Raw genomic sequence first — 184,369 nt, 5'->3', positions numbered from 1 at the left:
CCTCAACCGCGCTATCTCGGCTTTGACGAGGCCAATGACAGCACCGGAACGGCGCGGCCTTTCAATGAGGGGGTTTTCTACAATGGCCCCACCAGCACGCAGAACTTCGCTCTCGCCGATGACGCGTATCGCAGGCTGATTATGGCCAAAGCGGCGGCCAATATCTCCAGCGGCTCTATTGCCGACATCAACCGTATCCTCATGCTGATCTTTGGCGACCGAGGGATGATCTACCTCTCCGAAGGCACACCAGCTAACGACTATCTGGGTTTCTCAGAAGCCAAAAGAGGCGCTGACACGCCCCATACCTTCAATAACGGCATCTTCTTTGACGCGACATCGCTCGCAGAAGCGAACGGCACGATGACGATCTGCCATAGCTGGCCGCTCTCTCCGCTCGACGCCACGATCATCCAACAAAGCGGCGCTCTGCCTCGTCCGTCTGGCGTCACGATCCTTTACCAGCAGGTTCACCTGACATGAAACAAACCGACAGCTCTCCACTCTTCCCGACCCCTTTCGGAGCGCAGGCCGATAGCGGCACGCTCACACAAATTCCTCCCAGCAAAACAGCCATTGGCCGCGCCTCACTGGCTCTCGGCTTCCCCAAAGAAACCTTCACACCCATTGCAGCAGGCGGCGTGCCGCCTTACGGCGAAGACATGAACGGCATTCTAAATATGCTGTCTCAAGCCGTTCGCGCGTCTGAGGCAGGCTTGGTCAGACCATTTAGTGCTTCTTATGCTCAGCAGATTGGTGGTTATCCTAGAGGGTCATTAGTCTCTCATCCGAACGACCCAACGCACCTTTTTGTGTCAATCGCAGATAACAATGGCGATGATCCAACAAAGGGAAGTTCTGGTTCTTGGAGCTCTTTAACAAACAGCATAGACACCATTGGGGCTGCTCTAACAGCTGAAACCCAACGCGCTCAAGCGGCGGAAGCGGCTTTGCTCCCCCTCTCTGGCGGAACGATGTCGGGAGCTTTATTTTCGGGTGGCACATTTAGCCCATCTGAGAATGTCTATGCGACCCAACCTATCGGCGCAGCACTGAGCGGTGAGCAGTTCTATCTCCAGCTTGTGAACGACAACAACGCTGGCACAACGTCAGGGCGCATCGTACTTCGTGATGGCGGTGGGAATTATCATGTCATTCTATCGTCCGACAATCGCGGCAACATCACCACCGAGAGAGGAACGCGCTTCCTTGAAGGAAACGATGATGGCAATGGCCATGTGGTCATTGGCAATATCGGATCAGCTTCTGGGAAAACCCTCGCAACCAAGGACGATATCGTCGCTGAAACCCAGCGTGCGGAGAATGCTGAAGCGGGGCTGCTCCCCCTCTCTGGCGGAACGATGACAGGCGATCTGGCTGTAAGTAGCGTGGCATCGTGGGCGAATACACTCTTTGGCGGGAAATGTGTCAGTGTTGTCGCAGGAAAGAAGTCTAACAGCTACCTCCAAACACAGATCGTTGATGGAAAGACGATAGCCATTGTCGGTGTGCAAGATGAAGCCGGGACGTGGCATAATTGGGGGTTCAATGCTTCTGATGGAACAGTCACTACACCCAGCGGGAAAACCCTCGCCACAACGGACGCTGTCGCCGCTGAAACACAACGTGCGGAGAATGTCGAGGCGACATTGTTGCCTCTCTCTGGGGGAACATTAACCGGGGATGCCATCCTCTTAGGCAATATGTGGCAGAACAACCTCTATAGTCGAACAATCCGACTACGTGCCGATGAATCGGGCCTTGAAGGAACGATGCAGCTCCTCGGTACGACCAGCAATCCGGTTCTCTCCCTTGGCGTAACAGACCACAACAAGAACCGTCAAAGCTGGTGGCTCAATGGGGCCAACGGAGCAATTGGGACACCCTCTGGCAATACCCTACCTGAAGTGCGCGGGGTTCCGGGGCGCGTTGTCACACAATATTTCCGTATCACGAACCTTGCCAATGTGAACTACATTCCGTTTCCTGTGGCGTTTGCAGCATCCGACCCGGTGAATGAAATATTCATCACCTACGGATACGGCTATAACAGTAACGGCGGAATGGGTGAGAGTTCTGTTCTTTACATCTACAAACAAAAAACAACCAATAACGGCTTCTGGATTGATCGGAGCGAAAGTGGCTTTCAAGACGCCGCTTTTGACGTGGCGGTCACTGGGCCTATGGGAGCATCGTCATGACAGACAACATAGAAAACAGCCAGCATGAACAGGATCAGACGCAGGCTCAAAATGCTGTGTTTGGGTATTATGGCTACGTTAATCCCACAACGAAGATTGTGGGGCCGCTTATGTCGTTCTTTGGCAAGCCTAACGATATGACGCATTTTGTCGCGCTTACCAAAGAGCAATATGATTATTGGTATGGCCGCCATTGCCGTGTTGGTTCAGATGGAGCGTTGGAAGAATACACACCACCAGCACCCCCTCTGAAACCGCAAGCTCAAGAGGCCATGCAGAAGGTGCAGCAGCAAGCGAGCATGGTGTCGGCTATGGGTGAAACATTTGGCCCTAAAATGCGTGCGTATGTGCAATCCCTCCGCGCCATCCTCGACGGCTCTAACACCACAAGCACCGCACTACCTGACATGCCGGATGATGTGACGACGTAACATCATACCGCCGCCTTTTCCCCTAACACGCCACCTTCTGAGGTGGTTTTTTTATGCTCAAATACAGGAGGCTCCCATGCCTGACACAGACTGCGCCCGCCGCGGCGAAGTCAACGAACTCCGCGACCGTGTGGTCACACTGGAAACCAAGCAGCAATACGCTCAAGAAAGCATTCAATCGCTTTCGGACAAAGTGAGTGCTGTGGCGTCTCAGATGAATGACGGCTTCGCCAAAATCTCCCAACAAATGAGCGAGATGAACAACCGCAAAACCATGCTGCTCACCGTTGCCGGTGGGGCTGGTGGCGGTGTTGCCGTGGGGTTGTTCGAGCTCTGTAAACGCAGCTTTGGATGGTGATCATGCCCTCTCTCCCACGCGGTATCCGCAACAACAATCCCGGCAATCTTAACTATGTTGGCCAAGCCGGCGCTCATAAGGAGGCCGGCCCCAATGGGCGCTTTGCGGTGTTCGCAACACCAGAAGACGGTTTGCGGGCTTTGCGTGACCAGCTTGTACGCTATGTTGAGCGTGATCGGGTCAACACGATGGCTGGTATCATCGCCAAATGGGCCCCGCCTACGGACGGCAATGATACCAGCGCTTACGCCGCCACAGTGGCCGCCCGCGTTGGTCTCGGCGCAAAACAGCGCTTTAACGCCCTCACACCCGACCAACTCACCGCGCTCATGCACGCCATTATCCGCGTTGAAAACGGCCAAGACCCTTACGGGCCCCTTGTCGAGCAGGTGGCTCGTGAAGCAACAGCTTCACCACCGTCTATAACCTAACATCATCCCCACTGAACGCCGCCCGCTGAGGCGGTTTTTTTATGTCTGGAGACTTTATGGACATCACCGCGTTCCTTGACCTCTTACCCAGCAATCTCGGCCTGATCGTCGCGTGTGTGATCATCGTCTGCAAGCTCGTCACCGTCACCGTGCGGCCACCGGCGAGCGGCTCACGCTGGGGGCTGCTCTATCGTGCCATCAGCACCGTTGCGCTCAATATCGGATGGGCCACCAACCGCTTCCAAGCAGGCCGGCCTACTGACACACGCCCCCAGCCATGACCATGCCAGAGCTTCGTTGCCGCGATGGGCCGGCCTGTCTGATGCATCCAACACTCCTACTATCTCCTCAAAAAGAAAACTGAGAAACACCATGACCGAAGAAACAACCACACCAACAGCCCCCCCCATCACCGCCCTTGTCGAAGCTGGCGAAAACATCTTCTCCGCCGTCACAGGGAAGAAAGGCGAAACGCAAGAGAAGATCGCAGACGGTGCCGCCCGTTTGCTCGATGGCGTTCTGCCTACTGTGGAAAGCAAGGTCTCCTTTGATCTGGCCTCTGTGCTGGCAGGCGCTACGGGCATTTTGTCCGGGATTGCTCTGGTGCTAGCAGGCTTGAAAAAGAAGAAGACCGATGCTTCTGGCGCAAGCGAAGAGGCCCCGGTGGCCACACCTGCTATTAACGGAATGGGCTAACCCACATGAGAGGGCTTCGGCTCTCCCGCAAAACACTCAAAAGAAGCAAAGGACATCACCCATGACCAACAAAGAAGGTTGGATTGACGCCCCTCCTAAAGAAGGCTGGTTCGGAGAGGAACGATGAACCCCTATTTCGCAGGGAGCTTCATCCTAACCGTGCTTAGTTTCCTGACGGCCCTGATCATCTATAGCACCCGAGCAGGCCGCAACAGCGCCCGTGTTCACTCCGAACGCCAAGACGCCAGCGACGCCACACAGTCAGCAAAAGCCGCGCAACGGATGCTAGAGGCCCGCACGAACGGCATACGTTCTGGCGATGAGCTTACAGAAGAGCTGGATAAGGGGACGTTTTGATGAAGCACGTCTTTTGTGCGATGGCTTTGTGCACGTTAGTAAGCTGCGCCCCGACCCGATACAAACCGCTTTGCCCCCCGCTGGTGCATTACACAGCACAGGAAGAGAAGCAGGCAGCGGATGAAATACACACCCATCCCGACCTGCACGAGCTTCCGATTATGATGCGGGATTATGGGAATGAAAGGAAGGAGATGCGGACTAGCGCACATTAAAGCGAACCGTCTCAGGATACTGTGGTTAGTATACACAGAACCATCTTCACACCCCCTCACTACAAGCCGCCCAGCACCTACGGAAATGAAAAAACTGGGTGGGCAAGTTTTGGGAAAATGACCGTGTCAAATCTGTGTCAATTTCTATGAAGACTCGTGAACTTTTATGAATAGATATGAACAAAGTAACGTTGTCGCTACCGATTCAATATCAGCGGCAAACCGCTAAAAACTGGGAATCCCGTGGTGGGTACGACAGGGATTGAACCTGTGACCCCTGCCGTGTGAAGGCAGTGCTCTACCGCTGAGCTACGCACCCCGATCGGGATGAGCGCTTTCTATCAACAACCCCTTATGTTGGCAAGAGGGTTTTTAGCGCTCATTTAAATTTTCCTAAAATCCAAACATATGATCGAGAGAAAAACCTCCGACACTATTTTCCAGCCCATGATAGCCAAATAAGCGGCACGTCAAATCACGGATGAGAACGTAGCCTCCTTCACCCGCCTTTTCCAGTATATTCTCTGAGAAAATCTGATGAGGCCTTACCATGAAAGAGCCTGAAGGATGAATGCTGATCGCTTTTTGAGCTATCTGCTTTCCATTCGCCGCATGGAGATACAATATTGTGGTAGACGCTTTTCCACCTTCTGCTGAGCTTGGATAAATGAGGCAGCAAAAACTCCGCAGGTTTTCCCCCTCAAATTTTTGCCCAAGTTTAAGGAAAAGACGCGTCGTTAGCCCTGGTGGAGGGCCAGAATAGGATTGCGGCTCTGACCGCCACGTCATCAGCGTATTGAAAATATGACCACCAAAACTCGTTTCAGCAGCATGACCGCTTTGACGGTCACGATAACGCACTAAAGAATGCAACCATCCATCAGCTTCCCCACCATCACGGAAATCATACACAAGGTCTGCATGACCCGGACATGTCATGAGCTCGTGGGCAGCAACAACCGTACGATGATTGCGCGGTAAATTGCCAAAGAAATGGGAACCTACCTTACGGCCTTTTTCATCAAACATATCCATACGGACAGGCAACGTCTGCAATGCCTCTGACATTGGATTAGGCTGCACGAATGTTTCATAATGTGCTGGGTTCAGCACAGGGAATGGCAAAATAATACCACGGCCCAGCGATGGTGACATCTGACGAATGGCGGGGTCGGGGGCAATGTCTGACCGCTCAACATTGAGGTGAGCAATACGTGTTCGACCGCGCTGCACAATCTCATAACGTGGACGCACCACATGCTGCCCAGCACGCATCTCAAATTGTGCCGGCCACGCAACATCCGGGAAAAGTGCACCAACATTAACCGCAACTGTTTCGTAAGGCCCTACCTCTTGTGAGACCGCACGATGGTCATCCTCTCCCATCACATTAAAGGTTACTTCTCCTGAAGGGATCGGTGTTCCGTGGCTATTTTGAAGCCATACGCGGAGCGTTTCATCCTGCTCTGGAGCAGGTAATGTTGCAAAGCGCATTGAAGGCCATGCATTGGCATCATGCGTTACAGACAAGCTGGGATCATCGCCACGTGCAAAGGTATCAAGCGCATATTTAACGACGTCGTGCCCTTTTGCCCCAATCACATGAACGAAAAGCTGACCGGTAAAAGCAGGCAGACCGAAACGCTGACGCACCTCGGCGCTATCAACGACAACGCCTGCATTGTCTTCCTCAACGTGTTTTTGCCATTCCGCCAGACTATGCCCCTTTTGGTCATACAAGCGAAACCAATAGGTCACCCTATGTGCCCCGTATTGTGACCAATAATTTGCGGTCACGAGACGGGTTGAGAAATGATCATCATCACGAAAAAAAGAAAAGTTGGTCGCAAAATTTAACTTATCGAGATAAGGCCGCGGATAAGGCAGAAATGCTTCTGGCAGACGAGCCGCCTCTAGCGTGTAGAGAGGCCGTCCCTTTAGAAGATCCCCTAAACGTGTGACCATTTTAGCATGCTCAAAAGACAGCGCTAATACGCCATCAACAGCCATACTCGGCAAATCTATGAGGGCTTGGAATGTCCCACTCAAACCATCATCACGCCCGACTTGTTCTGTATCGTGAGTAACAACCAGGGTAGGCTTTAAACCAGGATACAGCCCAACAACGGTTGGTAGAAAACCATCGGGATCGTACACCGCGATCTTTTTGTCGGCTAGATCATGCTCTAAAGCCCTCATACGATCCACAACCAGCGGGTGCGACAGTGCTTTATACAACACATTACCGCCTTGCGGCCCGAACGTACGGATATTCAGCATAGACCTGCCTTCTCTTTCTCAGAGCTTCATGTAACGTCGTATTTCTTCCGCTGCTAGCGAAGTATCGTCAAGTCTTTCTGCCGTCTCTAAAGGGAGATCAGCCGAGAAAGAATGTACACGTCCTTGTTTTTCCAGCATTTTAATAAAATAAGAAATCCGCTTTGAACGTCCCGATAATGGCAAAATACCCACAGGAAGCGACGTTGCCACAGCCTCTGATATCATAGAGACACTATCCATCGTCACCGCTAGCATATCAGAGCACGCCAATAGGCCCATATAGGGATTATTCTGCCCCGTGCCCTCTAAAAAGCGCCCTCCAAGCGGTTCCAGCTCTGTTTTTAACACTCTTAGTGCTTCTGGTGATGTTCGGCGTGATGGAGTAATAACACAACTTACGTTTCTTTGACGGATAAAATGACCCAACTGCTGAGCGATATGAGCGGCCTCCGATACACCAAAACGAAACCGTCCATTTGATCCCCCTAACAACACGCCCAGCACAGGCTTCTCGTCTGTCCGAATGATCGCCTTCCACTGCAGCTGCGCCTGTTTCAACACATCTTCTGTGACCCCATGCAAGGCCGTGCGTGTGAGGAAAACATTCTTCCCTTCTAATTGGTCATGATGGTGAGCGATCACCACCGCATAGGGCTTCAGGGTCGTGCGCGGGTTTTGAACTTGAATGACAGGCAAACCATGCTGTTTGCCCAAAGCAGCGCCAATAATCCCCCCTCGTCCCCCTAAGCTGATAATGACATCCGTCTTGGGTGAAAGCACAAGTGGTTCCACTCGTTTGAGAGGCGATGGCCATAAACGCGCAGGAAGACATTGCCATACGTCACCTTTGCGCATAAAAATCGGCTGCTTCTCCCAACTAAAGCCAACACGCTCGGCAAGGCCTCGACCCTGAGACCACATTCCGGCAAAATCTTCGGCGATAAGTGTTGCATGCATGAGCTGACTCCGTCAGGGGTATCAGCTTTCAATCTCTCGGATTTACCTCTTTCTGACAAGAACAGTCCCTATGACGTCCTCAGCACCCCCTACTTCCACGACATCCTTACCCAATACGTTCGATGCTCTTGGTCTGCTCCCTGCTCTCTGCCAAGCCGCCCAGCGTAGCGGTCTTGCACGTCCAACAGAGATTCAGAAAATGGGCATTCCTGCGCTATTAGAAGGACGCGATGTGCTTCTCCCTAGCCAAACTGGCACAGGGAAAACAGCCGCTTTCGTTTTACCTGCTTTGCAAAAACTTGCCGCCCTTAAAGAACGTGAAGGGCACGAAACGCCCTCAATCCCACGCGTTTTAATTCTGGAACCAACCCGCGATCTCGCCATGCAAACCGCAGGTGTCTGTCGGCAACTAGGACGACAACTTCCGATTCGAACACGCGTCGTTTGTGGTGGTGTCTCGCGCGATCAACAAGAGCGTGCCCTTGCCGATGGGGCTGATATTATCGTCGCCACCCACGGGCGTCTTCTGGAAACTGTGGAACGGGGCGACCTGATCCTCAGTGACATTATATATCTCGTCTTAGATGAAGCTGATCGTCTCTTAGATGAAGAGTTTTCAGCGAGCATGACCGCTCTCGTGCCCTATCTAGCAGACCGTCCCCAGACGGTTTTCTGCTCGGCAACCTTACCAGAGCCCGTCATGGCTCTTGCCAAGAAAGTCACGCGCAATCCAGTGCGTGTTGAGATTGCAGAAGATAATCTGACACCACGCCGCCTGACACAACGGGCTATTTTTGTTGAAGAAGACGAAAAAGAAACACTCTTAAAGCAGATCGCCGCCCATCATTTGCCAGAAGGGCGCTGCATCCTATTTGTCAAAACAAAACAACGTGCAGACGCCATCGCGCGCTTTATGCGCCGCTGCGGAGCAAACGCACACTCGCTTCATGGTGGGCAGACACCGGGAGAGCGTAAAAAAGCCCTTGCCCGTTTTCAAAACAATACCGGCAACGTACTTGTCACGACCGATATTGCAGCGCGTGGGCTAGACATTGACGATATCCAGATGGTCGTCAATGTGGACCTTCCGCCAAAACCAGATACCTACGTACACCGTATTGGCCGAACCGCCCGTGCCGGACGCAAAGGACGCGCACTCTCTTTCATTCCGCTCAACGAACGCACCATCCTGCGCGATATTGAACGACATATTAGCCATCGCATTCGTATTGTTACAGTGGAAACATTAGACCAATAAGTAATGATGAATTTCTCAAAACGGGCGATGTATAAGAATCGCCCGTTTTGAGAAAATTTTTGACATAGAAATACATAAAATACTCCATTCTAATTGTAAGAACTCCCGCTCGGATTATATACATAAAAGAAATCTAAAACCTCTTTTCCTTGCTTCTTATCAAGAAACACCTGATCTAAAATATCGATAGAAAGTTCGGGTATATTTTCTAATGAAAATCTTATCTCCGGCAAACTATCCATCGCTACACCGTCTCCAATTTTATGACTTTCTTGAGAAATTGTTGACGACCTATCAAGATGAGGCCGCAACATATTCATCGCTATATTTTCTGCATATATCCATGGAGATAGAGTTTCACGACTTCTGCCGATATTTTTTAAAACACTATTTCCTGTCTCTATGAAAATAGCACACTCAATATGATCCATTGCTTTGTGTATAGATGATATAAGAGATATATTTAATATAGATGTTGTTGAATTTCTTAATTCATAGGAATAACATCCATTGTTTTTTAGGCAATACTTTCTGTCTATGTCCCTTTGAAGATCTTTAATGTATCCCTATTCCCACGAATCTACGAAACATCTCAACCCAAGACAATACTTGAACAATCCTACAATAAAATATATCTCGTCATCATCTTTATGAGAGTGAGATAAAAATATATCGTATTGTTCCTTGTCTTGATTAGGAATAGGGAACCATTTCTCATTAAAATGCAAGACAGTCTCTGATCGTGGTGCAAATACAACCACTTCTGATAGTAATAAAATAGCCTACCTGAACCTCATACAGGGCGTCATCACACGTTTATCAAACCACAATACAACCGTAGGAAACTGGACTGTCGTTTCATTAATAGGCCTCGCCACGATAGAAATGAATCTTCCTTTCAACCCTTTCATTGAAAGAAGCATAAATCTTATCCCAATGGGGCTTTTCGTGTGGATGAGCCTTTTCTATCACTGGCAATCCACCAACTACATTGCTCTTTATGAAAAAGTTATTTCCGAAAACTGTTCGGATTTTCTATTTCAGTTACGTCCGAAGAAAATTAAAAGAAAATATGGAATGCGAAATTATAAAAGTTTCCTTAAATCTACGTTCACATCGTATTTCAACATGTTTTTCTGTCTCTTTATTATAGTTTTTACCTTCTTCTGCCCTTTCATTATCTCATTACAACGTCACCTATTATCCAATCATACGCCATAAATAACTATATATTTCTCTTTATAGGAAAACGCACACGCTTATGGACGAGGCATTATTGTCGTCCATAAGCGTGATACGCAATCGCTTAATTAAGCAGAAGCACGGTCATAGATGGGGAAGCGATGGCACAGCGCCAGCACGTCGTTCCGAACGCGCTCAATGGTGGCTGTGTCGTCTTCACCAGCGGTCAGAACTTCGTCAATCATGCGTGCAATCTCGCGGAACTCTGCTTCACCAAAGCCACGCGCCGTTGCTGCAGGGCTGCCCAAACGCACACCTGACGTCACAAAGGGTTTCTCTGGGTCAAACGGCACCGCATTCTTGTTGGCTGTGATGCCTGCACGTTCCATCAGCGCTTCAGCAAACTTCCCCGTCACCTTCTTAGGACGCAGATCCACCAACACGATGTGGCTGTCTGTGCCTTCTGTGATGATGTCAAAGCCACGTTTGGAAAGCTCATCTGCCAAAGCACGCGCATTGTTCAATACACGTTGCTGATAGGTCTTGAACTCATCTTTCAGCGCATCACCAAAAGCAACAGCCTTCCCTGCGATAACATGCATCAGAGGGCCGCCCTGTAGCCCGGGGAATACCGCTGAATTGATCTTCTTGAACAGCTCTGGATCATTGGTCAGAATGATCCCACCACGTGGCCCTTGGAGCGTTTTGTGCGTCGTGGATGTTGTAATGTCCGCATATGGCACTGGATTCGGATACAGCCCAGCGGCAACTAGCCCAGCATAATGAGCCATATCTACCATCAAAGACGCACCGACCTCATCGGCAATACGACGGAAACGAGCGAAGTCGATCTTACGTGGGTAGGCAGATCCCCCAGCGACGATGATGCGTGGCTTATGTTCGCGAGCGAGCTTTTCCATCTCCTCATAATCCAGCACGCCGTCTTCACCCCGGACGCCATACTGCACAGCATTGAACCATTTACCGGAATAGTTCGGTGCCGCGCCATGCGTTAGATGGCCACCCGCCGCCAAGCTCATCCCCAAAATGGTATCACCTGGCTTACCAAGCGCCATAAAGGCTGCCTGATTCGCATTGGCCCCAGAATGCGGCTGCACATTAGCATACTCTGCACCGAACAGCTTTTTCACACGTTCAATCGCGAGGTTTTCAACCTTATCAACCTCAACGCACCCACCATAATAACGGCGGCCTGGACGTCCTTCCGCATATTTATTGGTCAAAACGGAGCCTTGCGCTTCCATGACCGCAAAAGAGGTCATATTTTCTGAGGCGATTAGCTCAATCCCATCCTGCTGGCGTTTCAGCTCACCATTAAGCAGGGTCGCGACTTCTGAGTCCCGCTCTTTCAGGGAATCATGAAAGAAGGATTTAAGCGCTTCTTTGCTGGCATTTTCAGACATGATGGTCCATCTCTCCAGAAATTATTTTCTTCATCTATAGGCGCACGAGCAAAGCCCGTCTATCGTTACGCCCCAATGATGTCATAATGTTTTGAAAACGGGAGCAAAGGCCACCCATGAGCATGCCTATTTGGCGCACAAAATCAATTGACCATCTCACTGGTCAACAGTCTGGCTTAAAGCGCGTTTTTGGACCATGGCGCCTCATCGCCATGGGCGTTGGAGTCACCGTTGGGGCAGGGCTTTTCTCCCTCACCGGTGTTGTCGCAGGACAAAATGCAGGCCCTGCGGTCACACTTTCTTTTCTGATTGCCGCTATCGCTGCAAGCTTCGCTGGCCTTTGCTATGCTGAACTTGCCGGGATGATCCCCGCCGGCGGTTCTGCCTATGCCTACGCTTATACCGGCCTAGGCGAAGGTGCTGCGTGGATCATCGGCTGGGATCTCATCTTAGAATATACCGTTGGCGCAGCAGCCGTGGCCTCGAGCTGGTCGGGCTATCTTGCGTCACTTCTCAAAGGCTGGGGACTTGCTATTGACCCTCGCCTTCTCGCCATCCCCGGCACACCCGTGACGATGCCCGATGGCAGCACAGCGCATGCGTGGTTCAATGCGCCCAGCATTTTCATTATTTGTGCCATCACAGCGCTCCTGATGCGCGGCACGAGTGAATCCGTGCGCTTTAACACGCTTGTAGTGATTTTTAAGGTGCTCGTCATCACCGGCATGATTGTCGCCTGTATTCCCTTTATTCATCTCGCAAATTACCACCCCTTCATTCCCCCCAATACAGGAGAGTATGGCCATTTTGGCTTCAGTGGCGTGATGCGCGCTGCTGGCATGGCATTCTTTGCGTATATCGGGATCGATATCGTCTCGACCGCAGCACAAGATACAAAAGACCCACAACGCAATATGCCCATTGGCATTCTTGGCAGCTTGGCGGCTTGCGCATTCATCTACATCGTCTTTTCAACGATGTTGATCGGCATTGTCGATTATCCCCGCCTCGCCAATGACGGGAGCCCTGTCGCAACCGCCATTGACCAAGTACACATGCCTTGGCTCGCCGTGCTGGTAAAAATTGGCGTGACATTGGGGTATATTTCCGGTCTTTTCGGGCTGCTCATCGGGCAAAGTCGTATCATGCATAATATGTCCTATGATGGCTTGATCCCTTCTGCGTTTAGTCGCCTCAATAAACGCACCCAAACGCCTTGGACGGCGCATATCCTGACCGCCATTGCCAGCAGTGTGCTCGCTGCCACGATGCCGATCGGTGCGCTAGGAGCTATGACCGCTATCGGCACGTTGCTTGCCTTTATCATCGTCTGTGCAGGTGTCACCGCCCTGCGTCTGCGCTCTCCTCATACCCCACGTCGTTTCCGTGTCCCCGGTGGGCCATTCCTTATTCCAGCCCTCGGCATTATCTCTTGTGGGATCGTCATGGGATCCATTGATGCTGCCACATGGGAGCGTCTTGTCGTCTGGTTGATCCTCGGCGTGTTTATTTATGTAATTTATGGTATGCGTCACAGCCATCTTCATAAGACCCCTCCTCATGACCCTTCGTAACAGAAGGGCTCCATGCGGTTTCACTCGATGCGGATACGTTATTCATGACCTCGCCATTCTGGCGCACTAAATCTGTTAGCTCTGAGGTCGGACAATCGTCCGGCCTTAAGCGTGTCTTCGGCCCCTGGCGCCTGATTGCCATGGGGGTCGGCGTGACGATTGGTGCTGGCCTGTTTTCTCTCACAGGTGTTGCTGCAGGCCAATATGCTGGCCCTGCCGTCACGCTCTCCTTCCTTATTGCAGCCATCGCCGCGAGTTTTGCTGGCCTATGTTACGCAGAGCTTGCAGGGATGCTTCCCTCAGGAGGGTCAGCTTATTCCTATGCTTATACCGGCCTTGGCGAAGGCATTGCTTGGGTCATCGGATGGGATCTCATCTTAGAATATACCGTCGGTGTTGCTGCAGTGGCATCAAGCTGGTCTGGCTATGGTGCCTCCTTGCTGAAAAGCTGGGGGATCATGCTTGACCCCCGGCTTCTCGCACCACCAATGACACCCGTTACGCTGTCAGATGGCCGCCATGCTCACGCTTGGTTTAACGCGCCTAGCGTACTCATTCTTGCCTTTGTCACTCTGATGCTGATGCGCGGCATGACAGAATCATCACGCCTTAATACAGTCGTCGTTGTCATTAAGACCTTTGTTATTATTGCTATGATTGTGGCCTGTGTGCCGTTTGTCTCATCATCGCATTTCCACCCCTTTATTCCCGCGAATACTGGCACTTTTGGAAGCTTTGGTTTTAGTGGTGTGATGCGCGCTGCTGGTATGGCCTTTATGGCGTATATCGGTTTCGATATCGTCTCGACGGCTGCGCAAGATACCACAAACCCACAACGCACTATGCCCATCTGCATCCTCAGCAGCCAAGCTATCTGCGCTGTTATTTATGTGGTCTTTTCTGCTGTTCTAATCGGTGTGGTGGACTATCGCACGATGGCTAATGACCCCAGTCCGGTCGCAACAGCAATGGATGCTGTGCATATTCCGTGGCTTGGAGCGCTCGTTAAAGCCGGTATTACCTTTGGCTACATCGCTGTCGTTTACGGCCTCCTCATGGGGCAAAGTCGCATCGTTATGGCTATGTCCAACGATGGGCTTTTACCATCTTGCTTTGGTCGTCTTTCCAAACGCAGTAAAACACCAAACATGACCCATATTCTGACCTTCTTAGTCGGTGCTCTCATGGCTGGCTGTCTGCCGATCGGTATTCTCGCAAATATGGCGTCTATCGGCACACTCACGGCATTCGTCATTGTATGTGCTGGCGTGACAGCCCTGCGACATAAAGCTCCAGAAGCATCACGTTATTTCCGTGTTCCTGGTGGGCCCTACGTTATCCCAGCGCTTGGGGTGCTCTCATGTGGTGGAGTAATGCTCTCCATGGGAGGGCTCACTTGGCTACGTCTTTTCATCTGGCTCGCTATCGGTGCTGTCATTTACGTCACCTACAGCGTGCATCATAGTCACCTCAGAGCGCACGATCACTCCTGATTACCCGCATCCTCGTCAATCCTTCCATGGTGGAGACCGTCTCATGACAACGCCCTTCTGGCGCACAAAGCCAATCGCAGCCGAAGAAAAAGACCAAACTGGTTTGCGGCGTGTTCTGGGCCCTTGGCAACTCATTGCCCTTGGGGTTGGTGTCACAATCGGGGCAGGCCTCTTCTCCGTAACCGGTGTTGCAGCTGGGCAATATGCCGGCCCGGCTGTGACACTATCTTTTCTCATTGCAGCCCTTGCCTGCACCTTCGCGGGGCTCTGCTATGCTGAACTCGCGGGTATGATTCCCGCAGCTGGTTCCGCCTATACCTACGCTTATACCGCAATGGGCGAAGGCATCGCTTGGATCATCGGATGGGATCTCATCTTAGAATATACCGTTAACGCATCAACGGTGGCCTCAAGCTGGTCGGGCTATTTTGCTTCTCTTTTACAAGGCTGTGGGATAAGCCTTGATCCACGCATTCTCTACGCAACAGGGACACCTGTTACCCTTCCCGATGGGCACATAACCACTGCCTGGCTCAATGCCCCGAGTATTTTTATCACGTTCGCCGTCACTTTTCTTCTGATGCGTGGAACGAGTGAGTCCAGCAAGGTTAATGCCATTGTCGTGGTGCTCAAGCTTCTGATTATCGCCGGGGTTACCATCGTGTGCCTACCCCATATTCAAATGAGCCATTTTCATCCTTTTATTCCTCCCAATGATGGCACTTTTGGTCATTTCGGCCCAAGCGGGGTTATGCGCGCTGCAGGGATGATTTTCTTTGCCTATATCGGCTTTGATATTGTCTCAACCGCCGCTCAAGATAGCCAAAACCCACAACGTAACATTCCGATTGGAATCCTTGGTAGTTTGGCTCTTTGTGCTGTGATCTACGCTATTTTCTCATGCGTTATCGTTGGCGTCGTGGATTATCGTCAGATGGCCCATGATGCCAATCCAGTTGCTACCGTTATGGACAGCATTCATCTCCCTTGGTTTTCAAGCCTCATTAAACTCGGCATCACCTTGGGGTATATGTCGGTCATTTATGGGCTGCTTATGGGGCAAAGCCGCGTCTCTCTTGCAATGGCTCAGGATGGTCTTATTCCCGCCTGTTTCAAACGCCTTAACCCACGCTCTAAGACGCCTTGGATTTCCCATATTATTACCGCCATCATTGGGAGTGCACTGTCTGCCTGCTTACCGATTGATATTCTCGGGAAAATGACCTCTATCGGCACTCTCCTTGCCTTCATTCTTGTCTGTGCTGGGGTCATGGTGCTGCGCATTCGGGCTCCTCATGCCCCGCGGCGTTTCCGTGCCCCCGGGGGTATGGTGACTGTTCCTTTGCTCGGTATTCTTTCCTGTGGTGCCGTCATTCTTTCAATGGACGGAACGACATGGATCCGACTGATTTGCTGGCTCATCATCGGTATGGTGATCTACGTGTTTTATGGTGCACGTCGGAGCATCCTCAACCCGCAAAACCGCTCTTAAAACTCTCTGCTCTGCTAGCTTTGTCCCTCCTTCTTTCTTCGGAGGGACAAAAAATAGTTCACAAAACATTATCCATGCGTAAAAGTAATGTCTGACATGATGTTTTCGCATTTATAGTCGAACTGTACACTCCCTCCAGCTAGCGGAGCCTTTTATGACGACATCTTTTTGGCGCATTAAGCCCATTACAGCAGACCCCAAACCCACAACGGGCCTCAAGCCGGTCATGGGGCCTTGGCAACTTATGGCTCTTGGTATCGGTGTCACGGTTGGGGCGGGGCTTTTTTCCCTCACAGGGGTTGCTGCTGGCCAGCATGCGGGCCCGGCTGTCGTTCTCTCCTTTATCATTGCCGCTATTGCCTGTGGTTTTGCTGGGCTTTGTTATGCTGAACTTGCAGGTATGCTTCCCGTTGCAGGCTCCGCCTATTCCTACGCCTATAGCTCGATGGGAGAGCTCGTAGCATGGATCATTGGATGGGATCTCATCTTAGAATATACAGTTGCCGCAGCTGCCGTGGCTTCCAGTTGGTCGGGGTATTTTTCATCTCTTCTTCGCGGCTGGGGGCTTTATATTGACCCACGTTTGCTAGCCCCTCCGATGACCCCCGTCACCTTGAGCGATGGGCAGATCGTGCATGCGTGGTTCAATGCGCCAAGTATATTTATCCTCTTTATTGTGACAGCTCTTCTTATGCGCGGCACGAGTGAGTCTAGTGCTGTTAATGCCATCATTGTTGCTATTAAGCTTCTCATCGTTGCCATCGTCACGATCGTTTGCCTCCCGCATATTCATGCGACGAACTTTCAGCCTTTTGTGCCGCATAATACTGGGCATTTCGGACATTTCGGCTTCAGCGGCATTATGCAAGCCGCTAGCATGATTTTCTTTGCTTATATTGGCTTTGATACTGTCTCCACAGCTGCGCAAGATTCACGCAACCCTCAACGTGATCTCCCCATTAGCCTGATCGGTAGCTTACTCATCTGTGCTGTCATTTACGTAGTCTTCTCATCCGTGCTCGTCGGTGTTGTCAATTATAAAGACCTCGCTCATGACCCTAATCCGGTCGCTACTGTCATGGACAGCATCCATATGCCGGCTCTCTCAGCCTTCGTTAAGCTGGGGATCGCTCTTGGTTATATGTCCGTTATTTACGGCATGATGCTTGGTCAAAGCCGTGTATCACTTGCTCTCGCCCATGACGGGCTTCTCCCGCCTTGTTTTGCCAAGCTGAATGCACGCTGCAAAACACCTTGGATCTCTCATATCATCACAGCCATCGCCTGTGCCGTCCTAGCTGGTTGCCTTCCAATCGGCATCCTAGGGGCGATGACCTCTATCGGCACACTTTTGGCTTTTGTGATCGTCAGTGTGGGCGTTATGATTTTACGGTACAAAGCACCCAATGCCCCTCGCCGCTTTCGCGTCCCCGGTGGCAATATCTTGATCCCTTCACTTGGTGCTCTCGCTTGTCTTATCGTTATGCTCTCAATGGATGGGCTGACATGGGGCCGTCTCGTGATCTGGCTCATCATTGGTGGGATTATCTATGGCCTTTATGGACGTCATCACAGTTTGTTGAAGAATAACACTCCACATTAACCCCCCTCTGGTCAGAAAGACCGATGAGAGTCATGATGGGGAAATGATACATACGTCTTTCCCCACGACCCGCCTACGCCGCAACCGGCATGATGACTTTACGCGCCGTATGGTGGCCGAAAACCGCCTTCATGTTGATGACCTCATTTGGCCCATTTTTGTTTGTGAAGGGCACAACCAACGCCAAGCTGTGGATGCTATGCCGGGAGTTGAGCGTGCGAGTGTTGATCGCCTCATCCAGCATGTGCAGCCTGCTGTCGATCTTGGCATTCCAGCTGTTGCCATCTTCCCTGTCACACCGATGGCCTTGCGCGATGAAAAAGGCACAGAAGCTCTCAACCCTGACAACCTTATGTGCCAAGCGGCACGCACACTGAAAAGTGCTTTTCCTCAGCTGGGCCTTATCGGGGATGTTGCACTGGATCCCTACACCAATCATGGTCATGATGGTCTTGTCCAAGACGGAAAAATCCTCAATGACGACACGGTGCAAATTCTCTGTCAGCAAGCCCTCAATCAAGCACGCGCTGGGATTGATATCATCGCACCATCGGACATGATGGATGGTCGTGTTCATGCTATTCGCACAATGCTGGATCAGCACGATTTTACCGAAACACGCATTATGGCCTATGCCGCAAAATACGCCTCAGCCTTTTATGGGCCATTCCGTGATGCTCTCGGGTCTGACGCCCTACTCAGTGGAGATAAAGGCACATACCAGATGAGTGCCAGTAACTCCGATGAAGCATTGCGTGAAGTCGCTCATGACATCGCGGAAGGTGCGGATATGGTCATGGTTAAGCCGGGGATGCCTTATCTCGACATTATCCGTCGCGTTCGCGATGAATTCTCTATGCCGACCTTCGCTTATCAGGTCTCTGGTGAATATGCGATGATGATGGCCGCTATTCAAAATGGCTGGCTAGACCGTGAGAAGACCATTATGGAAAGCCTTATGGCCTTTAAGCGCGCTGGGTGTAACGGCATTTTGACTTATTTTGCTCTCGAAGCAGCACAGCTACTCAAAAAATAGGAGCAAGAAATGACGTGTCCATCCCCGTCTCGTCGGAGGCGGGGCAGCCACGCTTATCGCGATGGCCTTCATGCTGAAAAAATGGCTCTTTCTTTCTTGACTGAACAGGGCTTTAATCCACTCGCACAGCGATTAAAAACACCGTATGGCGAGATTGACCTGATTGTTAGCAATGACGACTGGCTTATCGCTGTAGAAGTCAAATATCGTCAGCGCTCGGCAGACTGTGCGTATGCACTCACCGCGCGCCAATCCCAACGCCTTTTAGCCGCTTTCTCTTATGTGCTGGAGTGCCATCCTTACTGGCAAAAGCCTAATACACGCTTTGATGTGATCCTTACTGATCACGCTCAGCATATCCGGCATATAGAAGCTGCTCTGCGCTTAATGTAGAAGAACGCTCTCCCCCACCCTTCTTAAACCACAGCCAAGAAATCTATTAGCCTCGGCGATGGTGGGTATTGCGCTTATGGCGTGAAATAACATGCCCATGGTAAGCGACCGTACGAATAGCGCTTCCTTTACGATGAAGACGTGCAAGACGCATCGTCGTTGCTTTTTTGCGCTTTTGCGCTGCGTGATAATAATGCGAAGGTGGAGCAATCAAAGCGCTAAAGGTCAGCTTGCTGGCTTCATAATCTGTCAGCACACGGTCAGCATGAGCTGAAGAACCAATAACACAGGCGATCCCCATCATACCGAGGAACACCCTCCCTTTCCAGTAACGCGACATTCACACCCCTCCAGCCACTACGGGACGGCTTTATTCAGATAGCCCCTTCTATAAAACAGGATTTTCCTCCCATGACCAGAGGAAACAGCCTAAAAAACAAAAAGAGGGGATTCCTCCTTCATAGGAGCATCCCCTCTTCGCTGCCGACAAAAGCAATAAATGTCGTTAGTCGGTATTTTTCACAATATTTTTTTCAGCCAAAAGGCTTTCAAGCTCACCGCTCTGATACATATCGGTGATAATATCACAACCACCAACAAATTCACCCTTCACATACAATTGGGGAACCGTTGGCCATTGTGAAAAGTCTTTAATCCCTTGGCGCAGCTCGGGGCTTTCTAACACATTGGCCGTTTCAAACGGTGCGTCCAAATGGGTTAAAATCTGCACAACACGCGCAGAAAAGCCGCATTGTGGGAAAAGCTTATCACCCTTCATAAACAGCATCACAGGATGCGTGTCGATCAAGCTTTGAATGGTCTGGAAGATTGCGTCACTCATTTGACAGATCCTTCTGTGCTCTCATGAAAGAGAGGCACGTATAAAAAGGGGGCAGATATCTCGCCTACAAATGGGCTCACCCACTGCAATGTCAAGAGAACCAGCCCCCTGGTCATCATAAGATGTTACTCAGGCGTACGCGTTTTAACAGCGAGCGCATGCAGCTCTGTGCCAACACGTCCACCAAAAGCCGCGTAAACCATCTGATGCTGTTTTACACGCGGCACACCGCGAAAAGCCTCACTAACAACCTCACAGGCATAGTGATCACCATCCCCCGCTAGATCCTGCACAGTAATCTGCGCATCCGGAAACGCGTCGCGAATGGTGCGCTCAATTTCAGTTGCGGGCATGGGCATGGTCAGCCTTCCCCCATAAAACGTGAAAAGAAAGCGTTGTTAAGCGCTTTTAAATGACTCACGTCAAGACGGGTACCATAAGCAAAGCGAAGGTCAGAACCTCCAACATCCCCCAAACGACGGATCGGCACACCTGCTTTTTCAGCCTCTGCCATCAGTTTGTCGGCTTGAGACGTCGCAATCACATACCGTGCTTGATCTTCTCCGAACCAGTAAGCATGCATCGACAGCTCACGTGGATGTGCCTGCAAGTAACACCCAACGCCACTCGCCATAGCCATTTCAGCGATAGCCACAAGCAACCCACCGTCTGACACATCATGGCACGCTTTAATTGCACCTTGACGAATCTGCTGGCGGACAAAATCCCCATTCCGACGCTCGGCAACGAGGTTAATCCGTGGTGGCGCCCCTTCTTCGCGACCGCAAATTTCACGCAGCCACAAAGACTGACCAAGCTCACCCCATGTCTCACCGACAAGAAGAAGCTCGCCATCCTCAGGCATCGCTAAACCGACGGCCTGTGCGATATCATCCAGCACACCCACGGCACCGATCACTGGTGATGGCAGAATAGCCGATGTCAGTCCTGTATCAGAACGTGTCTCGTTATAAAGCGAGACATTGCCGCTGACGATGGGGAAATCAAGCGCACGGCCCCCTTCGCCCATGCCTTTAATCGCTTGGACAAACTGCCCCATGATATAAGGGTTTTCAGGGCTACCGAAATTCAGGTTATCAGTCATGGCCAGAGGCTGCGCTCCGGTTGCCGTCACATTGCGCCACGCTTCAACAACCGCCTGCAAGCCACCTACATACGGGTCAGCCTGACCATAACGTGGGGTGCAATCCGTGGTCATTGCAAGACCGCGAGACGTGCCTTCAACGCGAATAATCGCCGCATCAGCCGCCCCAGGCCGCTTCACCGTTTGCCCTAGAACCGTACTATCATACTGATTCCAGATCCATGACCGCGATGCGAGGTCTGGCGATGCGATCAGTGTTTCAAGCGCTTTTTCAATCCCAACTGGATCTGCCGGCGGTGTCAGATATGCAGGGGGTTCTTTATTGAGGGCTGGTCGATCATAAATCGGCGCTTCGTCGGCTAACGGGCCAAGCGGAATATCAGCCTCAACGTTCCCCTTATGGCGCACGGTAATCCGCCCAGTATCGCTCAGATGACCGATAACAGCGAAGTCTAGTTCCCATTTCTCGAAAATCTTGCGGGCCTGCTCTGTCCGATCAGGGCGCAAGACCATCAACATCCGCTCCTGACTTTCTGACAGCATCATCTCATAAGCCAGCATGTTCGCTTCACGCTGAGGAACATCATCGAGGTCAAGATCAATCCCGACCTCACCCTTACTAGCCATTTCCACAGCCGAAGAGGTTAGCCCAGCCGCCCCCATATCTTGTATGGAGATCACCGCATCCGTCGCCATCAGCTCCAAGCATGCTTCCACCAGCAGCTTTTCAGTGAACGGATCGCCCACTTGAACGGTTGGCCGTTTGGAGCTTGATTCATCATCAAACTCAGCCGAGGACATCGTCGCACCATGAATTCCATCTCGCCCGGTCTTCGACCCGACATAGACGACAGGATTGCCAACTCCTGCTGCTGCTGAAAGGAAGATACGATCTTTCTGAGCGATCCCCACCGTCATCGCATTAACAAGCGGATTGCCGTTATAGGCGCGATGGAAGTTGGTTTCTCCTCCAACGGTCGGCACGCCCATGCAGTTCCCGTAACCGCCAATCCCCCGCACAACACCATCAACAACGCGTCGCGTATCGGCATGTTCAGCATCCCCAAAACGCAGAGCGTTCAGGTTCGCAACGGGACGGGCCCCCATCGTGAAGACATCACGCATGATGCCGCCCACGCCTGTGGCTGCCCCTTGGTAAGGCTCAATAAAGGATGGGTGGTTGTGGCTTTCCATCTTAAAGACAGCGGCCAACCCATCACCAATATCAATCACACCGGCATTTTCACCGGGCCCATGGATAACCCAAGGCGCCTTAGTTGGGAGGGTTTTAAGATGCTTCCGTGATGATTTGTAAGAGCAATGCTCCGACCACATCACCGAGAAAATCCCAAGCTCTGTTAGACTTGGTGTCCGCCCCATAATGGCCAGCACCTTGTCATATTCCTCTGCCGTCAGCCCGAAGGAGCGCGCCAGTTCACCATCAACGGTCAGACTCATACGCCAAAAGCCTCCACAATCGCTTTAAAGAGGGGCAAACCATCCGTTCCCCCAATGGCCGGGTCCGTCAGATTTTCAGGATGGGGCATCATACCGCAAATACGGCGATTCTCACTTAGTACACCCGCAATCGCCCGTGCACTGCCATTGAGGTTGATTTGCGGATCATCAACCTGCACATGGCCGTCTTCACGGCAATAACGGAATGCAACACGCCCCTCGCCTTCTAAGCGATCCAGCATCTCTGGACTAGCCGTATAATTGCCATCACCATGAGCCATCGGCGTGCGGAACACATCTCCAGCTGACCAACCTTTGGTATAGATGCTATCGCGCCCCTCTACCTTAAGATGACAGTCTTGAGACAGAAAGCGCATCCCCGCATTACGCAACAGCGCGCCGGGAAGAAGTTGAGCCTCCGTCAAAATCTGGAAGCCGTTACATACGCCAAGAATATACCCACCTTTTTCAGCAAAGCGCCGAACCGCGGTCATAATGGGAGAATGAGCCGCCATCGCGCCGCTGCGCAGATAGTCCCCGAAGCTGAAACCGCCGGGAATAATGACAAGATCCAACCCATCAACGCTTTCCTCCTGATGCCACAGCATCTTAGGAGTTTGGCCAGAAGCCAGCGTCAGGGCATGGGCCATGTCGCGTTCCCGGTTTGTCCCTGGGAAGACAACGACACCTGCTTTCATTTTTTCCCTCCTGACGTCGCCGCTGGTGCCGTCATCGTGGAACCACACGGATAATTTTCATGAAGGGCACGATAAACGCCTTTCCCCGCAGGCTGGGACAGAGCATCTGTATGCGCTCCCAACCACGCCACAACCACATTACGCACCTGCGGGGTCTTCTGCTCTTTAGGCACGCAGAATGCTGTTGGTGCACCATCATGGTTAAGCGCAGCATAGTCATGAGACCACACTTCACTATCCATCACACCGGAAAGATACGCATCACACAGGGCAACGCCCTTCTTCTGTGAGCACATCGTCCCAAGCGTTTTTCCCGTCACGGTAGAGACACGCTGTGCATGTGCTGCCTGCCCTAAAGAAAAGAACGCAACACCGGACGCTAGCAAGAGGCCCGCACGGCTCATGTTACTCATGCAACCACCTCTACATTGAAGTCCTCAATCACCTCATTTGCCAGCAGAGCCTTGGCCATAGCCTCCCCTTCTTTGCGGGCTTCATCGGCATTTTCGGCTGTTACGTCGAGATCCACAACGCGATTAATGCGCACATCACCAACATTCTTAAAGCCAAGAGACGCCAATGCATGACCAACAGCTTTACCCTGCGGATCCAGCACGCCTTCCTTTAAGGACACAAAAACCCGAACCTTCATTGCATGCTCTCCACTGTCACGTTCTCTCCGTTGCCCGTTTCTGGCAAAATGCCCAAACGGCGCGCCACATCTTGATAGGCTTCTTCTACGCGTCCCATGTCACGGCGGAAACGGTCTTTATCCATCTTCTCATTCGTCCGAGCATCCCAAAGACGGCAATTATCGGGAGAAATTTCGTCTGCCAACACAAGCCGCATCTCATCGCCTTCCCACTGACGACCGAACTCAAGCTTAAAGTCCACCAAGGTAATCCCCACAGCAGCGAACAACCCACACAGAAAGTCGTTCACGCGCAAGGCAAGAGCCTGCATATCCTCTAATTCCTGAGGATGAGCCCACTGGAACGTCTCAATATGATTTTCAGAAACGAGCGGGTCATTAAGCTCATCGTTTTTGTAGTAATATTCCACCAACGTGCGTGGAAGACGTTCCCCCTCTGGGAGGCCAAAACGTTTGGACAAAGAGCCTGCCACGACGTTGCGCACCACAACTTCCAAGGGAACAATCTCGACTTCCTTGACCAGCTGTTCGCGCATATTGAGGCGACGGATAAAGTGCGTTGGAATACCAACATCTTTCAAGCGCAGCATAAGATGCTCGCTGATCCGATTATTCAGCACCCCTTTGCCAATAATTGTGCCACTCTTCGCACCATTACCAGCTGTAGCGTCATCCTTAAAATACTGGACAACAGTTCCCGGCTCGGGGCCTTCGAAGATGATCTTCGCTTTTCCTTCATAAATCTGACGACGGCGGGCCATGATGGGTTCCATCCTTACTTGAGATGCAGTCAGAAATGACCTGCCCATTCTAGAAGAAAATGAGCAGGCGCAACAACGCGATAATTTAAGAGAGGCGAACAACCCCAAACTTATTCAGCAAAAACGCGATCGAAAATTTGATCAACAGCGCGAAGGTGCCGTGCCGGGTCAAGCGCATCATCCAGCACTTTCTTATCAATCCGCCCAGCGATGTCAGGATCAGCTTCCAGATTCTCACGGAAGGTCTTCCCTTCCGCCGTCCCAAGCTTCGTCCATGTGGCCATCGCGGTACGCTGCACGATTTTATACGCATCTTCACGCGAAATACCGGCACGTGCGAGCACCAGCAGCACCTCGCCTGAATGCACAACGCCCCCAAGGCTCTCAACATTGGCGAGCATCTGGTCTGGATAAACCACCAGTTTTTCCATCATGGATGCCAAACGACCCAGCGCAAAATCCAGCGTGACCGTCCCATCTGGGCAGATATTACGCTCAACGGAAGAATGACTGATGTCACGCTCATGCCAAAGCGCCACATTTTCTAATGCTGGCGTCACATATGAGCGAATCAAACGAGCAAGCCCGGTCAAATTCTCTGACAGAACGGGATTCCGCTTATGCGGCATCGCGGAACTGCCTTTCTGCCCCGCATGGAAGAACTCTTCTGCCTCACGCACTTCTGAACGCTGGAGATGACGCACCTCCACAGCCAAACGCTCAATGCTGCTGGCAATCACACCGAGTGTGCAGAAAAACGCTGCGTGGCGATCCCGTGGAATCACCTGAGACGAAATCGTTTCCGCCTTCACCCCCAAACGCTCAGCAACATATTGCTCAATTTCGGGATCAATATGAGCGTATGTGCCTACCGCACCAGAAATAGCACAAACGGCAATCTCTTCACGCGCTGCAACAAGGCGGCGGCGATTACGCGCAAATTCAGCGTAATGTCCTGCCAACTTCAAACCAAAGCTCGTAGGCTCTGCGTGAATGGCATGACTACGACCAATCGTAACCGTCTGCTTATGCTCATAAGCCCGCTTTTTCAGCGCTGCCAACACCGTGTCCATATCCTCAAGGAGAATATCAGCAGCCTGCGTTAACTGAACAGCAAGACAGCTATCAAGCACATCCGATGACGTCATGCCCAAGTGAACAAAGCGGCTTTCAGGCCCGACTTTTTCAGCAAGCCATGTCAGAAACGCGATGACATCATGACGTGTCTCAGCTTCGATCTCGTCAATGCGCGCAAGGTCAGCATCGGAAAATGCAGCAAGGGCAGCATCACCCTTTGTGCGGATGACTTCCGCAGCTTCTTTGGGGATATCTCCCCGACGGGCCATCGCTTCACAGGCAAGAGCTTCAATCTCAAACCAAATACGATAGCGATTAACAGGCGACCAAATGGCCGTCATCCGGGGGCGAGAATAGCGGGGAACCATGAGTAACTCCGGCAGAAAAAGCGATCAACGCCTGCTTAACCAACTTACACTCTTTTGCCCAGAGCTTATCAAAAAACACATGCTCTGTTCGCTTTTTTTGCCACAGTTTTACGCTTTTTAACGCATACATTTTTACGGTAGGATTTTAGCGACATATCTATGATACACGCCCCCGTAAGCGCTCTTTCGTTTTTCCTGAATCTCATCTTTGATGGGCACTGACAGCGCACGGTTCTACTGAGAGCAATCGTGATGAAAGGAACAGGTTGTGGCTCTTCCGATGTTTTTTCAAGAGAGCCTCCGGCTCACTGGGACTATTCTCATCGACCTCGCACTTGCCGGCAACAATGTTATTGTCATCGCTCTTGCCGCCCGAAACTTGCCCTCCAAACAGCAACGAGCCCTAGCAATCGCGTTCGGCATTGGCTTTGCCGCTATCATGCGCATAAGCCTTACGCTGATTGCGAGCCACCTCCTCGCCACGATCGGCCTGACCCTTCTCGGGGGGATTTTGCTCTTGTGGGTTTGCTGGAAGCTTCTACGACGCCTCCAAAACCCCGATTACCTAGAAGGAGTAAAAGGCTCAACCTACCTGGGAGAAGCTATTTTAAACATTGTCATTGCTGACTTTGCTGTCAGCTTCGACAACATCATCGCTATTGCAGGCGTATCCGTTGAACACCCATGGATTCTCTCCCTTGGAGTGGCGCTGTCTGTTCTGATTATGATCATCGCCTCTATCAGTGCGATCCGTCTTCTCAGACGTTTCCCCTGGCTGAGCTGGATGGGATTAGCTGTTCTTTTCTGCGTTAGCCTCAGACTCATCGTTCATGGTTGCCATGCCCTTTGGCCTTATATTTCCCACTAAAAGCGCTACCGAATACGTGCAGAGTTTGGAACGTTCTTTGTGGATCACTATTGACGAAGCCATTACTCCCAACAGTGACCACATAGCGCGTGTTAAACAAGTTTATGACATTCACTTGCAGTTCTAAACCACACATCCATAAAGCATTACCCCAGGTACCACCATCACCGTATCCAAGCTGCACTTTTGCAAGGTTGCGCGGGACATTCACCACCTTATTCCCTCGGATGGCAGCGCTCATCTGCCCATTTGCATAAACCTTATTATCATAAATTGAAACTTATAGATCAGGTTAAGCTTTTTGGTAATCGTCCACATATCACCCAAATGCACTTGGTATGTTTTGGTATTAAAACTACTTTCCCACTATATTTTGAAATAATTACCATTCTTCTAATGTAACGAAGGTGCTACTCCCAGCTTTAACATTTGACAACGGATAAAACGACGTGCTTATTCAAAAAAGTTATTTTCAAGCTAACAACCACCTTACAATATGGTGAAGTGCCCGTCTAATAGAGAACTCATTTGTGTTTCCATAAACTTGGCTTCCCAGTAGGATCCCCATCCAGCGTGAAACTAAGATGACTTTGGTCAAAACCGCGGATAACAATCTGCTGAAACCACTAAAAACTTACGGAAGGCTCCTCGTCTCCCGGTCTAACCTTCTATGCTTTGACAAACATCTCATGCTATCTCTCAGTAGTGACTGTTGGGGAAGGCTAAGAGTGAGGTCTCATCATCTATGTCCATTTTGATCTCTGGCCCTATAACGGCTTTTGCTAGACGTCGTTTACCCCTCCTCTTCTTAGGGACATCTCTGTCTCTCGTTCCCACGACCCACGCAGCAGATACCGTTAATACTCAAACTATCGCCGCACGACTGCGCGAATGGCAACTTCTGACAGGCTCTGATGGCTCCAACCTGCCAGCCAAACGCTATGCCGCTTTTCTCCGAAACCCTCAGAGCTGGCCTCTTCAAAACCGCCTATCATGGCGCTATCAAAATGCTCTTCTCAATGATGACGCAGTTGCAGACCGTCCAGCTCTCTGCCCTTCTCTTCCCATCACTCAATGGCAAACACTGACCGTTTGCGCTCCTTTTTTAAAAGACACGACAGCACGCGCTCGCGCTTTATGGGTGTCCTCTGTCAATGGTAACGATGAACATGCTTTCCTCCACCAGTATGGCACATTATTGACCCCGTCCGATCAATGGAACCGCTACGTTCACCTTGAAACAAGCGGCCAAAAGACCAGCGCCCAACGGCAAATTGACCGTCTAACACCGTCCGAACAACAGCAAGCACGCGCACGGTTTGCCCTACGCTTTAATCAAGACAACGCAGACGATTTATACGCCCAAGCGACACAATCTTATGAACCAGCTTTATTGCTCTTACGGCTGAAATATCTCCGCCATCAGAACCGCTATGATGAAGCTATACAACTCTGGCAGAGCGTCGGTTTACTGATTGAGCAACAGCAAGCACCCGCAAAACACACAGCCTGGATCAATGAGCGGTTGGCCTTGGCCCGGTGCCTCCTGCGTCAATCAGGCGGCAATAGTCCCACTCAAGCTTTGCTCCTTATCTCAGCAGAAACACGCTCTGTTCCGACAGTCGCCGAGCAAGAAGAACATCTTTTAGGAGCTTATATCCATCTTGTTCTGCTTAATGAGCCTGCGAGCGCCTCTACGCTCTTGCAACCACTTCTTAGCGCTCCAACACTCACAGCACGCGCAGCCGGTGCTTATTGGAGCGCACGGTGCGAAGAAGCTCTGAATCACGAACAAGCTGCCCAAAAGCTTTATGAAAAAGCAAGCGCGTTCCCGACGACCTTTTACGGCCAGATTGCCCTCGCACGATTAACGCACTCCCCTTTTCTGAACCAATCCACACGCTCTGATGCCTTTCTCACCGCTCTTCAACAGCATCTAGACGCCCTTCCAGCTGTCTCGACAGGGGAAATTGTACGTCCCGATCTCGCTGAAGCCGCTCGCCTCCTGCATGACCAAGGCGATGATACACAGGCCACGCTGTTTTTAAGCTTTCTTCAAGGACAAACGCGAAAAGACGCCGATCAAAAAGCTGTTGCTAACCTCGCTCACGCTCTCCAACTGCCTCAGCCTGCTATTTTAGCAGCGCGTGCCTTAGCCCGTCATGGGGTAGCCCTGTACCCGGCAGGGTATCCATCACCCGCCCAACTCACATCACTCCCCTCTACACAACTCCCTTCTGGGCTAACAGCAGCACTTATCCGACAAGAAAGTAGTGGGAACCCTACCGTCATGAGCCCCCGCCAAGCTGTCGGCCTCATGCAACTCCTCCCCGGTACTGCACGACTGACAGCCCGCCGTCATAACATCAGCACGTCAATTGTAACCGCACAAAGCCTTACGAGCCCATCACTTAATATGACATTGGGACAATTTTATCTTCGGGAGTTGCTCCAACGTTTCGATAATATCCTTCCTTATGCCCTTGCCGCTTATAATGCTGGGCCTGGTCGCGTTCATCAGTGGAACAATGACCCTATCATCCCCCTGCCCGAACACGAGCATACTGAGACAGATGACGACCAGTTGCTACACTGGGTCATGTTAGTGCCTTATCAAGAAACACGTTTTTATATTGAGCATATTGAAACAGATATGGCGCTCTACGCCTTATCCTCTCGTCCTTAACTGAGTAAAGGACGCATCAAAAAAGGGTGGCTCCGAAGAACCACCCTTTCTCTTCCTCTTCACGAAAATCGTAAAGATTAGTTCGCCTGTGGCGCCGCTGGCATGCTAGGAGCCTGTGGCGCTGCAGGAGCTGATGGCGCGCTAGGAGCCTGTGGTGCTGAAGGTGTCTGAGCTTTCTGCAAAGAAGAAGCGTTCAGATCTTCAGAAGACTTGTTGTCACCCGCTGTGTTCTGAGCAGCCTTACCAGCGCCCTTCTTACCATGATGCATTGCACATTTCTTGTGATGATGGTGACCATGGTGAGCGGCAAGAGCTGGAGCGGCAGCAGCGGTCAGACCCATCAGCGCAATAGCGGACAGAGATAGCTTTTTCATAAATCCTCCTTAATCATCTTCTTCTAACAAGACCATTTCACCTTAAAGCGAGAACCTTATTAAAACAATAACCTAAAGCATTACATCCTAGACATGTTCAAGAAATCTCACTTTAAGCTCTGCATTTATTTACCCTCAGATTTGTTAAAATTTGGAGGATTACTGGTCTTTTCTATGTCTCGCTCGTCAGCACGGTGTGACCTGTTACGTCTAGCGCAACCGAACAGCTCCCTTATTTTTAGCCAAAGTAGGAAAATCTAAGAGTAAAATAGCACTTTCCCATCGCTATAAAATCAATCGTCTCCAGAGCTTGATATAGTCTATTGAGGTGAACAATCCGAGAATATGTACCTGCGCTAACGTGCTGGAGTAACCCAAAAACACAATTAAGCCTCCTCGGCGCGAAGGGCCAAGTTCTTAACCTTCGCACCTTCCTCTTTGAGGGATAGCGACCATTGACTGATGCCCCCCCTCATAGCGTTTCCCGTCAAGAGAACCGATGCTTCAGGAAAAGTGTTTCTTCTCTGAAATATGGTCAAAGCACATTCCATATTCCCTGCTTCGACCTGCCTATAAACAAGCGCCCAACCACGCACCCTGCGACCCTTTAGCTCATTTTTGATGCATAGCTGCTAGGTAAAAATACAGAAACAACTCAGTATTGAGTCAATATTTTTTTATTCACATAGAAATACCATTTTTGTATTTCACAAAATACCAGCTTAGAATCACTTATTTTAGCGTTAACGCTAACCACTACCAACATATACAGTATTCTATGAGCAGTGTTTGCATCCTAATTGTTTTCAAAAGGTGATGGCCCATAGATAGCACGAGCGCGTGTGGTAAATGCTTTAACCATACGTTTCACAGCTTCGCCAAAAACCATTCCAATCGCATTACGAAGCAAGAGCGAGCGAAACTCAAAAGCAACGTGAAGCCCAACGCGGCACCCCCCTTCATCGGGCTCAAACGTCCATTGATTACTCAGATATTTAAACGGCCCTCTCTCAGCACGCACAACGATACGATGAGCCCGCTCTAAAGTGACGCGGCTTGTATATGTCTCACGAAAAGGGCCAAAACCTACGGTTAAATCAGCTAGCATTCCCTGCTCTGTGCGTGAACGGACAGACGCACGAATGCACCATGGCAGAAATTCTGGATAGCGTTCAATATCAGCAACAAGATCAAAAAGCTGTTCTGGCGTATAGGGAATAACACGCTTTTCGTTGTGTGACGGCATTAATCCTGCCCTTTCAAGCGACGTAGCCGTGTCTCTCTCAATTCAGCAAAATCGCGGTCAGCATGATAGGATGATCGCGTGAGTGGTGACGCACTAATCTGCAAAAAACCCTTTACCCGTGCCCATGCTGCATAATCTGAAAATTCATCGGGCGTCACAAAATGACGTACGGGTGCATGTTTCACAGAAGGCTGTAAATACTGCCCTAAGGTAATAAAATCGACATCCGCAATGCGGAAATCATCCATTACCTGCCCCACTTCCGCCTTTTCTTCCCCCAGCCCAAGCATCAACCCGGACTTAGTAAATAAAGACGGATCAAGCCGCTTTGCTTCATCCAGCAAACGAATGGACTGATAATAACGCGCACCCGGTCGTATGCCGGGATAAAGCCGTGGAACGGTTTCAATGTTATGATTAAACACATCCGGCCGCGCCTCAACGACAACCTCAAGGGCTCCGTCTTTGCGGAGAAAATCAGGGGTTAGAATTTCAATCGTCGTTCCTGGTGAGGTCTCTCGAATTGCCGCGATCACGCGTGCAAAATGCTGCGCACCACCATCAGGTAGATCATCACGATCAACGGATGTCAGCACAACATGCTTTAAGCCCAACGTCGCAACTGCTTCAGCAACACGCTGCGGCTCATCGTTATCAAGCGGATGAGGGCGGCCTGTCGTCACATTGCAGAACGCACAAGCCCGCGTGCAAATCTCCCCCATAATCATCATGGTGGCATGACGCTTAGACCAACATTCCCCAATGTTAGGGCAAGCCGCTTCTTCACACACTGTCGCTAATTTGTGCTCACGCATCAGCGCCCGCGTTTCGTGATAAGCAGGGTTCCCACCCGGCGCTTTCACACGAATCCAGTCCGGCTTACGCTGGATGGGGTTATCGGGACGATGTGCCTTTTCTGGATGGCGCATCGCCGCTTCTCGCTCACGCTGATGGTTGATCACAATACGTTGGGACATAAGACTTAGATGTGCAAAGCACCCTCATAGGCGGCAAGAACCGCTTCATGCATCGTTTCCGATATTGTCGGATGGGGGAAAACGGTCTCACTTAACTCAGCTTCGGTCAACTCTCCCGTGCGAGCAATCACATAGCCCTGGATCATTTCCGTCACCTCAGGGCCGATCATATGCGCACCGAGCAACTCGCCCGTTTCTGCATCGAACACCGTTTTGGTCATCCCATCAGGCTCACCCATCGCAACCGCTTTCCCGTTTGCAAGGAATGGGAAGCGTCCTACCTTAACACGATAGCCTGCTGCACGAGCCTTCTCTTCACTCAGCCCAACAGACGCTACTTGTGGATGGGAGTACGTGCAGCCTGGAATATTGAGCGCATGCAAAGGCTCTGGAGAACGACCACTGATCTTTTCAACGCAAATAACCCCCTCATGGCTTGCTTTATGAGCCAGCCATGGTGCTCCTGCGACATCACCAATCGCATAAAGACCCGGCTCATCTGTCCGACAAAATTCATCGGTGATGATATGTGTGCGGTCAACCTTGGCCCGTGTTTTCTCAAGCCCCAGCTCTTCCACATTACCAACAATGCCCACGGCACAAATGACGCGATCCACAGTTAGATCAACCGTTCCATCAGGCGTTTCAAGCGTTGTCGATACGCTGTTTTCACCCTTCTGTAGCGGCCCAACTTTCGTATTGGTATGGATCGTCATCCCACGCTTTTCAAAAGCTTTACGAGCTTGTGCGCTAATCTCCGGGTCTTCTGCCACCATGATGCGATCGGCCACTTCGGCAATCGTAACCTCGCATCCGAGATCACGATAGAAAGACGCGAACTCAACACCAATAGCGCCCGAGCCAATGACCAGCAGCTTTTTAGGCAGAACATCAGGCGTCATCGCCTCACGCGCACCCCAGATGAGCTTACCGTCCGTCTCTAGCCCTGGGAGCTGACGCGCCCGCGCACCCGTCGCCAAAATAACATGCGGGGCCTGAATCTCTGCCGTTTGCTGACCATCCTTCATGACAGCAACTTTATGAGCATCCCCCTGACGACCAGCGAGCTGAGCACGGCCATCAAAAGTGCTGACTTTCGCTTTCTTGAGCAAGTGCGCCACACCACGGCCCATACGGGTCGCGACACCACGTGAACGCTTTACGACACTTGCTAAGTCAAACGACGGGTTTTCTGCCGAAAGCCCATAGTCCTTCAGATGATGCAGCGTATGATACAGGTCTGCTGAGCGCAGCAGTGCCTTTGTCGGGATACACCCCCAATTAAGGCACACGCCCCCCATGTGCGTGCTCTCTACTAGAGCCACATTCATACCAAGCTGGCTGGCGCGCAGAGCAGCCACATAGCCCCCCGGCCCACCACCAATCACAATCAGATCAAACAGGTTAGACATGGCTTAGATCACCAGGGAATAAGGGTTTTGAACAAGATCGCGCAGCGTGTTGAGCCACTGTGCACCTAATGCACCATCAACAGCACGATGATCGACGGATAAGGTGACGGTCATAACCGTTGCAATCGCCAGCTCACCATCACGCACGACAGGACGTTTTTGACCAGAAGCGATCGCCAAAATGGCTGCCTGAGGTGGGTTAAGAATAGCCGCGAAATCCTTCACGCCAAACATACCCATATTGGAGATAGAGAATGTACCGCCCTGGAACTCTTCTGGAACGAGCTTCCCTGCCCGTGCACGCCCTGCTAAATCGCGCGCCTCCACACTAATTTGTCGCAGCGACTTCTTATCCGCTTGGCGGATAATCGGCGTCACTAAGCCGTCTGGCACAGAAACGGCCATCGCAATATCTGCATCATCAAAATGCAGCATTTCCGTTTCAGTAAACTGCACATTAAGCCCCGGCTGCTTCTTAAGCGCTAAAGCAACCGCACGGATCATCATATCGTTTACGGATAGCTTCAGGCCTTCAGCCTCTAGGCTCGCATTCAGCTTGCTTCGCAGCGCTAACAGCGCGTCCAGCTCAATATCAACCGAGACATAGAAATGCGGAACCTGCGTTTTTGATTCCGTCAGGCGGCGCGCAATAACTTTCCGCATGGTCGAATGAGGGACTGACTGAACCTCCCCACTCTTCACCGATGCTTCTTCCGTTTTAGTCGGCGCAGAAGCTGGGGCTTTGACCGCACCATTATCGACATCACGACGGAGAATACGCCCATTAGGCCCCGTTCCCTTCAAGGTCGCAATATCAAGGCCACGCTCTTTTGCCAGACGGCGTGCAAGCGGAGAAATGAAGATCCGTTTGCCCTTCTCCACCACCGGTGCGGCGTTACGGCTCGTCTCTTGAGCCGGTGCTGCCGAGCTCTCAGGAGCCGAAGCTGTTGAAGCAGCAGGCGCCTCTACTGTTGGTTCCCCCGCACTCGTAGGCTTCTCAGGCACAGCCTCACCCTCATCAACCAAAATGGCGATTGGTGTATTTACCGCAATATCAGGCGTACCCTCAGCAACGAGCAGACGGCCAACGATCCCTTCATCGACCGCTTCCACTTCCATTGTTGCTTTGTCGGTTTCAATCTCAGCAATCAGGTCGCCCGCAGCCACCGTCTCACCTTCTTTCTTCAACCAACGCGCCAGCGTCCCCGTCTTCATGGTGGGGGACAGAGCGGGCATCAAAATATCAGTCGCCATGAAAGATCAGTCCCCTAATTGCTTGCGCACAGCATCGACCACCCATTCTGGTTTGGGCAATGCCAGCTTTTCAAGATTAGCCGCATAAGGCAGTGGAATATCAAGCCCGCATACGCGAGACGGCGGTGCATCAAGCCAATCAAAGGCTTGTTCAACGGCAACCGTGCAAATTTCAGCACCGATTCCTGCAATTGGCCAGCCTTCCTCAACAGAAACAATGCGATTCGTTTTCTTAACACTATTCACGATGGTTTCTGTATCCAACGGACGCAGCGAGCGCAGATTGATGACTTCTGCCTCAATCCCCTGTTTCGCAAGCTCATCGGCTGCCTCTAGCGCCACACCCACCATGATGGAGAACGCTACGAGCGTGACGTCGCTTCCCTCACGCTCAATACGGGCTTTCCCAATCGGAAGCACGAAATCATCAGCAACGGGGCAAGGGAATTTCTGCCCGTAGAGAATCTCATTTTCCAACACAACGACTGGGTTGGGGTCACGAATAGCCGCCCGCAGAAGCCCCTTCGCGTCCGCGGAAGACCATGGCGCCACAACCTTCAAGCCCGGAATATGCGCGTACCAGCTTGCAAAACATTGTGAATGTTGCGCCCCAACGCGCGCTGCCGCCCCATTAGGGCCGCGAAACACGATCGGGCAAGCCATCTGACCGCCTGACATATAACGCGTCTTCGCAGCTGAGTTGATAATGTGATCCACGGCCTGAAGAGAGAAGTTCATGGTCATGAACTCGACAATCGGCTTTAATCCCGTCAGGGCCGCCCCAGTCGCCATCCCTGTAAAGCCATGCTCAGTAATGGGCATATCAATCACGCGCTTGCTGCCGAATTCATCCAGCAAACCTTGGCTGACCTTATAAGCCCCCTGATACTGCGCAACCTCTTCCCCCAACAGGAAGACGTCACCGTCACGGCGCATCTCGGCACCCATCGCATCACGCAACGCTTCACGTACAGTGATCTCTTCTGTCTCACCCCATTCTGGCTCTGTAACCGGAGAAGGAGCTGCAACAGGCGCTGTGGGCGCCGAAGAGGAGGACGTTTCTGATGCGGGCGCGGCTTTATCCTCACCGCCCTCACTAAGGTTCACACTGTCAGCAGCTGACGCATTTTCACCTTCTTCAAGCAAGACGCCGATTGGCGTATTCACCGCGACGTGTTCAGCACCATCGTGCACAAGGATACGACCAAGAACACCGTCCTCAATCGCCTCTAATTCCATCGTTGCTTTATCGGTTTCGATCTCCGCAAGAACGTCCCCAGAGCTTACTTGATCACCTTCTTTTTTGATCCAGCGAGCGAGGGTTCCTTCTGTCATCGTGGGGGACAGAGCCGGCATTAAAATTGGAGAAGCCATGATGATTATTCCCCCACCAACACATCAGTCCATAGCTCAGATTCATCTGGCTCTGGGCTCGTTACGGCAAAGTCAGCAGCATCTTTTACAACTGCCTTCACATCGGCATCTACAGCCTTAAAGAAGGCATCATCAATCCCGTGCTTGGTCATTTCCGCTTTCAGAGTTTCAATGGGATCACGCGTGCGGCGCATCTCTTCCACTTCGGAACGCTGGCGATATTTAGCCGGATCCGACATGGAATGCCCACGATAACGGTAGGTTTCCATCTCCAACAAGAACGGCCCCTTACCAGAGCGACAATGTTCAAGTGCTTCCTGCGCAGCCTGATACACAGCAGCAACATCCATGCCATCTACTTTGCGAGACGGAATACCCCAAGGCGCCGCATTTTTGGAAAGGTCTTTGGATGCCGAAGCACGCTCAATCGCTGTCCCCATTCCGTAGCGATTATTCTCAATCACATACAGACATGGAAGTTTGTGCAACGCAGCTAGGTTAAAACTTTCAAAAGTCTGACCTTGGCTACTCGCCCCCTCACCCATATAGACAATCGAAACGCGGTCTTCATTACGGTATGCACTCGCAAAGGCGAGCCCTGTCCCCAAAGAAACCTGAGCCCCCACAATACCGTGGCCACCATAGAACTCCTTCTCACGGGAGAACATATGCATGGATCCACCCTTACCGTGGGAATAGCCGCCTGATCGTCCGGTGAGCTCTGCCATGACGCCACGGGCTGTCATGCCTGCAACGAGCATTTGGCCATGGTCACGATATGACGTGATGGAAGGGTCGCCCTCTTTCATCGCTAAGCCGATACCGACAACGACAGCCTCTTGACCGATATAGAGATGGCAGAAACCGCCAATTTTCCCCATACCGTAAAGCTGTCCAGCCCTTTCTTCAAAACGACGGACAAGAAGCATCTCCCTGTAGGCACGCTCCATCTCTTCCTGTGATAGCGCCGGTCCGTTCTGCGGGATAGGCGCATCCGCCGTGACACCCATGGCAGTCTCCTAGGGTTAGTAAACTCTAATAATGATGTAGTCTTACCCTCTGAGATCATGGAATACTAGAGCACCGATATCCCATGATCACGATCAAGCGGGCAAACCACTGCTTCTGGAATAGTATATTGGCTTAAAAACCAAGCAAACGTCGCGCTGCAGCTCCTGGATCAGCATCTTTCAGCAGCGTTTCTCCAACCAAAACGGCGCTGCATCCAGCCTCACCTACCTTCTCAAGGTCTTCTTGGACACGAATGCCGCTTTCTGACACAACCAAACGATCCGGCGGAACATTAGGAGCGAGATCCAGCGTTGTCTGAATGTCCGTTTTCAGTGTTTTGAGATCACGGTTATTAATGCCAATGAGGAAGCTATCATAGGCCAGCGCACGTGTAAGTTCGTCTTCATTATGGACTTCCAACAAGACATCCATATCCAGACCACGTGCCAATGCAATCAGTTCAGCGGCCTGATTTTCCTCCAAAGCCGCCATGATCAGCAGAATGCAGTCAGCCCCGATGAGACGGCTCTCATGCACCTGCCATGGATGAAGGATGAAGTCCTTCCGCAAGATCGGCAAGCTGCATGCCTCACGCACGGCTTTTAAATCATCCGCACTGCCGTGGAAGCAGGACCCTTCAGTTAGAACAGAGATGCAGCTCGCACCAGCAGCTTGATAGGATCTTGCAATTGCAGCAGGATCATAATCAGGGCGTAAAACACCAGCGGAAGGCGAGGCCTTCTTGACCTCGGCAATCAACCCCACCCGCCGATCGGCAGTGATATGTTGAAGAGCTTGCCCAAACCCACGCGTCGGCGTCGTAACTTCGCGCGCTTTAGCAGCAATCTCTTTGAGCGATATCACCTGTAAGCGCTGCTCAACATCAAGAAGCGTCCGCGCACAAATGCGCTTAAGCACATCAGGGGTCTTATCACCCTCACCTTCAGCATTCTTTGAAGGCGCGTTTCCTTCATTGGAGCCGGCCTCGCCGTGATCGGCTGCAACCGTTTCGGCTTTCTCGGCTTCCGGTTTCTGCTCGGGAGCCGCATCAGAAACCGCAGACTGTCCGTCAGACTCTGATGGAGCAAAGGCAGTCATCGGCCGCTGTGGCAAGAAAATCATGATCGTCCTGAAACTCTAACTTGAAAACATGTAAGCGGGATACCGCCGTCACTGTGCCCTTACACCTCTTTGCGCGTGCGTCAAAGCCTCCAAAGCAAAACCATCGTCTAATGACCGCTCAGCTTGAGCAATAAGATGCTGTAATGATTGTGAAGAAACCTGCTCTCCGCCCCATAAAGAGCCACGCCCAGCGACATGAAGAGCCACAGCTGCATTAAGTAACACTGTATCGCGATAACAGCTTTTTTCGCCTTTAAATAACGCTTCCATACGCTGTGCATTCTCTTGAGGCGTGCCTCCACGGACTTCACGCACAGGTTGCACAGAAAAACCCGCCATTTCTGGTGTAATCGTTACCTCACGTCTCTGGCCTTGTTCCCACACAGAAATATGACTTGGCCCGGCAAGTGTCAGCTCATCAATCGGGCCTTCGTCAGTCTCACCTTGGACAGCCCAAATCGATTCTCCGCCAAGCTGCCCCAGTACATCCGCCACAGGCGTACACCAGCGTTTGTCAAAAACACCCACAAGCTGCCGCTTTACCCCCGCTGGGTTGCAAAGAGGGCCTAGCAAATTAAATAAAGTCCGAAAGCCTAGATCCTTACGCACAGAAGCTGCTTTTTTCATCGCTGTATGATGATACGGCGCAGCTAGAAAAGCTAAATGATCGCGTTGCAAGCGCTGCTCCTGTCGCGCCACATCTCCATCTGCAGGAATGCCCAGCGCCTCCAGTACGTCCGTCGCCCCTGCTCTTGATGACAGGGCACGCCCACCATGCTTGGCAACGTCCACCCCCAACCCAGCCAGCACGAAAGCTGTCGCTGTCGAGACATTTAGCGTGCCAAGGCCATCACCTCCTGTCCCACACACATCAATCGCATTCGGTGGCACATGCCGAAGAGGCGTCATATGACGCCGTACCGTACGAACAGCTCCGAGAAGCTCTTCAGGCGTTTCTCCCCGCATATGCAGAGCCGTCAAAAAAGACGCGAGTTGAGCTTCGGACACAGCACCGCCCATAATCGCGTCAAAAGCTTCCTCTGCCTTTTCAGCCGATAACGAAGCCCCCGAGAGCACCGTTTTCAACATAGTCGGGAAAGAAGCGGCGCTGTCTTTATCACTCGTAAGGTCAGCTAGAACCAGCTCTATACGTGAGAAACAAGGTAGCGAACGAAAGTCCTCACCTCTTTTCTCACGCATATAAAGAGCGGTCAGAAAGGCTACGCATTGTGAATCAGATAAAGAGGGTTCACATACACCTCCTTCATCTAATGAGCGCGCCTCTTCTATTGAGAAGGGCTCAGCTGAAACCGCCTTTCTTAACAAAGCTTTCACAGAAGGCATCTGCCCCTTCTCACCCATCAGGCTTTTTCCTTCACGACACCAGCAAGACGTAAGAAGTTCGCAAGGAGTGCACGTCCAGAATCAGAAGCAATGCTTTCTGGATGAAACTGCACGCCATGAATAGGGTACTCACGATGCCGCAGCCCCATAACGACTCCATCTTCTGTGCGTGCATTAACAATGAGAGGTTCCGCAATGCTCTCCGGTTTTACCGTAAGGCTGTGATAGCGCACCATATTCACAGGCTCTGGCAGCCCTTCAAACACACCGCTTCCATCATGATGCATCGCACTAATTTTGCCGTGCATTGGCTCAGGAGCACGCACAACATCGGCTCCAAACACCTGTCCGATAGCCTGATGGCCCAGACATACGCCCAAGACGGGAATCTTCCCCGCAGCCAAGCGGATCACATCACAACAAATACCAGCTTCATCAGGAGAGCATGGCCCTGGAGACAGCACGATTGCTTCCGGGTTTAAGGCAATCGCCTCTTCCGCAGAGAGTGCATCGTTACGTTTAACGAGGCACTCAATACCCAGCGCTCCAAAATGATGAACGAGGTTGAAGGTAAAGCTGTCGTAATTATCAATCAGGAGAATCATCAGACCTCTACCCCTTTTTCTCATCAGTTACTGACTGAGAGTGGGCATTGTTCGTCGGCTTTCCAACCCGTATAGCCGTTTTCACCGCATGTTCAGCCGCAGAGAAAAGAGCTCGTGCCTTTGCGCGCGTCTCCTGATATTCCGCCTCTGGATCAGAATCAGCCACAACGCCACATCCTGCCTGCACATACATCTGGCCATCTTTGAGCAACGCCATCCGCAGACCAATGCACGTATCCATCTCGCCATCAGCACCAAAATACCCCACACAGCCTGCATAAGGCCCTCGACGCGTTGGCTCGAGCTCGTCGATAATTTCCATGGTACGGATTTTAGGAGCCCCTGTTAGTGTCCCTGCCGGGAAGGCGGCCGAAAGAGCGTCTAGCGCCCCAAGTTCCGGCTTAATCTGCCCCGTTACCGTGGAGGAAATATGCATCACATGGCTATAGCGCTCAATCACAAATTGGTCAGGCACCGCAACAGAGCCAGGCTGTGAGACACGCCCCACATCATTCCGTCCTAGATCAATCAGCATTAAATGCTCAGCAAGCTCTTTTGTGTCAGAAAGCAATTCTTTTTCTAATGCTTGATCCTGCGCACGATCCTTGCCGCGCGGCCTCGTGCCGGCCAGAGGACGTACTGTTACCTGCCCCCGCCGCAAACGCACCAAAATTTCCGGTGACGACCCGACGAGCGTAAAAGCCCCCAGCTCCATCAGAAATAAGAAAGGCGCTGGGTTAATGCGACGCAAGCTGCGATACAAAGCCAGAGGGGAGAGCGGGAAAGCCGTTTGGAAACGCTGGCTTGGCACAACCTGGAACGCATCCCCAGCGGCAATATAGTCTTTCGCCCGCAACACATTCGACCGAAACTGGTCGGGTGTTACATTGGACTGCGGTTCATCAAGCTCTGTGCCCTCGGGCAAAGCCTCTGCCTCATAAGAAAGAGGCTGCCGTAAGGCCTCACGCGCTTTCTCCAACAGCCCAGCAGCCGCTTCACGACCATCCTTATGACGCACGGGAGCTGCCAAAATGAGTTCGTCGCGCACCGTATCAAAAACAGCAAAAAGACGTGGGCGAATCATCACGCCCTCTGGAAGGTCTAGGTCATTTTCTGGTGCATGAGGCAAGACCTCCATCTGACGCACCATATCGTAGCCCAACACCCCAAAGACCCCACCAATCATAGGGGGAAGCTCTTCAGGAAGCTCCATACGACTTTCCGTAATCAGCTTATTGAGCGAGGGAAGCGGCCCTTCTTCCTGCACAACGCCATCGCGCTTTGCTTGGCCATCCTGACAGACCCAGACCGTATCAGGCATCAACGCGATGATAGAATAACGACCGCGCGCCTCGCCCCCCTCAACGCTTTCAAAAAATAGACGATAAGGATCATCAGGCAATTCTGCCAATCGCAGAAACGCGGATAACGGCGTCAGCAGGTCTGCTGCCTCAACACTATAAAGAATATTGCTCATTACTGACCTTGCCCTGCACCGCCAACAAGGCGGCCAAAAATTTGCTCACTGACTTGATGGAAAAGCTCTGTATTCAAAGCGCGATGGGACGTTTCGCGCTGGTAGCTACTGCCTAGGCTTTCGATAAGATCACCTTGCAACCCTTGGAGGAGCTGTTGTTCAACACGCTGACGCACAGCCTCCTGCTCACCCGTGGCAGGAGCCGCACTTCCCGTCACCTGTACCAACCAAAAACTACTCCCCTCTTGGAGCATCGCCGTCTGGCCAACATTTTGGTTTAGAGCCGCCCGGTTAATGAGCTCAGGCATGTCGCTCCGCTTTTGTAGGCGCGAAAAACGCTCATCTTTACGCAGATTTGCTTCTTCAGGCTGACCAGACAAGGCGTGCTGTAGCCCGTCTTTCTTCGCGCTCTGATATAAAGCAGTCGCACGCGCTTCCTGCGCGCGCTTTTGCTGCTCTTCTTGCCATGCGGTCGTTACATCCGCACGCACCGTATCAAACGCTTTTTGCTGTCCGGGCTGAACATTTTCCACCACAACAGCAAAGCCACCCCCGTTAGGAAGAGACACAACATGCGGATAGTCCCCCTTCGCCTGTGAGAAAACCTGCTGCACAATCGCCTTGCGCGTTGCTTCGTCCCCCGGGAGAGGAGCTGGAGAGCCTTCAGCCGTCATCCCCTGCGCATCAAGCGTGCCTTCGACAGGAACGGCGCCAATATCTGCTGGGATTTTATCAAGCTCTGTTGAGCCAGCAACAGCTTCCTGAAACGCCTGCATATGCTGAGACGGCACAACAGAAGGCTCAGCCTTCTGAACCTCTGCACGAATCTCCGGCGCTGCCTGCTCATAACTGACCTGATGAGGTGCCGTAATGCTCGTGACATGCACAACACTCCACCCCATAGCCGTTTTAACCGGCGCCATAACTTGACCCGAATGCGCTGAAAAAGCCGCTTTCGCCAACGCTTCATCAGGCAAATCCTCTGGACGAGCATTAGGAAGCGTCGCCGGAATAGCCTGTGGGAAAGCCTTTTGAATACTCTCCCATGTTGCTCCCTCCTGCCAGCTATGCGCTGCCTTTTGCGCCGTAGCCTCATTATCGAAGCCCAGCACCTCTACGCTGCGCGTTTCTGGCTGATTATAATCGCGCGTACGCTGCTTATAAATCGCGCGCACAACATCATCCGTGACCTCTACCTTACTCGGCAAAAGCACGACAATACGTGCATGACGGTATTCTGGTTCCTTAAACAACCATGGATGATTGTCATAAAAGCGTTTCAACTGTGCGTCACTTGGTTGGGAGGGAACTTTCCCTGCAGAAAAGGGAAGCTGTATCAGATCAACTTTGCGAGCCTCAGTATAAAAACGAACCATTTGATCGAGTTCCGCTTTAGGCACGGTGACATGTTGGGCCAGCCCAAACATCGTTGCTTGAGCTGTTTTTGACTGCCGAACCTGCTCAATCAAATCCTGATGCTGCAATCCATTACTCTGAAGCAGCTGGTTCATTTTGTCCGCACTAAAATGCCCCTGAGCATCACGAAATTCCGGCATGGAAAAAACCGTTTGGCGGATCAGTTCATCACTCGGGGTCACCCCGTTCCGTTCCCCGGCAAGCTGTGCTCCTTTGAGCGTAAGAAGGTCACGCAAGGATTCAAAACTGACTTCCTGCTGGGCTGCTGGCGAACGCAATGCACTAAGAGGCACACCACTTTGTTGCAAATACCCCAAACGCTGCTGAATACTACGAGCAAAGTCACGTGGTGTAATTTTATAGTGGCCAATTTGCGTTATATCGCCAGGTGACATTCCTCCTAGGCCACCAGAAAGCCCCATAAAACTGCCACTAAGGCCAATAAACGCAACAAAGATAGCGAGGGCAATGACCCGACCTATCCAAGTGTCAACAACAAAATGACGCAGAGCAGTAATCATAGAATCGAATATCACTTAATCCGGAGGCAGGATGGTATTAACGGGCAAACCCCGCTAGAGTGTTTGGCAGCATAATGATGCTGAGACAAATTGACCAGCACCACCCTCCCTTTCTAGGTGGAGGGGGAGATGTCGATGGGGGGAAAGCACTATGAGCACAGCACCCAAATTTGTGATTGGGAACTGGAAAATGCAGGCCCAACACGAGCGCGGCCTGACACTCGCTGGGGACGTCACAAAAGCCTTGGAGGACACCCCTCCTCCCTCCCATATACGGACTGTTATCTGCCCGCCTTATACGCAGCTTTCAGGCGTTAATCACATTCTTCGCAAGCATGATTTGCCAACAGAGCGTATCTCTCTTGGCGCGCAAGATTGTTATCCGGCTCCTTCCGGGCCCTTTACTGGCGATATATCTGCGAAAATGCTGACAGAGCTTGGGGCCCGTTACGTTATTTTAGGTCACTCAGAGCGCCGCCAAAATCATGGCGAAACAGATGCCGTTATCCGTCAAAAAGTTAAGGCTGCCACGGCTGCAGGGCTCATCCCAATCGTTTGTATCGGTGAGCATCTCGCAGAACGTAATGAAGGCCGCGCGGCAAGTGTTTTAGCCGGCCAAATTGAAGGTTCTCTCACGCGCGGGTTCAGAGGAATCGTCGCATATGAGCCTGTATGGGCCATTGGAAGCGGCATTACGCCGTCCCATGAAGAGCTTCAAAGAAAGCTTTCTTTGATCCGCGCTTTGTTGCCCATGCGCTTAATGACAGATGACATTCGCGTGCCGGTTCTGTATGGCGGGTCGGTTACTTCTGTCCAAACCCCTTCTCTTCTTTCTATTGACGGGGTAGATGGGGTTCTCGTTGGAAGTGCCAGTTTGGAAGCTCAGAGCTTCCTCGATATTATCCGGGCCGCAACGGAGGTTCCCTCCTCTTCGCCCTCATAAACTTATTGGACCCTTTTGTTCATGACCACTTTTTTGCTTGTCGTCACTGTCTTAGTTGCTCTTGCCTTGATCGGCATTATCCTGATCCAGCGCAGTGAAGGGGGTGGATTAGGGATAGGGAGCGGCCAAGGGGTCGGCGCTTTTATGACAGGACGGGGCACAGCTACTCTGCTCACCCGCGGGACTGGCGTTTTAGCCGCTCTGTTTATGATTCTGTGCCTTACGCTGGATGTCCTTAACCGTGGTGCATCAACGGGCGCTACGGGACATGATATCCTCTCCCAACCTCCTGCTGCTACGCAGGATACAGCGGCTTCTCATAAGGCAAATACCCCTTCGACACCGGCTCAACATAAGCCATAAAGCCTCGCCTTGCCCTCGCTGCACCATGCCTTCCTCTACTTTATGTGAAAACATTGTAGAATTGATGCAGTTGCTGCTTCCCTCTGAGGGGGTCTTCAGTGTATGAAGACCTCCCATGACGCGCTTTGTATTTGTCACCGGTGGGGTTGTTTCCTCTCTCGGTAAAGGTATCGCCTCGGCGGCTTTGGCCGCCCTCCTCCAAGCCCGTGGGCACAAGGTCCGGATACGGAAGCTTGACCCCTACCTGAACGTTGATCCTGGCACGATGAGTCCGTATCAGCACGGTGAAGTATTCATCACCGATGATGGCGCTGAGACGGACCTTGATCTTGGCCATTATGAACGTTTTACAGGGGTTCACGCTCGCCGTTCTGACAACACCACGACGGGACGACTCTATTCAGATGTTATCGCCCGCGAACGGCGCGGTGACTATCTTGGGGCCACCGTGCAGGTTATCCCCCATATTACTGATGCGATCAAAGAGGCCGTAGTCTCTGAGACAGACGGCTATGATTTTGTCCTAGTCGAGATTGGTGGAACCGTTGGCGATATTGAAAGCCTTCCTTTCTTGGAAGCGATTCGTCAGCTGCGTAATGACCTCGGTTACGACCAGACTATTTCTGTCCATCTTACTCTTCTTCCTTTCATCCCCTCCGCTGGGGAGCTCAAAACAAAACCAACCCAGCATTCTGTTAAAGAACTCCAAAATGTTGGGCTCCAACCGCAGATTCTTCTGTGCCGTTCAGATCGCCCTATTCCGCAAACTGAACGCCGCAAGATTGCTAGCTTCTGCAATGTACGCTCTGAAGCCGTTATTGCAGCAATGGATGTTGATACAATTTACGCGTGCCCTATCGCGTATCATCAGCAGGGAATGGATCGCGAAGTACTTCGTTATTTCGGCCTTCCTCATGACGATTCGCCGGATCTCTCACGTTGGGAGAATATTGTTCGTGGCATTCGTGAACCAAAGGGTGAAGTACGAGTCGCTGTCGTAGGAAAATATACGGCCCTTCTCGATAGCTACAAATCTCTTGCCGAAGCACTATTACACGGTGGAATCGCCAATAATGTCCGTGTTCGTATGGACTGGATCGACTCGGAAGAGCTGGAAAAACCAGGACAAATTGATGAACTCCTCCGCGGCGCGAGTGCCATCTTAGTCCCCGGCGGCTTTGGAGAGCGTGGTGCGGAAGGTAAAATCAGTGCTGTCCGTTATGCACGTGAAAATCATATCCCCTTCCTTGGCATTTGCTTTGGTATGCAAATGGCTGTCATTGAATGTGCACGTTCACTCGCAGGACTGCCTAAGGCTTCTTCCACAGAGTTCGGCCCAACAGATGAGCCTCTCGTTGGCCTCATGACAGAATGGGCCCAAGGGACGGAGCTCCTTCGCCGACGTGAAGGGGGCGACCTTGGCGGAACCATGCGCCTTGGTGCCTTCCCTGCAACACTCACACCTGGATCTCGTGTTGCGGAGGTTTACGGACGCACCGATATTCGTGAGCGTCATCGTCATCGTTGGGAAGTGAACGTTCATTACCGGGAGGTACTTGAGAAAACATCGTTGCGCTTCTCAGGTATGTCTCCTGACGGGGTTCTGCCGGAAGTTGTGGAATACCCAGATCATCCGTGGTTCATTGGGGTTCAATATCATCCAGAGCTTCTCTCGAAGCCTTTTGATCCTCATCCGCTTTTTGTTGGTTTTGTTAAAGCCGCCAAAGAGCAACAAAAACATGCACAACAGGATGCCGACGCGTGAGCTTCCAGCTGCGAAACCTGACGATTGGGCAAGACCAACCTTTCACCTTGATTGCTGGCCCATGCCAAATCGAGTCACGTGATCATGCTTGCTTTATGGCTGAGGCGCTTACGCGCCTCTGTCATGAGCTTGATATTGGCTTGATCTATAAAAGCAGCTTCGACAAAGCGAATCGCAGCTCTCTCCATAGTGCGCGCGGCGTGGGAATTGATTCAGGTCTCTCAATTTTGGCTGATATTCGGCGGGAATTTAATATTCCTGTGCTAACGGATGTTCATTCACCTGAGCAATGCGCTATTGCCGCTGAAGCCGTTGATGTTTTGCAGATCCCGGCTTTCCTCTGTCGTCAAACGGACTTGCTGCTCGCGGCAGGCCGCACGGGCCGCGCGATCAATGTCAAAAAAGGACAGTTCCTCGCTCCGGGTGATATGCGTAATATCGTTGATAAAATCACCTCTACGGGAAACGAACGCATCCTTCTATGTGATCGCGGAACAAGCTTCGGCTACAATACCCTCATCAACGATATGCGAGCCCTGCCCACCATGGCCCAAACCGGCCATGCTGTGGTCTTTGATGCAACACATTCTGTGCAGCAACCCGGTGGTCTGGGAAATGCAACCGGCGGTCAACGGGAGTTCGTCGAACCCCTCGCCCGTGCAGCGCTTGCTGTAGGTGTTGCCGCTCTGTTTATCGAAACCCACGAAGACCCCGACAATGCACCAAGCGATGGCCCCACCATGGTGCCCTTAGGCGAGATGAAAACGTTACTTCAGCGCCTTAAAGCGATTGATAGTCTAGTGAAATCTTATGGGCCTTAAAAAAGATAGAAACAAAAGAGCATGTCAAAACACTTAAACATATCTAAGCGACTTTTCAAAGATTTCACGTATTCCTGTTATGCTTGATCTCTTGATAATGAACTTCTCATAAATCAGCTCAATCAAGAAACCCTCTCTGAAGATATAAATAGATTAAGCCCGCAGTATATGTGCTGAGCGTACTCTATATAAGTTACACACACTCATAGAACAGACCAGTCACCTAAAAAATAAATTTCCGTTCTTTTATCCATACTGTTTCATGTCTGACGAGAATCTTTTTACTACAGAAGTAGGCATATTCTTATCCAAAGAATACCGTGAGTATTTTTGTTTACAAAAACGCGAAAATGGCAACTACCATCACATTAGAGAGCCAGCAAACAGAACGATTGATGAGTTTAAGAATCTTTTCGCGATACTTGTTCCAGAAAAACTTTCATACCAACCCTTCATATATCACACCAAGGACGTCGAAGATGATATCGCTTCAAAGACGGCTATCATTTTTCGGCTGCAAAAATTTATAATCGCCTTGTGATTCAAGATTTAGAAAAGTCGTATCTCTTTTAAAGCTCTACCCACTCAGAGATACGACTGTGCACTGATCGTTAGAAATGCCCCTGTGGCGACATAAGAGCTGCTAGAAAGCCCAGAACCATCAAAGTGGTAAGAACACCCTTAATCAGCAAGAAACCCTGAGGCAGTTCACCACGACGTGCTGCGACTCGTTCGAGAGAAAACCCACCGATAAACCCGATGATGATCATCGCGTAACCACTTTGTATGGTGCATAGCAGACCTACGCACAGCGCAACCCACCCCCAAAGGAAAAAAGCGAGTCCCAGAAAGACACGTCGTCTTTCAGAAGCGCCACTCCCCTGAGGGAGAATAATCTCTGGTTTCTCAACCGTTAACCCCCAATGAATAGCCCCCTGAAACGCAAGAAGACAACCGCCATAAAGCAGCATCACCACACTGAGATGAGGCAATGGGACAAGGACACCAGCTAGGAATAGCCACCCTCCCATTAAAAAGCAAAAAATACCGCCCAGCAAAAGAAACATGGCAGCTACAACAGGAAAAGGCTTCATATCAATTGACCTCGGGCTCCGATTTTGAGACTGAAATATAGTGTTAGCGGGGTAACCCGGGCCTAATCATAGGCCGGGCGGACCTCGCCGCATAGAGTCAGGAGAATTCCCTTGAGCGCTATTGTTGATATTACCGCCCGTGAAATCGTAGACAGCCGTGGCAATCCGACGGTTGAAGTGGATGTCGAGCTGGCTTCCGGTGTAACGGGTCGCGCTGCTGTTCCGTCTGGTGCTTCCACCGGCGTTCATGAAGCCGTCGAATTGCGTGACGGCGACAAGAAACGCTTCCTCGGTAAAGGGGTTCTAAAAGCTGTTAACGCCGTCAACACGGAAATTGTTGAAAAACTGCGCGGCATGGAATCTGAAGAACAGATCGCCATTGACCAAGCAATGATTGATCTTGACGGCACCCCTAACAAGGGCCGTTTGGGTGCGAATGCCATCTTGGGTGTGTCCCTCGCCGTAGCGCGCGCTACTGCTGAAGAGCTGGATCTGCCACTGTACCGTTATGTTGGCGGCACGTTCGCCCATGTCATGCCTGTCCCAATGATGAACATCATCAATGGTGGTGAGCATGCTGATAACGGAATCGACTTCCAAGAATTCATGATTCAGCCCGTCGGTGCATCCACCGTTGCTGAAGCTATCCGCATGGGTTCTGAAATCTTCCACCACTTGAAGAAAGACCTTGCTGCTAACGGTCTGAGCACGGGTGTTGGTGATGAAGGTGGGTTTGCCCCTAACCTGAAGACGACCGAAGAAGGCCTAGAATACATTTCTAAGGCTGTTAAGGATGCAGGCTATCGCTTGGGTGAAGACATCACTTTCGCGCTCGACTGTGCCTCTTCAGAGTTCTACAAGAACGGCCGTTATGAAATGACGGGTGAAGGCAAGAGCTTCTCCTCCAGCGAGATGGTTTCTTACCTTGATGACCTGAGCCAGCGCTTCCCAATCGTGTCCATCGAAGATGGTCTGAGCGAAGATGACTGGGAAGGTTGGGCTGAGCTGACGAAGCGTCTGGGCCATCGTCTGCAACTGGTCGGTGACGATCTGTTCGTGACGAACCCAACACGTCTGGAACGCGGCATTAAAAACCATGTTGCAAACTCCCTGCTCGTGAAGGTGAACCAGATCGGTACACTAACCGAAACACTGCGTGCTGTCGAAATGGCACAACGTGCTGGTTACACCACAGTGATGAGCCATCGTTCAGGTGAAACAGAAGACACCACGATTGCTGACCTCGCTGTTGCTGTGAACACAGGGCAGATTAAGACTGGGTCTATGTCCCGCTCTGACCGGATGGCAAAATACAACCAGCTGATCCGCATTGAGCAGAATCTGGGTGCAAGCGCTCAGTACGCTGGTCGTAGCATTCTGAAAGCCTAAGTGACGTAGATAGTTTCTATCTGTTCTCTTAGCGAAAGCCTTCGTCCCTTTTCCTAGGGGCGGAGGCTTTTTCTTTGTCAAAAATTCCGATAGGGTATTTCTCTGCCATTTCTATATGTCCAGAGGGGCTCTACGGGAGGACGGAAGAATGAGTGCTACCAGCCTAATGCAACGCGGGCTTCGAGCTACGCTACCTCCTTGCATTTTCCTTGCGCTCACCGCTTATTTCATCTGGAATGCTCTTCATGGAGCGCATGGCATAGAAGCCTACCAACAGCGCAGTATATTGTTGTCTCAAGCTCAGCAGGCTTTGCACGACGCTCATCAGGAACAAGATATCTGGCATCGCCGTGTCACAGCTTTGGGTGAACAAGCGCTCGACCCTGACATGCTTGATGAACGTAGTCGCACGATGCTCAACAACACGCGTGAAGGCGATATTGTGGTCCCTTACGGCGACCATGAACATCTTTATTAATATCCTATCGCTCCCAAAGCGCAGCACTTTAGTGAGAGCACATAAAAAAAGCGGCCCTAAGGCCGCTTTTCTTGTAACCACATCAACAAAGTGGGTTACTTGATCTTTGCTTCACGGAAGAGAACGTGCTTGCGGGCTACTGGATCGTACTTACGCACTTCCATCTTCCCTGTCGCAGAGCGTGCGTTCTTCTTCGTGACATAGAAATACCCCGTATCTGCGGAAGAAACGAGACGAATTTTGATAACGTTTGTCTTGGCCATAATACCCCTCGGACTGCTGCCGTGTTAAGGGACACCGCTTTTTTGTCCAAGCAGCATACCCCACCTTTGGGTGGGAACAATGATGTGTTGTGCCCTTCAGGTCAAGTCTTTCTCTTCCTTGAAGAGGTTTCAATCACTAAAAAAAATGCGTTCCCTCAATATTATGCGCCAAAAAGCCTGTGATGATGCTTCTTATGAGCAGGATTTTTGTGATGCTCATGCTTCTTCTTTGACGAAGTATCGCCATGTTTATGGTGCTTCTTATGATGCGGTTTATCATCATGCTTTTTAGATGGTGTAGAAGCACGCTGAGCAGGCTGCTGCATCGCCACTGTAGGATCCCCCCGAACAACACGCACAGTGCCATCAGGCCCCACTAGCGTGGTCGTTCCATCGCCATTTGGAATAGCGACACTCTTACGGTTAGGCCCCTCTAAATAGTTTTTGGCGCGATCAGGAACATGAGAAGGCAAACTCCCAGGCTCTGAAGCGCTGCTCCGACGTTGTACCCCTTTTTCGGTCGCGACATTTTCACCAAGAGCCAATGTTTCACCATTAGCCAGCTGTTGCTGGTCAAGATCGCTATTAAGCCCTTTGATTGAACGCTGAAAAGAGCGACTAAAGCGACTGTTAGGATTATTCATATCCTTAACGGTTGGTACAGCATCAGGCTGCCCCGGCCATACATCCCCTTGCTGAGTCACAAGAGGCTGTTCTGCTACATACTCACCACGAACACGACGAAAGTTTTCACTCTCACTCTTAGGAGCGTTTGGATCACCAAAAGGCCAGAAAGTATCTTCTGAATGTTTCTTGAGGCCCGCACATCCGCTCGCCGCAAGACACAGCATCAGAACGGCGACCTTTTTCATTCAACCTCTCTCTTGCCTTAAATTAAAGCCATAAAGCGTATGTTACCATAACACAGCCCATACAAACGGCTCGACACGCTCCAAGAATGACTTTTGCGCAACTCTTCCATCAAGGATAGAGGCTCTTTGCACATCACTCATTCGCTGCGACATATTTATAACAGAAAAAACAAAGGACTGTCCTCTCTGCAGCCCCTCATACTCCCATACGAGAGAAGCCAGCACGAAGATAACCCCACCCACTAACGAGAGTAGGCACGACAGAGACCCACAACAGGACACTCCCTATCATTGTCAGAGGCAACCACGAAAGATGAAGCACCTCTCCACCTCTATCACCCAACACGAGGAAACCAATGGCAAACATTTGAATAGCGGTCTTCCACTTCGCCAAGCGCGTTGAAGGCACTGTTTCACGGCGTGATGCCATAAACTCTCTTAAGCCGCTGATAGCAATTTCACGCAGCATAATGATAATCGCCGCATAAAGTGCGCAAAGCTGTAACTGTTGAGTCCCCGCAAGCACCAACAACATTGCTCCGACCAGAAGCTTATCAGCGATAGGGTCCATCATACGCCCTAGATCTGACGTTTGCTTGCGTGAACGGGCCAAGGCACCATCAAAGTAGTCTGTAATACAAGCAGCGATATAGACACCAAAAGCCACTATGCAGGCGGTTTGGTTCTGAGTAGCTACGAGTCCTACCAAAACAGGGATGGCGGCAATCCGCAGAAGCGTCAAAAGATTGGGAAGATCTGTCAGCATCTGCTTACATCCAAGAGGAAAAAATAATGGTCATCATCTCGTCAAAGGAGCTCTCTTACAACCGGCAATGTTTTAATCATGCAGCTCCTTCAGGGCACTCTGCTGTCTTACCCATTCTGGATGAAAATATCCATAAATGACCTGCGCCATTTCGTGATTAATTCCAGGCACATGCCCTAATTCCTCTATCGAAGCCAACTTAATATTCCTTAACGAGCCAAAACGCGTCATGAGCGCTTTTTTCCGCACAGACCCAATGCCCGGCACGTCATCGAGCCCTGACTTCACCAATTTTTTAGATCGCCCTGCCCGATGTGTTGTAATCGCGAAGCGGTGGGATTCGTCACGCAACCGTTGAAGATAATAGAGCACAGGATCCTGCGGGGGCAGCTGGAATGGTTCTTTTCCTTGCACTAAAAACCATTCTCGCCCTGCGTTACGATCCTCCCCTTTGGCAATACCAACAATCGGTACATCCGTGACGCCCAGCTCCTCAAGAATTGCACGAACAGCGCTGACCTGCCCCTTCCCTCCGTCAATCAACAGCAAATCAGGCCATTGGTCACGCTCTCCTTCCAAGCCCTCTTTTTGCCGTGCGGGGGAGAAGCGCCGCGTCATAACCTCTCGCATCATCCCAAAATCATCCCCCGGTGTGACGGGCCCCCGAATAGCGTATTTACGGTATGCTCGTTTCACGAACCCCTCTGGCCCACCAACAATCATAACACCATAAGGGCACTGCCCCATGATGTGAGAGTTATCGTACACCTCAATCCGTGATGGTGGTTTAGGAAGGTCAAACAGCTCAGCAACACCTTCTAGAAGCTTCTTCTGCCCCGCGCTTTCCGCAAGCTTACGCTCAAGAGCTTCCTTCGCGTTCAGAAGCGCATGATCCAATACCGCCTTCTTATCCCCGCGTTGTGGCTGCAAAATCTGAACTTTCCGCCCTTTTTGAAGCGATAATGCCTCTTCAAGCAGTTTCTTCTCTGACAAAGAAACATGAGTAATTATCTGCGCTGGCGGTGGCTTATCGTCATAAAACTGGATCAGAAACGCACTCAACACCGATTCGGCTGTTTCATCCTGATCGTGCTGCGGATAAAAGGCGCGATTCCCATTATTACGCCCGCCGCGGATGAAGAAAACCTGTATTCCCGTGCGTCCTGCCTCTTGCCACAACGCAATCACATCTGCTTCGTCAATAGTGGTAGGATTGATTACATTCGAGGAACGAAGATTTGCGAAACCGCGAATACGATCCCGAATCAGTGCTGCACGCTCAAAGGCCATCGCCTCTGCTGCCTCTTCCATTTCTTGGGTGAGCTGCTGCTGTAGCTCACGGCCTCCTCCTGCTAGAAAAGCTCGGGCTTGGGCAACAAGATTCGCATAGTCACCACGTGAAATACGATCCACACATGGAGCTGAACAGCGCTTTATTTGGTATTGCAAGCAAGGGCGTGTACGCGACGCAAAGTCAGAATCACTACATGTCCTGAGTAAAAAAGCACGTTGAAGCACCTGCATCGTTTGCTCAACGGCCTTGGACGACGCAAACGGCCCCCAATAAACAGCATTTTTTTGCGGCCTCCCACGCTGACGCGTTAGTCGTGGGAAATTATGATTGCCGGTTAGAAGCAGCCATGGGTAGCTTTTATCGTCACGAAGCAGAATATTAAACCGCGGTTGCATCCGCCGAATATAATTAGCCTCCAGCAGCAGAGCTTCAGCCTCTGTCTGCGTCACAACGATTTCCATATCCGCTGTCAATGACACCATGAGGCGCAAACGTTCGGGTAAACGAGCAACGTGCGTATAAGACACAACGCGCTTTTTAAGGTTCAGAGCTTTTCCGACGTACAGAACCTCTCCTTTAGCCCCTAGCATGCGATAGACACCGGGACGGTCAGGAATCAGTTTAAGAGTCTTCTTGATGACCGCTACACCTTTAACGGTATCCGCTCCCTCTCCATCACTATGACTTTCCATCGTTTCATTCCCTCGACACGGCACTCTGTGCACTCATCCACTATTCCTGTGGATAACCCTGTGAATACAACGAGAGCAAACGCCCGCACAGCAGGAGTTCTCTTCTCTGCCTTCAAATTGCCTATTTTTTAATCAATCATCATAACGTGCTGAAAAATAAAGTTTCCTTTTGCTTTTGAGTTTCCTCAAGAAATCACAGATGAGTTTTAAGAGGAAGACTTATGTCAATCCCTCATGGTGAAAAAATAGTGGACAATTTTGATCATTATTGCATAAATTTCCTTATGTTTCCCCTTGACACCCTATTGCAATGCAGCATTTTCAGCCTGTTTTAAAAGGCGCATCATATTCTCACCACATAAGGCACGCCGTTCACTCTCATCGAAACCAGCCTGTTTAAGGCGCTCAATAACAGAAGCTGTTTGAGAGGCATCTTCCCAGCCCTCTATGCCGCCTCCACCATCAAAGTCTGACGAAAACCCAACATGCTCCACCCCTATGCGCTGCACCGCATAGGTAATATGGTCAATTAGCGTCTCCAGCGTTCCACCTCCGCCTCGTTTTAGGAACGCTCCCATCGCCGTGACTTGAAGTAACCCACCCGTATCACGCAAACGATCCAGCTGCTCATCGTCCAAATTGCGCGGATGATCGCATAAAGCGCGCACACACGAATGGCTCGCTAACACAGGAGCGCTCGACAGCTCCGTTGCCTGCATCATGCTCTGCTTGGATGTATGGGATACATCAACCACCATCGCGTGACGGTTCATCTCCGCGATCACCTCACGCCCCAGCGTAGAAAGGCCTCCATATTTTTTCTCGGCCTCTCCCCGCGCCACAGCCGCATCAGCAAGCTGATTATGGCCATTATGGGTGAGCGTCATATAGCGCACCCCATATTGCTGGGCGAGCCAAGCAATACGTGATGGATCTTCTCCAATCGCGTAACCATTCTCGACCACAGGGACAATCGCCACCGTCCCCCTCTCAACGGCTTCACGGATGTCACGTTCCGTTACGCACAGACGTGCCTGATTCTTTTCTGGAGCACACGCAACACTTGTGTGAATGGTCTCTAGCATTGCCTGAACACGCTTCCACGCCGCCTCATACCCTTCCGGCGTCAGTAAAAATTGCGGAATATAGGCGGCCAAACAAGCGGCTGTTAGCTCCCCCTGCTGCGCTTTTGGCACTGTAAAGCGACGCGATGTCTCTCGCTTCCACAAATCCTCTTGCGTCTCCCCCACCCATGCAGGCAACCCTGCTGCTGTCCGCTCAGGCCACGAAATATCAATATGCGTATCAAATGTGATAAGAGGCTTCTGTGTCATGATCTTCCCTGAATGCTTGATATCCTTTACATCGCGATGTCAGAGCATAGTCACAAGACCCCTCCACCCAAAAGCCCACTGAAGGATCGATATTGCATGCGCCTCATCACTTGGAACATGAATTCTCTCCGCTTGCGTTTACCTCTCCTTCAGCGTCTTGCAGAAAAATATTCTCCCGATGTGATGTGCGTGCAAGAGACAAAAGTTCCTGATCCGCTTTTCCCTAAGGAAGCCCTCGCAGAACTTGGCTTTACCCATCAATTCTATAAAGGCATGAAAAGCTATAATGGCGTGGCTATTCTTTCACGCCTTCCGCTCCGCCTCCGCGAAGATACACCGCGCTGGTGCGAACGCGATGATTGCCGCCATATTGCCGCTTTTGTAGAGACTGAGAGCGGGCCTGTTCAGATACATAATTTCTACGTGCCTGCAGGCGGCGACATCCCTGATCCAGACAAGAATGATAAATTTGCCCACAAGCTGTCATTTGTTGATGAAGCGACCCAATGGTTTCGCAAAAACCCTCCAACACGCAGCATTTTAGTTGGTGATCTCAACATTGCTCCATATGAACATGATGTGTGGAGCCATAAACAACTCTTAAAGATCGTCAGCCACACACCAGCCGAAACCTCCCGCTTGCAGGACTGGTGCCACGCCGGCTTTCAAGACGCTATGCGCCACCTCATTCCTGAACCCGAAAAACTCTATACATGGTGGTCTTACCGCAACCGTGACTGGAAAAAATCCAATCGTGGCCGCCGCCTTGACCATATTTGGCTCACAGCAGACATCCTTCCTTCCCTCCAAAACATCACAGTCCTAAAAGAAGCGCGCGACTGGGAGCGTCCATCTGATCACGTGCCTGTCATGATCGATATTTCATTTTAAGGTTCCATTGGAGAAGTAGAATGCGTTATTTAGTGACCGGCGGGGCTGGCTTTGTGGGGAGCCATCTTGTTCTTGCATTACATGACCGCGGACATGAAGTGGTCGTTCTGGACAATCTCAGCACAGGCCATCATCAGGCTATACCTGGTGGTGTGACACTCCGTCAGGTTGACCTTATGGATCTCTCTGCAACACAGGAGTGTGTTGCAGATGGCCCTTGGGATGGCGTATTCCACTTTGCTGCTCTCTCCCTCGTGGGGGATAGTATGCGCAATCCCTTGCATTATATTCGTTACAACACGCAAACCGCACTAAACCTCATCCAAGCATGTATTGAACATAATGTTCGTAAAATTGTTTTTTCGTCCACTGCTGCTTTGTTTGGGGGCCCCGAACGCACTACACCAATCCCTGATGATGCTTTAATCCAACCCGGTTCTCCCTACGGAGAAAGCAAACTCATGATTGAGCGTACGCTGTATTGGGCAGATCAAATCCACCAACTTCGCAGTGGCTGCCTACGCTATTTCAACGCTGCCGGCTCCGATCCTCAGGGACGTGCAGGAGAAGATCATCGCCCAGAGACACACCTCATCCCTCTCACTATTGACGCGGCTCTTGGGCGGCGACCAGCATTGCAACTTTTTGGAACAGACTATCCAACAGCGGACGGGTCATGTATCCGCGACTACATCCATGTAACAGACCTTGCTGATGCCCATATCCGCCTACTTGACCAGATTGATGATCGCAGTGTCCGTTACAATGTTGGCACAGGACATGGCTATTCCAACCTAGACGTTATCCGCAGCGTAGAGCGCGTTACAGGCCACACCGTACCTTGGGAAGCCGCACCAAGACGCGCTGGAGACCCCGCGATGCTCGTTGCTGATGCTTCGATACTACGACGCGACACAGGATGGACACCGCAATTTACAGACTTAGACGCAATTATTGAGACAGTCTTTAAATGGCGCTCTGCCCATCCTCATGGTTACAGCGACTAAACATAACGTGGCAATGCTGACATTATGTCTGTATCGCCTCTTAGCAATGCTCCGAAGCCGGAGCATACGCATTGAGGCGATACCCGCCCCCTTCTGTCACAACAAGAGCATTACGTTGTGCGTTCGGCTCAATCTTTTGTCGAAGACGATAAATATGTGTCTCCAGCGTATGGGTCGTCACGCCAGCATTGTACCCCCAGACCTCATTAAGAAGCACTTCACGGCTCACAGACTTGTGCCCTACACGGTAAAGATACTTCAAAATAGACGTTTCTTTTTCTGTCAAATGAATCCGCCGTCCTCGGCTTGGGTCTACTAATTGCTTATGAGCAGGTCTGAAAATATAAGGCCCGACATCGAGCATGACATCTTCACTATTCTCAAACGTACGTAATTGGGCCCGAAGGCGTGCCATAAGTTCACGAACACGAAGCGGCTTGGTGACATAGTCATTCGCCCCCGCATCCAACCCCGCGACAATAACCGCTTCCTCTCGAGAGGTCGTCATCATCAAAATCGGTATTTTGATCTTTTGCTGCCGCAATTCCATACAAAATTCAACACTGTCACCATCTGGAAGCGCTTCATCAAGAAGGAGCGCATCAACGCGCATATCGTCAGCCGTTACCTTCTGCCGTGCTTCACTTAATGCAGTAGCCTCAATGACGTCTAACGACGGTTCACGATGAATATGCTCAGCCAGCTCACGCCGCACTTCTGCATCATTATCCACAACTAAAACGAAGTGGTGCCCCGTCATACGCTTGTACCCTCATATATCACAGTATGCATTACCATATTAACGTGCTCTTATCCTGAAAATGCCTCAGCTGGGATCTCCACTGTCGGTTCTTTCTCTTCACTTTGTGGAGCAGCGGGCTTCATTCCCACAATGAGATCACCAACCATGGGCGCAACCCGCGTCGCGTCTTCAACAGAACGAATGAAAATACCCTGCCCTTTCCTGACAATAAGAAGATCGAGCCGGTTATTATCTTTGCCAAAAACGGCGTCATCCTCACTCTCAACGCGTCGGCTCACAAAACGCCACCCCCGGCTAAAGAGCGTATCAAAAAACGAATAATTCCAAGACGGTTCACCCAACACTTTACCGCGCGCATCACGTGACAACCCACGGTAAAGGTCAAGCCGCGCGACACCAGGGCTTACCTGGAAAACACGTTGCCGCCCCATATCAGGCGCAAGATGGCCACAGACCATCCCATTATAAATGCCGTCACCTGTTGTAGCGATAAAGTAATCCGCTGGCCGCTCCTCTAACAGCTCCTTCCCATGCTCCGAAAGAAGTTCAGCCTTCATCACCGGCACACCCTCGCGGGCTCCAGCCATTAAGTCCCGTGCCCGTTGATCGATCAACACGACTGGAACCTTGGCGCGATGTAAGCAAACCGCTAAATCGGTAGACCAAGAGCTTGCCCCTAAAATCGCCATCGCTGATTCATCAGAGAGTGTGAGCTTAAGCTTCTTTGCTAGCGGCCCTAAAGAGAAGCCATGACAGAGCATCGTTACTGCAATAACGGCGAAAACAGCAGGCATCACCATATCTGCTGACGTATAGCCCGCAGCACTCAACCGAATTCCCGCGGCACCAGCAACAGCAGCCGCCACAATCCCACGCGGCGCAATCCATCCGACAAATAAACGCTCTTGCCAGGACATTGTCGTGCCGAGCGTGGACAGAAAGATACCTAGCGGGCGCACGACAAACATGACAACCAAAGTGAGTAAGACGATCGGGATCGTCAAACGGGCTAAAACAGCACGATGAAGGTCTGCCGTTAGCAAAATAAACAGCACAGACACCATGAGAACGACGAGTGATTCTTTTGTCCGTCGTAGATCGTTCAATCCGGGAATATGAAGGTTCGTCAGTGCCATCCCAAAGACGGTGACAGCTATAAGACCGGCCCCCTCCATCTCCAAATTACACAACTCAAAAACGACTAGAGCCAATGTGAGAAGAACCGGCGCTTTCAGCAATTCCGGCATAAGGTCACGCGTAAAGAGGTAGCGGATCAAATAGGCTGGTAAAATTCCCGCAGCCGTTGATGCAGCGCCTGCAATGAGCAGATTAGGAAGCGTTTTTGTAAAGAATAATGTCGTGTGAAGATTAACATGCAGGATCATCACCTGCATCACTACAGCCGCTAAGATAGCACCCAGCGGATCGTTAACAATCGCTTCCCACCGCAAAAAAGCGGCAACACGCGGCCTTAATTTTGCACTGCGCAAAAGGGGCAATACCACTGTTGGGCCTGTCACAACGATAATCGCCCCGAACAGAAACGATGTCCCCCACTCAAAATGGGCAACATAATGCGCGGCAAGAGCCCCAAGCACCCAATTGATCGGCAAAGCCAGCATCGTCAGCCGCGCTACACCCTCGCCAGCTTCACGCAACTGGCGAATATCAAGCGCCATCCCACCTTCAAAAACGATTAAAGCCACCAACATGGAAACAAGTGGGCGAAATATCCAACCCAATGTTTCAGAAGGATGAAGCCAACCCAGAACCGGGCCTAAAAGAAGGCCTAGTGCAAACAGCAAAACGATGGCCGGAAGTTTAAGACGCCATGCAATCCATTGAGCCAACATCCCCGCACCAAAAGTCGATGCGACCCCAAAAAGAATGTCATATTGCTGCATAGAAGCGCCTCACTCTCCTTATGACCAAAACCACATCCCTCTTTCCGTACACCTCGCTGGTGACGATACTGCTTTTATAGTATCGACAGAGCAGCAATGTGCCTAGCTAACGTTAAGCGTGAACTTTAAAACTTAAAAGCGGCAGAAAAGCGAACAAATTTGGTCTGGCTAATCATTTTACATACACTCTCCCAAAAAGAAAGGAACACTGACATATTCGGTGTTCCTTTTCTTAGAGGCAGTATTGTCAGGCTTTTCTCTGTAGCACAGCAATAAAGAACCCATCCGTCCCGTCACTATGTGGGGTCAACGAAACACAGGATTCATGACGTAGCTTTTGGGGAAGCAACTCAGAGCGCTCTTCAGGAGCAATCAAAACATAATCAGAATGACGCTCTAAAAACTTCTCAACCTGCTGACGATTTTCCGCACTCAGTAACGAACATGTCGCATAGACAAAGCGTCCACCTGGACGAACAAGCCGCGCAGCAATATCCATAATATGCGCCTGCTTGGGAAGAAGCTCGTCAATATCCTGTTGGCTAAGCCGAAGGCGAGCATCAGGATTACGACGCCATGTTCCCGTCCCTGAGCAGGGCGCATCAACGAGCACTGTATCAAAGCGTCCTTCACGACGTTTGGCCCATTTATCCCCAGCGACCAAAAGATGGCGCGTCACATTATGCACACCCGCACGCCGCAAGCGCTTAACAGCACCCTCTAAGCGAGAGCGCGAGACATCGCAGGCCGTCACTTGCCCACGATTTTCCATCGTCATTGCCAGAGCAAGCGTTTTACCCGCTGCTCCCGCACAATAATCCAACAGACGCTGCCCTGGGCGCGCATCAACTGCCGCCGCGATAAGCTGACTACCTTCATCTTGGATTTCCACCAGACCATTGCGGAACGCCTCGGATGCCGTAATAGGCTGGCGACCTTCCAGCCTAAGCCCCCATGGAGACAACGCTGTTTCGGCCGGTTCAAATCCTTCACGACGGAGAGCTCTGATCGCCTCAACACGGGTCGCTTTTAAGAGATTGACCCGCAGATCCAAGGTTGGCTGCCCCAATAAAGCCGCCATCTCCTCTTCAAGTCGATCCCCAAAATCAGCCTCAAGATGAGGCATAATCCAATCAGGGATTTCTAGCCGGATCGCAAGAGGTTGCTTCTCTGTGCTGAGAGACTGCCCTTCCAGAAGCTCCAACATTGCGCCTTCTCGTTGGCTCAATGGTGACGGACTATAGCGTTCTCCACTAAAAAGCGCGTGAATCTGGTCAAGCGTTTGACCCGCAAAGAACAGCATCGACGCACATAAAAGGCGCGGTGAAATATCACTATGACGTTCTTTAAGGTCAGTCCGCAAATGCCAATGAAGACGTCGCCAAGAACGCAGCACATCCCATGTAATGTTTGAAATGGCGCGCCGATCACCGCCGCCTATGTAGCGACGTTCACGAAAGAAACTATTAGCAACCGCATCAGCGGGACGATGGGGCGCGTTTTGGATCGCACAGAGCAGATCAATCGCGCCAGAAAGACGAGCAGCGGGGGTCATATCCCCCCGCCTAGCCCGTTTCCCGTTGCGAGAAAAGAGAAAAACTTAATTAAAGACGATAGTTTGGCGCTTCCCGCGTAATCGTCACATCATGCACATGGCTTTCACGCAGACCCGCATTGGTAATGCGGCGGAATTGCGTTCTCGTCTGTAGGTCAGCAATCGTTGCAGAGCCCGTATAGCCCATACCAGCACGCAGACCACCGACAAGCTGATGCACCACAGCAGCCATTCCACCTTTATACGGCACTTGTCCTTCGATGCCTTCTGGCACCAGCTTCAGGGCATCACGCACTTCAGCTTGGAAGTAACGATCAGCTGACCCTTGAGCCATCGCCCCCATGGAACCCATGCCGCGATACGCTTTATACGAACGGCCTTGATAGAGGAACGTCTCACCGGGGCTTTCTTCCGACCCTGCAAGCAAAGAGCCAACCATGACCGCATCAGCGCCTGCGCCAATGGCCTTCACGATATCACCAGAGGTACGAATCCCCCCATCTGCAATCGCAGGGACATCCAGCTCATGACACGCGGCTGCTGTCTCCAGCACGGCAGAGAACTGCGGCACACCCACACCGGCCACAACGCGCGTTGTGCAGATAGACCCCGGCCCAATCCCGATTTTAATGCAATCAGCCCCTGCCTTAATCAACGCCTTAGCAGCCTCTGGAGTAGCCACATTACCAGCGATCAACTGAACATGAGGGTACAGCTCGCGCAGTCGAGACACCGTTGTTAAAACACCACGAGAATGTCCGTGAGCCGTATCAACGACCAAAACATCCACTCCAGCCCCAGCCAACGCTTCAGCGCGGCGGAAACCGTCCTCTCCCACACCAATGGCAGCAGCACAAAGCAACCGCCCTTGAGAATCCTTCACGGCTAGCGGGTATGTCGTAGCCTTTTCCATATCCTTGACGGTTACCAGCCCGACGCAACGCCCATCATCATCCACAACGAGCAGCTTCTCAATGCGATGACGATGGAGAAGCTCGCGTGCTTCAGCAGGGGATGCGCCATGCCGCACCGTGATGAGCTTCTCATGCGTCATCAAATCACGCACGCGCTGCTTTGGGTCATCAGCAAAACGCATATCGCGATTGGTGAGGATCCCCACCAAATGGCCTGTTTTCTCAACAACAGGAAGGCCAGAAATACCATGATGAGCCATGATAGCATGCACATCAGCCAGTGTTTGGTCTGGCCCAACAGTCACAGGATTGACGACCATTCCCGATTCAAAGCGCTTAACGCGCCGCACCTGCTCGGCCTGTTCTTCCACGGTCAGATTTTTATGAATGACACCAAGGCCACCCTGCTGAGCCATAGCAATCGCCATACGCTCCTCAGTGACGGTATCCATCGCTGAAGAAAGCAAAGGAATATTAAGTCCAAGCTTACGTGTTAGGCGTGTCGTGGTCTTCACTTGTGCGGGAAGAACAGAGGATTCAGCCGGCTGTACCAGAACATCATCAAATGCCAAAGCATCCCGGACGCGCCCATAGAGCGTATTATTGTTGTGAAATTCTGTCATGAGCGAGGCCCCCGTTCCTGCAATCCCGTGGTGAAGAGTGGACGAACCAGAGGCCAAGGGCCCTCTGGCCGTTGACAGGGCCTCATAACGCATAAAGCCCCTTCGAGGGAAGAGAATTTTTATGATTATTTGCAGAAAGGTTTTTTTGGCTGGGAGACCTGGATTCGAACCAGGGCTGACCGGGTCAGAGCCGGTAGTTCTACCGCTAAACTATCTCCCAAGAAGGAAAGCTCTATAAACGGAGAGCTATCTTCTCTAAACACGCTGAGTAGATTGGCTGGGAGACCTGGATTCGAACCAGGGCTGACCGGGTCAGAGCCGGTAGTTCTACCGCTAAACTATCTCCCAAGCGGCGCGTTCGTTGGGGTTTCTAACGATCTCTACAAAAAAGTGCAAGATGTTTTTTATATTTTATCCTGAGTTTTGATCTTTCTCATTGCGCTTTATCACACAACCCTGCACTCTTTCGGCACCCGATGGGCGAAAGGTCGCTTATGTATACATTAACACCCTCATCAGCTTTAACGCTTCAATCCGATAAGAGCTGCACACCAATCTATGCCGCCATTGACCTTGGCACGACAAGTTGTCGATTGCTTGTTGCGCGCTATTCATCACGTGGCATCCACATTATCGAACGCTGTAGCCGCCCCGTTTTGCTCGGCGAAGACTTGAAACATACAGGGCGTCTTGCTGAAAGCGCTATTACACGCACGCTTAATGCCTTAAAGCATTACGCGCATCGTCTCAGCCGCCATTCACTCTCTGGTTTGCAAGTCGTCACGACGGAAGCCTGTCGCTACGCGACGAACGCTCAGGACTTCATACAACGCACCAAACGTGAAACTGGGTTAGATATACGCATCATTACAAGCCGAGAAGAAGCTGAACTGGCTGTTGAAAGCTGCTCCTCTCTTCTTGGGCTCTCACCACAACTGACACACCCAACATCACCAACAGCACTCGCGAGTGCCGCACGTTTCCTGCCTAGCCGTACGCTTCTGTTTGATATTGGTGGAGGCTCAACGGAGTTATCTTGGATCCGTCTTGACCATCAAGCTGACCGCCATCACCTTACTGGGACAACCAGCTTAAAGCTGGGCATTATGTCTTTGTTTGAACATTTTAGTCATTTACCCAAACAACGCGCCTATGACGCAATGTTTGACTATGCCTATCAAAAACTTAAAACCTTTGAGAAGGTTCATTGCATTCGGAAAGATATTGAGCGCCAAAATGTCCGTATGGTCGGCACATCGGGTATTGTAACCACCCTCGCCAGTATCGCCCTTGAGCTCGACCGCTATCGCCGCTCCTCCATAGACGGACTATGCCTTGGTCGTCAGACGCTGATGCATGCTCTCCATCAGTTAAAAAAAATGAGTCATAGCGATATGGGACGCCATCCGTGCATTGGCCGACATCGTGCAACATTAATTCTATCAGGCTGTGCCATTTTTGATGCTATACAGTCTTTATGGCCTGTTGAGCGTGTCATGATCGCTGATCGTGGCTTGCGTGATGGCATGATCGTGCGTATGGCCCGTGAACATCGTCGTTCTATTGGGCGCGCACGCCCTGCGCAGCGCTCCCATCGCGCCTCTTCACATCAGCCCGTAGGAGCTTTAGCTGTTCCGCTATGAGTTCATCTCGTAAGCCCCCCTCTTCATCCACGCCTCCACGTGTTCCCGGCAAGCCTCTCCGTCAGTCGCGCACCCCTGGAACGCGCGACCCACGTGATGACGCAGCCACGTCCAAAACGCGACGTAGCCAGCATGTAAAGCTGAAAAAGTCACGCGGCCGCACCCCTGCACAACAACGCTGGCTTAACCGGCAATTAAACGATCCTTACGTTGCTGCTGCTCGCCATCAAGGCTGGCGGTCTCGCGCGGCTTTTAAGCTCATTGAGATTGATGACCGTTTCCAAGTAATACGCCCAGGCTCTCGCGTGGTAGACCTTGGCGCAGCCCCTGGCGGATGGAGCCAGATTGCTGTCAAGCGTCAAGCCAGCGCTGTCGTCGGTGTCGATTTACTACCGGTCGATCCCGTCGAAGGAGCGGAGATCATAGAAGGCGACTTCATGGATGACGCCATGCCTGAGCGCCTAAAAACGATGCTGGGCGGCCCGGCTGATCTTGTGATGTCTGACATGGCACCAAACACAACGGGCCATGCTGCAACCGATCATATTCGCATTATGGGCCTAGCAGAAAATGCGCTGGATTTTGCGCTCCAAATCCTCGCGAAAGATGGCGCTTTTATTGCAAAGGTTTTCCAAGGCGGGTCTGAAAAGCATATGCTCGACCTTATGAAGCGATGCTTTGACACCGTTCGCCACGTGAAGCCCCCCGCCTCCCGTAAAGAATCGAGCGAGCTTTACGTTGTTGCCCAAGGGTTCCGCGGTCTTCCTACTGATGAGAACCCCTAATCATCAAGGGCCTCTGTATCGTCGATCATCGCCTGCACGCTCTGCATTAAAACGCGGCGCTCGTGTTTGGCGGTGACATCGGCTAGCGTTACGTCATCAAGCACATCCATAAAAGCATGCCGTGCTTTAATCAGCGTTTGTTTCAGGCGGCACCCACCTACCAAAATACAACCAGACTGCGATTCGTTTGCTTGCATACACCCAACGAGTGCTAAGTCATCTTCCGTGCAACGCACCACATCGCCCAGCCGTATGTCTTGGGCCGCACGCCCTAGACGTAACCCTCCTTTGCGTCCCCGCATTGTATGGATAAACCCTGCCTTCCCAAGGCGATGTACCACCTTAACTAGGTGATTTTCAGACGCTCCATAAATACGTGCAACCTCACTGATGGACACAAGCCGATCTTTTTGCGTCTCAAGGTAAATCAGCGTTCTGAAGGCATAATCGGTATAAAGCGTCAGCCGCACGTGTCTCGCTCCTAGTGTCGGGGGAGCCGTTGACTCCTAACAAGTGACTCTACTCGCTACCCTGCTCGTTGAGTGCGGTCAATCACGTGTGTTTGACAGAATCTTCTCTCCACCTATAAAAGATATATAGAAAATACATCTTTTTGGATTCTCATCATGCCAACCCCTCTTTCCGAGCAAACACGGTCAATCGTCACCGCCTGCATTCCTGCATTAGAAGCGCATGGCCTCGACATTACGCGGGAAATGTACAAGCGCCTCCTTGCCGACAAAGCCATTGCTGACCTGTTTAATATGTCTCACCAAAAAGATGGTGAGCAGCCTAAAGCGTTGGCTTTTGCGGTTCTCGCTTATGCGCGGCATATCCAAAACCCCGCCCCGCTCCAAACAATGATTGAACGCATTGCTGAAAAGCATGTTGGGCTGAACATCCTTCCTGAACATTATCCTTTTGTTGGGGAAGCGCTCCTTGGAGCCATCGCTCATGTTTTGGGGGATGCCGCCACGCCCGAGATTATGGAAGCATGGAAAGAAGCCTATTGGTTCCTTGCTGATGTGCTCATTGAACGTGAACAAACCCTTTATCAAGAAGATGCTGAGCAAGAAGGCGGTTGGGTCGGTTGGCGTGCCTTCCAAGTGGCTGAACGTCACGAAGAAAGTCCTGACGTGACCTCTTTTATCCTCCGTCCAACAGACAATCAGCCTGTGATGACCCATAAGCCGGGGCAATATCTCAGCTTCCGCTTTAATGTGCCAGGCGCGGGTGCAGAACGCCGCAATTACAGCATTTCCTCAGCTCCATCGAATGCGTATTACCGCATCACAGTAAAGCGCCAGAATCACGGTGTGGTCTCTAACTGGCTGCATGATACGGTTCGTGTTGGTGATGTCTTGGATGTTTCAGCCCCGGCCGGAGAATTCACCCTGCACCATGACACTGACCGCCCTGTCACTTTAGTGAGCCTTGGCATTGGTCTCACGCCAATGATCTCCATCGTAGAATCCCTCACCGCACAGACTTCCTCTCGTAAGGTTCACTACGTGCATGGCACACATAGCCCACAGAGTGACGTTTTTGGTGATGTCATTCGTTCACTCGCCCGCAAAGGCAGCTTGAAAGCCGATGTTTTTTACAGCCATGAGGCGCCAACTCGGGAAGAAAGCCCTGTGGAAATCCACAAGGGGCACCTCTCTTCTGACTGGCTCATTCGTCATCTCATCCCTGAGAGCGATATTTATCTATGCGGCCCCTCTACCTTCATGACCGAGACCATCAAAGCCCTGCGCGCCGCTGGCATTCCGCAAGAGCGTATTCATTACGACATCTTCGGTTCTGCCTCTGACCCGTTCCTCGCTACAGCAGCCTGACACAGGCTCCTTCAATAAAAGATGTGGGGATATTCCCTCCCCCACATCTTTATGACACTTCTTTTTCGGTCGCTTTAGGTGCCGCTTTTTTCTCACCTTTTTTGAGAAGCTTGCACAAAGACGTCAGCACCTTACGGGCCATACTGATCCGCACCGCATTGGTCATTTCCCGCACAATCGCCAATTTTTGGTCTGGGCGAATCTTCACCCCAGCGCGCTGATTCTTTGTTGCCCAGCGGATAAGCCCTTCAGCATTGGCAAATTTATTGCCACGGAATTGCAGCACCATCCCTTTTGGCCCTGCTTCTACGCGTTCCACGCCTGCTTCACGCGAAAGCTTTTTGATCATGACCACATCAAGGAGGTTTTGCACCTCTTGCGGGAGAGAGCCAAAGCGATCCACCAACTCAACACGCATGGCTTCAACATCTGTCTCATCTTTAAGGGATGCAATCCGACGGTAGAGCCCTAGACGTACAGACAAATCCTTAACGTATTCTTCTGGCAGTAAGACCGGCAATCCAAGAATAATGGATGGTGTCCAGCTTTCATCCTCAAGCTCACCCTTACCACGCATCTGTCTTAGATCTGTGACAGCCTCTTGCAACATCTGCTGATAAAGCTCGATCCCTACTTCACGAATATGGCCGGACTGCTCATCTCCTAAAAGGTTCCCAGCGCCGCGCATATCCAGATCGTGAGAGGCTAAGGTGAACCCTGCTCCAAGGGAATCTAGCGTCTGCATAATTTCCAAACGTTTGACCGACGTTGCTGAAAGTGTGCGCGTTTGCGGCCAAGTGAGATACGCATAACCACGCTGTTTGGCACGTCCTACACGCCCACGAAGCTGATAAAGCTGCCCGAGCCCAAACATATCGGCTCGATGGATAATGATCGTATTCACCGCGGGCATATCCAGCCCACTTTCTACAATATTAGTGGACAGAAGGATGTCATATTTCCCCTCAGAGAACTCTGCCATAACATTTTCAAGCTCAGCGGGTGTCAACCGGCCATGCGCCTCCGTCACGCGCACGTCAGGGACAATTTCCTTCAAACGATCGGCCATATGGCGAATATCGGTCAGGCGTGGCACCACACAGAAGATCTGACCGCCACGGAAGCGCTCTCGCTGAATAGCTTCACGGATCATCACACGGTCAAAAGGCGTAATAAACGTACGCACAGCCAAACGATCCGTCGGCGGGGTGGCAATCAGGCTCATTTCCCGCACACCCGTCAGAGAGAGCTGCAACGTCCGGGGCAATGGCGTAGCCGATAACGTCAGAACATGCACGTCCTCTCGTAACGCTTTAAGCTTCTCTTTATGAGACACACCGAAATGCTGCTCTTCATCAATAATCAGCATTCCCAGTCGATTAAAAGAGACCGTCTTAGCCAGCAAGGCATGCGTGCCGATCACAATATCAATAGAGCCTTCTGCAATCCCTTCCCGCACTTTTGCAGCTTCTTTAGCCGTCACCATGCGAGATAACTGGGCAATCTTGACCGGCAGCCCCTCAAAACGCTTGGTAAAGCCAATATAATGCTGGCGGGCAAGTAACGTCGTTGGCACAATAAGCGCTACCTGCATTCCCGACATGGCCGCAACAAAAGCCGCTCGCATGGCTACTTCAGTTTTCCCAAAACCAACATCACCACAGACGAGGCGATCCATTGGGCGGCCGCTGTTCATATCTTCCAGCACATCGGCAATCGCGCGTGCTTGGTCGTCCGTCTCCACATATGGAAAGCGCGCGCAAAATTCGTCCCACACGCCCTCTTCTGGCACCATTAACGGTGCTTGCTTCATAGCGCGTGCCGCTGCCGTGCGGATCAACTCGCCAGCCATTTCACGCAAGCGCGTCTTCATCTTGGCTTTACGCGCTTGCCAAGACGTACCGCCTAAACGGTCTAATTGCACCCCGTCTTGCTCAGAGCCAAAACGACTCAGCAGGTCGATATTTTCAACCGGCAGAAGCAAGCGCTGCTCACCATCATACAAAACCGAGAGATAATCATGGGCCACTCGCCCTTCTCGAACGGTTTCCAGTCCGACATAACGCCCAATGCCGTATTCTTCATGGACAACCAAATCACCTTCAGAAATCTCACCAATCTGGGTGATAAAATCGCCCGTCTTTCGCTTTTTACGCGGGGGCCGTGAGAGACGTTCTCCCAGTAAGTCTTGCTCAGACACAAACGCGTAACGATCGCTGACAAAGCCACGCTCAAGCCCCAGAACAACGAGCCCAGCCTGAGTTTTGGGCATTCCCGCAGCACTCTTCCAGTCCTGATAAACGCCCGCTTCTACACCATGTTCTTTCAACAGATGCGCGATACGTTCTTGTGAGCCACGGCTCCAGGCTGTCACATAAGTGCGGCGTCCTTCCTTCGCCCAATCAGCCACCTGACGACCAAAATTCTCAAACACACCTTCACGCGCTGCTCCACCTAGGCTTGAGAAAACAGGGCCAGGGCGATAGCCCGCATCAATCCCATCACTCCCCTCTGGCTGCGCAAAAGGCGACAGCATGACCGATGGATGGCCTTTCAGCATCGCCCCCCACCCATGTTGGGTGAGGTAAAGCCGATGAGGCGGCAGCGGACGGTACGGCATTTCACCGTCCTGTGTGGCTGAACAGCGTGCTTGGTAATGGTCAGCAATCATCTCTAAACGTGTGCTGAGAATTTCAGGCGTATCGCGTTCAAAGCTCAGCGCCACGTTGGGCACATAATCCAGCAACGTTTCCATATGCTGGCCGTCACCATCATGGAAAAGCGGCACGTAATGCTCTGCCCCCGCGGCATGAATCCCTTCCGAAATCTGCCGATACAGCACGTCTTGCTGCGCACTTACACCAAACACCTCTCGCCAGCCCGTCTGAAAACGGCTGACACTGGCTTTATCCAACGCATATTCAGAAACAGGGGAGAGGCTAAAGGTTGTCAACTCACGCGTCGACCGCTGGGAGGCCACATCAAAGGCACGAATATGGTCGACCTCATCGCCAAACAGATCCAACCGCACAGGTTCACCTGCATCAGCGGGGAAAACATCGAAAATCCCCCCGCGCGTCGCAAACTCACCGCGCTCCATCACCGTATCAACGCGCGTATAGCCATTCCCCACGAGCAGTTCTGCCAGCATGGCTGCATCCAGCGTCTCACCCGCTTTGACGGTAACGGACTGCCCCGCAAATACCGCACGTGGAGGAACACGCTGCACCAACGCATGCACAGTGCTCAAGACAATCCGCCCAGCTTTAGGAGCAGCTTCCAGCAACTGGCTTAACGTCGCGGAGCGTTCCGCAACAATCGCCGGATTGGGGGAAATACGGTCATACGGCAGACAGTCCCACGCAGGGAAACGTAACACCTCAACTTCTGGCACGAGCCATGCCAGCATATCGGCCAATGCCGCCATGGACGCATCATCACGCGCAACATGAAGCAGCGGCCCGTTATGCTCACTCAAACGACGGCGTAGCAATAACGCCACGGATCCATCGGGTACGCCCCATACAGTCGGACCAAAAGACGCAATCAGGGACGTATCGACAGACATCAAGGGCCTCTTCTTTGCAGGAGTTCCGTTTTAAGGTGTGCACGTGTTATCCTATAGCTCCCCTTCCCCTCTCTGTCAGCCCAGAGGCTTCTTACAGCGATCCATGCCTATCTTGCCGCCTCCTGCTCTTTTGGAACCGCTCCTGGCTCCTCTCACCACTCTCCCATCTATCGGGCCGCGTCATAGCACCTTATTAAGCAAGATTAGCGAGGGAAAACGGGTTATTGACCTGCTCTTCACCCTGCCTGAAAAACTCATTGACCGCCGCGAGCTCCTGACCGTCTCTCAAGGGCATAAGCTCGCCCATGGTGACATTCTCACCAGTCGCGTAAGGGTTGTTAGCGTGCGGCGCCCTCAGCGTCCCTCACAGCCCACCACCCTCATTACAGAGGACGACACTGGGCCGCTTGAGATCGTCTTTTTTCAGAAGAACAATCTTTTCCTCCCCCCTCCCGGCACGGAGCTTCTCGTTTCTGGGAAAGTCAGCTTTTACCGTGAGCGCATTTCGCTTTCACGCCCAGACCATATCCATCTCTGGGAAAGACGCGAGAGCTTCCCTTGGCTAGAACCCGTTTGGCCCCTCACCGCTGGGCTTTTCCCCTCCACCGTGCGACGCGCCATGAACGTTGCCCTCGCCCGCATTCCAGACCTTCCCGAATGGCAAAACCCCCAGCTCATGACCAAACAGTCTTGGCCCAGCTTCCGCGAGGCTCTAACATGGGTGCAACAACCAACCTCTCTTCCACATGATACCGACCCCGCCCCGCTCCTTGAGCGAGCCCGCGCTCGCCTTGCGGCCGACGAGGTTCTGGCTGACCAGCTCTGCTTAGGGCTCGCCCGTCGTCAGGCTCAACACCGCCCAGGGCGCGCCCTTAAAGGCGATGGCACACTACGCGCCCAGCTCCGTGAACGCTTCGGCTTTCCTCCAACCGACGCGCAAAAACGCGCCATGGCAGAAATCGCCGCTGATATGGAAAAAGACGCCCCTATGGTGCGCCTTTTGCAAGGTGATGTGGGTTCAGGAAAAACGTTTGTCGCCATGATGGCCATGCTTCATGCCGTTGAAGCCGGAACACAAGCCGCCCTCATGGCCCCGACAGAGATTCTCGCTCAACAACATAGAGACACCCTTTCCCGCCTCATGGGCGTTCCCTGTGTGTTCCTCAGCGGAAGCGTTAAAGGCAAGGCCCGGCGTGCCGTGCTCACCCACATTGCAGAGGGCTCTGCAAAAATCATCATCGGCACTCATGCTCTTTTTCAAGATGGCGTTAGTTTTGCCAATCTTGGCCTTGCTGTCATTGATGAGCAGCACCGTTTTGGTGTGGAACAACGCATGAAGCTTAGCGCAAAAGGCACAGCCACAGACCTACTGGTTATGACCGCTACACCTATTCCACGCACGGTTCAGCTGATGGAATGGGGAGAAATGGGCGTGAGCCGCCTTGATAGCAAACCGGCGGGTCGTCAGCCCATCCATACCACCGTTCATGACATGGCAAAAATGGACGATATTCTAGCAGGCATCCAACGCGCTCTGGATCGTGGACAGCAGATCTTTTGGGTCTGTCCTCTCATTGAAAATAGCGAGACCCAAAGTGCCGCTGCTGCCGAAGAACGCTGGGCGAGTCTTACCCAACATTTCGGGCCTATTGTTGGTATCGCCCACGGACGACAAGACCATGCTGTACGTCACGACGCACTAGATCGCTTCAAAGATGGGCAAACCCGCTTGCTCGTCGCCACAACCGTTATTGAAGTCGGGGTGGATATTCCCAACGCCACAATCATGGTGATCGAACAAGCCGAACGCTTTGGGCTTGCCCAACTTCACCAGCTTCGTGGTCGTGTGGGACGTGGAAGCGCCCGCTCCTTCTGCCTGCTCCTCCATAGTGCAGACACTACACCGAATGGTCAGAGGAGGCTAAGTCTCCTGCGCGATACAGAGGATGGTTTTCTTATTGCCGATGAAGATTTTCGTATTCGCGGTGGCGGTGATTTAGCAGGTCATCGCCAGTCAGGCTTACCAGGCTTTCGGTTATCAAGTGATATACGGCTCTCGCTTTATGCCAATATGATGGCAAAAGACAGTCAAAGCGAATTAGAGCGCAATCCAGATCTCAGCGGGGATCGCGGGGAAGCCTTACAAACACTTCTTTATCTTTTTGACCGTGCCCAACCAGAGAGGCTTCTTGTTTCTGGATAAAGAATTTATCAATCTTTTACTTACATATTATTCTATAATAATAAATTCACAATATACCGTCGTGTAAATTCTCGAATATAATCAATTCGAGAATATGTATTTTTTTTATTTTCTTCTAGAAGTTTTAAATGAAGTCGTGTAGCGTCTTCCTTGAGCCCTTCGCCATCATGGCAAGGGCCATTACAGACCCGGAGGTCGTGGCATAGCGCCGCGCCCTTCTATTTGACCCAGTATTCCGGGACGAGACCGTTGAGAAATAATAGAACCGACCGCAGCTCATTCTCCTCACGCCGCGGCGGATTTGACCGCGACTTTGGCAGTCAACCTTCCTACTTCGATGATAATAGTGGCTTCGGCGCCCCTCGTGGTGGCGGCGGATTTGGCGGCGGACCACGCCGCTCTGGTGGTGGCCGTGGTGGCCCACAAGTCGCCGCGACAGGCCCTGAAATCAGCGCCACTGTTAAATGGTTCAACACAGAACGTGGCTTCGGCTTTGTTGGCTTGAGCGATGGTAGCGGTGATGTCTTCCTTCACGCAAACACGTTAAACGACGCTGGCCACGCAGACCCAGCCCCAGGCACAACATTGGTTGTTCGCATTGGTCAGGGCCCTAAAGGACGTCAGGTTGCAGAGATCGTCTCGCTTGACGCAAGCACGGCTGAACCTGAAGGTTTTGCTCCGCAACGCCCTCCACGTCCGCAACAGCCACGTTTTTCACCAGCACCTGACATGTCTTCTGCTGAAGATGTACGTGGAACTGTGAAATGGTATAATGCAACCAAAGGCTTTGGCTTCATTACACCAGACGATGGCGGCAAGGACATCTTTGTTCACGCATCAGCGCTCGGCCGCTCTGGCCTTGAAACACTGATGGATGGCCAAGCCACCAATATGAAGGTCATTCAGGGCCGTAAAGGGCCGGAAGCTGTTCAGCTTACCTCTGACTGAGACCTAAAAAAGGGCCCCTCGTCATAAAGACGGTGGGGCCCTTTTTTTATCAAAATCACGAAAAACTATCTCTAAAGGCGCCGGAAACGACTGAGCTTCCGCTAAGCCTCTAGTAAGGTTAGAGAGGAAGGAGAAAAGCCTCTCCTCCCTATTTAGCGCTGCAGCAGCAAGCGCTTAGTAATCTCCACCCTTATTGCGTAGTAGCCGCGCCTTATCGCGCTGCCAGTCCCTATCAGCAATAGCCCGGCGCTTATCTTCTTTCTTACGCCCGAGCCCCAAACCGATCGTCACTTTCGCCACACCACGTGCGTTAAAGTGAATATCGAGCGGCACCAATGTCGCCCCTGAACGGGTAATCGCCCCGATAAAATGCCTCACCTGCTTACGATGGAGCAGAAGCTTACGAGGTGCACGCGTATCAAAACGCGACAGTACGCCCCCCTGATATTCCGGAATATAAGAATTAATCAGCCACAGCTCACCATCGCGCTCAATCGCATACGCTTCTGTCAGGGCGGCACGCCCCAAGCGAAGGCTCTTCACCTCCGCTCCCTTCAGGACGAGGCCTGCTTCAACTGTTTCCTTAATCGTGTAGTTAAAGCGACCTTTCCGATTTTGGGCGGCGATCCCATGCGAGATCAAACCGGTTTTGTTTTTTTTCTTGGCTGCCATAATGCTTTCTTAGTCTAAAAGACCCAGCGATCTGAGCGCTGCGTCCACCTGTTGTTTCGTTTCTTCACGTGGTTCCACCAACGGTAAGCGCAACGTTGGCTGGCAGTGTCCTAAACGAGACAGCGCGTATTTCACCGGTGCGGGGCTACTCTCTGCAAACAGCGCATCATGCAATGGTGCAAGGCGATCTTGCAGGGCAATAGCCTCCTGCACCTTCCCTTCCTGCCACAAACGATGCATCTGCGTGCAGAGCTCTGGCACCACATTGGAGGTCACACTAATGCAGCCATGCCCACCAGCCCCGAGGAAGGAAAGCACGGTGCCGTCTTCACCCGAAAGCTGGTTGAATTCAGCTCCCGCCAAACGACGCACTTCGATCGGACGGTCAAGGTTCGCTGTCGCGTCTTTTGTGCCCACAATATTCGGGTGCTTTGCAAGCCGCCCCACGGTCTCTGGGGTCAAGTCCACAACAGAGCGGCCCGGGATGCAATAAAGCCACAATGGAAGAGAGGTCGCATCCGCAACCGTCATGAAATGGCGATACAACCCCTCTTGTGTCGGCTTATTATAGTATGGCACGACAACGAGAATAGAATCAGCCCCAACGGATTCTGCATGACGCGCCATCTCTACAGCTTCACGCGTACTATTAGAACCAGCACCTGCCATCACTTTGGCACGGCCTTTGGCCACTTTGACGCAGTGCTCAACCACATCAAGATGTTCTTTATGGGTTAACGTCGGGCTTTCACCTGTCGTCCCTGAAGGAATCAGACCCGTTGTTCCCGCCAAAATCTGGCGTTCAATCAAACTCGTCGCAGCGTGCTCATCCAAGCTGCCATCCGTTTTCATCGGTGTTACGAGAGCCGTTAGTGAACCACGATACTCGTTATTGATGATGTCCGCCATCTCTTCTCTCCGCCCAATCTCTCTGTTCTTTCTGGTCTCATTAAGACTGAAACCGCTCTACCTATTATAGATGCTCCTCCCACGAAAGAGAGAGCATTTTATCGTTTACATGGCCTCACGAAACTCACTGCGTCGATAGACACCGAGTATCCGGCTCTCATAATGCTCGGCAACGAGAGCTCCCAATGCATTTTTAAGCGCTTGCGCCTGAGGATGCCCTTCGACATCCACCAAAAACTGCGACGCTGCAAAAGAACCCTCTAACATATAGCTCTCAATGCGTGTCATGTTGACCCCATAGCGCGCAAAACACCCTAAAACACCATAAAGTGCTCCAGGTTTATTGGTTACCTTCACCAACAAGGTTGTCATTGCCGCTTCTGAGGGCACCTCATCATCTGGAGTTTCTTGGCGTGTGACCCGATAAAAGCGGGTCGTATTATGGGCTGCATCTTCCACATTACGCGCCAACACCTCAAGGCCGTTCAGCTCACCAGCCAAGGATGACGCAACCGCAGCCTCTTCAGGCCGTCCCCAGCGCGCCACCATTTCCGCCGCGCCGGCCGTGTCAAACTCCGTCACCGCATCAAAATGATGCGTCGCCAACAACGAACGCACCTGAGCCATCGCTACCGGGTGTGTATGAACCCGCTTGATCGTCTCAAGGGTCGCTCCTTTAACACCAAGCAAGCAATGCTCAATCCGCTGGAAATGTTCGCCAATGATTTTTAACCCTGACTGGGGCAAAAGCGCATGAATTTCCGCAACCCGCCCCGCAAGCGAATTCTCACACGGCAATAACGCCTCGTCAGCCTTCCCTTTCTGGACAGCATCAATCGCATCCGCAAAGCTGCGGCATGGATAGGTCTCCCAGCCGGGGCGCACGATACGGCATGCAAGGTCTGAATACGCCCCCGGCCTTCCCTGAAACGCGATCACACTCATGCTACTATTGCCCTTACTTGTTCGAGGTCTTCTAACGTATCTACTCCAAGCGGAGCATGAGCGATTCGGCTACAGCCAATCGCCATCCCTGCTTCCAGTGCACGCAACTGTTCCAGTCTCTCACGCTGTTCTAACAGAGAGGGAGGGAGGGAGACAAAACGCGCTAATGCTTCTCTCCGCCACGCATAAATCCCTACGTGATGCCATAAAGGGCCTTCTCCCCACGGCACAGCATGGCGTGAAAAATAGAGCGCCCGCGCACTCTTCTGCTCGTCTCCAAAAGCGCAAACTGCTTTCACCACCGATTCGACAGAACGCTCACGCTCGGTATCAATCAACGTGACCAATGTCGCTAAATCATAGACACGGCTATCAGCAAGAGGGCGTAAAACAGCGCTTAAATCCCCCCTCCGAATGAGAGGCAAATCCCCTTGGAGGTTGATCACCACGTTATAGTCACCCTGCGGATCTACCTGCTCTAACGCTGCCTGCACCCTGTCTGAGCCACTGGGGAGGTCAGGGTCTGTCAGCACAACGCGCACGCCCTCCATGGGGGCTACGGCCTCGGCAATCTCTGTGTCACCTGCGGCCACCACAACAGGGCCGAGACGGGCTTTCAAGGCCTGCTCGACCACTCTAACGATCATAGGACGCCCAGCAATATCAGCAAGGGCCTTGCGCGGAAGGCGCGTGGAGGCAAGTCTGGAGGGGATAACAATAATAGGACGCATAGCTTTCTTGATGCCGTTCCTCTAACAGAACGTCAATTCAGCGCTTGTAAAAAGGATGAGATTCCCACGCCATGACCCAATCTTCCCTCGCTCATTACCTCACCATCGCTGAACGCTGTGCCGATCTCGCCCGCCAGACCATTATGCCCTATTTCCGTTCCCCCCTTAATGTCGATTCTAAGGGGGATGACAGCCCTGTCACCTTAGCGGATCAACAGGCAGAAGAAAAAATGCGAGCTCTTTTGAACGAGCATTTCCCACAGCACAGCATTTTAGGTGAAGAAGGCGGGCAAAATGGCACCCTTAATGATGAATGGCTCTGGGTGCTCGACCCGATTGATGGCACGCGTGCTTTTGTAACAGGGCGTCCGACATTCTGCACACTCATCGCCTTGCTCTATCGGGGGAAACCTGTTCTCGGTGTGATTGACCAGCCCGCGACAGAAGAACGCTGGATCGGGGTAAAAGGGCAGGAAACGCGCTACCATAGCGCACGCCTCCCCGGAAAAATTAATCCACGCGCCTGCCTCTCCCTCTCGGAAGCGGAGCTGTCATGCACAGCTCCCGAGATCATACGCCCTACCATGCGCCCAGCTTTCGAGCGTCTCCAACAGGCTACACGCCGCACTTCTTGGGGGGGAGACGCCTATGCTTTCGGCCTACTCACACTGGGCAGCATTGACCTCATCACAGAAGATACGATGAAACCGTGGGATTGGGCCGCCCTTGTTCCCGTCGTTCAGGGAGCAGGTGGAAGCATCACGGACTGGCATGGAAACCCACTTTGCCTTGACGGAGACGGCTCCGTCCTTGCCTGTAGCAATCCTGCTCTTCTTTCTAAAGTCGTTCAAACCCTTTCCTGAACCTTCTAAATTCGTTACAGCTTTACAAAGAAACCCTCTCTTCAGACCTAGACGGGCTTTCGGGCCCTGATAAGGATACGCGCTATGAGCTCTTCCCACCGGCTTTCTCTCCCTAAAAACAAAATCCGCATTCTGCTGCTCGAAGGCATCCATGACAGCGCTGTGAATTATCTTGAGCGCCACGGTTATGCTCAGGTCACACGCCTCAAAGGGGCTCTTGAGGGGGACGCCCTTAAAGAAGCTCTGCAAGGCGTGCATATGGTGGGCATTCGTAGCCGCACGCGCCTCACAGCCGACATTATCAATTCGGCTAATCGTTTGATGACGATTGGCTGCTTTTGTATCGGCACCAATCAAGTCGATCTGGACGCTGCCCGTATGGCGGGGATCCCCGTCTTTAATGCGCCCTTTAGCAACACACGTTCAGTCGCTGAACTCGTCATGGGCGAGATTGTGATGCTGCTTCGCCGCATTCCGTCGCGTTCTGATGCCTGCCATCAAGGCGGCTGGGAAAAATCAGCCATTAACGCTTGGGAAGTACGTGGAAAGACGATTGGTATCGTTGGCTATGGCTCCATCGGCTCTCAGCTTTCTGTGCTGGCTGAATCCTTCGGGCTCACCGTGCTGTACTATGACATCGCGCCGCGCCTTCCACACGGCAACGCCATTGCTGTCGGAAGCCTTGAAGAGCTTTTGTCGAAATCAGACATCGTGACGTTGCATGTACCAGAAACACCAGACACGAAGAACATGATCGGGGAAGCTGAAATTCGCGCTATGAAGCCGAACTCTATCTTCCTCAACAACGCTCGTGGCACCGTGGTGGATCTTGATGCTCTGGCGGGCGCTTTGAAAGATGGTCACCTTATGGGAGCCGCTGTTGACGTCTTCCCGGTTGAGCCAAAAAGCGCACAAGAACGCTTCTCCACACCTCTTCAAGGCCTCGAAAATGTTCTGCTGACCCCACATATCGGGGGCTCCACCATGGAGGCTCAAGAACGTATCGGTGTCGAAGTTGCGACAAAATTTGTGGAATATTCCGACATTGGCTCCACGATTGGTGCTGTCAACTTCCCACAAGTTCAGCTTGCCGAACGTCCCGGCGGGATGCGTTTTATGCATGTGCATGAAAACCGTCCGGGCCTCTTGCGGCAGATCAACGATATTTTCGCGGAAGCTGACTGCAACCTCACCGCTCAATTCCTACAAACGGATGGTGAGCTCGGCTATGTCGTCGCCGAGGCTGAGCCCCATGAAGGCAGGGATGTGAGCGCACTTGAAAGCGAACTCCTCACCAAGCTGCGTTCCTTAGAGGGTACTCTGCGTGCCCGCTTGATCAACCCCGTCTCCCAACAGGGCTGAACATTCACGACATAAGGAGACCCGCAGACACATGACCGCATCGCCGCCGCCCACCGCCCCTCAACTTGCTCGTATTCAAAGCTTTGCTTTTGTCGGGATTGATGCGGTTCCGGTGACCGTAGAGGTTCATGTCGCTAGCGGGTTACCCTCCTTTTTAGTCGTCGGCATGGCCGATAAAGCGGTTGGAGAGGCCCGCGAACGTGTGCGTGCCGCTCTTTCCTCTATGGGCCTTGCCCTTCCGCCAAAGCGGATCTTGGTTAATCTAACCCCTGCTGACCTTCCCAAGGAAGGCGCACATTTTGACCTTCCTATTGCGATCGGCCTCCTCGTCGCGATGGGGGTGCTCTCTATTGATAGCGTTGCTCACTATGCTGCCATTGGTGAAGTCTCTCTTGATGGGAAGATCAATGCCACACATGGCGCTCTTTGCGCCGCCATTACGGCAGCCTCCATGGAACTGGGCCTCATCTGCCCGCCCACACAGGGGGCGGAAGCTCGATGGGGGCACCCTGATATTGATATCATCACGCCACCCTCCCTCAGCGCTCTGATCGCTCATTGCCGAGGCGAGCAAGTCCTTACCCCTATTGCTGACCCTGTCGTGCATGAGCCCGATTACGGGCCTGACCTCATTGATATTAAAGGGATGGAAACCGGACGGCGTGTCCTTGAGATCGTCGCCGCTGGCGGGCACTCTCTTCTCATGAGCGGGCCACCGGGTGCGGGGAAGTCCATGCTCGCGAGCCGATTGCCCAGCATTCTTCCTGACCTTACACATCGGGAAATGCTTGAAGCCAGCCAAATTCATAGCATTAGCGGCTTCCTCCATAATGGGCGGCTCATCTCTCGACCGCCTTATCGCGCACCGCACCATAGTGCGAGCCTTCCCGCCTTAGTGGGTGGTGGGCAGAAAGCCCGTCCCGGAGAAATCAGCCTTGCCCATCATGGGGTTCTCTTCCTAGACGAACTCCCCGAATTTTCACGCTCATGTCTCGAATCACTTCGCCAACCATTAGAAACGGGGCAGATTACGATTTCACGGGCTGCCCATCACACACAATATCCAGCACGGTTCCAGTTTATTGCGGCAATGAACCCGTGCAAATGCGGCTATCTAGGTGATTCAGAGCGCGCCTGCCGTAAAGCACCACGCTGCGCGGATGATTATACCGCCCGTATCTCCGGCCCTATGCTTGACCGTATCGACCTCCGTGTTGAGATCACCCCTCTCTCACCGATTGAACTGAATCGTTCCCCCAAGGGAGAACCAAGTGAGGTTGTGCGTGCACGCGTAACACAAGCACGCGCCCGTCAGCTCAAGCGTCAAGAGTGCTGTAACGCTCAGGCCGCACCGGAAGATTTTTCTATTGATGAAGACGCTTTGTCATTGACGGAACAAGCGGCAACCCGTTTACGGTTATCCAACCGTGGAATGATTCGTCTTCTCCGTGTGTCACGCACTATTGCTGATTTAGAAGGCAGCGAGACGGTGCAACGTCATCACGCAGCCGAGGCTCTTAGCTACCGGCTCTAAAACACAGCAACGACGCTGGGGATGCTCTGCCTATGCATTTTACCCATACATTCGACCCGCAATCTTTTCTTGATACGTTTGGAAGTTACTTCTCAGCGTTCACCTTTGGTGCACTTATTGGCGTCGAGCGCCAACTACGCCAACGCACGGCTGGCCTTCGCACCCATGCTCTCGTTGCCCTTGGAGCCTCTGCTTTTGTTGATCTTGCCCAGCATCTGGGGGATGCTAACTCGGCCATACGGGTGATTTCTTACGTTGTTTCAGGCGTCGGCTTTTTAGGCGCTGGTGTTATTATGAAAGATGGCGGCACAATCAGCGGGCTTAATACGGCGGCAACGCTCTGGTGCTCTGCCGCCATTGGCGCCTGCGCCGGCTCCGACATGATTGCCGAAGCCGCCCTGCTGACCGTCTTTATCTTGTTAGCGAACACATTGCTCCGTTACGTCGTGCGTTGGGTCAACAAACATGCTCCTGCTGCCTCGGCCAATGCACAAGACGAAAGCGAATGACGCTCTGTTACGTTGTGAGGTGATGGAATGCCTGCTCAAGATCACGCGTTAAGTCAGCAACATTTTCCAACCCAATATGAATACGGAAGGCCGCGCCCTGTGGCAGGCCGCCCGTGCCATTGCGCGTCACCCCGCCCGTTGTTGGGAGGATCAAGCTTTCATAGCCGCCCCAGCTCGCACCAATACCAAACAAGGTCAGACCATCCATCATCCGCTGCATCGCCTCCACGGTGATGTCAGAGCGCAACTCAACACCGAACAATCCGCTCGCCCCCGTGAAGTCACGCTTCCAAAATTCATGACCGGGACATTCAGGGAAAGCAGGATGGCGCACACGCACCACTTCAGGCCGGTTTTTAAACCAATGCGCCACCTCTAAAGCAGAGACTGCTTGCCGCTCCAACCGCAGCGCCATCGTGCGTAAACCCCGTAAGGTGAGCCAGCAATCATCACTACTCGCACATTCGCCCATTTCAATCGCAGCATTGCGCAATGGCAGCCAGTCGTCCTCCTTCGCCACCGTCACGGCTCCGATAATGACGTCGGAATGACCAGACGGATATTTCGTCAGCGCCTGAATAGACACATCCACACCATGCTCAAATGGCTTAAAGGCCCCAATCCCCCACGTATTATCCAACAAAAGACGAGCCCCATGCGCGTGGGCAACCCGCGCAATCATCGGAATATCCTGAACCTCAAACGTATGGCTGCCGGGGCTTTCCGCAAAAATAATCGCTGTCTTGGACGTTACCAGCCTTTGTAACGTTTGTTCATCAGCCATGGGCGGATAGAACGTCGTCTCAATCCCAAAACGTGTTAAAAAGCGCCGGGCAAAGCGCCGCGTCGGCCCATATACCGAATCTGGAAGGAGTAAATGATCCCCAGCGTTTAAAAACGCAAGCAGAGGCACCGTGCACGCCGCAAGCCCTGACCCCACAACCTGTGTATGCGTGCCCCCTTCAAGCTCAGCGAGCAGCTTTTCAAGCTCATGCTGAATGGGGTTTCCCATCGCACCATAAACAAGCTGATGGTTATGCGCTTTGTCTCCGTCATTATTGAGGTCGGCAATAGTTGGAAATAAAACGGTCGAACCGCGTTCCACCCCATAATTAACAAACCGCCCCTCAGCTGTCGGCTCTGGCCGTGCTGTATGGGTTAAAAATGTCGCCAATTCACGCCAACCAGCCCCAATAGTATGCGAGAGGGCGTTGTGTTGCGCACCGGTGCGGCCTTCTTCTTGCGCCATAAACAAAGAACCCTTTCGTGCTGGTCATCAGTATAAGTGGACTTTTTCTTTGCGCTTCTTTGAGAAACGGCCCATATTTTCCGATAAGCTATCGTTCTTATTCCCGCAACAGGCCATTAATCACTCTATGAACGCTCTTCCTGATTTATCACCGTCATTACGTCTTGTGAGCTGGAATCTTTTTCATGAAGATGGCGCTACACTGGAAGATATTCGCCTTCTTCTACGCATGACACAGCCTGATATTTTATTGATGCAAGAAGCCCGCGTATTGATGGATCGACTGCCTGACCTCGTCGGGGGTTATTATTCTCGAGTGGCTCTCCCCGGACGAGTCCACGGTACGGCATGTTGGAGTCGCCTGCCTTTCTCAACGGCACCACAACTCTATCCGCTTCCTCCGGGTTTGATTATCCAACGCTCAGCACAGCTTATGACATTTGAAGGCCGTTTTGGCCCCTTCTCTATAGCAAATGTTCATCTTTCCCACGGGCAGCTTCTCAACCGCCGGCAACTCCGCCTTATTGGTGACCATCAACACCACCGCGCCGTCATTATGGGGGACTTTAACATTGTTGGGCCGGCGCTTTTACCGACCTTTCATGATGTCGGCCCGCGCGAAACCACTCATCATATGCTCAATTATGTCCCGTTCCGACTAGATCGCTGCCTAGTGCGCGGCTTTACACCATTAAAAACGCGTGCCTATCCCCGCTTCGGCTCTGATCACCACCCTATTTCTGTTCATCTCTCGCCCATTCCCATTCTTTAGAGATAAGGCAAAAAGAGCCGCAACGCCGCATCGCGCAAGCGCTTCCATAAAGGCCATGCGACAATTTCATCCAATGTAACGCGATGATGGTGGTGTTGCTCCATGAACGCTTCAAGATACTGGGCTGTTTGAGGGTCATGCACCTCAACATTGATCTCAAAGTTCAAGCGTAGAGAACGTCGATCGAGATTCGCACTCCCAACGAAGCTCCATTGCCCATCTACCGTCATCAGCTTGGAGTGGTTAAAGGGCGGCTCACCCATCCATACATGACATCCAACTTCAACGAGGCGTTGCAACCCTGCGTCACGTGCATGATCAATCGGGGGATGGTTACTACGACGCGGTACAACGATATCCACCCGCACACCGCGTAGAGCTGCTAAGCCAAGTTCCATTGTAAAACGGCTGTCGGGAACAAAATAAGGCGTCATGAAACATACATGATGTCGCGCGAGAATAATCGCTTGTAGGATCGTATATTCGATCTTTTCATCATCATTATCAGGGCCTGATGTCACCACACGGATCGGAACATCTCCCTCAACAACCGGCTCAGGGAAATAACAACGGCCCTTAAGGTCTTCATCCGTCGTGAACGACCAATCCCGCGCAAACGTCTCTGTCAGTTGAGAGACGACAGGGCCTGAAAGACGGAAATGTGTATCGGAGACAGGAATACGATGGCCTGGCTTTTGTTTGAGGAGATTTTCCTCCCCAATATTAAGCCCTCCCATAAAGCCAATTTGTCCATCAACCACTAAAATCTTGCGGTGATTGCGTAAATTGATAAATGGCGTGCGCCATGGCCAAAATGAATGCATAAACCGCGCGCAAGGCACATCATTGCGACGGAGGCGATTATAGATCTTACTGACGAGATACCCACTCCCGACACCATCAACCAAAACACGGACTTCAACCCCACGACGATGGGCCTCTATTAAAGCCGCCGCGAAGCGTTCGCCTATCGCATCATCCCGAAAGATATACGAGCAGAGCAGCACGGAGTGCTTCGCGTGATGAATCGCCTGCAACATCAAGGGATAAACTTCGTCTCCATCATGAAGACAGCTCACCTTATTCCCGCGCAGTAAAGGTTGCTCTGTTAGACGATCCAGCATACGGACGAGCGGCTTAAAGTTCACCTGCCCTTCATGGTGGAACTGCATGAGTCTCCCCGAGAACTCCTGCGTCTCATCATCCATGAGCTGCCGTGCGCGCCGGTGAACACGGTTAATGCCCAATAGCCAATAAAGCAGCGTACCCATATAGGGCATGAACCAACAGATACCGATCCATCCCGTTGCCGCAGCCGTATCACGTTTGGTCAGGAGAACATGCAGCGTAACCGTAATCGAGAGCGCAACATGCACGGCCCCAAGAAGAAAGGCCCACGAGAATAAATGGTGCATGTAGCTCCCCTTATTGTCTCAATAATACCGGTCAACCGCCTTACTTACGCAGCATCCATTGTGGAGCAACACGCCCCGTTGTTCCGCGACGGGCCATTAACGGCTCAAGGTCTGTTGGTGAGCGCTTACGCTGTCCCTCACGCCAAACAAGCCCCTCCTCTAAGGTAAAGAGACGTACCTGTTTGAGCGTACTTCCGCTCAGTTTTTGGAGCACAACACCGCTCCCACGATTAACCTCACTGACCTGATCCAGCGGGAAAACCAACGCACGTTTATGGGCGGTGAGGCATAGAACATGCGTCCCAAGCGCTGGTATGCAGAAGCTGACCTGCTCTCCGTCTTTAAGGTTAAAGACTTGCCGTCCCGTACGTTTTTCGGCCAGCAAGCTCTTTACAGGGACGATCATCCCGCGCCCGGCTGAATTTACCAAAAAACACCGCCCAGTTTCATCTCCAGCTGCAAACAATGCGACTGGATTATCCTCCTGCGTAAGGTCAGCAAGAGTGCGTACAGGTTGGCCAAATCCACGTCCACGCGGCAAATCGGCCACTTTCAACGTAAAAGCTCGTCCCCCGCTGGCCATAAGGCATAAACGATCCGTGCTTTGGCACTCTACAATGAAGTCTGCCCCATCGCCTTCTTTAAAGCGCAGCCCCGCCGGATCAAGCCCATGCCCCTTCATGGCCCTGATCCATCCTTTACGAGACAGCAGCACTGTCAGCGGCTCACGCTCTACCTCCAGAGCTGCTGACGTATCGACCGCCACTGGTGCATCCGCAATCGTCGTGCGTCGCGCACTATAAGGCCCCTCACTAAATGTCGCTTCCATACGTGTCAGATCATCACTGATACGCTTCCAACGCCTCTTTTCCGAGCCAAGAAGGCGCTCCAGCGATGCTTGCTCTTTACCAAGCCCATCACGCTCGCGCCGAATTTCCATCTCTTCCAACCGGCGCAAGGAACGCAAGCGCATATTGAGCACATACTCAGCTTGCAACTCGCTTAGGTCAAAAGCTTTCATCAGACCTATTTTCGGCTCATCATGATCGCGCACAATGCGGATCACTTCATCAAGGTTCAGATAAACCTTGAGAAAGCCGTCTAAAATCTCCAACCGCTTCAACACCGCATCCAAACGATGCTGTGAACGACGGATCAGCACCTCATGCACATGCTCAAGCCAAGCCTGCAAAACGCTTTTAAGCGAGAGTACCCCCGGGACACGCCCTTGGCTTAACACATTCATGTTTAGGCTAAAGCGATTTTCCAACGGCGTATTCCGGAAGAGCGTTTCCATCAACACGTCAGGGTCTGTATTACGGCTCTTAGGCTCCAAAACAAGCCGAATATCGGTGGTGCTTTCATCACGCACATCGGCAAGCAACGGTAATTTACGCTGCTCCATCGCTGTGGCAATCTGCTCAATGAGCTTACTTTTCTGCACCTGATACGGAATTTCCGTAACAATAATGCTCCACGTTCCAGCACGGCCTTTTTCAATCGCCCACCGTGCCCTCGTGCGGAAGCTCCCACGCCCTGTCTCATACGCTTTTAAGACAGCTGCACGATCCTCAACCAAGATCCCACCGGTGGGGAAATCTGGCCCGGGCATTAATTCTACCAACGCAGCCGTATCGCTCTCTGGTTTTTCGATCAATAAACGCGCGGCGCGGTAAATCTCTGCGGCATTATGGGGGGGAATATTGGTTGCCATCCCCACAGCAATACCCGCAGCGCCATTGGCAAGAAGATTAGGGAACAGACCCGGCAAAACGAGCGGCTCTTGATCTTCATTGTCATAGGTTGGGCGAAAATCAACCGCATTATCTTTCAGCCCATCTAGCATAATGCGGGCTGTCTCGGTCAAACGGCTTTCAGTGTACCGCATAGCCGCTGCGCCATCGCCATCGACTGAGCCGAAATTGCCCTGTCCTTCCACCAGCGGATAACGCACAGCAAACCCCTGCGCTAGACGCACGAGCGCATCATAAACAGAAGCATCACCATGGGGATGGAATTTACCGATCACGTCACCGACAACGCGTGCACATTTCTTAAACCCAGACGTTGGGTCTAAGCGCAACTGCTGCATCGCGTAGAGCAAGCGTCGATGGACAGGCTTCAAGCCATCACGCACATCGGGCAAAGAGCGCGATGTAATGGTCGACATAGCATAAGCGATGTACCGCTCACTGAGCGCTTCTGCTAGTCTCGTATCTTCCACATGCCCGGCCAAATCGCCCGCCATAGGATCTCCTGCTTACTGTCGGTGGAAACATGCCTAATTAGCCATGTTCTGGTAACGTCTGTCCAGCTCTTCCCGTAACCTCTTCATGCCTTTCTAACAAGGTAACAAACCGTTCCCGTGCAGATGGCAGCGGCTTGTGATGAGATGCAAAAGCAGCACGTTCTAGGAAATAGCCTGTCAGACGTACCCCTTCACACCACTGCACGGGGTCTCCCTCGCTGTCATCGCGTAAAAAAGGCGGTAACGGTAGCAGACGATCACGCCACTCCCCTGCGCCATTTTCACTCACCGCACGCCCCGTCCGTGGGGAGACATAAATGAGCTTCTCTCGTTCTCCCGTCACCGCACAGCGTGTTAAATCAAGACCATAACCTAGGGCCTGCAATAAAAAAGCTTCCCACCGTATATAAGAGGCAATAGGCGGCGCTTCAGGTGACACGCTCACCTCGCTTAACAAACGCACAAGTTCAGAAAACAAAGCAGGATGCGCTTCTTTCTCCGCCAATGCCTCACTGCACAGGGCACATGCACTACTCAGCAATGCAAGCCCTAGCGGGGCTTCCATCAAAGAAGCAGCGCAAGACCGCACCGCCTCCCCTGTAAACGTACCTAAGTTTTCAGGAAGACGCGCTTTCCATCGTGCCGCAAGAATCGTCCCAACCTGCCATATCGCACTCTGACGGCGTGACATCCCCCCACGCACAAGGCCACGCCATACACCATGCTCTTGAGTGAGGAGATGAACAAGAAGACTGGTCTCTCCATAAGGTACAGTGCGCAACACGATTGCTGCATTTTCCCACTCCACCATAGAAAGCCCCTTCCTTTCTTTTGCAACAGTCACAATAAAAAAGGCCCTCGCAGAACGCGAGAGCCCTTTTCATAAAGATCATAAAATCAAAGATCTTATTTCTTTTGGCCAGAAGCCTGAGCCACTTCCTCAGCAAAATTGCTTTCTTGCTTCTCGATACCTTCACCGAGATGGAAGCGCACGAAATCCACCAGCTTTGCACCAGCTTTTTCGATAACCTTCTTCACGCGGCTTTCACCGTCATGAACCCAGACTTGCTCCAGAAGAACCACTTCTTCATAGAACTTACGAATGCGGCCATCGACCATCTTCTCGATGATATTCTCAGGCTTGCCAGAAGCACGAGCCTGCTCAACCAGCACAGAACGCTCACGCTCAAGAGCGTCAGCATCCACGCCATCAACATCGAGTGAAGTCGGACGGGTTGCTGCAACATGCATGCCAACCTGACGACCCAATGTCACCAGCGCATCTGTTTCAGAAGGGGCTTCAATAGCAGCCAACACACCGATACGACCAACGCCTGGGCGCAGGGCACCATGAACGTAGGTTGCCACCACACCGGATGGAACCGTCAGCACGCGTGCACGACGCAGCGTCATGTTTTCACCGATGGTTGCAACCAAGTGGGTCAACTCATCAGCAACCGTGCGACCTGATGGCAGTTTTGCTGCCTTCAGCGCATCGAGATCTTCACCAACTTCCAGAGCGGCTTCAGCAATCTGCTGCACAGCTGCCTGGAAAGCTTCGTTACGGGCCACGAAGTCTGTCTCAGCATTCACCTCAACAACAGCAGCTTTGTTGGGTGCTGTTGCAACAGCGACCAAGCCTTCTGCGGCAACGCGGCTGGACTTCTTAGCAGCCTGTGACAGGCCCTTCTTACGCAACCAATCAATCGCGGCTTCTTTGTCGCCATTGGTTTCGGTCAGCGCTTTTTTACAATCCATCATGCCAGCGCCGGTTGCTTCGCGCATTTCACGCACGAGTGCTGCAGTGATCTCTGCCATCTCTGTCACCCCTTAAAAAATCCATGCGGTTGAGCCTTTCGCCCAACCGCATGGTCAATAATAGTACAGACCTTCTGACATCGTCATGTCAGACGCCCGAAAGGCTTTTACGCCTCTGCTTTAGCTTTCTCAGCATCACCCTCAGCTGGGAGGCTTTCAACTGGAACTTCCTCGGAAGCACCCAGATCCTGCCCAGATGCTGCGAGTTCAGCGGAAATACCATCCAGAACAGCAGAAGAAACCAGATCGCAATAGGTTGTGATCGCACGGATCGCGTCATCATTCCCTGGGATTGGGAACGTCACGCCCTTTGGATCTGAGTTGCTGTCGAGCACAGCAATCACAGGAATGCCTAGCTTATTAGCTTCTTCAACAGCCAGCTTCTCTTTGTTTGTGTCGATCACAAAAAGAAGGTCTGGCAGTCCGCCCATGTCCTTGATCCCACCGAGGGAGCGTTCCAGCTTCTCACGGTCACGGGTGATGTCCAGAATTTCTTTCTTTGTCAGACCGGTCGTATCACCAGCGAGCATCTCATCAATGCCACGCAGACGCTTGATGGAGCCTGTGATGGTCTTCCAGTTTGTCAGCATACCGCCGAGCCAACGATGGTTGACGTAGTACTGACCGCAACGCTGAGCTGCTTCTGCCACATGCTCTGCAGCAGCACGCTTTGTGCCCACGAACAACACGCGACCGCCAGAAGCAACGGTGCTACGCACCTGGTTCAGCGCACGATCCAGCAAAGGAACGGTCTGCTGAAGGTCGATAATGTGGACTTGGTTACGCACACCGAAAAGGTAAGGCGCCATTGCTGGGTTCCAGCGGCGTGTGTGGTGACCGAAATGCACACCAGCTTCGAGCAGCTGACGCATTGTGAACTGAGGCATTGCCATAATAAGCAACCTTTATTCTCTGGTTTGTCCTCCGCACGGCAACGCCCTCTTTTACAAAAGGACACCAGGATATCCGGGCCGTGCGTGCGAAATACTCCCCTCCAACGGATCGGAAGGGAAACTGGGTCATGCTTACGAAAAAATCAGCATAAAAACAAGCTTATTCTGCTGTCTTCAAGCTCTCTTGATGCTCGTGCAAAAAGCATGCCATCGCCTGACGCGCCCGCGATGCATCCCTCCCCAAACTCATGAGTGCGGAGATTTGCTTAGGATGGCGCACAATAGACCGTATAAGCGCAGCGCATTTGACGCGGCCTTTGTCCATTGCCTCCCCTGCTGCTGGTGGTAAGTCACGTGCAGCGTCATCACAGACGACGCGCAACACAGCGAACGGCAAGCCAGAACAGGCTACAACGCCACTTTCCATATCAACAGCTAAACAGTGCGTCTCTTGATACAAACGACGTTTCTGCTCTGCTTGAGCGACCATCTCACGGCTATGAAGCACACCGCCCGACAAGGCTACATCACCATCACGCCCACATAGCGCACTCAACGACGCGTCTGTTCTGTAATCCCGGCTACCAACATGCACACGATCGGCAACAATAATCGTCCCCGGTTCCACTGAAGGCGACAGACCTCCCGCGCAACCAAACGATAAGACTTTTGTGACTCCAGCTTCTTGAAGTCGCCCCATTGCTTCAACAGCCCCTTGTTCCGACGCATAGCTCAGCTCAACAGGGCTATGAGGGAAAACGCGGCGGATAAGGGCAGCTTCTTGCTGAAGCCCTGTCAGAACCCCAAGCATTAGAACCCGTATTCCACACGACCTGAATTGCTCGTGCCCAAATTGCGATATCGTGACAAAGCTGTCAGCGGGAAGAACTGCTTATAGCCATGGTAACGCAGGTAAAAGACTTTCGGGAAACCAACGGCATTATAAGGCTCTTCATGCCACTCACCGTGCTCATCCTGAGCTTGAGCAAGATAGGCCATGCCTTTCTCTACAGCCTCTGTGTCACGTCGCCCGACCGCCATAAGTGCTAACGTCGCCCAAGCTGTTTGCGTTGGCAGGCTTTCCTTATACCGCCCCGGCTCAGCCCCTTCATAGCTGGCGCAATCTTCACCCCAGCCGCCATCAGGATTCTGCACACTTTCTAGCCAACGTACCGCACGCTTCACCATCGCATCATCATGCGGCACGCCGGCGATATTCAGCGCACACAAAACAGACCATGTGCCGTAAATATAGTTGGTTCCCCAACGTCCAAACCAGCTTCCATTTGTCTCCTGCTCTGCGCGCAGATACGCCAACCCCTTCTCAATCACAGGACGATCTTCAGGATGGCCAAGCTGGGCTAGGAAAGACACACACCGTGCAGACACATCGGCCGTTGGCGGGTCTAGCAGCGCTCCGTGATCGGAAAATGGAATATGGTTGAGGGCTTCAAGATCATTATCAATATCGAACGCCCCCCAGCCACCATTGCTGCTCTGCATTCCAATAATCCACTCACGCGCACGCTCAATGGCCTCGTGATTTTCTTCCGGATCAATGCGCTGAAGGAGCATCCCGACCACAGCCGTATCATCCACATCGGGATAATAATCGTTTTCATATTGGAAAGCCCAACCACCAGGACGCAAAGATGGCGCATTAATCGCCCAATCACCTTTAACATCCAAAATCTGCCTCTCACGCAACCATGCTGCTGCTTTACGAAGCCCTTTCATCGTTTCAGGCGTTTTTGTGCCTTTGGGCCCTGAGGCCGCCTCCATCATCGCTAGACCTGAAAGGCCTGTATCCCACACTGGGGACACGCAGGGTTGGCAATAGATCTCCCCGTCTTTTTCCACCATCAAATCTTGCAGCGCTTGCCATGCTTGAACTACCCGCGGATCATCATCGGGCACACCCAATGTGCGATACATCATCACGACATTGGCCATAGCGGGATAAATAGCCCCAAGCCCACCAGCACTGAGGCGTTCTTCAATAAAAGAGATCGCTGTTTTAATGGCCTTTTCATGCGTTGCTTTAGGCAAGTGCGGCACAATCGGGCGGAGCAACGTATCAAGCCCCTTAAACGCACGCCCCCAAATGGAGCGGTATGGCCCACGAATCCAGTCTTTCACGTGAGCTGGTGGGGTTTTGAAAAGCTCCTGCACATGTACATTCTTTGGATTAATGGCCTTGGGCTTACGCGCACTCAACACCAACAGCGGTGCAATGACCGTGCGTGACCAGTAAGACATATTCCAAACAGAGAAGAATGCTTTACGTGGAAGCAGCATCAACTCAACCGGCATAACAGGCACCGCATCCCACGGCACTTCACCAAAAAGAGCAAGCTGAATGCGAGTGAAAACGTTACTCCGCTCTGCCCCACCATGCTGCAAGATCGCCGCACGCGCCCGGCGCATATGCAACGCCTCAGGATCGTCCCCAATCGCTTTCAGCGCAAAGTAAGCTTTCACGGTCGCTGAAATATCAAAGCCGCCATCTTGATAGAGCGGCCAACCCCCATGATCACCTTGAATACGACGCAAATATACGCCGATCTTTTGTTGTCTATCCGCATCAATGCGATCAAGGAAATGCTCTAGCAGCACATATTCAGCAGGAATTGTCGCATCGGCTTCCAACTCAAAAACCCAATGCCCATCATCATTCTGACGGCGACCCAGAGCAGCATGAGATCCCTCAATCGCCCGCTCAATCGCAGTGGCCCCTAATTTTTGACGGAACGACGTCTCACTCACTGAACTCTCCTTAATCCCTTAGTCACGCATCAACACGGACATGTTTAGATCGGCGCGTTCTCAAACACGAAGATTTTGGCAATATTATGCCGCTTCTACTCTGGTTCTTTCTGAACGGAAACCCAATAAAGCAACAGCATCAAGCCCCGATTGAAGAGCTCCTTCAATCGTGGCGGGTAAGCCAGTATCAGTCCAATCCCCTGCAAGAGCAAGGTTGATATAAGGGGTAGCAGCTCCCGGACGACGGCGATTTTGCTCAGGTGTTGCAGCAAAAGTCGCACGCTTTTCACGAATGAGACGCGCTGTTGGCATTACTTGCGGCAATGGCTCTTCCAAAATGGGATTTAGTGCCTGCAAAAGCTCGCTCCAAATGGTCTCGAGCATCTCTGTTTGTGAACGATCTGCATAACGATTTGCTGCACTAACGGTAACAGACAGAACATCGTCATGCACAAATCCCCACTCCGCAATACCGCCAATAAGACCGACAAAGCGTGCCTGCGCCACAACACCACGAGGTTTTAAGTGAAAAGGCAGACGGAAATGCGCATTGGCAATGCTCTCGAACTGGTCAGGCCCATCAAGCCCTGGCAGTAAGGACGTGGCAACCGGTGCAGGCACAGCCATAATCACCGACTCTTCTGCCCCCAACGCAACCTCCCCTGACGAGGTCTCAAGCGCGACAACGCGCCCACGCTCATAACGAAGCGCCGCCACGCGTGTGCCTGTATGAACAGACGCATGGTACTGCTCAAGATAGGCCAGTGCAGGTGTCACGAAACTCTCAGAAAGCCCATGAGCGGCCATCCAAGGACAACAGGCTTGTCCACCTTGAGCGAGCGTGCGACGTACAACATTGCCAAGCAAGGCAGCACTACTCTCATTGCTCGGCGTATTCATAACCGAGACCGCAAAAGGCTCGAGCAAACGCCGCGCAAGTGCCCCCTCTGCAAGGCAATCAGAGACAACTGTATCGTCATCAGCACGCATCAGGCGCACCAGAGCTGTCGTTTCTTTCAACGTCATCCCCGGCACCCGTCGGCGCTTACTCAACAACCAAAAAGGGATTTTGCCAGGAGAGAGCCGTACAGTCCAACCGCGTTTTTCATTCAAATCAAACCATGGGAAAATAGGCTCCCCAGGCCCTTGGAGAGTATGACGCGCTCCCAACAGGTCAAGATAACGGAATGTACAAGGATTAGCCGACAGCATGAGGTGATTGCCATTATCAATCACCGTATCAAGCGCTTTATCGTGAAAAGAACGCGCCCGGCCGCCGCATGCAGGCCCGGCCTCATACAGCTCAACCTGAGCCTGAGGTGCAAGCTCTACCGCTGCCGACAAACCCGCAAGCCCCCCTCCAATAATATGGACGCGGCTCATACAGACACCCCAAAACAAGCGAGCAGCATACCCAGCTTTTTTCGCATGGAACATACATGCAAGGGAGCATTTGGATGGTGCCAACCGCGCTTTTTCAGGGCTGCTAAGGTCACTTTATACGAGGCCGCCATAATGCGTGCCGGACGCACAGCCTCTTTTGCCCCTCGGTTCATAATGCGTTCCGCTGCTCGGAAATGGTCTGAAGCCCGCATGGCCATGATACGACACAAACCATCAAGCCCTGGTGCATAAAGCGCCTTTGAAGGCTCTTTCGGTACAGAAAAACGCTGGAGAAGCTCAGCTGGCAAATAAAGCCGGCCACGCTGTGCATCCTCCCCAATATCACGCAAAATATTCGTGATCTGTAGGGCTCGCCCTAGATGATAAGCAAGCCGGTCACCCTCTGGTTCACCCATCCCGAAAATCCGGCTTGAAAGACGCCCAACCGCTGAAGCAACACAATCACAATAATGATCCAATGTCTTTTCATCAGGCGCGACAATCGGCTTACCACAATCCATCGCCATGCCATCAATAACAGCAGTAAAATCTTCCTGACGTAAATGATACCGTTCGATCGTCGTTAGCAACACGCGATCTAGCGCATCAGAGGTCTTGCCTTCATACAAAGCGGCAATACGGCGACGCCATGCATCAAGGGCCTGCATGGGGTCGGCATGGTCAGTGTCGCCATCGGCAATATCATCAACCAACCGACAAAATGCGTAAACGGCGAACATGCCCTGCCGACGCGCCGGCGGCAAAATCTTCATACCCCGCGCAAAAGACGTTCCCGAACGTGTGACGATGTCTTCCACATGACGCAAGTCAGACGGAGCACACACCAACCCTACGGATGTTGTCTTGCTGTCAGACATTCTCTTTTCCCTCATTTGTAGAACCGCGCCACGCAGTGTTATTGCCGTGACCTCTTGCGTATTGTCTCTATCACACATACCGCATGGCTGCAGAAAGAGCTCTGACACCATCAAACTTCGTCAAAGAGACACGCTCTGCTAGCGGGTCTTGCCGATGAAGGCGCTCCGTTAAGCGCCGACACAACCCAACCACGACGGCCGCTTCTAAACGCATACGACGATCTCGGATTAAAGACGGCAATGTTCGTGCATAATGATTAAGCCCGTCAACTTGGACGAGCATCCGCTCAAAAACACGCTTCACCCCTGCCGAACTCTGAGATGCGGTTAAATCGTGAAGAGACACACCTTCATCTGCGAGCCAAGGCAAAGGCACATAGCAGCGATCTAGTGTCTTCAGGTCTTTAGACACATCTTGCAGATGGTTCACAATCTGCAATGCCGTGCACAACGCATCAGATGGCCCAAAGCTGGCCTCATCCTCACCGTGAAGCGTCAAAAGGAAACGCCCAACTGGGTTCGCTGAATAACGACAATAATAGAGCAATTCATCCCAACTTTGATAACGGCTTTTCTCCGCATCAAGGCAAAAAGCCTCAATCAAGTCAGACGCCACGTCAAAAGGAAGTTGACGCTCTAAAAAGACCTGACGGAGCTTAACAGCTGTTTGTGCATCAGCGCGCTTTGGTGCTTTTTCTTCACCCAGAAACACTGCACGTAAAGCCTTTAGGCGACGGAGCTTCTGCTCAGATGAAAGGGAAATATTGTCCACCATATCATCCGCAACACGTGCAAAATGGTAGTAAGCATGCACAGCAGGACGCAATGTAGGAGCAATCAGGAACGACCCGACGGGGAAATTCTCATCCCCCATTTTTTTATCCGAGGTCACATCATCAGCGCCCCATACATCATCAACCGCCATCGTTTGTTTGGTGCCTTTCATGTTTCATCCCCGTAGAAACGGCCACGCCATTTCACCCCTGTGCCGCGATAATGATTGACTGCCGATCCAATCGTCGCACAGCTATAAAAACTAGCCACTAATGGCAAAGGGAGAACGCGCCATATAGAGAGGTTAAACCAGCGTAACGTTGGCACAAAACTAACACAGCTCATGGTATAAGCAGCAGCACCGATCCAGCGTTTCTTCCCACGTGAAAACAAAAACAGCCCAACTGGCAGTAACCATACCAATATCATTCCCAGCAACGCCCCCAAAAGCCGCCACGGTGAGTAACGCAACTGCACATAAGCGTTACGAGCGATCATGTGCCAAATATCACCTAAACGCTGATAGGTGCGAATAGACCATGCCTGTTCACTCATCCCCAAATAAAGCCGTCCACCTGCTTTTTTTACATGAGCTCCAAGAGTACAGTCATCAATGAGCGCATGACGTAACGAGCGAATACCGCCAATCTTTTCCAACATGGGCCGCTTCAATAAGATCGTCCCACCAGCCGCACCAGCAATCGGTGAGCGTGGGTCAGCCACCTGACGAAATGGATAAAGGAGCGCAAAGAAATAGACGAAAGCAGGCACTAAAGCACGTTCCCAAAAGGTCACGCAATTAAGCTTCACCATCTCCGAGACCATATCCAGCTTATCGCGCTGAGCACGTACAACCAAAGAGGACAGATGATCCGGTGCATGCACAATATCGGCATCGGTGAGCAGCACGTAACCATCCGGAGAGAGAGTACGCAACGCCTCTTCCTCCCCTTGGTTAACGGCCCATAATTTGCCACTCCACCCTGAAGGATGCGGCTTCCCTTGCACAATGGTTAAACGCTGATGAGGATCGGGTAACGAATGGGCAATATGTGCTGTGCTATCTTCGCTCTCATCATTCACCAAGATAACGCGAAACCGTCCTTTATAGTCCTGCTCCAGCAGTGATGTTAAGCTAGAGGCGATTGAACCCGCTTCATCGCGCGCAGGCACAATAATCGCAATATCAGGAGCTAGATGAGCGCCTCTCGAGAGACCGAAGCCCTCACTAAGCCACGGGCCTCCCACCCAAAACCGTCCGTGAAAAAAAATCAGACCTACCCAAGCACACAAAGACAGGACGGCACCAATAAATAACATAGAACGTTTACCCCACTCTTAAGACATACGCTTATGCTGCCGAAACCATGCGACAGCATCTTCCACTGCCTCTTGAGCAGGACGTGCTTGGTAGCCCAAGACTTTCTCAGCTTTTGCTGAGGAGAAGTACATCAACTTTTTCGACATGGCGAGCATTTCACGCGTTACACGAGGTTCAATGCCGACCGTACGCGCAAGAATTTCGGAGACCAGCGCCACAGGATACAACCAAGACTGCTTCAGCTTAATTGTCGGGGCTTTTCCGCCTGCACAACGTGTTACAATCGCAAACAACTCACCCAGCATCATATTCTGCCCACCCAGAATATATTTCTCGCCGATCACGCCTTTCTCCAGCGCCAAGGCATGCCCTTCTGCCACATCATCAACATGAACAATATTAAGACCCGTTTCGACATAGGCAGGCATCCGCCCTGTCGCACAATCAAGGATCATCTGCCCTGTCGGGGTTGGCTTAATATCACGCGGCCCAACAGGCGTAGAAGGATTCACAATAACTGCCGGAAGCCCTTGCTCTCGCACCAAGCGCAGAACTTCCTGCTCAGCACGATATTTTGACTTCTTATAAACACCAACAATCTGCGCTTCCGTAATCGGATCCGCCTCTGTCGCGGGGATCCCGTTATGCGCTGTGGCTAGGGCTGCAACAGATGAGCAATAAACAATCTTTTTCACACCCGCTTGCTGGGCAGCCAGCATAAGACGGCGCGTACCGTCCACATTCGCCTGCATCATACTCTCAGGGTTCGGTACCCAAAGCCTATAATCAGCGGCAACATGAAAGAGGTATGTCACCCCTTTCAGAGCTTCTGCCATATCGTCTGGACGCGAAAGATCGCCCTCCACATACTCAACGGACAAATCTTTTAAGTTGCTACGATCTGAGGTTGGACGCACAAGTACACGCAGCCGATGCCCTCGCTCAAGCAGGACACGCGCCACAGCTGACCCGACAAAGCCTGTCGCTCCTGTAACAAGAGTAATATCCTCTGTCATGTCGCCTTCCCTTCCTACTCCAGAATAGCGTACGGATATACCTACCCTGTTCTCATTGGGAAAGAGGAAGCCTGTATAAGACGTCTGACAATCTATTGGACGCCCTACACAGAGTAGCCTAAAAGAGCGGGGTATTTTTACGGCATGCGGTGGCTCATCTTGAAGAAAACACTTCCCTTTATTCTCACTCTCATCGGTGTCGTGTTGTTCTGCTTTCTCACATTGAGAACAGGATTACACTCCATTCTTCTTGCTCTCGGCAAAGTTGGGATCGGTGGTTTTATCCTGCTTATTGCCGTTCAATTCGTCGTTAACCTCATCCTTGGGGTCGCCTGGAAGGGAAGTATTGCCGATATTAGTTTAGCACGTCTCACCGCAGCTCGTTTCGTGCGTGACGCTGCTGCGGCTTGCTTGCCCTTCTCACAACTTGGTGGAATGATTATTGGCATCCGTGCAACCACTGCAGGCCACCCATGCCGTACCACAGACCACACTCACATAGGTTGGCCGGAAGGAGTCGCTGCTAATCTCATCGACATTACGACGGAAGTTTTAGGACAAATCGCTTTTATTGTCCTCGCTCTTCTCTGCCTCATTGGCCATCAAGACGCAGGACGTTTTATCTGGCCTCTGTCCATCGCAATGGTTTTGCTCAGCCTTGGCATGGCGGGCTTTATATGGACACAACAACATGGAGGTAACCTCCTTAAACGGCTCGCCTATTTCTTAGCCAAACATACCTCTGCCGATTGGGGCGACGCCCTTACAGGAAATACAACAAACTTCCAGAACTATTTGGATAGTCTTTGGAGCCGTCCTTCGCGCATCGCCTGTGGAGCTGCCCTTCATCTCGCTTGTTGGCTGGGCAGTGCCTTTATGACGTGGCTTTCCCTACGGTTGTTGGGTGTCACCCTCACTTTCTTTGATGCCACAGCAATTGAAGGCGTCGTCTGCGGCATTATGTCTGCCGGCTTCCTCGTCCCCGGTGCGCTTGGCGTACAGGAAGGGGCTTATGTCGCTCTCGGACTAATCTTTGGCATCCCGTCTGACATTGCCTTTAGCCTCTCTCTACTCCGTCGTGGACGTGATATTGTAATCGGGATCCCTACCCTGCTGCTTTGGCAATATTATGAGTTTCATCAGCTCCGCCGCACTCAAAAAACCTCCACATCTTCCTCCTGAGTATCCGCTCCCATGTCCTCGCCGTCCCCGCTTTTTCATACGCTTGCTGTTATCGGCCCAGGCTTAATTGGCTCTTCCCTCCTCCGCCGCGCCCAACAAAACCCAGCCACTGCCCAACGGCTGATTGCCATTGACCAATCTGCTGACGTTCTGGAGCGCGTGAAGAGCCTAGGGATTGCCGATCAGGTAACGACATCTCTTGCTGAAGGTGTGCAGGAGGCTGATATTGTTGTGTCCTGCATTCCAACAGGGGCCGTAGCTTCCGTTGCGCAGCAGGCTTTACCGCATATGAAATCAGGAAGTATTTTGAGCGATGTTGCGTCAGTCCGCAGCACGATCACCCAAGAAATCGCGCCTCACCTTCCCAATGATATTGCTTATGTTCCTGTCCATCCTATGGCAGGAACAGAATATTCAGGCCCTGATGCGGGCTTCTCAACCCTTTTTGAAGAGCGCTGGTGCCTTCTTATCCCTCCTGAAAGCGCCTCTTCTTCTGCCATTGAGCGTGTTGAAACACTATGGCAGCTCTGTGGCGCACGAACACGACGTGTCGAGGCCCATTATCACGACCAGATTTGCGCAATGGTCAGCCACCTGCCCCATCTCCTCGCCTTTACCATTTGCGATACAGCAGACCGTCTTTCTACCGACTTACGTGCAGATGTCTTAGATTATGCCGCTTCTGGCTTCCGTGATTTTACCAGAATTGCTGGATCAGACCCGGTGATGTGGCGTGATATTTTCCTCGCCAATCGTGACATTATCCTCCAAACGCTTGAGCGCTTCCAAGGGGAAACAGCCAAGATGGCTGAAGCAATCCGCACAGGAGATCGCGACGCCATCACTGAACGTATTGAACGTGGGCGGCGCATTCGCTTAAGCTTGCTCGAAAATCTCCAAGCGTAACGTCTCTTTCCGCTCATTAAAAAACCCCGAGAGCCAACCGGCTATCTCGGGGTTTTTTATACGCTCTTTCAGCTTCTTATATGAAGCTGAAAGACAGCATCATCATGATCTAATGGATTAGACCTTCACAACGCTCAGCGCTTTGCTGCTGTCAAGCAGAACAACATGGTCACCGCTCTTCACGACAGGAGAAGAAGCAATCTCGCTCTTGTCAGAAGCTGCTTTCGGGAAGACACCCCAGACCACGCTCAAGCGACGTGCTGTCGTTTCGTTTGTCAGAGCAACAATAGGCTGATGTGGGCGTTCACGAGACACGAGAACAGCACTACGGCCATCTTCTGTCTGCACAGCCAGAGCCGAAGCACCCGCATGACGGGCAACATCACCAGCAGATTTTGCCTGAGAGCCCTGAATGCTGCGCTCAGCAACTGGACGCATATTGTCCATACGAGCACGCCAGTCAGCATCACGCTCAACACGGGAAACCGTGCGTGCCATAATGCTCACAGCATCCAGACCATAGCCACCAGCAGCACTCTCAGCAGAAAGCATTACAGCATCCGCACCGTCATACACGGCGTTCGCAACGTCAGATACTTCAGCGCGGGTTGGTGATGGGCTGTCGATCATGCTTTCCAGCATCTGTGTTGCCACGATCACCGGACGGCCCTGACGACGAGCTTCCTTGATCGCACGCTTCTGAACGACCGGAACTTCCTCAGCTGGCAGTTCCACACCCAGGTCACCACGTGCAACCATCAGCGCATCGGACAGGCGGATGATCTCTTCGAGTTGATCCACAGCTTGTGGTTTTTCCAGCTTGGTGACAATCCAAGCTTGGCCCTTCGCAATATCGCGAGCTTCCTGAATGTCCTCTGGCTTCTGAACGAAGGACAGAGCCACGATATCAACACCAAGAGACAGAGCAAACTTGAAGTCTTTGTGATCTTTTTCAGTCAGTGCTGGGATTGGCAGCGCAACGTCAGGAACGTTCACACCCTTACGTTCAGAGAGCTTACCACCCACCAGAACTTCAGTTTCCAGGCCGTTCTTATCTTTGCTCAGCACCTTAAGGGCCATCTTACCATCGTCCAGAAGCAGACGGTGGCCAACATCAATCGCTGAGATAATTTCTGGATGTGGCAGATTAACGCGCTTGTCGTTACCTGGTGCCTTATCTAGATCCAAACGGAATTTTTGGCCTTTTTTCAGCATCACTGGGCCATTTTCAAATACGCCAACGCGCAGCTTTGGCCCTTGGAAGTCAGCCAAAACAGCAAGTGGATGCCCCACTTTTGCTTCCGCTTCGCGGACCGCTTTATGACGGGCTGCATGCTCATCGTGCGAACCGTGAGAGAAGTTCAGACGGAAAACATTCACACCTGCTTTAGCAAGATTAACAATCTGCTCAGGTGTTGACGATGCAGGCCCGAGGGTCGCAACAATCCGTGTGCGGCGATGATGGTTGTTGGCTGTCATAACATTCCTCGACTTTCTGTGTTCAGTCAGGCTGAATGATTTCACCGGGTTGCACCCCCCACAATGACTGGCGTTCAAGCCAACCATCGTAGCCCCTGACTGTGACATGACACCATGATGACCCCTTTGGGCAGGCTTTGATAGTGCCTACTGTGCCGGGTTCTAGCACAGCGACCACTTTTTGGTTCGCCTCTTGTGAGCTCATCAATGGGACATCATGATTCTGACCACGCAACATGTCCTGTTCTGGCACATAAGCCACAATACGCGGATCTGCATGTTGTGCAGTCGGAAGGCTCGTTCCATCCCCAGTTGGGGACGGCGGGCCGGGTATAACAAAAGATCGACCACCTCGTAGCGTGACCTGATGCACCCAACCCTTCTGGCCGTCTAGGTCTTCAACAAGACGCCAGACGCCAAACTCTCTCTCAATCTTCACGGGATATTCACGGCGATGATACACCCAATCGATCGGGTACCGTTCCCCCGGCCCACGCCGCATATACACGCGATCTGCCCGCAAAGCAGCAAAGCGCGGCAATGGGAGACCCGTTTCACTTCCCTTATTATCGGCAGAAGCCTCTGAGGGCGCCGCAGCACCTGCCTGCGAAGCAGGGGGCGCAATGGGCTTTTCCTTAATCGCTGCAGAGCTAACAGCTCCAGCAACGGCTCCTACCGCAGCACCCTTAGCGGCATCATGTTTCTTATGATGAGAAACATGATGGCGATGCCCTGCCTCTTCCGTACTATGCTGAGCATGACGTGCGTGATGACGGGCCTTCCCGTGATGATGAGTATGATGGGTTGATTTGTGTGACACTCCCTCTTGCCCATACGCAGACACTGCACTGGTCATCAGACCAACACTCACCATCAGCAAAACGCTAGGCGGCAATATACAGCAATAAGAGGCAATCGGCAGCTTCATGCTCTATCCCTGCCAAGGGATGACGTTTTGAGCAAGCCACCTTTCCGATTTCAGAGCAAAAAAATGCTTTTAAAGAAGCAACCCTGCCCTTCAAGAAAAGCGTAGCAGAAGAGGTTTGAGTAGTTTGACACCGTCTTTAGAGCAGCAAAGCAGCAAGGTTCTAAAAAATCTTTAAGAAATCTTTTTCCGCGCACCATTAATAAATCACCGAGAAATGATCCAAAACGGAAGGATCTTCCAACGTGCTGATATCTTGTTCCTCTTTTTCCCCGTGTGCAAAGGAACGCAATAAACGCCGCATCACCTTCCCGCTCCGGGTTTTAGGGAGATTCGGCCCAAATCGGATAAACCTCGGCTTTGCAATTGGGCTAATATCTCGTGCAACCTGTTGCCTCAATTCTTGAGCAATTTGGCGGGCCACCTCTTCTCCATAATTAGTTTTCTTGAGCACAATAAAAGCACATACAGCCTCCCCTGTGCTTGGGTCAGGCTGTCCTACAACAGCAACCTCTGCGACCACATGATCTAAACGACTCAGGGCAGACTCGATCTCTGTTGTTCCTAGGCGATGGCCTGAGACGTTCAACACATCATCTATCCGACCTGTAATCCGAAAATAGCCCGTATCCTCATCTCGCACCGCACCATCACCTGCTAGATACAGGGTGCCCCCCAATTCCTCGGGAAAGTAACTCTGCCGGTAGCGTTCATCATCACGCCAAAGAGTGCGTGCCATCGCAGGCCATGGCGACGCGATCACTAACAGCCCGCCTTGACCCCATGGGCGAGGTTCTCCTGCTTCATCAACGATTACTACGTCCATCCCCGGGAGAGGCAACGTGCAAGAACCCGGAACAAGCGGCGTTACACCGGGGATAGGCGTAATAACGTGACCGCCTGTTTCTGTTTGAAAAAATGTATCAATGTAAGGGCAGCGCCCGTGCCCAACATGTTCGTAAAACCAGCGCCATGCTGTTGCATCAATCGGCTCTCCAACGCTGCTTAAGATCCTCAGTGAGGACACATCATACGATTCTGGGGCATACACATCCTCCTGTGCAGCGGCCTTGATAAGCGCACGAATGAGCGTTGGCGCTGTGTAGAAGGTCGTAACAGCATGGCGCTGGATGGTCTTCCATACTCGACTCGCGTCTGGATAAAGTGGCACGCCTTCCATAATCACTTGTGTCGCGCCGGCTGCTAATGGGCCATACGTGACGTAAGTATGACCGGTAATCCACCCAATATCGGCTGTGCACCAAAAAACATCGCTCGGCTGGATGTCATAAGACCACAACATGGTCAGTTTCGCCCAAAGGAGATACCCCGCCGTCGTGTGCACAACGCCTTTCGGCTTTCCTGTAGAGCCTGACGTGTAGAGAATGAAAAGAGGATGCTCCGCAGAAACTGACACGGGTGCACACTCTGTCGGCTGTTGTGAAACAAGCTCAGCGTAGGAAAAATCACGCCCTTCCTGACGCGGCCATGCTGTTACTGTCCGCTCATATACCAAGATTGTGCCCACATGCTCGCAACCACCTAAAGCGATAGCGTCATCGACTCCTGCTTTAAGGGGTAATTCGCGCCCAGAGCGACATTGCACATTGGCCGTAATGACGGCCACAGCACCTGTATCTTGAAGCCGTTCATGCAGTGCCATGGCTGAAAAACCAGCAAACACCACCACATGAATGGCACCAATACGCGCGCACGCCAGCATCGCAACCACGCCTTCATCCCCCATTGGAAGATAAATCAACACGCGGTCACCTTTCCCTACGCCTCTCTCTTTTAGGGCATTGGCAAGCTGACACACACGCTCGTACAACGTGCGATACGTCACTGACGTGACCTCTCCATCCACCGTTTCAAAGCGGATCGCCACCTTGTGCTCACGCTCAGTCCCTAGGTGGCAGTCAAGGCAATTTACACTCGCATTAAGAGTGCCATCATCGAACCACCGGTAAAAGGGTGCGTGGCTTTTATCGAGAACATGGGAAAATGGATGATCCCATTGCAAATGCTCTTGCGCAAGACGCGACCAAAAGAGCTCCGGTTCCTTCTGAGCTTCCTTACATAAGGCCTCATAAGACGCCATATCTTTAAAAACAGACTGTGACGCATGCTGAAGTGGTGAGTTTATAAGGCGGTCTAACAATAAACCCTGATCTCTCTCATTACTCACCGCGCACACTCCTTAGGGATAGTATCATTTTGAGTGTCGTTACTAAATCACCTCTTCCCTAAGCAGACAAGCACCCTAATAGAGACAAATTTTATCCAACCTATACTTTTGCTTCACAAAAATATTATTTCCTTTTTTTACAGATAGTTATAATAACCTCTTTATAAGAATATAACCTGTAGAGATATGCCTTACACCGAACGCAGCACACTTGAGAGGATGGGTAGTCGCAACAACGACCATCTTTACACGTTACGAGCAATTGAACGCCTCATTGCCCATAAAGAAAAAGCCCGTATCGCTACGGGCTTTTCCAAGACAGTCTGTCATACAGAGCTGATCGGTTTTATTCCCACTCAATCGTACCCGGTGGCTTGGACGTGATGTCGTAGGTTACGCGGTTAATGCCCCGGATCTCATTGACAATTCGACCGGACACGCGAGAGAGGAAATCGAAACTGAACGGATAAACCTCAGCGGTCATGCCGTCCGTACTTGTCACAGCACGCAGAGCACACGCTTGGTCGTAAGTGCGGCCATCGCCCATGACCCCAACCGTCCGAACGGGAAGCAATACCGCAAAAGCCTGCCAGATTTCATCATAAAGACCAGCTTTTCTGATCTCTTCCAGATAAACACTGTCAACCTTCCGCAATAAATCCAACTTTTCGCGCGTGATAGCACCGGGTATGCGAATCGCAAGACCTGGCCCTGGGAAAGGATGACGGCTTACAATCGCCTCAGGAACGCCTATTTCACGCCCAAGAGCACGTACCTCGTCTTTAAACAGCTCACGCAGTGGCTCCACGAGCTCCATATTCATGCGCTCTGGCAAACCGCCTACATTATGATGGGACTTGATGGTAACCGAAGGCCCACCATTAAAGCTTACACTCTCAATCACATCGGGATAAAGCGTACCCTGTGCGAGGAACTGCGCGCCACCAAGCTTCGCAGCTTCTTGCTCAAAGACCTCAATAAACAAGCGACCAATGGTTTTACGCTTCACCTCTGGGTCTGTCACACCCTCTAACTCACCCAAGAACAGATCAGACGCATCGCGATGAACGAGCTTAATATTGAAGCGATCACGGAAGGTTTTTACCACCTCATCCGCTTCTCCAGCACGCAAAATACCCGGATCAACAAAGATACAGGTCAGCTGATCACCAACCGCATCATGAATAAGTTTCGCGGCAACGGAGCTATCCACGCCCCCGGACAAGCCGCAAATCACCTTGCCATCACCAACCTGACGGCGGATACGCTCAATTTCCAGATCACGGAAACCTGCCATTGTCCATGTTCCTGAGCAGCCCGCAACATCATGTGTGAAGTTACGAAGCAACGCTGCACCGTGCGGGGTATGCACTACTTCTGGATGGAACTGCACACCATAGAACTTGCGTTTTTCATCAGCGATGATGGCAAAAGGAGCGCCTTCTGAATACGCTACCGCTCTAAAACCTTCTGGAATCGCCGCCACACGATCACCGTGGCTCATCCACACCTGCTCTTGCGTACCCCGCGCCCATACACCGTGGAACAACGAACATTCTTCAGCCACATCAATGGTGGCACGCCCAAATTCACGATGATCATGCGTTTCAACACGACCTCCCAAATTATGGCACATGACCTGCTGACCATAGCAGATTCCCAGAATCGGGCGTCCCATTGTGAAGACATCTTCAGGAACCTTTGGCGCATTCTCATCATGAACACTCGCCGGGCTCCCTGAAAGAATAATCCCGCGCGGGTTAAAGTCGCGAATCTTATCGCTGCTCACCGTGAAGGGCCAAATTTCACAGTAAACGCCACTTTCACGGACACGACGTGCAATAAGTTGTGTGACCTGGCTTCCAAAATCGAGGATCAGAATCCTGTCTTCATGGAGGGTCTCATCAAGCTGTTGAAGGGAATTCGCATTCTGTTGCGTCAAGATTCTGACCTCGCCTTTAAGATGTGGCATGATAGAGTAGGTTGATAACGCCCTTTATAGAACGGCTCATAGGGTGTCGTCATCCTTAACTATCACAGCATTCTCTCATTTTAGGGGTTCTCATGCGTCTGGCAGTGCTTCCTTCTCTCCTCGCCCTTGGCCTTCTTACGTCTTGTGAGACACCAACCGCAGCGTCAGACCCTTACGGCACATGGGTTGGAAAGCTCGTTACCGATGAAGGGCAATGCCCCACAGACGAACTCTCCGCTTTTAGAGTGCGTGGCAACAGCATCGTTTTTAACCCAGGCCTAAACTCTTCTGTTCTGCGCGGCTCTTATAAAGAGGGAGACCAGCACTATCATGCCGAGCTCGTTGATAAGGGCATGAACAATACGCCCTACCGCCAGGTTTTTGATGGTTACCCCGTAGGCCAAGGGATTGGTGGAACATTACAAACGCCACGTTGCCGCGCCCACATCACCCTTGTCCGCCGCTAAAGAGCGCAAAAATTTAAAAAACTTTATCAAAGGGGGTTGCGTACCCCCGCTAGAGTAGCTAGAAACCGCCTCAACAACGCAACGCACTCGTAGCTCAACTGGATAGAGCACCAGACTACGAATCTGGGGGTTGGGGGTTCGAGTCCTCCCGAGTGCACCATATCTACTGTGACGTTGCAAGACGCACTCGTAGCTCAACTGGATAGAGCACCAGACTACGAATCTGGGGGTTGGGGGTTCGAGTCCTCCCGAGTGCACCATTTCCCTGTATAATTTAGCCTCAATGCGACGCTATGACATGGTCAGATCTTGTCGCTCTCTTTGCTTTCATTCAAGCGATAAACCTGACGGTGAGAGCCTTCCCTTTAAGCAGCGGGAACGGTAGTCTGGCTCTATGAGTCTTTCACATTCTGATCCCACCTTTAATGAACTTCTTCGCACCCACCCGGCCGTGACTGCAGACCCACAAAAAGGGCTGATGGTCGGTTCGGTTGCTCTTAGCACTCTTGCTGATGAGGTTGGCACCCCATGTTGGGTCATCAATGCCGAAACGCTGCGCCTCAGAGCACAGTTGATGCAACAGGCTTTTGCGGATGCTTCCCTCCCTGTTACCTGCCATTTTGCGGTTAAATCCCAAGATAATCAGGCCTGTTTGACTGTTTTAGGACAAGCAGGATGGGGGGCTGACGTTGTCAGTGGTGGAGAGCTTAAACGCGCTCTTGCTGCTGGTATTCCTGCCGATAAAATTGTTTTCTCTGGTGTGGGCAAAACGGACGACGAGCTCAAGCTCGCCATTACGCATGATATTGCCCAAGTGAATGTTGAAAGCGCTGAAGAGCTGCACCGCCTCAACGGGCTTGCTCAACAGATGGAACGAACAATACGTGTCTCGCTGCGCGTTAATCCTGACGTTGATGCCAAAACACATAGTAAAATTACAACGGGGCGCGCCGAGGATAAGTTCGGTATTGCTTACACCGATATTCCCACTCTTTACCGCACCGCACAACGAGATATGCAAGGCCTCAATGTCCGTGGGCTGGCCGTGCATCTTGGGAGCCAAATTTCAACGGAAGAGCCGTTCCGTCAGGGTTATTCGCAGCTTGCTAAAATGGTCACAACTCTCCGTCAGGATGGGTTGAGCGTTGAGGATATTGATTGCGGCGGCGGACTAGGGATTACCTACCGGAATGAAATCGCTCCCGCTCCCACTATGCTCGCCCAAGTCATGGCCGATATTTTTGGGGCTCTTGACGTCAATTTGCGTGTTGAACCGGGCCGCTGGCTTTCCGCCCCAGCGGGAGTGCTTCTTTCCCGTGTCATTGATACCAAGCAAGGCACCCATCAATTTGTTATCCTTGATGCCGCCATGAGTGAGCTTGTGCGCCCTGCTATGTATGATTCATGGCATGGTATTCTCCCCGTTCACCTTCCGGATGCTAAGGCCGAAACCAGTCCTGTTGATGTCGTTGGGCCTATTTGTGAAAGCAGCGATACTTTCGCCAAGCAGCGCATGTTACCACCTTTAAAGCGTAACGATCTCGTCGCAATTTTAGACGCAGGCGCCTATGGCTCAACAATGAGCTCAACCTACAATTCTCGTCCATTTGCCGCACAGATTATGGTGGATGGGGATCAATGGGCTGTCATTCGTCCTCGCCAAACGCTTGAAGACCTTCTAGCATGCGAGAAAACTCCCCACTGGCTCACACAAGGCGCGTGATAAAGGCAGCATGAAGGCACGTTCCCTCTCCCGACTGGCAGCACTTCGTCGTAAGGCGCACCGTGTACTCCGCCTTGAGCAACTTTGGAGCGAGCTGCGCTGGCCGCTCTTGCTGCTCATCATATGGGTGGGAACGTCTCTTCTTCACATTCCACAGTCACTGCCTGATAGCCTTCATGCCCTCTTAGAAGGGGGCGTGCTTGTCGTCATCCTCTACATTCTCCACCGTCGTATTCAAGGCCTTCCGCCACTCACCCCACAACGCGTTGACGCACGAATCGAATCTGATTCCGCTCTTCCCTTTCAGCCGCTCAGCACTTTGGGTGATAAGCCTGTGGGAGCAGCGCATAATGACCATCATCAGCTGATATGGGCCCATCACCAATCGCGTGCTTTAGACGCCTCTCAAGAGCTCCGTGTCCATTGGCCTCGGTTTTTCGCTACTTATCGTTCTAAATCTATTGCTGCTTTAATTCTTCTCGCTCTAGGCGGGACTTTCTACATCAGCAATCCCCACTGCCTCTCACGCCTACGAGCCGGCTTTTTACCCGGCACCGACGATGACAGTATTGCCCTTCCGCATGTCCAAGCGTGGGTCGATAGCCCAACCTATGCACCATCAGCTCCCCTCTTTTTAGGGCAAGACGCCCATCCCAGTAAGAACCAGCTCGCTGCCGGGGCTATGTTGCATGTTGTCATAACAGATAGTAACGGCCCTCCTGTTTTGCATGGAGCTTCCGTCCAGCGTTTGCAAAAACTGTCTTCTCAAAGCTGGCAGCTAGAGGCCTCTTTGCAACATTCAGGCATCGTCTCTCTGCATGTGCGTGGGCGTACACTATCCCGCTGGCAATTCTCTATTACAGAAGATCACCCCCCACAACTAAGCTGGATCGGGAAGCCAGGCGCACAAAATAATGGCTGGCAAACGCGTTTTCCATGGAAAGCAGAACAAAGCTACGGGCTCCGTTCCCTTGAAGTTGAGCTTTCCCTCTCACCACGTCAGCATAACAAGCTCCATAAGCAAAAGAGCATCCGTGTCCCCCTTCCACTTGATGGCACGCCCAAACATGCTGAATCCCAAACAACGCTAGATTTATCTGACAGTCCCTTCGCTGGCATGAAAGTTCAAGGCACACTGCATGCCCGTAGTCTTTCAGGGCTAGAAGGAACGTCTCCAACTGTGACATTCACCCTTGGAGCACGCCATTTTACTGATCCACTCGCACGAGCACTCGTGACCCTCCGCCAGCAGATCGCTCTGGGGTCAGAAGACATATTTGACGGACAACGCGACCTCGCCTTGCTCACCGCACTTCCCGCGCCACGCGATGTACAGGTGCCCCTGACTGTCATTAATACGCTCTTTCAAACGCATGCATCGCTTCCTTCTTTGGAAGAGCAACTCTGGTTCTTAGCTCTTTATGTAGAAGATCGTGCTCAAAATGGTCTCGTGATGGCTGCCTCAATGGCTGAAGTTCGCGCTGCTCAACAGGACGCGCAACAGCAGATCACGGCCATGGGAGCTGCGCATCCACCAACGGAAGAGCAACAGCAGGAACTGCATAAGCGCCTGAAACGCGTTGAAACGGCCCTCACCGACCATATGCAGCTGATGATCCAAAAGGCGAACCAGAGCGGCATTGTCATGCCTTTGCCCAATGGCAAAAACGCTCCTTGGACACGTCTATCAAAACATATTGAACGCGATACACGGCATAACAAAACAGCGCGTGCTTCAGCCAGATTACGCGAAATGGTAGAAATGGCCGAGCAAATTCGCCAAGCCAATATGGGCGATATGCAGTCTCTGGCCCAGCAAATGGCCGCGCGTGCTGAAGCAACCGCGCAAAAGGCAGCGTTGAGCAACCTCATTAAGCGTGAAACTCAGCTCCTTAACCAAACGCAAGCACGCCTCGCTATCATACACCAAAAGATCGCGGCCATGCAGGAAACCAACGATGTCGGCCAAATGTCCACATCAGATCTTCTTCGCCAACTCGGGATGGCGGGCAATTCCAACACGCCTCCTTCCTCATCGTCTGAGGACGCTGCCCAACTCGACGACGCAACGCATCAACGCTTTGCTCAGGAGCGCCAAAATAATCATGGCGTACAATATGCGCTTCGCGTTCTGGATGATATTTTGGCCAAGCGCGGGAAAGATTTAACAGGGAAAGAGAATAAAAGCCTGAATAAAGCCTCAACTGATATGGGGACGGTTCTTCAGGAATTAGCTCAGCGCCATGACGACAACGCTGCCGTTGCCGAACGTAAAGTGCTGGAAGACCTCTCTCAAGCGCGTGATGAGATGAAAAAGAATCAGAGTTCTTCTCAAAAAAATCACCAAGGACGTTTGGGCTTTATTCCTCCACCTCAACCTAATCAGGGCCAAGGCCAAGATCAGGGACAAAGCGATGAGCAAGAGGGCGGATCGCAAGGTTCGGGCTCTCTCCAGCAAGGGCAAGAAGATCAAGACCAAGATCTTGATGATCAATCAGACGATGATTCTGATAACAGCCAAGGTGATGAGGACAAATCTGAGAAGAAAAATCATGATCCTTTAGGGCGCAAAATGCCCAATGGGCCCGAAACAGACGCCCATATTCCAGACCATGATCAAGACCGCACTCGGGCTATTCAACGAGAGCTTGAACGCCGCGCAGCTGATCGCACACGTCCGCAAAGCGAGCTGGATTATCTCAACCGTCTCCTCGCTCCTTTGCGTCAAACACCGTAAGCTCACGCCCGAGGCTGTTGTTCTTCAACGTCAACAGCCTCTCTGAGAAAACAAGAATAAAAGATTTGGAGAGAAGTTTTAATACAAAAGCCTGACAAGCGAAAACCAATCAGGCTCCTATCTCCTATGAATAGACTTAGGGCCCCCTCTCAAGGGATATAATAATAAGGGTTCGGCAAACGATAACGATGCAATGCGTGGCCTCCGTTGAGATCACTCTCTTGATCACCAAGGTTCGCAAGTATCGTATAGCCTTGTTGTTCGATCTCAGCACGTAGGGGCGTTTTATACGCCGCTGCGGGTCGATGATCTCCGATGGCACGCATGTAAAGATGCTTCCAGCCAGAGATCCCTTCTTTATGAAGGTTCTCCTCCGTTGCACGACGGAACTTCTCTGAGCGTCCCGTTACAAAGAAAACCGCCACATTATGCGCCTGTGCTTGCTTGATCAGTGCCTGCGTTTCTGCAAAAGCAGGCGCTTCCGCACGCTCTTCCCACGCATCCTCACCACAAGGGCCCTTGGGCAGGTGATCACAGGCACCCTCTGATACATAACCAAGATGGTTCGCCTTCATGGCCGGCCAATTTGAAAGCGTTGTTTCATCAATATCCAAAACAATCGCCGGGTTCTGCACATGTAGGCGCTCACGCTCAACGTCTTGCTGTGCACGTTTCAACTGTGCATCAAACTCGTGCTGATACGCCCCGGTGTCATGATAAGCCATCGCTGCTTGAACCGCTTGCTCCACATTGGGAGGGGCCTCAGCCTGCGCAATAGGAGGCACAAAGGCCCCTCCTGCCATCAACAAGGTTCCAATAAGTCTATACGACAATCGGATCATCTTTTTTGTCTCTCTCATCGAATGTTCCCCTCACACACCATCAACAGCTTTCCGTCCCAGAGCAGGATCATCCGTGAAAAACCATCCAAGCCCAGCGTCAAATAACGCTAAGCCTCTGCAATCATACCTGATGGATGGTGCTCTGCAGGCACACCGCTCGTTCGTAACGGCTAAGACAGGAACGTATTTTCTGATCATGCTGTATAGGTCGGCATACCGTTTTATCGCTTGTACCCCCTCTGGGGTCGTCACCTCGCCAAAGGTCGTTGTCTTCCCCGCGGCTAATAAGCAAAGCATCAGGCGTGCTTGCGCATTGATCGCTAGAACAGATGCACGAGTACGTTTGAGCATACCAACTTCAAAGGACTGTACCTCTAAAGGAGCCTACTGTGTATAGCGATACCGAACGATACTGCTCAAAAACACAGTTTCAGGGCTCAAACCGAAAAGTGCTGGGCACCATTGCCCAAGAAGCCTAGCATGTAGCGCCGTGTCAGCATTAATTGGCGCTCATATGATAAGGGAGCCCCCATTCACAAGAGGGAATGCGTCTTTCAATAAGAGCCCAGCTCTTTTGCGCTTTATTGCGTTTATTTATTAATCTCTTAACCGCACACAACATTGCACAAAAGAGCGTGATGGAACCCCAAGATTAACGCACTCCTGCTCAACAACTCTGAAGAGGCCTTTCTGCGTACACGTAGCGCTCTCACCATACCAGAACATTATCGCCTCTTTAGATAGAGGAGTGATAGTCGACCTGAAGGCTATGGTATGTGAAAATCAGATGACTCTCTTATGACAGATCGGTGACATGACTCTTCGTTCGTTTTCTCAGTCGACGACGGCAACCAGAGCAGAAAAACAGTGCCTTCTCCTGCAGTGATTTGTATCCAAAAGCACCCACATTGGCGGTCTATAATATGTTCACCAATAGAGAGCCTTAGGCCATATCCTATCTTCTCCGGCCGTTGTTGACGCACACGATAAAAACGCTCTGTCAGGTGCAGCACATGCAGGGGCGCAATCCCACAACCATTATCCTGTCCCCCTAAAACCACCCCTGTGTCCCTAGCCATAAAGGGTCATCAGGCGTAACAGTTCGTCCAAACAAACAGCCGGATATCGAGCGTTTCCCGGGGTTTCTCTTCCGTATTTTAGTACATTTTCAATCAAGTTCAGAAAGACTTGGATCATCTCATCTTCATCCGCTTAGATGAGAAGCTCCTCCTCTACGTCCAGCGTCAACCGGGCTCGCCCGTTCTCAAAGCGATACGCAACGTCTTCCACCATCCAGCGTCATCATTGCGCACCCCTGCTCTCATAGCGTGTTTGCAATACGAGAACGATCAGGCATTTTCCCACCTCTCAGCCAGAGCCCGCTATTCATGAATGGATATAGAGCCTTATCGTGTCATATCTGCTTATTTCCTCACGTTAAAACAAGCAAGCTTCGACCTTTCCATAGGGAATGACATCAACTTTCATGAATCTGACATAAAAGTCCCATTGCACCGGCCAACCGCTCTAGCCGGCGCTTCACAGCCCCACCAGCCGCTCGTAAACTATCGGCGCCCATATACAGCACCAAAACGTCATCTTCTATCTTCAGCTCACAAGGCTTGAGGAGCACCTCTGTGCCCGCACATAGCGTATAAGCCAATCGTAGAGTCATCCCCAGCTGAACCGCGCGGGCAAAAGTGGCTTCGTCCAATAAAATACGCGAAGGCTCTAACGCAGGATGATCTAGTTCAATTTCGTAACGCACTGCTGTTACAAGCGCGACGAAAGCACGCAAGATATGATCAAACCCCACACCATGACTGTAAAGGATACGATGGTAGGTCTGCTCTGCACGATATTGTGGGTGATCATACGAGCCAATGTCAGACACCATGCAGGCGAAACGGTGCTGCTCCAGCTCATACGGTGAGAGCTCCCATTTTCCATCACGTCTAAAGAGCGGTGTCGTCCAGCTAATCAACGCATCAGGGAGCTGAGCATTCCGCCCTAAACGCCCAGCCATCTCACTCGCCAATGCCTGCATCGGGTCTTGCGCTACCACGGAAGACGCGGCGTGGCGCATATACCACCCTTCACGTAACCCCTCTGCGCTAAAGATAATCTCAGATGGATGCATGCGTTTTATTAATCTCGACAATGCTGCTGCGGCAAAAGGCGCATCCCCTAAACGCTTGCGTGGCGCATTACCAACTTTTTCGAGCTGTTTCCGCGTCGCTTTGGAAATCCAAGATGTCATATCACGGGCTTCATCGCAGGACAGCTTAAACAGATGAACCATATTGATGGGATATTTCGACTTCGCAATATGCAACCGCGCCAAAGCTCTAAAAGCACCACCAACAAGATAGAGTGGCCGCCCCTTCATCTCGGGCAGCCAGGACACATCCGCTAAAACCTGTTTGGCGATATGCTCAGCGCGGTCGATCTCACCCTCTGCCCGTTCACGTAGGCGAATGACGCCCAGCGGTGTGCTAACCGAGTCCACAACGCTTTTGTCACCAATACTAATGAGCTCTAGAGAGCCTCCGCCAATATCAGCCACTAGCCCTTCAGCATGTGGAAGAGCGCATAAAACACCATTAGCCGAATAATCGGCCTCTTCCCCTCCTTTTAAAACCCGCACACGGGCATTGGGAACACACGTTTTGGCAGCCTCAATAAACTCATTTCCATTACGGGCATCACGTACAGCAGCCGTTGCTAAAATATCAAACGGCTCGGCCCCCATAACACGGGCAATTGTTCCAAAACGTTTGAGAACATCCATCGCCTTGCGGACACCCTCAGGGTTAAGCTCACCTGTTTCTTCCAGGCCTTTCCCGAGACGTAAGGTCGCTTTCTCATTAAAAATAGGGACAGGATTGCGCACAACACCTTCAAACACCACCATACGCACAGAGTTCGATCCAAGATCAACAACCGCAGCGCGCTGCACGTCTGACGAAATAGCACCATCGGAAGCCATCATAATACTTAGTTCTCCCGCCCAATCTCTGTCCCTGTATAGGGCTCAAGTAAGGTCGTTGCTGGACGAGCAGACCCCCGTCCTGAAAGCGAAGGGTTGTTCATAAAATACTCATGAGCCGAAAACTTCCGACGTCGTGCCGTAACACGCTCCCACGTTCCGTCAGGCTTCATCTGCCAGCTTTGCAGCGTATCACGGAAATTGACAGTCATAATCTGCCCGAGGATCTGAGCATGAACGGTTGGGTTGGTAATAGGAACCATCGCCTCAACGCGGCGATCCATATTACGCTGCATCCAGTCCGCTGATGAAATAAAGAGTTTCGCCTGACGTGACGGCAAATGCCGCCCATTGCCAAAGGCAAAAATACGAGAATGTTCCAAAAAGCGTCCCACAATAGACCGAATTTGAATACGCTCAGACAGCCCCGGCACCCCTGGACGTAAGCAACACATCCCACGCACAACGGCATTGATGCGCACCCCTTTTTGCGAGGCTTCATAGAGCAAATCAATCAGATGCGGGTCTACAAGACTATTCATCTTTAGCCAAATATGGCCCGCTCGCCCGGCCTCTACATGGGCAATTTCATCACGAATAAGATGTTCTAAATCATGACGCAGCGTAATGGGGGCAAAACTCAGAGCCTGCACTTCAGGCACCGCACAGCCCGTCACATAGTTAAAAAGACGCGCGGAATCAGCCACCAACACAGGGTCACAGGTAAAGAAGGAGAGGTCCGTATAAATACGCGCAGTTACGGGATGATAGTTCCCCGTTCCAAAATGCGCGTAGGAGCGCAGCACTGCCCCTTCTCGTCGCACAACAAGGCTCAGCTTAGCGTGCGTCTTATACTGCGCTAGCCCAAACACAACCTGCACACCCGCCGCCTCGAGAGAACGAGACAGGCGGATATTCGCTTCTTCATCAAAACGAGCACGCAACTCTACAACGGCGGTAACAGACTTGCCCGCTTCTGCGGCTTCAATCAACGCCTGTACGATCGGGCTGTCGCGCGAGGTACGGTAAAGTGTTTGTTTAATAGCTAAAACATTAGGGTCCAGCACCGCTTGCTGTAAGAACTGGACAACAACATCAAAGCTCTCAAATGGATGATGAACGACGAGGTCTTTTGCACGAATAGCAGCAAAGCAATCGCCATCATAATCCATCACACGTTGTGGGAAACGTGGCTTATAGGGTGGGAAGATCAGATCAGGGCGGTCGCTCACGACCAGCTGACTTACATCAGACATGCCGACCATGTCTTGCAAAACAACGACATTTTCCGTGCCGACGCCTAGCTCTTCACCAATTTCGCGCCCTAAGCGCTCAGGAAGACTGCCTTCAATATCAAGATGTATCCCCACACCACGACGGCGGCGCTTTAGGGCTGTTTCGTAAGAACGAACAAGATCTTCTGCTTCATCTTCAAACTCAACATCCGTATCACGAATAATCCGTAACAATCCGGCATTTGTCGGCGTCATGCCGGGGAAAAGACGTGAAGCAAAGCAGGTAATTAGATCTTCCAACCGAACAAAACGCAGCTCTTTTCCCTGTTGGGGAAGACGAAGAAAGCGAGGAATTTGCGCTGGCAGAAGCACAATTCCATCCATCATACGACGACCATTCTTTGGGTCATGCAAACACAGAACCAGTGCAAGCCCTTTATTGGGGATAAAAGGCAAGGGATGGGACGGATCCACTGCAAGCGGCGTCAGAACAGGGAAAACCTGCTCGTCAAAAAAGCATGACATCCATTGCCGATCATCATCACCGAGCTCAGAGGCAGACACGATGCTAATCGCTTCATCCGCCAGTTCATGACATAATTGGTGCCACACGCGCTGTTGGCTATATTTCAAATCACGCGTTTTAAGACGTACAGCTTCCAGCTGCTGCGCAGGGGTCACACCATCGGGGCTTAAAACCGTGGTTTTTTCCCGAACTTGTCCAACCAATCCAGCCACACGAACAGAATAGAACTCATCAAGATTGCTCGCGCTAATCGACAAAAAGCGCACACGCTCCAAAAGTGGATTACGCTTATTTTCCGCCTCTTCTAGAACGCGAAAATTAAAGTCTAGCCACGATAGCTCTCGGTTGACGAACCGTTCAGGCGAATGGCGTAACTCCTCTAAGCAGGAAGACGAAGCGGACGAAAAGACATCGCGTTCTGCAATCACGGCATACCCCTTGGCTTGGTTCATCTAAAAGAATGTTGCCTTTCGTCGGCCCTGTCAAACGCTTGATTAATCCAGCAGCTCACCCAACACGTCTTGAGCGAGCTGCCGCGTAATCGGACTGCCTCTTTCCAGTGCCGCTTTATCAAGGAGTTCCACGGCTTGTACCAAGGCCTCCCCCGTACGAGGGAGATGGCGCCAGAGCCAATCCGTTACAGGTTGCGCAACGACAAGCTGCCGCTCAGCGAGAAGCGATAAAAGCAGTGTTGCCCTTAACGCATCTTCTGGCTCTTCAATTGCGGCCGTCATCGTCGCACGAAGGCGGCTCGCAAGGTCAGGCACACGAAAAGCATGGCGGGCCGGCGGATAACGGGCGGCTAACAGAACCCTAATCTGAGCCGCATGGGCACGATTAAGCAAATGCAAGAGCGCAACTTCATCGTCAAGCTGGTCTAGATGGTCAATCGCCACGAGCTTATGGGTCAGCTGAAGGGGCGCTTCTCCCGCTAAAAGTGTCCCATGTTCATCACGCCCTAATGAGGCCGCCTCCCAAACAGGGATGCCATGACGTATGGCCCAAATGCGCATGAGATGGGTCTTCCCCGTTCCCGCTCCGCCCCAAAGCCATAAGCGCCCCTCTGGCCAGCGATCACGAGAAAGCCAAGCGCGTGCTGCCGCGTTAGACGCACCAGAAATAAAGTGTTCTGCCGAAAAACGGCTTTCTCGCCGCAAATCAAGCGCCATTTGGGTGTGGCTTCCTACCATTCTTTTCCCTATTTCTACGTCAGAGCCATTCTCATGGTGCTTCATCCATTCCGTACAGGATCAAGATGCTCTAGAATGGCCAAAGCATCAACCAGCATGGAGACGGTCCCTCATGGCCAAGACATCCGCCTCGTCCAACGGAGCCAGCTACGCCGAAGCCGGCGTCGATATTACAGCAGGGGATGCCCTGGTCGAGTCCATTAAACCTGCCGCTAAAGCCACGCATCGCCCCGGTGTTATGGGCGGTATTGGAGGCTTTGGTGCCCTTTTTGATCCCAAAGCCGCCGGGTTTAAAGACCCCGTTCTGGTCAGCTGCACTGATGGTGTGGGCACAAAACTGCTCCTCGCTATTGAAAGCGGCCTTCATGATGAGATCGGCATTGATCTCGTCGCGATGTGCGTCAATGACCTGATCGTCCAAGGAGCGCGTCCGCTGTTTTTCCTTGATTATATGGCCACTGGCGCGCTCTCTGTGCCTGTCGCTGAGCGTATTGTTCGTGGTATTGCGAAGGCTTGCCAGGAAAGTGACTGCGCTCTTGTCGGTGGGGAAACAGCCGAAATGCCGGGACTTTACGGCAAAGGGCACTATGACCTTGCTGGCTTCAGTGTCGGTGCGGCCGAGCGTGATGCTCTCCTGCCTGCTCATATTGCTGAAGGCGATACGTTGATCGCTCTGCCTTCTTCTGGCGTGCACTCCAATGGTTTCTCACTCGTTCGCCGTATTGTCGAACGTGCTGGCCTTAACTGGAACGACCCTGCCCCCTTCTCCCCGAGCCAAAGCTTGGCAGAAGCTTTCCTCACCCCAACGCGTCTTTATGTCCGTACCGTCTTAGCTCTGCATGACAAAGGGCTCTTGCACGGATGCGCTCATATTACAGGCGGGGGCCTTCCGGGGAACCTTCCACGCGTTCTGCCTGAAGGTTTGGGCGTTCGTGTTGACGGTAATAGCTGGCCTGTGCCGGGCATTTTTGAGTGGCTGGCCGAGCAAGGCCCTGTTGAGCATGATGAAATGCTCAAAGTCTTTAACTGTGGGATTGGCATGGTACTCGTCACCGATAAGCCTGATGAGGTGATGGCCGAGCTCGATAAAGCGGGCGAAGAAGCCATACGCATCGGTGAGGTTGTCCGCAGCGATGAGCCTTTTGCGCTGACCTCTCCTCTCAACCTTTAAGACAGGAGTTGCTTCATGGTTGACAAAACACCGGTCGCCATTCTCATCAGTGGGCGAGGCAGTAATATGACTTCGCTCATTAAGGCGTGCGAAAAGCCCGACTTCCCAGCACGCATCGTGCTTGTCTTAAGCAATCGTCCCGATGCGCCGGGGCTAGAAAAAGCACAGGAAGCCGGGATCAAAACACTCTGCATTGACCATAAACCCTTCGGCAAGGATCGTGCCGCGCATGAAAAGGCGGTGGATGAAGCGGTGCGTGCCTCAGGCGCTCAATATATCTGCCTCGCTGGCTATATGCGTGTGCTCACGCCTTATCTGGTGAAGCGTTGGGAAAACCGGATGCTCAACATCCATCCGAGCCTCCTGCCGAAATTTCCGGGCCTTCATACGCATGAGGCGGCCATTAAGGCGGGTGCGCGCGAGCATGGCTGCACAACACATTTCGTTACCGATGGCGTGGATGAAGGGCCTATTTTAGCGCAAGCGAAAGTGCCCGTTCACCCGCATGACACACCCGAAAGCCTTGCTGCACGTGTGCTGAAAGAAGAACACCTCCTTTACCCAGCCACGTTAGCAACCGTCATTTTAGCCTCTTAGGCTATAAAAAAAAGGAGGCCAAACCCGGCCTCCCTTTTTTCTTCTCTGCTTAGAGAAAGAACCGACTCACGGTAGGATTTCTGTTTCAGCAAAGAAGAACGCAATTTCACGCGCTGCATTTTCTAGGCTATCAGACCCATGCACAGAGTTCTCACCAATGCTCTGCGCGTACAGTTTACGCACGGTGCCTTCTGCGGCTTCTTCAGGGTTTGTTGCACCCATCAGTTCACGATGGCGCGCCACCGCATTCTCGCCTTCCAAGACCTGCACCACAACAGGAGCCGATGTCATGAATGTCACCAGCTCGTTGTAAAATGGGCGATCTTTGTGCACTTCATAGAAAGCACCGGCTTGTTTTGTCGTCAGCTGAATGCGCTTTTGCCCCACCACACGCAGGCCACCCACTTCAAACACCGTGTTGATCTTACCGGTAATGTTGCGACGTGTTGCATCGGGCTTAATGATAGATAGAGTGCGTTCTACCGTCATGATGTTCTCCTTATTAACATGACAATTGGTTCCTGCTCCCCTAGAGGAAAAAGGACCGCTCTGATAGAGTATCAGAGTGTTTTTTTAGCTTTCAATAGTTTGAGGCCCGGCTTTGAGTCTTCTCACCATTACTGACCTGACCCTTCGTATCGCCGGACGCCCTCTTCTAGAAGGCGCTTCTCTTACCATTGAGCCGGGCCGTCGCATCGGCCTTATTGGCCGCAATGGCACAGGGAAATCCACCCTCCTCGCCGCTATTGCGGGGGATATTGCCCCTGACAGCGGGTCTATCACCTTTTCCAGCCGCGCTACGATGGGGCGCGTCAAGCAGGAAACTCCCTCGGGTGAGCTTTCCCTCATTGAAGCTGTCCTCGCCAGTGATGAAGAGCGCGCCCGCCTCCTTCATGACGTGGAAACAACGGAAGATCCCACCCGTATCGCTGATATTCATGAGCGTCTTCTTGCCATTGACGCCCATAGCGCCCCAGCCCGTGCAAGCACCATTCTAGCTGGGCTTGGCTTTGACCAAGAGGCTCAACAACGCCCTGTTTCAGACTTTTCTGGCGGGTGGCGGATGCGTGTCGCCCTTGCCAGTGCGCTCTTTTTAGCACCAGATCTGCTCTTGCTGGATGAGCCGACCAACCATCTCGATATCGAAGCAACCTTGTGGCTTGAAGGATGGCTATCGCGCTTTTCAGGCGCTGTGCTTGTTGTTAGCCATGACCGCTCTCTGCTCGATAATACAGTGCAAGCGATCGCCCATCTGGAGAATGGTCGCCTATCACTCACCCCGGGTGGGTATGACCGCTTCGTCCAAATTCGTACCGAGCAAGCCCTCCAACAAAACCGTGCAGCTCAGAAAGTGGCTGATCAGCGCGCAAAGATGGAATCCTTTGTTGCGCGCTTCCGGGCTAAAGCGACAAAAGCACGCCAGGCACAAGCCCGCCTCAAGGCCCTTGAACGCCTCCCTCAGATTGAGAGCGTAGTTGAGGCAACGCCCACACATTTCTCTTTCCCAGAACCCGGCACCTTGCCCCCTCCCATGCTCAAGCTCACAGATGTGTCCGTTGGGTATGGTGAGCGCGTTATCCTCAGCAAACTTTCCTTGCGCATGGATATGGATGACCGGATTGCGCTTTTAGGGCGCAACGGCCACGGGAAATCAACTTTCGCAAAACTTCTTGCAGGCCAACTGGCCCCGATGGGTGGGGAGTTCGCACCAGCGAATAAACTGCGTGTTGGTTATTTTGCCCAGCACCAGAATGATGCGCTCATTTTAGACGATAGCCCTATTGACCATATGAGCCGCGCTCTCCCTGATGCGACACCACCTCAAGTTCGTGCTCAGCTTGCCCGCTTTGGGCTGGATGCCGAGCGCGCAGAAACAGCGGTTAAGCGGCTATCGGGCGGGGAGAAGGCCCGCCTTCTCCTTGCTCTTGCAACCCGCCACGCCCCACATCTGCTGATTTTGGATGAACCCACCAACCATCTCGACCTTGATGCACGCGATGCGCTCATCCGCGCATTGTGCGAGTTTGAAGGTGCCGTCATTCTTATCAGCCATGATAGCCACCTTGTCGAATCGGTTGCTGATCGTCTCTGGATTGCAGAAAAAGGAACGATTACACCTTTTGACGGAGACATGGGCGAGTATCGGACGTGGCTTGATGAACGAGCCCGCCTTGCACAATCAGAGCAGAAAGGCGGCACACGCGCCAAAGCACCTCCGAAGGCACAGCAACGTGCCCAACGCAAAGAACAAACACGCCAACTCGCCCCGCTACGGCGCCAAATACGGCACGCTGAAGCCACACTTGAAAAACTTGCGACAAAGAAAAAAGCCATTGAAGAAAAGCTTGCCGACCCCTCTCTTTATCAATCGGGTCATGCTGATGACATTGCGACATTAAACACACAGCTCGCAACGATAGAGCAAGATCAACAAGATATGGAGCTCCTCTGGCTTGACGCGCAAGACAAACTCGAAAAAAGCATAGATTAAATCGTTGCTCTCTGCCCTTCACCTCCGCCTCTTATAGGTCGCTCTCATGGCCCTGTTTTTTTCACGCCCTCCTGCCTCATCCAACGAAACACCTGCCCACGCTCTTGACCGGATGTTTGTTCTCATCCGTACAGCTTTTATCTTGGCGCTGGTCATGCTCGCTATTTGGCTGGTTGGGGATGTCTTGGCCGTGCTCTTTGCCGCAACCCTTATGGCTGTTGTCTTACATGGTTTGGCACGCATGTTACGGCGGCATTTGCGGTTTATCCCCTACACCATTGCCGTCGCTTTGGTGGCCGTTGCCCTGCTCAGCTTGATTACGGGGCTCATTTGGAGCAATGGCCCAGCGATTGGGGAGCAATTTTTAAGCCTAAAATCCGCATTGGTGGCTCAATCTGGCGATATTCACGACCGCCTTTCACACACTTCATTTGGGCGCATTATTCTAGACCATCTCCCCTCAACGATCGGAGGGAACGATAAAAGCAGCAGCCTAGGCAGTTTTGGCTCTGGGCTTGCAGGCTCGGTAACAGGTCTGTTGGGAAGTGCCTTCGGGTTGTTAGGCACCATCTTCGTTGTTCTGATAGCTGCTTTTTACTTCGCGGCCTCACCCTCTATCTATATTAATGGCTTTCTACGCCTTGTTCCCCCTCCTCAACGCGCAACAGCCCGTAAACTTCTTTTCGCAGCAGGTAATACTCTTTGGGCATGGACGGCAGGACAAGCGCTCGACATGCTCGTTGTCGGGCTCCTCTCTGGAGTGGGGCTTTATCTTATCGGGGTGCCGCTCGCTCTTGCACTTGGTGTGGTTGCTGGGCTTTGTAATTTTATTCCCTATATCGGGGCCATTTTAGGGGCTGTCCCCGCACTGCTCATTAGCCTTTCCCTTGGCACGCGCGAGGCCCTCTTTGTCGCCATCCTGTATAGTGTCATCCAGTTTTGTGAAGGAAATATCTTAGCACCCCTCATCCAGCGCCGCGCCGTCCACATGCCGCCTGCGCTTGCGATCCTCTCTCAGACGGTGTTCGGCTCCATTTTAGGCGCTCCAGGGCTTGTGCTCGCCTCTCCGATCACAGCCGCTCTGTTGGTTGTCTTTGACCGCGCCCTACCACCGCTTGAAAATGCAGAGCAAACGCAGCTTGCTGTTGATGAAATTAACAATGAAGAGCTCGCCGCTCAGCAGAAAGAACAAGCTGAGCAAGAACAGAAAAATGTAGGCGATGCTCGAGCCAGCTCTCGCTCTGACACAAAACAATAACGTCTTGCCTCCTCCCTTGCCATTTCGCGGAAAGGGAGGAAAAGAGATATTACGGTGTTGGATGACTTTGCGAAGCAGGAAGAAGGGCCGCCACTTCTCCTGCAATGCACGAACGCATTCGGTAAGCTCCTTGAGGGGCGGTCTGAATCCCAACAACATCGTCACCGTGACGGAAATGCCAAAGAGAAACGATCACCGGCAAACCCTGAGCAGTACGTAACGTCACCACACGCTGTGCAGGCCCTGGCGTTTTTTCGCCGGACACACCCCACCCGGTCTTATGGGTTTGTACCCAATGATTAAACTGCTGAACCTCATCAGCTGTCAGCTCACGAGATTGAGGGGCGCTTTCATAGCCGGATAATGCAGGCGGCAACGGCCAAGGGCGTAAAATAGGCCACGCTGTGTACCACACCACGCTCACAGGTATGATAACGATAAGCGCAAAGCCCAAAAGAAGTTTGTTATTCCGCGTCATAATGTATGGGTGGCCCATTCCTTTAAAGTTGTGATGACATAATTCAGTTGCTCATCAGATAAATCCGGATGAATGGGAAGCGCGAGAACCTTTTCCCCCAGCTTTTCCGAGATTGGCAAAGCCGCACCATCATGATGCTTTGCATATGCAGGTTGCTGATGAAGTGGCTTAGGATAATACACGGCTGTCGGCACACCATGCTCTTTTAAAAAGTCTTGAGCGGAATCACGCACTTTTTTAGAAGGTAGTGTCACACAATAAATCGCCCAGGCACTGTCGCTCTCCGCAACGCGTCGCGGTGCAATCACCCCTTTGGGAAGACCTTCATCGTAGATGTGTGCAATATCAGCCCGGCGCGCAAGCTCTCGGTCAAATACCTCCATTTTAGCCAGCAAGATAGCAGCCTGTAGCGTATCTAACCGCGCATTTAACCCAATACGCTGCACATCATAACGCTGCACACCCTCACCATGACTTCTTAAAGACCGATAAAGCGCAGCCCGTTCATCATCATCAGTAAGGATGGCGCCACCATCACCGTAGCATCCCAAGGGCTTAGACGGGAAGAAAGAGAGCGTCGTGGCTAAGGCTTCCCGCCCCAACTTGCGTCCGTGATAAGACGCCCCAAAAGACTGGGCACAATCAGCGATAAGCGTCAGCCCATGCTGTTGAGCAAACTGATTTAACGCATCCCACGGCGCCGGCTGGCCAAACAGATCGACACCAATAATAGCCTGCGGCTGATACTGGCCTGCACGCTGAACATCATGAAAGCGCTCTTTCAAGGATAAAAGAGACATTTGAAACGTCTCTTCATCGCAATCCACGAAAACCGGCTGGGCCCCTAAAAGCAAGACGACTTCTGCCGTTGCGGTGTAGGTGAAAGACGGAAGAAAAACGGCCATCCCCGGCCCAATCCCTTCGGCCATCAACACCGCAAGCAAAGCATCTGTCCCCGACGAGACCGCAACCGCATGACGCGCGCCACTATACCGAGCCAATGCGCCTTCAAGCTCAGTAACTTCAGGGCCCATCACGAAACGACAATGATGGAACACCGCATCCAGACGCTGGCGAAGTCCCTCTCCTAACCGAGCCTGCTGTGCAGAAAGATCCAGAAAGGCAATATTTTTGGACATAGAACACTCCCACCGAAGCGCCTCTCTTACAATGGCGCTTCTTCCGCTCCCAATCGTCGTTTTGACACAAAATCAGGCACGGCCTCTTCTAAGAGAGCAAGAGCCTGCCTTATATTCCCATCATGACATGCTTGTTCTAGCCGATCCAGCAAGACCATAAAGGCCTCATCTTCTGGCACTTCAGGCGTAACGATCCACAAGCCTTCTGTGTCTGTTTTAAGGGGAGATTCACCCTTGTAAAATAACGTTTCTGTCAATTTTTCGCCTTCACGTACGCCTGTAATACGAATAGCTATGTCGCGTTCAGGGCGTAATCCCGCCAGACGAATCATCTGACGCGCTAAATCCATAATCCGGACGGGCTCTCCCATATCGAGCACAAAAATACTACCGGATCGCAAGCGCTGTTCCAACTCACTCTCATCACCCTCTGATCCATTCTGGGTTGTGCCACGCTGAGCGGCTTGCAGGACAAGCCCAACCGCTTCTGGGATCGTCATAAAATAGCGCGTCATGTCAGGATGAGTGACTGTCAGCGGCCCACCTCGTGCTAATTGCCGCTGAAAAAGAGGCACAACGGAGCCTGTCGACCCCAGCACATTACCAAACCGCACACTAACACAGCGCAAACCACCCCTACCCGCACGCGCCTGCCGGTCTAGTCGCTGCACATACATTTCAGCACAACGCTTGCTCGCCCCCATCACACTTGAAGGGTACACCGCTTTGTCTGTTGAAATAAACACGAGCGCTTCTGCGCCATAATCACGCGCACATTCTGCCAGATAACGCGTACCAATACTGTTGGTCAGTATCCCTTCACAAGGGCTTTCCTCCACAAGAGGCACATGTTTTAAAGCAGCCGCATGGAAAATGAGTTGAGGGCAAAATTCGTCAAAAATACGCTCTAACGATGATCGCTTTTGAATATCAGCAAGAATCTGATGTTGACGCAAATCGGGGTAACGCTCTGACAGATCAAGACTGATGCTCCAAAGAGCATATTCATTATTATCAAGCAAAAGAATGGACGCTGGCGATAACTCTGCAATTTGTCGGACTAATTCACCACCAATACTTCCTCCCGCCCCTGTAACGAGCACATTTTTCCCCTCAATGAGGGAAGCCATTTCCGCCTGACTATGTTGCGTCAGAGTGCGTGGAAAACGATTGAGTAAGTCATCCACGCTGATAGGCTGGAGCAATGTTTTAGCTGTCGGCTGTACGGTTTCCAACGCCGGCATACGCACCACGCGAATATCATCATCAATCGCCGTCAGCAGTGCCATAAGCGCAGCCCCTTCTAATGCTGGGTCTGCGATAATAAGATGGGTTGGCCGCCTCCCTTGGCGCGATAAAGACGCCAAAATAGACGCGATGTCGGCACTCTCACCTAAGATCGAATAGCCATGGATGCGTTGTCCTTTAAAGGCCCGCTGCGAACTCACAAGCCCCGTGATTGTATAATGTTGAGATGATCCACTCCTTAAAAGCCGGATCAGCAAATCAAGCCGCTCTTCCGACCCCAGCAGCAACACATCTTCGGATATTTTATCACGCTGCTGATGGCGGCGTGTTGCACGCAACCGTACAATGACCCTCACTCCTCCCAAAGCGACAATCAACAATAAAGCATGAATAGCCGGGAACGTCGCCGTCGGTAGGCCAAAACCAGTTACCCACAACAAAAGTGCAAAAGAAGCAGCACTCAGTAGAGCCGCTATAGTGATCGTGCGCAAATCTAACACACTGCTATAGCGCCAATATTGCTGTGGCATACGCACGATAACGCCACAAATACAAAGCGTAATACCACCACCAACAATAAACCATAGCGGATGAAAAATACCACTTGATGGATCGGCCAGCCAACGAGCGAGCGGCGTTGCGATGGCTGAAACAAGACCATCAAGAAGCAGGTTTTTCGCCGCAAAAGACCACGGACGGCTCCAACCATGCGTCATAACAGCACGCCCCATCTATCCGTCATGGATGAGTTCTCTCCCATTGCGCGCATTGTCTTCCTCTAGCCGATGACGGTGTGATCACGTATTGCTTCTCATTCAAGGGTTCTTCTAGCAGATGTTGGACAAGATCACGTGTTTTCTCTTCTTCACCTTATCCAGAATTTGAGCCTCGCACCACTTGCCGCTCTCTTACTCTGCTTCATCACGCTACGCCCGCTCATCCAACTTGGAATTATGGATGTCCCCGTCCAACGCAGCGCGCATCATACCCCAACGCCTAAAGGAGGAGGACTGGCGATTATCGTTGCCTTCCTAGGAAGTATGGCGTTGCAAGCCTCTCTAGCACAGGCTCCCCTCACGCGCGCTCAGCTCTGCCTCATAGGGGGCGTTCTGCTGTTATGTGCGGTCTCGTGGATCGACGATATGCGCCCCTTCCCGGCCCGTTATAAACTCGCCACGCAAGGTGCTGCAACAAGCCTCCTTCTTATTGGCATCATACCATCCCCCAATGCGATCATTCCGATGATTATCATGGGGCTTGTCTGCACCAATGCACTTAATTTTATGGATGGCCTAAATGGCCTTGCCGCTGGCATTATGTTCCTCAGCGCCGTCATAATGGCAGGCTTTGGAATTTCCCCTGCCATACTTCTTTTACTCGCAAGCAGCCTTCTTGCCTTCTTGCCCTTTAACTTTCCCAAAGCGCGTATCTTCATGGGGGATGCAGGAAGCCAGCCCTGCGCCCTCATTCTCAGCTGGGGATGGATGTCCACTCTTCCACATCACGAGCACTTGAGTGCCCTTCCCTCGCTTTTCTGGCTTTTCCCCTGCCTGATGGCCGGTATTTTCTGGGACGTCACCTTTACGTTAGGCCGTCGGCTCTGTGCTGGAGAGCCTCTTGCTACCGCTCATCGCGGTCATCTTTACCAGCTCGCTGCCCGCACAGGCATCCCCACCTCCGCAGTCACCCTATGCCATTGGGGATTTACCCTCTGGGGTGGCGCAGCCTTTGCTTTATGTCACAGTCTCAGCTGTATCATAGCCGTCATTGCTCCACAGCTTCTCTGGACTGTCACAATTGTGCAAAGAGCACGCACGCACCTCAGGGAAAGATGGTAACCGCTTTAGAGCGTCAGCCGGCCCGACGGGAACGGAAAGCGGCCACATGAGAGCGTGGCTTCTTGGTTGAAGGAGCTGTTTGCTCCCCATGCCCTGCATCACTCATAACATGACGCAGCTCGCGCAAATAAGCAGAGCCCTTTAATGTGCGCTGCACCAGAACAGAGCGGCGATCTAACGGGTCAACCTTACGACGCGCCAGGTCAAGCTCACTCAGACGATCCAGAGCCCGCGTGATAGCTGGCTTGGAGACATTCAAGATCTGCGCCAATCCGCGCACCGTATGTGCCCCATCTTCAAGGTAACAGGTCAGGAAAACGGCAAGCTGACGCGCAGACAAGTCCGGCCCTTCACCCCGTACTGTTGCGACGATTGTGTCACGCAGCAGGGTCAGCATCTGGTCTTGTGTGTTGTGGTTCATCTCTCAATCCTTCCCATCTCAAAGGGTCTCCTCAGCGTCCCCGCACATACCTTACTGAGGAGAAAACCCAATTATATAACTCTATGATGCTTCATCTGGAGCTTTTGGAACGGATGCGCAAGTATTTCCAAATTTGCATAAGAGCGTTGAATGCGTACAGCTCCCGTCTGATATACCCTTAGATTATAACTATACCGATATAATCTTCACAAAAAAGCCTTAAAGAGCGCCCTTAACGCCAATGTTTCTCCCCCAATCGGACGACCGGGTAGCGCCACATCATTCCATCCAAATGTATCAATATGCGCCCATTTCTGCCCTTCTGGAACAAATCGCTGCAAATAAAGCGCTGCCGTAATGGCGCCAGCCATTGGACGCGAGGACACATTGCTGCAATCAGCGACATTACTGTCGAGCCATGCATTATAATCAGACCAGAGCGGCAACTGCCACAGAGGATCATGTACCTTTTTCCCTGCGTTAAGCACAGATTCGGCGAGGTCATCATCATTGCTAAACAACACAGGAAGGTCAGGCCCCAGAGCAACACGGGCTGCTCCTGTCAGGGTTGCCGCATCAAGCAGAATATCAGGCTGTGTTTCAGAAGCTTCTGTGAGCAAATCACACAAAACCAAACGCCCTTCTGCGTCTGTATTGCCAACTTCAACATGCAATCCTTTGCGCGTTGGCAAAACATCTCCGGGACGCATAGCATGGCCAGAGACGCTGTTTTCCACGCAGCCAAGCCGCACCTCAATGTCCAGATCCGCACCCGCATCAATTAACGCGCAGGCTAAAGACAGCATCAGAGCCGCTCCACCCATATCCTTCTTCATCTTCAACATGGGCCCGCTTGGCTTAAGGTCATAGCCGCCCGTGTCAAAGCAGACGCCTTTTCCCACCAAGGACAAACGCTGTGCGCCTTCACGTGCTTTCCAGCGCGCCACCACAACAGCAGGCGCCCGGTCAGAACCAGCCCCAACAGCTGCAAGACAAGGATAGGCCTGCTCCAGCGCTTCACCTGTTACGATATCAACCGCCGCACCACGGCTTTCCAACGCATAACGTGCACGCTGTGCTAACTCTTGCGGCCCTAAAAGATTCGCTGGCGTATTAATGAGATCACGCCCTAACCAACAGGCCTCAGCCAAATGACGCACCTCAGCTAAAACAGACTCAGGGACGCAAAGCCGTGCAGAATGTATCTTCTCTTTTTTACCAAGGCGGTAACTATAGCTGCCTAAACAAAAGCCCAGCGCCGCATCATAAAGAACCGTTTCATGCGGCGTCCGATTCTCTAAACGCCACACACCTTCCGACAAAAGCGATGCCAAAGCCCCATAGGGTAAAGGCCCGTGTTTTTTAGGAACGCAAAAAATCGCTCCTGCAACACCATCATCATCTGGAAGAAGGGTAAAGTCGCCTTCTTTACCTTTGAACCCTTGATGGCGGAAAAACTCCCCATACGTGCCGCATAGAGCCGCCAAAGTCTCTTCGTCCTGTGCGCTAACAAGATAAAGTGGCCGTCTCTGCGCCTCGTCGCTAAGCGGTACCAAAGGTAATGAACGCTGTTCTGTCATAAGAAACCTTTAAAACTCTAAAAAACAACCTTGCTTTTGTCGCACACTCACCCAACCATTCCAGCCATGATGGGACATTCACACCAGACCTTACCAAACAGCTCGGCCATGCCAGCTCCGATTCATGCCGTACTCGGCCCCACTAATACGGGGAAGACCCATTATGCCCTCACACGCATGATGGCGCATAGTAGCGGCATGATTGGTTTCCCTCTCCGGCTATTAGCGCGAGAGAATTACGAACGTCTCGTCAGCATAAAAGGTAAGGATTCCGTTGCGTTACTCACAGGGGAAGAAAAAATTATTCCCCCAAAAGCACGATGGTTTTCCTGCACGGTTGAAGCCATGCCGCTTGATCGAGTAGTCGATTTTGTCGGAATTGATGAAATCCAACTCGCTGCAGACCCCGACCGTGGCCATGTTTTCACAGATCGCCTACTTCATGCGCGTGGTCGAGGAGAAACGCTCTTTCTCGGGGCTGAAACCATTCGCGGCCTACTTAAAAAGCTCATCCCCGGCATCACGATTGAAACGCGCGAACGTCTCTCTCAGCTCTCTAATCTTGGCCCCATTAATTTAACCCGCCTTCCAGCGCGCTCAGCCATCGTGGCCTTCTCTGTCACCGATGTGTACGCCATTGCTGAAGCGATTCGCCAAAAACGCGGGGGCTGCGCCGTCATCATGGGCCGCCTCAGTCCACGAACACGCAACGCTCAAGTAGAGCTCTATCAAAATCGCGACGTGGACTACCTCGTTGCGACAGACGCCATCGGCATGGGCCTTAATATGGACGTCGACCATGTTGCCCTTGCCTCCCTGCGCAAGTTCGACGGTCTGAACGCTCGCCCTCTTACCCCTCAAGAGGTTGCGCAGATTACCGGGCGCGCGGGTCGTGGCATGAAAGACGGTACCTTCGGCACCACGGGCACCTGCGCTCCTATGTCTGCTGAGCTGATCGAAGCCGTAGAGGAACACCGCTTCGACCCTATTCGGCAAATTTACTGGCGACAAACACAACTCAACTATAGTAGCCCAGAAGCCTTGCTTGAGAGCTTGATGAGCAAGCCGCCTCAGCCGGGACTCGTTAACGGTCGTACCGCCTCTGATCTCGACGTCCTCACCACACTTATCCAAACGCCTGAAATCCGCAATGAAGCCCGTGGAAAACGCGCCACTACCCTTTTATGGGAGGCCTGCCAAATTCCCGACTTTCGCAAGCTTGGCGACGGAAGCCATGCGCGCCTTTGCGGTCGTCTCTTTCTTGACCTCCTCCATCACGGGCGCATTCCTCCCACATGGTTTGAAGGACAACTGCGTGGTCTAGACCGTATGGAGGGTGACATTGACACGCTCATGCACCGTCTCTCCGGTGTACGCGTTTGCGCCTATGTCGCCGCACGCGCTGGCTGGATGCGTAATAATAGCCTTTGGCAAGAACGAAGCCGCGAGGTTGAAGATAGGCTCTCAGACACGCTTCATGAGCGTCTGACAAGCCGTTTTGTCAATAAACGTGCCACGGCTCTCCTACGCCGCCCCACCCCTGGTGAACAACACGATCTTCTTTATGCCGTAACGCCGCAGGATAAAATTGTCGTGGAAGGCCATGAAATTGGTCAGATCTCCGGCTTTTCTCTACACATAACCGTCCCAACAGACCAAGCTGAAAATGCTCTCTTGCTCAAAGCAGGGAAACGAGCCCTACGTTATGCCTTGCCGGCTCGCATCCGAGCTTTTCTACGCGAAGATAACTCCGCTTTTTCCATCACTCCAGAAGGCATCATCACATGGCAAAACGCACCGATCGCTCGTCTCACACGGGGGAAAGACTTTTTCCATCCTAATAGTCGCCTCCTCCCTGGCGAATTCCAAGATGTCACCCAAATGGCGCTTGTTGGAGATCATGTGCAACATATTGTGCAGGCTCATATAAACCGTCGCTTAAAACGTCTCTTCACCCTCTCAGAGCAGTCTGAGGATGATCCTTTCATTCGTGGGCTTATCCATCGTCTCCTTGAGGACGGAGGAATGACCGCAACCCTTCCCGATGACGTTAAAAATGGTATGCGCGTACGAAAACGCCTCAATAAAATGGGTATTACCATCGGATCACGCTTTATTTTCTGCGCGTTCCTTCTCAAGCCAGCTCTTATGCCATTGATGACCCTGCTTTATAATTTGTGGCACGGAACAAACCTCGCGATTCCTCCAGCAGGACGTAAAACACTCCCAGCACCATCAGCGAAGGCCCTCCCAGGATGGGTGCGTGTAGAACCGCTCATGATCCGTGCTGATACGCTTGAGCACGTATTGAGGCTACTGACCCAGGGCCGCCACACTGCGCGCGCACGCCCTGCCCCGCACAACCTGCCTTCCCTTTTAGGAACCAACAAGGAACATCTCCCTGCTCTTCTGCGGAGCTTGAAGATCGCTCATCGTGCGCCTCAAACTCTTTCGTCCACGCATTATGGCCCAGCTGCCCCTCTTATGCTGCTTGGCAAACCAAAGCGTCGTACTTCCACATCGCATCCCAAGCACCGCCTCTCTGCCAAGAAAGCACGACGGCAGACACAAAAGGCGTTCGAACGCCTCCAGCACTCGCCCTTTGCCGCTCTTTCTCAGTGGAAACCTGCACGTTAAAAACAAGGAATTATGACTGAACAGGATCATCAACGGCTTGATATGTGGCTTTATTATACCCGCTTAGCGAAAACACGTGCTCTTTGCGGGCAGTTCATTCGCAAGGGGCGTGTGCGCATTAACGGCCAACGCACCACCAAAGCGCATGCAAAAATTCATCTTGATGATGTGTTAACTTTTGTCTCCCCCCATCACCCCAATGATGTCTGCGTCTGGCAGGTGAAAAAGCTTGGATCACGCCGTGGCCCCGCGTCTGAAGCAACACAGCTTTATGAAACAATTCCATCATAATGTGACAATAGACTTGCCACACCCCCCTTATCTTCGGCATATCAGTGCTGAAATCTTTTATAGGGCCCCTTTACCACGGCCTGAATAAGCAAACCGGAGACAGCAATAATGACCTATGTGGTCACAGAAAACTGCGTTCGCTGCAAGTTTATGGATTGTGTAGAGGTCTGCCCTGTCGACTGCTTCTACGCTGGTGAAAACTTCTTAGTCATTCACCCGGACGAATGCATCGATTGCGGCGTGTGCGAACCAGAATGCCCAGCCGAGGCGATCTTCCCTGATAGTGATGAACGCTCCGCCCCTTGGATGGAGATTAACGCCAAATACGCCAATATATGGCCGAATATGAGCCAGAAGGGTACCCCTCCAGCCGATCGCGAAGAATGGAACGGCAAGACAGGCAAGATGGAGCTGCTCTCTGAAGCACCGCATAAAGACTGATTCGTCGTCTTTCCACAAAAAAGCCTCCCGATGCATTATCGCTCGGGGGGCTTTTTTGTAAGTTCTGGCCAGCAATGACTGCTCATTACTCCCTAGAAAGATACACAAAAAGGGGTCGGCAGCATCCGCTACCGACCCCTTTCTTACTCCCTCAGGAATGAACGACGCTTTTTAGCGTGCCATCATGTGTGATTGGGTATTCCAGAGCACAAAGAGAGAGCCAACCACAACAATCATTACCATTGCTACGGTGACAGCAAACGTCATGAGAACCCAGCGCTGTTTAGAACTCGTGTTCATATGCAGGAAAAACACAAGATGAACAACGATCTGAACCACAGCAAGAATGCTGAGAACAACCAACGCCGTCCAGTAAGAGAACGCCTTGCTCAAGACAGTCGCGAAAGACGCCACTGTCAGGATGACGGCTAGAACAAAGCCGATGACGTAGGAAGCGACAGAGCCGTGGCTCTCCCCTTCCTGTGTAGTCGTATGGGTCTGGCTCATTACAGCACACTCCCCAGATAGACAAAGGTAAAGACGCAGATCCAGACGACATCCAAGAAGTGCCAGAACAGGCTCAAGCACGTCAATTTGGAGATCATACGGCTACCAAGCCCCTGCTTGCCCAAAATCTGAATGAAGGCGACCACCATCCAGATAAGACCACAGGTAACATGGAGACCATGCGTCCCAACCAATGTGAAGAATGACGACAAAAATGCCGATCTGTCAGGACCTGCGCCATGAGCGATCAGATCCGTGAATTCGTTCACTTCCAAAAAGACGAAGGAGCACCCCAGCAGGAATGTAATGAACAGCCAACCAAGAGTAGCTGCCTTCTTCTGAGCTTGAGCACCCAGCATGGCAAAGCCATAGGTAATGGAAGAGAACAGCAAGATAGCTGTCTCGATCTCAACATTTTTAAGATCGAAAAGCTCCTTACCGGTAGGGCCACCAGCAAACTGATGAGACATGACTGCAAAAACGGTAAACAACGTCCCGAAGATGATGCAGTCCGTCATCAGGTAAACCCAGAAGCCGAACACGACAGGGCTTTCCTGGTGCTCATGCTCCTCGTGATGAGCTGGGGACGCGTGAGTGGTGTCATGAGACATAATAATCATCGCCTCCCTTATTCTGCTGCCTGAGTGGCATTAAGACGCTTGGCAAAGGCTTCCTCGTCTGCACGAATTTCTTCGACAGGAACATAGTAGTCAATGTCAAGATCAGCGCTGCGCACCACAACGGCAATGAATGCACCAACCAAGCCAACAATCGCCAGCCACCAAATATGCCAGACCATAGCGAAGCCTAACAAGAAGGTGAAGAAACCAAGGATCGGCCCCAATGACGAATATTTCGGCATATGAATTGGCTGAAGCTCAGAAACAGGCTTAGGACGTCCCAACTCTTTCTCAGTATCAAACGTATCTAAGCCACGGATGACCGGCAGGCGTGCAAAGTTATAGTGCGGTACAGGGGAAGGAATAGACCATTCCAGCGTACGACCAGTACCCCAGTTGTCCCCTGTCAGATCCTGCGCGTCATGCTTCTTGTTGACAGCGTCAACAACAGCAAAAACGAGCTGACCAACCTGGCAAAGCACACCGAGTGTCAACACGAACACACCGACACATGCGACCAGCAACCATGGATGCCAGTTCGGATTGTCATAATGGTTCAGACGACGTGTCATTCCTTCAAGCCCAACAATATAAAGCGGGATGAAGGAGAGGTAGAAACCAACAAACCAGAAACGGAATGCCCATTTACCCCAGCTGTCACGCAGCTTGTAACCGAACACTTTCGGGAACCAGTAGTTCATCCCGGCGACATAGCCGAAGAACACACCACCGATAATCACATTATGGAAGTGAGCCACCAAGAACAGGGAGTTATGAAGCACCCAGTCTGCTGCTGGCATAGCCAACATCACGCCTGTCATCCCACCGATGGAGAAGGTGATCATGAAGCCGACGATCCAGTTCATCGGGCCTTCAAAGCGAACACGCCCCTTATACATGGTGAAAAGCCAGTTAAAGATTTTCACACCCGTTGGCACAGCAATGAACATCGTCATGATACCGAAGAAGGTATTAACGTCTGCTCCTGCGCCCATTGTGAAGAAGTGATGCACCCATACGATACTACCAAGGAATGTGATCACACCACTGGCGTAAACCATCGTCTTGTAGCCAAAAAGAGGCTTACCAGAGAAGGTTGCTGCAATCTCAGAGAACACACCGAATGCTGGGAGAATCAGAATATAGACCTCAGGATGACCCCAAGCCCAAATCAGATTCAGATACAACATCACATTCCCACCACCATCGTTGGTGAAGAAATGCATCCCGAGATAGCGATCCAAGCTCAGCAAAGAGATGGTTGCTGTCAAAATTGGGAAGGTTGTCAGGATCATGATGTTGGAAAAGAATGCTGTCCATGTGAAGACAGGAATCTGCATCCATTTCATGCCAGGCGCACGCATTTTCACGATTGTCGTGAAGAAGTTCACACCTGTGAGCAACGTTCCGATACCAGAAATCTGAACAGCCCAGATGTAGTAATCAACACCCACACCAGGGTTAAACTGCAGCTCTGAAACAGGAGGATAGCCCAACCAACCCACGTTGGAGAATTCACCAACGAAGAGTGAAATGTTGATCAGAACCGCCCCAACCAATGTCATGTAGAAGCTGACAGAGTTCAGGAATGGGAAAGCAACATCGCGTGCCCCGACTTGCAGCGGCACAACAAAGTTAAACAGCCCCGTCATAAACGCCATGGCCATGAAGAAAATCATGATCGTCCCATGGGCGGAGAAGACTTGGTCATAATGATGAGGCGGCAGGTAACCTGGGTTACCCTGATAAGACAGCGCAAGCTGTGTCCGCATCATAACCGCATCAGCAAAGCCACGCAGCAGCATGACAATGGCGAGAACGATATACATGACGCCGAGTTTCTTATGGTCAACCGTTGTTAACCACTCACGCCACAAATAGCCCCATTTGCGGAAATAGGTGATCGCTGCAAGAACAGCGAGCCCGATAACGGCCACACCAATGAAGGTGCCGACAAGAATCGGCACATCATACGGTATGGCTGATAAGGTAAGTTTTCCGAGCATCTTTAGGTAATTCCTTACATGCCGGTAGCGGAAGATGTGCCATTAGCACCGTTGTTCTGCATATCCATATGCATCACACCGCTGCCATTCGCATCACGCGCCATACCATTGTTGTATTTAGCAATAATATGCTGGAACAGAGCAGACTGGACATTTGAGAAATATGTCACAGGTGCTGGAGCCGGAGCGACTTCATTGCTAACTGCTGGGGGAGTTGCATAACGACGATATGTTTTCTCGTCCAATGCATCTTTCTCAGCAAACTGGCTGGTTCCGGTGCGAACATTCTCTACCCAAGAAGCAAATTGTTCCTGTGGCATAGCGATAGCGCGGAACTTCATGCCAGAGAAGCCAGGCCCTGTATATTGCGCTGCTTCACCACGATAGCTTCCTGGCTTACGGGCCAAGAGGTGAAGACGCGTTTCCATACCGGCCATGCTGTAAATCTGAGAGCCAAGCTGCGGAATGAAGAACGATGTCATTACGCTATCTGACGTAATGTGGAGATCCAACGGCGTTTTCGTTGGGACGTCCAGCTCGTTAATCGTCGCAATACCCTGCTCAGGGTAGATAAACAGCCACTTCCAGTCCAGTGAAACAACCTGAACTTCAAGCGGTTTGGTGTTCTCAGCATGCTCACGTTTAAGCATGTCTTGTGCAAGGGGTTTGTACGGATCGTAATAATGCGTGCTCCAGAAGTTAATGCAACTGAGAACAGCAATAATCAGAACCGGAATACCCCAAATAAACACTTCAAGTACGTTCGAATGTGCCCATTTTGGTTTGTATTCAGCCTTAGTGTTGGCTGCCCGGTATTTCCAAGCAATGACCAAGGTTGCGATACAGGTAGGCACAACAACGCACATCATGACGGCAAACTCGAGCACCATCATGTCGCGGTTACCTTCGCCAATCGGCCCGCCCGGCTGAAGCAAGTCAACCGTGCAACCCGACAGCATTAACGCAGGCAACGCCGGGAAAAATCGCCAGAGTCTTTTCATGGGTCCTGCCTTTATCTGTCGCTTTGGCCGTCTAGGGCCAAAACACATTGTGACACAGCCAGGACCGCATCAATGCGACCGAACGTTACCATGATCATATGCCTTTCTTCGCTCGTATCCTGACAAAAGAAGGTCTCCCTTCCTTACTCTACTTATATAGTTAGGGATTATAATCCCAGTGCCACCCACCGTAATCCGCCCGAATGGCATAGAATACAAGGGGAAATTGACAAAAATAAAGGGTACTAATTGAGTTCTAATTTAAAAAATAGCAGTTAGCAGCTGCCTCTGTGCTTTTTTAAAGAATAGCTCAAAAATTACTTCTTAGTAATTTTTGAGGATGATCGTTTCATACTTGCACAGAAAAGACCATGATGATTCCACAAAAAGGGGAAAGCGTTTCCACTCCCCCCCTTCCTTAAATGAGCCTCTTTTTTCTCAGTCACGCCCACCAGTACGCTGACCAAAGAACTGCAATAAATACTGAAACATATTGACAAAGTTCAGATACATCGACAGCGCGTCATAGACGCTCATCTTCCCAACATCATCAGGGCCCAATGCACTTACGTAGTACTGGTAGGACATTTTAATACGTTGAGTATCGTACGCTGTGAAGCCAGTGAAAATGAGCACCCCAACAAAAGAGATAAGCATGCTCGCCTTATCTGAAGGGAAGAACATATTCACAAGCCCGGCAATGATCAAACCGATCAGCCCCATAAACAGGAAAGACCCCATGCCAGCGAGAGAACGCTTCGTCACATATCCCCATAGAGATATAGCCGCATAAAGACTTGCTGTGATCAAAAAGGTTCTAACAACCGATGTCCCTGTATAAAACAGCAGAATACTCGAAAGACTGACGCCCATCACGAGACTGTAAACTAAGAAAAGCGCTTGTGCCGCATTACGTGAAAGACGATTTACCCCAAAGGATAGAACCAACACAAACGCAAGAGGGGCAAAAATTGCAACTATTCCTAAAAGCGTTGGCCCAACCGATACCCGCCCATCACTAAGCATATGAGCGCTGTAGAAAAGCGTCTTCAATGACGTATTCACAACGGCATAGGCTGAAATTGATGTCAGCAAGAGCGCAACAGCCATCCAGTTAAAAACGCGCAACATATAAGCCCGTAGGCCTGCATCGACCGCGCTCTGACCCTGTTGGGTTTCCGTGCCTTGAAAATCAGGATGAAAAGCCATGATACCTTTTTCCGGAAAATAATCGACGTTGGGCCGTCTTAGGAGACACTCTTCCCCAACCCAATCTTGAAGTAAGATGTGGCGTTTCCTACATGAGTGTCAAGACCGAACGCTTTTGCAGAAAGGTCAAGACCGATGAAACTGGCTCTCGGAGTACCTCTTGCTCCGTTTTTAGATGATGATTTTTCTTTGTTGCGGGGGACGCTTGATGATGTTCACTGGACCCCGCAGCTCAATAGCCACCTTATCCTGCGCTTGCTCGGCAATATCAATGCGCGCCCACTGTTGGACGACATTGATTATGAACTTCGGAAGCTCGTATGGGAACCGTTTTCTATCCATTTCCAGCAAGTTTATCATCGCCCCGGTTCGCATGATGATCGCCTTGTCACATGCCCCTCGCCCAGCGATCCTCTATCGCAACTTCAACGAAACGTCGAAAAACGCCTAAGAGCAGCGACTTGCGCCCCTGTTCGCCAGCGCTTTCATCCAGAAACAACACTAGGCTATGTTTCGCCCGGTCGCGAGACGGATATTATCCCTTGGATACAACGTCACAACCTCTTCAAGAGCCAACCTCTCGTTGTTGATCGCCTAGAGTTGGTCGAGCTCTTCGGTCAGCATGAGACACTCTCCTGCCATGCTGTTGAGGCCTATGGATGCTACGGTCAGGCGCTCCCTCTTCCTGCCTTCAATGAGGTTTTCTAAGCAAAACCTTTTTGCTTCAGCTGAGCCATAAGAGAACTATAGTGCTCAATAGCACAAAAGAGGTACCACCCTTCTGCAAGCGGGAATGCACTGAGCCCTAAATCTTCATAGATAGAAGCTAAGGCATCCCCTTGCTGCAGGAAGGCCAACCCGTATCCCTCCTGCAGGGCATAGTCGCGCATACGCCAAATCGCAGCGTCATAATAAGCCTCTCCCCCCACAGCACCATCTAGCGCCAGTAAATAAGGCTCCATCCGTACGAAAGCGATCCCCGCTCTATTGGTCTCGTCCCGTATGAAACCATCTGGAATAATCCGTGCGCAGGACAGTACATTTTTAGGAGCCACATCATCAATAAGGCATCCATATGCAGCGGCACTCTGCGTATTCCAGGGGAACGGATGAATCTGCGTTCGTTTCACAGCGCGCCACAACGCGTAAATGCAGCATAGTGCCGACACCCCTAGAAACCATCGCCCAACAGCTGTGTGCGCATCATAAATCATCGCACGCCACCAAATCGGCCCAAGGTGACGCTGCACAGCGACCCAGCCCATCCCTGCAAGGCCAAAGAGCCAAAGCGATAACGGCGCTAAAATGGCCGGTGATAATGGCTCTACACGCCAATGAGCTTGCCGGTAATATCCTCTACGAAAAGGAACTAGAACCATCAAAACAGCCGCTACGATGAGCCATGTGATCCAATGCGCTTGCCGAAACAACAACGCGACGAAGGTGGCACACAGCACGCCCACTGAAAGGCGCCAAGCAAGCGCAACACGTTGGGAAAGTCCCAGTGACAGCCCAACAAGCATCACACCACACACACAAAGACCAAAAACCGCCAACTGCGTTAATGTTGCATGAATTAATGAATGAAACTCAGGCAATGGCGCAATGAGGGCGTAGATAACCATACTCACCCCCAAAAGCGCTTGTAGCCCTGTCGCGACAATCACTGAAAAGTCAGCTTCCGACTCCCGCACGACTTCATTGGGTCTGAGCACCTGACCGCGATTTCCTTCACGCGCAGAGAGTGGCAAGCCACGTAGCAGAAGCTCATGCCCTGCGAACAGAAATCCCGCTACGAGGAGTGGAATGATGTAATAAAATAGCCGGAAAACGAGTATCGCACTCATAATGCGCGATACGGGAAGCCATGGCGACAATGACAGAAGCATTGTGCTTTCAAATACGCCCAAACCGCCAGGAACGCTCGCCACAAGCCCCGCCGTATAGGACACGATATAGATCGCCAAAAACCCACCAAAAGTCAGGCTACAGCTTGCCGGTAAAGGCCCAATGACGCACCAAGCAATCAGTGCTGTGACGGACATATCAGCCATACTGATGATGATTTGCCCCAGCGCAAGACGCCACCCGGGAAGGTCAATCGTCCAACGGAAAAGACGTAATTCTTTCCGCCAGACCGATACCCCAACATACCCCAATAGAGCCACGTAACACGCACCTCCCACAAGGTGAGGCACCCATAGGGGAAGATGAACTAAAAGCGGAATAGCTCTTGGCTGCCAGAGCAAGACAAAACCAACGAGGCCAAGCGTTCCCAGTAAATACGTAATGGAACAAAAGGCCACGATAGAGGCGACCTTACCGCCTGACACTCCCCAGCTTCGGTACAGCCGATAACGCACTGCTGTGCCAGAAACTGCTGCACACCCAATATTATGGGACAACACATAAGCACAAAAAGCCACAAAAGCTGAACGCCCCCACGAAACACCGGCCTTCACATGACGGCAAGCCAGACCATCATAAAAAGACAAAATCGCATAAGCGATTACCGTTGCCCCTGCTCCCTCCCATAAAGCTGAAGCAGGGATGCCATGAAGACTAAGAAAGATGTCATGAACAGAGAGGCAGCGAAGTTCACGCCAAATCACAAAGACAGCAACGATAAGAAGCACCAAACCAAAAAGCGCTGGTGCGCGCATCATGAGGCGCTGCCACCGCCTTTTACGGGGGGAGGAAAGCACCTCTTCTTGCTGTGTTTTGTCAGATAGCAATGACACCTCGCCTCCTGCTACTTCTCTGTCACCTCTTCTGACAGAGGTTCAGCAACGGCAGGGCGAGCAAGGCCTTCTTCAATCAAGGCAACTGTTTCATTTAGCCCAAAGAGAGCAGCAAAGATACCAAAACGCGGCCCCTCACTTTGTCCAAGCAAAACCTCATATAAGCAGCCGAACCATGAGCGTAACTCCGATTTCTCAAAATACCGTTTACCTACTTCAAAGACGACATTTTGCACATCATCAGGAGACGTATCAGCAGGAAGCTCTTTCAGAGCAGCAGCAAGGTCTTCAAGCCCCTTCCGCTCCCGCTCGTTAGGAGCACGATAGACCTTACGAGGACGAACGCGCTCATTGAAATACGCTAAGGCATGTTCAACCAAACGCGCTACATACGGATGTGTTTCTGGCGATAGTGACGAATCATAACGCTGTAAGAACTTCCAGAGCGTCTCAGCTTCTTTAGCATTCGCCACGCTGGCCAAGTTCAACAACGCTGTAAATGAAACAGGGCTCGTATCCTGAGGGCGCAATGTACCATTATGAAGGAACCATACGGGGTTAGCGAGGAATGTCTCCTCATCCTGCGTTTTGGCCTTCTGAACATGCGTGAGATAATCATCCGCCGCCCGTGGGATCATATCTGTATAAAGGCGTTTAGCGCGCGTCGGTTGCTGGAACATATACTGCCCCAAGCTTTCAGCCGGCCCATAACGGAGCCATTCCTCAACAGACAGTCCGTTGCCTTTTGACTTACTGATTTTCTGCCCTTCAGAATCAAGGAACAGCTCATACGTCAGCCCAACAGGGGGTTCCTTCCCCAATATCCGGCAAATCTTAGAAGACAGCTTCACACTATCAATCAGGTCTTTTCCTGACATTTCATAGTCCACACCGAGAGCGTACCAACGCATCGCCCAATCGGCTTTCCACTGCATTTTCGCCTGACCACCGTACACGGAGGTCTCAAACATCTCGCCGGCCTCGTCTTCCCAGCGCACTGTCCCAGACTCTGGGTTTACAGCCAGAATAGGCACCTGCATCACTTGGCCCGTCTTAGGATGAATGGGCAAAACAGGCGAATAAGTTGCGCGACGCTCTTTCCCCAAGGTTGGGGCAATCACAGCAATGATCTTATCATGTTCTTCTAAAACACGCTTTAGCGCCGCATCAAACGTGCCGTTCGTATAGTAATCGGTTGCGGACGCAAACTCGTATTCAAAACCAAAGCTATCTAAAAACTGACGCAAACGCGCATTATTGTGTGCGGCAAAACTTTCATGCGTGCCAAATGGATCAGGAATACGCGACAGCGGCAAGCCCAGATGCTTCTCTAGCATCTCTTGCTGAGGCACATTTCCAGGCACTTTGCGCAAAGCGTCCATATCATCAGAGAATGCCAGCAAACGTGTGGAGCGACCGGTCATCGCTTCGAACGCCTGACGCACCCATGTAGTACGGGCCACTTCCCCGAACGTTCCGATATGTGGCAAGCCAGACGGCCCATAGCCCGTCTCTAACAAGACAGGTTTGCTGGGGTCTGCATTAGCCACACGTTTAGCAATTTTGCGGGCTTCCTCAAACGGCCAGAGTTTGGGAAAAGACGAATCAGGAAGTGGGGAAGAAGGGTTTTTCTGCATAAGGGCTGCAAAAATATGGGGCCGCGCCCTTCTGGTCAAGCAAGCTCTTTCTCTTCTGGTAAAAAAGAACCTCTCGGCAGGGGCTCATTTTCCCGCTAGACTATATGTAATGTCCAACCCGTTTCTCTCCCCTTTTGATGCCCCAGCGCTGATTGCCCGCCATGGACAGTCATCCCTTTTGACACCAGACGGTGAGCTTCTGGCCCTATCACAACGAGAGATTCAAGAGCAGCTTCGCCTCTTTCCGCCGCCTTTATTGGTGCATGGCCCTGCCACGCTCAAAATTCTGAACCTTCCGCCAGAATCCCCTCCCGCCCCATGGTTTGACCTTCTTGAGCTTTTCCTCTTCGTCCATCCCGCACGCAGTGTCACCCCAACACCGCGCGGATTAGCCCTAGAGCTCGATCTGATAGAGCCTAAGACCACATCTTTTGGCGCGGATATGCTGTACCATATTTGCGAAAAGCTTCTCAGCGACTTTCAAGAAGCGCTTCATCTCAAGGGGAACGATACCCTTACCGCCCTTCTCTCTCCCTTAGAGCAAGCACGCTGGAGCTGGGCTGGTTTTCTCAAGCATATGCTCGCTGAAGAGGGGCTTTCCCCTTCAAGCGACGCCCCTCGTGACGCGTTAAAAATTTGGCGCCGGCTCCCTCAATGGGAAGAAGAAGCCCCTCGCCCGGCCCCCGGAAGTCAACCTGTCGCCCCCAAAGCAGCCCGTTTACGCCTGACAATGATGCTGGGCGACCATGCAGAGCCGCGCCCAGGACAAGCAGACTTTGCCTCTGCTGCCACGCAGGCCTTTGCCCCGCGCGACGTTCCCAACGCGCCGCATATTGTCTTAGCTGAAGCAGGAACCGGCACAGGTAAAACACTCGGCTATATTGCGCCAGCGAGCCTGTGGGCAGAAAAGAACGATGGGCCTGTTTGGATCAGCACCTATACGCGACATCTTCAACGACAAATTGAGCAAGAACTCACCCGCCTTTATCCCGAGCCGACCCAGCGCCGCCAAAAGGCAGTCATTCGCAAAGGGCGTGAGAATTATCTCTGCCTGCTTAACTTTGAAGACATCGTCAACATCGCCAAAAACCGCCCTCCACATGAGCGGCATATGCTCATTCCACTCGCTCTTCTCTCCCGTTGGGCAGACGCCACTTCAGATGGCGACGTCATGGGGGGCGATCTTCCCGGCTGGTTTGGGGAACTGTTTCATCACGGCTTACTCAGCAGCATTGCCGACCGACGCGGTGAGTGCATTCATTCTGCCTGCCCGCATTATCAAAGCTGCTTTATTGAACATAGCATCCGCCGCGCGCGTCATGCGGATTTAGTGATTGCTAATCATGCTCTTGTTCTCTCCCAAGCAGCTTGGAATGCCCTTCTCCCCCAAGCTCTTGCTCCGGCTAACCTGTCTGATGAAAACGGCATCCCCACACGCTATGTCTTTGACGAAGGCCACCATATTCCAGCCGCAGCGGATAGTGCCTTCTCTCTCACCTTTTCAGGTCTTGAAACAGCCGAACTCCGACGCTGGATTTTAGGCGCTGAAGGTGGTCGCTCCCGTGCACGCGGACTACGCCGCCGTATGGATGATATTTTAGAACGTATTCCCGCCCTACAAGGCCCCTTCCAAGCCCTCATTCACGCGACCCAACAAGGCCTCCCTCGCCCTTCATGGAGCGTCCGGCTGCAAGACGCTCGAACGCAGGCAGCCGCTTCTTCTCCCGAAGAACAGGGCGATACCACCTCTTCTGTTACGTTTCCAAACGTCCCTTCTGAAACAGAAACCACCCTCGACCACCCTGCTGAAGCCTTTCTTTTTGCCCTAGACCGCCAACTTCAAGCGCGAGTGGACGAAGAAAAGACACTCAAACGCGGTGAAACCTCCGCTTATGATCGGCAAGAATGTGACCTCCACCCTACACAAGACGCCCTTCTTCCCGTTACAGAAGAGATTCTAAGCGCGCTACAAGCTATTGCCCAACCGCTTGACCGTATTATCACGTTATTATCCGAACAGCTTGAAGACCAAGACGAGCTTGATGCTGCCTTTCAACAACGGTTAGAAGCCACTATTCGTAGCCTTCATCGCCGCGCTTTTTCACGCCTTCAGGGCTGGATCACCATGTTAAGGGCGATTACGACACCCCCTAACCCTCATGAACGCCCCCTCTATATTGATTTCATTCGCCGTGAACGCCTGCCCGCACTCCGTGGAATGGATGAAACGCACGACATAACGCTGAACCGGCATTGGGTAGACCCCACCATGCCTTTTGCCAGCACATTACAAAGCACGGCGCATGGGTTCCTCGTCACATCTGCAACCTTGCGAGACCGCAGCCCCGATGAGACAGACGATGACCAATGGCATAAAGCGGAAGAACGGCTAGGAACCACGCATTTCCTCCAGCCCCCGTTTCGTGCTTCACTCATGAGCCCCTTTGATTATGCACACCAAACACGGGCTTATATTATCACGGATCTTTCAGGGGAAATTGCTAGCTTGGCTCGGGCCTTTCAGCGCCTTTTTGAAACATCAGGCGGAGGAGCCTTAGGACTTTTCACCGCCATTCGACGCCTCAAGGAAGTCCATAAGCGCATCAACGAGCCCCTTGGTTTACAGGGCATTCCCCTCTTTGCACAGCATATTGATGCGATGGATAACGCCACCCTTGTTGATGTCTTCCGCACTGAACAACATAGCTGCCTTTTAGGCACTGACGCGATGCGCGATGGTGTCGATGTCCCCGGAGAGGCACTCCGTATGGTCGCATTTGAACGCACCCCTTGGCCTCGCCCTGACATTCTTCATCGCGAACGACGCCGTCTTTTATCTGGCGGGCGGCCACGCGCGTATGATGACCATATTACAAGAATGCGTTTGCGGCAGGCCTTTGGTCGGCTCATCCGCCGTACTGATGACTACGGCGTTTTTGTCATGCTGGATAATCGCATGCCTTCACGTCTTCTTTCTGCTTTTCCGGAAGGTGTCCCCGTCCAGCGGCTTAGCCTAGAGCAAGCTATTGCCGATATTACGATATTTCTCAAAGAGCGGGAAGCAACAAGGCTTTGATAAAAGCGGAAATAAAAAAGGGAAAGAATGGGTTTACATTCTTTCCCTTCTCTACATATATCTTTTAAATAGCGCGACCTCCTCGAAAAATCGTACTATCCGTCATTCCCGTAAAGAATACACTCGAAAGAAAGCTCGGGGATACGTCTTTAAAAAATCCGCACCCCCGATACGTTAAAAGAAGGATTTAATGCGCGTTAGAGAATAAAAGCATAAGGTCGCCGTCGAACATACGCGACATCATTGCATAACGTATGCCCCTGCTTACCAAAACACATACTTGGGTAAGATGCCGGAGCGAGATATCGCTCTTGCCCTGAGCCGATACCGATAGATCGGGCCACAACCCGGAATGGAGTAGTAAAGAATGATACCGATTTTTTTTTAGTAGCCATGATGCTACACTCCTAACGACTTTAGATTACTTTTATAAGTAATCCTTTGATGTACGGGGTGTCGTTTCTTTCCCCGCAACTTCACGGTAAACAATCGTCTTTCAAAAAATCAATATAAAAATTCATTTTCTATTCGATCTCAATGTTTTCAACGAGTTGTGCGCATAGAATCGCGTATTCATACACAGCCGTTTCACACCTTTCGGAGTCATACATGACTTAACGAAGCTCTTCATTGAGCCCTATATCTCTTCATCTCCAATGTTGTTGGAACGCATCATCCTTGGGTATTATGGAACAAGACACGTCCAACAAAAAAGGGAGAGGCCTATGCCCCTCCCTGTTCGCATCCCTAGAAAAAGACCAAGGGATTTCTAAAAAGCAAGCCCAGCCTGTAAGTAGAAGCTTCTACCCGCATAGAAGTTACTATAAAGAGAGCCAAGCGAATTTTGGCCTCCATCAGCCACAAATGGAGGGCGCTTATTGGCGATATTTGTGATCCCACCTTGGAAATTCCACTTCTTCCACCGATAATTAAGTGTAATATCGTGTTCAAACATACCCGGTGTCGAATGACGCGGCCCATCGGCTGACGTCAGGTCACGTGTCGAATTATTCCACGTCATACCACCCATATATTGCATCATATAAGTGATCGAGAAGTTCTTATGACGCCATGTAGCCGTTGCATAATCACGCAGTGTCGGCACACCATTCGCCATACCAGTTCCAGTATTTTGATACAGAAGCCGACCATAGTAATTATACCATTGCCCGCCTGGTGTGTATTGCTGCTGATACGAGACCAACTGCTGAATATTATTTTCTACGGTGACAACATCATCAGGTGTTAAAGGAAGAGAATAGTTCAGATCCAAATCCACGCCGCTTGTTCGCAAACCACCAATATTCATATTATTAGCGGTTACCTGTTGGATCTGCCCTACTCCATCTCTTTGGATAAGGCCACACTCTTTCCCAGCCGTATAGCATTGATCAAGGATGTACTGTGTTGGAAGAGAACCAACGGTGTTGGAGACTGTTGTATGCCAAAATTCTGCAGACAACGACAAACGTGGAATCCAGCGCGGTGTGAAGACAGCCCCAAATGTATATGTTCGGCTCGTTTCTGGGTTCAGCTTATTATTCCCTCCGCCCAAGGTCGGCACCTGTCCGCTCCCCTGGGCTGTAAAGGTTTTGGTATTAATTTTCTGCTGCGCACAACGCGATGCAACGACGGCCGACTGTGCCCCGTAAGTACCAACGGCTCCCATATCGCAAGGGTCATTGGCCTGATTATACGAAAGCGTTTGCCCTTGATAAAGCTCATACACTGAAGGCTGACGATAGGATGTCCCAATGGTTCCACGAAACCGCACGTCACGTGTTGGCATCCAGTTGATAGAGGCTTTCCAGTTTTTTGTCGTTCCAAACGTATTATAGGCAGACACGCGTCCTTGAGCGTCAACGGTCAAATCTTTAGCGAGGAATGCATTATGCAACAGGTTAAAACTGGTCTCCGCATAACCTTCCGTCACGTTAAACCCACCACCCGTATATTGAGTTGTGTTTGTCATACTTTGGCCAGAAGAAATTAATGGATCTGGCGTAGAAGATAGATGCTCGCCTCTATGCTCCATCCCCAGAGCAATTCCTAACGCTCCACCATGCTCCCACGGCATCGTCACAACGCGGCTATTGTGAATGCGAAGGTTCCAGTCTCGTAATTGATAATAGCTATGAGTGTTTGTTGTCGCATTCGCATAAGCTGCCGCTTTACCTGAAAGCGGATGAAACGGGCTAGCGCATCCTGATGACGGGCACAGAGAAGGATTATACGCTAATGCACTATTAGCATTTCCCTGTTGAACTTGTTGGAGGCCATAGCCGTTCAGAAGGTTCGTATAGCTTCCGATATTGAGATCATGCTCCAGATTTTGATTCCACCCATAGGTAAAGGATGCATCATACATCCAGTGATCGATGATCTCCCCTTTCAATCCAGACTTAACGGTATAGGTATCGGATGAATTCTCTAAACGTCGTGGACCAAACTCCGTAAAGCGGCGGGAAGCCATCGTGGCATCTTGGCCGGGGAAACGACTATTAGGATAATTGGCTGGAACCGTTAAATTGGAAGGCAGAGTTGAAGGTGGAATACTCCCATAGAAAGGCATAGGAGCCAGCTGTGATAGCGAGTCACGATGGCTGTACAACACATTCGAATAGAGCGTCAGATGACGGTCAAAATCGTAATGCGCATCACCATAAAGCGTGCCCGTATTCACGCTATTCGTCAGCATCGAATCTTGCCCGAACTGATAGCGTGAGGGTGTAGATCCTAATGTATTCCCATTATTGTCCTGCCATAGAGGTTGAGCACTATAACTTGAGCCAAAGCGCTTACCTGTTGCATCAAGCTGAACAGGGTTCGCCCATCCACGGTTACGCTGCATAATACCCTCAGTGGTATTATACGTTGCCCCTACGGTAATGTTTCCTCGTTCATGATCAAAGTTCCAGCCTTTATAAGCCGAAAGCATGCCAGTCTTTCCATCACCGCGCCCTGTAATTCCACCACGGATCGTTACAGATCCGGTATTAAGATTGTGCCGCAGCTTAATGTTCACCACACCAGACACAGCATCCGCACCGTAAAGCTCGGATCCACCATCTTTTAAAATTTCAATATTATCAATCAGCTGAATCGGGAGCGTATTCGTGTCAACACAATTCGCCCCAGCACTTGAATCTAAAGCAACGCGTTTACCATCAATCATGACCAAAACGCGCTGCTGCCCTAAATTACGCAAATCGATACAGGAAGCTCCTCCGCCACCATTCGTATTAGAATTGCCCGTTCCACTCGACCCAATGGAGGGCATACGCTGCAAAATATCGCCCAAGTTTGTCAAACCTGTTTGCGTCAGTTGCTTACTGCTAATTGTCTGCACAGGGTTAGCGTCAGAATTACGTGACTTACTCAGCATAGAGCCTGTCACCATAATTTCTTCTGAACGACGTGCGCTAATACCACGAAAAGCATTATTTCCATGGGTCGATTTTGTACGTTTTTTTGGCTTAGTGTGATGCGAGCCCGGCTCCGATGCGTGAGAGCGTTCAGTTACTTGTCCCTTCTCCCCACCAGAGACAAGAGAGCCCGCCGCACAAGCTAGGTGAGGAACAGAACCGGCAGAGAGAATTGATGCGCATAGTAGCCAATGGCGAGGAGAAATCGTCATACTTAATGTTCCATCATCGTTATAAAATTAATTTAATTCGATAACACAACAAAATGCCACATCTATTTTACGATCTGTGCCATTAGCGTTACTTATAAGCCCATACCGTGTCATTTAAGACACATTTATGACATCCTCACTGTTAAGCAGCTCATAAAAAAAGCCTCACTTCCGAAGAAGTGAGGCTTTTCCAGCAGAGAACTGCGGTCTTTCCCTTTCCTAATGAAAAGGGAAAGAGAAGGTCTGGGAGACTTAGAAGCCGCCCATGCCTCCCATACCGCCCATTCCACCCATGCCGCCCATTCCAGCAGCACCAGCATCATCACCGCCAGATTTCTTCTCTGGTCGTTCACCAACCATTGCTTCTGTTGTAATCAACAGACCAGCAACAGAGGCCGCATCTTGCAGAGCAGTACGGACAACCTTTGTCGGATCGATGATACCATCAGCCACGAGGTCTTTATACTGACCCGTCTGAGCATCAAAGCCCTTCGTGTAGGTTGATTCTTCCAGAACCTTACCAGCGATCACGGCGCCATCTTCACCCGCATTATGCGCGATCTGACGCAGTGGAGCCTGCAGAGCCTTACGAATGATTTCCGCACCAACGCGCTGATCATCATTAACATGGGAAAGTTCTTCCAAGATCTGGCTTGCACGGGCTAGAGCCGTTCCACCACCTGGGACAATCCCTTCTTCCACCGCTGCACGTGTTGCATGCAGAGCATCATCAACGCGGTCTTTACGCTCTTTCACTTCCACTTCCGTGCTACCACCAACACGGATGACAGCAACACCGCCAGCCAGCTTAGCTAGACGTTCTTGCAATTTCTCACGGTCATAATCGGAAGAGGTTTCTTCAACCTGAGCTCGGATCTGGTTGCAACGTGCCTTAATGCCTTCAGCATCGCCAGCACCTTCAACGATCGTGGTATTCTCTTTGTCGATGTGGACTTTCTTAGCTGTGCCCAGCATATCCAATGTCACGGAGTCCAGCTTGATGCCGATATCATCGGACACAACCTGACCACCGGTCAGCACGGAGATATCTTCCAGCATCGCCTTACGACGATCACCAAAGCCAGGAGCCTTCACAGCAGCAATCTTCAGACCACCACGCAGCTTGTTCACAACGAGAGTTGCCAGTGCTTCACCATCAACTTCTTCAGCAATGATCAGCAGCGGACGGCCAGACTGCACAACGCTTTCCAGAAGCGGCAGCATAGGCTGAAGAGAAGAAATCTTCTTCTCATGGATCAGGATATAAGGGTTATCCAGATCAGCAACCATCTTCTCGGTGTTCGTCACGAAGTATGGGGAGATATACCCGCGATCGAACTGCATTCCTTCAACGACATCCAGCTCTGTGTGCAGGCCTTTAGCCTCTTCCACAGTGATGACGCCTTCAGAACCGACTTTTTCCATCGCGTGAGCAATCATCTCACCGATTTCAGCTTCACCGTTAGCCGAAATCTTACCAACCTGGGCAATTTCCTCAGGAGAAGAAATCTTGCTGGTACGGGATTTCAGCTCTTCCACAACGCGAGCTACAGCTTTGTCGATGCCGCGTTTCAGATCCATCGGGTTCATGCCAGCGGCAACAGCCTTGGCGCCCTCGCGGATAATTGCCTGTGCCAAAACGGTCGCTGTGGTTGTACCATCACCAGCAATATCGTTTGTTTTAGAGGCGACTTCACGCACCATCTGTGCGCCCATGTTCTCGAACTTATCAGCCAGTTCGATCTCTTTGGCGACAGACACACCGTCTTTTGTAATACGTGGAGCGCCGAAGCTCTTATCAAGAACAACATTGCGGCCTTTAGGGCCAAGTGTCACCTTCACGGCATTTGCAAGGATATCGACACCACGCAGCATACGCTCACGAGCATCAGAACCGAATTTAACGTCTTTAGCAGCCATAACACATTACTCCTTAGGAGGGTTACTTTAAGAGATACAAAGTTAACAAAGGAAAGGCCTTAGCCAATGATCCCCATAACGTCGCTCTCTTTCATGATCAGCAGTTCTTCGCCGCTAATCGTCACCTCAGTGCCTGACCATTTGCCAAACAGAACACGGTCACCGGCTTTAACGTCCAGCGGCACAACCTGCCCCTGCTCGTTGCGTGCGCCAGGGCCGACAGCGATGACTTCGCCTTCCATCGGTTTTTCTTTAGCTGTTTCTGGAATAATGATGCCACCAGCGGTTTTCTCTTCGCTTTCGAGGCGGCGGACCACTACGCGGTCGTGAAGGGGACGAAAATTCGTCATGGATCGCTCCATTCTAGGCCAGCCCTTTTTCAAAGCAGCGTGGCCGGGTTATCGCGCTCAAATTAGCAGCGCACCTATACAACCCCCTTCTCTCAGAAGGAGGTGATTAAAAAATAGTGTTCCCCCCTGCGAGCGTCAAGAACCTCTGCTGTGAAGAAGCATATTTTTTAATCATCTCCTTCTAAAAAAGTCTTCACATCATAGAACTTCCAGAAAAGACAGAATCCCCTTCACCTTCCTCTTCCAAAGGCTCACACTCATGATGGCTAAAATATATGAGGAATTGGATATTTATTTATGGATATGCAGCTATCGCAACGCTTTGCCATCATTATGGGAGGAAGCGCCGGCTTGGGCGCTGGTATCGCCCGTTCCCTCGCGGCAGAAGGCGTCCATGTATGTCTTATCGCGCGCCGCGAACAGCCCTTACGAAATATGGTGGACATTATCAAAAACGATGGAGGTAAAGCCTCTTGGATCAGCGCCGACCTTGCCGCTCTAGAAGGGGTGCAGAACGCCATCACCCATATTCAACAACACTATCCAAAAGCACCTGACATTATCATTGGCAATGGAGGAGGCCCCCCTCCTGGGCCTGCGAGCGCTTTAGACGCGCAGCTATGGCAGCACTATGCTGACGCGATGCTCATGCCGACGATGGCCATGACAGATGCTTTTCTGCCCTCCATGCGTCAGCAAGGATTTGGACGCATTATCATGGTCTCATCCACAAGCATTAAGGAACCGATTCAGGGGCTCGTCCTCTCCAACGCGCTGCGCTCTGCCCTTGCAAGTTGGGGGAAAACACTCGCTCGTGAAGTGGGGCCGGATGGCATTACGGTAAATACCCTCATGCCGGGACGGTTTGACACAGACCGCGTCGCCAAACTGAACGCCTCACGCGCAGAGCAACAACATATTTCTGTTGAGGAGCTCAAACGTCGAAAGGAACAGGAAATCCCTGTAGGGCGTTACGGAGAGCCTGATGAATTTGGCGCAATGGCAACCTTTCTGGCCAGCCCTCGCGCTTCTTACATAACGGGAGCCTGTATTCCTGTAGATGGTGGGCTTTTGCGCAGTTGGTAAAAACCTCTCCCTGCAGGGCACTTCTTCTCCTGCAGGGAGATACAGCCCTTTAATGATGGCTGAACAATCCACGCCCCGCCACGGCATCAAGACGCGCTAATAGGCCAGAGTCGCGTGCATCTGCTGGTGTGATAATCGCATTATCAAGAGCCCGTTCAGCCTGATCAAGCTCACGCTTATGCCCTAGTGATGCAATAGCATCTTTTACCAGCTCACGCGCATGAGTGGCGTTCTTTTTCATCGTCGTAACAACTGTATCGACGGTCACGCTGTCATGGTCTTCATGCCAGCAGTCATAATCTGTCACCATACCAACGGTGGCATAATTCATTTCCGCCTCACGTGCGAGGCGTGCTTCTGGCATGTTCGTCATCCCAATGACTGAACAGCCCCATGAACGATAAAGGTCACTTTCCGCGCGTGTGGAAAATTGCGGCCCCTCAATCACGACATACGTCCCACCACGCGTCACAGGAATATGAAGCTTTTCAGCCGTATCACCCAATGTCGTAAGCAAGCGATGCGACACAGGCTCTGCCATGCTGACATGAGCCACGCACCCTTCCTCAAAGAAAGTGCGCTGACGCCCTTGGGTGAGATCAATAAATTGATCCACCAACACAAAGCGGCCAGGCTCAAGCTCTTCCTTCAAAGAACCAACAGCAGAAAGGGAGATAATATCAGTCACCCCTGCACGCTTCAGCGCATCAATATTCGCCCGATAATTTAGACGTGATGGTGGAATGGGATGGCCGCGCCCATGCCGAGGCAGGAAGACGCAACGCACGCCGGAAATGCTTCCAAAAAGCAAGTCATCAGAAGGAGCTCCCCATGGCGTTTCACAGCGGCGCCACTCTTTATCCTTCAGCCCATCAATTTCATAGAGGCCAGACCCCCCGATAACGCCGATAACGGGCTCAACGTGTTTTTCCGAAGCCATGCGGTTATACTCCCATGCCGTTTATAATCGTCTTAAACGCTAGAATCTTGAGTGTAACCCAAGAGTAACGCTTTTCCAAAGCCTCAAGAACAAAAGAACACCCTTTGCCTCTTTTCCCGTCAGTAAACAAGAAATTTACATTCTCCCTATAATAACGACACGTATAAATAGTTATTCTAATTTAGAAACTATGTGCTAGAGTTCCTCCGTCTCAGACAACGCAACTAGAGAGACGGAAGATAAATAATGAATTCATCCCCTCATTTTGGTGAGCTTATCCGTTCAGATGTTCCTCATGATTCTTTAAAAAAAGACGCTAAGGAATGGTTTGAAACACTGCGTGATCGCATCTGCGCGTCTTATGAAGCTCTTGAAGACGAAGCAGTCGCGAAGAACTCGCAGATACTTAATGGCCGCGAGAAAGCAGGACGCTTTGAGCGCACCGCTTGGGATCGTCCTGAAGGTGGCGGTGGCGTCATGTCGGTTATGCGCGGGCGCGTTTTTGAAAAAGTGGGCGTTAATGTTTCCACCGTTTGGGGCGAATTCTCACCGGAATTCCGCAAACAAATCCCCGGTGCTGAAGAAGATCCACGCTTCTTTGCGACGGGTATTTCGCTCGTGGCGCATCCATGTAACCCCCATGTCAGCGCGGCTCATTTCAACACGCGTATGATCATTACCTCTAAAGGATGGTTTGGTGGCGGGGGTGACATTACACCCATGTTCCCCGACAGCCAGGAAGCCCAAGAGGACGCAGCCCAGTTCCATAAAAAATTTCAGGACGCATGCGATAAGTATGACCCTGACTATTACTCACGCTTCAAAAAATGGTGTGATGAATATTTCTTCCTCAAACACCGCAACGAACCTCGTGGCTTAGGGGGCATTTTCTACGATTGGCTGCGCACAGGTGATCTGGAAAAAGATTTTGCCTTCACTAAAGACGTGGGGAATGCTTTTTACGAATCGTATCCTCAAGCCGTGCGCAACCGCATGTTTACCCCTTGGACAGAGGAAGACCGCCAGGCGCAGCTTACGCGACGTGGCCGTTATGTCGAGTTTAACCTCATTTATGACCGAGGCACGATCTTTGGGCTAAAAACAGGCGGCAATACAGAGGCTATCCTCATGAGCATGCCTCCAGAAGCACACTGGCCCTGATATAAGCACATCTTTACTGGGTTCCCCTTTATACCGGGAGCCTAGTAACGCTGCTCTTCTTCAGGAGAGTCCTCGACTACACCATCAACAAGCACATGTGGCAAACCACGAGGACAGACTTCGAGCCGTGTTCTCACCCCATACACATCTGCCAGAATGTCTGGTGTGGTCACGTCCATCACGACCCCTTGCCCAATCAGACGTCCCTCGCGCATATACACAACATCGTCAGCACGTTGCAGAGCAATGTTAAGGTCATGCACCACAAGCAATGTGACGATCCCGCGCGCCTGCGTTTCACGCCGCACGGCATCCATAACAGCAAATTGATAGCGAAGATCTAGCGCACTCAGCGGTTCATCAAGCAACAACAGTTCTGGCTTTCGCACGAGAGCTTGTGCCAAGCCGACGAGCTGCCGCTGCCCGCCGGAAAGTTCGTCCAAATACCGTAAAGCTAAGTCGGCAATACCAAGTCCCTCTAAGACCTCCATAGCCTCAGAAAGCGCGCATTCAGCAGAGACACCCTCTCCCGCACGACGGGCCACCATGACAGCTTCAAGAACTTGGAGATGAACTTCAGGCGGGAGACTTTGCGGAAGATAGGCACCAATCCGAGCTCTCGCCCCTGCAGGAAGCGTTGCAAGGTTACGCCCTTTCAGCACAACCTCCCCCTTAGAGGCGGTTAAACCAGCGACTGCACGCAAGAACGTGGACTTTCCAGAGCCATTTGGCCCAAGCAGGGCCGTCACCCGGCCGGGACGCATATTATCGAGAGAAATCCCGTGCAAAATTTCGCGCTTCCCATAGCTCACAGTGAGACCGTGAACCAGAAGACCTTCTTCCTGAGACCGTGCGTTTGTCATATTCCCCGTCATTATCTGCCTCGTTTCAACACGACACCGAGGAAAAATGGAATCCCAACCAAAGCCGTCACAATCCCTACGGGAATGACCACGCCTGACATGATGTTCTTCGCAGCAATGGACGAAAGCGACATAATCAAACACCCGCATAGAGCTGACCCGGGCAGGTAAAAGCGATGATCCTCCCCCAGCAAACGACGGGCAATATGCGGCGCAACCAGTCCGACAAAGCCAATCGTACCAACAAAGGACACAGCCAGAGCCGACAAAATACTCACACGCAGCAATGACATCATGCGTAAACGATGCACGTCCACCCCGTAACTCGCCGCACGATCCTCCCCCAGACGCAAGGCCGTCATCGCTGGTGCTGCACGCCAGCAAAAAGGCAAAACAACTAAACAGCCAGCTGCAAGCACAGCAATTTTTCCCCAACTTGCTCGAGTGAGGCTGCCCATTGTCCAAAAGACGAGCTCTTGTAAGGCGTCTTCATCAGCAACGAATTGCATCAGTGATACGAGCGCATGAAAGGTAAAAACGAGGGCAATCCCGAATAAGACAACCATCGTTGTAGAGCGCGCCCTTACCCGCGCCACGAGCTCCAGCAAGACAGCCGACCCAACGGCGAATATAAACGCCTCAAGGGGAACCATCCATGTCTCTGGCATGTAGGGCAAACGCCACTGCAAGACGATCGCCAACGATGCACCAAATGCCGCTGCGGCTGAAACCCCTAGCGTAAAGGGACTCGCTAAAGGATTATCCAAAATGGTCTGCATTTCCCCACCAGAAATGCCAAGCGCAAGCCCGACCAACACCGCCATCAAGGCGTACGGCAGGCGAATATGCCAGACGATCACGGCATTCATGCCAGAAGATGGATTTAACAGAGCATGAACAAGCTGCATCGGCGATAACGCCGCCGGCCCAAGCGAAAAATCCAGCAATAAAGACGCCAGAATAAGCACACCCAAAACAAGCAATACGACCACGCGATGATGGGTCAATTTCGCATAAGATTGGCGCATTCCCGTCAAACGTTGCGCAATCTTTTCCCGTTTTCGGGCTTCTGTTGATGAAGAAACGGACGGCATTTCAGTGAACATCAGCTTTAATCCAGTACGTGCCACTCACTGGAAGATTTGTGAAACGACTCTGGAGCTCACGGCGGTCTGCCTCAGGGTCAAGCTGAGGGAAAAGCTCTGGATAAAACCATTTTGCCATGACTTCCACAGCGAGAATATTAAAGGGGCTGTCATAGAAGGTATGCCAAATGCCGTAAGTTCGGCCCGTTTGTACCGCACGCAGACCGGCAAGTTCTGGCGCCTCCAGTAAGCTGTTAAGCGACGCTTTGGCTTGCTCAGCCGTCACTTGAGAGCCCATTTTGAGCCCCGGCCCAGACCGCACCGGCCCGCGCGTTCCATCAAGCAACAAAATATCGGGGTCTAACGCGATCAGCTTCTCAGCCGACACTTCTCCTAAGTAGCCAGGGAGCAGTCCGTCAGCGACATTACGGCCCCCTGCCGTTTCAATAAAAGCGCCCATATTGCCATGCCCCGCCGTGTGACAGCAGCTCTGCCGTGCTCCTGCAAGCATATCAATAAAGACCCGAGGGCGTTTATTCTCCGGAATCTTATCAACGACAGATTGAATAGCCTTGAGCCGTTGTTCATAAAAATCCGTATAGGCCTTTGCTTCTTCCTCCCGCCCTAAAACTTCACCGAGAATACGCATACTCGGCACAGTCGTTTTGATTGGGTCTTCACGGAAATCAACAAAAACCACAGGGATATGAGCCGCTTTTAAGCGCTCCGTCACATCTCCAGACTGCCCTGGCCCATGCCCTGTTGTACTAAAAATGGCCACATCGGGATGTAGATCAAGCAGCTTTTCGGGGCTGATGGTATCGGCCGAGCTGCGCCCGATCACGGCAACCTGATCAGCCTTTGGGAAAGCCTGACGCATCTGCTCATAATTCTGCGCATCTGCCTCACGGAACTCTCCTTGCCAACCGACGACGCGATCGAACAAATGCTCTTTTTCTAGCGGTTCCAGAGCGTAAATAAGCCGTCCTTCCCCCAGAACGAGACGCTGCGGATGGTCAGGGATAGACACAACATGGCCCGTAATGTCCGTTATATCCTTGGCTTGACTGCAAGGACTCAGCGCAGCGCATCCACCGGTTAAGACAGCAACTGCACCTATAGCATGCATGACAGATTTCAGGGACACGTCTCTACTCTCCCGCCCCCCTCAAAACGGGGCCTTTCCCATATCGGTAGGTTTCTTAGCATGCGGAAATGGTCAGAAATTTCCTACGGTGCGATACAAGAAGTTAATAATCATTCGCGATTTCGTGTTATACCTGACCCAGCCGTGCAATCCAAGCTCTACACGCTTGTAAAACTTTTAAAAAAGTAAGTACAATCCCTTACTTTTCTGACAAACAGCCCATCTACAATATTTTCATAAATATTGTTTATGATCGACGTCTCTTTAATAGAATGCGCACAGCTCCTCGGTTGCTATTATGAGAATGCACAACCGCCAGAATCATCGGGCGCACGTCACTACGCTGTAACCACAGGGGCAATTCGCGACGAATAGTCCCCCCTCGTGCACCACTCCCCAACCCTGTAACAATCTCAACACAACGCCACCGCATCCCCCGCGCACGATGCATAAAGTGCAACAAAGCCTCAAAAGCATCTTGGACAATGTAACCATGCAAGTCGAGGCGTGCTTCCACACGCATCTCCCCCCGCGACAGACGACGCCACTGCGTATTATCAAGCCCGGGAGCACGCTTCCCGATAGCAAGCTCTTGAGTACGTTTGGGCCGCTCCTGCGCTACAGAAAGCGTTGTTTTAAACGCTTTTAAGGCCTTCGGCTGCACAGACTTCTTACGATGCTTCTCCAAAGTTTTGTCAGGTTTCGCAGGAGATGGTGGCAAAGAAGACTGTGCATGAGAGGCCCTTAACGGCGCGACATCACGCATAGCCAAACGCCATAACGCTGCCTCATCATCATGTACGCTCCGTTTCCCCACAGCCTATTTCCCTAATCATTCCGCCCGGTTGAGGCTCGCACCATAATGGGCCTGCATCATATTGTAAAAAAACGCGTTAACGCCTCAGTTAAACGCCTTTCTCAGCAAGCAACGCCCGCAAGCGCTCGCGGGCAACGCGCACATAGCTTGTATCTGCTTCGACCCCAATACCTTGGAGACCTAGTTTTTCCGCAGCTAGAAGCGTTGTTCCCGTTCCCATAAAGGGATCAAGCACGACACTGTCCCGGTCAAACCCATGCAATTGTAAGCAGCGCTCTGGTAATGCGAGTGGAAAGGTACCCGGATGGCTAAACTTCCCCTTACGACTGCGCACAGTTTCGTAAGGGATAAACCATGTATCTCCCCGGCAACGACGATCAGCAGCATGCTGACGACGGGTGATATTGCTTTTATCTGTAAACGGCACACCCGCCTGTAACCGCTCAACCGGCACATCACCATGCTTCGTTAAATGGAAAACATGCTCGTGATTCCGATTCACAAAGCGTGGTGAATTAACAGGCTTGAAATGGCCATATGTCACATCCCCAACCGCTACAGATTTTATCCATGAAATATGGTTCTGTAACGTAAAGAGACGCCGCAAACGAACCATAAGCTCAAAAGGCAACCACGGCTGGGACGATGAGCCCGCAATATTGAGGAAAAAGGAGCCATCGTCACGCATAACGCGTGAGATTTGTGCACAGACCCCTTCCATCCACGCTAAATAATCTTCCTCAGAGAGGCGATCCTTATAGCTACGATACGCTAAGCCTAGGTTATAAGGCGGAGACGTAATGACGACATCAACACTCTTTGATGGCAAGCGTTTCAACACACGGGCACAATCTGCACGGTATAAAACGTGCCGCCCTAACGTCTCCCGGCGGGTGCGAATCATTTGGGTGGAAAGTCCAATGCTTCCGATGCATCTTCTGATCGCGCTGACGGTCTGGGTAGCAACAAAATCATACGACCCGGACTTTTGAGGTCACCGGCCATCGCTTCAGCACTCTCTCCCCATCCTGTGAAGAGATCCGCCCGTCCGGCTCCTCTGATGTTTGTACCAACATCCTGCGCAAAGGTTAAATGCTTCCAAGGTGTCATTTGCCCTTGTTGGTCTTTTACAGATGTTTCTACCCAAATAGGCGTCGCATACGGCACCAGCGCACGGTCAATCGCCAAAGAGCGTTGGGGCGTCAGCGGTATCCCAAGAGCGCCTCCCGGCCCTTCAAAGGGGGAGCGTTCCACCTTACGAAAGAAAACATAATTAGGATTCTTCTCCATAACGGACAGCATGTCTTGCGGATGCGTCTGGAGCCATTCCCGAATGCTTTCAGCCGTCACTTCTCCCGTCTTCAAGGCGCCACGCTCTACGAGCACACGTCCAATCGGATTATAAGGCTGCCCATTCCGTCCATCATAAGCAACCCGTATCATTTTTCCGTCAGGAAGGTGGAGTCGCCCGGCTCCTTGTAGCTGCAAGAAAAACACATCAACAGGGCTTTTTAGCCACGCGATCTCAAGCCCTTTGCCATTCAACGCTCCGGCATTAATCGCCGCCCGATCATCATAAGGCTGGAAGACGGAATTAACCCAGTGACCAAAAACAACCGCGCCCGTATCTGTGCGCCCACGCAGCAAGTCAGCAGGCCGCCGATAAAGAGGATATTGATAAACCCCTTGACGTTGTAAAGAAGCTTCAACTTGCGGCTCATAATAGCCTGTATAAAAAGCAGGCTCTTGGATGAGATAAGGCTGAAACCATGTCTCAAAATATTGCCGAGCTTCCTCAGGCGTTGTCTGCTCGGATGATGGCAAAGCCCGACACGCCCCCGCCCAGTCACTGACCTTGCGCCCATACGGCAATGACGTCGCTCCCCCTAAAGACGCATTGGGAGCCAGCTGCGTTAAACGGCGACACTCAGTGCGCACCATACTCAACAACGGCTGATGTTGCTCTTGCTCCCAATAACTGAGATGAGAAAAATCCACCTTGTGGATATCCATATCTCCCGAAGGAACGCCTGGCATGCATGCTGAAAGCAGCATAACCAAAGCAAGCAGGGGCGAATAACGCATCATGTCAGCAATACCAAAACTCGGCCATTCCATCGCCAATGGCGCCTCCATTGCTGGAAGCGTCAAATTATATCAAAAGCCGCTCAAAGACTTTAAGCGACAGCAGTCTCTGCCAAGCGCCAATGCCCATCAATCAGAGCAAACCCCCACATATCACGGAATTCAGTGAGAGATTCAGTCCCCCCAACCATTTTCCCATGAGAGTTTTTCACGTAACGTACCTGCCACGACGTAATCAGCACATTGATCTGACAGCTAGCAGCTTGTTCTTCGGGGAAAATAATGTCGGAAATTTCCAGCCGTTCCATGCGCTTCACGTCAACATGTAAACGATCACCATCGTTTTCTCTCTGCCGCAATGCTTTTTGAAAAGCTGTAAAGACCTGAGGCGTCAAGCTTTCTTCCAGCAGCAGTATATCGGTATGAGCAAATGCCTTTACGATTTTTTGAAACATCTCTTCAGCTTGTTCCAAAAATGCCTTCCCCTGAAATTTAGAAGACACCGTCGCTACCTTGAGAAGCTTTTGCCCAAGCGGACTATCAGCCTGCGGCACAACATACTCTGTCTGCTCCTCCGCAGCCTGAACGCTCCCCGGCAATGGAGGGGGTTGCATCGTATTCGAAGCCGTCTTGCGACGCCCCATCTTTTCTACATGTGCCATGAGCCGATAATTCTCCTGCCTATCCCCTTGTGCGCCAATTTTACGCCCAAGCACGCGATATAACGTTGCACCTAAGATGAGCGCAATGACAGCCAATACAATAATATCCCAAGGGGGGTGAGCCATTATATATTCCAAGACTGGTTCCAAACCTTAAATTTGCCGGTCCGACAAAAGCTATCTCTAAAAATAGAATGCCCAGCCACTAATCTCAACCTCCCCCTCTCCTTCAATTCTGCTTAAAAACCTTATCATATGCTCAAAACGTGCATTTTCATGGGCTGAAGCGCGTCTTCTTCTTGGCCCATTTAGCAATCCATGCTACCGGCAAGAGGCTATTGTTTTACACATAACTAGAAAAAGTTGGAAATATTATGTCCGCCAACGAAAACAACGCTCCATCTCAGGATAATACACCGCCCAGCATCCCGCTGGCGATTAACCTGCAATATACAAAAGACCTCTCTTTTGAGGTTCCACGGGGCGCTGAAACCTTCGCCTCATTGCGCAGTGCCCCACAAGTTGGCGTCAATATCGACGTGCAAGCAAACCGTATTGAAAAAGATCAGCCGGTTTTCGAAGTCTCTGTCATCATCCGCGCAGAAGCCACTGAGCCTGCCGCTGAGGGCAGCAATGAACCTGGCCGTATCGTCTTTATCGTTGAGCTCACCTATGCGGCGATTGTAACGCTCGAAGGCGCTCCTGATGACCTCGTTGAGCCACTTCTGCTGGTCGAGGCCCCACGCCTTCTCTTCCCATTCGCTCGTGCAATTGTCAGCGATGTTACCCGCGATGGTGGCTTCCCACCGATCGTACTTCAGCCGATCGACTTTGCTGCTCTTTGGCAAGCAAAACGGGAGCAAAACTTCCCAGAGCCAGAAGGCGAAGCATAAAATCTGTTTCGGAAAAGAGGGGCTTCGGCTCCTCTTTTTTATGTCAGGGGCTTCCGAGCACCGCTAGTGGATCTCCAAAACAGACCTCCCGCCACACGATTTCTCGTGCTTCAGCGGCAATCGCCTCAGACAAGCACACAGCCCGCACGTTCGGCAAAGCGGCGATTAATGATGCCGGACAAAGAGAGAGAAACGCGCGCACTGTCTCTGCTGAATAAAAACAGATTGCCTCAACGTCTCGCTCACTCAATGCCTGCACCGCTTCCTTTGCCAAGCAAGATGCGCGTTGAACTTGGTATCCTTTAACCCATCGGGCCCCAAGCTGGTCTGCAACCGTTCGGCTATAAGCTTGCCCACGCCAGCCACACCCACATACAAAGCTCACACGCTCTCCTGAGAGGCCATGGGCACGGCATAGAGCGACCAACCCCTCTCTCTTCCCTCGGGCTGCCCTTACCTGCGTAAAGCCCGCCTGCCGTGCTCTGTCTGCTGTCTTTTCTCCCACTGTCAGGAGAAGTCGCTCTTTAGGCTGCTCAGCTAGCGCAGGTAACGCCTGAGCGCTCGTAATGACCAACGCATCCCCCTCAATCAATGGTAAGGTCTCTGCGGGCTGTATCACCATGACAGGGCAGGACATGGCATGCCATCCCCTCTCCCGTAACCGAGCCAGCGTGTCCGACAAACCCGGCTCAGGACGTGTCACCACGACCTTACGCGAGGACGCTTTGTTCATGATGGATTAATAATTTTTTCAAAGATGTGCGGGGGCGTATTAGCTCGCAGCTCAATCCCAAGCTCTCGTCCCATTTTAGCAGCGTCTGTTGGACGTCCCTTCGCTTCACGACGCAGTAAAAACGCTCCATCTTCGCTCGCAACTAAACCGCTGAGGTGAAGCTCGCCGTCTTTGAGACGTGCATAGCCACCAATTGGCGTACGGCAAGACCCATCCAACTCTGCGAGTAAGCTGCGCTCTGCTGTGGCAACAGCGCGGGCCTCTGGGTCTTCAATCGCAGAAAGCAGTTCACGCAACTCGTAATTGCTCTCACGCACTGTCACACCCACAATCCCCTGTCCTGACGCTGGCAACATATGTTCCGGCTCTAGAGGGACATCAATGCGGTCTTCCATACCCAAACGTTTCAGGCCCGCACAAGCGAGCAACGTCGCATCACACACGCCTGCATTAAGCTTATCAAGACGTGTCTGCACATTGCCGCGCAATAAGCAAAAACGCAGATCGGGACGTCTATGAAGCATTTGTGCCTGACGTCGCACCGACGCACACCCAACCAATGCGCCCTTAGGCAAGCAAGCGTAAGGGTCATTGGGATCTACTTTAACGGTTCGATCTCGCAGAACCAGAGCATCACGCGCATCTTCACGCTTCATTGTGCACGCTAAGACTAGGCCAGGTGGCAGATTGGTTTCCAAATCCTTTAAACTATGCACAGCGAAATCAATCCCGCCCAGCGCAAGAAGTTCGTGGATTTCTTTGGAGAAAAGACCTTTCCCACCAATCTCAGCCAAGCGATCTTTCAAATTTAGATCACCCGACGTATTCATCTGCTCTTCTTTAAAAGCACCCATATCGCGCAGAACAGGGCAAAAGCGCGTCAGACGCGTTAGAAAATGACGCGTTTGTACCAACGCTAGAGGAGAGGCACGCGTCCCAACCCGCAGCGGCAATTTATTACGCCGCGACGATGAATGTGCGTGAGAGCGCTTTGCTGCCTCAGCAGCAATATGCTGAAGAGCATCAGAGGAAGGAAGAGATACAGTCATAGCGGTTTCTGTATCTGGGTTCATTAGGGGTGTCATGCAAGAAAATTATTCGGCATAATACGATTATTATGCCCAGTCTTGTCTCTGTTACCCCTTTGCTTGCGATCGAAACATCGTGCGATGATACCGCGTGTGCGATCCTTGATGCCCACGGAACCGTCCTTTCTGAAGCCCTTTTGTCGCAGGAAAGTCACGCCGCTCTCGGTGGTGTTGTACCGGAAATTGCAGCCCGCGCACACCTTGATATTCTGCCAAATTTGGTTGATCTCACCCTCGAGCGTGCTGGCCTTACTTTAGGTGATATCGCCCTCTTTGCCGCGACCACAGGCCCCGGTCTTATTGGGGGGCTTATCGTTGGGAGTAACTACGCAAAAGGGCTCGCCCTCTCACAGGGGAAACCTTTTATAGGCATCAATCATATCGAAGGACATATTTTAACACCACGTCTTCCCAGTGCTCTTGCTGATGAGGGAATCACGCTTTCCTTCCCCTATCTTGCTATGCTCGTCTCTGGTGGGCATTGCCAATGCGTGAGTGTCGAAGAAACAGGGCATTATCGTCGCTTAGGCGGCACGATTGATGATTCAGCAGGTGAGGCTTTTGATAAAGTCGCTAAAATGCTCGGTCTCGGCTGGCCCGGCGGCCCTGCTCTGGAAAAACTTGCGACAGAGGGCGATGATGCCGCTTATGCGCTGCCACGCCCTCTCAAAGGGCGGGACGGATGTGATTTTTCCTTCTCTGGCCTTAAAACAGCCGTTTCTCGCTTGATTGAACCTTATGGGAAGGCTGCCCTCCCTCATCGCATTGCCGCTGACCTCGCTGCATCCTTCCAACGTGCTGTGGCCGATGTGATGGAAGACCGGGCCGAACATGCCCTCGCTCTAGCCCCGCACGCCACCGCCCTTGTTGTTGCAGGCGGTGTAGCAGCCAATCGTACCTTACGCGCACGACTAGAAAGCGTTGCCGAACGGCACGCCATTCCTTTCTTCGCCCCTCCATTAAGGCTTTGCACCGATAACGCGGTTATGATTGGCTGGGCTGCGTTAGAACGCCTTGCCCAAGGGGAAAGGCCTAACGATATTGCCATAGCACCCCGTCCACGTTGGCCGCTTTCTGAGCGCCAACCCTATCGATCTTCTTCCGTGGAGACATTGCCATGACCCGGCTTCCTCATATCGCCGTGATCGGCGCTGGGGCATGGGGCACGGCCCTCGCTTGCAGCGCCGCTCAAATCGCCAACGTGTCCCTATGGACACGCAGCCCTGTTGCTCCGGATACACGCTCTATGCCGCGCCTACCAGATGTGCGCTTGCCAGAACGTGTGTCTGTGACCAACACCCTCCCTCATGAAGCTGACGTTATACTGCTGGTCGTCCCCACCCAAGCCCTGCGCGATACGTCCCTAGCACTCGAAAAAAACCTTCCTGCTCATGTGCCGGTTATCACCTGCTGCAAAGGGATGGAACAAGGCACCTTTGCGCTCCCTCTCGAAGTGCTTGCTCAAACCATGCCAGACCATCCAGCAGCGGTTCTTTCTGGCCCCAACTTCGCCATTGAGATCGCAAAAGGACTCCCTGCTGCAGCAACACTCGCAGCATCAGACCTGTCCTTTGCTCAAGACCTTGCCAAACGCCTTACCACCCCGACATTACGCCTTTATGCCAGCAATGACCCTTTTGGCGTGCAGATGGCCGGGGCGGCTAAAAATGTCATCGCCATTGGGGCTGGGATTACCGTTGGTGCAGAGATGGGGGAAAATGCCCGCGCTGCACTCATTACTCGCTCTTTAGCGGAACTTGGCCGCTTGATTGAAACGATGGGCGGACAAGCCCGCACCATTTATGGTTTAGCGGGCATGGGGGATCTCATCCTCACGGCCACGGGCCCAGGGTCTCGCAATTATAGCCTCGGGATCGCGCTTGGTCGGGGGGAAAGTCTGGATTCTATTCTTGCCCAACGCAGCACCGTCTCTGAAGGCGTTCTTACCGCGCCAACCCTCCAAAAGCTTGGGCAACGGCACGGAATTGAGACCCCTATCATCAACACCATCACACGCCTTCTGTCAGGAGAGCTGACACCTGAACGCGCCCGTGACGAGCTACTCGATCGCCCCCCTGCTTTAGAATAACTCACCCTCTCTTGCCCCTCGCTTATGACGGAATAAGACAATGACAACGGCCTATGATTTCCGCCTCCCCGCTCTTGAAGGGGGAGAGATTGACCTTTCCCAATGGAAGGGACGCCCAATCCTCATCGTCAATACTGCGTCCGAATGTGGGTTCACCCCCCAATATGAGGCATTGCAATATCTCTGGCGCACCTTGGGCCATTCCACACCCAATGGCTTGGTCATTTTGGGGGTGCCGAGCAATGATTTCGGCAAGCAAGAACCCGGTTCCGCAGACGACATTCAAGGGTTCTGCCAACGACGCTACGGTGTGAGCTTTCCGCTCGCAGCAAAAAGTGTTGTGCGTGGCCCTCATGCGATCCCGCTCTTCCGCTGGCTCGCAGATGAAGGAGGCTTCCTCTCGCGGCCACGCTGGAACTTCTATAAATATCTCATCAATCGTGAAGGCAGACTTCAACGATGGTTTACTCCGCTGACACGTCCCGATGCGCCACGTTTTCTCGAAGAAGTGCAGCGCACCACCTTTAAATTTTAACCCTTCTCATGCCCTCTTTTCCCCAAGGCCTGTGCCGTGCTGCGTAATCTTTTAACCGTTGGCGGATGGACAATGCTCTCCCGCCTTCTCGGGCTTGTCCGAGATCAACTGCTCGCTATGTTCTTGGGGGCTGGCCCGGTTCAAGATGCGTATCAATTTGCCCTGCGCCTGCCCAATATGTTCCGCAGCCTTTTTGGGGAAGGCGCACTAAGCGCAGCCTTTGTGCCGCTCTTTACAGCACGCTATGAAAAAGAGGGCCGCCATAGTGCACTCGTCCTTGCTGGGCAGGCCTTCTCACTACTTTTGACGTGGCTTATTTTGCTGACCGTCATTGCTGAACTCTGTATGCCGTGGCTCATTGACCTCACAGCGCCGGGCTTCCGCCATGGCGGCGCAGAGCGTTTCGCACTCGCTGTGCAGCTTACCCGCATCACTATGCCTTACACCGTGCTCATTTGCGGGGCCGCCCTCGTCGCCGGTGTGCTCAATGGGCGAAACCATTTTAGTGCAGCATCAGCGGCCTATGTCTCGTTTAATGTGGTCGGGATTACCGCCATTCTCCTTGGGGCGTTCTTCTGCCCCCATCACGTCGCACGCATCAGCGCATGGGGCATTACAGTCTCGGGCATTGTACAGCTTGGTGGGTTACTATGGGCCGCAAAACGCGTCGGTGTACTGCCCATCATTTCCCTCCCCATGCTGTCACGCGACGTAAAGCTGCTCATCCGACGGATGGTTCCCGGCTTAATCGGCTCTGGTGTCACACAGATCAACCTGACGATTGATACAATCATTGCCACCCTCTTACCGACAGGTTCTATTTCGTGGCTCTATTTCGCTGATCGCGTCAATCAACTCCCCCTCGGTGTCTTAGGGGCCGCATTAGGCACAACATTGCTGCCACTCCTCACCCGCCATGTGACCGACCAAGACCGCCCTGCCATGCAGGCAAGCCTCAACAAAGCACTGGACTACGCGTTACTCCTTACCCTCCCGGCGACCATGGGCTTGCTCGCCTTAGCCCCTGCGATTATCGCCGGCTTGTTTGGCTATGGTCATTTCACTCCACGCGATGTCATCCATTCAGGTGAAGCGTTGCGCGCTTATGCGCTCGGCCTCCCCGCTTTTATTGTCGTCAAACTCTTAGCGCCGGCCTTTTTTGCTGAAGGCGATACCGCAACCCCCGTCCGTGTGGGGTTCCTCACACTCGCACTGAACCTTGTGTTGAACTTATTGCTCTATCGCACTCTTGCCCATATCGCACCGCCGCTTGCCAGTACCATCGCCGCTTGTGTGAATATGATTATTTTGGGGGTCATGCTCTATAAACGCGCCGCTTTCCGCCCAACAACACAGACGGCCAAACGTAACCTGCTCATCGCTCTATCTGCTGTGCTGATGGCAGGATGGGCCTTTGGTGGAGAATGGCTCCTCGCCCCTACCCTTCCAACATGGCACGCTCTGCCGCGCTTAATGATGCTCAGCGCGCTGATTGTATCCAGCGCGCTGATTTACGCTCTTTTGCTCGTCTTCTTCCGAGTGCTCAGCCCTTCCGAGCTGAGCAAAATGGTCAAGCGCCGCCTACAACGCCAGTAAAACAGCTTCAAGTAATTTAACGAGCGCGATGAGCTTTTGCTGATCATCCTCAGAAAAGCGATCCTTCCGTGGGCTATCGATATCTAGCACCCCGTACACCGCGCCGTTCACAATGATGGGAATCACAATTTCCGATTCGGTCGCACCATCACACGCAATGTGACCATCAAATTGGTGCACATCCGCCACGCGCTGCACAGAATGTGAATGCGCCGCAACGCCACACACACCCCGTCCAACGGGAATACGCGTGCAGGCTAACCGTCCCTGAAACGGGCCTAAAACAAGCTCTGCATCACGCATGATGTAGAACCCAACCCAGTTCACATCAGGCAATGCCTCGTAAAGCAGAGCTGAGAGATTGGCCATGTTAGCAATAGGGTCTGATTCTGCCTCCAAAAGCCCTTGGGCAACCGGAAAAACATCATCAAACGCGATAGATTGTTGGGGTGCTGTACTCATGCACCATAGATTAGAAGCTTTTCACCTTCTCGCAAGAGAGAGCAGACAAGACTAATTTTTTCCGTATAATGAAAATTTAATATCTCTGTTTCCACATCTGCACGGTTCTATGCCCGATATCAGCGCCTCACCGTCTCTGACGTCTTCAGTCAAAAAAGCCACACCCACCATGGCTCAATGGTTCACACTGAAGGATCAGGAACCTGATGCGCTACTTTTCTTTCGCATGGGTGATTTCTACGAGATGTTCTTTGGTGATGCCGAAACGGCCGCTACGGCACTCGACATCACCCTCACCCATCGCGGTACCCATGACGACCAGCCGATTCCTATGTGCGGTGTTCCCGTAGGAACTGCCCAAGCCTATCTCTCACGCTTGATCCGCCGTGGCTTCCGCGTTGCCGTTGCAGAACAAACAGAAACACCAACGAAAGGCCAAAAAGGCCCATTAAAACGGGAAATTACACGTGTTATCACGCCCGGCACGCTCACTGAGGATGAACTGCTTGAGGCCGGACGCCCTAATATTCTGCTGGCCATTACAGCCCCAGTAAAACGCCGCAAATCCCCTTTAGGGGCGGCGTGGATTGATATTTCAACCGGCTCGGTCGAAACCGTCTCCCAGCCAACAGCAAACCTTACCGAACTGCTCGCCCGGCTTGATCCCTCAGAAATTTTGGCGGATCCCGCCCTTATTCCCGAGGAGCATCACGAACGTCTCACGCCATCCACCACGCGCCTCACTGTCGATAAAGCCGATGCCGTCGTCGCAGAAGCCTATCATGTCGCTCATAGTGAAGCGCTAGGGGACTTCCCAGATGAGCAGCTCATCGCCTGTGCAACATTGCTGCATTATGTGCGCCGCAGCCAAGCAGGGCGTCTCCCCCGTCTTAGCCCGCCTATCCCCGAAGGGCATGGACAGATTATGGGGCTAGACCCCGCCACACGCGCCAGCCTAGATCTTCTCCGCTCCCGCGATGGCGGAACAGAACACACGCTCTTTACCAGCGTAAATCACACCAATAGCGCTGCGGGAATGCGTCTTCTGGCGCGATGGATTTCCACTCCCATTACAGACCTTCCTCGTATTGAACGACGCCAAGAGGGGTGGCTTTGGCTGCATGGTCAAAAAGAACTGACCCCACAGCTTCGTCAAACGCTTCGTCAGACACCGGACTGCTCTCGTGCCCTTGGGCGCATCTCCAGTGGGCGTCCCCTCCCGCGGGATCTTGCCTCAGTCCGCGATACGCTCCGTAGTGCTAACCATGTAACCGAGCAGCTCGCGGCCTTTTCTTCTGACGATATGCCGCAAGCAATCCGAGCGATTGGTTCCGCCTTGTACGGACGAGCTGATACTCTGCTTGAGCGACTTGATCATGGGCTAGCCCACGAACTCCCCGTGAAGATTGAAGATGGCGGTGTCATTGCAGCGGGCTTTGACCCGGAGCTTGACCGCCTCCGCAGCCTTCGTGACGATAGCCGCCGCGCACTCGCCCAGCTTCAGGTGCGTTTATCGGAAGAGTATGGCGTCACCAATTTACGCATTCGCCATCATAACCAGCTCGGCTATGTCATTGAGGTGCCATCCTCCACAGGTGCGAAGCTTCGCCAACGTGACGATCTTTATGTCCGCCAAGGCACCGCTAGCCTAACGCGCTTTGCTAATGATGAGCTTATCGCTCTTGATAAAGCGATTCTCGAGTCTTCCGAACAAGCCATGCAGCTTGAGCGGCACATTTTTAACACGCTCGTTGAGCATATTCTCCAAACGCCCGAACTTGATGAGATCGCCAGCGCCCTTGCTGAACTAGACGTTCTCACCTCTTGTGCGGCCTTGTTAGACAAAGGCGGTTGGTGCCGCCCTATAGTTTCGGATAGTAAAGAATTCTCCATTCAAGCGGGGCGTCATCCCGTTGTTGAAGCAGCCCTTAAACGCAGCGCCTCACCGGAAGCCCGTTTCATCCCCAACCATTGCGCTCTACCGCCAGAAAAGCACGTCATGCTGCTCACCGGCCCTAATATGGCGGGGAAATCCACTTTTCTACGCCAAACAGCCCTAGCCGTTATTCTCGCCCAAGCCGGCCTTCCCGTTGCTGCAGAAAGCGCTGATATTGGTGTGGTCGACCGGCTTTTTTCCCGTGTCGGTGGCGCAGATGACCTCGCTCGTGGACGATCCACCTTCATGGTGGAAATGACCGAAACAGCCGCTATCTTAAACCAAGCAGGGCCGCGCTCTTTTGTTGTCGTTGATGAAATTGGCCGCGGTACCTCGACCTTAGACGGTCTTTCGATCGCATGGGCCACATTGGAGGCGTTGCATTCCCAACTTGGGTCACGCACCATTTTTGCGACGCATTTCCACGAACTTAGCGGGCTGTTGCACACACTTCCTAAGCTTGCAGCTTACACCATGGCTGTGCAAGAGTGGGACGGTCACGTTGTCTTCCAACATGAAGTCAAGCCCGGCAGTGCTCATAAAAGCTGGGGCCTCCATGTTGCCCGTCTCGCTGGTATCCCTTCTTCTGTAATCCGACGGGCAAAGACACTCCTCACTCGTCTAGAAGATGAGCAAAAAAATCTTGTCTCTCCTGATGAGACGCAAGAACTCCCCCTCTTCGAGACATCCCCCCCCTCTGCCAAGCTAGACGAAAACGAACTCTTTCCCGAGCCTTCAGCCCTCCATGCGGCTTTGGACGAGCTCGACCCCGATGCGCTCTCTCCACGTGATGCACATGCGGCACTTTATCGGCTTAAAGATATGATGACGAAAGGTTTTTCTTGAACGTCATGATGAGACTGCGCAACACTAAAACGAAAACATCACGCTCCTTTCACCCCGACTCCGACAGATCTCACGGTATGCCCCAAGCCGACCAACAAAACGTAGCCACACGCTCTCCTGCTGCTCTGCATAACCTTCCGCGGGAAAAAGCAGTTAAGCGGCTCAGGCGGCATTTGGGCAATGAACGTAAACATATCCGTCATGAGTTTGAAAAACGACATCTGTCAGGAACTGAGGCTGCGCGCGCCCTCGCTACGCTCATGGACGGAATCGCCGTTGATCTTTGTAGTTACGCAGGCTTACCAAATGGCGATACAGATAAAGACGAAACATTTTGCCTTTGCGCAACAGGAGGGTACGGTGCAGGGCTACTCGCGCCCTTTAGTGATGTCGATTTGCTTTTTTTGACCGATGATACGCCGTCAGAAAATCTTCTACGCTGTATTGAATATGTTCTCTATACGTTATGGGATCTCGGTCTCCGCGTGGGACATGCAACGCGCTCCCAAGCAACATGCCTTGAGAGTGCGCAAGAAGACCTTACCACCTGCACCGCCTTGCTGGATTTACGCCCTCTCTACGGCGACAAACAAAGTGCTGACGCTCTCCACCACGCCCTGCGCGCTTATCTTACCGGCCCTACGCTGGAGCATTTTGTAACGGAAGCCATCGCTCAACGCGAAGATCGCCATACCCATTACGGCGCAACGCCCTATCTTGTTGAACCTCACCTCAAAGCCGGCCGCGGGGGACTTCGTGACCTTCAAGTACTGAACTGGATTGGTCGTGCTTCTCTCGGTCTTCTGATCTCCCGCGCAACGCCGCTCCGTCGTGAGCTTGGCTTAGCTCCTGCGTGCGTTCTGCTTGGTCTTTTTACAGAACGCGAAACCTATCGCGCCGAAAAAGTATGGGACTTTCTTTGGACGGTGCGACTGCATCTTCATTACGTTACAGGACGAAATGAAGAACGTCTCACGTTCGATGTACAGCCCATCATTGGCGCCCGTATGGGATACGCTAATCATGGACATCAGCGCGGCGTTGAACGCTTTATGCGCCATTATTTCCTCATGGCACGCTCTATCATGCGCTTGACGCATATTCTACAGCCCGCCGTGCTTCTTTATTTACAAAACCAGCAACGCGGTCGTCCACCTTATGTCGAAGAGGGGCCTGAAGAGTTCCGCCGCATTGATGGGTGTCTAAGCCTCACAGACCCAACAGCTTTTGCGCGCAATCCTCAGACCCTTCTTCGATTATTGGATTGTGCCCGCCGCCATGAACTCCCCCTTCACCCCGCCGCTGTTCAACAGCTCATTCGTTTCGAACGCCATATTACCCGCCTCAAACATGATCCTGCTACGATTAGGATTTTTCTCAATCTTCTTTGTGCCCCCGCACCAAAAACATCATCTCCCCCTATCCGCGACGATGAAAAGAATTTTTGGCTCCCTGTCCTGAATGAAACTGGCCTTCTTGCGCGGTTCCTGCCGGGGTGGTCTCGTATTTTAGGACGTACGCAATTTGACGGGTACCATATTTACACCGTTGATGAGCATACCATCGAAGCTGTGCGAATTTTACGTCAGATCGAAAATGGCCATATGGCTGATGAAATTCCAGCTGTTTATGGGCTCACACGCAATCTCCAAGCACGGCAAGCTTTGTTCCTCGCGACTTTACTGCATGATATTGGCAAAGGACGCGGTGGAGGGCATTCTGAAATTGGCGCACAGATCGCCGTCACGACTTGCCAGCAGCTCAATCTCTCAGCAGACGACACTGATACTGTTTCATGGCTTGTTCTTCATCATCTCCTCCTCTCACGCACCGCCTTTACGCGCGATATTGATGACCCGCATACGATCCTCGACCTTGCCGATATTATTCAATCCCCAGAGCGCCTCCGCCTGCTGCTTCTGCTCACGATCTCTGATATTCGTGCTGTCGGCCCGCGTGCGTGGAATGCTTGGAAAGCAACACTCCTTTATCGCCTCTATACGCGCATCGCTGATGTATTAGACGGCGGCATGCAAGCCAGCGAAAATGATGAACGCGTCACCCAAACACGTGCCCTAACACGTGAGGCTCTGAGCGCGTCATTACCTGAAGCGAGCGTTCAGCATTTCCTACAGCTTGGACGACCGGGCTATTGGTTAGGGTTTGATACGCAGACTCATCTGCGCCATGCTCATCTTGTTCATAACCATCTGAACAGAGCGGACAATGACCGCATTACAGTCGATATCTATCCCCTCCCTTCACGCGGCATTACTGAACTCACCATTATTTGTCCTGACCAACCTGGTGTGTTCTCAGAAATTGCTGGGGCCTTAGCTCTTTGTGGCGCGTCTATTGCCGATGCACGTATCCATACATTAAGTAACGGCACCGTACTCGACTCTTTTTGGATCCAAGATTCATACGGTGAAGCATTTGAAGAAGAAGACCATCTAGAACGCGTGCGCGACTGTATTACAACAGCCTTGAAGGGAGAGCTTAATCTAGATGAAGCGCTGGCCTCCGCAGCGCCGCCGCTCAGCCGTCGCCTAGAAGCGCTTCCTATCCCCTCTCGAGTAATTGTCGATAATGACGCTTCTGATTGGTACAGCGTTGTCGAAGCTAATGGACGTGACCGCCCCGCCTTGCTGCATGACCTCACAACAACACTGAGCCGTGAGGGTGTGCACATTTCTTCTGCTCATGTCACGACCTACGGGCTACGCGCTGTTGATGTGTTTTATCTCCATGATGAACACGGTCGGAAATTGACTGATCCCGTTCATTTAGAAAAAATCAGAAAAGCCCTGCTTCACGCTCTTACCAATCCTGCCATTGAACACGTTTGACAGCGGGCTTCTATCCGATCTTTAACAGAGCGGCGTTCTATCCTGGGGAAAGAGAGCGAACGTTACGCACTCATTCAACTGTCCAACTGGGGAGAAAAACATACCACTCCCCATACAAGGCCGTTATAGCCTCGTCTATAGCAAGACCAAGCGACCAACACCCTGAGAAGCGCCACAAGAGGCGAAAACAGGATTGAGAACATAATCGTATCCCCAACCTCCAGAGGGCGCCCCAACTGCACATCACCCGCAAAACCTATCATGACAAACAAAAACGGCGTTAAGACGGCGAGAATAACAGCCTCTGCTATGACACATTGAAATCATCTTCGTGTCCATGTCACCCTTCTTCTCCTTTCCGAGAAAGAAACGATACATATATCCATCATTCGGAAAGGAGAAGAACGCCCGGCTTTACGCGTTTATAAATCTGTCGATAAAGAGAACTTGAAGGTTCTTGGCATACCAGCTGTCAGGTATCCTCCGTAAGCTGAGGCCCAATATCGCGTATTCGCCAAATTTTCGACCCCGAAGCGCATCGTCATCGGATGATGATGTATGGCGAGGAACGTATAGCGAGCGCCAAGGTCAAAGCTCGTCCATATTTTCACACGTTGCGTATTGGTCGCATTCACCCATTGTGGCCCTGTATGAGTGACACGCCCCGTCAAAGTTCCACCTTTGAGGAACGGCAGGTCATATTCCATATTCCCGTTGATCGTATAACTCGGAATACCAACCGCTTTCTTTCCTTGCGTCGCGCGGCTTGATGTCCGCCGTTGTACGGCCTGCGTAATAGATGTTCCACCATTAAAGCGCAGCCCCTTGATAATCTGGCCATGTAAGCTGAACTCAATGCCCTGGTTCCGTTGGCGCCCGTCCATCGTGTACAGTGCTTGCCCGGTATTACCATAGGGCACACCGTAAGCATTAGGCTGTGTCATCCGGTAAAACGCTAAAGACGTACTAAGCGTTCCGATGTCATATTTCGCACCAATTTCATATTGCTCGGTTCGGTAAGGCGCAAAGATTTGTCCGGAATTAACATAGGTGCTGCCAGCCTGTGGCCCCGGTGATAACCCCTCACTGCGATTAAAGAAGAGAGCACTATGCTTGGTTGGGTGCACAACGAGCCCCACAACAGGCGTGATCGCGTTTTGATCATACTCCTCTTCAAGAGCGCGCGAATTATAGCCGAAGCTCTTTGTTCGAATATTTTGAAAACGGAAACCACCTGTAAGCGCAATACGATTGTGCCACACAGAAACAGTATCAGAGAAAAACAAACTATACAGGCGTATGGTGTTTTTCGTCTTCGGGTTTCTAACATCTCCGCCATACCAAGTCGGTGTCGGCTGTGCGAAATTCTGAGTGTTGTAAAGATTGCTCGCTGTGGAATTCCCAAATGAATACGCTGTCGCCGTATCTTCCCAAAGGCCAGAACCACCCGCATTCATCTCATGTTTAAGTGGCCCTGTCCGGAAATGCGCCCTTACCCCTGCACGCGTACTTTCGTTAGTTTGACGATATGGAACATACATAGAGCCTGTTGTACCGTCACCGGTCTCAGCATTATTAACGGTCAGAGAGCCGTAATTCCCTTTCTCATCGCTGCCCATCCCCCCAAAAGCACCGTAAAATGTCAGGTGTTTGTTAACGTCATGCTCAACATTCAGCATCCCGAAAATATAATTAAGCTCTGTATAGCTCCAAGGCTGGCCGTAATTATGTGCTGGTGACACTGGGCGCGGCGTATCCGTGAGACTAGAACCAAGCAACAGCCCGGGCCGCCCCTGTCGCACGCCCTGATTTTGATAGTTCATATCCAAAGAAATACGCGTTTTCTCGTCGTGCCAATCCGTATCAAACCCAAGGGCGGTTGAATGACGACGTTCGTGCTCAATAGATGTTTGACCACTCATACCCGCCACATTCAGACGCATACCAAAGGCTTTATGGTCTCCAAGACGGCGACTCATATCAATACTGCCGCCTCCCATAGCACTACTGGTATAATCACCTGTTAAACGCAAAAGCGGGTCATCATCAGCATGCTTGAACTGTAGGTTAATCGTCCCGCCAATCGACGTGCCCCCCGGCGCCACACCATTTAAGAACGCACTCGCTCCCGTAAGCAATTGCACCTGATCATAAAGCTGCGGCGAGACAAGCTGGCGCGGTGTAATGCCATAAAGGCCGTTGATAGACACGTCATCGCCATAGACAGGGAAACCACGGATTACGAAAAGTTCTGAAAAATTCCCATAACCATAGGTCGTTCGAACCGCAGGATCATTTTGCAGAACTTGTCCCAATGTCTGAGACTGCTGATTAAGTATCAAGCTTGAGGTGTAGCTATGAATGCTAAAGGGAACATCAAGACCCCTCTTATTCCCCAAAACCCCCAACTGTCCGCCTGATTTGACCAGCATTTGTTCGCGCCGACGCGCTCTGACAATAATGTTCTCTTGCTTACTAGGGGCAACAGACACTTTTGAGGCGTCTTTTTGCTCTTTATGTGACTCTTCAGACTGTACCGCGGTTTCAGCCAATGCCTGACCATCAGGCAAAAGACCTCCTCCCAACAAACAAAACAAACCTGCTGAGCAGCGTGTGAAGCGGAAGGAAACGGGCATATCGCGTGCTCTACCTTACAAATAAGATGAAAAACGCGTCCTCTATATGGAAATGAGAATTATTTGCAACAAAAAATTAAATTTTCTTTCACCTTCTTTCTCAAACATCTGTTCCATAACAGAAACAAGTTTCTTTCAGAAAAGAGTAATAACAGTGATAATTCTTACTATATCAAAAGGTGAGAGATCATCCCATCTATGTCAGAAATCATACTTATAGCTTTTCTTAGTAATGTATTTTCTAACAAAATTATTAATTACCCTTTCTACTTTATAGATGAATGTCTCACGGACGATCTCTGGTTGTGGCACTGGTTTCTGACCAAAACTAGCAAGCATAACAGCAGATTTTACTGAACCAAATCCATCAAAATCAAATATTAAATTTCTTTTTTTCGCTATTTCAATTGCTTTCCATATAAGAAGCATATTTTTACCCGCAACTCTCGACTCTACAGACCTTACAGATTGCCAATAATACAAAACATTATCGTCCCATATAAGCAAAGCAGCGGACACCAAATTGCCACCGTCATACGCATAAAGAGCAATCGCCTGCCCCCTTTTATAAGCTTCTGCAAAAAGCTTTCGTAAAAGAGAGAAGTCATGAGTATTATGGCGCACCTCTCTGCGTGACAGAGCAATAAATGCCTCTACTGTTCCCTCATAACGAATCGTCAACTTCTTTTGTGCCGTTCGGATTAAATTGCGTGTTTTTTGGTCACAATCCCTCCATACTTCATCTAACGGTTTGTGACGTGGAACCCGGAACGTAAAATCTTGATAGATTTTAAAGCCAGCGAGTTTAAACGCAAAAGCCGACTCATTTTCTGGGTCAATAAAAAACCGTATTCCGTGCGTTTTAGGCAAACGAGATACAAACTCATCCACAACATGGCGTATATTCTGCTGACGCCGAAAAGTTTTTGAGGCTGGTAAGTCAAAATATGGCCCTAATGTCCGTGTATATTTTGGCATCTTGATAACAGAAAAACCAAAACGACTTTTCCTCAAAAAAGGAAGAACAGCGACAACCCTCCCCCCCATTTCAACATTGATATAGGAAATCTTGCGACCGGTTGAACATTCCAACCACCAATCTTGGTGGAAAATAGATCGCTCTCTGCTGCACGATGAAAATTTTGTCATGAATAAAAAATATTAGTTTTTAATTCATTCACGAAATTAAATAATATTAATTATAAATTTTTATTTAATGTAAACTCATTAATGTTTCACTTCCGTAGATAAGACAAATGATACGCAAAATTTTGTGAATTAAATACTTTCACATACAAAATAACTTTATGATAGTGATTAATACACTTATTTAATTAAATATATATCATTCCTATCAATGATAAACGTGGTTTTATTTATATTTATACTCTCCCGAGATCACACATTCTTACATTCCCCTCAGCAAGAAAATAAATCTTGTATTTTTTATACATTATATATAGATGCAACTTATTATTAACAACAACCGCTTGAACATTGAAGGCAGCTTCCTATGTCTCCAGCTCTTCGCTCATGGATTGTCTTTTTCCACCGCTGGACTGGTTTTCCTGTAGGTGTGGGGCTTTTCGTTCTCTTTGCGAGCGGTGCACTGGTTACGTTCAACCTCGAACTCCAACAATGGATGCAACCCCAAACAGCTCTTCTGGCTCCAGAAACTACCAATGGCCTTACTCACGCAGAAAAGCTCCTCCTCCCTGAAGGAAAGAAGCACGAAACAACGTCTAGTTTCCTCCGCCTCCCCTTCAATCGCGACCCGGTTTTCCGCCTTTGGCAGTATGATGGATACTTTTTCCACGGCCCCGCCCTTCACCCAGAAACGGGTCAGCCCCTGCCAACACGCGATGTTGTGGGAAGCTCATTTTTCAACACGCTTCACGCGTATTTTTTCCTGCCCAATTTATGGGGCCGTAGCTTAGTCTCTCTCTTAGGCGTTACTCTTCTTATCCCTCTGATAACGGGCGTTATGTTACATTGGCGGCGCTTTTTGAGCGACCTCATGCTCTTTCGTCCCCATGCATCGTCCCATCGCTCTTGGCTGGATCTTCATCTCCTTATTGGCACGCTTACCTTGCCATTAGTGTTTATCATTGGGCTTTCAGGGGGAATTTTACAGATACAAAACATACTCAACAGCCTTCCTCCCTCCCCTGTCCATCTTTCCTTTCCCCCCACAAACACGGCCCCTCTTTCTTCAAAAAGCCTCTCGGCATTAGAAGCACAAGGGAAACATGTATGGGGGGACACAGCGGGGGGATTTTTTATGCCAATCGGCAACGATATTTACCTCTACCGTCCAGACCAAGCGACGTTTTGCATCACCCGTGCTCATATCAGTACCACACATCCTGTCCCTCCCACTCTCCCATACTGCCCTGACTTTCATAGTCTTCTAACCGGAATACATCTCATGCGTTGGGCTGGCCCCACAATGCGCTGGCTTTATTTCGGCCTCGGGATTGTCGGTGCTTTTCTCATGGCCAGTGGTCTGATTCTTTTTTACAAAACAGAGTGCCGCCAGGTGAAAGGCAGAAGTCCTAACAATTCTTTGGGGCTGCGTGTGATCTATGCCTTCAATACCGCTACGATTATTGGTTTCTCTATTGCAACACTGGGCCTGCTATGGAGCACCCGTTTGCCAGCACTTCCAGTTTTGCCGCCTCGCTCTTGGGAAACAGCCCTCTTTTTTGCTCTTTGGGCTGGCAGTCTCGTACATGCTCTATGCTTCCGCAATGCTGCACGATGTCAGTTATTACTTCTTTGTATTATGGGAATGGGTCTTCTTCCCATAGATTTGCTAACACGTCCCTTGGTTACAGATCGACCATTACTCTTCCTTAGTGTTGATGGCTGTGGAGGAACAGTGGGTCTTCTCAGTCTCTTTGCCTATCGTAGAAGCCGTCTGTCATGATTACTCTGTGTCTATCACTTCTTGGCTGGGGCCTCGCCTGCCTCTTCCATCTCAGTGTGCAGCCGAGCTATCGTCGCCGTGCGCTCTATCGCTTCCCTTACTCTCTTTCAGTGCAGCGATTCTTGCGCCTCCTATGCCCGACCCTCGCTCTCTTTGGAAGCTGCCTTTATGAGGGTATCGTGGGGCTGTTTATCTGGAGCTTCTCTGCACCGCTCATCAGTATGGGCGTCACCTTCTTAAACACGTTCAGAATCTGGGAAGCGCTTTTCCAACGCCACGATAAGGCGCTTAATCACTGAAGGCCACGCCTCATAGGGCGGCGCTGCTTTGTCGGCTTGAAAGATCCTGACATTTTCGTACCAATCGTGAGGCCGCTTCCAGCGCCAATCCCCTCCATAACGGTTTAATAACCATAAAGGACGGCCTTGCGCCCCTGCGAGATGAGCAACCAACGTATCCACACTCACCACGATTGAGCACCGACCAATCGCCGCCGCCAATTCCGTAAGAGACGTCAGCGGAACACGCTCCATCCATTCCGGCACATCACTCTCTTGCTGCAAACTCAGGAAGCGCACGCCTCTAACATGCCTTAGTGGCTCCAAAAGTGCGACAGGAATCGAACGACGTCGGTTAAACCTATAAGACGCATTACCCGCCCAGCAAAGCCCAACAACACACGTCTCTTCCTCCGAGCCAGTACTTAAATATGGCGATGAGGAAGGAGGGTTTTTCATACCCAAAGCATAGGGCACGCTTAAAAGACTTTGCTGCGCTATGACAGGCCCCTCACTCGGCAAAAGCCGCTCTTTTGGAAGAGCAAAGCATTGCTCGACAAGATCCATCAGCGGTTGGGGAAACTGCAGACGCACAGGCCGTCGCTTTATAACGTCAGGCAGAAAACGCAGAAACTGCACAGCATCACCCAACCCTTGCTCAGCATAGAGAGCCATCGGCTCCTCCCCTGCCTCTCCTGACCAAAGAGGGCAATGCGGTAAAGGACGCGTAAGCTGTAATGGTAGAAAATCACGTCGTTTTTCAAAAGCCTGCCAGCCTTCTCGCCACTGCCCCTTCTCCAAAAACAAGGCCGCCCGATTAAACTGGGCTTTCGCCGGTAACGTGCCATATTCCTTTTCAAAATGATCTAACAACGCACAAGCGGCGGCACTATCGCCCTTATCATAGAGAGCAGCGTTCCAGTTCATCATAATAGCGGCATCACTAGGGAGCTGATGCTGGGCTTTTTGGAAATAATCGCAGGCCTTATCCATATAGCCCAATGCACTTTGCACAAGCCCCATATTATTGAGCGTTTCCGCCGTATAGCAGCCTTGGTCTAAAGCCTCTTTTAGCGCAGCATCCGCCTTATCCCACTGTCCCGCCGTAAAAAGCGCACCGCCATAATTCGCCCATGCAGCACGATCTTTGGGGGCTAACTCCAAAAGTCTTTCCCATGACTGTAGCGCCTCCCCCAACGCCCCGCGCTTCTGCTGCGCCTGCGCGAGCAACCCCCATAAGGCGCCCTGTTGTGGCGCTAGCCGCACAGCTCGCCTCAAAGAACGCACGGCCTTTCCGGCGTTTCCTAAAGCAAGATAAGCTTCCCCTAGTCCCGCGTGCGACGCTGCCTCTTCGGGGCATAACATGACGGCGATTGAACATGCCGCCCGCGCAGCTTCAGGTTGATTTTCCGCCAATAACGCTCGCCCTAATGTTTGATGAATCCGTCCATTTAACGCATCAGAACAGGACGATTGCGGTTCTTGCATCAGACGCCCCAGCAGAGCCACAGCCGTTGCTGACTGCCCACGCAATAACGCAACAGAAGCGAGAATATGCACAGCCTCCGGCACCATCGCGCCACGCTGAGTGATCCCCTCACGTGCCCTTCTTTCAGCTTCTGTAAAATGCCCCGCCTGTAGAGCGCTCAGTGCCTCATGAAGAGGTGAGTCTTCCATAAATCTCTCCCTCAAACGGTTTCTTTCGCTTTCATCACCTCAAATAGTGCTTCTTATCTTGCCAAAAGCCCTTAGAATCACAAACATGCAGTGTATGACTATGCGTTTTTCTCGCCTGATTTCTTCGTGCTTTCTTGGAGCCTGTGCCTTACTGACAGGTGCCACGCAAGCTCATGCTGACCGGCCATGGCAAGACGCCCCCGTTCCAGCCCGTTTTATCTCCGACCATCCTCTGTCATCGCCTGTTGAAGGGGCACTAACAGCCCTGCCCAGCGGCACACTTTACAGCCTCGATTCCCACGGAACACCACAACGGATTGACCTTGTGGATGGGCAGCTGTACCCACTGAGCGGCCTTCCACCTCTCACCACCCTCACTGCTAACAATCAAGGGCTTTGGGGCATTACCACTGGCTCTTCTGCAGAACTACTGTCTTTTGCTCCGTCATCAGGGACGATTGCCAGCCGTTTCCCCCTCAAAAGCGTCAGCCATTCTGGCAGTCGCTTCTCCGCCCTTCA

At 51.7% G+C, this 184,369-nt stretch carries 158 protein-coding genes and 5 tRNA genes (1 of these 163 cut by a window edge); 66 read left to right on the top strand and 97 right to left on the bottom strand.

Going from position 1 to position 184,369, the window contains the following annotated elements; all coding sequences use genetic code 11:
- The 9 genes from GS535_RS07175 to GS535_RS07135 all read left to right on the top strand — a co-directional run.
- The coding region (locus tag GS535_RS07175; protein ID WP_160799185.1) for a DUF2612 domain-containing protein at positions 1 to 483 on the top strand (483 nt) is incomplete at its 5' end.
- Complete coding sequence (locus tag GS535_RS07170) at positions 480 to 2,201, top strand: hypothetical protein (RefSeq protein ID WP_160792626.1); 1,722 nt, start codon at positions 480 to 482, stop codon at positions 2,199 to 2,201. The genes GS535_RS07175 and GS535_RS07170, both read left to right, overlap by 4 nt.
- A complete protein-coding gene (locus tag GS535_RS07165; RefSeq protein WP_160792625.1) occupies positions 2,198 to 2,632 on the top strand; it encodes a hypothetical protein in 435 nt (144 codons plus the stop codon). The genes GS535_RS07170 and GS535_RS07165 overlap by 4 nt, the downstream gene beginning before the upstream one ends.
- Positions 2,633 to 2,708: 76 nt before the next feature.
- A complete protein-coding gene (locus GS535_RS07160) occupies positions 2,709 to 2,990 on the top strand; it encodes a hypothetical protein (protein ID WP_160799184.1) in 282 nt (93 codons plus the stop codon).
- Positions 2,991 to 2,992: 2 nt separating this feature from the next.
- Positions 2,993 to 3,421: a structural protein P5 gene (locus GS535_RS07155; RefSeq protein WP_237442220.1), complete on the top strand. Its 429-nt coding sequence runs from the start codon at positions 2,993 to 2,995 to the stop codon at positions 3,419 to 3,421.
- Between the two features lie 41 nt (positions 3,422 to 3,462).
- The gene (locus GS535_RS07150; RefSeq protein ID WP_160793103.1) at positions 3,463 to 3,702 is read left to right on the top strand and encodes a hypothetical protein; all 240 of its coding nucleotides are present in this window, start codon (positions 3,463 to 3,465) and stop codon (positions 3,700 to 3,702) included.
- 91 nt (positions 3,703 to 3,793) lie between these two features.
- A complete protein-coding gene (locus GS535_RS07145) occupies positions 3,794 to 4,117 on the top strand; it encodes a hypothetical protein (RefSeq protein WP_160791413.1) in 324 nt (107 codons plus the stop codon).
- Between the two features lie 123 nt (positions 4,118 to 4,240).
- Positions 4,241 to 4,474 (top strand): hypothetical protein, encoded by a 234-nt coding sequence (locus GS535_RS07140; RefSeq protein WP_160791412.1) that lies wholly within the window; start codon positions 4,241 to 4,243, stop codon positions 4,472 to 4,474.
- Positions 4,474 to 4,689, top strand: a complete 216-nt coding sequence (locus tag GS535_RS07135; protein WP_160791411.1) for a hypothetical protein — start codon at positions 4,474 to 4,476, stop codon at positions 4,687 to 4,689. Before GS535_RS07140 ends, GS535_RS07135 begins: the two co-directional genes overlap by 1 nt.
- 244 nt (positions 4,690 to 4,933) lie before the next feature.
- On the opposite strand, the gene GS535_RS07130 is transcribed toward GS535_RS07135, so the two are convergent.
- From GS535_RS07130 to GS535_RS07120, 3 genes are all read right to left on the bottom strand, one after another.
- A tRNA-Val gene (locus GS535_RS07130) sits at positions 4,934 to 5,008 on the bottom strand.
- Positions 5,009 to 5,082: 74 nt separating this feature from the next.
- Complete coding sequence (locus tag GS535_RS07125; RefSeq protein ID WP_160791410.1) at positions 5,083 to 6,969, bottom strand: anti-sigma factor; 1,887 nt, start codon at positions 6,967 to 6,969, stop codon at positions 5,083 to 5,085.
- An 18-nt stretch (positions 6,970 to 6,987) separates the two neighbouring features.
- Positions 6,988 to 7,926 (bottom strand): mitochondrial fission ELM1 family protein, encoded by a 939-nt coding sequence (locus GS535_RS07120; RefSeq protein ID WP_160791409.1) that lies wholly within the window; start codon positions 7,924 to 7,926, stop codon positions 6,988 to 6,990.
- A gap of 70 nt (positions 7,927 to 7,996) precedes the next feature.
- On the opposite strand from GS535_RS07120, the gene GS535_RS07115 reads away from it, so the two are divergent.
- The gene (locus GS535_RS07115) at positions 7,997 to 9,184 is read left to right on the top strand and encodes a DEAD/DEAH box helicase (protein ID WP_160791408.1); all 1,188 of its coding nucleotides are present in this window, start codon (positions 7,997 to 7,999) and stop codon (positions 9,182 to 9,184) included.
- Positions 9,185 to 9,273: 89 nt separating this feature from the next.
- Here GS535_RS07115 and GS535_RS07110 read toward each other — a convergent pair whose 3' ends face one another.
- Positions 9,274 to 9,615 (bottom strand): hypothetical protein, encoded by a 342-nt coding sequence (locus GS535_RS07110; protein WP_160791407.1) that lies wholly within the window; start codon positions 9,613 to 9,615, stop codon positions 9,274 to 9,276.
- An 879-nt stretch (positions 9,616 to 10,494) separates the two neighbouring features.
- On the bottom strand, positions 10,495 to 11,790 hold the full coding sequence (gene glyA / locus GS535_RS07105; RefSeq protein WP_160791406.1) for a serine hydroxymethyltransferase: 1,296 nt from the start codon (positions 11,788 to 11,790) through the stop codon (positions 10,495 to 10,497).
- 116 nt (positions 11,791 to 11,906) lie between these two features.
- On the opposite strand from glyA, the gene GS535_RS07100 reads away from it, so the two are divergent.
- The 6 genes from GS535_RS07100 (at position 11,907) to GS535_RS07075 (ending at position 19,381) form a co-directional block, all read left to right on the top strand.
- On the top strand, positions 11,907 to 13,364 hold the full coding sequence (locus GS535_RS07100) for an APC family permease (RefSeq protein ID WP_160799183.1): 1,458 nt from the start codon (positions 11,907 to 11,909) through the stop codon (positions 13,362 to 13,364).
- A 44-nt stretch (positions 13,365 to 13,408) separates the two neighbouring features.
- The gene (locus GS535_RS07095) at positions 13,409 to 14,857 is read left to right on the top strand and encodes an APC family permease (protein WP_160791404.1); all 1,449 of its coding nucleotides are present in this window, start codon (positions 13,409 to 13,411) and stop codon (positions 14,855 to 14,857) included.
- Positions 14,858 to 14,900: 43 nt separating this feature from the next.
- A complete protein-coding gene (locus GS535_RS07090; RefSeq protein ID WP_160791403.1) occupies positions 14,901 to 16,349 on the top strand; it encodes an amino acid permease in 1,449 nt (482 codons plus the stop codon).
- 154 nt (positions 16,350 to 16,503) lie between these two features.
- Entirely contained in the window at positions 16,504 to 17,952 is a 1,449-nt protein-coding gene (locus GS535_RS07085) for an APC family permease (protein ID WP_160791402.1), read from the top strand.
- 43 nt (positions 17,953 to 17,995) lie between these two features.
- Positions 17,996 to 18,988, top strand: coding sequence for a porphobilinogen synthase (gene hemB, locus GS535_RS07080; RefSeq protein ID WP_160791401.1), 993 nt, complete (start codon positions 17,996 to 17,998; stop codon positions 18,986 to 18,988).
- Positions 18,989 to 18,997: 9 nt separating this feature from the next.
- Positions 18,998 to 19,381, top strand: coding sequence for a YraN family protein (locus GS535_RS07075; RefSeq protein ID WP_202401526.1), 384 nt, complete (start codon positions 18,998 to 19,000; stop codon positions 19,379 to 19,381).
- Between the two features lie 46 nt (positions 19,382 to 19,427).
- Here GS535_RS07075 and GS535_RS07070 read toward each other — a convergent pair whose 3' ends face one another.
- The 9 genes from GS535_RS07070 to purB all read right to left on the bottom strand — a co-directional run bounded on the left by GS535_RS07070 (position 19,428) and on the right by purB (position 26,341).
- On the bottom strand, positions 19,428 to 19,721 hold the full coding sequence (locus tag GS535_RS07070) for a hypothetical protein (protein ID WP_160791400.1): 294 nt from the start codon (positions 19,719 to 19,721) through the stop codon (positions 19,428 to 19,430).
- A gap of 165 nt (positions 19,722 to 19,886) precedes the next feature.
- A complete protein-coding gene (gene grxD, locus GS535_RS07065; protein ID WP_160791399.1) occupies positions 19,887 to 20,222 on the bottom strand; it encodes a Grx4 family monothiol glutaredoxin in 336 nt (111 codons plus the stop codon).
- 125 nt (positions 20,223 to 20,347) lie between these two features.
- Positions 20,348 to 20,581, bottom strand: coding sequence for a BolA family protein (locus tag GS535_RS07060; RefSeq protein WP_018979359.1), 234 nt, complete (start codon positions 20,579 to 20,581; stop codon positions 20,348 to 20,350).
- 2 nt (positions 20,582 to 20,583) lie between these two features.
- Positions 20,584 to 22,785 (bottom strand): phosphoribosylformylglycinamidine synthase subunit PurL, encoded by a 2,202-nt coding sequence (gene purL, locus GS535_RS07055; RefSeq protein ID WP_160791398.1) that lies wholly within the window; start codon positions 22,783 to 22,785, stop codon positions 20,584 to 20,586.
- On the bottom strand, positions 22,782 to 23,483 hold the full coding sequence (purQ, locus tag GS535_RS07050; protein ID WP_160791397.1) for a phosphoribosylformylglycinamidine synthase subunit PurQ: 702 nt from the start codon (positions 23,481 to 23,483) through the stop codon (positions 22,782 to 22,784). Before purQ ends, purL begins: the two co-directional genes overlap by 4 nt.
- Positions 23,480 to 23,896, bottom strand: coding sequence for a Rap1a/Tai family immunity protein (locus tag GS535_RS07045; RefSeq protein WP_160791396.1), 417 nt, complete (start codon positions 23,894 to 23,896; stop codon positions 23,480 to 23,482). Before GS535_RS07045 ends, purQ begins: the two co-directional genes overlap by 4 nt.
- Positions 23,893 to 24,135, bottom strand: a complete 243-nt coding sequence (gene purS / locus GS535_RS07040; protein ID WP_160791395.1) for a phosphoribosylformylglycinamidine synthase subunit PurS — start codon at positions 24,133 to 24,135, stop codon at positions 23,893 to 23,895. The genes GS535_RS07045 and purS overlap by 4 nt, the downstream gene beginning before the upstream one ends.
- Positions 24,132 to 24,896: a phosphoribosylaminoimidazolesuccinocarboxamide synthase gene (gene purC / locus GS535_RS07035; protein WP_018979354.1), complete on the bottom strand. Its 765-nt coding sequence runs from the start codon at positions 24,894 to 24,896 to the stop codon at positions 24,132 to 24,134. The genes purS and purC overlap by 4 nt, the downstream gene beginning before the upstream one ends.
- 110 nt (positions 24,897 to 25,006) lie before the next feature.
- Positions 25,007 to 26,341 (bottom strand): adenylosuccinate lyase, encoded by a 1,335-nt coding sequence (gene purB, locus GS535_RS07030; protein WP_160791394.1) that lies wholly within the window; start codon positions 26,339 to 26,341, stop codon positions 25,007 to 25,009.
- A 268-nt stretch (positions 26,342 to 26,609) separates the two neighbouring features.
- Between purB and GS535_RS07025 the strand changes: the two genes are divergently transcribed.
- A complete protein-coding gene (locus tag GS535_RS07025; protein ID WP_160791393.1) occupies positions 26,610 to 27,209 on the top strand; it encodes a YjbE family putative metal transport protein in 600 nt (199 codons plus the stop codon).
- Here GS535_RS07025 and GS535_RS07020 read toward each other — a convergent pair.
- A complete protein-coding gene (locus GS535_RS07020; protein ID WP_160799182.1) occupies positions 27,163 to 27,450 on the bottom strand; it encodes a hypothetical protein in 288 nt (95 codons plus the stop codon). The two genes, GS535_RS07025 and GS535_RS07020, sit on opposite strands and share 47 nt — an antisense overlap.
- Before the next feature lie 504 nt (positions 27,451 to 27,954).
- On the opposite strand from GS535_RS07020, the gene GS535_RS07015 reads away from it, so the two are divergent.
- Complete coding sequence (locus tag GS535_RS07015; protein ID WP_160791392.1) at positions 27,955 to 29,895, top strand: lytic transglycosylase domain-containing protein; 1,941 nt, start codon at positions 27,955 to 27,957, stop codon at positions 29,893 to 29,895.
- Between the two features lie 77 nt (positions 29,896 to 29,972).
- Here GS535_RS07015 and GS535_RS07010 read toward each other — a convergent pair whose 3' ends face one another.
- From GS535_RS07010 to GS535_RS06955, 12 genes are all read right to left on the bottom strand, one after another.
- Positions 29,973 to 30,269: a hypothetical protein gene (locus GS535_RS07010; protein ID WP_160791391.1), complete on the bottom strand. Its 297-nt coding sequence runs from the start codon at positions 30,267 to 30,269 to the stop codon at positions 29,973 to 29,975.
- A 796-nt stretch (positions 30,270 to 31,065) separates the two neighbouring features.
- Entirely contained in the window at positions 31,066 to 31,515 is a 450-nt protein-coding gene (locus GS535_RS07005; RefSeq protein WP_160791390.1) for a type II toxin-antitoxin system RatA family toxin, read from the bottom strand.
- Positions 31,515 to 32,492 carry a lipoyl synthase gene (gene lipA, locus GS535_RS07000; RefSeq protein ID WP_160791389.1) on the bottom strand — a complete coding sequence of 326 codons (978 nt, stop codon included), beginning with the start codon at positions 32,490 to 32,492 and terminating at the stop codon, positions 31,515 to 31,517. Before lipA ends, GS535_RS07005 begins: the two co-directional genes overlap by 1 nt.
- A 5-nt stretch (positions 32,493 to 32,497) precedes the next feature.
- Entirely contained in the window at positions 32,498 to 33,904 is a 1,407-nt protein-coding gene (gene lpdA / locus GS535_RS06995) for a dihydrolipoyl dehydrogenase (protein ID WP_160791388.1), read from the bottom strand.
- Positions 33,905 to 33,907: 3 nt separating this feature from the next.
- Positions 33,908 to 35,158, bottom strand: a complete 1,251-nt coding sequence (locus GS535_RS06990; RefSeq protein ID WP_160791387.1) for a pyruvate dehydrogenase complex dihydrolipoamide acetyltransferase — start codon at positions 35,156 to 35,158, stop codon at positions 33,908 to 33,910.
- Positions 35,159 to 35,164: 6 nt separating this feature from the next.
- Positions 35,165 to 36,532, bottom strand: coding sequence for a pyruvate dehydrogenase complex E1 component subunit beta (locus GS535_RS06985; protein ID WP_160791386.1), 1,368 nt, complete (start codon positions 36,530 to 36,532; stop codon positions 35,165 to 35,167).
- 5 nt (positions 36,533 to 36,537) lie between these two features.
- Positions 36,538 to 37,542 (bottom strand): pyruvate dehydrogenase (acetyl-transferring) E1 component subunit alpha, encoded by a 1,005-nt coding sequence (gene pdhA / locus GS535_RS06980; protein ID WP_160791385.1) that lies wholly within the window; start codon positions 37,540 to 37,542, stop codon positions 36,538 to 36,540.
- A 133-nt stretch (positions 37,543 to 37,675) separates the two neighbouring features.
- A complete protein-coding gene (gene trpC / locus GS535_RS06975; RefSeq protein ID WP_160791384.1) occupies positions 37,676 to 38,665 on the bottom strand; it encodes an indole-3-glycerol phosphate synthase TrpC in 990 nt (329 codons plus the stop codon).
- 48 nt (positions 38,666 to 38,713) lie between these two features.
- Positions 38,714 to 39,754, bottom strand: a complete 1,041-nt coding sequence (gene trpD / locus GS535_RS06970; protein WP_160791459.1) for an anthranilate phosphoribosyltransferase — start codon at positions 39,752 to 39,754, stop codon at positions 38,714 to 38,716.
- A 272-nt stretch (positions 39,755 to 40,026) separates the two neighbouring features.
- Positions 40,027 to 40,614: an aminodeoxychorismate/anthranilate synthase component II gene (locus GS535_RS06965; protein ID WP_160791383.1), complete on the bottom strand. Its 588-nt coding sequence runs from the start codon at positions 40,612 to 40,614 to the stop codon at positions 40,027 to 40,029.
- A 7-nt stretch (positions 40,615 to 40,621) separates the two neighbouring features.
- A complete protein-coding gene (trpE, locus tag GS535_RS06960) occupies positions 40,622 to 42,091 on the bottom strand; it encodes an anthranilate synthase component I (RefSeq protein ID WP_160791382.1) in 1,470 nt (489 codons plus the stop codon).
- Positions 42,091 to 44,028, bottom strand: coding sequence for a peptidylprolyl isomerase (locus tag GS535_RS06955; RefSeq protein WP_160791381.1), 1,938 nt, complete (start codon positions 44,026 to 44,028; stop codon positions 42,091 to 42,093). Before GS535_RS06955 ends, trpE begins: the two co-directional genes overlap by 1 nt.
- 151 nt (positions 44,029 to 44,179) lie before the next feature.
- Here GS535_RS06955 and tpiA point away from each other — a divergent pair, with 151 nt between their 5' ends.
- The 4 genes from tpiA to kdsA all read left to right on the top strand — a co-directional run bounded on the left by tpiA (position 44,180) and on the right by kdsA (position 47,920).
- Positions 44,180 to 44,971, top strand: a complete 792-nt coding sequence (tpiA, locus tag GS535_RS06950) for a triose-phosphate isomerase (RefSeq protein WP_160799181.1) — start codon at positions 44,180 to 44,182, stop codon at positions 44,969 to 44,971.
- A 21-nt stretch (positions 44,972 to 44,992) separates the two neighbouring features.
- A complete protein-coding gene (secG, locus tag GS535_RS06945; RefSeq protein WP_160791379.1) occupies positions 44,993 to 45,334 on the top strand; it encodes a preprotein translocase subunit SecG in 342 nt (113 codons plus the stop codon).
- Positions 45,335 to 45,449: 115 nt separating this feature from the next.
- Positions 45,450 to 47,099, top strand: coding sequence for a CTP synthase (locus GS535_RS06940; protein ID WP_160791378.1), 1,650 nt, complete (start codon positions 45,450 to 45,452; stop codon positions 47,097 to 47,099).
- Positions 47,096 to 47,920 carry a 3-deoxy-8-phosphooctulonate synthase gene (kdsA, locus tag GS535_RS06935; RefSeq protein WP_160791377.1) on the top strand — a complete coding sequence of 275 codons (825 nt, stop codon included), beginning with the start codon at positions 47,096 to 47,098 and terminating at the stop codon, positions 47,918 to 47,920. Before GS535_RS06940 ends, kdsA begins: the two co-directional genes overlap by 4 nt.
- A 611-nt stretch (positions 47,921 to 48,531) precedes the next feature.
- On the opposite strand, the gene GS535_RS06930 is transcribed toward kdsA, so the two are convergent.
- Positions 48,532 to 49,014, bottom strand: coding sequence for a DUF3429 domain-containing protein (locus tag GS535_RS06930; RefSeq protein WP_160791376.1), 483 nt, complete (start codon positions 49,012 to 49,014; stop codon positions 48,532 to 48,534).
- 111 nt (positions 49,015 to 49,125) lie between these two features.
- Between GS535_RS06930 and eno the strand changes: the two genes are divergently transcribed.
- Both eno and GS535_RS06920 read left to right on the top strand, forming a co-directional pair.
- Positions 49,126 to 50,403 carry a phosphopyruvate hydratase gene (eno, locus tag GS535_RS06925; RefSeq protein WP_160791375.1) on the top strand — a complete coding sequence of 426 codons (1,278 nt, stop codon included), beginning with the start codon at positions 49,126 to 49,128 and terminating at the stop codon, positions 50,401 to 50,403.
- A gap of 148 nt (positions 50,404 to 50,551) precedes the next feature.
- The gene (locus GS535_RS06920; RefSeq protein ID WP_160791374.1) at positions 50,552 to 50,881 is read left to right on the top strand and encodes a septum formation initiator family protein; all 330 of its coding nucleotides are present in this window, start codon (positions 50,552 to 50,554) and stop codon (positions 50,879 to 50,881) included.
- 95 nt (positions 50,882 to 50,976) lie between these two features.
- Here the strand turns inward: GS535_RS06920 and rpmG are convergent, their stop codons facing one another.
- The 5 genes from rpmG to GS535_RS06895 form a co-directional block, all read right to left on the bottom strand.
- Positions 50,977 to 51,144 (bottom strand): 50S ribosomal protein L33, encoded by a 168-nt coding sequence (gene rpmG, locus GS535_RS06915; RefSeq protein WP_018979329.1) that lies wholly within the window; start codon positions 51,142 to 51,144, stop codon positions 50,977 to 50,979.
- A 161-nt stretch (positions 51,145 to 51,305) separates the two neighbouring features.
- A complete protein-coding gene (locus GS535_RS06910) occupies positions 51,306 to 52,016 on the bottom strand; it encodes a hypothetical protein (RefSeq protein ID WP_160791373.1) in 711 nt (236 codons plus the stop codon).
- A 196-nt stretch (positions 52,017 to 52,212) separates the two neighbouring features.
- Positions 52,213 to 52,782 carry a CDP-diacylglycerol--glycerol-3-phosphate 3-phosphatidyltransferase gene (pgsA, locus tag GS535_RS06905; RefSeq protein ID WP_160791372.1) on the bottom strand — a complete coding sequence of 190 codons (570 nt, stop codon included), beginning with the start codon at positions 52,780 to 52,782 and terminating at the stop codon, positions 52,213 to 52,215.
- A gap of 72 nt (positions 52,783 to 52,854) precedes the next feature.
- Positions 52,855 to 54,768 (bottom strand): excinuclease ABC subunit UvrC, encoded by a 1,914-nt coding sequence (uvrC, locus tag GS535_RS06900; RefSeq protein ID WP_160791371.1) that lies wholly within the window; start codon positions 54,766 to 54,768, stop codon positions 52,855 to 52,857.
- Between the two features lie 302 nt (positions 54,769 to 55,070).
- Positions 55,071 to 56,102, bottom strand: a complete 1,032-nt coding sequence (locus GS535_RS06895) for a dipeptidase (RefSeq protein ID WP_160791370.1) — start codon at positions 56,100 to 56,102, stop codon at positions 55,071 to 55,073.
- 96 nt (positions 56,103 to 56,198) lie between these two features.
- On the opposite strand from GS535_RS06895, the gene xth reads away from it, so the two are divergent.
- Both xth and galE read left to right on the top strand, forming a co-directional pair.
- Entirely contained in the window at positions 56,199 to 56,993 is a 795-nt protein-coding gene (xth, locus tag GS535_RS06890; RefSeq protein WP_160791369.1) for an exodeoxyribonuclease III, read from the top strand.
- A 20-nt stretch (positions 56,994 to 57,013) separates the two neighbouring features.
- The gene (gene galE, locus GS535_RS06885; protein WP_160791368.1) at positions 57,014 to 58,000 is read left to right on the top strand and encodes a UDP-glucose 4-epimerase GalE; all 987 of its coding nucleotides are present in this window, start codon (positions 57,014 to 57,016) and stop codon (positions 57,998 to 58,000) included.
- Positions 58,001 to 58,040: 40 nt separating this feature from the next.
- Here galE and GS535_RS06880 read toward each other — a convergent pair whose 3' ends face one another.
- From GS535_RS06880 to GS535_RS06855, 6 genes are all read right to left on the bottom strand, one after another.
- Positions 58,041 to 58,760: a response regulator transcription factor gene (locus GS535_RS06880; protein WP_160791367.1), complete on the bottom strand. Its 720-nt coding sequence runs from the start codon at positions 58,758 to 58,760 to the stop codon at positions 58,041 to 58,043.
- A gap of 50 nt (positions 58,761 to 58,810) precedes the next feature.
- On the bottom strand, positions 58,811 to 60,667 hold the full coding sequence (locus GS535_RS06875; protein ID WP_160791366.1) for a sodium:proton antiporter: 1,857 nt from the start codon (positions 60,665 to 60,667) through the stop codon (positions 58,811 to 58,813).
- Between the two features lie 247 nt (positions 60,668 to 60,914).
- On the bottom strand, positions 60,915 to 62,222 hold the full coding sequence (locus GS535_RS06870) for an RsmB/NOP family class I SAM-dependent RNA methyltransferase (protein ID WP_160791365.1): 1,308 nt from the start codon (positions 62,220 to 62,222) through the stop codon (positions 60,915 to 60,917).
- A gap of 49 nt (positions 62,223 to 62,271) precedes the next feature.
- Positions 62,272 to 63,759 (bottom strand): IMP dehydrogenase, encoded by a 1,488-nt coding sequence (gene guaB, locus GS535_RS06865; protein ID WP_160791364.1) that lies wholly within the window; start codon positions 63,757 to 63,759, stop codon positions 62,272 to 62,274.
- A 146-nt stretch (positions 63,760 to 63,905) separates the two neighbouring features.
- Positions 63,906 to 63,979, bottom strand: a tRNA-Gln gene (locus tag GS535_RS06860).
- 54 nt (positions 63,980 to 64,033) lie between these two features.
- Positions 64,034 to 64,107 (bottom strand) — tRNA-Gln (locus tag GS535_RS06855).
- A 146-nt stretch (positions 64,108 to 64,253) separates the two neighbouring features.
- Between GS535_RS06855 and GS535_RS06850 the strand changes: the two genes are divergently transcribed.
- On the top strand, positions 64,254 to 65,402 hold the full coding sequence (locus GS535_RS06850) for a Ppx/GppA phosphatase family protein (RefSeq protein WP_160791363.1): 1,149 nt from the start codon (positions 64,254 to 64,256) through the stop codon (positions 65,400 to 65,402).
- Positions 65,399 to 66,187 (top strand): RlmE family RNA methyltransferase, encoded by a 789-nt coding sequence (locus GS535_RS06845; RefSeq protein ID WP_160791362.1) that lies wholly within the window; start codon positions 65,399 to 65,401, stop codon positions 66,185 to 66,187. Before GS535_RS06850 ends, GS535_RS06845 begins: the two co-directional genes overlap by 4 nt.
- Here GS535_RS06845 and GS535_RS06840 read toward each other — a convergent pair.
- Entirely contained in the window at positions 66,184 to 66,657 is a 474-nt protein-coding gene (locus GS535_RS06840) for an Rrf2 family transcriptional regulator (RefSeq protein WP_160791361.1), read from the bottom strand. The two genes, GS535_RS06845 and GS535_RS06840, sit on opposite strands and share 4 nt — an antisense overlap.
- Before the next feature lie 156 nt (positions 66,658 to 66,813).
- Between GS535_RS06840 and hmpA the strand changes: the two genes are divergently transcribed.
- Entirely contained in the window at positions 66,814 to 68,025 is a 1,212-nt protein-coding gene (hmpA, locus tag GS535_RS06835) for an NO-inducible flavohemoprotein (RefSeq protein ID WP_160791360.1), read from the top strand.
- 49 nt (positions 68,026 to 68,074) lie between these two features.
- Here hmpA and mfd read toward each other — a convergent pair whose 3' ends face one another.
- On the bottom strand, positions 68,075 to 71,593 hold the full coding sequence (gene mfd / locus GS535_RS06830; RefSeq protein ID WP_160791359.1) for a transcription-repair coupling factor: 3,519 nt from the start codon (positions 71,591 to 71,593) through the stop codon (positions 68,075 to 68,077).
- Positions 71,594 to 71,696: 103 nt separating this feature from the next.
- On the opposite strand from mfd, the gene recG reads away from it, so the two are divergent.
- Entirely contained in the window at positions 71,697 to 73,796 is a 2,100-nt protein-coding gene (gene recG / locus GS535_RS06825; RefSeq protein WP_160791358.1) for an ATP-dependent DNA helicase RecG, read from the top strand.
- A gap of 249 nt (positions 73,797 to 74,045) precedes the next feature.
- The gene (locus GS535_RS11235) at positions 74,046 to 74,744 is read left to right on the top strand and encodes a cold-shock protein (protein ID WP_160791357.1); all 699 of its coding nucleotides are present in this window, start codon (positions 74,046 to 74,048) and stop codon (positions 74,742 to 74,744) included.
- Positions 74,745 to 74,918: 174 nt separating this feature from the next.
- On the opposite strand, the gene smpB is transcribed toward GS535_RS11235, so the two are convergent.
- The 4 genes from smpB to GS535_RS06800 all read right to left on the bottom strand — a co-directional run bounded on the left by smpB (position 74,919) and on the right by GS535_RS06800 (position 78,001).
- Entirely contained in the window at positions 74,919 to 75,416 is a 498-nt protein-coding gene (gene smpB, locus GS535_RS06815; protein WP_160791356.1) for an SsrA-binding protein SmpB, read from the bottom strand.
- 9 nt (positions 75,417 to 75,425) lie between these two features.
- Positions 75,426 to 76,325, bottom strand: a complete 900-nt coding sequence (gene dapA, locus GS535_RS06810; RefSeq protein WP_160791355.1) for a 4-hydroxy-tetrahydrodipicolinate synthase — start codon at positions 76,323 to 76,325, stop codon at positions 75,426 to 75,428.
- A 105-nt stretch (positions 76,326 to 76,430) separates the two neighbouring features.
- Positions 76,431 to 77,270: a prephenate dehydratase gene (locus tag GS535_RS06805; RefSeq protein ID WP_160791354.1), complete on the bottom strand. Its 840-nt coding sequence runs from the start codon at positions 77,268 to 77,270 to the stop codon at positions 76,431 to 76,433.
- Positions 77,267 to 78,001, bottom strand: coding sequence for a 3-deoxy-manno-octulosonate cytidylyltransferase (locus tag GS535_RS06800; protein WP_160791353.1), 735 nt, complete (start codon positions 77,999 to 78,001; stop codon positions 77,267 to 77,269). The genes GS535_RS06805 and GS535_RS06800 overlap by 4 nt, the downstream gene beginning before the upstream one ends.
- A 71-nt stretch (positions 78,002 to 78,072) precedes the next feature.
- On the opposite strand from GS535_RS06800, the gene GS535_RS06795 reads away from it, so the two are divergent.
- The 4 genes from GS535_RS06795 to GS535_RS06780 all read left to right on the top strand — a co-directional run bounded on the left by GS535_RS06795 (position 78,073) and on the right by GS535_RS06780 (position 82,269).
- Positions 78,073 to 78,864, top strand: coding sequence for an inositol monophosphatase family protein (locus GS535_RS06795; RefSeq protein ID WP_160791352.1), 792 nt, complete (start codon positions 78,073 to 78,075; stop codon positions 78,862 to 78,864).
- Between the two features lie 84 nt (positions 78,865 to 78,948).
- On the top strand, positions 78,949 to 80,226 hold the full coding sequence (gene serA / locus GS535_RS06790) for a phosphoglycerate dehydrogenase (RefSeq protein WP_160791351.1): 1,278 nt from the start codon (positions 78,949 to 78,951) through the stop codon (positions 80,224 to 80,226).
- Between the two features lie 31 nt (positions 80,227 to 80,257).
- Positions 80,258 to 81,760: a YifB family Mg chelatase-like AAA ATPase gene (locus GS535_RS06785; RefSeq protein ID WP_160791350.1), complete on the top strand. Its 1,503-nt coding sequence runs from the start codon at positions 80,258 to 80,260 to the stop codon at positions 81,758 to 81,760.
- A gap of 32 nt (positions 81,761 to 81,792) precedes the next feature.
- Positions 81,793 to 82,269 (top strand): MgtC/SapB family protein, encoded by a 477-nt coding sequence (locus GS535_RS06780; protein ID WP_160791349.1) that lies wholly within the window; start codon positions 81,793 to 81,795, stop codon positions 82,267 to 82,269.
- Positions 82,270 to 82,276: 7 nt separating this feature from the next.
- On the opposite strand, the gene metC is transcribed toward GS535_RS06780, so the two are convergent.
- Positions 82,277 to 83,518: a cystathionine beta-lyase gene (gene metC, locus GS535_RS06775; RefSeq protein ID WP_160791348.1), complete on the bottom strand. Its 1,242-nt coding sequence runs from the start codon at positions 83,516 to 83,518 to the stop codon at positions 82,277 to 82,279.
- 127 nt (positions 83,519 to 83,645) lie between these two features.
- On the opposite strand from metC, the gene GS535_RS06770 reads away from it, so the two are divergent.
- Positions 83,646 to 84,290, top strand: coding sequence for an endonuclease/exonuclease/phosphatase family protein (locus GS535_RS06770; protein ID WP_018979300.1), 645 nt, complete (start codon positions 83,646 to 83,648; stop codon positions 84,288 to 84,290).
- Here GS535_RS06770 and cls read toward each other — a convergent pair.
- From cls to hpnA, 12 genes are all read right to left on the bottom strand, one after another.
- Positions 84,287 to 85,705 carry a cardiolipin synthase gene (gene cls, locus GS535_RS06765; RefSeq protein ID WP_160791347.1) on the bottom strand — a complete coding sequence of 473 codons (1,419 nt, stop codon included), beginning with the start codon at positions 85,703 to 85,705 and terminating at the stop codon, positions 84,287 to 84,289. The genes GS535_RS06770 and cls overlap by 4 nt on opposite strands.
- Positions 85,706 to 85,745: 40 nt before the next feature.
- Positions 85,746 to 87,953 carry a DNA topoisomerase IV subunit A gene (gene parC / locus GS535_RS06760; protein WP_160791346.1) on the bottom strand — a complete coding sequence of 736 codons (2,208 nt, stop codon included), beginning with the start codon at positions 87,951 to 87,953 and terminating at the stop codon, positions 85,746 to 85,748.
- A 37-nt stretch (positions 87,954 to 87,990) separates the two neighbouring features.
- Positions 87,991 to 88,764: a DNA repair protein RecO gene (recO, locus tag GS535_RS06755; protein ID WP_160791345.1), complete on the bottom strand. Its 774-nt coding sequence runs from the start codon at positions 88,762 to 88,764 to the stop codon at positions 87,991 to 87,993.
- 95 nt (positions 88,765 to 88,859) lie between these two features.
- Entirely contained in the window at positions 88,860 to 89,771 is a 912-nt protein-coding gene (gene tsf / locus GS535_RS06750) for a translation elongation factor Ts (protein WP_160791344.1), read from the bottom strand.
- A 107-nt stretch (positions 89,772 to 89,878) separates the two neighbouring features.
- Positions 89,879 to 90,664, bottom strand: a complete 786-nt coding sequence (gene rpsB, locus GS535_RS06745) for a 30S ribosomal protein S2 (RefSeq protein ID WP_160791343.1) — start codon at positions 90,662 to 90,664, stop codon at positions 89,879 to 89,881.
- Between the two features lie 160 nt (positions 90,665 to 90,824).
- Positions 90,825 to 91,475 carry a hypothetical protein gene (locus GS535_RS06740; RefSeq protein ID WP_160791342.1) on the bottom strand — a complete coding sequence of 217 codons (651 nt, stop codon included), beginning with the start codon at positions 91,473 to 91,475 and terminating at the stop codon, positions 90,825 to 90,827.
- Positions 91,475 to 93,430, bottom strand: coding sequence for a squalene--hopene cyclase (gene shc / locus GS535_RS06735; RefSeq protein WP_370518134.1), 1,956 nt, complete (start codon positions 93,428 to 93,430; stop codon positions 91,475 to 91,477). Before shc ends, GS535_RS06740 begins: the two co-directional genes overlap by 1 nt.
- A gap of 84 nt (positions 93,431 to 93,514) precedes the next feature.
- Entirely contained in the window at positions 93,515 to 94,813 is a 1,299-nt protein-coding gene (gene hpnE, locus GS535_RS06730; RefSeq protein WP_160799180.1) for a hydroxysqualene dehydroxylase HpnE, read from the bottom strand.
- Entirely contained in the window at positions 94,810 to 95,691 is an 882-nt protein-coding gene (hpnD, locus tag GS535_RS06725; protein ID WP_160791340.1) for a presqualene diphosphate synthase HpnD, read from the bottom strand. Before hpnD ends, hpnE begins: the two co-directional genes overlap by 4 nt.
- Before the next feature lie 70 nt (positions 95,692 to 95,761).
- The gene (gene hpnC / locus GS535_RS06720) at positions 95,762 to 96,637 is read right to left on the bottom strand and encodes a squalene synthase HpnC (protein WP_237442219.1); all 876 of its coding nucleotides are present in this window, start codon (positions 96,635 to 96,637) and stop codon (positions 95,762 to 95,764) included.
- Positions 96,634 to 97,785 (bottom strand): glycosyltransferase, encoded by a 1,152-nt coding sequence (locus tag GS535_RS06715; protein WP_160791339.1) that lies wholly within the window; start codon positions 97,783 to 97,785, stop codon positions 96,634 to 96,636. Before GS535_RS06715 ends, hpnC begins: the two co-directional genes overlap by 4 nt.
- A gap of 18 nt (positions 97,786 to 97,803) precedes the next feature.
- Positions 97,804 to 98,802: a hopanoid-associated sugar epimerase gene (gene hpnA, locus GS535_RS06710; protein ID WP_160791338.1), complete on the bottom strand. Its 999-nt coding sequence runs from the start codon at positions 98,800 to 98,802 to the stop codon at positions 97,804 to 97,806.
- Between the two features lie 144 nt (positions 98,803 to 98,946).
- On the opposite strand from hpnA, the gene GS535_RS06705 reads away from it, so the two are divergent.
- Both GS535_RS06705 and GS535_RS06700 read left to right on the top strand, forming a co-directional pair.
- Positions 98,947 to 99,984: a lysylphosphatidylglycerol synthase domain-containing protein gene (locus tag GS535_RS06705; protein WP_160791337.1), complete on the top strand. Its 1,038-nt coding sequence runs from the start codon at positions 98,947 to 98,949 to the stop codon at positions 99,982 to 99,984.
- Positions 99,985 to 99,996: 12 nt separating this feature from the next.
- Positions 99,997 to 100,890 (top strand): prephenate dehydrogenase/arogenate dehydrogenase family protein, encoded by an 894-nt coding sequence (locus GS535_RS06700; RefSeq protein WP_160791336.1) that lies wholly within the window; start codon positions 99,997 to 99,999, stop codon positions 100,888 to 100,890.
- Between the two features lie 117 nt (positions 100,891 to 101,007).
- Here GS535_RS06700 and pyk read toward each other — a convergent pair whose 3' ends face one another.
- From pyk to acs, 3 genes are all read right to left on the bottom strand, one after another.
- A complete protein-coding gene (pyk, locus tag GS535_RS06695) occupies positions 101,008 to 102,369 on the bottom strand; it encodes a pyruvate kinase (protein ID WP_160791335.1) in 1,362 nt (453 codons plus the stop codon).
- A gap of 22 nt (positions 102,370 to 102,391) precedes the next feature.
- Positions 102,392 to 103,297, bottom strand: a complete 906-nt coding sequence (locus tag GS535_RS06690; protein WP_160791334.1) for an SH3 domain-containing protein — start codon at positions 103,295 to 103,297, stop codon at positions 102,392 to 102,394.
- Positions 103,298 to 103,493: 196 nt separating this feature from the next.
- Positions 103,494 to 105,482, bottom strand: coding sequence for an acetate--CoA ligase (gene acs, locus GS535_RS06685; RefSeq protein ID WP_160791333.1), 1,989 nt, complete (start codon positions 105,480 to 105,482; stop codon positions 103,494 to 103,496).
- Positions 105,483 to 105,668: 186 nt separating this feature from the next.
- Here acs and GS535_RS06680 point away from each other — a divergent pair, with 186 nt between their 5' ends.
- Positions 105,669 to 105,866, top strand: a complete 198-nt coding sequence (locus tag GS535_RS06680) for a hypothetical protein (RefSeq protein WP_160791332.1) — start codon at positions 105,669 to 105,671, stop codon at positions 105,864 to 105,866.
- On the opposite strand, the gene guaA is transcribed toward GS535_RS06680, so the two are convergent.
- A complete protein-coding gene (guaA, locus tag GS535_RS06675; protein WP_237442218.1) occupies positions 105,829 to 107,454 on the bottom strand; it encodes a glutamine-hydrolyzing GMP synthase in 1,626 nt (541 codons plus the stop codon). The two genes, GS535_RS06680 and guaA, sit on opposite strands and share 38 nt — an antisense overlap.
- A gap of 92 nt (positions 107,455 to 107,546) precedes the next feature.
- Here guaA and GS535_RS06670 point away from each other — a divergent pair, with 92 nt between their 5' ends.
- The 5 genes from GS535_RS06670 to GS535_RS06650 all read left to right on the top strand — a co-directional run bounded on the left by GS535_RS06670 (position 107,547) and on the right by GS535_RS06650 (position 112,381).
- The gene (locus GS535_RS06670) at positions 107,547 to 107,921 is read left to right on the top strand and encodes a hypothetical protein (RefSeq protein WP_018979281.1); all 375 of its coding nucleotides are present in this window, start codon (positions 107,547 to 107,549) and stop codon (positions 107,919 to 107,921) included.
- A gap of 83 nt (positions 107,922 to 108,004) precedes the next feature.
- Positions 108,005 to 108,081, top strand: a tRNA-Arg gene (locus GS535_RS06665).
- Positions 108,082 to 108,104: 23 nt separating this feature from the next.
- A tRNA-Arg gene (locus tag GS535_RS06660) sits at positions 108,105 to 108,181 on the top strand.
- A gap of 134 nt (positions 108,182 to 108,315) precedes the next feature.
- Positions 108,316 to 109,644: a diaminopimelate decarboxylase gene (lysA, locus tag GS535_RS06655; RefSeq protein WP_160791330.1), complete on the top strand. Its 1,329-nt coding sequence runs from the start codon at positions 108,316 to 108,318 to the stop codon at positions 109,642 to 109,644.
- A 10-nt stretch (positions 109,645 to 109,654) separates the two neighbouring features.
- Positions 109,655 to 112,381: a DUF4175 family protein gene (locus GS535_RS06650; RefSeq protein WP_160791329.1), complete on the top strand. Its 2,727-nt coding sequence runs from the start codon at positions 109,655 to 109,657 to the stop codon at positions 112,379 to 112,381.
- Between the two features lie 149 nt (positions 112,382 to 112,530).
- Here GS535_RS06650 and GS535_RS06645 read toward each other — a convergent pair whose 3' ends face one another.
- From GS535_RS06645 to GS535_RS06630, 5 genes are all read right to left on the bottom strand, one after another.
- The gene (locus GS535_RS06645) at positions 112,531 to 113,241 is read right to left on the bottom strand and encodes an HAD family acid phosphatase (RefSeq protein ID WP_160791328.1); all 711 of its coding nucleotides are present in this window, start codon (positions 113,239 to 113,241) and stop codon (positions 112,531 to 112,533) included.
- Between the two features lie 749 nt (positions 113,242 to 113,990).
- Positions 113,991 to 114,302 carry an ATP-binding protein gene (locus tag GS535_RS11285; RefSeq protein ID WP_370518133.1) on the bottom strand — a complete coding sequence of 104 codons (312 nt, stop codon included), beginning with the start codon at positions 114,300 to 114,302 and terminating at the stop codon, positions 113,991 to 113,993.
- A gap of 398 nt (positions 114,303 to 114,700) precedes the next feature.
- The gene (locus GS535_RS06640) at positions 114,701 to 116,215 is read right to left on the bottom strand and encodes a Ppx/GppA family phosphatase (RefSeq protein ID WP_202401524.1); all 1,515 of its coding nucleotides are present in this window, start codon (positions 116,213 to 116,215) and stop codon (positions 114,701 to 114,703) included.
- 5 nt (positions 116,216 to 116,220) lie between these two features.
- Entirely contained in the window at positions 116,221 to 118,425 is a 2,205-nt protein-coding gene (locus GS535_RS06635) for an RNA degradosome polyphosphate kinase (protein ID WP_202401523.1), read from the bottom strand.
- Positions 118,426 to 118,467: 42 nt separating this feature from the next.
- On the bottom strand, positions 118,468 to 119,163 hold the full coding sequence (locus tag GS535_RS06630; protein ID WP_237442217.1) for a chromosomal replication initiator DnaA: 696 nt from the start codon (positions 119,161 to 119,163) through the stop codon (positions 118,468 to 118,470).
- A gap of 112 nt (positions 119,164 to 119,275) precedes the next feature.
- Between GS535_RS06630 and purM the strand changes: the two genes are divergently transcribed.
- Both purM and purN read left to right on the top strand, forming a co-directional pair.
- Positions 119,276 to 120,334 (top strand): phosphoribosylformylglycinamidine cyclo-ligase, encoded by a 1,059-nt coding sequence (gene purM, locus GS535_RS06625; protein ID WP_160791327.1) that lies wholly within the window; start codon positions 119,276 to 119,278, stop codon positions 120,332 to 120,334.
- Between the two features lie 15 nt (positions 120,335 to 120,349).
- Complete coding sequence (gene purN / locus GS535_RS06620) at positions 120,350 to 120,931, top strand: phosphoribosylglycinamide formyltransferase (RefSeq protein ID WP_160791326.1); 582 nt, start codon at positions 120,350 to 120,352, stop codon at positions 120,929 to 120,931.
- Between the two features lie 66 nt (positions 120,932 to 120,997).
- Here the strand turns inward: purN and ndk are convergent, their stop codons facing one another.
- Positions 120,998 to 121,420 carry a nucleoside-diphosphate kinase gene (gene ndk / locus GS535_RS06615; RefSeq protein WP_160791325.1) on the bottom strand — a complete coding sequence of 141 codons (423 nt, stop codon included), beginning with the start codon at positions 121,418 to 121,420 and terminating at the stop codon, positions 120,998 to 121,000.
- A gap of 112 nt (positions 121,421 to 121,532) precedes the next feature.
- On the opposite strand from ndk, the gene GS535_RS06610 reads away from it, so the two are divergent.
- Positions 121,533 to 123,422 carry an ABC-F family ATP-binding cassette domain-containing protein gene (locus GS535_RS06610; protein ID WP_160791324.1) on the top strand — a complete coding sequence of 630 codons (1,890 nt, stop codon included), beginning with the start codon at positions 121,533 to 121,535 and terminating at the stop codon, positions 123,420 to 123,422.
- A 46-nt stretch (positions 123,423 to 123,468) separates the two neighbouring features.
- A complete protein-coding gene (locus tag GS535_RS06605; RefSeq protein WP_160791323.1) occupies positions 123,469 to 124,680 on the top strand; it encodes an AI-2E family transporter in 1,212 nt (403 codons plus the stop codon).
- A 49-nt stretch (positions 124,681 to 124,729) separates the two neighbouring features.
- Here the strand turns inward: GS535_RS06605 and GS535_RS06600 are convergent, their stop codons facing one another.
- From GS535_RS06600 to GS535_RS06590, 3 genes are read right to left on the bottom strand one after another with little or no spacing between them, the layout of a single operon-like run.
- Positions 124,730 to 125,158, bottom strand: coding sequence for a hypothetical protein (locus tag GS535_RS06600; RefSeq protein ID WP_160791322.1), 429 nt, complete (start codon positions 125,156 to 125,158; stop codon positions 124,730 to 124,732).
- The gene (locus GS535_RS06595) at positions 125,155 to 126,297 is read right to left on the bottom strand and encodes a DegT/DnrJ/EryC1/StrS aminotransferase family protein (protein ID WP_160791321.1); all 1,143 of its coding nucleotides are present in this window, start codon (positions 126,295 to 126,297) and stop codon (positions 125,155 to 125,157) included. Before GS535_RS06595 ends, GS535_RS06600 begins: the two co-directional genes overlap by 4 nt.
- 26 nt (positions 126,298 to 126,323) lie before the next feature.
- Positions 126,324 to 128,276: a nucleoside-diphosphate sugar epimerase/dehydratase gene (locus GS535_RS06590; protein WP_160791320.1), complete on the bottom strand. Its 1,953-nt coding sequence runs from the start codon at positions 128,274 to 128,276 to the stop codon at positions 126,324 to 126,326.
- Positions 128,277 to 128,396: 120 nt separating this feature from the next.
- On the opposite strand from GS535_RS06590, the gene GS535_RS06585 reads away from it, so the two are divergent.
- Positions 128,397 to 129,383 (top strand): UDP-phosphate alpha N-acetylglucosaminyltransferase, encoded by a 987-nt coding sequence (locus GS535_RS06585; RefSeq protein WP_370518132.1) that lies wholly within the window; start codon positions 128,397 to 128,399, stop codon positions 129,381 to 129,383.
- Positions 129,384 to 129,396: 13 nt separating this feature from the next.
- Here the strand turns inward: GS535_RS06585 and GS535_RS06580 are convergent, their stop codons facing one another.
- Positions 129,397 to 129,804 carry a MarR family transcriptional regulator gene (locus GS535_RS06580; RefSeq protein WP_160791319.1) on the bottom strand — a complete coding sequence of 136 codons (408 nt, stop codon included), beginning with the start codon at positions 129,802 to 129,804 and terminating at the stop codon, positions 129,397 to 129,399.
- Between the two features lie 206 nt (positions 129,805 to 130,010).
- Positions 130,011 to 131,384, bottom strand: coding sequence for a M17 family metallopeptidase (locus tag GS535_RS06575; protein WP_160791318.1), 1,374 nt, complete (start codon positions 131,382 to 131,384; stop codon positions 130,011 to 130,013).
- Between the two features lie 108 nt (positions 131,385 to 131,492).
- On the opposite strand from GS535_RS06575, the gene GS535_RS06570 reads away from it, so the two are divergent.
- The 3 genes from GS535_RS06570 (at position 131,493) to fdxA (ending at position 134,753) form a co-directional block, all read left to right on the top strand.
- Complete coding sequence (locus tag GS535_RS06570) at positions 131,493 to 134,021, top strand: helicase-related protein (RefSeq protein ID WP_160791317.1); 2,529 nt, start codon at positions 131,493 to 131,495, stop codon at positions 134,019 to 134,021.
- A gap of 12 nt (positions 134,022 to 134,033) precedes the next feature.
- Positions 134,034 to 134,312: an RNA-binding S4 domain-containing protein gene (locus GS535_RS06565; RefSeq protein ID WP_160791316.1), complete on the top strand. Its 279-nt coding sequence runs from the start codon at positions 134,034 to 134,036 to the stop codon at positions 134,310 to 134,312.
- A gap of 108 nt (positions 134,313 to 134,420) precedes the next feature.
- Complete coding sequence (fdxA, locus tag GS535_RS06560; protein WP_160791315.1) at positions 134,421 to 134,753, top strand: ferredoxin FdxA; 333 nt, start codon at positions 134,421 to 134,423, stop codon at positions 134,751 to 134,753.
- A gap of 171 nt (positions 134,754 to 134,924) precedes the next feature.
- On the opposite strand, the gene cyoD is transcribed toward fdxA, so the two are convergent.
- The 5 genes from cyoD to GS535_RS06535 form a co-directional block, all read right to left on the bottom strand.
- Entirely contained in the window at positions 134,925 to 135,260 is a 336-nt protein-coding gene (cyoD, locus tag GS535_RS06555) for a cytochrome o ubiquinol oxidase subunit IV (RefSeq protein ID WP_160791314.1), read from the bottom strand.
- Positions 135,260 to 135,871 (bottom strand): cytochrome o ubiquinol oxidase subunit III, encoded by a 612-nt coding sequence (gene cyoC / locus GS535_RS06550; RefSeq protein WP_202401522.1) that lies wholly within the window; start codon positions 135,869 to 135,871, stop codon positions 135,260 to 135,262. Before cyoC ends, cyoD begins: the two co-directional genes overlap by 1 nt.
- 17 nt (positions 135,872 to 135,888) lie before the next feature.
- Positions 135,889 to 137,886 carry a cytochrome o ubiquinol oxidase subunit I gene (gene cyoB / locus GS535_RS06545; RefSeq protein WP_160791312.1) on the bottom strand — a complete coding sequence of 666 codons (1,998 nt, stop codon included), beginning with the start codon at positions 137,884 to 137,886 and terminating at the stop codon, positions 135,889 to 135,891.
- Between the two features lie 14 nt (positions 137,887 to 137,900).
- Positions 137,901 to 138,887: a ubiquinol oxidase subunit II gene (cyoA, locus tag GS535_RS06540; RefSeq protein WP_237442216.1), complete on the bottom strand. Its 987-nt coding sequence runs from the start codon at positions 138,885 to 138,887 to the stop codon at positions 137,901 to 137,903.
- 438 nt (positions 138,888 to 139,325) lie between these two features.
- Entirely contained in the window at positions 139,326 to 140,096 is a 771-nt protein-coding gene (locus GS535_RS06535; RefSeq protein WP_160791311.1) for a Bax inhibitor-1/YccA family protein, read from the bottom strand.
- Positions 140,097 to 140,231: 135 nt separating this feature from the next.
- On the opposite strand from GS535_RS06535, the gene GS535_RS06530 reads away from it, so the two are divergent.
- Positions 140,232 to 140,804, top strand: a complete 573-nt coding sequence (locus GS535_RS06530; protein ID WP_160791310.1) for a 2'-5' RNA ligase family protein — start codon at positions 140,232 to 140,234, stop codon at positions 140,802 to 140,804.
- Here GS535_RS06530 and GS535_RS06525 read toward each other — a convergent pair.
- The gene (locus GS535_RS06525) at positions 140,801 to 142,837 is read right to left on the bottom strand and encodes a lysylphosphatidylglycerol synthase domain-containing protein (protein ID WP_370518131.1); all 2,037 of its coding nucleotides are present in this window, start codon (positions 142,835 to 142,837) and stop codon (positions 140,801 to 140,803) included. The genes GS535_RS06530 and GS535_RS06525 overlap by 4 nt on opposite strands.
- A gap of 11 nt (positions 142,838 to 142,848) precedes the next feature.
- Positions 142,849 to 144,474 (bottom strand): lysine--tRNA ligase, encoded by a 1,626-nt coding sequence (locus GS535_RS06520; RefSeq protein WP_160791450.1) that lies wholly within the window; start codon positions 144,472 to 144,474, stop codon positions 142,849 to 142,851.
- A gap of 109 nt (positions 144,475 to 144,583) precedes the next feature.
- Here GS535_RS06520 and GS535_RS06515 point away from each other — a divergent pair, with 109 nt between their 5' ends.
- Positions 144,584 to 147,550: an ATP-dependent DNA helicase gene (locus tag GS535_RS06515; protein ID WP_160791309.1), complete on the top strand. Its 2,967-nt coding sequence runs from the start codon at positions 144,584 to 144,586 to the stop codon at positions 147,548 to 147,550.
- Between the two features lie 769 nt (positions 147,551 to 148,319).
- On the opposite strand, the gene GS535_RS06510 is transcribed toward GS535_RS06515, so the two are convergent.
- From GS535_RS06510 to groES, 3 genes are all read right to left on the bottom strand, one after another.
- Positions 148,320 to 151,187 carry a TonB-dependent siderophore receptor gene (locus tag GS535_RS06510; RefSeq protein ID WP_160791308.1) on the bottom strand — a complete coding sequence of 956 codons (2,868 nt, stop codon included), beginning with the start codon at positions 151,185 to 151,187 and terminating at the stop codon, positions 148,320 to 148,322.
- Positions 151,188 to 151,439: 252 nt separating this feature from the next.
- Positions 151,440 to 153,107, bottom strand: coding sequence for a chaperonin GroEL (groL, locus tag GS535_RS06505; protein WP_160791307.1), 1,668 nt, complete (start codon positions 153,105 to 153,107; stop codon positions 151,440 to 151,442).
- Positions 153,108 to 153,166: 59 nt separating this feature from the next.
- Positions 153,167 to 153,457 carry a co-chaperone GroES gene (gene groES, locus GS535_RS06500; protein ID WP_160791306.1) on the bottom strand — a complete coding sequence of 97 codons (291 nt, stop codon included), beginning with the start codon at positions 153,455 to 153,457 and terminating at the stop codon, positions 153,167 to 153,169.
- A gap of 297 nt (positions 153,458 to 153,754) precedes the next feature.
- Between groES and GS535_RS06495 the strand changes: the two genes are divergently transcribed.
- Positions 153,755 to 154,543, top strand: a complete 789-nt coding sequence (locus GS535_RS06495) for an SDR family oxidoreductase (protein ID WP_160791305.1) — start codon at positions 153,755 to 153,757, stop codon at positions 154,541 to 154,543.
- Between the two features lie 49 nt (positions 154,544 to 154,592).
- On the opposite strand, the gene GS535_RS06490 is transcribed toward GS535_RS06495, so the two are convergent.
- Positions 154,593 to 155,483, bottom strand: coding sequence for an S-methyl-5'-thioadenosine phosphorylase (locus GS535_RS06490; RefSeq protein ID WP_160799179.1), 891 nt, complete (start codon positions 155,481 to 155,483; stop codon positions 154,593 to 154,595).
- 246 nt (positions 155,484 to 155,729) lie between these two features.
- Between GS535_RS06490 and hemF the strand changes: the two genes are divergently transcribed.
- Positions 155,730 to 156,644: an oxygen-dependent coproporphyrinogen oxidase gene (gene hemF / locus GS535_RS06485; protein ID WP_160791303.1), complete on the top strand. Its 915-nt coding sequence runs from the start codon at positions 155,730 to 155,732 to the stop codon at positions 156,642 to 156,644.
- A 41-nt stretch (positions 156,645 to 156,685) separates the two neighbouring features.
- Here the strand turns inward: hemF and GS535_RS06480 are convergent, their stop codons facing one another.
- The 7 genes from GS535_RS06480 to GS535_RS06450 form a co-directional block, all read right to left on the bottom strand.
- Positions 156,686 to 157,507, bottom strand: coding sequence for an ABC transporter ATP-binding protein (locus GS535_RS06480; RefSeq protein ID WP_160791302.1), 822 nt, complete (start codon positions 157,505 to 157,507; stop codon positions 156,686 to 156,688).
- 11 nt (positions 157,508 to 157,518) lie between these two features.
- Complete coding sequence (locus tag GS535_RS06475) at positions 157,519 to 158,613, bottom strand: iron ABC transporter permease (protein WP_160791301.1); 1,095 nt, start codon at positions 158,611 to 158,613, stop codon at positions 157,519 to 157,521.
- The gene (locus GS535_RS06470; protein ID WP_370518130.1) at positions 158,603 to 159,739 is read right to left on the bottom strand and encodes an ABC transporter substrate-binding protein; all 1,137 of its coding nucleotides are present in this window, start codon (positions 159,737 to 159,739) and stop codon (positions 158,603 to 158,605) included. Before GS535_RS06470 ends, GS535_RS06475 begins: the two co-directional genes overlap by 11 nt.
- Positions 159,740 to 159,986: 247 nt before the next feature.
- Positions 159,987 to 160,556, bottom strand: coding sequence for a Smr/MutS family protein (locus GS535_RS06465; RefSeq protein WP_160791300.1), 570 nt, complete (start codon positions 160,554 to 160,556; stop codon positions 159,987 to 159,989).
- Between the two features lie 88 nt (positions 160,557 to 160,644).
- Positions 160,645 to 161,460 carry a site-specific DNA-methyltransferase gene (locus GS535_RS06460; protein WP_160791299.1) on the bottom strand — a complete coding sequence of 272 codons (816 nt, stop codon included), beginning with the start codon at positions 161,458 to 161,460 and terminating at the stop codon, positions 160,645 to 160,647.
- Positions 161,457 to 162,674, bottom strand: coding sequence for a murein transglycosylase A (locus GS535_RS06455; RefSeq protein WP_237442215.1), 1,218 nt, complete (start codon positions 162,672 to 162,674; stop codon positions 161,457 to 161,459). Before GS535_RS06455 ends, GS535_RS06460 begins: the two co-directional genes overlap by 4 nt.
- A 59-nt stretch (positions 162,675 to 162,733) precedes the next feature.
- Positions 162,734 to 163,429, bottom strand: a complete 696-nt coding sequence (locus GS535_RS06450) for a Tim44/TimA family putative adaptor protein (RefSeq protein ID WP_160791298.1) — start codon at positions 163,427 to 163,429, stop codon at positions 162,734 to 162,736.
- Positions 163,430 to 163,677: 248 nt separating this feature from the next.
- On the opposite strand from GS535_RS06450, the gene secB reads away from it, so the two are divergent.
- Complete coding sequence (secB, locus tag GS535_RS06445; RefSeq protein ID WP_160791297.1) at positions 163,678 to 164,196, top strand: protein-export chaperone SecB; 519 nt, start codon at positions 163,678 to 163,680, stop codon at positions 164,194 to 164,196.
- 43 nt (positions 164,197 to 164,239) lie between these two features.
- Here the strand turns inward: secB and GS535_RS06440 are convergent, their stop codons facing one another.
- Both GS535_RS06440 and hemC read right to left on the bottom strand, forming a co-directional pair.
- A complete protein-coding gene (locus GS535_RS06440) occupies positions 164,240 to 164,929 on the bottom strand; it encodes a uroporphyrinogen-III synthase (protein ID WP_160791296.1) in 690 nt (229 codons plus the stop codon).
- Entirely contained in the window at positions 164,926 to 166,002 is a 1,077-nt protein-coding gene (gene hemC, locus GS535_RS06435; protein ID WP_160791295.1) for a hydroxymethylbilane synthase, read from the bottom strand. Before hemC ends, GS535_RS06440 begins: the two co-directional genes overlap by 4 nt.
- Positions 166,003 to 166,046: 44 nt before the next feature.
- On the opposite strand from hemC, the gene tsaD reads away from it, so the two are divergent.
- Genes tsaD through murJ form a run of 4 tightly spaced genes read left to right on the top strand, consistent with a single transcriptional unit; the run spans position 166,047 to position 170,237 of the window.
- Positions 166,047 to 167,138: a tRNA (adenosine(37)-N6)-threonylcarbamoyltransferase complex transferase subunit TsaD gene (gene tsaD, locus GS535_RS06430; RefSeq protein WP_160791294.1), complete on the top strand. Its 1,092-nt coding sequence runs from the start codon at positions 166,047 to 166,049 to the stop codon at positions 167,136 to 167,138.
- Positions 167,135 to 168,106 (top strand): NAD(P)H-dependent glycerol-3-phosphate dehydrogenase, encoded by a 972-nt coding sequence (locus GS535_RS06425; RefSeq protein ID WP_160791293.1) that lies wholly within the window; start codon positions 167,135 to 167,137, stop codon positions 168,104 to 168,106. Before tsaD ends, GS535_RS06425 begins: the two co-directional genes overlap by 4 nt.
- A gap of 40 nt (positions 168,107 to 168,146) precedes the next feature.
- Positions 168,147 to 168,641, top strand: coding sequence for a glutathione peroxidase (locus tag GS535_RS06420; RefSeq protein WP_160791292.1), 495 nt, complete (start codon positions 168,147 to 168,149; stop codon positions 168,639 to 168,641).
- 36 nt (positions 168,642 to 168,677) lie between these two features.
- The gene (gene murJ, locus GS535_RS06415) at positions 168,678 to 170,237 is read left to right on the top strand and encodes a murein biosynthesis integral membrane protein MurJ (RefSeq protein WP_160791291.1); all 1,560 of its coding nucleotides are present in this window, start codon (positions 168,678 to 168,680) and stop codon (positions 170,235 to 170,237) included.
- On the opposite strand, the gene GS535_RS06410 is transcribed toward murJ, so the two are convergent.
- Positions 170,223 to 170,699 (bottom strand): GAF domain-containing protein, encoded by a 477-nt coding sequence (locus tag GS535_RS06410; protein WP_160791290.1) that lies wholly within the window; start codon positions 170,697 to 170,699, stop codon positions 170,223 to 170,225. The genes murJ and GS535_RS06410 overlap by 15 nt on opposite strands.
- Positions 170,700 to 170,808: 109 nt before the next feature.
- Between GS535_RS06410 and mutS the strand changes: the two genes are divergently transcribed.
- Positions 170,809 to 173,481: a DNA mismatch repair protein MutS gene (mutS, locus tag GS535_RS06405; protein ID WP_160791289.1), complete on the top strand. Its 2,673-nt coding sequence runs from the start codon at positions 170,809 to 170,811 to the stop codon at positions 173,479 to 173,481.
- 77 nt (positions 173,482 to 173,558) lie between these two features.
- Positions 173,559 to 176,330, top strand: coding sequence for a [protein-PII] uridylyltransferase (locus tag GS535_RS06400; protein WP_237442213.1), 2,772 nt, complete (start codon positions 173,559 to 173,561; stop codon positions 176,328 to 176,330).
- Between the two features lie 422 nt (positions 176,331 to 176,752).
- Here GS535_RS06400 and GS535_RS06395 read toward each other — a convergent pair whose 3' ends face one another.
- Positions 176,753 to 178,966 carry a TonB-dependent siderophore receptor gene (locus GS535_RS06395; RefSeq protein ID WP_160791288.1) on the bottom strand — a complete coding sequence of 738 codons (2,214 nt, stop codon included), beginning with the start codon at positions 178,964 to 178,966 and terminating at the stop codon, positions 176,753 to 176,755.
- Between the two features lie 201 nt (positions 178,967 to 179,167).
- Positions 179,168 to 180,115 carry a GNAT family N-acetyltransferase gene (locus GS535_RS06390; protein WP_160791287.1) on the bottom strand — a complete coding sequence of 316 codons (948 nt, stop codon included), beginning with the start codon at positions 180,113 to 180,115 and terminating at the stop codon, positions 179,168 to 179,170.
- 364 nt (positions 180,116 to 180,479) lie between these two features.
- Between GS535_RS06390 and GS535_RS06385 the strand changes: the two genes are divergently transcribed.
- Both GS535_RS06385 and GS535_RS11150 read left to right on the top strand, forming a co-directional pair.
- Entirely contained in the window at positions 180,480 to 181,895 is a 1,416-nt protein-coding gene (locus tag GS535_RS06385) for a PepSY domain-containing protein (RefSeq protein WP_160791286.1), read from the top strand.
- The gene (locus tag GS535_RS11150; RefSeq protein WP_160791285.1) at positions 181,892 to 182,194 is read left to right on the top strand and encodes a hypothetical protein; all 303 of its coding nucleotides are present in this window, start codon (positions 181,892 to 181,894) and stop codon (positions 182,192 to 182,194) included. Before GS535_RS06385 ends, GS535_RS11150 begins: the two co-directional genes overlap by 4 nt.
- On the opposite strand, the gene GS535_RS06380 is transcribed toward GS535_RS11150, so the two are convergent.
- Positions 182,132 to 183,850 carry a tetratricopeptide repeat protein gene (locus GS535_RS06380; protein ID WP_160799178.1) on the bottom strand — a complete coding sequence of 573 codons (1,719 nt, stop codon included), beginning with the start codon at positions 183,848 to 183,850 and terminating at the stop codon, positions 182,132 to 182,134. The two genes, GS535_RS11150 and GS535_RS06380, sit on opposite strands and share 63 nt — an antisense overlap.
- A 94-nt stretch (positions 183,851 to 183,944) precedes the next feature.
- Between GS535_RS06380 and GS535_RS06375 the strand changes: the two genes are divergently transcribed.
- Positions 183,945 to 184,369: the 5' end (the start) of a hypothetical protein gene (locus GS535_RS06375; RefSeq protein WP_160799177.1), read on the top strand. 592 nt of this gene lie beyond the right edge of the window; only the first 425 of its 1,017 coding nucleotides appear in the window; its start codon is at positions 183,945 to 183,947; its stop codon lies off the right edge, out of view.

Source organism: Saccharibacter sp. EH611 (assembly GCF_009834765.1).
Lineage (GTDB): Bacteria > Pseudomonadota > Alphaproteobacteria > Acetobacterales > Acetobacteraceae > Saccharibacter.
The sequence above is the reverse complement of the archived record's forward strand: the minus strand, read 5'-3'. Positions and strand labels throughout refer to the sequence as shown.

Bases quoted from the DNA above. Each gene is read 5' to 3' on its own strand.
- hemC (WP_160791295.1), bottom strand. From the start codon at position 166,002: ATGAACCCAGATACAGAAACCGCTATGACTGTATCTCTTCCTTCCTCT.
- GS535_RS06990 (WP_160791387.1), bottom strand. From the start codon at position 35,158: ATGGCGACTGATATTTTGATGCCCGCTCTGTCCCCCACCATGAAGACG.
- mutS (WP_160791289.1), top strand. From the start codon at position 170,809: ATGCCCGATATCAGCGCCTCACCGTCTCTGACGTCTTCAGTCAAAAAA.
- secB (WP_160791297.1), top strand. From the start codon at position 163,678: ATGTCCGCCAACGAAAACAACGCTCCATCTCAGGATAATACACCGCCC.
- GS535_RS07155 (WP_237442220.1), top strand. From the start codon at position 2,993: ATGCCCTCTCTCCCACGCGGTATCCGCAACAACAATCCCGGCAATCTT.
- xth (WP_160791369.1), top strand. From the start codon at position 56,199: ATGCGCCTCATCACTTGGAACATGAATTCTCTCCGCTTGCGTTTACCT.
- GS535_RS06930 (WP_160791376.1), bottom strand. From the start codon at position 49,014: ATGAAGCCTTTTCCTGTTGTAGCTGCCATGTTTCTTTTGCTGGGCGGT.
- cyoB (WP_160791312.1), bottom strand. From the start codon at position 137,886: ATGCTCGGAAAACTTACCTTATCAGCCATACCGTATGATGTGCCGATT.
- GS535_RS07120 (WP_160791409.1), bottom strand. From the start codon at position 7,926: ATGCATGCAACACTTATCGCCGAAGATTTTGCCGGAATGTGGTCTCAG.
- hpnD (WP_160791340.1), bottom strand. From the start codon at position 95,691: ATGTCTGACAGCAAGACAACATCCGTAGGGTTGGTGTGTGCTCCGTCT.
- hemF (WP_160791303.1), top strand. From the start codon at position 155,730: ATGAATTCATCCCCTCATTTTGGTGAGCTTATCCGTTCAGATGTTCCT.
- GS535_RS06590 (WP_160791320.1), bottom strand. From the start codon at position 128,276: ATGGGGCGTGCTGTTATGACGCATGGTTGGAGCCGTCCGTGGTCTTTT.
- GS535_RS06740 (WP_160791342.1), bottom strand. From the start codon at position 91,475: ATGCTTGGGGTTCTGACAGGGCTTCAGCAAGAAGCTGCCCTTATCCGC.
- GS535_RS06705 (WP_160791337.1), top strand. From the start codon at position 98,947: ATGCGGTGGCTCATCTTGAAGAAAACACTTCCCTTTATTCTCACTCTC.
- GS535_RS07150 (WP_160793103.1), top strand. From the start codon at position 3,463: ATGTCTGGAGACTTTATGGACATCACCGCGTTCCTTGACCTCTTACCC.
- GS535_RS06475 (WP_160791301.1), bottom strand. From the start codon at position 158,613: ATGTTCACTGAAATGCCGTCCGTTTCTTCATCAACAGAAGCCCGAAAA.
- GS535_RS06985 (WP_160791386.1), bottom strand. From the start codon at position 36,532: ATGGCTTCTCCAATTTTAATGCCGGCTCTGTCCCCCACGATGACAGAA.
- GS535_RS06385 (WP_160791286.1), top strand. From the start codon at position 180,480: ATGTCTCCAGCTCTTCGCTCATGGATTGTCTTTTTCCACCGCTGGACT.
- GS535_RS06640 (WP_202401524.1), bottom strand. From the start codon at position 116,215: ATGATGGCTTCCGATGGTGCTATTTCGTCAGACGTGCAGCGCGCTGCG.
- pdhA (WP_160791385.1), bottom strand. From the start codon at position 37,542: ATGGGTGTCACGGCGGATGCGCCTATCCCGCAGAACGGACCGGCGCTA.
- GS535_RS06690 (WP_160791334.1), bottom strand. From the start codon at position 103,297: ATGAAGCTGCCGATTGCCTCTTATTGCTGTATATTGCCGCCTAGCGTT.
- lipA (WP_160791389.1), bottom strand. From the start codon at position 32,492: ATGTCCCAACGTATTGTGATCAACCATCAGCGTGAGCGAGAAGCGGCG.
- GS535_RS07095 (WP_160791404.1), top strand. From the start codon at position 13,409: ATGACCTCGCCATTCTGGCGCACTAAATCTGTTAGCTCTGAGGTCGGA.
- GS535_RS06700 (WP_160791336.1), top strand. From the start codon at position 99,997: ATGTCCTCGCCGTCCCCGCTTTTTCATACGCTTGCTGTTATCGGCCCA.
- glyA (WP_160791406.1), bottom strand. From the start codon at position 11,790: ATGTCTGAAAATGCCAGCAAAGAAGCGCTTAAATCCTTCTTTCATGAT.
- GS535_RS06920 (WP_160791374.1), top strand. From the start codon at position 50,552: ATGAGTGCTACCAGCCTAATGCAACGCGGGCTTCGAGCTACGCTACCT.
- GS535_RS06800 (WP_160791353.1), bottom strand. From the start codon at position 78,001: ATGCGTCCTATTATTGTTATCCCCTCCAGACTTGCCTCCACGCGCCTT.
- GS535_RS06845 (WP_160791362.1), top strand. From the start codon at position 65,399: ATGAGTTCATCTCGTAAGCCCCCCTCTTCATCCACGCCTCCACGTGTT.
- recG (WP_160791358.1), top strand. From the start codon at position 71,697: ATGCCTATCTTGCCGCCTCCTGCTCTTTTGGAACCGCTCCTGGCTCCT.
- GS535_RS06955 (WP_160791381.1), bottom strand. From the start codon at position 44,028: ATGATTACTGCTCTGCGTCATTTTGTTGTTGACACTTGGATAGGTCGG.
- GS535_RS06460 (WP_160791299.1), bottom strand. From the start codon at position 161,460: ATGATTCGCACCCGCCGGGAGACGTTAGGGCGGCACGTTTTATACCGT.
- GS535_RS06605 (WP_160791323.1), top strand. From the start codon at position 123,469: ATGGCCCTGTTTTTTTCACGCCCTCCTGCCTCATCCAACGAAACACCT.
- ndk (WP_160791325.1), bottom strand. From the start codon at position 121,420: ATGACGGTAGAACGCACTCTATCTATCATTAAGCCCGATGCAACACGT.
- GS535_RS06565 (WP_160791316.1), top strand. From the start codon at position 134,034: ATGACTGAACAGGATCATCAACGGCTTGATATGTGGCTTTATTATACC.
- GS535_RS07020 (WP_160799182.1), bottom strand. From the start codon at position 27,450: ATGAGCGCTGCCATCCGAGGGAATAAGGTGGTGAATGTCCCGCGCAAC.
- lysA (WP_160791330.1), top strand. From the start codon at position 108,316: ATGAGTCTTTCACATTCTGATCCCACCTTTAATGAACTTCTTCGCACC.
- tpiA (WP_160799181.1), top strand. From the start codon at position 44,180: ATGAGCACAGCACCCAAATTTGTGATTGGGAACTGGAAAATGCAGGCC.
- galE (WP_160791368.1), top strand. From the start codon at position 57,014: ATGCGTTATTTAGTGACCGGCGGGGCTGGCTTTGTGGGGAGCCATCTT.
- GS535_RS07125 (WP_160791410.1), bottom strand. From the start codon at position 6,969: ATGCTGAATATCCGTACGTTCGGGCCGCAAGGCGGTAATGTGTTGTAT.
- GS535_RS06395 (WP_160791288.1), bottom strand. From the start codon at position 178,966: ATGCCCGTTTCCTTCCGCTTCACACGCTGCTCAGCAGGTTTGTTTTGT.
- GS535_RS06635 (WP_202401523.1), bottom strand. From the start codon at position 118,425: ATGAACCAAGCCAAGGGGTATGCCGTGATTGCAGAACGCGATGTCTTT.
- cls (WP_160791347.1), bottom strand. From the start codon at position 85,705: ATGCACCATTTATTCTCGTGGGCCTTTCTTCTTGGGGCCGTGCATGTT.
- GS535_RS06715 (WP_160791339.1), bottom strand. From the start codon at position 97,785: ATGTTATTTATTGGTGCCGTCCTGTCTTTGTGTGCTTGGGTAGGTCTG.
- GS535_RS06785 (WP_160791350.1), top strand. From the start codon at position 80,258: ATGACCGCATCGCCGCCGCCCACCGCCCCTCAACTTGCTCGTATTCAA.
- GS535_RS07010 (WP_160791391.1), bottom strand. From the start codon at position 30,269: ATGAAAAAGCTATCTCTGTCCGCTATTGCGCTGATGGGTCTGACCGCT.
- cyoA (WP_237442216.1), bottom strand. From the start codon at position 138,887: ATGAAAAGACTCTGGCGATTTTTCCCGGCGTTGCCTGCGTTAATGCTG.
- smpB (WP_160791356.1), bottom strand. From the start codon at position 75,416: ATGGCAGCCAAGAAAAAAAACAAAACCGGTTTGATCTCGCATGGGATC.
- GS535_RS06595 (WP_160791321.1), bottom strand. From the start codon at position 126,297: ATGTCCAAAAATATTGCCTTTCTGGATCTTTCTGCACAGCAGGCTCGG.
- GS535_RS06805 (WP_160791354.1), bottom strand. From the start codon at position 77,270: ATGAGTGTGATCGCGTTTCAGGGAAGGCCGGGGGCGTATTCAGACCTT.
- purS (WP_160791395.1), bottom strand. From the start codon at position 24,135: ATGAAGGTTCGGGTTTTTGTGTCCTTAAAGGAAGGCGTGCTGGATCCG.
- GS535_RS06450 (WP_160791298.1), bottom strand. From the start codon at position 163,429: ATGGCTCACCCCCCTTGGGATATTATTGTATTGGCTGTCATTGCGCTC.
- GS535_RS06600 (WP_160791322.1), bottom strand. From the start codon at position 125,158: ATGACGCGGAATAACAAACTTCTTTTGGGCTTTGCGCTTATCGTTATC.
- GS535_RS07015 (WP_160791392.1), top strand. From the start codon at position 27,955: ATGTCCATTTTGATCTCTGGCCCTATAACGGCTTTTGCTAGACGTCGT.
- GS535_RS06770 (WP_018979300.1), top strand. From the start codon at position 83,646: ATGAACGCTCTTCCTGATTTATCACCGTCATTACGTCTTGTGAGCTGG.
- GS535_RS06680 (WP_160791332.1), top strand. From the start codon at position 105,669: ATGCCTTACACCGAACGCAGCACACTTGAGAGGATGGGTAGTCGCAAC.
- GS535_RS07165 (WP_160792625.1), top strand. From the start codon at position 2,198: ATGACAGACAACATAGAAAACAGCCAGCATGAACAGGATCAGACGCAG.
- GS535_RS06535 (WP_160791311.1), bottom strand. From the start codon at position 140,096: ATGGCTTTTCATCCTGATTTTCAAGGCACGGAAACCCAACAGGGTCAG.
- hmpA (WP_160791360.1), top strand. From the start codon at position 66,814: ATGCCAACCCCTCTTTCCGAGCAAACACGGTCAATCGTCACCGCCTGC.
- GS535_RS07160 (WP_160799184.1), top strand. From the start codon at position 2,709: ATGCCTGACACAGACTGCGCCCGCCGCGGCGAAGTCAACGAACTCCGC.
- parC (WP_160791346.1), bottom strand. From the start codon at position 87,953: ATGGCGGGCGATTTGGCCGGGCATGTGGAAGATACGAGACTAGCAGAA.
- cyoC (WP_202401522.1), bottom strand. From the start codon at position 135,871: ATGTCTCATGACACCACTCACGCGTCCCCAGCTCATCACGAGGAGCAT.
- trpD (WP_160791459.1), bottom strand. From the start codon at position 39,754: ATGTTGAAAACGGTGCTCTCGGGGGCTTCGTTATCGGCTGAAAAGGCA.
- GS535_RS06940 (WP_160791378.1), top strand. From the start codon at position 45,450: ATGACGCGCTTTGTATTTGTCACCGGTGGGGTTGTTTCCTCTCTCGGT.
- GS535_RS07085 (WP_160791402.1), top strand. From the start codon at position 16,504: ATGACGACATCTTTTTGGCGCATTAAGCCCATTACAGCAGACCCCAAA.
- GS535_RS11150 (WP_160791285.1), top strand. From the start codon at position 181,892: ATGATTACTCTGTGTCTATCACTTCTTGGCTGGGGCCTCGCCTGCCTC.
- purC (WP_018979354.1), bottom strand. From the start codon at position 24,896: ATGGCCCGCCGTCGTCAGATTTATGAAGGAAAAGCGAAGATCATCTTC.
- GS535_RS07045 (WP_160791396.1), bottom strand. From the start codon at position 23,896: ATGAGTAACATGAGCCGTGCGGGCCTCTTGCTAGCGTCCGGTGTTGCG.
- GS535_RS06390 (WP_160791287.1), bottom strand. From the start codon at position 180,115: ATGACAAAATTTTCATCGTGCAGCAGAGAGCGATCTATTTTCCACCAA.
- GS535_RS06425 (WP_160791293.1), top strand. From the start codon at position 167,135: ATGACCCGGCTTCCTCATATCGCCGTGATCGGCGCTGGGGCATGGGGC.
- GS535_RS06880 (WP_160791367.1), bottom strand. From the start codon at position 58,760: ATGACGGGGCACCACTTCGTTTTAGTTGTGGATAATGATGCAGAAGTG.
- GS535_RS06530 (WP_160791310.1), top strand. From the start codon at position 140,232: ATGAAACTGGCTCTCGGAGTACCTCTTGCTCCGTTTTTAGATGATGAT.
- GS535_RS06570 (WP_160791317.1), top strand. From the start codon at position 131,493: ATGCCAGCTCCGATTCATGCCGTACTCGGCCCCACTAATACGGGGAAG.
- GS535_RS06510 (WP_160791308.1), bottom strand. From the start codon at position 151,187: ATGACGATTTCTCCTCGCCATTGGCTACTATGCGCATCAATTCTCTCT.
- GS535_RS07145 (WP_160791413.1), top strand. From the start codon at position 3,794: ATGACCGAAGAAACAACCACACCAACAGCCCCCCCCATCACCGCCCTT.
- cyoD (WP_160791314.1), bottom strand. From the start codon at position 135,260: ATGAGCCAGACCCATACGACTACACAGGAAGGGGAGAGCCACGGCTCT.
- GS535_RS06515 (WP_160791309.1), top strand. From the start codon at position 144,584: ATGTCCAACCCGTTTCTCTCCCCTTTTGATGCCCCAGCGCTGATTGCC.
- tsf (WP_160791344.1), bottom strand. From the start codon at position 89,771: ATGGCAGAGATCACTGCAGCACTCGTGCGTGAAATGCGCGAAGCAACC.
- GS535_RS06380 (WP_160799178.1), bottom strand. From the start codon at position 183,850: ATGGAAGACTCACCTCTTCATGAGGCACTGAGCGCTCTACAGGCGGGG.
- hpnE (WP_160799180.1), bottom strand. From the start codon at position 94,813: ATGAGCCGCGTCCATATTATTGGAGGGGGGCTTGCGGGTTTGTCGGCA.
- GS535_RS07005 (WP_160791390.1), bottom strand. From the start codon at position 31,515: ATGCCGTCACACAACGAAAAGCGTGTTATTCCCTATACGCCAGAACAG.
- GS535_RS06780 (WP_160791349.1), top strand. From the start codon at position 81,793: ATGCATTTTACCCATACATTCGACCCGCAATCTTTTCTTGATACGTTT.
- purM (WP_160791327.1), top strand. From the start codon at position 119,276: ATGGCCAAGACATCCGCCTCGTCCAACGGAGCCAGCTACGCCGAAGCC.
- GS535_RS06670 (WP_018979281.1), top strand. From the start codon at position 107,547: ATGCGTCTGGCAGTGCTTCCTTCTCTCCTCGCCCTTGGCCTTCTTACG.
- dapA (WP_160791355.1), bottom strand. From the start codon at position 76,325: ATGGCGGACATCATCAATAACGAGTATCGTGGTTCACTAACGGCTCTC.
- lpdA (WP_160791388.1), bottom strand. From the start codon at position 33,904: ATGTCTAACCTGTTTGATCTGATTGTGATTGGTGGTGGGCCGGGGGGC.
- purB (WP_160791394.1), bottom strand. From the start codon at position 26,341: ATGGTTCCCCGCTATTCTCGCCCCCGGATGACGGCCATTTGGTCGCCT.
- GS535_RS07070 (WP_160791400.1), bottom strand. From the start codon at position 19,721: ATGTCGCGTTACTGGAAAGGGAGGGTGTTCCTCGGTATGATGGGGATC.
- groL (WP_160791307.1), bottom strand. From the start codon at position 153,107: ATGGCTGCTAAAGACGTTAAATTCGGTTCTGATGCTCGTGAGCGTATG.
- GS535_RS06895 (WP_160791370.1), bottom strand. From the start codon at position 56,102: ATGACACAGAAGCCTCTTATCACATTTGATACGCATATTGATATTTCG.
- GS535_RS06910 (WP_160791373.1), bottom strand. From the start codon at position 52,016: ATGAAAAAGGTCGCCGTTCTGATGCTGTGTCTTGCGGCGAGCGGATGT.
- GS535_RS07090 (WP_160791403.1), top strand. From the start codon at position 14,901: ATGACAACGCCCTTCTGGCGCACAAAGCCAATCGCAGCCGAAGAAAAA.
- hpnA (WP_160791338.1), bottom strand. From the start codon at position 98,802: ATGACAGAGGATATTACTCTTGTTACAGGAGCGACAGGCTTTGTCGGG.
- purL (WP_160791398.1), bottom strand. From the start codon at position 22,785: ATGAGTCTGACCGTTGATGGTGAACTGGCGCGCTCCTTCGGGCTGACG.
- GS535_RS11285 (WP_370518133.1), bottom strand. From the start codon at position 114,302: ATGGCTAGGGACACAGGGGTGGTTTTAGGGGGACAGGATAATGGTTGT.
- tsaD (WP_160791294.1), top strand. From the start codon at position 166,047: ATGCCCAGTCTTGTCTCTGTTACCCCTTTGCTTGCGATCGAAACATCG.
- GS535_RS07115 (WP_160791408.1), top strand. From the start codon at position 7,997: ATGACGTCCTCAGCACCCCCTACTTCCACGACATCCTTACCCAATACG.
- metC (WP_160791348.1), bottom strand. From the start codon at position 83,518: ATGGCGCAAGAAGAAGGCCGCACCGGTGCGCAACACAACGCCCTCTCG.
- GS535_RS06580 (WP_160791319.1), bottom strand. From the start codon at position 129,804: ATGAACCACAACACACAAGACCAGATGCTGACCCTGCTGCGTGACACA.
- grxD (WP_160791399.1), bottom strand. From the start codon at position 20,222: ATGAGTGACGCAATCTTCCAGACCATTCAAAGCTTGATCGACACGCAT.
- serA (WP_160791351.1), top strand. From the start codon at position 78,949: ATGAGCTCTTCCCACCGGCTTTCTCTCCCTAAAAACAAAATCCGCATT.
- uvrC (WP_160791371.1), bottom strand. From the start codon at position 54,768: ATGGAAAGTCATAGTGATGGAGAGGGAGCGGATACCGTTAAAGGTGTA.
- recO (WP_160791345.1), bottom strand. From the start codon at position 88,764: ATGGTGGAGTGGGAAAATGCAGCAATCGTGTTGCGCACTGTACCTTAT.
- guaA (WP_237442218.1), bottom strand. From the start codon at position 107,454: ATGCCACATCTTAAAGGCGAGGTCAGAATCTTGACGCAACAGAATGCG.
- purQ (WP_160791397.1), bottom strand. From the start codon at position 23,483: ATGAAAGCAGGTGTCGTTGTCTTCCCAGGGACAAACCGGGAACGCGAC.
- GS535_RS06420 (WP_160791292.1), top strand. From the start codon at position 168,147: ATGACAACGGCCTATGATTTCCGCCTCCCCGCTCTTGAAGGGGGAGAG.
- hpnC (WP_237442219.1), bottom strand. From the start codon at position 96,637: ATGAAAGGCACCAAACAAACGATGGCGGTTGATGATGTATGGGGCGCT.
- GS535_RS06650 (WP_160791329.1), top strand. From the start codon at position 109,655: ATGAAGGCACGTTCCCTCTCCCGACTGGCAGCACTTCGTCGTAAGGCG.
- GS535_RS06490 (WP_160799179.1), bottom strand. From the start codon at position 155,483: ATGGCTTCGGAAAAACACGTTGAGCCCGTTATCGGCGTTATCGGGGGG.
- GS535_RS06575 (WP_160791318.1), bottom strand. From the start codon at position 131,384: ATGACAGAACAGCGTTCATTACCTTTGGTACCGCTTAGCGACGAGGCG.
- GS535_RS06440 (WP_160791296.1), bottom strand. From the start codon at position 164,929: ATGAACAAAGCGTCCTCGCGTAAGGTCGTGGTGACACGTCCTGAGCCG.
- GS535_RS07170 (WP_160792626.1), top strand. From the start codon at position 480: ATGAAACAAACCGACAGCTCTCCACTCTTCCCGACCCCTTTCGGAGCG.
- GS535_RS06875 (WP_160791366.1), bottom strand. From the start codon at position 60,667: ATGCAGCAATATGACATTCTTTTTGGGGTCGCATCGACTTTTGGTGCG.
- GS535_RS06965 (WP_160791383.1), bottom strand. From the start codon at position 40,614: ATGATTCTCCTGATTGATAATTACGACAGCTTTACCTTCAACCTCGTT.
- fdxA (WP_160791315.1), top strand. From the start codon at position 134,421: ATGACCTATGTGGTCACAGAAAACTGCGTTCGCTGCAAGTTTATGGAT.
- rpmG (WP_018979329.1), bottom strand. From the start codon at position 51,144: ATGGCCAAGACAAACGTTATCAAAATTCGTCTCGTTTCTTCCGCAGAT.
- GS535_RS07140 (WP_160791412.1), top strand. From the start codon at position 4,241: ATGAACCCCTATTTCGCAGGGAGCTTCATCCTAACCGTGCTTAGTTTC.
- GS535_RS06480 (WP_160791302.1), bottom strand. From the start codon at position 157,507: ATGACAAACGCACGGTCTCAGGAAGAAGGTCTTCTGGTTCACGGTCTC.
- trpE (WP_160791382.1), bottom strand. From the start codon at position 42,091: ATGAGCAATATTCTTTATAGTGTTGAGGCAGCAGACCTGCTGACGCCG.
- GS535_RS07110 (WP_160791407.1), bottom strand. From the start codon at position 9,615: ATGGATCATATTGAGTGTGCTATTTTCATAGAGACAGGAAATAGTGTT.
- guaB (WP_160791364.1), bottom strand. From the start codon at position 63,759: ATGACAGAATTTCACAACAATAATACGCTCTATGGGCGCGTCCGGGAT.
- pgsA (WP_160791372.1), bottom strand. From the start codon at position 52,782: ATGCTGACAGATCTTCCCAATCTTTTGACGCTTCTGCGGATTGCCGCC.
- GS535_RS06630 (WP_237442217.1), bottom strand. From the start codon at position 119,163: ATGGTAGGAAGCCACACCCAAATGGCGCTTGATTTGCGGCGAGAAAGC.
- GS535_RS06870 (WP_160791365.1), bottom strand. From the start codon at position 62,222: ATGACCCCCGCTGCTCGTCTTTCTGGCGCGATTGATCTGCTCTGTGCG.
- trpC (WP_160791384.1), bottom strand. From the start codon at position 38,665: ATGATTTTCTTGCCACAGCGGCCGATGACTGCCTTTGCTCCATCAGAG.
- pyk (WP_160791335.1), bottom strand. From the start codon at position 102,369: ATGACAGCCAACAACCATCATCGCCGCACACGGATTGTTGCGACCCTC.
- groES (WP_160791306.1), bottom strand. From the start codon at position 153,457: ATGACGAATTTTCGTCCCCTTCACGACCGCGTAGTGGTCCGCCGCCTC.
- GS535_RS06495 (WP_160791305.1), top strand. From the start codon at position 153,755: ATGGATATGCAGCTATCGCAACGCTTTGCCATCATTATGGGAGGAAGC.
- hemB (WP_160791401.1), top strand. From the start codon at position 17,996: ATGATACATACGTCTTTCCCCACGACCCGCCTACGCCGCAACCGGCAT.
- GS535_RS06400 (WP_237442213.1), top strand. From the start codon at position 173,559: ATGCCCCAAGCCGACCAACAAAACGTAGCCACACGCTCTCCTGCTGCT.
- secG (WP_160791379.1), top strand. From the start codon at position 44,993: ATGACCACTTTTTTGCTTGTCGTCACTGTCTTAGTTGCTCTTGCCTTG.
- GS535_RS07060 (WP_018979359.1), bottom strand. From the start codon at position 20,581: ATGCCCATGCCCGCAACTGAAATTGAGCGCACCATTCGCGACGCGTTT.
- GS535_RS06850 (WP_160791363.1), top strand. From the start codon at position 64,254: ATGTATACATTAACACCCTCATCAGCTTTAACGCTTCAATCCGATAAG.
- GS535_RS07135 (WP_160791411.1), top strand. From the start codon at position 4,474: ATGAAGCACGTCTTTTGTGCGATGGCTTTGTGCACGTTAGTAAGCTGC.
- GS535_RS06410 (WP_160791290.1), bottom strand. From the start codon at position 170,699: ATGAGTACAGCACCCCAACAATCTATCGCGTTTGATGATGTTTTTCCG.
- purN (WP_160791326.1), top strand. From the start codon at position 120,350: ATGGTTGACAAAACACCGGTCGCCATTCTCATCAGTGGGCGAGGCAGT.
- GS535_RS06795 (WP_160791352.1), top strand. From the start codon at position 78,073: ATGACCCAATCTTCCCTCGCTCATTACCTCACCATCGCTGAACGCTGT.
- rpsB (WP_160791343.1), bottom strand. From the start codon at position 90,664: ATGGCAATGCCTCAGTTCACAATGCGTCAGCTGCTCGAAGCTGGTGTG.
- GS535_RS07100 (WP_160799183.1), top strand. From the start codon at position 11,907: ATGAGCATGCCTATTTGGCGCACAAAATCAATTGACCATCTCACTGGT.
- GS535_RS06520 (WP_160791450.1), bottom strand. From the start codon at position 144,474: ATGCAGAAAAACCCTTCTTCCCCACTTCCTGATTCGTCTTTTCCCAAA.
- GS535_RS06455 (WP_237442215.1), bottom strand. From the start codon at position 162,674: ATGGAATGGCCGAGTTTTGGTATTGCTGACATGATGCGTTATTCGCCC.
- mfd (WP_160791359.1), bottom strand. From the start codon at position 71,593: ATGTCTGTCGATACGTCCCTGATTGCGTCTTTTGGTCCGACTGTATGG.
- GS535_RS07075 (WP_202401526.1), top strand. From the start codon at position 18,998: ATGACGTGTCCATCCCCGTCTCGTCGGAGGCGGGGCAGCCACGCTTAT.
- GS535_RS06645 (WP_160791328.1), bottom strand. From the start codon at position 113,241: ATGAGAGAGACAAAAAAGATGATCCGATTGTCGTATAGACTTATTGGA.